189 protein-coding genes and 4 tRNA genes (2 of these 193 running past the window's edge) are annotated in these 230,686 nt (G+C 31.2%); 96 read left to right on the forward strand and 97 right to left on the reverse strand.

Annotated elements, in window-relative coordinates; genetic code table 11:
- The 3 genes in view from V9L04_RS05980 to V9L04_RS05990 are tightly spaced (at most 2 nt apart) and all read left to right on the forward strand, a layout consistent with a single transcriptional unit that may run on beyond the window.
- Positions 1–286, forward strand: the 3' end of a protein-coding gene (locus tag V9L04_RS05980; protein ID WP_338793174.1) for an MBOAT family O-acyltransferase. The gene continues 1,178 nt to the left of window position 1, outside the view; the window shows 286 of its 1,464 coding nt (coding positions 1,179–1,464); the start codon falls outside the window, past its left edge; it ends in the stop codon at positions 284–286.
- A 2-nt stretch (positions 287–288) separates the two neighbouring features.
- Positions 289–1,137 carry a hypothetical protein gene (locus V9L04_RS05985; RefSeq protein ID WP_338793175.1) on the forward strand — a complete coding sequence of 283 codons (849 nt, stop codon included), beginning with the start codon at positions 289–291 and terminating at the stop codon, positions 1,135–1,137.
- Positions 1,134–1,595 carry a glutaminase gene (locus tag V9L04_RS05990; RefSeq protein WP_338793176.1) on the forward strand — a complete coding sequence of 154 codons (462 nt, stop codon included), beginning with the start codon at positions 1,134–1,136 and terminating at the stop codon, positions 1,593–1,595. The genes V9L04_RS05985 and V9L04_RS05990 overlap by 4 nt, the downstream gene beginning before the upstream one ends.
- 229 nt (positions 1,596–1,824) lie before the next feature.
- Here the strand turns inward: V9L04_RS05990 and V9L04_RS05995 are convergent, their stop codons facing one another.
- Both V9L04_RS05995 and purL read right to left on the reverse strand, forming a co-directional pair.
- On the reverse strand, positions 1,825–5,223 hold the full coding sequence (locus V9L04_RS05995) for a GEVED domain-containing protein (RefSeq protein WP_338793177.1): 3,399 nt from the start codon (positions 5,221–5,223) through the stop codon (positions 1,825–1,827).
- A 787-nt stretch (positions 5,224–6,010) separates the two neighbouring features.
- Positions 6,011–8,239 carry a phosphoribosylformylglycinamidine synthase subunit PurL gene (gene purL, locus V9L04_RS06000; RefSeq protein WP_338793178.1) on the reverse strand — a complete coding sequence of 743 codons (2,229 nt, stop codon included), beginning with the start codon at positions 8,237–8,239 and terminating at the stop codon, positions 6,011–6,013.
- Between the two features lie 374 nt (positions 8,240–8,613).
- Here purL and V9L04_RS06005 point away from each other — a divergent pair, with 374 nt between their 5' ends.
- The 3 genes from V9L04_RS06005 (at position 8,614) to V9L04_RS06015 (ending at position 11,997) form a co-directional block, all read left to right on the forward strand.
- On the forward strand, positions 8,614–10,455 hold the full coding sequence (locus tag V9L04_RS06005) for an ATP-binding protein (RefSeq protein WP_338793179.1): 1,842 nt from the start codon (positions 8,614–8,616) through the stop codon (positions 10,453–10,455).
- A gap of 201 nt (positions 10,456–10,656) precedes the next feature.
- A complete protein-coding gene (locus V9L04_RS06010; protein ID WP_338793180.1) occupies positions 10,657–11,169 on the forward strand; it encodes an Lrp/AsnC family transcriptional regulator in 513 nt (170 codons plus the stop codon).
- A 273-nt stretch (positions 11,170–11,442) separates the two neighbouring features.
- Positions 11,443–11,997 (forward strand): hypothetical protein, encoded by a 555-nt coding sequence (locus V9L04_RS06015; RefSeq protein ID WP_338793181.1) that lies wholly within the window; start codon positions 11,443–11,445, stop codon positions 11,995–11,997.
- 32 nt (positions 11,998–12,029) lie between these two features.
- Here V9L04_RS06015 and V9L04_RS06020 read toward each other — a convergent pair whose 3' ends face one another.
- Positions 12,030–12,548: a GNAT family N-acetyltransferase gene (locus tag V9L04_RS06020; RefSeq protein ID WP_338793182.1), complete on the reverse strand. Its 519-nt coding sequence runs from the start codon at positions 12,546–12,548 to the stop codon at positions 12,030–12,032.
- A 156-nt stretch (positions 12,549–12,704) separates the two neighbouring features.
- Between V9L04_RS06020 and V9L04_RS06025 the strand changes: the two genes are divergently transcribed.
- Positions 12,705–13,673 (forward strand): glycosyltransferase family 2 protein, encoded by a 969-nt coding sequence (locus V9L04_RS06025; RefSeq protein ID WP_338793183.1) that lies wholly within the window; start codon positions 12,705–12,707, stop codon positions 13,671–13,673.
- Positions 13,674–13,704: 31 nt separating this feature from the next.
- On the opposite strand, the gene V9L04_RS06030 is transcribed toward V9L04_RS06025, so the two are convergent.
- A complete protein-coding gene (locus V9L04_RS06030; RefSeq protein WP_338793184.1) occupies positions 13,705–14,142 on the reverse strand; it encodes a hypothetical protein in 438 nt (145 codons plus the stop codon).
- 88 nt (positions 14,143–14,230) lie between these two features.
- A complete protein-coding gene (locus V9L04_RS06035) occupies positions 14,231–14,812 on the reverse strand; it encodes a phage holin family protein (protein ID WP_338793185.1) in 582 nt (193 codons plus the stop codon).
- 260 nt (positions 14,813–15,072) lie between these two features.
- Here V9L04_RS06035 and V9L04_RS06040 point away from each other — a divergent pair, with 260 nt between their 5' ends.
- The 7 genes from V9L04_RS06040 (at position 15,073) to V9L04_RS06070 (ending at position 19,778) form a co-directional block, all read left to right on the forward strand.
- Positions 15,073–16,365, forward strand: coding sequence for a DUF1343 domain-containing protein (locus V9L04_RS06040; RefSeq protein WP_338793186.1), 1,293 nt, complete (start codon positions 15,073–15,075; stop codon positions 16,363–16,365).
- 181 nt (positions 16,366–16,546) lie between these two features.
- Positions 16,547–16,915: a preprotein translocase subunit SecG gene (gene secG / locus V9L04_RS06045; RefSeq protein WP_338793187.1), complete on the forward strand. Its 369-nt coding sequence runs from the start codon at positions 16,547–16,549 to the stop codon at positions 16,913–16,915.
- A gap of 360 nt (positions 16,916–17,275) precedes the next feature.
- Positions 17,276–17,358, forward strand: a tRNA-Tyr gene (locus V9L04_RS06050).
- Positions 17,359–17,472: 114 nt separating this feature from the next.
- Positions 17,473–17,545, forward strand: a tRNA-Gly gene (locus V9L04_RS06055).
- Positions 17,546–17,707: 162 nt separating this feature from the next.
- Positions 17,708–17,779 (forward strand) — tRNA-Thr (locus V9L04_RS06060).
- A 94-nt stretch (positions 17,780–17,873) separates the two neighbouring features.
- A complete protein-coding gene (gene tuf, locus V9L04_RS06065) occupies positions 17,874–19,058 on the forward strand; it encodes an elongation factor Tu (RefSeq protein ID WP_338793188.1) in 1,185 nt (394 codons plus the stop codon).
- A gap of 159 nt (positions 19,059–19,217) precedes the next feature.
- The gene (locus V9L04_RS06070) at positions 19,218–19,778 is read left to right on the forward strand and encodes a hypothetical protein (protein WP_338793189.1); all 561 of its coding nucleotides are present in this window, start codon (positions 19,218–19,220) and stop codon (positions 19,776–19,778) included.
- Between the two features lie 158 nt (positions 19,779–19,936).
- Here V9L04_RS06070 and V9L04_RS06075 read toward each other — a convergent pair whose 3' ends face one another.
- Complete coding sequence (locus V9L04_RS06075; RefSeq protein ID WP_338793190.1) at positions 19,937–22,393, reverse strand: polysaccharide biosynthesis tyrosine autokinase; 2,457 nt, start codon at positions 22,391–22,393, stop codon at positions 19,937–19,939.
- 464 nt (positions 22,394–22,857) lie between these two features.
- Here V9L04_RS06075 and V9L04_RS06080 point away from each other — a divergent pair, with 464 nt between their 5' ends.
- Together V9L04_RS06080 and V9L04_RS06085 are read left to right on the forward strand one after the other, a co-directional pair.
- Positions 22,858–23,385, forward strand: a complete 528-nt coding sequence (locus V9L04_RS06080; protein ID WP_338793191.1) for a DUF6452 family protein — start codon at positions 22,858–22,860, stop codon at positions 23,383–23,385.
- An 84-nt stretch (positions 23,386–23,469) separates the two neighbouring features.
- Entirely contained in the window at positions 23,470–24,243 is a 774-nt protein-coding gene (locus V9L04_RS06085) for a DUF6048 family protein (protein WP_338793192.1), read from the forward strand.
- 5 nt (positions 24,244–24,248) lie between these two features.
- Here the strand turns inward: V9L04_RS06085 and V9L04_RS06090 are convergent, their stop codons facing one another.
- From V9L04_RS06090 to V9L04_RS06135, 10 genes are all read right to left on the reverse strand, one after another.
- Positions 24,249–25,088 carry a glycosyltransferase family 2 protein gene (locus tag V9L04_RS06090; protein ID WP_338793194.1) on the reverse strand — a complete coding sequence of 280 codons (840 nt, stop codon included), beginning with the start codon at positions 25,086–25,088 and terminating at the stop codon, positions 24,249–24,251.
- 51 nt (positions 25,089–25,139) lie between these two features.
- Positions 25,140–26,432: a glycosyltransferase gene (locus V9L04_RS06095; RefSeq protein ID WP_338793196.1), complete on the reverse strand. Its 1,293-nt coding sequence runs from the start codon at positions 26,430–26,432 to the stop codon at positions 25,140–25,142.
- Between the two features lie 15 nt (positions 26,433–26,447).
- A complete protein-coding gene (locus tag V9L04_RS06100) occupies positions 26,448–27,260 on the reverse strand; it encodes an FkbM family methyltransferase (protein WP_338793197.1) in 813 nt (270 codons plus the stop codon).
- Positions 27,260–28,192, reverse strand: coding sequence for a glycosyltransferase family A protein (locus tag V9L04_RS06105; protein ID WP_338793198.1), 933 nt, complete (start codon positions 28,190–28,192; stop codon positions 27,260–27,262). The genes V9L04_RS06100 and V9L04_RS06105 overlap by 1 nt, the downstream gene beginning before the upstream one ends.
- Before the next feature lie 114 nt (positions 28,193–28,306).
- Positions 28,307–29,113, reverse strand: coding sequence for an FkbM family methyltransferase (locus V9L04_RS06110; RefSeq protein WP_338793199.1), 807 nt, complete (start codon positions 29,111–29,113; stop codon positions 28,307–28,309).
- A gap of 4 nt (positions 29,114–29,117) precedes the next feature.
- Positions 29,118–30,500 (reverse strand): flippase, encoded by a 1,383-nt coding sequence (locus tag V9L04_RS06115; RefSeq protein WP_338793200.1) that lies wholly within the window; start codon positions 30,498–30,500, stop codon positions 29,118–29,120.
- Positions 30,501–30,518: 18 nt separating this feature from the next.
- Positions 30,519–31,526 carry a hypothetical protein gene (locus tag V9L04_RS06120; protein WP_338793201.1) on the reverse strand — a complete coding sequence of 336 codons (1,008 nt, stop codon included), beginning with the start codon at positions 31,524–31,526 and terminating at the stop codon, positions 30,519–30,521.
- Positions 31,527–31,631: 105 nt separating this feature from the next.
- Positions 31,632–32,108 carry a DUF4174 domain-containing protein gene (locus V9L04_RS06125; RefSeq protein ID WP_338793202.1) on the reverse strand — a complete coding sequence of 159 codons (477 nt, stop codon included), beginning with the start codon at positions 32,106–32,108 and terminating at the stop codon, positions 31,632–31,634.
- 207 nt (positions 32,109–32,315) lie between these two features.
- Positions 32,316–32,389 (reverse strand) — tRNA-Asn (locus tag V9L04_RS06130).
- A gap of 361 nt (positions 32,390–32,750) precedes the next feature.
- Positions 32,751–33,098: a HepT-like ribonuclease domain-containing protein gene (locus V9L04_RS06135; RefSeq protein ID WP_338793203.1), complete on the reverse strand. Its 348-nt coding sequence runs from the start codon at positions 33,096–33,098 to the stop codon at positions 32,751–32,753.
- A 312-nt stretch (positions 33,099–33,410) separates the two neighbouring features.
- On the opposite strand from V9L04_RS06135, the gene menC reads away from it, so the two are divergent.
- From menC to V9L04_RS06175, 8 genes are all read left to right on the forward strand, one after another.
- A complete protein-coding gene (gene menC, locus V9L04_RS06140; protein ID WP_338793204.1) occupies positions 33,411–34,460 on the forward strand; it encodes an o-succinylbenzoate synthase in 1,050 nt (349 codons plus the stop codon).
- 23 nt (positions 34,461–34,483) lie between these two features.
- Positions 34,484–35,110, forward strand: coding sequence for a hypothetical protein (locus tag V9L04_RS06145; RefSeq protein ID WP_338793205.1), 627 nt, complete (start codon positions 34,484–34,486; stop codon positions 35,108–35,110).
- 329 nt (positions 35,111–35,439) lie between these two features.
- On the forward strand, positions 35,440–36,804 hold the full coding sequence (locus V9L04_RS06150) for a Na(+)-translocating NADH-quinone reductase subunit A (protein ID WP_338793206.1): 1,365 nt from the start codon (positions 35,440–35,442) through the stop codon (positions 36,802–36,804).
- Positions 36,805–36,909: 105 nt separating this feature from the next.
- The gene (locus tag V9L04_RS06155; RefSeq protein WP_338793207.1) at positions 36,910–38,124 is read left to right on the forward strand and encodes an NADH:ubiquinone reductase (Na(+)-transporting) subunit B; all 1,215 of its coding nucleotides are present in this window, start codon (positions 36,910–36,912) and stop codon (positions 38,122–38,124) included.
- Positions 38,117–38,908, forward strand: a complete 792-nt coding sequence (gene nqrC, locus V9L04_RS06160; protein ID WP_338793208.1) for an NADH:ubiquinone reductase (Na(+)-transporting) subunit C — start codon at positions 38,117–38,119, stop codon at positions 38,906–38,908. The genes V9L04_RS06155 and nqrC overlap by 8 nt, the downstream gene beginning before the upstream one ends.
- Positions 38,909–38,990: 82 nt before the next feature.
- Positions 38,991–39,680, forward strand: a complete 690-nt coding sequence (locus V9L04_RS06165) for an NADH:ubiquinone reductase (Na(+)-transporting) subunit D (RefSeq protein ID WP_338793209.1) — start codon at positions 38,991–38,993, stop codon at positions 39,678–39,680.
- A 78-nt stretch (positions 39,681–39,758) separates the two neighbouring features.
- Positions 39,759–40,373, forward strand: a complete 615-nt coding sequence (gene nqrE, locus V9L04_RS06170; protein WP_338793210.1) for an NADH:ubiquinone reductase (Na(+)-transporting) subunit E — start codon at positions 39,759–39,761, stop codon at positions 40,371–40,373.
- A 172-nt stretch (positions 40,374–40,545) separates the two neighbouring features.
- Entirely contained in the window at positions 40,546–43,488 is a 2,943-nt protein-coding gene (locus V9L04_RS06175; RefSeq protein WP_338793211.1) for a hypothetical protein, read from the forward strand.
- 213 nt (positions 43,489–43,701) lie between these two features.
- Here the strand turns inward: V9L04_RS06175 and V9L04_RS06180 are convergent, their stop codons facing one another.
- Entirely contained in the window at positions 43,702–44,040 is a 339-nt protein-coding gene (locus V9L04_RS06180) for a hypothetical protein (RefSeq protein ID WP_338793212.1), read from the reverse strand.
- Positions 44,041–44,325: 285 nt separating this feature from the next.
- Positions 44,326–45,330: a hypothetical protein gene (locus V9L04_RS06185; protein WP_338793213.1), complete on the reverse strand. Its 1,005-nt coding sequence runs from the start codon at positions 45,328–45,330 to the stop codon at positions 44,326–44,328.
- 243 nt (positions 45,331–45,573) lie between these two features.
- Here V9L04_RS06185 and V9L04_RS06190 point away from each other — a divergent pair, with 243 nt between their 5' ends.
- A complete protein-coding gene (locus V9L04_RS06190; RefSeq protein WP_338791795.1) occupies positions 45,574–46,608 on the forward strand; it encodes an ISAs1 family transposase in 1,035 nt (344 codons plus the stop codon).
- A gap of 296 nt (positions 46,609–46,904) precedes the next feature.
- Here V9L04_RS06190 and V9L04_RS06195 read toward each other — a convergent pair whose 3' ends face one another.
- Together V9L04_RS06195 and V9L04_RS06200 are read right to left on the reverse strand one after the other, a co-directional pair.
- Positions 46,905–48,023 carry an ATP-binding protein gene (locus tag V9L04_RS06195; protein WP_338793214.1) on the reverse strand — a complete coding sequence of 373 codons (1,119 nt, stop codon included), beginning with the start codon at positions 48,021–48,023 and terminating at the stop codon, positions 46,905–46,907.
- 115 nt (positions 48,024–48,138) lie between these two features.
- The gene (locus V9L04_RS06200) at positions 48,139–49,104 is read right to left on the reverse strand and encodes a VWA domain-containing protein (RefSeq protein WP_338793215.1); all 966 of its coding nucleotides are present in this window, start codon (positions 49,102–49,104) and stop codon (positions 48,139–48,141) included.
- A 350-nt stretch (positions 49,105–49,454) separates the two neighbouring features.
- Here V9L04_RS06200 and V9L04_RS06205 point away from each other — a divergent pair, with 350 nt between their 5' ends.
- Entirely contained in the window at positions 49,455–51,617 is a 2,163-nt protein-coding gene (locus V9L04_RS06205; protein ID WP_338793216.1) for a GAF domain-containing protein, read from the forward strand.
- 4 nt (positions 51,618–51,621) lie between these two features.
- Here V9L04_RS06205 and V9L04_RS06210 read toward each other — a convergent pair whose 3' ends face one another.
- From V9L04_RS06210 to V9L04_RS06220, 3 genes are all read right to left on the reverse strand, one after another.
- Entirely contained in the window at positions 51,622–53,691 is a 2,070-nt protein-coding gene (locus V9L04_RS06210) for an OmpA family protein (protein WP_338793217.1), read from the reverse strand.
- A gap of 219 nt (positions 53,692–53,910) precedes the next feature.
- Entirely contained in the window at positions 53,911–55,173 is a 1,263-nt protein-coding gene (locus V9L04_RS06215) for an S-adenosylmethionine:tRNA ribosyltransferase-isomerase (protein WP_338793218.1), read from the reverse strand.
- An 87-nt stretch (positions 55,174–55,260) separates the two neighbouring features.
- Positions 55,261–55,680 carry an ATP-binding protein gene (locus tag V9L04_RS06220; RefSeq protein ID WP_338793219.1) on the reverse strand — a complete coding sequence of 140 codons (420 nt, stop codon included), beginning with the start codon at positions 55,678–55,680 and terminating at the stop codon, positions 55,261–55,263.
- 344 nt (positions 55,681–56,024) lie between these two features.
- Between V9L04_RS06220 and yidD the strand changes: the two genes are divergently transcribed.
- From yidD to V9L04_RS06240, 4 genes are all read left to right on the forward strand, one after another.
- Entirely contained in the window at positions 56,025–56,258 is a 234-nt protein-coding gene (gene yidD, locus V9L04_RS06225) for a membrane protein insertion efficiency factor YidD (RefSeq protein WP_338794187.1), read from the forward strand.
- Between the two features lie 307 nt (positions 56,259–56,565).
- Positions 56,566–58,071 (forward strand): Do family serine endopeptidase, encoded by a 1,506-nt coding sequence (locus V9L04_RS06230; protein ID WP_338793220.1) that lies wholly within the window; start codon positions 56,566–56,568, stop codon positions 58,069–58,071.
- Between the two features lie 285 nt (positions 58,072–58,356).
- Positions 58,357–58,794, forward strand: a complete 438-nt coding sequence (locus tag V9L04_RS06235) for a hypothetical protein (RefSeq protein WP_338793221.1) — start codon at positions 58,357–58,359, stop codon at positions 58,792–58,794.
- Positions 58,795–58,861: 67 nt separating this feature from the next.
- Complete coding sequence (locus V9L04_RS06240) at positions 58,862–59,287, forward strand: hypothetical protein (RefSeq protein WP_338793222.1); 426 nt, start codon at positions 58,862–58,864, stop codon at positions 59,285–59,287.
- 10 nt (positions 59,288–59,297) lie between these two features.
- Here the strand turns inward: V9L04_RS06240 and priA are convergent, their stop codons facing one another.
- Entirely contained in the window at positions 59,298–61,844 is a 2,547-nt protein-coding gene (priA, locus tag V9L04_RS06245; RefSeq protein ID WP_338793223.1) for a primosomal protein N', read from the reverse strand.
- Between the two features lie 285 nt (positions 61,845–62,129).
- Between priA and V9L04_RS06250 the strand changes: the two genes are divergently transcribed.
- From V9L04_RS06250 to V9L04_RS06260, 3 genes are all read left to right on the forward strand, one after another.
- Positions 62,130–62,423, forward strand: a complete 294-nt coding sequence (locus V9L04_RS06250) for a hypothetical protein (RefSeq protein WP_338793224.1) — start codon at positions 62,130–62,132, stop codon at positions 62,421–62,423.
- A 554-nt stretch (positions 62,424–62,977) separates the two neighbouring features.
- On the forward strand, positions 62,978–63,490 hold the full coding sequence (locus V9L04_RS06255) for an RNA polymerase sigma factor (RefSeq protein WP_338793225.1): 513 nt from the start codon (positions 62,978–62,980) through the stop codon (positions 63,488–63,490).
- Between the two features lie 149 nt (positions 63,491–63,639).
- Positions 63,640–64,530, forward strand: coding sequence for a phytoene/squalene synthase family protein (locus V9L04_RS06260; protein ID WP_338793226.1), 891 nt, complete (start codon positions 63,640–63,642; stop codon positions 64,528–64,530).
- Positions 64,531–64,633: 103 nt separating this feature from the next.
- Here V9L04_RS06260 and V9L04_RS06265 read toward each other — a convergent pair whose 3' ends face one another.
- The 7 genes from V9L04_RS06265 to ileS all read right to left on the reverse strand — a co-directional run bounded on the left by V9L04_RS06265 (position 64,634) and on the right by ileS (position 73,955).
- Complete coding sequence (locus tag V9L04_RS06265; RefSeq protein ID WP_338793228.1) at positions 64,634–65,155, reverse strand: hypothetical protein; 522 nt, start codon at positions 65,153–65,155, stop codon at positions 64,634–64,636.
- Between the two features lie 135 nt (positions 65,156–65,290).
- Complete coding sequence (gene dcd, locus V9L04_RS06270; RefSeq protein ID WP_338793229.1) at positions 65,291–65,827, reverse strand: dCTP deaminase; 537 nt, start codon at positions 65,825–65,827, stop codon at positions 65,291–65,293.
- A gap of 58 nt (positions 65,828–65,885) precedes the next feature.
- Positions 65,886–66,992 carry a bifunctional diaminohydroxyphosphoribosylaminopyrimidine deaminase/5-amino-6-(5-phosphoribosylamino)uracil reductase RibD gene (gene ribD / locus V9L04_RS06275; RefSeq protein WP_338793230.1) on the reverse strand — a complete coding sequence of 369 codons (1,107 nt, stop codon included), beginning with the start codon at positions 66,990–66,992 and terminating at the stop codon, positions 65,886–65,888.
- A gap of 61 nt (positions 66,993–67,053) precedes the next feature.
- Positions 67,054–68,289 (reverse strand): hypothetical protein, encoded by a 1,236-nt coding sequence (locus V9L04_RS06280; RefSeq protein ID WP_338793231.1) that lies wholly within the window; start codon positions 68,287–68,289, stop codon positions 67,054–67,056.
- Positions 68,290–68,320: 31 nt separating this feature from the next.
- Positions 68,321–69,529: a BamA/TamA family outer membrane protein gene (locus V9L04_RS06285; protein WP_338793232.1), complete on the reverse strand. Its 1,209-nt coding sequence runs from the start codon at positions 69,527–69,529 to the stop codon at positions 68,321–68,323.
- A gap of 158 nt (positions 69,530–69,687) precedes the next feature.
- Positions 69,688–70,329: a hypothetical protein gene (locus tag V9L04_RS06290; RefSeq protein ID WP_338793233.1), complete on the reverse strand. Its 642-nt coding sequence runs from the start codon at positions 70,327–70,329 to the stop codon at positions 69,688–69,690.
- Positions 70,330–70,586: 257 nt separating this feature from the next.
- Positions 70,587–73,955 (reverse strand): isoleucine--tRNA ligase, encoded by a 3,369-nt coding sequence (ileS, locus tag V9L04_RS06295; protein ID WP_338793234.1) that lies wholly within the window; start codon positions 73,953–73,955, stop codon positions 70,587–70,589.
- Between the two features lie 716 nt (positions 73,956–74,671).
- On the opposite strand from ileS, the gene V9L04_RS06300 reads away from it, so the two are divergent.
- Positions 74,672–74,953: a DUF427 domain-containing protein gene (locus tag V9L04_RS06300; protein WP_338793235.1), complete on the forward strand. Its 282-nt coding sequence runs from the start codon at positions 74,672–74,674 to the stop codon at positions 74,951–74,953.
- A 51-nt stretch (positions 74,954–75,004) separates the two neighbouring features.
- Here the strand turns inward: V9L04_RS06300 and V9L04_RS06305 are convergent, their stop codons facing one another.
- The 4 genes from V9L04_RS06305 to ccsA all read right to left on the reverse strand — a co-directional run bounded on the left by V9L04_RS06305 (position 75,005) and on the right by ccsA (position 78,029).
- Entirely contained in the window at positions 75,005–76,270 is a 1,266-nt protein-coding gene (locus V9L04_RS06305) for a hypothetical protein (protein WP_338793236.1), read from the reverse strand.
- 161 nt (positions 76,271–76,431) lie between these two features.
- A complete protein-coding gene (locus V9L04_RS06310; RefSeq protein ID WP_338793237.1) occupies positions 76,432–76,863 on the reverse strand; it encodes a cytochrome c maturation protein CcmE in 432 nt (143 codons plus the stop codon).
- A 66-nt stretch (positions 76,864–76,929) separates the two neighbouring features.
- On the reverse strand, positions 76,930–77,250 hold the full coding sequence (locus tag V9L04_RS06315) for a CcmD family protein (RefSeq protein ID WP_338793238.1): 321 nt from the start codon (positions 77,248–77,250) through the stop codon (positions 76,930–76,932).
- 107 nt (positions 77,251–77,357) lie between these two features.
- Positions 77,358–78,029, reverse strand: coding sequence for a cytochrome c biogenesis protein CcsA (ccsA, locus tag V9L04_RS06320; RefSeq protein ID WP_338793239.1), 672 nt, complete (start codon positions 78,027–78,029; stop codon positions 77,358–77,360).
- Positions 78,030–78,969: 940 nt separating this feature from the next.
- On the opposite strand from ccsA, the gene V9L04_RS06325 reads away from it, so the two are divergent.
- From V9L04_RS06325 to V9L04_RS06340, 4 genes are all read left to right on the forward strand, one after another.
- Positions 78,970–79,191, forward strand: a complete 222-nt coding sequence (locus V9L04_RS06325) for a DUF2795 domain-containing protein (protein WP_014797151.1) — start codon at positions 78,970–78,972, stop codon at positions 79,189–79,191.
- 224 nt (positions 79,192–79,415) lie between these two features.
- Positions 79,416–80,447 carry a uroporphyrinogen decarboxylase gene (hemE, locus tag V9L04_RS06330; protein ID WP_338793240.1) on the forward strand — a complete coding sequence of 344 codons (1,032 nt, stop codon included), beginning with the start codon at positions 79,416–79,418 and terminating at the stop codon, positions 80,445–80,447.
- Between the two features lie 184 nt (positions 80,448–80,631).
- On the forward strand, positions 80,632–81,543 hold the full coding sequence (locus V9L04_RS06335) for a hypothetical protein (protein WP_338793241.1): 912 nt from the start codon (positions 80,632–80,634) through the stop codon (positions 81,541–81,543).
- 99 nt (positions 81,544–81,642) lie between these two features.
- Entirely contained in the window at positions 81,643–82,026 is a 384-nt protein-coding gene (locus V9L04_RS06340; RefSeq protein WP_338793242.1) for a hypothetical protein, read from the forward strand.
- 165 nt (positions 82,027–82,191) lie between these two features.
- Here V9L04_RS06340 and V9L04_RS06345 read toward each other — a convergent pair whose 3' ends face one another.
- From V9L04_RS06345 to V9L04_RS06355, 3 genes are all read right to left on the reverse strand, one after another.
- On the reverse strand, positions 82,192–82,620 hold the full coding sequence (locus tag V9L04_RS06345) for a hypothetical protein (protein WP_338793243.1): 429 nt from the start codon (positions 82,618–82,620) through the stop codon (positions 82,192–82,194).
- Between the two features lie 141 nt (positions 82,621–82,761).
- On the reverse strand, positions 82,762–83,430 hold the full coding sequence (locus V9L04_RS06350; RefSeq protein ID WP_338793244.1) for a sigma-70 family RNA polymerase sigma factor: 669 nt from the start codon (positions 83,428–83,430) through the stop codon (positions 82,762–82,764).
- A 206-nt stretch (positions 83,431–83,636) separates the two neighbouring features.
- Positions 83,637–84,710: a glycosyltransferase gene (locus tag V9L04_RS06355; protein WP_338793245.1), complete on the reverse strand. Its 1,074-nt coding sequence runs from the start codon at positions 84,708–84,710 to the stop codon at positions 83,637–83,639.
- Between the two features lie 155 nt (positions 84,711–84,865).
- Between V9L04_RS06355 and V9L04_RS06360 the strand changes: the two genes are divergently transcribed.
- Positions 84,866–85,552, forward strand: coding sequence for a hypothetical protein (locus V9L04_RS06360; protein WP_338793246.1), 687 nt, complete (start codon positions 84,866–84,868; stop codon positions 85,550–85,552).
- 113 nt (positions 85,553–85,665) lie between these two features.
- On the opposite strand, the gene V9L04_RS06365 is transcribed toward V9L04_RS06360, so the two are convergent.
- Positions 85,666–86,724: a DUF1838 domain-containing protein gene (locus V9L04_RS06365; RefSeq protein ID WP_338793247.1), complete on the reverse strand. Its 1,059-nt coding sequence runs from the start codon at positions 86,722–86,724 to the stop codon at positions 85,666–85,668.
- Between the two features lie 138 nt (positions 86,725–86,862).
- Here V9L04_RS06365 and V9L04_RS06370 point away from each other — a divergent pair, with 138 nt between their 5' ends.
- From V9L04_RS06370 to V9L04_RS06410, 9 genes are all read left to right on the forward strand, one after another.
- A complete protein-coding gene (locus tag V9L04_RS06370) occupies positions 86,863–87,297 on the forward strand; it encodes a RimK/LysX family protein (RefSeq protein ID WP_338793248.1) in 435 nt (144 codons plus the stop codon).
- Between the two features lie 565 nt (positions 87,298–87,862).
- Positions 87,863–88,876 carry an AraC family transcriptional regulator gene (locus tag V9L04_RS06375; RefSeq protein WP_338793249.1) on the forward strand — a complete coding sequence of 338 codons (1,014 nt, stop codon included), beginning with the start codon at positions 87,863–87,865 and terminating at the stop codon, positions 88,874–88,876.
- Positions 88,877–89,052: 176 nt separating this feature from the next.
- Positions 89,053–89,235 (forward strand): PspC domain-containing protein, encoded by a 183-nt coding sequence (locus tag V9L04_RS06380; RefSeq protein ID WP_338793250.1) that lies wholly within the window; start codon positions 89,053–89,055, stop codon positions 89,233–89,235.
- A 338-nt stretch (positions 89,236–89,573) separates the two neighbouring features.
- Positions 89,574–90,578, forward strand: coding sequence for a type IX secretion system membrane protein PorP/SprF (locus V9L04_RS06385; RefSeq protein WP_338793251.1), 1,005 nt, complete (start codon positions 89,574–89,576; stop codon positions 90,576–90,578).
- A gap of 582 nt (positions 90,579–91,160) precedes the next feature.
- Positions 91,161–92,222: an SUMF1/EgtB/PvdO family nonheme iron enzyme gene (locus V9L04_RS06390; protein WP_338793252.1), complete on the forward strand. Its 1,062-nt coding sequence runs from the start codon at positions 91,161–91,163 to the stop codon at positions 92,220–92,222.
- 949 nt (positions 92,223–93,171) lie between these two features.
- Positions 93,172–93,981 carry a gliding motility protein GldL gene (gldL, locus tag V9L04_RS06395; protein ID WP_338793253.1) on the forward strand — a complete coding sequence of 270 codons (810 nt, stop codon included), beginning with the start codon at positions 93,172–93,174 and terminating at the stop codon, positions 93,979–93,981.
- A gap of 89 nt (positions 93,982–94,070) precedes the next feature.
- On the forward strand, positions 94,071–95,675 hold the full coding sequence (gldM, locus tag V9L04_RS06400) for a gliding motility protein GldM (RefSeq protein ID WP_338793254.1): 1,605 nt from the start codon (positions 94,071–94,073) through the stop codon (positions 95,673–95,675).
- 165 nt (positions 95,676–95,840) lie between these two features.
- Positions 95,841–97,211, forward strand: coding sequence for an amidohydrolase (locus tag V9L04_RS06405; RefSeq protein ID WP_338793255.1), 1,371 nt, complete (start codon positions 95,841–95,843; stop codon positions 97,209–97,211).
- Positions 97,212–97,343: 132 nt separating this feature from the next.
- Positions 97,344–98,042, forward strand: coding sequence for a hypothetical protein (locus tag V9L04_RS06410; RefSeq protein ID WP_338793256.1), 699 nt, complete (start codon positions 97,344–97,346; stop codon positions 98,040–98,042).
- Between the two features lie 19 nt (positions 98,043–98,061).
- Here the strand turns inward: V9L04_RS06410 and V9L04_RS06415 are convergent, their stop codons facing one another.
- Together V9L04_RS06415 and V9L04_RS06420 are read right to left on the reverse strand one after the other, a co-directional pair.
- Positions 98,062–98,865 carry a class I SAM-dependent methyltransferase gene (locus tag V9L04_RS06415; protein ID WP_338793257.1) on the reverse strand — a complete coding sequence of 268 codons (804 nt, stop codon included), beginning with the start codon at positions 98,863–98,865 and terminating at the stop codon, positions 98,062–98,064.
- 219 nt (positions 98,866–99,084) lie between these two features.
- Positions 99,085–99,522: an organic hydroperoxide resistance protein gene (locus V9L04_RS06420; protein WP_338793258.1), complete on the reverse strand. Its 438-nt coding sequence runs from the start codon at positions 99,520–99,522 to the stop codon at positions 99,085–99,087.
- Positions 99,523–100,071: 549 nt separating this feature from the next.
- On the opposite strand from V9L04_RS06420, the gene V9L04_RS06425 reads away from it, so the two are divergent.
- Entirely contained in the window at positions 100,072–101,460 is a 1,389-nt protein-coding gene (locus V9L04_RS06425) for a tetratricopeptide repeat protein (RefSeq protein ID WP_338793259.1), read from the forward strand.
- 176 nt (positions 101,461–101,636) lie between these two features.
- Positions 101,637–101,942 carry a GNAT family N-acetyltransferase gene (locus tag V9L04_RS06430; protein ID WP_338793260.1) on the forward strand — a complete coding sequence of 102 codons (306 nt, stop codon included), beginning with the start codon at positions 101,637–101,639 and terminating at the stop codon, positions 101,940–101,942.
- Between the two features lie 124 nt (positions 101,943–102,066).
- Here V9L04_RS06430 and V9L04_RS06435 read toward each other — a convergent pair whose 3' ends face one another.
- Complete coding sequence (locus V9L04_RS06435; protein ID WP_338793261.1) at positions 102,067–103,116, reverse strand: hypothetical protein; 1,050 nt, start codon at positions 103,114–103,116, stop codon at positions 102,067–102,069.
- Between the two features lie 391 nt (positions 103,117–103,507).
- Here V9L04_RS06435 and V9L04_RS06440 point away from each other — a divergent pair, with 391 nt between their 5' ends.
- Positions 103,508–106,231: a 7TM diverse intracellular signaling domain-containing protein gene (locus V9L04_RS06440; protein ID WP_338793262.1), complete on the forward strand. Its 2,724-nt coding sequence runs from the start codon at positions 103,508–103,510 to the stop codon at positions 106,229–106,231.
- Between the two features lie 13 nt (positions 106,232–106,244).
- On the opposite strand, the gene V9L04_RS06445 is transcribed toward V9L04_RS06440, so the two are convergent.
- The gene (locus V9L04_RS06445) at positions 106,245–107,528 is read right to left on the reverse strand and encodes a metal ABC transporter permease (protein WP_338793263.1); all 1,284 of its coding nucleotides are present in this window, start codon (positions 107,526–107,528) and stop codon (positions 106,245–106,247) included.
- Between the two features lie 168 nt (positions 107,529–107,696).
- Here V9L04_RS06445 and V9L04_RS06450 point away from each other — a divergent pair, with 168 nt between their 5' ends.
- The 3 genes from V9L04_RS06450 (at position 107,697) to V9L04_RS06460 (ending at position 109,367) form a co-directional block, all read left to right on the forward strand.
- Positions 107,697–108,473, forward strand: coding sequence for a hypothetical protein (locus V9L04_RS06450; protein WP_338793264.1), 777 nt, complete (start codon positions 107,697–107,699; stop codon positions 108,471–108,473).
- A gap of 81 nt (positions 108,474–108,554) precedes the next feature.
- Positions 108,555–108,977: a hypothetical protein gene (locus V9L04_RS06455; RefSeq protein ID WP_338793265.1), complete on the forward strand. Its 423-nt coding sequence runs from the start codon at positions 108,555–108,557 to the stop codon at positions 108,975–108,977.
- Between the two features lie 105 nt (positions 108,978–109,082).
- Complete coding sequence (locus V9L04_RS06460) at positions 109,083–109,367, forward strand: TIGR03643 family protein (protein ID WP_338793266.1); 285 nt, start codon at positions 109,083–109,085, stop codon at positions 109,365–109,367.
- A 59-nt stretch (positions 109,368–109,426) separates the two neighbouring features.
- On the opposite strand, the gene V9L04_RS06465 is transcribed toward V9L04_RS06460, so the two are convergent.
- The 3 genes from V9L04_RS06465 to V9L04_RS06475 form a co-directional block, all read right to left on the reverse strand.
- A complete protein-coding gene (locus tag V9L04_RS06465) occupies positions 109,427–110,536 on the reverse strand; it encodes a cytochrome c peroxidase (protein ID WP_338793267.1) in 1,110 nt (369 codons plus the stop codon).
- Positions 110,537–110,618: 82 nt separating this feature from the next.
- Entirely contained in the window at positions 110,619–111,074 is a 456-nt protein-coding gene (locus tag V9L04_RS06470; protein ID WP_338793268.1) for a hypothetical protein, read from the reverse strand.
- Positions 111,075–111,178: 104 nt separating this feature from the next.
- Positions 111,179–112,210 (reverse strand): lysylphosphatidylglycerol synthase transmembrane domain-containing protein, encoded by a 1,032-nt coding sequence (locus tag V9L04_RS06475; protein ID WP_338793269.1) that lies wholly within the window; start codon positions 112,208–112,210, stop codon positions 111,179–111,181.
- 137 nt (positions 112,211–112,347) lie between these two features.
- Here V9L04_RS06475 and V9L04_RS06480 point away from each other — a divergent pair, with 137 nt between their 5' ends.
- Positions 112,348–113,748, forward strand: coding sequence for a hypothetical protein (locus V9L04_RS06480; RefSeq protein ID WP_338793270.1), 1,401 nt, complete (start codon positions 112,348–112,350; stop codon positions 113,746–113,748).
- Between the two features lie 14 nt (positions 113,749–113,762).
- Here V9L04_RS06480 and V9L04_RS06485 read toward each other — a convergent pair whose 3' ends face one another.
- A complete protein-coding gene (locus V9L04_RS06485; protein WP_338793271.1) occupies positions 113,763–115,082 on the reverse strand; it encodes an anthranilate synthase component I family protein in 1,320 nt (439 codons plus the stop codon).
- Between the two features lie 81 nt (positions 115,083–115,163).
- Positions 115,164–116,159 carry a type I glyceraldehyde-3-phosphate dehydrogenase gene (gap, locus tag V9L04_RS06490; protein ID WP_338793272.1) on the reverse strand — a complete coding sequence of 332 codons (996 nt, stop codon included), beginning with the start codon at positions 116,157–116,159 and terminating at the stop codon, positions 115,164–115,166.
- A 265-nt stretch (positions 116,160–116,424) separates the two neighbouring features.
- On the opposite strand from gap, the gene V9L04_RS06495 reads away from it, so the two are divergent.
- A complete protein-coding gene (locus V9L04_RS06495) occupies positions 116,425–117,336 on the forward strand; it encodes a GNAT family N-acetyltransferase (protein WP_338793273.1) in 912 nt (303 codons plus the stop codon).
- A gap of 25 nt (positions 117,337–117,361) precedes the next feature.
- On the opposite strand, the gene V9L04_RS06500 is transcribed toward V9L04_RS06495, so the two are convergent.
- The 8 genes from V9L04_RS06500 to mutY all read right to left on the reverse strand — a co-directional run bounded on the left by V9L04_RS06500 (position 117,362) and on the right by mutY (position 128,520).
- The gene (locus V9L04_RS06500; RefSeq protein WP_338793275.1) at positions 117,362–118,624 is read right to left on the reverse strand and encodes a glycosyltransferase family 9 protein; all 1,263 of its coding nucleotides are present in this window, start codon (positions 118,622–118,624) and stop codon (positions 117,362–117,364) included.
- A 119-nt stretch (positions 118,625–118,743) separates the two neighbouring features.
- Positions 118,744–122,079 (reverse strand): translation initiation factor IF-2, encoded by a 3,336-nt coding sequence (gene infB, locus V9L04_RS06505; RefSeq protein ID WP_338793276.1) that lies wholly within the window; start codon positions 122,077–122,079, stop codon positions 118,744–118,746.
- A 484-nt stretch (positions 122,080–122,563) separates the two neighbouring features.
- Positions 122,564–123,808: a transcription termination factor NusA gene (gene nusA / locus V9L04_RS06510; RefSeq protein WP_338794188.1), complete on the reverse strand. Its 1,245-nt coding sequence runs from the start codon at positions 123,806–123,808 to the stop codon at positions 122,564–122,566.
- A gap of 55 nt (positions 123,809–123,863) precedes the next feature.
- Positions 123,864–124,460 carry a hypothetical protein gene (locus V9L04_RS06515; protein WP_338793277.1) on the reverse strand — a complete coding sequence of 199 codons (597 nt, stop codon included), beginning with the start codon at positions 124,458–124,460 and terminating at the stop codon, positions 123,864–123,866.
- A gap of 190 nt (positions 124,461–124,650) precedes the next feature.
- Entirely contained in the window at positions 124,651–125,208 is a 558-nt protein-coding gene (locus tag V9L04_RS06520) for an RNA polymerase sigma-70 factor (RefSeq protein WP_338793278.1), read from the reverse strand.
- A 98-nt stretch (positions 125,209–125,306) separates the two neighbouring features.
- Entirely contained in the window at positions 125,307–126,704 is a 1,398-nt protein-coding gene (gene gldE / locus V9L04_RS06525; RefSeq protein WP_338793279.1) for a gliding motility-associated protein GldE, read from the reverse strand.
- 23 nt (positions 126,705–126,727) lie between these two features.
- On the reverse strand, positions 126,728–127,210 hold the full coding sequence (locus tag V9L04_RS06530; protein ID WP_338793280.1) for a single-stranded DNA-binding protein: 483 nt from the start codon (positions 127,208–127,210) through the stop codon (positions 126,728–126,730).
- A 149-nt stretch (positions 127,211–127,359) separates the two neighbouring features.
- A complete protein-coding gene (mutY, locus tag V9L04_RS06535; RefSeq protein ID WP_338793281.1) occupies positions 127,360–128,520 on the reverse strand; it encodes an A/G-specific adenine glycosylase in 1,161 nt (386 codons plus the stop codon).
- A 159-nt stretch (positions 128,521–128,679) separates the two neighbouring features.
- Here mutY and V9L04_RS06540 point away from each other — a divergent pair, with 159 nt between their 5' ends.
- Positions 128,680–129,693 carry a PorP/SprF family type IX secretion system membrane protein gene (locus V9L04_RS06540; protein WP_338793282.1) on the forward strand — a complete coding sequence of 338 codons (1,014 nt, stop codon included), beginning with the start codon at positions 128,680–128,682 and terminating at the stop codon, positions 129,691–129,693.
- A 48-nt stretch (positions 129,694–129,741) separates the two neighbouring features.
- Here the strand turns inward: V9L04_RS06540 and V9L04_RS06545 are convergent, their stop codons facing one another.
- Together V9L04_RS06545 and V9L04_RS06550 are read right to left on the reverse strand one after the other, a co-directional pair.
- On the reverse strand, positions 129,742–130,239 hold the full coding sequence (locus V9L04_RS06545) for a hypothetical protein (protein ID WP_338793283.1): 498 nt from the start codon (positions 130,237–130,239) through the stop codon (positions 129,742–129,744).
- A gap of 157 nt (positions 130,240–130,396) precedes the next feature.
- Entirely contained in the window at positions 130,397–131,608 is a 1,212-nt protein-coding gene (locus V9L04_RS06550; RefSeq protein ID WP_338793284.1) for a lycopene cyclase family protein, read from the reverse strand.
- A gap of 149 nt (positions 131,609–131,757) precedes the next feature.
- Between V9L04_RS06550 and V9L04_RS06555 the strand changes: the two genes are divergently transcribed.
- Together V9L04_RS06555 and V9L04_RS06560 are read left to right on the forward strand one after the other, a co-directional pair.
- Positions 131,758–132,354 carry a Crp/Fnr family transcriptional regulator gene (locus V9L04_RS06555; RefSeq protein WP_338793285.1) on the forward strand — a complete coding sequence of 199 codons (597 nt, stop codon included), beginning with the start codon at positions 131,758–131,760 and terminating at the stop codon, positions 132,352–132,354.
- A gap of 139 nt (positions 132,355–132,493) precedes the next feature.
- On the forward strand, positions 132,494–133,309 hold the full coding sequence (locus tag V9L04_RS06560) for a sterol desaturase family protein (RefSeq protein ID WP_338793286.1): 816 nt from the start codon (positions 132,494–132,496) through the stop codon (positions 133,307–133,309).
- Positions 133,310–133,420: 111 nt separating this feature from the next.
- Here the strand turns inward: V9L04_RS06560 and V9L04_RS06565 are convergent, their stop codons facing one another.
- The 3 genes from V9L04_RS06565 to V9L04_RS06575 all read right to left on the reverse strand — a co-directional run bounded on the left by V9L04_RS06565 (position 133,421) and on the right by V9L04_RS06575 (position 136,161).
- A complete protein-coding gene (locus V9L04_RS06565) occupies positions 133,421–134,338 on the reverse strand; it encodes a rhomboid family intramembrane serine protease (protein ID WP_338793287.1) in 918 nt (305 codons plus the stop codon).
- 244 nt (positions 134,339–134,582) lie between these two features.
- Positions 134,583–135,395, reverse strand: a complete 813-nt coding sequence (locus tag V9L04_RS06570; protein ID WP_338793288.1) for a rhomboid family intramembrane serine protease — start codon at positions 135,393–135,395, stop codon at positions 134,583–134,585.
- A gap of 106 nt (positions 135,396–135,501) precedes the next feature.
- On the reverse strand, positions 135,502–136,161 hold the full coding sequence (locus V9L04_RS06575) for a VTT domain-containing protein (protein ID WP_338793289.1): 660 nt from the start codon (positions 136,159–136,161) through the stop codon (positions 135,502–135,504).
- A gap of 210 nt (positions 136,162–136,371) precedes the next feature.
- Between V9L04_RS06575 and V9L04_RS06580 the strand changes: the two genes are divergently transcribed.
- Positions 136,372–139,788 (forward strand): two-component regulator propeller domain-containing protein, encoded by a 3,417-nt coding sequence (locus tag V9L04_RS06580; RefSeq protein WP_338793290.1) that lies wholly within the window; start codon positions 136,372–136,374, stop codon positions 139,786–139,788.
- A gap of 60 nt (positions 139,789–139,848) precedes the next feature.
- Here the strand turns inward: V9L04_RS06580 and V9L04_RS06585 are convergent, their stop codons facing one another.
- Positions 139,849–140,355, reverse strand: coding sequence for a pyridoxamine 5'-phosphate oxidase family protein (locus V9L04_RS06585; RefSeq protein WP_338793291.1), 507 nt, complete (start codon positions 140,353–140,355; stop codon positions 139,849–139,851).
- A gap of 760 nt (positions 140,356–141,115) precedes the next feature.
- Between V9L04_RS06585 and V9L04_RS06590 the strand changes: the two genes are divergently transcribed.
- The 4 genes from V9L04_RS06590 (at position 141,116) to V9L04_RS06605 (ending at position 146,120) form a co-directional block, all read left to right on the forward strand.
- Positions 141,116–141,766, forward strand: a complete 651-nt coding sequence (locus V9L04_RS06590; RefSeq protein ID WP_338793292.1) for a hypothetical protein — start codon at positions 141,116–141,118, stop codon at positions 141,764–141,766.
- 232 nt (positions 141,767–141,998) lie between these two features.
- The gene (locus V9L04_RS06595) at positions 141,999–142,598 is read left to right on the forward strand and encodes a hypothetical protein (protein WP_338793293.1); all 600 of its coding nucleotides are present in this window, start codon (positions 141,999–142,001) and stop codon (positions 142,596–142,598) included.
- Positions 142,599–142,774: 176 nt separating this feature from the next.
- Complete coding sequence (locus tag V9L04_RS06600) at positions 142,775–143,629, forward strand: hypothetical protein (protein ID WP_338793294.1); 855 nt, start codon at positions 142,775–142,777, stop codon at positions 143,627–143,629.
- The gene (locus V9L04_RS06605) at positions 143,619–146,120 is read left to right on the forward strand and encodes a leucine-rich repeat domain-containing protein (RefSeq protein WP_338793295.1); all 2,502 of its coding nucleotides are present in this window, start codon (positions 143,619–143,621) and stop codon (positions 146,118–146,120) included. Before V9L04_RS06600 ends, V9L04_RS06605 begins: the two co-directional genes overlap by 11 nt.
- Before the next feature lie 70 nt (positions 146,121–146,190).
- On the opposite strand, the gene V9L04_RS06610 is transcribed toward V9L04_RS06605, so the two are convergent.
- The 3 genes from V9L04_RS06610 to V9L04_RS06620 form a co-directional block, all read right to left on the reverse strand.
- Entirely contained in the window at positions 146,191–146,904 is a 714-nt protein-coding gene (locus V9L04_RS06610) for an endonuclease V (RefSeq protein WP_338793296.1), read from the reverse strand.
- A 107-nt stretch (positions 146,905–147,011) separates the two neighbouring features.
- Positions 147,012–148,079 carry a transposase gene (locus V9L04_RS06615; protein WP_338791501.1) on the reverse strand — a complete coding sequence of 356 codons (1,068 nt, stop codon included), beginning with the start codon at positions 148,077–148,079 and terminating at the stop codon, positions 147,012–147,014.
- A gap of 90 nt (positions 148,080–148,169) precedes the next feature.
- Complete coding sequence (locus tag V9L04_RS06620; RefSeq protein ID WP_338793297.1) at positions 148,170–153,212, reverse strand: T9SS type A sorting domain-containing protein; 5,043 nt, start codon at positions 153,210–153,212, stop codon at positions 148,170–148,172.
- 251 nt (positions 153,213–153,463) lie between these two features.
- Here V9L04_RS06620 and V9L04_RS06625 point away from each other — a divergent pair, with 251 nt between their 5' ends.
- The 4 genes from V9L04_RS06625 (at position 153,464) to V9L04_RS06640 (ending at position 156,471) form a co-directional block, all read left to right on the forward strand.
- Positions 153,464–153,877: a hypothetical protein gene (locus V9L04_RS06625; RefSeq protein ID WP_338793298.1), complete on the forward strand. Its 414-nt coding sequence runs from the start codon at positions 153,464–153,466 to the stop codon at positions 153,875–153,877.
- On the forward strand, positions 153,877–154,485 hold the full coding sequence (locus V9L04_RS06630; protein ID WP_338793299.1) for a 2OG-Fe(II) oxygenase: 609 nt from the start codon (positions 153,877–153,879) through the stop codon (positions 154,483–154,485). The genes V9L04_RS06625 and V9L04_RS06630 overlap by 1 nt, the downstream gene beginning before the upstream one ends.
- 168 nt (positions 154,486–154,653) lie before the next feature.
- Positions 154,654–155,097: an rRNA maturation RNase YbeY gene (gene ybeY / locus V9L04_RS06635; RefSeq protein WP_338793300.1), complete on the forward strand. Its 444-nt coding sequence runs from the start codon at positions 154,654–154,656 to the stop codon at positions 155,095–155,097.
- Between the two features lie 66 nt (positions 155,098–155,163).
- The gene (locus V9L04_RS06640; protein WP_338793301.1) at positions 155,164–156,471 is read left to right on the forward strand and encodes an MFS transporter; all 1,308 of its coding nucleotides are present in this window, start codon (positions 155,164–155,166) and stop codon (positions 156,469–156,471) included.
- Positions 156,472–156,634: 163 nt separating this feature from the next.
- Here the strand turns inward: V9L04_RS06640 and V9L04_RS06645 are convergent, their stop codons facing one another.
- The 5 genes from V9L04_RS06645 to V9L04_RS06665 form a co-directional block, all read right to left on the reverse strand.
- Complete coding sequence (locus V9L04_RS06645; RefSeq protein WP_338793302.1) at positions 156,635–157,021, reverse strand: hypothetical protein; 387 nt, start codon at positions 157,019–157,021, stop codon at positions 156,635–156,637.
- A 301-nt stretch (positions 157,022–157,322) separates the two neighbouring features.
- Positions 157,323–158,750 carry a M28 family metallopeptidase gene (locus V9L04_RS06650; protein WP_338793303.1) on the reverse strand — a complete coding sequence of 476 codons (1,428 nt, stop codon included), beginning with the start codon at positions 158,748–158,750 and terminating at the stop codon, positions 157,323–157,325.
- A gap of 66 nt (positions 158,751–158,816) precedes the next feature.
- Positions 158,817–159,380 (reverse strand): hypothetical protein, encoded by a 564-nt coding sequence (locus tag V9L04_RS06655; protein WP_338793304.1) that lies wholly within the window; start codon positions 159,378–159,380, stop codon positions 158,817–158,819.
- A gap of 28 nt (positions 159,381–159,408) precedes the next feature.
- Positions 159,409–160,212 carry a hypothetical protein gene (locus V9L04_RS06660; protein ID WP_338793305.1) on the reverse strand — a complete coding sequence of 268 codons (804 nt, stop codon included), beginning with the start codon at positions 160,210–160,212 and terminating at the stop codon, positions 159,409–159,411.
- Between the two features lie 28 nt (positions 160,213–160,240).
- Positions 160,241–161,014 carry a hypothetical protein gene (locus V9L04_RS06665; protein ID WP_338793306.1) on the reverse strand — a complete coding sequence of 258 codons (774 nt, stop codon included), beginning with the start codon at positions 161,012–161,014 and terminating at the stop codon, positions 160,241–160,243.
- 207 nt (positions 161,015–161,221) lie between these two features.
- Here V9L04_RS06665 and V9L04_RS06670 point away from each other — a divergent pair, with 207 nt between their 5' ends.
- Positions 161,222–162,061 carry an FkbM family methyltransferase gene (locus V9L04_RS06670; protein WP_338793307.1) on the forward strand — a complete coding sequence of 280 codons (840 nt, stop codon included), beginning with the start codon at positions 161,222–161,224 and terminating at the stop codon, positions 162,059–162,061.
- A 10-nt stretch (positions 162,062–162,071) separates the two neighbouring features.
- On the opposite strand, the gene V9L04_RS06675 is transcribed toward V9L04_RS06670, so the two are convergent.
- Positions 162,072–162,881, reverse strand: coding sequence for a helix-turn-helix transcriptional regulator (locus V9L04_RS06675; RefSeq protein ID WP_338793308.1), 810 nt, complete (start codon positions 162,879–162,881; stop codon positions 162,072–162,074).
- Between the two features lie 488 nt (positions 162,882–163,369).
- Between V9L04_RS06675 and V9L04_RS06680 the strand changes: the two genes are divergently transcribed.
- On the forward strand, positions 163,370–164,437 hold the full coding sequence (locus V9L04_RS06680; RefSeq protein ID WP_338793309.1) for a glucosaminidase domain-containing protein: 1,068 nt from the start codon (positions 163,370–163,372) through the stop codon (positions 164,435–164,437).
- 255 nt (positions 164,438–164,692) lie between these two features.
- On the opposite strand, the gene V9L04_RS06685 is transcribed toward V9L04_RS06680, so the two are convergent.
- The 4 genes from V9L04_RS06685 to V9L04_RS06700 all read right to left on the reverse strand — a co-directional run bounded on the left by V9L04_RS06685 (position 164,693) and on the right by V9L04_RS06700 (position 167,910).
- Entirely contained in the window at positions 164,693–165,154 is a 462-nt protein-coding gene (locus V9L04_RS06685; RefSeq protein ID WP_338793310.1) for a GyrI-like domain-containing protein, read from the reverse strand.
- 70 nt (positions 165,155–165,224) lie between these two features.
- A complete protein-coding gene (locus V9L04_RS06690) occupies positions 165,225–165,959 on the reverse strand; it encodes a YafY family protein (protein WP_338793311.1) in 735 nt (244 codons plus the stop codon).
- A 73-nt stretch (positions 165,960–166,032) separates the two neighbouring features.
- Entirely contained in the window at positions 166,033–166,800 is a 768-nt protein-coding gene (locus tag V9L04_RS06695; protein WP_338793312.1) for an EI24 domain-containing protein, read from the reverse strand.
- A gap of 81 nt (positions 166,801–166,881) precedes the next feature.
- Positions 166,882–167,910, reverse strand: coding sequence for a DivIVA domain-containing protein (locus V9L04_RS06700; protein ID WP_338793313.1), 1,029 nt, complete (start codon positions 167,908–167,910; stop codon positions 166,882–166,884).
- A 160-nt stretch (positions 167,911–168,070) separates the two neighbouring features.
- Between V9L04_RS06700 and V9L04_RS06705 the strand changes: the two genes are divergently transcribed.
- The 8 genes from V9L04_RS06705 (at position 168,071) to V9L04_RS06740 (ending at position 176,614) form a co-directional block, all read left to right on the forward strand.
- Positions 168,071–168,613 carry a 2OG-Fe(II) oxygenase gene (locus tag V9L04_RS06705; protein ID WP_338793314.1) on the forward strand — a complete coding sequence of 181 codons (543 nt, stop codon included), beginning with the start codon at positions 168,071–168,073 and terminating at the stop codon, positions 168,611–168,613.
- Positions 168,614–168,714: 101 nt separating this feature from the next.
- Complete coding sequence (locus V9L04_RS06710) at positions 168,715–170,199, forward strand: hypothetical protein (RefSeq protein WP_338793315.1); 1,485 nt, start codon at positions 168,715–168,717, stop codon at positions 170,197–170,199.
- A 186-nt stretch (positions 170,200–170,385) separates the two neighbouring features.
- A complete protein-coding gene (locus V9L04_RS06715) occupies positions 170,386–170,799 on the forward strand; it encodes a hypothetical protein (protein ID WP_338793316.1) in 414 nt (137 codons plus the stop codon).
- Between the two features lie 353 nt (positions 170,800–171,152).
- On the forward strand, positions 171,153–171,995 hold the full coding sequence (locus V9L04_RS06720) for an MbnP family protein (RefSeq protein WP_338793317.1): 843 nt from the start codon (positions 171,153–171,155) through the stop codon (positions 171,993–171,995).
- Between the two features lie 65 nt (positions 171,996–172,060).
- A complete protein-coding gene (locus V9L04_RS06725) occupies positions 172,061–173,128 on the forward strand; it encodes a cytochrome c peroxidase (RefSeq protein WP_338793318.1) in 1,068 nt (355 codons plus the stop codon).
- Between the two features lie 60 nt (positions 173,129–173,188).
- Complete coding sequence (locus V9L04_RS06730; RefSeq protein WP_338793319.1) at positions 173,189–174,118, forward strand: hypothetical protein; 930 nt, start codon at positions 173,189–173,191, stop codon at positions 174,116–174,118.
- 72 nt (positions 174,119–174,190) lie between these two features.
- Positions 174,191–176,341, forward strand: a complete 2,151-nt coding sequence (locus tag V9L04_RS06735; RefSeq protein ID WP_338793320.1) for a cytochrome c — start codon at positions 174,191–174,193, stop codon at positions 176,339–176,341.
- A 117-nt stretch (positions 176,342–176,458) separates the two neighbouring features.
- Entirely contained in the window at positions 176,459–176,614 is a 156-nt protein-coding gene (locus tag V9L04_RS06740) for a hypothetical protein (protein ID WP_338793321.1), read from the forward strand.
- Between the two features lie 28 nt (positions 176,615–176,642).
- Here V9L04_RS06740 and V9L04_RS06745 read toward each other — a convergent pair whose 3' ends face one another.
- Positions 176,643–177,215, reverse strand: coding sequence for an HAD-IIIA family hydrolase (locus V9L04_RS06745; RefSeq protein WP_338793322.1), 573 nt, complete (start codon positions 177,213–177,215; stop codon positions 176,643–176,645).
- A 258-nt stretch (positions 177,216–177,473) separates the two neighbouring features.
- Positions 177,474–178,499 (reverse strand): pyridoxal-phosphate dependent enzyme, encoded by a 1,026-nt coding sequence (locus tag V9L04_RS06750; RefSeq protein WP_338793323.1) that lies wholly within the window; start codon positions 178,497–178,499, stop codon positions 177,474–177,476.
- 139 nt (positions 178,500–178,638) lie between these two features.
- On the opposite strand from V9L04_RS06750, the gene V9L04_RS06755 reads away from it, so the two are divergent.
- On the forward strand, positions 178,639–179,055 hold the full coding sequence (locus tag V9L04_RS06755; protein ID WP_338793324.1) for an OsmC family protein: 417 nt from the start codon (positions 178,639–178,641) through the stop codon (positions 179,053–179,055).
- 7 nt (positions 179,056–179,062) lie between these two features.
- A complete protein-coding gene (locus V9L04_RS06760; protein WP_338793325.1) occupies positions 179,063–181,804 on the forward strand; it encodes a tetratricopeptide repeat protein in 2,742 nt (913 codons plus the stop codon).
- A 58-nt stretch (positions 181,805–181,862) separates the two neighbouring features.
- Here V9L04_RS06760 and V9L04_RS06765 read toward each other — a convergent pair whose 3' ends face one another.
- The 5 genes from V9L04_RS06765 to V9L04_RS06785 form a co-directional block, all read right to left on the reverse strand.
- Positions 181,863–183,236: a hypothetical protein gene (locus tag V9L04_RS06765; protein WP_338790948.1), complete on the reverse strand. Its 1,374-nt coding sequence runs from the start codon at positions 183,234–183,236 to the stop codon at positions 181,863–181,865.
- Positions 183,237–183,323: 87 nt separating this feature from the next.
- Complete coding sequence (locus tag V9L04_RS06770) at positions 183,324–183,935, reverse strand: hypothetical protein (RefSeq protein WP_338793326.1); 612 nt, start codon at positions 183,933–183,935, stop codon at positions 183,324–183,326.
- Positions 183,936–183,962: 27 nt separating this feature from the next.
- A complete protein-coding gene (lpxA, locus tag V9L04_RS06775) occupies positions 183,963–184,760 on the reverse strand; it encodes an acyl-ACP--UDP-N-acetylglucosamine O-acyltransferase (RefSeq protein WP_338793327.1) in 798 nt (265 codons plus the stop codon).
- A 326-nt stretch (positions 184,761–185,086) separates the two neighbouring features.
- Positions 185,087–185,893 carry a sulfite exporter TauE/SafE family protein gene (locus V9L04_RS06780; protein ID WP_338793329.1) on the reverse strand — a complete coding sequence of 269 codons (807 nt, stop codon included), beginning with the start codon at positions 185,891–185,893 and terminating at the stop codon, positions 185,087–185,089.
- Between the two features lie 108 nt (positions 185,894–186,001).
- On the reverse strand, positions 186,002–186,811 hold the full coding sequence (locus V9L04_RS06785; RefSeq protein ID WP_338793330.1) for an exonuclease domain-containing protein: 810 nt from the start codon (positions 186,809–186,811) through the stop codon (positions 186,002–186,004).
- Positions 186,812–187,212: 401 nt separating this feature from the next.
- On the opposite strand from V9L04_RS06785, the gene V9L04_RS06790 reads away from it, so the two are divergent.
- The 3 genes from V9L04_RS06790 (at position 187,213) to V9L04_RS06800 (ending at position 191,349) form a co-directional block, all read left to right on the forward strand.
- Entirely contained in the window at positions 187,213–189,633 is a 2,421-nt protein-coding gene (locus V9L04_RS06790) for a BamA/TamA family outer membrane protein (RefSeq protein ID WP_338793331.1), read from the forward strand.
- 35 nt (positions 189,634–189,668) lie between these two features.
- Positions 189,669–189,983, forward strand: a complete 315-nt coding sequence (locus tag V9L04_RS06795) for a hypothetical protein (RefSeq protein WP_338793332.1) — start codon at positions 189,669–189,671, stop codon at positions 189,981–189,983.
- A gap of 112 nt (positions 189,984–190,095) precedes the next feature.
- Positions 190,096–191,349, forward strand: coding sequence for an ABC transporter permease (locus V9L04_RS06800; protein ID WP_338793333.1), 1,254 nt, complete (start codon positions 190,096–190,098; stop codon positions 191,347–191,349).
- A 35-nt stretch (positions 191,350–191,384) separates the two neighbouring features.
- Here V9L04_RS06800 and V9L04_RS06805 read toward each other — a convergent pair whose 3' ends face one another.
- Both V9L04_RS06805 and V9L04_RS06810 read right to left on the reverse strand, forming a co-directional pair.
- A complete protein-coding gene (locus V9L04_RS06805) occupies positions 191,385–192,086 on the reverse strand; it encodes an SMI1/KNR4 family protein (RefSeq protein WP_338793334.1) in 702 nt (233 codons plus the stop codon).
- A gap of 179 nt (positions 192,087–192,265) precedes the next feature.
- Complete coding sequence (locus V9L04_RS06810) at positions 192,266–194,971, reverse strand: 7TM diverse intracellular signaling domain-containing protein (RefSeq protein ID WP_338793335.1); 2,706 nt, start codon at positions 194,969–194,971, stop codon at positions 192,266–192,268.
- Positions 194,972–195,519: 548 nt separating this feature from the next.
- Here V9L04_RS06810 and V9L04_RS06815 point away from each other — a divergent pair.
- The 4 genes from V9L04_RS06815 to V9L04_RS06830 all read left to right on the forward strand — a co-directional run bounded on the left by V9L04_RS06815 (position 195,520) and on the right by V9L04_RS06830 (position 201,915).
- Complete coding sequence (locus V9L04_RS06815) at positions 195,520–195,975, forward strand: DUF1569 domain-containing protein (protein ID WP_338793336.1); 456 nt, start codon at positions 195,520–195,522, stop codon at positions 195,973–195,975.
- A 37-nt stretch (positions 195,976–196,012) separates the two neighbouring features.
- Entirely contained in the window at positions 196,013–196,561 is a 549-nt protein-coding gene (locus V9L04_RS06820; RefSeq protein WP_338793337.1) for an HD domain-containing protein, read from the forward strand.
- Between the two features lie 78 nt (positions 196,562–196,639).
- Positions 196,640–197,611, forward strand: a complete 972-nt coding sequence (locus V9L04_RS06825) for a hypothetical protein (protein WP_338793338.1) — start codon at positions 196,640–196,642, stop codon at positions 197,609–197,611.
- A 596-nt stretch (positions 197,612–198,207) separates the two neighbouring features.
- A complete protein-coding gene (locus tag V9L04_RS06830; protein ID WP_338793339.1) occupies positions 198,208–201,915 on the forward strand; it encodes a DEAD/DEAH box helicase in 3,708 nt (1,235 codons plus the stop codon).
- 116 nt (positions 201,916–202,031) lie between these two features.
- Here the strand turns inward: V9L04_RS06830 and V9L04_RS06835 are convergent, their stop codons facing one another.
- The 5 genes from V9L04_RS06835 to V9L04_RS06855 form a co-directional block, all read right to left on the reverse strand.
- On the reverse strand, positions 202,032–204,299 hold the full coding sequence (locus V9L04_RS06835) for a T9SS type A sorting domain-containing protein (RefSeq protein WP_338793340.1): 2,268 nt from the start codon (positions 204,297–204,299) through the stop codon (positions 202,032–202,034).
- 96 nt (positions 204,300–204,395) lie between these two features.
- Positions 204,396–208,502, reverse strand: coding sequence for a T9SS type A sorting domain-containing protein (locus tag V9L04_RS06840; RefSeq protein WP_338793341.1), 4,107 nt, complete (start codon positions 208,500–208,502; stop codon positions 204,396–204,398).
- Positions 208,503–208,583: 81 nt separating this feature from the next.
- Positions 208,584–209,297, reverse strand: a complete 714-nt coding sequence (locus tag V9L04_RS06845) for a hypothetical protein (RefSeq protein WP_338793342.1) — start codon at positions 209,295–209,297, stop codon at positions 208,584–208,586.
- 128 nt (positions 209,298–209,425) lie between these two features.
- Positions 209,426–210,166 (reverse strand): hypothetical protein, encoded by a 741-nt coding sequence (locus V9L04_RS06850; RefSeq protein WP_338793343.1) that lies wholly within the window; start codon positions 210,164–210,166, stop codon positions 209,426–209,428.
- 128 nt (positions 210,167–210,294) lie between these two features.
- Positions 210,295–213,426 (reverse strand): two-component regulator propeller domain-containing protein, encoded by a 3,132-nt coding sequence (locus V9L04_RS06855; protein WP_338793344.1) that lies wholly within the window; start codon positions 213,424–213,426, stop codon positions 210,295–210,297.
- Positions 213,427–213,646: 220 nt separating this feature from the next.
- Between V9L04_RS06855 and V9L04_RS06860 the strand changes: the two genes are divergently transcribed.
- Together V9L04_RS06860 and V9L04_RS06865 are read left to right on the forward strand one after the other, a co-directional pair.
- Positions 213,647–214,873: a hypothetical protein gene (locus V9L04_RS06860; protein ID WP_338793345.1), complete on the forward strand. Its 1,227-nt coding sequence runs from the start codon at positions 213,647–213,649 to the stop codon at positions 214,871–214,873.
- 92 nt (positions 214,874–214,965) lie between these two features.
- Positions 214,966–215,136, forward strand: coding sequence for a DUF5522 domain-containing protein (locus V9L04_RS06865; protein ID WP_338793346.1), 171 nt, complete (start codon positions 214,966–214,968; stop codon positions 215,134–215,136).
- Position 215,137: 1 nt separating this feature from the next.
- Here V9L04_RS06865 and V9L04_RS06870 read toward each other — a convergent pair whose 3' ends face one another.
- A complete protein-coding gene (locus tag V9L04_RS06870) occupies positions 215,138–216,094 on the reverse strand; it encodes a hypothetical protein (RefSeq protein ID WP_338793347.1) in 957 nt (318 codons plus the stop codon).
- 222 nt (positions 216,095–216,316) lie between these two features.
- On the opposite strand from V9L04_RS06870, the gene egtD reads away from it, so the two are divergent.
- Complete coding sequence (egtD, locus tag V9L04_RS06875) at positions 216,317–217,318, forward strand: L-histidine N(alpha)-methyltransferase (RefSeq protein WP_338793348.1); 1,002 nt, start codon at positions 216,317–216,319, stop codon at positions 217,316–217,318.
- A gap of 108 nt (positions 217,319–217,426) precedes the next feature.
- Here the strand turns inward: egtD and V9L04_RS06880 are convergent, their stop codons facing one another.
- The gene (locus tag V9L04_RS06880) at positions 217,427–218,098 is read right to left on the reverse strand and encodes a hypothetical protein (protein WP_338793349.1); all 672 of its coding nucleotides are present in this window, start codon (positions 218,096–218,098) and stop codon (positions 217,427–217,429) included.
- A gap of 457 nt (positions 218,099–218,555) precedes the next feature.
- Between V9L04_RS06880 and rfaD the strand changes: the two genes are divergently transcribed.
- On the forward strand, positions 218,556–219,521 hold the full coding sequence (gene rfaD, locus V9L04_RS06885; RefSeq protein ID WP_338793350.1) for an ADP-glyceromanno-heptose 6-epimerase: 966 nt from the start codon (positions 218,556–218,558) through the stop codon (positions 219,519–219,521).
- 192 nt (positions 219,522–219,713) lie between these two features.
- On the opposite strand, the gene V9L04_RS06890 is transcribed toward rfaD, so the two are convergent.
- From V9L04_RS06890 to V9L04_RS06905, 4 genes are all read right to left on the reverse strand, one after another.
- Positions 219,714–220,223 (reverse strand): Rod shape-determining protein MreD, encoded by a 510-nt coding sequence (locus V9L04_RS06890; protein ID WP_338793351.1) that lies wholly within the window; start codon positions 220,221–220,223, stop codon positions 219,714–219,716.
- Between the two features lie 15 nt (positions 220,224–220,238).
- Positions 220,239–221,042 (reverse strand): rod shape-determining protein MreC, encoded by an 804-nt coding sequence (gene mreC, locus V9L04_RS06895; RefSeq protein WP_338793352.1) that lies wholly within the window; start codon positions 221,040–221,042, stop codon positions 220,239–220,241.
- Positions 221,043–221,269: 227 nt separating this feature from the next.
- Positions 221,270–222,289: a rod shape-determining protein gene (locus tag V9L04_RS06900; RefSeq protein ID WP_338793353.1), complete on the reverse strand. Its 1,020-nt coding sequence runs from the start codon at positions 222,287–222,289 to the stop codon at positions 221,270–221,272.
- 777 nt (positions 222,290–223,066) lie between these two features.
- Complete coding sequence (locus tag V9L04_RS06905; RefSeq protein WP_338793354.1) at positions 223,067–223,624, reverse strand: hypothetical protein; 558 nt, start codon at positions 223,622–223,624, stop codon at positions 223,067–223,069.
- Positions 223,625–224,027: 403 nt separating this feature from the next.
- On the opposite strand from V9L04_RS06905, the gene V9L04_RS06910 reads away from it, so the two are divergent.
- The 4 genes from V9L04_RS06910 to V9L04_RS06925 all read left to right on the forward strand — a co-directional run bounded on the left by V9L04_RS06910 (position 224,028) and on the right by V9L04_RS06925 (position 229,036).
- A complete protein-coding gene (locus tag V9L04_RS06910) occupies positions 224,028–224,660 on the forward strand; it encodes a TetR/AcrR family transcriptional regulator (RefSeq protein WP_338793355.1) in 633 nt (210 codons plus the stop codon).
- Positions 224,661–224,871: 211 nt separating this feature from the next.
- A complete protein-coding gene (locus tag V9L04_RS06915; RefSeq protein WP_338793356.1) occupies positions 224,872–225,771 on the forward strand; it encodes an SDR family oxidoreductase in 900 nt (299 codons plus the stop codon).
- Between the two features lie 236 nt (positions 225,772–226,007).
- Positions 226,008–227,882: a SpoIIE family protein phosphatase gene (locus V9L04_RS06920; RefSeq protein WP_338793357.1), complete on the forward strand. Its 1,875-nt coding sequence runs from the start codon at positions 226,008–226,010 to the stop codon at positions 227,880–227,882.
- A gap of 32 nt (positions 227,883–227,914) precedes the next feature.
- A complete protein-coding gene (locus tag V9L04_RS06925) occupies positions 227,915–229,036 on the forward strand; it encodes an endonuclease/exonuclease/phosphatase family protein (protein WP_338793358.1) in 1,122 nt (373 codons plus the stop codon).
- 88 nt (positions 229,037–229,124) lie between these two features.
- Here V9L04_RS06925 and V9L04_RS06930 read toward each other — a convergent pair whose 3' ends face one another.
- On the reverse strand, positions 229,125–229,730 hold the full coding sequence (locus V9L04_RS06930; protein WP_338793359.1) for a hypothetical protein: 606 nt from the start codon (positions 229,728–229,730) through the stop codon (positions 229,125–229,127).
- A 231-nt stretch (positions 229,731–229,961) separates the two neighbouring features.
- On the opposite strand from V9L04_RS06930, the gene V9L04_RS06935 reads away from it, so the two are divergent.
- Entirely contained in the window at positions 229,962–230,174 is a 213-nt protein-coding gene (locus V9L04_RS06935; RefSeq protein WP_338793360.1) for a hypothetical protein, read from the forward strand.
- Positions 230,175–230,189: 15 nt separating this feature from the next.
- Here V9L04_RS06935 and V9L04_RS06940 read toward each other — a convergent pair whose 3' ends face one another.
- On the reverse strand, positions 230,190–230,686 hold the end of the coding sequence (locus tag V9L04_RS06940; protein WP_338793361.1) for a hypothetical protein. The gene runs 1,132 nt beyond the window's last position; 497 of the gene's 1,629 nt are visible here — the last part of the coding sequence; its start codon lies beyond the right edge, outside the window; the stop codon is at positions 230,190–230,192.

The following is a 230,686-nucleotide window of genomic DNA, read 5'->3' on the forward strand; positions in this document are numbered from 1 at the left end:
TGGACATGCCTTTTCATTTATTCAAGACATGCTAATTGGTCTTATGACAAAAAGTGGATATGTTCAAACAATAAACTTAGTTCATTGGCAAATTGGATATGAAGTTTTGTTTTTAGTGTTAATTTTTATTCTAATGGAGTGGGCAGGAAGAGAGGGGCAATACGCAATTTCAGATATAGGTATGAAGTGGAAGCGTCCATTCAGATATGCCCTATATTACTTAATTATAGCTGCAATTTATTGGTTTGGTGGCAATGAGCAACAATTTATTTATTTCCAATTTTAATTATGAAACAGTTTGTCAGAAGGTCTATTTTATTTTTTATTCCATTAATTTCCGTGTTATATATAAGATCAATCTACCTACTAATTAGTGATGAATATAAAAACATTGTTGCAGGTAATGAAATTTATATATCTATCAAAAAAAGTAAGCAGAAATCAAACAAAAAGATTGTACTTATTGGCGATAGCGTTGGGAATCAACTATTCAGTAACAAGAACGACCATGATTCAATAAATTCGTTAGCTTCTAATCAAGCGATTGGAGTGATTGGTCAATATCTTTTACTAAATAATTATCTCAAATCAGGTAACAAACCTGAGAGGGTTTATATGATATATAATCCATTTAGTTTTCAAAATAATCTAAATCAAATTTTTACTTTTCATTATTTCTTAAAGCCATTTTATAAAGATGAATATGTAGATGTGTTTTCTAATACTGTAATAAATCAAATAGATAAAATACCGTTTTCTAATTTTTGTCGTGAACCATACATATTAACGTCAAACTGGAGTCCTAATTTTAATTCCGATGATAGTATTGATTATACTTTTTTATCTCCTATTTCAAAAGAATACTTAATTAAAATAAATAAATTATGCACTACAAACAATATAAGTTTCTACATTATACCAGCACCAACTAAAGTGTCTAATAAAAGAGTAGTACAACGTTTTAATAAAAAGGAAGTTTTAGGATTATCTTTAGAAAATGAATTAACTTATTATTTAAGTAATATTGGTTACTTTCCTGATAGTTTATTCTTAGATTATGTGCATCTAAAAGAACCTGAAAACTTAAGAAGTTATATTTTGAATGAAATGAACCAAATAAAACAACATCAAAAGTGAATTTTAAAGAAATAATTGAAGAGATATACTACAAAATTAAAAATTTAGAAGATAAAGGAAATGTAGCTTCTTATATTCCTGAACTAGCAACTATTGATTCAGAAAACTTTGGAATATATATTTCTACGCTTGACCAAAACAACTTCGGTATTGGAAACTGGGAAGATAAGTTTTCTATTCAAAGTATTGCTAAAGTATTATCATTAGTTTTAGCGTATCGAATGGTAGGTGAAAAAATCTGGACTCGGCTTGGTGTTGAGCCTTCTGGAAATCCATTCAATTCTCTTACTCAACTAGAAGTAGATAATGGAATACCTAGAAACCCGTTTATAAATGCTGGTGCAATCGTAATTTATGATATTTTGATTAGCCATTTAGAAAACCCAAAAGAAGATTTTTTGGGTTTTGTAAGAAGTATTTCTAATAATACAGAATTAAACCCCTGCTGTCGCTCATAAAACCATAAATGCCGTCGCTTGGCTTTGCCGAGTGACTTATATGTATTCGGCATCCTGCCATGTATTTGTATTTTGCTATTTTACACTGACAATCACAAACCAAAAAACTAAGTAAAACAGACTACACAAAAAGCACACAAATCAAAAACTTTTAATTGTGTGATTCAAAAAAAAGACGATTCAAAATAGAATCGCCTTTTTTGTTAAGTTTTAATTGAGAGTTAAGATTTTACTCTTTTATAAATTTGATTGTTTCTACTTCACGTCCATTATTTACACTCAGAATATACATTCCTCTTGCAAGTTTAGAAATATCAAGAGTGGTATTTTGCTTACCAAGCGAAGTACGTATCATTTCTGAACCAGTTATGCTATATACTACCAATTCAGAATTAACTCCAAAGTAACCTAACTTAACATTTAATAAAGAACTTGCAGGATTTGGATAAGCAACAAAAGCAAAATCTGCACTTGTAGAAACTACATCAGTCTGAGTAGTTACCGAACTAGCTTGTGCTTTGTTAAAGGTTGCTTTATTAGCAGAGTTAATTACTACTGTATAATCTTCTACTTCACCATAAGAGAATGTTTCACAAGGAGTAGAATTTGCATTATATTTCATTGATACACGCATACGAGTTGCGCCACCTAATGCAGACGAAGGGACTGTAAACGAACCACTTACTTGTGTACTTGTTGTACGGCTAAGCGTATAAACAGCTTCTCCTGCATCGTCAAAATCTCCATCTTGGTTATAATCAACCCATACATCGTAGGCTTCACTATATGTTCTACTAGCCCAAGCAGGATTAATTGTAATTGTATAGCTACTTCCTTTTGCTAGTGTAGTAGAAAGGTTTGTAAAATCTGCATATCCACCGTTTGCACCAGAGTTGTTATCAATAGAACCTAAGCGTACACGCTGAATCCACTCATCAGAAACACTATTTCCTTTAGATACACAGTAATTTAATGCTGGAGGTGCAGAAGTTGTAACAAAAACACTTGAAGAGTATTCACTACTAACAGCTGAACAGTTTGCACGTACCTGAATTTCATAAGCTGTAGAAGCTGCTGCTCCTGTTACATTAAGAGAAGTAGAAGTACTATTAAAAGAAGACCAGCTTCCTCCACCAGTGCGTACACGTACATCATAAGAAGCTGCACCACTAACTGCTGACCAAGATGCTGTAAACGAGCTAGATGTAACTGCTGAAGTAGCTAAACCAGTAGGAAGACCACAAGAAGGTGTTGAGCCTTTAGGAATATTTACAGTATAATCTTCAACTTCGCCATACGTGAAAGTTTCACACGCAGTTTGTGCACCATTGTATTTCATAGATACTCTCATACGTGTTGTACCAGTAGCTGCATTTGAAGCAATATTCAATGTACCAGATACAGCAGAATTACTTAATGAACCTGCATCAAAAACTAGTTCGCCAGCATCGTCAAAATCCCCATCTTTATTGAAATCAACCCAAATTTTCCAGTATTCATTATAAGTGCTTCCAGAAAAACCAGGAGTAAGTGTTAAAGCATTTGCACTTCCTTGTTCTAAGGTTACAGTTGTAGAAGTTCTGTCTGCATAACCACCATCATTTCCACTCGTGTTGCTGAAAGAACCAATTTGTACTCCTGCAATCCATTCGTAAGAACTATTATTTCCTTTTGAAACACAGTATGTTGGAACTACTACACCACCAGTTGTAGTAAAGGTAGCACTTGAAGAATATGCACTTGAAGAAGCAGAACAATTTGTACGAACTTGGAATTCGTAGTTTGTATCTGCTGTAAGTCCTGTTAAATTTCTTGAAGTAGAAGTATTACCGTTTAAGTTTGTCCAAGTAGTTGTTCCTGCCTGACGAAAACGAACATCATAGTTTGCTGCTCCACTTACTGTATTCCAGCTAAGTGTAGCTGTTGTATTAGCAATATTTGATGAATTTAGTCCACTAGGAACGGCACAAGTTGTAGGGTTTGTTCCACCTAAATCAACTCCAGATACAATTAATGAATAAGCTTGTGCGCCTGATTGTAAAGAACCTTTATGCGAAACTGTAATTGTATAAGTTTGTCCAGCTACTGGATTAGCAATATATACTTTTTCTACATTATCTCTAAAGTTATCGCCTTTTGTAGCTGCACTATTTGGTGATGCTGGATTCAATACCCAAGGAAAACTTGTACTTCCCCCTCCTGTTACACGCACATCTAGGTCGTTTACAAGCATAACAGCTCCATTATCTACTTGATTACCCGAAACTGGTGTACCTTTAGGGTCTGTCCAACAAACAGTAACTTCTAAAGGAGCAGAACTTGTTGCAGTTACTTGTAATGTATATGTTCCGTTATTTGCTAATGTTTTTTCATCGATTACCGAACTTGTTCCTTTACTTGTAATAAGGTTTACAGCTTTTTCAGCATTTAATAATCCCCAACCAAAACGATAATCTGGTCCATCTGCACTACCTGCTTCGTCAGCTGTATGAATAGCCAAACCTCTCAAAGTAGCAGAACGCATAAAGTTGCCACTATTTAAGTTTTTGTAATGTTGTTGGATAAGCAATAGTGTTCCTGTTACATTAGGACTTGCCATTGATGTACCTGATTTTGTATTGTATGATGTATTTCCAGAACTTGACGTAGAATACACGCTTACACCACAACCTGAAATATCTGGTTTGATACGTCCATCATCTGTTGGCCCCCAAGAGCTAAAACTTGACATATTTACACTATTCGCTCCTGTATAATTAGTTACAGCAGAAACGGCTGCCACCACAAGTGCATTTTTTGAAGTAGCAAATCCAGTTACTAAATCATATCCACCTTTACTTGTATTATAACTTCCTCTATCATTACCTGCTGCTTTTACAGGGAGATAATAAGGTGCGTTGTAAGTAATTTCATCCCATGTAGCAGCTTGTTCATCATAATACCCAAATTGATAGGTAGAAAGAAATTGTGCTCCATATCCGTAAGAGTGATTTGAAAGAATTAATCCTTGTGCTGCTTGGCTTGTTGCTTCTGCCTCATCATTATTCCATTCGTTTGCCCAAAGGGTAGCCTGATGTCCCATACCTTTTGCATTTGTATTTACACCAGCTGCCATCATTGTACCTGCTACATGTGTAGCATGGTCATTGTTACCATTGGCAGAGGTAAAAGGTACACCATCTTTTTGAGTAACTCTTCCTCCAAATTCTTGGTGAGTAGCACGTATAGGACCACCATCCCATTCTCCCACAATCATTCCCTGTCCGTTCAAATTTAACCCTAAACTTCCTCCTGACCAAACTTTATCAGCACGAGTAGTTTTGGCAGCATTTAGATTGCTAGAGGTTACATAATATACTGGTTTTCCAAATCTATCTATAAATTGCAATTCGGCTACTCTTCCGTCTTTCAATGTTTGAAATACTTTTAATCCTTTCTTTTTAGCAAAAATAATTGCTTGCGCTTTACGCTGCTCATAAAGTTTAGTTTTGGTTGCAGCAATTTCTTTTAATTTGGTAACATTTGTTTCTGAAAGAATTTTGACTTTTTCCTGTTGATTTTGTCCGTAAGCTGTAAAGCTAAGCCCTACCAGCAAGGTTGCTAAACCTAATTTTTTTCTGAGTTGCATAATAATAATTTTGTAAAGGGGTAAAAATGCTTAATTAAAGTCTGTTTTAAATTTATGTTAAATGAAACAGTATTTCAATCCAGTCTAACTGGTGTATGAAATATTAACTTGCTGCAATTATATACATAAAAAACTTTAAATACAACATTTTTTAAAATTTAATTCTACAAAATCTATTTTTTACAGAATATTACACAAACCTCTTTACTTCTATTAAAATTAATATAATTATTTTTTGATTGATTTTTTAAGCATCTTTATAAATTATTGTTTTCTATTAATTGAATGATATTTTATTACCTATAAAGCTATTTTTTCAGCCTATTCTTATAATTTTCCGATTTATATCGAAATAAAAATTTGCATAATATTAATATCTCAGATTTAATGAACACGATAAAATTTATTATTTAATAAAATTGAATTCTTTAATAGAATACTTAATATTGCTGTAGTAATGCTAAATAAGATGGTAATAATAAAAAAACTACTTTAATGTGCTATTTATCAGAATTTATAACTAAATTATGAAAATGATAAATATTAGGATATGTTTAAGAAAATCAATACTTAACTATCTACGTGTCAAAACCTTTAACCTAAACAAAAAATTGATTTTCAGTAAGTGCCTTGTTTATATATAGCTATAAACTAAAAAAAACTTCTATTTTTTAGTTAGAAAGATAAAAATCCACAAAAAAAGGATACAGAATCATAAAAATTCTATATCCTTTTTTGTTTTACTTTGTAATTCAACAGACTGGGAAGTCTGTTATACAAAATAAAATTAATTCAAATACTTCGGCAAAGTAGCTTCAAATTCTTCTTTTGCATCATCTACTGAAAGCCAAATATTTCCATCTACTTGACATACTTTTTCAGCAACTACGCTTCCAAGATTTGAAAAGTCTACATTATTAGTTTTGAGTAGTGTTTCAAACTCTTCTTGTTTTTCTTTAGAAACCGAAACAACAACTCTACTCTGACTTTCTCCAAACCAAAAAGCATCTTTACGTACTTTATGAGAAGTAGTCTTGACAGAAAAACCTAAGTTTTTACTGGCTGCCATGGCTGATTCTGTAAGTGTTACGAAAAGTCCACCGTCCGAAACGTCATGAGCAGAAACAATAAGTTTGTTTTTGATAAGTTCTAAAATCGTTTTTTGTAATCTTGATTCTTCTTCCAAATCTAGGAAAGGCGCAGGAGAGGCTTTGTATTTATGGTACGAATACAAATATTCCGACGAAGAAATATCATTTCTTGATGTTCCTAATTGATAAATAATATCGCCTTCATTTTTGAAATCAAGTGTCATTTTGAGATTAATATCTTCCAAAAGCCCCAACATTCCGATTGTTGGAGTAGGAAAAACAGGACCTTCATCAGAAGATTGATTATAAAAACTCACATTTCCCCCTGTTACAGGTGTTTTGAAAACTTCACAGGCTGCTTTCATACCTTTTATCGCTCCCACAAAATGCCAATATACTTCTGGAATATATGGATTTCCAAAATTCAAACAGTTTGTAATCGCAACAGGTTCTCCACCACTACAAACAATATTTCTTGCAGCTTCCGAAACAGCTATCATTGTTCCTTTTTCTGGATCTGCATTGACATAACGAGAATTACAATCTACCGAAATAACGATATTTTTATTTGTTCCTTTTACATTTACAATGGCTGCATCAGAAGGTTGATTTGTAGATGTATTTGCCGTTCCAACCATAGAATCGTACTGTTCTGAAATCCAACGACGAGAAGCAATATTTGGATGACCAATTAAAAATTTAGCAATTTCAGGAAGTTTTTCGTCTTCAGGTTCTTCTATTTCATCAATTTGAAACTGTTGGAATTCACTAAAATAAGCAGGTTCTGTATATTCTCTGTGATAAACTGGTGCGCCACCTCCCAAAACCAAATCATCGGCAGGAACATCAGCCACTAATTCATCATTTACATAGAATTCTAGTCGTTTTGAATCTGTAACTACTCCAATTTGAGCGCAATTCAAATCCCATTTATCAAAAATAGCTTGCAATTCGGCTTCTTTTCCTTTTTTGATAACAATAAGCATACGTTCTTGTGATTCTGAAAGTAAAATCTCAAAAGGCTGCATATTTTTTTGTCTTGTCGGAACTTTATCTAAATAGATTTTCATTCCGTGTTCTCCTTTTGCGCTCATTTCGGAAGTCGAACAGGTAATTCCTGCTGCTCCCATATCCTGAATTCCTATCAAATGACCTGTTGCAATGGCTTCTAAAGTTGCTTCTAAAAGTAATTTTTCTTGGAAAGGGTCACCTACCTGTACGGCTGGAAGATCTTTTATAGAATCATCTGAAATATCTTTTGAGGCAAATGAAGCACCATGAATTCCATCTTTTCCTGTGGCAGAACCTACAATATAAACTGGATTTCCTACTCCATACGAAATAGCAGAAGCTATTTTATCTGTTTCTACAATTCCTGCCGAAAAGGCATTTACTAAAGGATTTACATTATAACACTCATCAAAATAAACTTCTCCTCCTACTGTCGGAATTCCAAAGGCGTTTCCATAATCTCCAATTCCTTTTACAACACCACGAACAAGCCATTGTGTTTTGGGAGAAGTAAGATTACCAAAACGAAGTGAATTGAGTTGAGCGATAGGTCTTGCTCCCATCGTAAAAATATCTCTATTTATTCCTCCTACTCCTGTTGCAGCACCTTGATACGGCTCTAAAGCAGAAGGGTGATTATGCGATTCAATTTTGAAACTACACGCCAAACCATCTCCAATATCTACCAAACCAGCATTTTCTTCTCCTGCTTCTACAAGCATTCTATCTGATTTTTTTGGAAGTGTTTTGAGCCAAACGATAGAGTTTTTGTAAGAACAATGCTCTGACCACATCACCGAAAAAATACTTAGTTCGGTAAAATTGGGAGTTCTACCTAAGATTTCTTCAATTTTGGTAAATTCTTCTGCTGTAAGTCCAAGTTTTTGTGCTGTTTCGGTTGTCGTGATTTCCATATTATTTTTGACAAGTTGTAAAAACGAATGAGTATCAAATTGGTTTATTTATCAATATGCAAAAGTAACAATTTTTAGAGAGTTTGAATAACCTAATTCTAATCAAATTTGGATTCTGAAGAAGTTATTATAAAAAACAGTATAATTTGAATTAGGTATTCTTTCAGTTATTTTGAATTTTTCAAAACAAGTTTGTAATACAATGCGTTTTTAAAAGAAGGACGCATAAATATTTTTTTTGTAAAACACTTTCTTTTTATTGTATATTTGATAGAATTACCTATAAATGTAATTGAATTTATAATTGACTTTGAAAAAATATTCTAATTAACTACTCAATTTTCAGATACATTTTTTCTTATCTGTTTTAATAAATGGCACTCAAATCATCTCTTCGTACACGTATAACAACTGGATTACTTTTTTTACTAGGAATTATTATTCTTATTAGTGGAGTGGCTGTCTTTTATTTGACCAAATTAGCAGGAGAATCTGATAAGTTACTTGAAGAAAATTATCGTTCTGTTCGTTATGTCCGTATGTTGACAGATAGTTATCAAGAACTACCAGCTATCCAATCTAAATATCTTTCAAATTTAGGTGTAGACAAAGACAAATATAGACAATCAAAAAAAGAAGTGCTTCAATATATAGACTCTTTACAACAAAAGTCTAATGATAAAACTGCAAGTGCTTATATAGATTCTTTAAATATAAATTTTATAAAGTATGTTTCTCGCTTTGATGAAATATTAGAAGATACGACCATTGAACTTCCTAACATGAATCTTTACTTTGACGATTTGAGAACTTATATGCTTCCTGTTAGAGAAAATATAAATGAAATAAGACGTATAAATCAAAATCAAATACTTCAAAGAAATGACTTTATACAAAGAAGTACAGAAGAAGCTCTTCTCTATATGGCTATCATTGGAGGATTTTGTGTTCTGATTACAGTAGGATTTATTTTTTACTTTCCTGTTTATTTAACAAAACCTTTGAATGAACTTTACTTAGCTTTAGAAGAGATGAGTAATAAAAATTATACAAAGCGTTTGCATGTGGGTTCTACAGATGAGTTTGCACGATTAGCTACCTCTTTCAATAAAATGTCTATTAAAATAGCTGAGTTTGAAAACTTAAATTTAGAAAAACTATTAATTGAGAAAAAACGAACAGAAACCATTATTGAACATCTTCAAGATGGAATTATTGGTGTAAGCGCACAAAACAAAATTATTTTTATTAATCAAGTCGCTGAAATTTTGCTTGATATGTCTTCTGAAGAGGCTGTAGATATTTATATTCCTGATTTACTTGTCAATAATGATGTTCTCTATCATGTAATGGTAGATTTAATGGATATAGAAAAAGGACAATTATTTGCCGAAAAAACAATTAAAGTGCCTTCAGCAGACCGAGATTTGTTTTTCTCAAGACAAGTTATGAGTCTTCCAGAAACAGACGAATTATCTGGTCTCATTATTCTTCTCAAAAACGTTACAAAGTTTACAGAAATGGATGCTGCAAAAACACACTTTATAGCTACCATTTCTCACGAACTCAAAACCCCTTTAGCTGCCACACGACTTAGCTTAGGATTATTGAGAGATAAAAGATTAGGAGAACTAAATGAAGACCAAGCCGATTTAATTGGTGATATAGAACAAGCTACTGAACGTTTGTTTGCACTTACTGGAGAAATTCTTCAATTATCTCAAATAGAATCTGGTAAAATAAAAGTAAATCTACAACCTATTGAAGTTAATAACTTAGTAAATTATGTATTACAGGCTATAAAAGTAGCTGCTGAACAAAAATTCTTAAATGTTGAAGCAGACATTGCTCCAAATCTACCTGTTTTTTTCGCAGATACTGATAAAATAAAATGGGTTGTTATCAACTTCTTAACTAATGCCATACAATATGCTCCTCAGAAATCTGAAGTAAAATTAAGCATCTATCCTGATAATAAAGGAGTTATATTTTCAGTAAATGATAAAGGAAAAGGAATTAGTGAGATGTATCATTTAAAAGTATTTGAAAAATATTTTCAAGTGCCTGACTCTGAAGGTCAAGTAGATAAAAAAGGTTCTGGTTTGGGACTTGCCATTTGTAGAGAATTTATAGAAGCTCACAAAGGTGAAATTTGGGTAGAAAGCCAAGTAGGTAAAGGAAGTACGTTTTTCTTTTGGCTGCCCTTAGATACATAAAATAACGTATTTGAAAGCCCTAAAAAACAGCTATTCCAAATAATATAATGTTATTTTGTTTCAAAACTTCTTTTATTTGGTTAGTATCTAATTAAAGTTTTATATAATTTTGCACTACAATAAAAACGTTTACCTCATTGTATACGTTATTACATTTTAATTTATATTGTATCATCAAATTTATAAACTGATATATTAGCTATGGCACTTCATTATAAAATAGATCTAATTGATAAACAGATTTTGGAAATTCTTCAAGAAAACGCCAAAATTACAAATGCTCAACTTTCTAAAGACATCAACCTTTCACCTGCGCCTACTTTGGAACGTGTCAAAAAATTAGAAAATGCTGGCTATATCCAAAGTTATCATGCTCGCCTTGATGCTCAGAAATTGGGTTTAGGAGTAGCTACATTTGTCAGTGTAAAATTAAACAAGCACAATAAATCAAGTAATGAAAGATTTGTAAAACAAGTAAGAGAAATTGACGAAATTGTGGAATGTCATTATGTTACAGGCTCTAGTGATTATGTTTTGAAGGTAGTTTCTAAAGACATTGATTCCTATCAAAGTTTGATAATGAACAAAATTAGTGAAATCCCAGAAGTGGATAATATGCAAACAATGGTTATTTTGAATACTATAAAAGATAGTGATTCGCTTCCTATACCAGAGGCAACTCCAGCATTAATAAAAAATATTGAGAATAGCTAAAAAATGTATTCGCATTTTAACTTCTTAATAAGTAAAAAATGACAGAATAGTAATAAAAACAACTATGTCATGATTAATAAGTATTGGTTTAATAGCTTATTAAATGCTGTATTAATAACTATTTACTAACACTTGCTACCTAATTTTGCTTTAAATTTTGTATTTTTGTTGCGCAACTAGTTGCCTTTGTTTAGTCTGAAAAGCAAAAAAGAATCAAAATTCTATTAAAGATTTGATATTCTGTTATTTTACTAAAAATATTTCTATTCTGTCATGCATATTGATCTTACCAACTCTGATAAAAAAGTAAAACTTTGTCGACAAGGTTTTTTATACTTACGTAAAAAAGGAATTCATGAAGGTTGGCGATTACACTCGGCTGGTTATGCTGTGCTTCAACAAATGAAGTTTGGCAAAATTCAGACTCTTTATATGCACAAAATTTTGGCAGATACATTCATCAAAAAGCAAGATACTGATAAAAGGCTTTTTGTACGTATGTTAGATTCAAATAAACTAAATTGTCAGATAGAGAATTTAGAATGGGCAACTATGTCAGAACTTCGTCGCCATCAAACGAATCATACTCCCAATAATTATAGAGGTGTTTCGAAAGATGGTAAAAAATATAGAGCCATTATCTATGATCAAGGCGAACGGATTTATTTAGGTGTTTTTGATACACCCGAACTTGCAGCCGTCGCCTATAATCAAGAATCTTTAAAACGATTTGGAGTTACTGAAAGTCTCAATGAACTTCCAAGTCCTTTGGACATGAGTCCTCCTCCTACGAGAAATGAAACTCCAAATGCTAGAGGAAGCAAATAAGATATTGACACTTAGTCTATTACTAACTGTTTTTAATCTAATAAGACCTTATTTTGATCTAATTTATTTAGAAACCTTACTTTGTAGTTATCTAAGTAGTCTTGATAAAATTTTCCATTTATCCATTCTCCATCAAGAGTAGCTTCCCACTGCTCATAAAATTTGATAGCTGGTGTATTCCAATCCAAAACCTGCCAAGTCATCATATTGGTATTTTGACGTTTGGCTTCCAAAATAGTTGCTTCAAAAAGAAGTTTGCCTATTCCTTCACCTCTATATTGTTCGTTTACTAAAAAATCTTCCAAATACAGACAACGACCTTTCCAAGTAGAATAACGAATATAAAACAGTGAAAAACCTACAATTGTAGTACCTTGCTCTGCCACAATTGCACCATAAGAAGGATTTTCTCCAAATCCATCAATAGCCATTTGCTCAGGTGTTGTAGTAACTTCGTGTTCTGCTCTTTCATAAATAGCTAGTTCGACAATCAAATCAAAAATTTGAGGAACATCTTTTTCAGTAGCCCTACGTATTGTTGTTTTTTTCATAATATAAAATAGGTCAAACTTTGAGTCTGAATAAAAATAATATAAAATTGACGGTTTATCTATTTTAGTATGTAAATTTGCCTAGACAAATATCGTCAAACAAAAATATAGGAATTATTTTACTTCTCTTAATCTATTTTCAATCTACCAAGAAATATGTCTGATTCTTCAATTTTTTTAAATAATCCTTTACAAATTTCAATTGTTATTCCTCTTTTTAATGAAGATGAATCACTTCCTCCTTTACATGATTGGATTGTCAAAGTAATGAAAGAAAATAACTTCTCTTATGAAATTATTTTTGTTAATGATGGAAGTACAGATAATTCGTGGAATGTAATCGAAGAATTAGGAAAGAGAAATGACAATGTAAAAGCAATTTGTTTTTCAAGAAATTATGGAAAATCGGCAGCCTTGGATGCAGGTTTCAAGATTGTAAAAGGAGAAGTTGTGATTACAATGGATGCAGACTTACAAGATAGTCCAGACGAAATTCCAGAATTATATGATTTAATCAAAAATCAAAACTATGATTTGATTTCAGGATGGAAGAAAAAACGCCATGACCCACTTTCAAAAACACTTCCTACAAAACTTTTCAATGCTGCTACTCGTGCATTTTCAGGAATAAAATTAAATGATTTTAACTGTGGATTGAAAGCCTACAAAGTTGAAGTAGTCAGAACGCTCAATGTCTATGGAGAAATGCACCGTTATCTGCCTGTTTTGGCAAAATGGAATGGATTTACAAAAATTGGAGAAAAAGTAGTCGAACACCGAGCAAGGCAATTTGGAAGTACAAAGTTTGGTTTAGAACGTTTTACCAATGGACTTCTAGACTTGCTTTCAGTTACTTTTATTACAAGATTCAAGAAAAAACCGATGCACTTTTTTGGCACATTCGGTTTGCTTTCTTTTTTTATGGGATTTGGAATTGCCTTTTGGTTGCTCCTAGAAAAATTACTTGGAATTCATGGTCGTGAACCAGTTGATGCTCCTCTTTTTTATATTTCCCTTCTTGCTATTGTCATCGGAACACAGCTTTTTTTAGCTGGTTTTATTGCAGAAATGATAGTCATTCATTCCAATGAAAGAAATGATTATATTATTTCCAAAGAAGTTTAAATATATTTTATCCACACCAATGATATAAAATCTATTTAAATAAATCTTTCAATTTATACTTATATTTCTCAAATAATCCTTCAGAATACGTTTCAACAGCTTTCATTCCTGCTTTTTTGGCAAAACTTGTCACAACAGGAAACAAAGCTGCTAATAAAGATGCTTGTACGCCTTTCATAAATGATTTAGGAGAAACATCTGTTTGAGCAGTGTTATTTTGAGGTGCTTGAACATACACAATTTGTGGTTCATTATTGCCTCTATTTTTCTTCTTTTTACCTGTCAATTTACCAAAAATAAAGCCTGTAAGTTTTATACCTACATAAGCTGAAGCTCCTCCAATAAGAGCTAGTTTGGCTACATTGCCTGTTATATTTTTGGTATCTTCAATTTGTTCTTTTAAAGCAATTTTTTGAGCAAATTGCATTTCTTCCAATTCTTTTTTATGTAAATCTAAAGGTTTGTTCATGAGATGAAAATAGTTTGAAAAATGAGTTTAAGTAAAAAAAGTTTAAAAAATGAAACTTTAAGGAATTAGTTTATAATTTATCATTCACTTACTCTCCTTTTATTTGATTTTTAATTTGCTCGTTACGCAGTTCGGTCTCTTCATTAACTTGTTCTATCAGTGCTTTTTTAGCTTCTTCTTCCGTAATTGCAGGTTTTACTTTTTCGTGGCGAACATCTTCTTTCATAATTCCTTTTTCAATATTCTTGCGAGTAGTAGAGTTTGGATACAAAATTTGAGGAATAGTTTTGAGTTCTAAAGGAGTTCCTTTTATTCCATCTGTTACACCATCTTCTACTTTTTTCTGAATCATAGATTGCATAAAAGTAAAAATAACGGCTAAAATGATATAAAAACCTGTAAGAATTGAAAAACCTGTCCAATAACGAGAGTTAAAAAACCATTCACTAATTCCAAAACCAAGCATCAAATTAAGAAACAGAAAAATACAAAGTCCCAAAAAAGCAAACCCTGCTCCTTTTATAGCTCCATGAATTGCTTTTGTTCCACTATCTACAACAGAAGTTTTGATACTTTCAGATTGTAGGGTAACATAAATTCGTATTTGTTCAGAAAGTGCATTTATTCCGAAATAATCCTTAATTTGTTCTATAATTTGTTGTTTGTTCACGAGGTAAAAAGTTTCAGTTGAAAAAATGGAATCTTTAAATTAAAAAAATCAAAAATACAGCAGAAAAAAATCTTTGTAATTGAATGCTAAAAATAACAATTTTTGAAGATTTAACAATAACTAGTTTTCAAACACGCATTTTTCAAAAAAGTTTGAGCAATTTTATATTTTATATTTGTTGAATAAATTACCCTCAAATAACAACTATTTCTAAAAAAATACTTAACAAAACAACCTATTTACTAAATCAAATTAAAAAAATGAATTCAATTATTTTTTATCTATTTTTATTCTCTTTCCTATTTTTCTCTTGCTCCAACAATAAAGTAGCCATATCAAAAGAAAATAATAACACAGAAACAACTTTTCAAGATTCTACTAAGTCAGAAAAAGATATAAATATCAGTCAAATCATTATAGGAGCTGCACAAACCGAAAAATATTTTGATTTAATTAAAAATAAACGTGTCGGAATGATTGTCAATCATACTTCTATCCTTTATTCAGAAAATGATTCTATTCATTTAGTAGATTTTTTATTAGAAAGTGACATAAACATACAAACTATCTTCGCACCCGAACATGGTTTTAGAGGAACAGCAAGCGCAGGAGAAACTATCAAAAATGGAAAAGACACCAAAACAGGAATTAATATTATTTCATTGTATGGGAAAAATAAAAAGCCTAGTAAACAACAATTAGAAAATATTGATGTTTTAATTTTTGATATTCAAGATGTAGGCGCACGTTTTTACACCTATATAAGTACAATGCACTATTGTATGGAAGCTGCTGCCGAATATAAAAAGCAAATTATAATATTAGACAGACCAAACCCAAATGGTTTTTATGTAGATGGCTGTATCAGAGAATCCAAGTATAAATCTTTTGTAGGAATGCACCCTATTCCGATTGTTCATGGACTTACAATAGGTGAACTTGCAAATATGATAGAAGGCGAAAAATGGCTAGAAAATGAAGCTAAAGCTAAAGTGCAATTAGATGAAAATCTAACAATCATCTCATGTCAAAACTATTCTCATAAAGACAAATATACTTTGCCCATTGCACCTTCTCCAAATCTTCCAACTCAAAACTCTATTCTACTTTACCCGTCTTTGTGCCTTTTTGAAGGAACTACAATGAGTGTAGGACGTGGAACAGACTTTCCTTTTGAAGCAGTTGGACATCCTAATTTTCCAAAACAAAACTCTACTATTTCTTTTACACCAAAACCAAACGAAGGTGCAAAATATCCTCCTTTGGAAAACAAACTTTGTTATGGAATTAAGTACCAAACTCAAAAATTAGAAAACAACTTTTCTTTAAAACCAATAATAGAATTCTATCAGACTATGAAAGACAAGGAATTAGCAAATAAAAAAGATATTTTTTTCAATTCATATTTTAATACACTAGCAGGAAATGATAAATTACAAACTCAAATGAAAGAAGGCTTAACAGAGAAAGAAATTAAAGCAACATGGCAAAAAGAGTTAGAAAATTATAAAATAATGAGAAAAAAATATTTATTGTATGAAGATTTTGAGTAGAGTTTTTAAATGAAATTTCAACTATTTTCATTATTTTTTTTGATAATCCCTAAAAAAGTAGTTTCTTTGCGCTCTCAAATATTTTCTTAAAACAGAAACATATAATTTGAGAGTCAGAGATAAAAACGAACTTTGACTAAACAAAATTTGAAACTCAAGAGACAAAATAAGAAACAAATATATGTTATACGTTTTAATTAGCATTGTACTATTTGTTGCCATTCTTTTAATGGTCGTAGTATTAGCACAAGAACCAAAAGGTAGTGGAATCTCTAAAGAATTTGGAGGCGCTGGCGCAAACCAAATCATGGGAGCAAAAAATACCACTAACATAATGGAAAAAATTACTTGGACACTTATAGCTATTGTTTTTGTTGGAAGTATTGGAGCAACTCTACTTACTGATGCAGAAGCACCAAATTATATTAGTCCAAATGTAGAAAAAGCAAAAGAACAAGTTGATCCTAGCCAGTTAGGGGGTTCACAACTTGAGCAAAACGATGTTACCAATCCTTCTGATCCAAGTAAGGACGAAAGTGAAGACAAATAATCATTGCTAACAAAAGGTTAGAACTGAAAAATATTAATGCTTAATTTGTTCCATTCTTAGATTAAATTTATTATCAAATAATTTATTTAAAAATGGAACAAAAAAAAGTAAATATGAATTACTATGTTTAGTTATCCAAATTAAACAGCAAATTAATTAAAACTGTAAAAGTCTAGTTTTAAAGCGATTAAAAAAGAATTTTAAAAATAATTCAAAAATTTGTTCAAAAAATTTGGATTGTAAAAATAAAGTCTGTACTTTTGCACTCGCTTTAACACACAAACTAAACACAAAAATTTAGTTTTAAATTAAAGAAAATTTTAGAAACTGTTTAGAGTTAGAATCTAAACAAATCTAGTTGGGGGGATACCAAAGCGGCCAACTGGGACGGACTGTAAATCCGTTGATTAATTTCTTCGCAGGTTCGAATCCTGCTCCCCCCACAATAATTTTTACATAAAAATTATTTTATATTTATTCATTAGGAATAGATGGTATTATTTCAAATAAAACCAAACTTTGATTTTTAAGATTCTATTTTGAAATTCAATTTATATGCGAGAGTAGCTCAGTTGGTAGAGCGACAGCCTTCCAAGCTGTAGGTCGCGGGTTCGAGCCTCGTCTCTCGCTCTAATATAATCTGATACATAACTATTGGTATTTTTTATAGCAACATTAGATAACACTAATTAGACACAAACTTTTCACTAATCTCTATTTTATATTTTTAGACTAATCCTTTAAAAAATAAATCAAGAGACTAGATTATGGAAAGTTTGTATCATGCTATAAGCCGATGTAGCTCAGGGGTAGAGCGCTTCCTTGGTAAGGAAGAGGTCGTGGGTTCAATTCCCATCGTTGGCTCTACGAAGGCTCTACCAATGTATTATATGGTTATGTTTTATTTAAGAATTACCTTTTCATACTATTCTCATACTATTTTAAATTCTTTGTTAAGATGGCTAAGGAAACCTTCAACCGAGCGAAACCTCACGTAAATATCGGAACTATTGGTCACGTTGACCACGGTAAAACTACTTTAACTGCAGCAATTACGAAAGTATTGGCAGACGCAGGTCACTCTGCTGCTCGTAGTTTTGACTCAATTGACAACGCTCCTGAAGAAAAAGAGCGTGGTATCACTATCAACACTTCTCACGTAGAGTACGAAACGGCTAACCGTCACTATGCTCACGTTGATTGTCCAGGTCACGCCGATTATGTTAAAAACATGGTTACTGGTGCTGCTCAAATGGACGGAGCTATTCTTGTAGTAGCTGCTACTGATGGCCCTATGCCTCAAACTCGTGAACACATCCTTTTGGCTCGCCAAGTAGGTGTTCCTTCTATCGTTGTATTCATGAATAAAGTGGATATGGTAGATGATGAAGAATTATTAGAACTTGTAGAAATGGAAATCCGTGATCTTTTAAGTTTCTATGATTTTGATGGCGATAATATCTCTGTTGTTCAAGGTTCTGCACTTGGTGCATTGAACGGAGAAGGCAAATGGGTAGATACAGTTATGGCTTTAATGAATGCAGTTGATGAAGGTATTCCATTGCCTCCTCGTATTACTGACAAACCATTCTTGATGCCTGTAGAAGACGTATTCTCTATCACTGGTCGTGGTACTGTTGCTACTGGTCGTGTAGAGCGTGGTGCTATCAAAGTAGGTGAGCCAGTTGAAATTTTAGGATTAGGTGAAGCTCCAATTAAATCTACTGTTACAGGTGTAGAGATGTTCCGTAAATTATTAGATGCTGCTGAAGCTGGTGATAATGCTGGTATTCTTTTGCGTGGTGTTGATAAAGAGCAAATCAAACGTGGTATGGTAATCGCTAAACCAGGTTCTGTAACTACTCACACTAAATTCAAAGCAGAAGTTTACGTATTGAAAAAAGAAGAAGGTGGACGTCATACTCCATTCTTTAAAGGATATAACCCACAGTTTTACTTCCGTACAACTGACGTAACTGGTGCTATTGAGCTTCCAGAAAACGTAGAAATGGTTATGCCTGGTGATAACATCACTATTACTGTTGAGCTTTTGAAACCAATTGCAATGGAAAAAGGTCTTCGCTTCGCTATCCGTGAAGGTGGACGTACAGTAGGTGCAGGTCAAGTAACTGAAATTCTTTAATCTAACTTTTTATTCTTCTGAATAAAAAACGATTAATAAATTATATATTTAAAAATGACATTATTTTCTTTTGAAAGTAATGTCATTTTTTTATGCCTAAATTTTAATTAAATCCCTCTTTTTAAAATGATTTTCCTGTTTTTTTGATAAATTGAAACTATGAAACGATTATTTTGCCTCTGTTTGGCTTTACTTCTTTGTTTTGGAATTATGTTTTACAAACAAACTCCTACTTACAATCCTTTTGATGGTGTTTTTGATATTGATACAAGTCAACTTTCAGAATGTGATACGATTGGTGGAATGTGTGGATTTCTTAATTTTCGCCCAAAAACTGATAAACGCCTAAAAATGTATTATCAAATTTATACAGAAGATATAAATGATGTAATTGGAAAAGGATTTTATTATACAGAAGATACTATTCTCATTCCAAAGAGTTATGACTATGATAGCTTTTTAGACTCTATAAAAAATCTACCTATTGGCATAAAAGAGTATAATGAAGCCTTAAATGAATTTGGTTATAGTTATTTAGATAAGAATGAATATAATATACGAATTATTCATAAAACTAATTTTGATATAGTTACAACTTTATTACGTTGGGACGGATTAGAAAATGATTCCACAAAAATTATTCGCACTATAGGAAACTTGATAATTAAACCTAGAATCACTCGTACCTCAGACAATGAATTTATCATTAATATAAATTAAATATTTGTGTAAAGACTGGAATAATTCAGTTAAATTTTTATACTAAGATATGATTCATTCAAAAATGAATTAACTGTTTTCTTAAAAAGGATACAAAGTTAATAAAGCTGAAATAGAAACCTCAGCTAACTCTTTTATAAGTTTATGTAATGGATTTTTTATTTTGTTACTTTATTTACTATTCTTTTCCACCAAGGCAAATCAGCATCATTTACTTCATAATATCCGTATCCACCATATCCATACCCACCATAAGAACCATACCCATACACTCCTACAGATTGAGCCTTAACATCATTGAAAATAATACCTACATTTTTCAACATTTTTTCGCTGTAAATACGTTGTAACCCTTTCAATTTTTCTATTGGAGTTCTATCTTGACGTACGATATATACTGTTGCATCTGCATATTTACCTAAAATAAGGGCATCACTTACTAATCCTAAGGGAGGTGTATCTATTATAATATAATCATATTGTTGTTTCAACTCTTTTATAAGCTCATCCATTGGTACTCCCATTAAAAGCTCTGCTGGATTAGGAGGAACAGCTCCTGAATGAATTATATCTAAATTTTCAATAGAAGTAGCTTGAACAACCTCGTCTAATTTCTTGCTTCCTATCAGATAAGTGCTCAGTCCATCTTTACTATACTCATTATTAGGCATAGGTACGTACATCTGAGGTTTTCTCATATCAGCAACAACTAAAACTGTGCGTTTTCCTGTTGAAGCTAGTGAAATAGAGATATTTGCAGAGCAAAAAGATTTTCCTTCTCCTGATATAGATGAGCTAATCATTAGAGTACTTGTTCTGTCTACACGACCAATCAAAAATAGTAGATTTGAGCGAATAGAACGAAAAGCCTCTGCAAGTGCTGACTTAGGCTGTTCATTTACAAGGGGTGTGTTATTTTCTTTTTTTCTCTTTTTAGAATGCATTACTACTCCTAAAATAGGAACACTAGAAATACCTTTTACATCATCTAAGGTTTCAATAGTGCTTCTAAAGTAATTACGGACATAAATAAAACCTATTGGAAAAAGCAATCCTAATAAAATAGCAATTGTATAGTTTTGTTTTGCATTAGGAGAAATTGCTCCATAATTAAATGGAGGTTCTAGAACTTGGCTATCTTCTCTAGCTGCAGCTTGAGCAATACTAGCTTCCATACGTTTGTTAAGTAGCAAAATATAAATTTCTTCATTTATTGAATAAAGACGATTTATATTTAGAAGTTTACGCTCTGCGCTAGGTAAAGCATTCATTTGATTATCTAATAGATTGAGTCTACTTTTTATATCTTCAAATGCAATCTTATCATTCAACTTTGTATTATTAAGATGTTCTAGTAGTGATTCCCTTATTTTATCTATTTCAATATTAATTTCTACTAAAAAAGGATTTTTAGAACTTCCTTTTTCTAAAAAAATTTCTCTTTGTATTTGTAAATCAACTAACCTTCCAATTAAGGATGATGCTATTCCATCCTCTACACCTACTGCAGCAGGTGTTGTGATACCTTTATAATTATCGTTTTCTTTTATATAAGTTATCAAGTAATCTAAATATTTTTCTTTTAGGATTAATTCTCTGTTTTTTTCTTCTAAAGAAGAATATTGCTCTAAATTTCTACCTATTGCATCTTCTCCTACTACAAATTTGTTATTAGATTTGAAGTTTTGTATTTTATTTTCTATCAAAAATAAGGAATCTCTAATTTGAGAAAGTTGTTCATCTATAAAATCAATCGTTCTAACAGCCTCTAAATTTTTATCTTCTAAACCATAAGCAATATACTCTTGCATTATAGTTGTGATAAAATCTTTAGCTCTTTCAGGTACAGAAGAAACTACATTGAGACGAATCAGCGAGGCATCTTCTTCTGTATAAGCAGATAAACGTCCTAGAAATTCTCTCGCTAAGGAAGACGGATTTGTAAAATGAAACCCATAAACAGTACCACTAGTTAAATTTTTATTTAATATTTTAAAAGTTGTACTACTTTCAGATATAGTTTCTCCAAATTTATACTGGCGTGCATTGTCCCATTCTTCATCTGCATTTATGAGTGAAAATGTCTGATCATCTTTAAATTTTATCTTGTAATTTGGAAGTTCTCTCAAGTTACTATCTGCCTCAATATTTATTATTACCTCAAATGGAGCGAACCTGACAGGATAAATTTCAGTAGTACGAATATTGCCTTCTTGATAGTAATAGACACGCATATCCATCTTTTCACAAACTCGTCTTATGAAAGGGTATGAGCGTATAAATTTAACTTCAGAGGATAAGCGTTTGCTACCTCCAAACATATCTTGTGAATATAGTAATGCTACTGGAGAAGATGACTTTCTATTATCTTTTACTTGAATAGATGCACCTATCGTATAAACAGGAGTAGCATAATAGGTCTTCCACCAAGCAATTGCACTTGCTAAACCAATACAAAACACAATAAAAAATTTATTTTTCCAAAGTGTATAAATAACTTTTTTGGGACTAAAAGCATCGACATCAGCTTTTGATAACATTGTCTGATTACCTTGTACTTGACTACTTTGGCTACCATTCATAGCGGTAGTGATTACATCTTGTTGAATATCCAATTTATAGAGAAATTTGCTTTAAATTCATTTGATTAATAACTCATACTTTTTTACAAAAGTAAGTATTTGCAAAAATACGCATTTTTGGCAGAAGCAGGAATATTATACTATTAAATTTTGCATAAAAAGATTTTATATATTCCGACAAAACAACATTTTTTATTGAAAGTCATTTTTTTTACAAAAAATAAGAAAAGTAATTATCTGCCTGCCGTTCTCAATTGCGAATAAAATTTTCATTAGTTAGAAATAAATAAAAATATATGAAATAATATTACAGTCTAAGATGAAATAACATAGTTTAATAGAAAACAAAAAGACTAAAAAAAATATCCTTCTTAAAAGCGATAAAACATATAGTTGCTTTATTTTCTATAAAAAATCAAAATTAGATAACTTCTTTAGAGTGAGTTAGCAAACTCTTTGTTACTTTTGTGGCTACAAATTATTTTAAACTTGATTTTATGCCAAATTTTTGTTCTACCTATTTCTCTAGATACGTGTTACGTTTTCTATATAGTGCCGTTATTTGTTTTCCTTTCCTGCTTTCTAGTTGTGAAAACTGTACTTTTATAAGTGATAATGTACAATTTGCTGCTGTTTCTTTTTATGATGCTAATAACAAAGCAACCGAGAAGACATTTAATAAAATTGTAGGGGTGTTTACTCGTTCTAACACAGAAATGCCTAATTCGTTAGAAGATACAACTGCAACTATTTTTGAGCTACCTATTTTTAGTCGTTCTGATACGACAATGTTTGTTTTTTATAAATATGTTACTCTAAATTCAGTTCGTGATACCATTAAGGATACATTAACAATGAGTTATAAAGTAAATGTAGAAGTTTTGCCTCCAGATTGTGGTTATGATGAAGCAATTAATGATTTAGAAATAATTTATCATACTTTTAGTAACGTAGAAGTGTTGAGAGCAGAATTAAAAGAGGTAAATAGTGATAACCCTTTGCCTCACATAAAAATTATTGAATAACTTTATTTAGACTTTAGTAAACTAAAACTCATACAAAATTTTAGTTTTAAAAAAATTGGGTAATTGAAAATCAATACAATTAAAATGAAAAAAAGACCTTTTAAAATCATACTACAGACTATTTTTACACTACTATTATTTATTTCTTTTTTTGGAATAAATACAGTCTTTGCACAATTAACTACTACTAACGATACTACACAAGTAATTGTAAAAAAGAAAAAAGAACCGAAGCCTCCAGTAGTTTATACACCTATTTCGGTTCGTGTAGGCGTTGATATGTGGTCTATGCTCAATAATGCTCGCAATCCAAATATTTTACGTTTTAATGGAAATGTAGAAGTTACATTAAATAATGTTTTGTTTGCAGTAGTGGAAGGTGGATATGGCGATGCACAGTCTTTTAAAGAAATTCCAAACTCTTTTGAGTATAAAAACACAGGTTATTTCGGAAGAATAGGAATAGAATATAATGTTTTACATCGTCTTTTGGATAGAGAAGCACTTGTTTTGGGTGCAAAGTATGGTTTTGCTAATTTTTCGCATCAACTAAATTACGATATTGATGACCGTTATTGGGATTTGGAAGTTGTTGATAATGACCGTATTCGTTATTCTAGACAAATAAAAGAAGACAATATGAGTTTTAGCTGGGCAGAAATAAATGCAGGTTTGAAAGTTAATTTAGCAAGAAAAGGATTCTTATCGCATATTTATATGAGCTATCTTTTCAGAATCAGAATGCGAATAGATCAACCAAGTGATGTCTTTGCCAAACCAACCACTATTGCAGGTTTTGGACAAAATGATAAACCTGTAAATCTTGGTTTTAGCTACTTTTTGAGTTATGAGTTTTAAAAGGTTTATTCTTCTGTTGTAATCTTTTTTCTTCCTCCCAAAATTTTAGTTTTTAGTTTCTCCAATTTCTCAAAAAAAGAAGTAGGTAAGGTATTTCGCAAAGTTTCTACAAAAAACGTCCAAACGATAAGTTTCCAAAATGAGAGAGCTGTTTTCAGCCTTTTGTCGTGCCTTTGTACGATTTCTTTAGATTCGAAACGAACTTTGATTTTATTTTTACTACTTAGTCCGTCTGTTTTAAAATTTGCTATTGGTTTTGGAAAATAATAAAATGAAATTCCTTTTTGATAAAGCTCATATACCTGCTCAAAATCAGAAGTGATATAATCCCCAGAAAAAACCTGTTTTTTGGCTAAATTTGTTTTTAAAAACATACTTTGATGACAAAACTTCATTCCTGTCCACGTTTTTTTTAATGGTTCTGCTTTTACGGTTTCTGAAAAGGTTTTATTAATAACGTTATAATCTCCATAAATTAAATCAGGAAAATTCGTTTTAGAATCAATTTTTTGATACAATTCTGTGAAAATTTCTTCAATAATTGTATTACTTACAAAGGTATCTCCAGCATTCATAAAGAGAATATAATCTCCTTTTGCCAAATTTATGGCTTTATTCATGGCATCATAAATTCCATTGTCTTTTTCGCTTATATATTTCGAAATATTATTTTCATAGTTGCCTATAATCTCTAACGTATTGTCTCTTGAGTTTCCATCAATGATTATATATTCAATATTTGGATAGGTTTGATTTGCTACATTTTGGATTGTTTTTTCTAGCTCTTCGGCTGCATTGTAACAAACTGTAGCTATGGTAAGGGTGGAGAAATTTATTTTTTTCATAAATGGATATTTCAACCGTCGTTGAAGATCAAATGAAGCCGTCAACAAGGTTTAGGAAAGTATTTTTTTATATAAATCTACATATTTTGCTCTCATTTTTTCTATACTCCAATTCTCTCTCACAAATAAAGATGCAGTTTTCCCTTTTTCTCTAATCTCTTCTAAAGACATATTCAAAACTACACTGATTTTTCCTAAAAGGTCTTTTGGGTTTCCATTTTCAAATAAAACTCCTCTATTATCTGCAAGTTGTTCTTTTATTCCTCCTGCCGTCGAACCGATGATAAAAATTCCTGTTGCCATTGCTTCCAAAACTAACAAAGAAAAATTTTCGGCTCGTGAAGGAAAAATTAAAATATCAACAGAGTTGTAAAGCTCATTCATTTTGTGCCTGTCGTAAATCGGTTTTAAATGAATCATTTTGATTTTAGAATCGATAGAAAAAGAATTTAAAACAGTTTTTGAAAGTTCTTTTCCTACTACAAATAACTCAAAGTTAGTTGTTTTGTCTTGATTTAATTGAGGAATGATATTTTCAAAAACTGCTGCTCCTTTATAAGGATTATCAGAATTAAAAAATAAAATCCGTTTTGTATTCCAATTTCTCTGATTTAGATTTTTAAAAATAGTCGTATCAATTCCATTTTGAATAGTTTGAATAGAAATATTATCTGATTTTTGAGGAAAAACGTAGGCATTTTCTAAGCACTCTTTGAGCCAATTCGAAACAGGAATAAGTACAAAATTATGTTTTTCTGCTCCTTCAAGTTCATTAATGATAGAATAGACCTGTTTTTTTTGTTCTAAATAGCTTTGTCTTCTATCGATAATTGGATTCAGAAGTGGGTGAAATGCTTTATAAGGCGTTTTTCCAATTCCTTTTTTAAAATTTTCATTATCAAAAGTATAGGCTTCTCCTCCAGTCATTGCCCACATATCGTGAAGTGTCCAAATAATTGGTTTCTGCTTAGCTATTTTGATTAAATCCTCTAAATCAAAAAAATCATAATGGATATTATGCAAATGAATAATATCAGCTTGTTTGTAAAACTCATTTTTTTGAAGATTTTCAAAAGTAGAATGAATATTTTTTAATACACTCAAATCTGAAAAAAAAGTATGCTTAATAATCTTATGAACTCCTTTATCAAATTTTTCTAAAGTATGAGAAAGCAGAGGACGAGGCAAAATTTCTACTTTATTTGAATCTGTTTTTTTTCGTTTGACAAGTAGTTTTGCTTCAATTTCTGTGTATAATCCCTCAAAATTATGATGCACAAAATCAAAAACAAATTGTTCTGCTCCTCCTCCTTTATCATACGTATTGATGTGTAAAATTTTCATTATTTCCTCAATTTATTATGCTCTGTATGCCCAGATTCCAAGTTGAATATCCATTCCCCCAGCCAAATCACGATGTATAAATGGTTTTTTACTCCAAACCCCTTCCGAACGAATATAATATCTAAAACCTGCATTTTCTAAAATAGAAAGTAATTGTCCCAATCTCTGAGCAGAGTTTTGGAAAGAATGAAACTCTACAAAAAGATTTCCTACCCAATGCAAAGAATCTACACAATCTTCCAAAACAGTAATTTCTGCTCCCTCAATATCAATTTTTAATAAATCGATACGCTGATTGAGGTATTTTTGAAGGCGAACAGCTTGTACTTCAATTAGATTTTTATTTGATGTTTTATTGTTTTCTAATTTATCATTTTTTTCTATTTTTTCCTTTTCTACTCTTCCACCATCTGCACCTTCACTTTCAAAATATAAAGTTGTTTCTTCGTTCCAAACAGCATACGGATAAAGTTTTAGGTTTTCTTCAAAATAAGCTGTATTCGTTTTACAAATTTCAAAAAGTTTTGGGTCAGGCTCAAAAGCTATAATTTTCGCATTTGGGTAAAGCTGATTAAAATAGACTAAACTAAGACCAATATTTGCCCCACAATCTATAATATAAGGCTCTACTTTTTGGGTTTCGAATTTATAACCTTGATGTCCAAAAATATCCAAATACATGGCTACAAAAGAAGCCGAATCTGTAATTTTAAATCTGCGACCATTTAAGAGTATAGTTTTGTCTTGAAAGCGTTTTGTCCAAACTAAACCTAGAAAAGAATAAGCTTTGAGTTTGAGAAGCTGAAAAAATTGTTTGAATTTGTACATTATTTTATTCCTCTAAAAAGTCTGAATCTATTAATAATTTTTTGCGAAAAAGAGAGTTTAAATTGCTTATAATAAACTTTCATTTGTTCTACTACTTTTTTGTTTTCAGTTATTGAAATAGGGTTTACCTCTATGTAATCGGCTAATTGATTGTGCCAAAAATAATTCGTTGTTGGACTTGTATTTCCTGTGCTATCTGTTCCTATATTTTGTACCAATGAGTATTTTGGATGCAAACAAAGACCATTTTGTAAAAAAACAGACGCATACCATTTTACAGCCCATGTTTTTATTTTTTTTGTAATATTGAATTCTAATTGTTTCGAAAATTGATAGGTATTATCCAAATCAAATTCTTTCAACAGATTTTTAGATTGTAATTCAGAAAGTAAAAATTCTGTATCTGTGTTTATTTTTGCCCAAGCTCTTTGCCATGTTGCCCAACCCCAACACGAAGTCGAACGATAGAAAAAAGTTTGTTCATCGTTTGGAATAGCATTTTCTAAGTTTGCAGGAAACATATAACCCGAAATGTGCATTACTTTTTCTTCGTACTGATAAACTTCCAAACCCTCATTCATAAACCTTAAAAATCCTTTTGAGGTTACAATATCATCTTCCAATACGATTACTTTACCATATTTTTCGATAACTTGACTTACTCCACTCAAAATAGAATCTGCCAAGCCTAAGTTTTGAGTTTGCTCTGTAATGATTACCTCTTTAAAATTTCTCTCTTCCTTTTGTTTTTTGACAACTTCTCTTGTTTCATTGATTTTTTCTAGTTGATTTTGAGAAGAATTTGATTTCGCTCCATCACAAAAAACATACAAAATAGAATCTTTAGCAAAATCATTCTTAGCTAAAGCATCAAGGGTTTTCTGAGTATGGTCAGGACGATTATAAACAAAGAGAATTATGGGAGAAAGCATTATATTTCAATTACGAATTATCAATTAAAAATTACGACTGAAAATTACAATCTGTCTGACACTTCAAAGGTTTTTGACAGTTTAATATTCTACCTTTTGAGTAGAACTAAATACTTATTTTTTAAATGCTACAATATTTTGAAAAGCAAAAATTTCGTCATAAATAGGGTCGTATTTTTCTATTTTATGAAGCGAATCGGGTAGCATTCTATAAAATTGATAATTAGGCAGTAAATCCATAAAATCTTTAAAGAAAGTACGACTGATAATATTCATTGAATTAAATTCAAAATGAATTGCTTTGATTATTCCTTTTTCAAGCGTAGATTTTGCACCTTTCAAAACAGCAAGTTCGTGTCCTTCAGTATCAATTTTTAATAAATCAATTTGAGAAATTTTGTTCTCTGTTATTAGGTTTTCAATGAAAGGGTCTAAGGGAATTATTTCTACTTCTGTTGCTACACTTTCTTTTTTATAAATATCTTCCATCACACCTTTGTAAAGCGAAGCGTGGGAAGAGCCATCATTTTGAGCATAATCATAAATAGTTAGCTTTCCTTTAGATTCTCCACAACCTACATTAAAAGCATTAAAATTATGTTGAGAAGCCGTTTTTTCTAATTTCTGAAAAGTAGTAGGATGTGGCTCAAAAGCATAAATATCTGTATTTGGATTTATTTTTTTGATATACAAACTATAATTTCCAACATTTGCACCTACATCAAAAACTACTAGATTTTTGTTAGCTGTTTTTTGAGTTAGAATTTCCCTTAAAAAACTTTCTTCTCCAGAACGCTTTCTTGTTTGTGAGTTATGGATTCCTAAACCACGTAAAGCACAATGAAACAACAATTTATTCCATTTATAAAATAATTTGTTTGCAAAGAAAGCAGCGTAAAAATTGGCAATTTTGTAAAGCATTTTTTTATTTAAAAAGAGTACGAATCAAAATAATCAGATATCGAAAAGGAGCAAGAATACCCAAGACATGCATTTTAAGTAATGGAAAAATTTGGGGTAAAAAAAAACTACACCCAAAAGAAGCTACTGCATACGAAATAACAGTCGCATAAGCAGCTCCCAAAAGACCATATTTTGGAATACAATACCAATTCAATACAAAATTAAGAATTGCACCCAAAGAAGTCTGTAAAAAATTAAAAACTTGTTTGTTTTCTGCCAATAGCCAACGACTTCCAGCCACTCCAGTTGCTACAAAGACACCTCCCCAAACGTGAACCGAAAGGACAGCAGCAGAAGGCAAAAATTCTTTTCCATAAGGTAAAACATCTACAATAATCCATTCGCTCAAAAACGTAATTGGAAGTGCAATAGCAATGGCAGACCATAAAAGAAAGTCAAAAAGCTGTTGCATTCTTTTTTTGTATTTCTCACTATTACCATTTTTTTGAAGCTCTACAATGGCAGGAAAAAGAGACCCAGCAAAGACAACAGGTACAAAATACCACATCTCACTAATCCGAACAGCAGCACCATAATACCCACTTGCTTCATCTCCCAAAAACTGTTTTATCATAATTTGGTCAATTCGCATATAAATAGAAACAGCAATTCCACTAAAAATCAATGGCATTGCATCTCTTAACATTACTTTTGCAATCGGCGAATTCCATTTCCATTTATTTACTTTTTCGCCTGTTTTGAAGTACATCAAAAATAGTCCAACGGCTGTTAAAATTGTTTCTATCAAAAGAACAACAGCAAAAAACAAAACGGAATATTCTTTCCAAATTCCAATTAGCTTTAGAGCTGCACTAACTAAAATAACAAAAATCTGAATTTTGACAATAAAATGAGAACGCACTTGTGCTTGAAAATGCGAAGTCACCAAATCACTAACATTAAAAAATAAATTGAGAGAAAGAATAAAAACAAGCCAACGTTCAGTAGAATCAGAAGGAAGTGCAATCGGCAATATTTCTTCAATAGAACTTGGAGTAATAATCCCAATACTGTTTAGAAATAAAATAATAAAAATTGCAGCGAAAAAACGCAGCCAAAAAGCAGAGCCGAAATAAAAAAGATTGTTTTCTTTATCAGCTACAAGCTGCCGAGTAAGAATCGAATTTAATCCCAAACTAGCAAAGGGAATCATCAGAAACACAAAACTAATTGTATATTCTAGTTTTCCATATTGTGCAGCACCCAAATATTTGACTGTTAGAAGTCCAACCCAAATACCTGTAATAAAACGAATTGCCTTTTCTACTAAAAGCCAAATTGTATTCGAACCGTATTTTTGAAGTCCTTTTTTATCAAAACCTAAAAACGTATTTTTATTAGACATTTTTAAATACTAACTTAATTATCCCTTCAAAAATTTCTTAACTGTATATTTGAAATGCTGAAAAGCTCCTTTTGAAGAAGCCAAAATATTTTCTAGTTCGTCGTAAGAATAATTTTGCAATACATCAAAGAAACTGTCATCTAATATTTCTTTCGATAATACTTCTTTTGCTTGACTTGCATAATTATACGCTAAATCGTGATGATTTTGAATGGTACTAAAAAGCCAAGCCAAAACAAAATCTCTTTTTGTAGGTAGTTTGTCTTTTTTCAAGTTATTCATGTAGGTCATTTCTGACCAAGCAGGAATTGTGCGAAGCGCATTGAGAGCAGCATCTTGTTTTATCTTAGTGGGGTACAATCGTTGAAACGTATATTGAGGAAGCTGAACTACTCGTTTTACATCAAATTCTGTCAAGAAAAACAAAGGGTTTTGTTTGAGTTCTTGTAAAACATCAATTATAGTGTCTTCTCCTTTATAAACGTCAATAAATCCTGGTTCGAATTCGGCTACAATTGTTTTGTCTTGTAATTCTTTTGAAAGAGAAGTAAAAAGACGTAAATCAATACCTTGAGAATCTGTCTTGAACCAATCTATTTGAGGAACTTTCACTTGTTTTAGTGCGTCATTGAGGGTGATTGCTTTTAGATTTATTTGTTTTTCTACCTCAAAATAATCAGCATAGTAATAGCTTTCCATCTTTTCTCCTTTGCTATCAAAAGGTTCTAAAAGACTAGAACAATATGGATTTTTGGTCAGATAAAAAGTCGCTTCATCTTGTCCTTTTTTCAGTTTATCAGTAACAATTCTATTAAAGATAAAGAGTTTTTTGAAGTCATTACTTTCTTTTTGTATAAACTCAAACTCCCTATCATCAGCATCAAAAGCAATACAAATAGAAAAATGAGCGATATTTTTCCATTGTGGAATAAGTGCGCCTGAAGCTCCCACATCTACCAAAATAGGTGGGTTAGTTTGAATTTCTTCTAATTGAGAAATTTTTGAGATTATAGTTTCTAATTTCATTTTTTGAAAGATTTTATAAAAAAATATTTCTTTTTTACTAAATAGTCTGTAAAGGTATTATAAAATCGCTCTAAATCCGAATTTCGTTTCTAGTATAATCAATTTTCAATTTTTACCTTTTTTCATTTCACTTTGTCGCATCGGCATGGCATCAATAGTTCCGAAGAGTTTTTCTAAAGTCAAGATTTCGTTTTCTGTTTTTAACTTTGTTTCTCCATCTTTTCCTACTAAGACAACTGTAAATTTATTTTTATCTTCTCCAAAAGAAAAATCAAATCGTTTTTTTAACTGTTCAATATCAAAGCTAGAAATGGATTTTTGATGAGGTGTAATTCCTTTTTCTGTATCTTCTTCTTTAAAAACTTGAAAAATAATCAAGTCTCGTTCTTTCAACTCTTCTTTATTGTCAGCAAAAAGCTGTAGTTGTTTTTGAAATAATGAATTGTCTTTAGAATCAGAGAAAATAACAAGAATACGATTTTTCCATTTATAATTAGCAAGCAAATCAGTTTTGTTATCCATAAATTTACAAGATAGAAGTAGAAAAAGTAAAGTAATAATAAAATAAATAGGTAGTTTCATAATTTTATCAACTCTATTTTTCTATTCTTGTTTCAAATGTAGAATGACTAACTTTATTTTACGTAATTTTACGCCAAAAAGGACATAAAAAAAGCCCTTACAAATCTGTAAAGGCTTTTTTCTATCTTTCAATTATGAAAATCTCAAAGTATCAGAACTACTAGAAAATAAAAAATAGTAATCTAATAATATCCTGTTAAGATTTTGCTCCTTCTCTTGGGCTCGAACCAAGGACCCTCTGATTAACAGTCAGATGCTCTAACCAGCTGAGCTAAGAAGGAATTTAAACTGGCTTCATTATGTTTAAATAATGTTTTGCAAAGGTATGAAAACTTTATTTAAATAACAAAACAAATTATGGTTATTTTTAAATGAGCTTTAAACTTTTTTGTTTTTAAAACTTGTCTTCTTTCTTTTTGATGACTTGTTTTTCTCATTTGCTGATGCAAAGGTAAAACGTTTTTTTAAATTACACAATAGTCAGACTAACTTTTTTTTATTTTTTTCTTGTTTTTTTCTCAGAGCTAATCTTCTTCAGAGTTATTTTATTGATAAACAATGACTTATTAAAAAAATATTTTTTTCTACCTTTTTCTAAAAACCTCTGTTTTATGTTGAAAGAGTATCTATTACTTAATTATTTCAACCTATTTGTGATAAAATAAGTTCGAATTGTTTTTTCAAAACAGGAATTTCTTTACGAGCCGTTACCCACACAAGTTCGAAGTTAATTCCTAAATATTCATGTACTAGCACTTTATGTAACTTTTCAATAGCTTCCCAATGTAACTGTGGATAATCATCTTTCAAGTCATCAGAAACTTTTTCTACAATCAATCCAATAATTTCCAGTTGCTTTACGGTCGCAATACGCATCATCGAATTGTTTAGAAAATCTTCATGAGAAGCTCCTTTTACATAACTTTCGATTTCATACATAGACTCCAAAACACTTTGTATACGTGCTAAGTCTGTTTTGCTTTGACTCATAAGGGTTTTGGGATTGGGTTTAAGTAGTTTTTTGAGAAATGAGTCGCTTTACTTTATATACTATAGAAAAGCTAATTCTATTCATTTTATTGTAAAACCTTCAGTATTGTAAAGGAATTTTTGACAAATTATTTAAACAAAGAGATTTGATTTACTTTCCAATATTACAAAACTTCTAAGAGAATTACATATTAAAAAATGTTTTTTTATACTCTTGACCTCAAAAATAGTAATTTCATCTAATAATCTAATCAAAAGTAATTTTAATTTTGTGTAAAGCTCTCACTACTTTCACTTCCAACCTCTTAATTTATGTATTCTGCATCTTATAAAAAACATCGTTTAAAATTTCGTTTTGTAGCTGGCACTTCTCGTGGCACAATGACTGAAAGAGATACCTATTTTATCTATTTATCAAAAAAGGATAATAATAAAATTATTGGAACAGGTGAAATATCGCCTCTTTCTGGATTAAGTATAGATTTTCTACCTAACCTTGAAAATATAATTATTGATGTCTGTAAACGAATAGAAAAGGCTTCTATAAAATCACTTTCAGATATTTTTGCTTTAATTCCTGATTCTCTTCCTGCTGTTCGTTTTGGTTTCGAAACTGCTTTTTTAGATTTAGAAAATAATGGAAAACGTATTATTTATAAAAATGATTTTTCACTCAATCAAAAACCTATTCCTATTAATGGATTGGTTTGGATGGGAGATTTTGAATTTATGCAAAGTCAATTAGAAGAAAAACTAGAACAAGGATTTTCTTGTATAAAATTAAAGATTGGTGCAATAAATTTTGAAAAAGAATGTAAATTATTAGAATCCATTAGAAAACGTTTTGATGAAAATCAAATTACAATTCGTGTAGATGCAAATGGGGCTTTTCCTGCTAATGAAGCTCTAAAAAAATTAGAAGTTCTATCAAATTATGCCATTCATTCTATCGAACAACCAATTATGGCAAATCAATGGTATGAAATGAGACGACTTTGTGCAGAAACTCCTTTACCCATTGCTCTTGATGAAGAACTCATTCCTTTGGTAAATTTGGAAGACAAAAAGCAAATGTTAGATTATATCAAACCTCAATTTCTAATTTTCAAACCTACCTTATTAGGAGGACTACAAAAAACGGCTGAATGGATAGAACTCTGTAAAGAAAGAAATATAGATTGGTGGATTACCTCAGCTTTAGAATCGAATATTGGATTGAATGCCATTTCACAATTTGTAGCCAATTATAATCCTACACTTCCACAAGGATTAGGAACAGGAAAATTATATCATAATAATATAGAGTCTTCTTTGGAAATTGAAAATGGAGAGATTTTTAGTAGAAGAGGCGATAAAATATAAAACACAAACAACACTTTTAGAAAATGAATACGCAAAATATTTCAGAAATTCAAACAAATACAATAATCAAAGAAGATCATGATGGATGGATCAATTTACCTGCGTGGAATGGATTTCAAGCTAGAAATAGAACTTATAGTTCAATAGATTCTGAAGAATCTTCTGATGGAATAATTAAAGCACATATAGTTGGTGTAATAACTAATCAAAAATATCTTTTATCTCAGGCACAGTTCAATGCAATTAAATATTTGAATGAAAATTCTGAATTAGTTAGAGATTCTTTGTTAAATAGTCTTTTAGATGATTATTCGAACACTAAAGATATCTATGAAGAATTAATGCCCGAAATTAATGTGATAGAAGATTATAAAAATTATGTTGGTGTTTCATTCTTGCATATAATGGATAGCGAAAAGAATGGCTTTGATTATTATGGGTTTGAGTTAGGGTGTAGCTGGGATGAAGAACATGGGGCAGGTGCAATGATGTATAAAGATAGAGTCATTAAAACTGGGCTTGCTGAAGAGTCATTTAATCACTGGAATTGCTATGAAGATAATGGGACTTTAGAATATCAACAAGAAAAATGGCTAAGAGACAATAAGATAAATACGTATCGAAAAAAATGGTGGGAATTTTGGAAATAAAACTATTTTCTATTGATACGAAATTCTTCATACAAAATGTAAAGCCATAGACTTTTCAAAATTTCTCAAAACAAATTTCCTTTACATTGATTTGTAAGTCGAAAATAGCTTTTTATCGAATTCTAATTTGATTTTTAGTGGTTTTTAGGAACTATTTCAGAAAAAACATGGCATTTCTTAAAATTATCTTTACTTTTATCGAATAAAATTAAATTTATACGTGTAAAGTCTTTAGATATTTTTTAATTTTGCCCTCAATTATTTTGCAAACTTATTTAGATTTGCATAAGATTAAAAATATATGAATCATTAGGTATCAGCCAAGCACAATGAACATAAAAACTCGTAAAGGATTCGACATAAACCTTGCAGGCAAAGCTGCCTTGCAATTAGGAGCTGCCGAGCAATCCGAAACATTTGCCATAAAACCTACCGATTTTGTAGGTATGCATCGCCCAAAAGTAGTAGTACGTGAAGGCGACGTAGTAAAAGCTGGAACACCTCTTTTCTTTGATAAACAATTAGAAAAGGCTCTTTATACCTCACCTGTAAGTGGTGAAGTGGTAGAAGTAAAGCGTGGAGACAAACGTAAACTCTTAGAAATCAAGATTTTGGCAGATAAGCAAATCGAATACGAAAACTTTACCAAGTATAGCGTATCTGATATGGCAAATCTGAAAGGAGAAGACGTAAAAGAATCACTTTTAAAAAGTGGTGCTTGGATAAACATTATTCAACGTCCTTATGGCATTGTTGCTAATCCTGATGAAACTCCTCGTGCTATTTTTATTTCTGCTTTTGACTCAAACCCTTTAGCTCCTGATTATGACTTCCTTTATAAAAATGAAGGACAATATTTTCAAGCAGGTATTGATGCACTAAAGAAAATGGTTGATGTACCTATTCACCTTACTACAAATGGAAATGCTGAAGTTTCAGCTATCTTCCAAAATGTACGTAATGTGGAACAACATACTATTTCAGGACCTCACCCAGCAGGAAATGTAGGAGTTCAGATTCATCATATTGACCCTATTAATAGAGGGGAGGTTGTTTGGACTATTGCGCCTTATGGAGTTATCCAAATGGGAAAATTATTTTTAGATGGGCGTTATGATGCTTCTAAAAAAATTGCTGTTGTAGGCTCAGAAGTAACAACTCCACAATATTATGAAACTTATATTGGTGCTAAGGTAGGTAAATTCTTAAAGAATAATCTCAAACAAGACCATGTAAGAGTTATTTCTGGAAATATTTTGACAGGAACAGCTATTGAAAAAGACAGTTATATTGGCTTTTATGATAATATAGTTACTGTTCTTCCAGAAGGTGACAGACCACGTTTCTTTTTAAGTGATGGTTGGCTTGCTCCTACTTCTCGTTTGAGTTTCCACCGTGCCTTAGGTCTTTTATCTTTCCTAAATCCTAAAAAAGAACGTGTTATTGATACAAGTTTGAATGGAGAAGAAAGAGCTTTTGTAGAGACAGGTGTAATGGAACAAGTAGTTCCGATGGATATTCTTCCTCTACAACTTGTAAAATCTATTATGGCAGAAGATTATGATGGAATGGAAAGTTTGGGTATTTATGAAGTGATTGAAGAGGATGTAGCTCTTTGCGAATTTGTAGATGTTTCTAAACACCGTATTCAAAACATTGTTCGTCAGGGAATTCAACTTTTACGTGAAGGCTAGAAAACTTAGCAATTTCGTAACTGATATATAAAGTTTGAATTAATTTTCAGACTAATTAAAATAAACAACTAATTTGGTTAATTTATACCTTATAAATTCGTAAGTATGAAGTTCTTACATGATATTTTAGAAAAACAAAAACCAATGTTTGAAAAAGGAGGAAAACTTGAAAAGTTTTACTACCTTTTTGAAGCTGGTGAGTCGTTTGCCTTTACTCCTCCTACCACAACTCCTGCGAAAGGCGCACATATTCGTGATGCCATCGACTTGAAACGTATGATGATGACAGTAGTTATCGCTATGGTTCCTGCTCTTTTATTTGGTATTTGGAATGTAGGCTATCAACATTTCTTAGCAACAGGAAATCCTGATGCTGCTCTTTTAGATATTATAATGGTAGGTACTATTCAAGTATTGCCTATTGTTATTGTAGCCTATACGGCTGGTGGTATTGTCGAAGTTATTTTTGGAATAATTCGAAAACACCCTATCAATGAAGGATTTTTAGTAACAGGACTACTTATTCCACTCGTTATGCCACCTGATATTCCTCTTTGGCAAGTTGCTTTAGCTACTGTTTTTGCAGTTGTGATTGCAAAAGAAGCCTTTGGAGGTACAGGAATGAACATTTTGAATGTAGCTCTTACAGCTCGTGCTTTTCTTTATTTTGCTTATCCTACTGATATTTCAGGTACGGTTTGGACATATTTGGGAGAAGGTGGAGCAAAAAATGCTGTTGATGGTTACACAGGTGCAACAGCATTATCTATTGCAGCAGAAGCTCCAGTTGGAACAAGTGTTGATACAGCTTTGCAGTCAGCTACAAGTGGCTGGGCAGGTGCAGAAAGTTTATTTAGTTTCAATAATATGCTTATCGGTGTAATTCCTGGGTCTATTGGAGAAACATCTGCTTTAATGGCTCTTTTGGGAGCAATTATTCTTATCGTTGCTGGTGTAGCAAGCTGGAAAATTATGGTAAGTGGTGTAGTTGGAGCTTTGGTTATGGGACTTATCTTTAACCTTGCTGGTTCTACTCCTTTTATGCAAATGATGCCTCATTATCACTTAATTATGGGTGGTTTTGCCTTCGGAATTGTCTTTATGGCAACTGACCCAGTATCAGCTGCACAAACAGAAACAGGAAAATGGGTCTATGGATTTTTTATAGGACTTCTTACTGTTCTTATCCGTGTATTTAACCCTGCTTATCCAGAAGGAATTATGCTTGCCATTCTTCTTATGAATGTCTTTGCTCCTCTGATAGATTTTTATGTAATTCAAGCTAATAAAAACCGTAGATTAAAAAGAATCCATGTCTAAAGAATCAAACGCATACATCATAACCTTTGCAGTAATAATGATCGTCGTTATTGCTGCAACACTCGGCTTCGCTAAAGAATTCTTAAAAGAATCACAGACACAAGCCGTAAACTTAGATACTCAGAAACAAATTTTGAGTGCTATCGTTCCACTTTCAGAGGTTGGCGAAACAGGCGAACAAGTAAATGCCTATTACGCAAAACACATCGAATCTATTGCAGTAGATGTAAATGGTGATGAGAAGAAAGTAAATGAGGATGGCGAACAAATTATTCCTGAAAAAGTAAGTATCCGTAAAGAATTTAAGAAGAAGGATAAAGCTGAAAAAATTCTTCCTGTCTTCAAATTTAAAGATAACGCAGGAAAAGTAACTGCTTATATTTTACCTGTTTATGGAAATGGTCTTTGGGATAATATTTGGGGCTATATTGCTCTTGAGCCAGATATGAAAACTGTAAAAGGTGCAGTATTTGACCATAAAGGAGAAACTCCAGGACTAGGCGCACGTATTGCTGATGATGATATTGAAAGTCGTTATGCAGGAAAAACTATTTATAATGACAAAGGTGAACTAGGCATCGAAATGATTAAAGGTGAAGGAAACGTAGAACCAGGTTCTTTAGAAGGCTACAAAGTAGATGGAATGTCAGGAGCAACTATCACAGGACGTGGTGTTAATGACATGTTGAAAAACTATTTCACTTTGTATGAAAATTATATGCAAAAAGTAAAAAAATCTGCTTATAATGCCTCTTCCTTAAAAGAAGTCGCTCTAGTAAAATAGATTAAAAAACAGAAAATTTAGATTTAATTAAAATACTATAAATTTATTGAATGTATTTCAATAAATGCAACTATAACATTCTATGGCAACAGAAACAGCTAAATCTATGGAGGCTACCGTAGTAAAGAAAAAATCGGAAGATTTATTCTCAAAACGCCGTCGTCGTTTGGTAGCAGATCCATTAGACGATTCGAATCCAATTACAGTACAAGTTTTGGGTATTTGTTCGGCTCTTGCCGTTACTGCCAAAATTGCTCCTACTCTTGTTATGGCAACAGCTGTAATGATTGTAGTAATTGGTTCAAACGTTATTGTATCGCTTTTACGCAATGTAATTCCAGGGCGTATCCGTATTATTGCACAGCTTGCTATTGTCGCAATGCTTGTAATTTTGGTAGACCAAGTTTTGAAAGCCTATTTTTATGACCTTGCCAAAATTGTTGGGGTTTATGTAGGTCTTATCATTACAAACTGTATTATTATGGGACGTTTGGAAGCCTTTGCAATGGGTAACAAACCATATGATTCAGCTCTTGATGGCTTAGGAAGTGGCTTAGGTTATGCTTGGGTTATTTTAGTAGTTGCCTTTTTTAGAGAGCTTTTTGGTTCTGGAACATTACTAGATATTCCAATTATAGCTCCTTTGAATGAAGCATTGGGAGTAAGTATTCCTAATAATGGACTTATGACTAATCCAGTTGGTGCATTTATCGTTATTGGTATTATCATTTGGGTACAACGTTATTTCAATGGTTATGTAGAAGACCATTAATTTATTGCTTTAAATTTTTTATAAAATAAAATCTTGTCGTTGTTGTGTTTTAAACCAACAATTCATCAATTACTAAAAATGGATTTAATCAATATATTTATTCGTTCGGTTTTTATCGAAAACATGGTCTTTGCTTACTTTTTGGGAATGTGTTCGTATCTAGCCGTTTCTAAGAAAGTATCAACAGCTATGGGACTTGGTCTTGCAGTAGTTTTTGTTTTGGGCGTAACGTGTCCTGCTAACTATTTGATTCAAGAATATTTACTTAAAGAAGGTGCTTTAGCTCCAGTTTTAGGTGAAGAATTTGCAAAAGTAGATTTGAGTTTCTTACAGTTCATTACCTTTATTGCTGTAATTGCTTCTATTGTACAGCTTGTAGAAATGGTTATTGAACGTTTTTCTCCTGCTTTATATGGTGCATTAGGTATTTTCTTGCCACTAATCGCTGTAAACTGTGCTATTTTGGGGGGGTCACTCTTTATGGTTCAGAAAGAATATGACCTTGCTCAATCTGTTGTGTATGGTATTGGTTCTGGTGTAGGTTGGTGGATTGCTATCATTGCACTTGCAGCTATTCGTGAGAAAATGAGATATTCAAATGTTCCTGCGCCTTTGCGTGGTCTTGGTATCACATTTATCATTACAGGACTTATGGGACTTGCTTTCATGTCTTTTATGGGAATTACGCTGTAAAGAATTTCAGAAAATAAAAAGAAATTAGATTGTGATAAACAATTTAATATGCTATTTTTATAAAATACTAAAAACTACTTTCTTTTATCAAAAGAAAGTAGTTTTTTTGTTTAAGAATTACTGTAGCTGACACTAAAGTGTCAGAGCATATCAGCTACTAAATGATAGTTTTATGACAAAATGGAAAATGCGTTTTTTGCGCTTTCGTGTGTGGTTAGAAAATCAATGGAAAATTCGTTCTCAAAAAGAAAAATATACTTTAGGGATTGCTGGGCTTTTAGGAGTTTTGCTTGTCCTTGCCATCTCTTTTGTCATTTGGGATAATAATAGAGAGGCTTCTGTATGGGAACTTGTGCCTAATGATGCCATTTTGGTTTTAGAAACAACTGAAGCACAACGTATGAGAGAAAAAATAGACTCTCTTCCTTTTTGGCAACCCTTTAGAAATTTGCCTTACTTGCAAGCCTATCATTCACGCAAAACCGTTTTAGATAGTATTGGTAGAGATTCTTTGGATATTATGAACTATCTAAAAGGACGAAAAATTTATGTTTCATTGCATCAAACTTCACGAACAAGTGCCGATGTTATGTTTTTTGTTCCCATGTCTTTACAGTCAAGAATTATAAATAGTCTGAGTAAAAAACTAAAAGAAAAAGTCCCTTTTACGCATTCAGAAAGATTGTATAATGATATTACTGTTCATGAGCTGAAATATGAATATGAAACAACAGATGAAAATGGAGAAATAAAAGCTAGAAAAAATTCAAACCGAAAAAATGAAACTCAAAGTGTTATTTTTACTTATGTCATTTATAAAAACTTTTTTATTGGAAGTTATACGCCTTTTTTGGTAGAAGATGCTGTCAGAAAAATAGCAAATAGTGAAGCAACGCCCTTTTTTAAGGAAAACAAAGACCTTTTAAAACTCACAAAAATTGAAGATGATGATGCAAATTTATATGTTTCAGCTTCACAAATCCCAAAACTTTTTTCTCTTTTCACAGAAGAAGAAAATACAGCTTTGCTTTCTAGTTTTGAGAACTGGGCAAAATCAGCAATGCTTGATGTCTCCTTGAAAGAACATCTGCTTTTACTCAATGGCTATATTTTGACACAGGAAGAAGGTTCAGAAAGAGATTATTTATCTATTTTAGAAAGTCAGAAATCGATTGATTTTATTGATTTACAGCAGTTCATTCCACAAGAAACGGCTCTTTTATATCGAATTGGTCTTTCTGATCCTCAAAGCTATTTTCATGACTTAGAAGATTATAGAAGGGAATATTTGCCAAAACAGATTGAAGCAAAAGAAACGCTTATAGATAATTATAGCTTTTCACCAACTCGCTTTTTGGATAATCTAGGAAATGAAATTGCTGTTGCAGTCTTGGAAATGCCTGAGAATAGAAAAAACCCAGAAAAATTAGCCTTCCTAAAAATAAAATCCGAAGATGGGCAAACTGAAAAATACAAACAAAAAGCAGTTGCATTATTGACTCAACTTGCTGAAAACTCTCGTATAGAAGTAAAAAGTGAAGACGGAACAGAATCAGAAACCAAACCTCTGACAGAGATTTATGAAGAATTGCCTATTACACGTATTGAAGTAGCTGATTTTCCTAAAAAAATGTTTGGAGAAGGATTTAGTGGATTTTCTCAGTCTTATTTTACAGTTTTGGAAAGCAAATATATTGTTGTTGGAAGCAGTTTTCAAGCAATTCAAAAACTTATCGATGACTACAAAAATGAACGAGTTTGGGGAAAATTGGTAAGACAAAGACAGTTTTTTGAACAAATAGGAACTCGTTCGACAGTTAGTGTAATTGTAGACTTACCTCGCTCTTGGAACTGGCTGATGACAAATGTTTCTCCTGAATGGCAAAAAACATTTGAAGCCTATAAATACGACCTTTTGAAAGTAGAGTTTTTGGCGTGGCAAGCAGAAGGAGAAGAAAAGCGTTTTGCAAGTTCAATTATTTTTCAACAACAAAAAACGGCTGAATTAGTCGCTCAAAGCAAGAAAGAAGAAGCCAAAACAGTCTTTAAAAGTCGATTGGAAAGTCCTCCTTATTTGGTCAGAAACCATTTGGATAGAAGTCAGGAAGTATTGGTTCAAGATGATAAAGATATGTTGTATTTGGTTTCGAAAGAGGGAAAAATACTTTGGAATTATTATCTCAATGGAACAATGCGCCCACAAGTCTATCAAATTGATGCCTATAAAAATGGAAAATTACAATATTTGATTGCCACTCCTACAAAGGTCTATTTGATTGACCGTTTGGGAAGAAGCGTTTCTGGATTTCCAATTTCTTTTCCAGAAAATACATTTATTACGCATCTTTCTGTAATTGATTATGACAACTCAAAAAACTATAGAATTGGAGTAGCTACAAGTCAGGGAAATGTTTATTTGTATGATAAAACAGGGAAAAGTCTCCCTGGTTGGCAGCCTCGTAAATTAGGGATGGCTCTTTCTGCTCCATTAGAACACGTAAGAGCAGGTAGTAGAGATGCCATGATTGCGATTGAACAAAATGGAATTGTCAATTTACTGAAACGAAATTCTCAGAGTTATTCTAATTTTCCACTCAATTTCAATTCTGATATTACCAATGACTTTCATGTTGATTATGGAAATACACTTGCCACCACTGAAATAAGTATGCTTACCGAAGCTGGCGAACTGATTCGTTTTAATTTGGAAGGAAAAATAATGGATAGAAAGTTTTTCGAAAGAGGAGAGCAAGGCGCAATTTTCACACTAGCAGCCGATAAACAGCGTGAACAAAACTTTGTAATTGCAAGACAGGATAGTAAAAAGCTAACTCTTTATTCGTCAGAAGAAGAGTTATTATTCAGCAAAACTTATGATAATGATGGTACAAAACTGATTCAATATTTCAATTTTGGAGCAAGTATAGAAGTCATTGCTGTTACGGATATGCACGCACAAAAAACCTATTTGTATTACACCAACGGAACAATGGTAGGAGGAAAAACAATACAAAGTAATACAACCATTGCACTTTTTTATTCAGAACAAACAAGCCTTTTTACGCTTTACAGAACATTGGATAAAGAATGTCAGAAGTTGGTTTTTGGGAGGTAGGTTTTAAGATAAATATTTACTCGTGTAAAACAAACCTCTTTTTTTTACACATTGGGAAGCAAATTTATGAAAAATCCTTATTCCGATTTTTAATTGGAGTGAGGATTTTTTGGTTTTTGGGAGATAAATTTTGGCTGGAAAATCTAAAATAGAAACTAAAAATACAGGCAATGCAGAACCAAAGCTTATTGAGCGAGGAACATCAGAAAGACTTTAATCATCTTGTTCATTTTGATGTTCACAAAAATTACAATAACCTCCATTATCTATAGCTGCAATTAATTCATTCCAAGGTATGTCATTTCCACACTTTTCACAGTCTTTCTGACCGTATTCCTTCATTACAATTTCTAATGACTGAGCTTGGTTATCAGTCAGAGATTCAGTCCCTTTGTCATTAACCTGTTTAATAATTCCTAATGCTGTAGGATGTTCAACATATTCATATTCTACTAGTTCTGATAAATAACTAAGAAATTCTGAAACATTAGAATCTCCATGTTTTGAGTTAGTAGCATTAATATCTGCTTTTGAAAAAATTGGATATGGCATGTTGTAGTTTTTTAGTATAAAAAAAGTTGCTTTTAAAACAGCATTATTTGAAAATATAATTTGTGTATTTAATTTAAATATCACTTTTTTCTATAAATAGCATTAGTCTAAAGAAAATAAATAGTGTAGTGTTTTCAAATATACAAAAAAGAAGTAATAAAAATTCAAATTACTACCTAAACCTTTTTCTATTTCTACTCTGTTTTTTACATTTCAAAATGCAACTCTAAGACTTGTAAAATGATAAATCATAGTTAAAACACTATGTTCAATATAACTAAAATTTCACAGATTCTTTAATTCATCTAGAATATTTTGCTCCTTCAAATGCTCTACAAACATAGAAGAATAGTTTGGTTCTATAAGTTTTGTAGTCAAAATCTTTAAATGGTTTTCTATGTAACCTTCTTCATTATCTATTTGAAACATACCATCACATTTTCTTGATTCATAACAGTATATTTCTGCCATATTATCCAACAAAATAAAGATTCTAATGCAATTTTCTCTTGTATCAAAGCCTTTCTCCCTCAACATATGAGAAGGAATATGACGAGAAAAATAGTCATAAGGAGTACCATCCCTAGTATTTTTATAGAAATGATTTATTAAAATTCTGCTACAAGTATTACAATAAATTTTATGAAATTGAATATTATAAGGAATAGGTTGTCTTCCATGCGAAGCTTGAAAAAACTTTTTGATTTTTTCAAATGGAGGTTTTTTACTAGAAAAATCGTAGTTCATCCAACGTAGAATAACACCTTCTATTATTGGAACTAAGGTGAGAAAGCAACTAGTATAATCTTTCCTATAATATGAAACAACTGCTGTATCTATCAAGTCTAAAAATACTTTAAAAGGTTCAAATTTTTCAAACCTCCCTCCCCTATATATAACTCTCACGTTAGGTCGTAAAATTATTTTTTCTATCTCATTCAGTATTACACTAATAATAGATTTAGAAATAGGTAACTCATCTGTAAGATTAGAAAAAAGTTTAACATCAGCTTCTGTTATGATGGAGGGAAGAGATAAAGCATATTCTGATAATGTCCAATTAATAGACATTATTTTTGATAGGGTGTCATTTGGAGAGACAGAAATATGCTTTAGTTTTTCCATATTATTTCTCTCCTCTATAGCTTTCCTAAGAGCGTTGTTATATACTGATGCACTACGGTTATTCCACATATCTGAACTTAAATTTAGTTCGCTCTTAATTTCTTCTACAGATATGTTTAAGATAATAAGTTCTGTTATTTTGGCTTCTATTTGTTCATTATTCATTCTCTTGAAATTAAGATAAGTACTCTGCCTAATCAGGGCATGTTCATAAAAAATAATGTCCAAAAAAAAGGGGTGTTTGCTAAATTTTCTATTTTTGTAATTCTAACCTACAAAATATAAAACTATGCATACTCCCCAAAAAACGAATTTACAAAGTATTATCAAGAAGTACAAACTTGTCTTTTAGACCACCGAGATAACCGTGGAAAACAGCATTCTTTAGCATTTGTCATTGTTCTGTTTATGCTTTGTATTTTACGCTCTGATAAAAAACTGACAGTCGCCTATATTCATCGTTCTATGTGCCGTTCTTATAAAGAAGTAGCTCAAGATTTAGATATAGAAGTTTCTTCGTGTATTTCTTATACTCAACTTCAACGTATTCTAAAAAAAGTTGATTATCAAGGTTTTAATGCAATTAATGAAACCTTCTTTCATCAATATATTTATAAAGATGCTTTAGAATGGTACGCCATAGATGGAAAAGAACTTCGTGGTAGTATTGATGATGTAGCAGGAGAAAAACGAGGTCAAAATGTAGTTTCTCGTACTTCTCATTCAACTAAACAAAGTAGTATTGTAGGGTGGTACAATGGAAGTAAAGACTCGGAAAAGACTGTTGTATCTCATTATTTTAACTCCTACGATTACTTATTAGGTAAATATACGTTAGATGCTCTTCATTTGAGTAGTGAATTACCTGCTTTAATAGCAAAAAAAGGAGGTATTTATTTGATGCAAGTAAAGGCAAATCAAAAACTTCTTTTAGAAGATTGTAAACATATTGACGATAATTTAACTACTTCTTATAAAAAAGAAGCCTACCAAAAAGCGCATGGAAGAGAAGAAATACGAATCGGTTTTGGATATGAAATGAATACAGAATCATTACCCAAACGTTGGAAAGAAACGAAAGTCAAAACCCTGATAGTAGTAGAAAGAGAAAGAAAAATTACAAAAACACAGAAAAAAAGTAAAGAAAAAAGTTACTGGGTAACCAATTTACCTCTCAACCAAATTAATTTCCTAGAATTATTTATGGCTATAAGAGAGCATTGGACAATAGAAGTACATCATAATACAAGAGATAAACAAATGGGAGAAGACAATTTGATAACTAGAAATGAAAACCAAAGTAGGTTTATAGCTGTTTGTATAACACTAGCTACAAACCTATTGGAAGTGCAAAAAGTAGAAAATCTCACAGTACTCAGAGAAGAATTAGCCTACAAAGAACGAAATGTATATCACCTCTTTGAACATAAAAGATTTTTATGAACATGCCCTGTCTGCCTAATTACTTATTGAAATTTATTTGTATTTTTGTGTCATACAGATTTAGTAAAGCCTCTTTCATTCGTTGAAACGTAACTAAATACAAGACCTGTAGAAGGGAGTTCATAAATTTGGACTTCCTTTTTTTTATTCGACTTATGTAAAAAAAACAATCAAACATAAAAAACACCACCAATTCAAAAAAGAACTAATAGTGTTTACAATATACAGAAAAATAAATATTTACACAGAATAAAATTTGGTTGTAATTTATCTTTTATAAAGTGTTACAATGTCAGTTAAATAATTACAAATTCTCTAAAATTATCTCTATTTATTAGTTTTTCTTCTGCGTTATATTTTTCAATGAATGTTTTGGGTAAGTTTACTTTCTTTTTTGGATTCCATTTAAACTCATAGCCATATAATTTTTGATTCATATTTTCTACATAATCAATTTCTTGTTGTTGAGTTGTTCGCCAAAAATAAGGTTGTGATAAAGTAAGTTTGTATTTGTTTTGTTTCATTCTTTCCGAAATTAGAAAATTTTCCCATAAAGCACCTATATCTGTACGCAAACTCAAATCTGTAAAATTTCCTATAATCATGTTTCTAATTCCATTATCATAAAAATAAATTTTCTTACTCTTTTTTAGTTCGTTTCGCACATTATTGCTATAACTTCCCAACCTAAATATAACATATCCCTTTTCCAAAATCTCAATATATCTCTGAATTGTATTTCTATCTACCCCAATAAGTTGGCTCAATTCATTATAATTCACTTCGCTGCCTATCTGTAAAGCTAAAGCCTGAACCAATTTTTCTAATACCTCTGGTTTTCTTATTTCTGCATAAGAAAGAACATCTCTATACAAATAACTATCGACTAGATTTTTCAAAATCTCTCTTTCTTCTCCCTCATTATTAATCACATCTGGATAAAACCCATAAATGAGCCTGTTTTCTAATTGTTGTTCTGCTTTCAAATAGCCTACATTATTTTGGTACTCTTCCCAACTAATCGGAAATAGTTCATATTCCCATTTTCTTCCTGTCAAAGGTTCACTTAGTTCATTGAAAAGAGTAAAAGACGACGAACCACTAATCCATAATTGGACATCTTTAAATTGATCTATAATAATCTTGAGGGTCAGACCTATTCCTTTGATGCGTTGAGCTTCATCTATAAAAACTATTTTTTTTCCTCCAATCAGATTCTTAATTTTTTCTGTATTAGGAGTATCAAGAATAGATCGAACAGTTGGGTCATCTCCATCAAAGAATTGATAATCCAAACCTTTTAGTTGTTCCAAAATAAAAGTTGTCTTTCCTACTTGACGGGGACCTACTATTATAATAGCCTTTCCCTTTCCTATTTTACTTATAACTTGTTTTTTTATCAGTCTTTCAATCATACTATAAATATAATAAAAAAAGAATGTATTCACAAATTACTATACTTTTATAGGAACGTATTCATATATTATTATGGTTTTATAGGAATATGTTCACAAATTATTTATTTTCTTATTAAATCTTAATCACTTTTATAGTAAATAAAACATCAATAATTGCCAAAAATAGAGCTGCATAGAGGAAATAATAATATTTATTTGTCTTTGTATCAATTTGTTTTACTCCTCTTACTTCGCCTTGAATAGATTGAATTGAATTTATTAGACGTTGCACATCGTTTTGAGTTTCTCCAATTTCAAAATATTTTCCTCCTGTTTGATTAGCTAAATCTTTCAAGTCTTCTGGATTTAGTTTTGTAATAATTGTTTCTCCATTGCGTTGGTCTTTTTTGAATCCACTTCCAGAAGGTATTTTTCCACCTTGTTCTGTTCCAATTCCTAAAGCAAAAAGTTTGATTCCCAAATCTTCAATTTCATCGATGGCATCGCCTGTTTCTTCTCCAAAATCTTCTCCATCGCTTATCATAATGATAATTTTTGAATTCGTTTTGGTTTCTTTATCGTTGGCAAACTTCTCTAAAGCCATTTTCAAAGGTGGTGCAAAGTCAGTTCCTCCACTTGGCACAAGTCCAGTATTTAGAGATTCCAAAATCAATCGCAATGCACTTTGGTCACTTGTAAGAGGACATTGAAGAAATGCTTCTGATGAAAAAATGATAATTCCTTGTCGGTCAGATGGAAAAGCTGCCGTAATTCCTTTAAGTTCGTGCTTGATACGCTCCATTCTTGAAGGCTGAATATCTATAGCATCCATTGAGCGAGATAAATCTACAAGATAAAAAATATCTTTTCCTACACTTTTCACATCCTGTTTGGTTTCTCCAAAAGAAGGTCCAAGTAGAGCTAAAATAAGCAAAATAAAATAGCTTCCTCGCAACACAAATTTCAACCAAACATATTTGGAAGAAGTACGGAGATACTTTGCTTTTTTGTGTGTTCTGAAAATATAAAGACCGTATAAAAGTAAAAAAACAAGAATAAATACGGTTTCAAGAATGCCTAAATCGTTGTTCCAAATCATAATACTATAAAAAATCTTTGTATTTGTTGGTGATTCTATCACTAAAATACCAACAAAAGCGTATGTAATTTTCTTTTTTTGAAAGTCTTTGATTAAAATAATTAAGTGAAAGTAAGCAAAAACTGTGATTTATAGGAATTTTTTAGTGTAATTTATCAAAAATGCTTTTTAAAGACTACTAAGACTACAACAAGAAATGATTTTTGATGTTTGATAGATTTTTTTTATGAAATTTATTTTCCGAAAATTGAAAACTACTAAATTCTTTTTGTATCTTTTAGTTTCGTTATAAGTTTTTTAGACCCTAAGGGTTTTAAAAACCCTTAGGGTCTTGGAATTTCTTTTAATTTATGAATATCAAACATCTAAAAATTAGTCAAAAATTAGCCATTCTGTTTTCAGGACTGTTTGTGATGCTTTTGCTTCACTACTTTTTAGTTTTTAAGTTAGATAATAATATTTTAGATGATGGAACAAAATTAGATATTGCACAGCGCAATGGAATGTCAATTCAGCAAGCTATTTTTTATCTAAGAAATGTTGTAGATGGTAATCAACAAACTGACCTAAACGACCTTAGCAACCGAGTAAGTTCTATTAATTCGAATTTAGACATTCTTCAAAATGGAGGAATATACAAAGCTCGCTTTGATGAAGAAATTGAAGTAAAACCTATTTCTGAAGAAATTAATAATCAATTAGTTTCCTTTCAACGTCTTTGGAAAGAATTTGACAAACGATTTACCAAAATAAGAACAACAAGTCAGTTACATCACGACAGCGTTCTTGTTTACTATATTCCAGAAAGTAAAAGTAGTTTAATTAATCAACTTCCAGCAGAAGAAAATTTATTTTCTTTGGGAGATTTAGGTGGCTTAGATGGAGGGTTAGATGACTTGGGAGATTTATCACTTTCCTTTGATGATAATACAGCAAATACAGCTCTTTCCATTAATTATAGAAAAATGGAATATCAGTTTGACAATGTTTTGAATGGAAATATTGCTCCAGATGTAAATTTCATTATCCGTAATGCTGAAAAACTTATTTTACTCAACAAAAATTTAGAAAACTCTCTCTCTACTCGTTTATATTACGATCAAATTCGTTTACGTTATTGGATGGTTGCTCTTTTTTTAATTAATGCTATCGGTATTGGTTTGGGTTATTGGTTTGTTGTCACGACTTCTTTACATCCACTTCTAAAAATTCGTCAGCTTATCAATCGTTTGGCAGCAGGGGATATTTCTCGTACCCTTTTGGCTCGTTCTCATGATGAAGTTGGTAATCTGATTCAAGATTTAAGTCGTTTTTCACAAGGACTAGAGCATATCACAGAATTTGCGACTCAAGTGGGAAAAGGAAATTTTGATGAAGATTTTGAGGTACGAAGCAAAAAAGATACTCTAGGATATGCACTTTTAGAGATGCGAGATGATCTAAAACAAAACGCAGAAGAAGACAAACGTAGAAACTGGGCAAATGAAGGAACAGCAAAATTTTCGGATATTTTGCGCCAACATGCACAAGATATGCAAGCTCTTTCTTATCAACTTATTTCTAATTTAGTTCATTATTTGGAAGCTAATCAAGGTGGAATTTATAGTTTAGAGAAAGAAGGAGATGAAAAGGAGGCAAAAGCACATCTAGTGTTGAAGGCTGCATACGCTTATAACAAACAAAAATTCATACAACAATCTATTCCTATCGAACAAGGACTTTTAGGACAGGCTGTAATGGAAAAAGGACATTTGTATTTTAATCAAATTTCTTCTGATTATATCCGTCTTACTTCTGGATTAGGAGAAGCTACACCAAGTTATTTATTGATTGTTCCTCTGATTTCGAATAATGAAGTACATGGAGTAATTGAAATTGCTTCTTTTCATCCAATTGAAGAATATCAACTTGCCTTTGTTATTAAATTATCTGAAAGCATTGCTGCTACACTTGCTAATGTACGAAGTAATGAACGTACAAAGTTACTCTTAGAAGAATCTCAAATGTATGCTGAACAGATGCGAGCGCAAGAAGAAGAAATGCGTCAGAGCATGGAAGAACTAACAACCACACAAGAAGAATTAGAACGTATTCAAAGAGATTTGAGAGAGCGTTTGGCTAATTATGAAGGGGTTGTCAATAGTACAAAGAGTATGATTTTGGCTCTTGATGAAGAGTATAACATTAAAGTTTTGAACCGTTCGTATGCTGCCATGTTACGAAGATTAAAAGGAACAGAAGTTCCAAATGGCTCAAATATTTTAGAAATACTGACTCAAGAACAGTTAGAATATTGGAAGCCGTATTATGAACGTGCTTTGGGTGGTGAATCATTTACTATGGTTTCGAATATCAAAAATTCTGAATTTGAAGATTTGTATTATGAATTAGAATTTTTCCCTCTCATTGCTACAAGTGGAAAAATTACAGGTTTTGCAATTGTAAATAGAGAAGTAACTTCACTTAATCCTGTTCGATTTACAGAATATGAAGATATTGTTCCAATTGAGTAAAACCCTAATCCCAAACTCGCACTTCAATTCTTCGATTTAGTTCTCGTCCTTCTTTTTCATCATCATTACTAGCTATTGGTCGCTCTTGTCCATAACCGTTTGCTTTTAATCTAGCTTTTTCCACTCCTTTTTCTACCAAAAAATCAATAACACTTTGCGCTCTTTCTTTTGATAAAATAAGATTTTGAGATGCACTTCCAACATTATCTGTATGTCCAATAATTTCTAAGTTCAGTGATGGGTTTTGAATAAGAAACTCAGCCACTTCTTCTATCATTGGATAAGATTCTTGTTTTAAAACAGCATTTCCATTTTCATAATAGATATTTTTCAGGATAATACTTTTACTTTTATCTATACTTGAAATATCAACTAATTTCTGTAATAATTTCTGATTTTCTGATTGATTATCATCCTTATACATATCTTCTTCTTCAACATATAAGTACGCATTGATTACATAGTTTTTAGAATTTCGCTTTGCAAGAAGATAAGGATTTAATGAAATTTGGTCTTGATAAGCTAATCTATTTTGATAGCGAATTTCTATATCAAATACAGTTTCATTATTTGATTTAGTTTGATAATTAGCAGTTATTTGCGCTTCCTCTTTTACTTTGTCTTTCAAATATATTGGAATATTTATTTTATAATTTCCTTCTTCATCCGTTTTAGTTTGAAAGGTTACACTATCTATTGCATAGTTTAGACTTTTAAAAATAATTTCTGCATCTTGAACTGGTTTTTTATCTACTGTTCGTTCTCTAAATTGACCTTTTACTTCTACTGAATCAAAAAAGAAAACTTCATAAATATCATCACCTCCTTGTCCTTTTATTCTGTTTGAAACAAAATAGCCTAACTGATTGCTTTGGTTATTTGAATTATCAATACTAAAATAAAGATCATCAGCAACACTATTTATTGGATAAGGAAGTAATAAAGGATTTATCCATTCATTTGAAACTGTATCAAAATCTGCTTTGAAAACATCAAAACCTCCTGCCGTATTTTCTCTATTCGAACTAAAATAAAGAGTATTGTTTTTATCTAAAAAAGGAGTTACTTCATTTGATTTAGAATTCAATTTTTCTAATAATTCAGGTTTTTCGAAGTCATCTTTTATGTCTTCTCTCCTTGATACAAAAAGTTCATAGTTTCCTTTTGATTTATAGTCTGAAGCAAAAACAAGTATTTTTTTATTTTCTGATAGACAAGCATATTCCTGAACTCCTTTTTCTTCACTCAATGTTTGCGAAAATAATTGAGGTGTCTGCCAAACTCCTTTTTCACGTTTAAGTATTTTTAAATCTCCATTTTGAGAAATAAGAAAAGTTTTGTCACTACTTGTAAGTTCGTATTTCAGAATTTGTAATACACTAAATTGAGAATCCAAAGACTCTGACCTATTCCACTGCTCAATTTCTTCTACTGTTCCATCTTTTTCTATTTTGGCGTTATAGAGTGTAAATATTTGGGTCTCATAACGATCAGTAATTTTTTCTTTAAAAGTAAGACGATTACTACTATAAATAAGATTATCAGAAAAAGGAATTTTACTCACTCCAAAATCATGAAAAGGCGAATTGACATGTTGTCCCATATTTCGGACAAGATAATTTTTTGGTCTTTGATATAGTTCTAATGCTGTTTTGAGGTGAGAAAGTAATCTATCATACGTTTCTATTCTACTTTTTGGATTTTGTTCAGCATAAAGTTTTAGCATTTCTAAAGCATCCCCAAACTTTTCATTAAGAAAATAAGCCTCTGCTAACCAATAAAAATAATGTGTATTTTCTTTGAGATGCATTACATTTACATTCTTTAATTCATTTAAAGACTGTTCTTGTAAGTGCAAATGTAATTTGCAGATAGCAGCATAATATTTTGCATCTTGATGTAAAGTATTATTTAATTTTATTTCTTCAAAATAATAGAGAGCACTTCTATATTTGTCATTTTTGAAATCTTCTTTTCCATTCAAAAAAAATTCTTTTTCATTGTAACCAATTTGTGGGAAACAAAACGGAATATGTATTACAAGCAATAAAACTACACCTATTATTTTTTTCATATTTTATCAAAATAATCTACTATTTTTATGGAACACAGATTTTACGAATTATACAGATTTTTTTAATATTATTTTAATAGAAAATAAATATTTTGTTTTTGCTCTGCAATTTTTTCAAAAAACACTAAGTCAATTTTAAATTATAGGTAGTTGTATTTTAATTCTCTGTGTCCTCTGTGAACTCTGTGTTTTAAAAAAAGTGGTTTACAGTAAAATAATCTACAAAAACAACAAAGAAGAATCTCCATAACTCAAAAAACGATAGTTATTATCAAGTGCAGTTTGATAAATTTTCTCCCAGTCTTTTCCTATAAAAGCAGCTACCAATAAAATAAGTGTCGTTTCGGGCATATGAAAATTAGTAACTAGCGCATCACAAACACGAAACGTATAAGAAGGAAGAATAAAAATTTCGGTTTCGCCTGTTAGTTTTTCTTGACTAGAATCATTCATATACTTTAAAATAGCTTCAAAACTTTCTTTTTTAGAAGGTAATTTTATTTCAGAATCATAGCTATAAGGTTCTAATTTTTCTATAAAAAAAGTGGTTTCATTTTTAAGTAAAATTTTTGTTCCATACCAGTACAAACTCTCCAAAGTTCGCATAGATGTAGTTCCAACAGAAGCCACCTTTTCCGAATCAATAATGCTTTTTATATTTTCTTTTGTAACAACAATCTGTTCACAGTGCATTGTATGTGTAGCTACATCGCCAGCATTTTCTTTTTTAACAGGTTGAAAAGTACCTGCTCCTACATGCAAAGTAAGTTCATTTGTTTTTATATTTTTCTTTGCAAGACTTTGAAGGACACTTTCAGTAAAATGCAGTCCTGCTGTTGGTGCTGCTACTGCTCCTGCTGCTTTGCTATAAATAGTTTGGTAAGTAGAAGAATCTTTCTGTTTTGCTTCTCTTTTTATATAAGGAGGCAAAGGCATGACACCTAATTTTTCTACAATATCTACAAAAGGAATTTGAATTTCTTCTGTTGAATTAGGATTATTATTTTTCCATTCTAACTCTATCAAAAGCTCATTTCTATCTGCTATTTTTGCCTGAATTAGAATAGTTTGATTATCAATTTCTAATTCTCTTTCCAAAACTAGTCCATCTTTCCACCTTTTAAGATTGCCTACAACACATTTCCAAGTACATTTTTCTGTACTTAGCATGGCTTCACTAACATCAGCAGTTGGCAAAACAGGATGTAACAAAAATATTTCTATTGTTGCTCCTTTTCCATTTTGTCCTTTTTGAGTAGCCTTTTTTTCAAATAAAAGACGTGCAGGAATCACCTTAGTATTATTAAAATATAAAGTATACTCTTCACTCAAAAAATCAGTAATTTCTGTGAAATGATGATGAGAAATAGTACCCTTTTTATATACTAAAAGTTTTGAACTATCTCGTCTTGCTAAAGGATTTTGGGCAATTCGCTCAGTTGGCAAATGATAGGTATAGTCTTCTAAATTTATCTTTTCCACAGGGCAGTTATCAGTTATCAGTAAAGAGTTATCAGTTAATTTCTACTAACTGCTTTTTTCTAATTTACCGTAATTTTTAATTTCTAATTAATTTAAAACGGAGTTGGTTACGTTAAAAGTCATCTTGACAGTTCTTCCTTCGTCTAAAAAATCAACTTTATCAGCTAGATTTTTTACTAAAAAGATTCCTCTTCCTCCTATGGTCAAAAGGTTTTCTGGTGCAGTTGGATCTGGAAGTGAATCTGGATCAAATCCTTTTCCTTGGTCTTTAATTGTAAAAAACAACTTTTCTTTTCCTACTTCCAAACTCAAATCTACTTCTTTATTTTTATCTTTTCCATTTCCATGAATGATAGCATTATTAACAGCTTCGGTAACAGCAACCATAATATTTCCGTATATATCATCATTTAGGTTAAATTTATCACGAGCATTATCTATAAAACTCTCTACAATACGGATATTTTCTAAAAGGGAAGGGATTTTGATGTGCAAAACTGATTTCATAGTATTTTTTGTGTTGCAATATAAAAGGTAAAAAAGGGAATTAATACTGAAAAAAAAGAGAATAAAATGATTATTTAATCTTGATTCACTCTCAAAAATGAGTCTATTTATAATTTAGTTATAATTATTGCTATTCAAGTAGCATAAAATTTTAGATACAAATCCCAAATATAAGGATTGCTGTAAAAACAAACTTACTTATTATCACTTATTTTTGTTTTTATTCGATATTTATTAAAAAATATAGAACAGACAGAGATATTATTCTAACCCATCTATAACGCAATTACTACTCATAACGTTCTAATTAAATTAATTATCCAAATAATACTATTTTCATTGTGATACAAAAAGCTATTTCCCGTTTCTTTTCTTATGTATTTTTAGCAATAGTTCGGTTCTATCAATATTTTATTTCTCCTATGCTTCCTCCTCGTTGTCGTTACACGCCTACGTGTTCGGTATATATGGTAGAATCTATCAAAAAACATGGAGCATTTAGAGGAGGCTGGAAGGGATTAAAACGGATTGGAAAGTGTCATCCTTGGGGTGGAAGTGGATACGACCCAGTAGATTAGAAATAATATCATTTGTTTTATTCAAACTGACAAAAAGGCATTCTAAATCTTAATTTTAACCTTTTGCCTTATAATCTGTCTTAATTTTATGCTATTTTTTCATTATTTTTATTAGCTTTTCTTAGAAATTGTTAATCAGATTGACAGTAATTAGAATTAGTACGACTTTCGCAATCAAAATAACAAGTTAGACAACTCACTAACTAAAAATCAGAACTAAATCTATACAAAGCAGTTTAGACACAAAATAATATACTGCATTTTAATATAATTAAATTATACAACCATCACTTAAATCAATCAATTTATGAAACGAATAGGATTATTTTTTATCGCCTTACTTTCTGCTATTGTAGGTGGAGGAGTTGCATTAGGCGTTTATTTGAACTTTTTTCTTCCACAAAACCAAGTTAATTTTACAAATACAAACCAACCATTTCTACAGACAGGTTATGGAAATCCAGACCCAGTAAATCCTACTTTTTCGCCTCAAAATATCAATTTTGTGGAAGCAGCCAAAAAAGCTACACCAGCAGTAGTTCACATTCAAACCTTTGGAAATCCTGCTTTGATGAGTAATCGTCAGCAAAACTCAATGGAAGACTTATTTAGAGATTTTTTTGGACAGCAATTGCCTGATAGAAATCAAAATCAAAATGAAGTTAGAATGGGTTCAGGTTCAGGAGTTATTATCGAAGAAGGTGGTTATATCGTAACTAATAATCATGTTGTAGAAAATGCTACACGTATTGATGTAATTATGAATAATCAGAAAAGTTATACGGCAGAACTTATTGGAACAGATCCAAGTACAGATTTGGCAGTTTTAAAAATTGATGCTGATGAAGATTTGAAACCAATGACTTTTGGTAATTCAGATGCCTTACAAGTCGGAGAGTGGGTACTTGCAGTTGGAAATCCATTTGACCTTACTTCTACTGTAACAGCAGGAATTGTGAGTGCAAAAGCTAGAAACATTAATATCTTGCGTCGTAAAGATGGTTTAGGTGTTGAGGCTTTTATACAAACTGATGCAGCCGTAAACCCAGGTAATAGTGGTGGTGCATTAGTAAACTCAAATGGAGAATTAGTAGGAATAAATACAGCTATTGCTTCTACCACAGGTTCTTTTGCAGGATATTCATTTGCTGTTCCTATCGGAATTGTTCAGAAAGTATACACAGATTTGAAAAAACACGGAATTGTTCAGCGTGGACTTCTAGGTGTTCAGATTAGAGATGTAACAGCAGACCTTTCTAAAGAATTAAATTTATCAGTTGTTCGTGGAATTTATGTTGCTGGCGTAACAGAAAAAAGTGGAGCAATAGAAGCAGGATTAGAAAGAGGTGATGTAATTATTGAAGTAGATGGCGTACAAGTAAACACTTCGGCACAGCTTCAAGAACGCATTGCACGTAAACGTCCAGGAGATAAAGTAAAAGTAGTTTATCTTAGAAATGGAAACGAGCGAAATACAAATGTAGAACTCAAAAATAGCTTGGGAACAACCGACCTTATAACTAATGAAGCTGGAAAGATGATGAAAATTGAATCTTTAGGAATAGAAATTCAAAATATCTCTCCAGAAATGGCTACAAAAATTGGTACAACAGGTGTAAAAATAGCTTCTATTAAAGCAGGAAAGTTTAAAGAAGCTCAAGTTCCTGAAGGTTTTGTTATTACGCACATTGATAAAGAAAAAGTAGAAACTTCAGCCGATGTAATCCGACTTTTAGAAGGAAAAAATGGAGGTGTATTAATTGAAGGCTTCCATCCGACAGGTAGAAGAGGATTTTTTGCTATTGCAATGTAAAATCTGAATTTTGTTAGACTTATCTTAAAAACTAAAAAGCCTTACTTCACAAAAAGTAAGGCTTTTTGCGTTTACATGTGTCCGAAATATAACATCAGAGCCTATCCATAAAAACCTGATAATATTTATTCCTCAACAGGTGTCAGCATTTGTGTATTAAAATGCACTGATAATTTAAAAGGCATGACAACTTCACTTTATTCTAACATCAAAATTGTTTGAGTATAACCAAAAATCATTGTATATTATCATCTAAAATATTTCTACTCTAAACTATTTAACTTCATGGAAAAAGAACTTCTCACAAAAATTCAAAATGAACTAGAAGATGACTATGCTCACTTTTACCGACTCACAGATTACCCTCATATTCTGCTTCAAGAATGGAAAGGATTCTGTATGCCACAAGAACTTAAGGAGGGACATCAAAAAGTAATTGATTTAGTAACTGAACATCATTTTACTCATCTGATTTCAGTAATCGTAGAGATAGAAGGTTCATTTGATGAAGTAAATGAATGGTTTTTAAAAGAATTCAATCCTAAAATGGTAGCACTAGGAATGAACTATGAAGCTATTATTCAAAGTAAAAATTTATTTTCTCAACTCTCTGCTGAAGACTTAGTAGAAAACAGCGAACTCAAAGAAATAGGCTATCACATGCGTTTGTTTGATTCTGTGGAAAAGGGTTTGGAGTGGTTTGAGGAAAGTAAAAATAATTAAACAACACATTCACTACACAACATTATAAATTTATTTTCACGAATAATCAACTAAAGCAATTATAAAAATGCCCATACAAAGACGTGATAACAATTTTGGAACCTTAGAAGAGTTCTATCAAAAAATAGAAAAAATACCTCACGAGCTTGATTTTGGTTCTAGAATGTTGTTATTGATTGATGAGATTAATAAGATGTTTGTTCATACTGATTTATGGGCTTACACATCTCATGGTACTTTGGTTATTCAAAATATTGATGATATAAAGCAAGAGGAACAATTAATAGAAATCTGTTATCATTATAATGGAACTTATAGAATTAATTATGAAATGCCAAAACATGCTCCTTGGAAAAATGCTAAAGTACACGTACACGGATTAGCTGATGGTATAGAAGAAATTAAAAAGTATCTTTTGATTGCTATGAGGGAAAGTGAAGGTTGGAAAGGTAACGAAGAGTTAATTCTTTTATTAAAAAAATACGAATTATAGTTATACAACCTTAAACAAAATCCACATCAACCACAACTTGTATTTTCTTAAACGATTTATCTTTATAAAGCTCATCAATTTGAAATTGAATAAACTCTTTTGTTTTTCTCAAATCAAACTGATTGCGTTCTAGTTTTATCAAAATAGCTTGTTGAAATTTATTTCTGATACGTTCGATAATTGGAGCTTCAGGTCCTAAAACACGTTGAAGACTAAGTTTTGATTGAAGTTTTTTTGATAAAATAAAAGCTGCTTTTTGTGCCATTTCTCGCTCTTCGTGTCTTACCATTAGCTTTATTAGTCTTGCAAAAGGAGGGTAATTATATTGTTCTCTTTCCATAATTTCTTGATTATAGAAAGTTTGATAATCGTGAAGACTAATAATAGCAAAAAGAGGATGCGATGGCGCATTGGTCTGAATGACTACTTTTCCTTTTCCACTCCTACGTCCTGCACGTCCACTCACTTGCATGATAAGCTGCATAAAACGCTCAGAAGAACGAAAATCAGGAAAAAACAAAATTCTGTCGGCATCAAAAACGCCTACTAGATTTACCTTCTCAAAATCTAATCCTTTTGTTATCATCTGCGTTCCTACCAAAATATCAACTTCATGCTTTTCAAAGGAATCAATAATTTTTTCGTACCCTGTTTTAGTTCGTGTTGTATCTCTGTCCATCCTTGCAATCCTACTTTCAGGTAACATAACCTGCAAATCTTCTTCTATTTTTTGCGTTCCAAAACCTATCGGATATATTTTTGTAGAGCCACAAGCCGAACAGTTTTGAGGAATTTTTGTAGAAAATCCACAATAATGACAACGCAATTCTTGTGCTTTTTGATGATAGGTAAGACTTACCGAACAGTTCTGACATTCTGGAATTGTTTCACAAACTTCACAACTCAAATAAGGTGCGTAACCACGACGATTTTGAAAAAGTAAAATCTGTTCATGATTTTGTAAAGCTGTTTTCATTTGCTCAAAAAGTTCTCTTGTAAATTGCTCTTTGAGTTCTTTTCTCTTTTTGGATTCTCGCAAATCTACCAACTGAATTTCAGGTAAAGTAGCCTCTCCAAAACGCTGCAAAACTTCTACTAAACCATACTGTTTTTGTTTAGCTAAAAAATAGCTTTCCACAGACGGAGTAGCCGAACCCAAAACAACCTTTGCTTGATGTTTGTGAGCCAAAACAAGCGCAGCATCACGAGCATGATAACGTGGCGCAGGGTCATACTGCTTATAAGAAGGGTCATGTTCTTCATCGACGATTATCAGCCCCAAATGCTCAAAAGGCAGAAAAACAGACGAACGCACACCAATAACAAAGTTAATATCGCCATTCAAAACACCTTTCCAAACCTCCACACGTTCGTTATCTGAAAAACGAGAGTGATAAACACCAACAGCATTTCCAAAAATTCGCTTCAAACGAACTACAATCTGACTGGTAAGTGCAATTTCAGGTAAAAGCATCAAAACTTGACTTCCACTTTGTAAAACTTGTTCTATCAAACTAACATACATTTCTGTTTTTCCACTTCCTGTTATGCCATGTAAAAGAACAGTAGATTTGTCTTGAAAATGCTCAAAAATTTGATGTACAGCTTTTTCTTGTGTAGAAGTTAGATTTATAGCTGAGGTAGTTTCTGTCCACTCTTCGAACTCAAAGCGAGAAAGTGTCTTTTCAAACTCTTCAAAAATTCCGTTTTTTATTAATGTTTTTAGAGAGCTAGGTGACAAATTTTCTCCTAATAATTCTTTCTTAGAAATACTTTTTGGATAATCTTTTATTGGATTTTTACTCAAATAAGTAAGTAAAAGCTCTTCTTGTTTTGCGCTTCTGGTTGTCTTTGTGAATGCTTCTGCTACTCCTTCTTGACTTGCATACTCCTTAGCAATCAGGATATGTTTTTCTCTTAATGGGCTATACTTTTCTTTTAATTCCTCAAAAATAATAATGATTCGTTTTTGAGTTAATTTTTTTATGACTTGATAAACATCTTGCAAATCTAACTTTTCGCCTGCTTGTTCATAAGTCAATGAGCTTTCTAATTCTAATAAATTAATCAAACGAATTTCATCATCTGACAAATCATACTCAATACGTTTCTGTTTTATTTCCTCTTCGTTTATTCCGTTTTTCCATTCAGGGTGTAATTGCAATCTACTTGTACTGCTTAATTTCAATCCAGAAGGCAAGGCTGCATTCATTACTTCGCCAACCGAACACATATAATAAGATGCAATCCAAGTCCAAAACCAAATTTGAGTTTGTGTAATAAGTGGTGTTTCATCTAAAAGCTCTAAAATATATTTTGCAGAATAGCCTTTTGGTGCTTCTTGAGTAATCGATTTTACAACGCCTGTCAAAACTCGTTTTCTTCCAAAAGGCACAACCACCCGAACTCCACTTTGAACAAATTCATTTAATTCAAAAGGAATACGATATGTAAAAGTAGTTTTTAGAGGTACAGGAATAATAACCTCTGCAAAAAGTGTTTTTCTTTCTGTAGAAATGGCATTTGTAGAATCAGAAAAGGATTGAAAAAGCGACAAATTAGATAAAATTGAAAGGTTATATAAAAGTTAAACAGAAGCAAAAATAAGCCTAAAAAATCATTGTTGATACAAGTATAATACTGTTTTTTGGAAGAACTATACTGCAAAGTTCGTTATTTTTCTTGAAAAAAAGGGTGTCTAAATTAACTCAAAATAAGGGTAGATTTCAGTTTTACTATATTTTTTACTAGAATTCCATAAATTTGTTTAACTTTTTTAAATAAATTTTTAGTATTTTTGAATTTTACTTTAAACAAACATCTCAATTCTTTCATTTCTTTTATGGAAATCGTTCTTTGTCCAATTTGTCAAGATTCCATGTTTGAGAACTCTCGCTATCCAAATGAAATTTGCAAAAAATGTGTGGGACGTGCAACAGATGGACATGGACGTTATGTAAGATTTTATAATCGTACTATTTCTGGTGGCTGTATAGCTTTTTATGTAGATCCAGATGGAAGAGAAGAATACCATAGCACTATCTGTTATGTTAGTAAACAAAAATGTCAGGCTAAAGAAGCTCGTTTTGGAGGAATAGTAATAGAATTAGTTAAATTAAAAGATAAAAATCAGTAAAATTAATTATTAAGTATAAAAAACCACTTACACATACTCTCTGATAGGTATTTAAATGGCTATTTTGAAAAAAATTCAGAAAAATCAAAACAATTTTAAAACTTTTCAATAAAAAGTGTAACCTTTAAAAAAAGTTTGCGTTAGTATAAGCAAGTGAAACAAAAAAGGTCATTTTTTATAGCTTTTTATTTCTTCACTTCATAAGTTCTGAGAAATTTATCTCAATTATTGAACTTAATTTTTTAATCTTAATTTTTGTTTTTACATAATCTTTCAATTTTCTTAACTCCACCTTTTTCAAATAACTTCTCCAATTTTAATGACTTTTTTATCAAAAAATTCATTACTTGGTAATCTAATAAAGTTTGCATTTGTTGCAAAAAACACTATATTAGATTAAAATAAGAAACTAATTAGTTAATACTTGTACAAACAATCATTTGTTTAACTTTTTTAACTAAATAATTACACAAAAATTTGGAAAGACATTTTAGAAATAGTAAATTTGTATTAAACAAAAACAAATACCTCCAAACTTCAAAATTTTTTTAACTATGACAGCCTTCGAATTTGGATTTGCACTACAAAAAATAGCTTACTCTTTGCGTCCTTTCGCATTAAAGCTAACTAAAGATTCTGATGAAGCAAATGATTTGCTTCAAGAAACAATATTAAAAGCCTTTTCTAACCGTGAAAAATTTACGGAAGGAACAAACTTAAAGGCATGGTTATATACCATCATGAAAAATACATTTATTACGAATTATCAGCGTTTGGTGCGTCGTAATACATTTATTGATACTACTGAAAATTTACATTTCCTTAATTCTTCTAATCATGTAGCTGCAAATGGTGCATATGGAGATTTTATGATGCAAGATGTAGTTCGTGCAATTGACAAATTAGATGATGCTTATAAAGTACCTTTTATGATGCACTTTAGAGGCTTCAAATATTATGAAATTGCAGAACGTTTAGAGATTCCTATCGGAACAGTAAAAAACAGAATTCATATTGCACGTAAAGAACTAAAAGGAAATTTGAAGGTTTACTCTTCTAAAAATTAATTTAGTTTACTAATCTGAACTTTATATAAAAATATTTAAAAAAAACGCACATTTTTTTCAAACAAAAGTGTGCGTTTTTCTATTTTGGAAAAAGAACATACTTATTACCTTTACTATTTCGTTCTACTAGAAAATCTTATAAAGTTCTTATGAATACTCTTACCCCTTCAATAACATCAACAAGAACTGATACTATTTCAGATTCTATGGCACTTTATAATACAACTGCTTTAAAGTGTAGCAAATTGATTACTCAACATTACAGCACTTCTTTTACGTTAGGTATACAGACATTACACAAAAAATTACATTTTCCTATTTATGCAATTTATGGATATGTTCGTTATGCTGATGAAATTGTAGATACTTTTCACGACAAAGATAGAGCAACTTTACTTGCTCGTTTTAGAGAAGATACTTTTCGTGCAATTGAGGAAAAAATTAGTACAAATCCTGTCATTCATTCTTTTCAACTTGCAGTTGAGCGTTATTCCATTGAAGATGAGCTTATAGAAGCCTTTTTGAATAGTATGAAAATGGATTTAGATAAAAAAGAATATAGTGATAATAAGTACAATGAATATATTTATGGCTCTGCTGAAGTAGTAGGTTTAATGTGTTTGCGTGTATTTTGTGAAAATGATAGCGAACTGTATGATAGCTTGAAAGCAGGAGCTAGAAGCCTTGGAGCAGCTTTTCAGAAAGTAAATTTTTTGAGAGACATGAAAAGTGATTTTGACGAACGTGGAAGAGTTTATTTTCCTGATGTTGATTATTCACAATTTGATTCTAGTGCTAAACTTGAGATAGAAAACGATATTCAAAAAGATTTTGATGCAGCATACGAAGCCATTTTACGATTGCCTAAGCCTTCACGTATGGGTGTTTATTTAGCTTATGTTTATTATTTAAAATTATTCAATAAAATAAAACAATCTTCTGCCCAAACGATACTTTCAGAAAGAATACGTGTTCCTGATAGTAGAAAAATGTTTTTATTGGTGGAGAGTTACGTAAAACACCGTCTGAATTATTTATAATATTCAATGAAAAATTAAGACAAAATAGTTTAATTATAAAAAAAACCTATCATTTTATAAAGAATGATAGGTTTTTACTTAATAAATAAAAAGGATTATTTGCTTATTCTCCAAACTCCTCCAATTTGAAAGTATAATCTTTCGGATCTAATTTAAAAGTTCCTTTATTGAAGCTAGAAATAAATTTAGAAACTGTTTCATCAGTTACTTCTTTTACTTTCAAACAAACATCTAAACCTACACCATATTCGACAGCTTCGTCAAAATCAATGTATTCGCTTACCTGTACTTCTTCATTTTCTTCAATTTCTGCTACTTTTTCGTCAAAGTATTCCATAGCTTCTGAATCTTCGTTTTCCATTTCCATTTCCAAATTAAAATCTGGAAAAGTATCCTCTACACGCTCTTCTGCTAAAGCAAAAACTGCCATTTCGTACTCTACACGTAAGGCAAACAAACATGCATCAAATACAACAGCATTTCCTTTGTATTCTCCTGTAAAATAAAAACAAACTGATTCGGAAGTACGCTCAATATCTTCGTTGATTACAAAATCACGTCCTTCTTTTAGAGCCTTTTCTCTAATAGTTTTAATAGCTTCTGCTGAATATCCTTCGTTTTGCATAAATAATAATGTCTATAGATTGATTTTAATATTAGGTTAAGATAAAAAAAGTTTAAAAAATGAGTAATTTTACAATAAATTACTGCTTAAAATTTTCCTACCAAACGGATTTTGTTTATAGTTTGTTGTGAAAATCTAAAATTTATTTTTCCACATCATAGATTCTACTGGCTTTGTACTTCTTTCGTTGTATTTAGCTGAGTTTTTCTCATTATAAGGTCTTTCAATTTGTCCATCTACCTTGAAGTAAATAAGCTGACCAATCGGCATTCCTGCATAAATCCGAACAGCTTGTGTCACCGAAATTTCTAATGTCCACGCATTACAAAAACCAACATCACCTTTTCCTGCCGTTGCATGAATATCAATTCCTAATCTACCTACACTAGATTTTCCTTCCAAAAAAGGAACATGAGCAAGTGTTTCGGTATATTCTTCTGTCATTCCCAAATAAAGCGTATTTGGTTGAAGCACAAAACCTTCATCTGGAATTTCAAAAGTTGTAATTTTATTGTGTGCCTTGGCATCCAAAACTTCATCTTGGTAGGTAGCCAAAAATTTACCTAAATGTACATCATAAGAGTTTGTACCCAAACATTCTCTATCAAAAGGCTCAACTAAAATAGTTCCCTTTTCAATCTCGGTTAGTATTTCTTTGTCTGATAAAATCATAATTTGAATTGTGAATTGTGAATGTTGAATTATGAATGAATAGTTCATCATTCACAATTCAACATTCATAATTCATTATTGTATCTAGTTTGTTTTCTTCTATAAATTCTGTTTTAATAGGCGAAATAGAAATTTTTGGAGCTTCAAAGCCTTCATTAAAAAAGACATCTGTAGCTGTAAAACGACGGATTTCATCATAAAATCCATTTTCTATCAAGGAATGTAAAATTTTACTTCCCCCTTCTATAAAAACAGAATGAATATTTTTACGATGCAAATCTTCAAAGAGTGTTTGCCAAAAATTAGCTTGATCTAGTTCTTGGTTGAGTTCTATGAGTTCAGTTTGTAAAAATTTATCTACAAAAGTAGTCTTTTTTAAGTTATCATTATCAGAATAAGAATAAAAAATTGTAGGTTGCGAATCATCAAAAACAGAAAAGCTAGAATTCAGCTCATCAAAACCATTTCCTGCTAATATAATTCGTGTCGGATTTTTACCTATCCATTCTCTTACATTTAGCTTTGGATTGTCTTGCAAAATGGTATTTTTTCCTACCAAAATTCCGTCTTCTTCACTTCTCCATTTATGCACCAATTTCCTAGAAACAGCATTGCTAATCCATTTGGAAGTACCATCTTTTCTTGCAATAAATCCGTCTGCTGTTTGCGCCCACTTCAAAATAATATATGGACGTTTTTTTATAAAAGCTGTCAGAAAACGTCTGTTTTGGTGTTTTGCTTCCTGCTCACACATTCCTATCACAACTTCAATTCCTGCATCTTTTAGTTTCTGAATTCCTCTTCCTGCATCGTTTTGAGCGACTAACGGGTTTGGGTCAAGTGTAGCAATGACTACTTTTTTGACATTTGCTTTAATGAGCGCATCAGCACAAGGAGGCGTTTTTCCAAAATGACTACAAGGTTCTAAGGTAACATAAATAGTCGCTTTGGAAAGCAAATTATTTTTTAAACCCTCATCGCTTTCTGAAATGCTATTGAGCGCATTTACTTCTGCGTGTGCTTCTCCGTATTTTTTGTGATAACCTTCTCCAATAATTCGGTTTTCGGCTACAATTACACAGCCTACTAAAGGATTTGGACTTACAGAACCTTTGCCTTTTTCGGCTAATTGTAAGGCACGTTGCATGTATAGTTGTTCGTTCATTTTTTCTTGATTTTGTTTTAACGAACGGTTCGCTTAGAGCGAACTGTTCGTTTATGTTTTCTTATTCTTCACAATATAATTTTAAAGGAATAGAAATAAATTGTTGTCCGTTCCATTTTAATGTCATTCTTGACATTATTTCGCCACTTCCCTCTTTATTTTTTCTCAACTCTCTCTGTTCGTTATAGTCTATCTTTTTTATATTTCCATAAAATCGTCTGTGATTAAATGTAATTTCATTTTTTGTAGAATCAAATGCAGGAACTACCCAAGCAAAATGAGGTGATTTTTGATAAATTCCAGTAGATTTTCCTTCAATACAATCTTTACAAAGTTGAATTTTATTATCTTCAATTTGATAGGCTTTTACTATAACATTTGTATCCTCCATTCCTCCTCCATCGTGGTCTGAAATTATAATATATAATGATTTTTTATTTTTTTCTACTTGAAAAAGAGCTAAAGGAGCAGCAGATTCGCCATAAGAATCCTCATCGTCAAAAGTAAAACCTGATATTTCTTCTATTATGGTTTTATCTTTCTGTTGATTTCTATAAGCAGCATAAGCAGTTGCACTTTTTGAATTAGAACCCCTTTGATAATAGATAGAATAGATGACAAATTTCTTATCAGCAGAAGCCAAATAATATAAGTCTTTTGCTACGTTAGGTAATCCATAATCAAAAAAAGTAGAATCTTTTATAGCTTTTTTTAATAGAACGTGTATTTTTCCTATGGAATCTGCTTGTTCTTGTGAACTATTAGAAGGCAAGACTTTCATATACTTTATCAATTCATTTTCTATCTCTACTAAGTTTTTAGACGGATTTTGAGGATTTGTAATAGAATCATTGTATGGAGAATAATAAGGAGGAAAATATCTTCCAAAATCAATCTTTGTAGTATCAATCATACTACTCAAAGCAGCTTTGTTTACTGATGAATCTTTTTGATATAAATTAGAAATGTATTTCATCACAGTATTTTCTCTACCACTCATTGATTCATTATTTGTGTAACTATGTAAATACCGAAAAATATAGACAAAATGCTCAACAGACTTTGGAGTTTGACAATTAGCAACCTGTACTTGAAAGCTTGACAAACTATCCTTTTCAGCCACCGAATAAACCGTAGAAACATATATTTTTTCAAGCACATCAGTAGTTCGTTTTTTGGCTTCTTCATTTTTGATTTGAGAAAGCCATTGTTCTGGATTTACTGGCAATTTTTCTTCTTTTTGCTTACAAGCCATAAAAAGATTTAAAAATAGAAATAATAAAGCTAGATTTTTCATTGAGCGTCTATGATTATTTTCCAAAATTAGCTCAAAATGCTTCTGCAATTCCGAAGTAAAAATTAATTTTTTCGCCCTTTGCGACATCGAAACGAAGGTTAAGATTTTCAGATTTTACAATTCTCAAACGCAACCCTGCACCATAGCCTACTTTTATATCACTAAAACGCAAATCAGAAATTTGATGATATACTTCGCCAGCTCCAGCAAAAACAACCATTCCGATAGGTGCAAAAACAGGAAAACGATATTCAGCTTGTGCAGCCAACATATTATTTTCTAAAAAACGTCCTTTATAGTATCCACGCATTAGTTCGCTTCCACCAAGCGCAGCGAGTTCTCCCAAAGGCGCACGACCATCACTAAAATAACCATACGCTTGCAAAGCCAAAACATCATCACGCTTAGATAATTTAAAATACTGACGCAAATCTACTTTAGTCAAATCAAAAGGAACTCCACCTACTTTTTTTCCATAAAAAGCATGTCTAAATTCATACAAAGAGCCACTAAAGGCATTCAAAACGTTATCTCTATCATCATACGTAGCTGCCAATTCTAGCCCTGCTGAAATAGCACCATCAAAACCTAGTGGTTTATCCCTTTCTAATAACCCATCTTTTTCATATTCCATATTCCAGATATTATTGTAGCGAATGCCTCCTCCTAGAAAAAATTTTCCTACAATTCGCCTTAAAAGTAAAGGTTCGAAAAGGATATTTTGATACTCAAAAAGTTCTTCATCTTTGCTAGAAGTGTTGTTTCCAATTCCATAATATTGTTGTGGAAATTTAGAATAACCAATATTTCCTTTGAGCATCCAGTTTTCGTGATTGAAAAAAATAGTGTAGCCAGAGGAGATAACTACTTGCTTTCGAAGTGTATAAAGTGCCGAAATAGGCATGTTTGAAGTACGAGTGTCTTGAGTAGCATGTTTGAATTTGAAAAGCCATTTTGCGCCTATTCCAAATCCCCAACTTGTTTCAGGCTTATAAGAAACCACTGGAGAAATAACAAATTTGCTACGAAAACGAGTAGAATCTTGCTGTCTATCAGCTTCATTTCTAAACTCTACATAATCAATTATTTTTTCAAAGAAAGTTTCTTGTTGGTCTTGATTTGAATCTAGTTTAGTAGAATCATTTTGATTTTCTGATTGATTTTGAGCGTGTAGTAAATTTTGAGTAAATAAAGTAGTCCAAAATAGAAATACAAAAACTATATAAGTAGTAGTATTCATTAATAAAAATAGAATAATTGAAAGTGAAGGAAATAGAAGATAAAAAAATAGACTTATTAATAACTCTTTTTTGGTTTATTAAGAAGTCTTTTTATAGAACTGTATTTATGAGGTTTTTGTTAAGTATTGAAAGATAAAAGAGATTTGAAAATCGTAATCTATCTACAATTTTTATGAAAATCTTCCATTTTCTGTTCTAAAATTTGATATAATTTTCTAAGATGCTTTACTTCTGAATCTTTCACATTATGGTTTTCTTTAAAAGATTGAATGTACTCTTCATTTTGAATATTATCATCATCTAACCTAAGATACATATCAGAAAAGAACAAACCAGTCGAAGTAATCAAGACTCCACAATCTCCTAAAGATGCTTGTACTATATCGTATTCTTGCAGAATTTGACACAATAACTCATAATCTCTTTTAGGTTTTTTATCAAATTTGGATGCTGATTTATGGTTTAATAAACTTCTATAAGCTGCAATTCTTATTACTGGACTAGGATAATTTAAAACTTTTTTTGCTTCTAATTGTGTCATGTTTTTTGAAAGCCAATCTATATTTTCATAAATAACTCCATACATATCGTAAGGATATTTTTCTCCATAAAAGAAAGAACGCTTGTCAGTATCTGTTATCTTTTTTTGCACTTCTTCACTAATTCCATCGAAACTAAAAAGCCAAGTTTGGCGAAAAGAAGACAAACAAAATATTGAAATTGCAAAAAATAGAATAATCAATCCCTGCACAAATAAAACAGGAAGATTTGGAAAAACATAGAATCTGTTGCGCTTCATTGTAATAGATTGAAATTAAAGTGTTTTCTATCTTTATCAACCTGTTTTTTAATGGAAAGTAACATTATTATTTTCTCTTAAAACTACAAAAGTTCCACCTCTTATAGAAATGGAACTTTTGTTTTTATTTGTAGCGTATGCTTTAGCGTGCGAAAATGTACCCTGACCTTTAGGTTAGGAAAAAATAAACAGATAGTTTTTTTGCCGAAAGCTAAAGCATTCGGTACAGGCATTCACACGCTAAAGCGTATGCTACATTAGTTTAATTGATGCACACGCATAGCCAATTTAACAGTCGTTTCTTCAGTTTCTAATTCTACTGAATTATCAACTGAATCTAAAACTTCCATTTCTAAAGCCTGCGTTTCATCACAAATATATTTTTTGAAGTTGGATAAAGCACCGTTCAATAGGTCGCTTCCTTTCTCAACTTGCAATAAAATTTTGTCTTGAACATCCAAACCTTCGTCTTTTCGTAGGTTTTGAATACGGTTTACTAAATCTCTAGCAACTCCTTCTTGACGCAATTCGTCAGTAAGGTTTACATCTAAAGCTACCGTAATTCCGTTTTCACTCATTACTACCCAACCTGCAATATCTTCTGTTCCGATTTCTACATCGTCTGGAGTAAGTGGAATTACTTCGCCATCAAGATTTAAAGTAAACACGCCTGTTTGTTCTAAAGTAGCAATGTCTGCTTGTGTCATCTTCTTGACTAAACCAGCAATTTTTGGCATTGCTTTTCCATATTGTCCACCTAATTTTTTGAAATTCGGCTTGATTGTTTTAGTAAGTTTATCAGAATCTGGAGCTAAAAATTCTAATTCTTTTACATTTACTTCTGACAAAATCAGTTCTTGTACAGCTTTAATATGTTTTTGTGTAATTTCATCTACAACAGCAACCATCACTTTTTGTAACGGCTGACGAACTCTCATTTGATTTTTCTTTCTCAAGGCATGAACCATTGAGGAAATTTGTTGAGCCAATTCCATTTGAGTTTCTAAATCTTTGTTGATTAATTTAGAATCAGAAATAGGAAATTCTGCCAAATGAACCGAAGTTATAGTATCTTTTTCGTCTGCTTTTTTCAAGTTACGATATACAAAATCAGAGTAAAAAGGTGCAATCGGAGAAGCAAGAAGTGCAATTGTTTCCAAACATGTATGAAGCGTTTGATAAGCTGCAATTTTATCTTCTACCAATTCAGCTTTCCAAAAACGTTTTCTATTCAGACGAACGTACCAGTTTGAAAGGTCGCTAGTAACAAATTTTGACATCGCACGAGCTGCTTTTGTTGGCTCATATTCTGCAAAAGCTGCATCTACTTCGGCTATCAAAGAATGAAGTTTTGAGATAACCCAACGGTCACTTTCTGGACGTTTTGAGATTGGAATAAGATTCTTTTCATCAAAATCAAAATCATCTAAATTAGCATACAACGAAAAGAACGAATAGGTATTTTGAAGTGTATTAAAGAATTTACGCTGAACCTCTGTAATTCCGTCTTTGCTAAACTTCAAACTATCCCAAGGATTCGAATTTTCAATCAAATACCAACGAGTTGGGTCTGCACCAAAATCAGCTAATGTTTCAAATGGATCAACTACATTTCCTTTAGATTTAGACATTTTATTGCCTTTTTCATCCAAAACAAGTCCATTTGAAATTACATTTTTATACGCTACCGAATCAAAAAGCATTGTCGAAATGGCATGTAAAGTAAAGAACCAACCACGAGTTTGATCAACACCTTCTGCAATAAAATCAGCAGGATATGATTTGTTAAATATCTCTTCTTGTTCAAATGGATAATGCCATTGTGCATAAGGCATAGCACCCGAATCAAACCAAACATCAATCAAATCAGCTTCTCTTACTAACTTTGTTTTGCCTTTTATAAGTGTAATATCATCTACATACGGACGGTGCAAATCAGCTTGATTTGCCATAAATTTCTCTAAGAAACCACGATTTTTCTTTACTTCTTCTATTGTAAGTACTTTCGAATTGTTTGCCTCTTGTATTTCTGCCATAAGATCTTTGATAGAACCAATACAAGTTTCTTCTGTTCCGTCTTCACTTCTCCAAATTGGAAGAGGTGTTCCCCAATAACGAGAGCGAGACAAGTTCCAATCGACTAAGTTTTCAAGCCAGTTTCCAAAACGCCCTTCGCCTGTACTTGCAGGTTTCCAGTTTATCGTTTTGTTTAGCTCTACCATTCTTTCTTTATAATCCGTCGTCTTGATAAACCAAGAATCTAATGGATAATATAAAATAGGTTTATCTGTACGCCAACAATGTGGATAATTATGTTCGTATTTTTCAGTTTTGAAAGCACGATTTGCATTTTTGAGCTTGACAGCGATACGCAAATCAACTGATTCATAGCCCTCGGCACTTGTTACCTCATCAGGTTCGTATTCTGCTTTTACAGCCTCTCCAGCAAAATCAGTAACTTCTTTTACAAAACGTCCTCTTTTGTCCACAAGTGGCATCGGATTTCCATTTTCATCAGCTACCAAAATAGCAGGAATATTAGCCAATTTGGCAACACGAGCATCATCAGCACCAAAAGTAGGTGAGATATGAACGATTCCTGTTCCGTCTTCTGTGCTTACAAAATCTCCTAAAATTACTCTAAAAGCAGTTCCGTTTGTTTCGTCTGGTTTTACATACGGCATAAGCTGTTCGTACTCCAAACCTTCCAAACGTTCACCTTTACATTGTTCGATGATGGTATAAGGATGTTTTCCTGCGTGCTTTTCTTCATCAAAAATGGCGTGATCGACGTATTTTTTATCATCAAAAACACTTTTCAATAATGCTTTTGCTACATAAACATTGATTGGCTGTTTTGTATACTGATTGTGCGTTTCAACTTTTACGTATTCTATATTTTTTCCAACTGCCAAAGCAGAGTTTGAAGGGAGCGTCCAAGGTGTTGTTGTCCAAGCCAAAAGAAAATCATTTGAAGTTCCTTTTACTTTAAATTGCGCTATCATAGACAAATCTTTCACTTCACGATAACAACCTGGTTGATTGATTTCGTGTGAAGAAAGTCCTGTGCCAGCAGCAGGAGAATAGGGCTGAATGCTATATCCTTTATATAAAAGTCCTTTTTCGTGGAATTGCTTCAATAAATACCAAAGCGTTTCCATATAATTTTTATCGAAAGTAATATACGGATTACCCAAATCTACCCAGTAACCCATTTTTGTCGTAATATCGTCCCAAAGTTCTTTGTAACGCATTACAGCTTCTCTACATTTTTGATTATAATCTTCAATTGAAATACTTTTACCTATATCTTCTTTTGTAATTCCTAATTCTTTTTCTACTTGTAATTCAATAGGCAAACCGTGCGTATCCCACCCTCCTTTACGCTTTACTTGAAAGCCTTTCAAAGTTTGGTAACGACAAAAAATATCCTTAATAGTACGAGCCATAACGTGATGAATCCCTGGTTTTCCGTTGGCAGAAGGAGGACCTTCATAGAACGTAAAAGTAGGTTTGCCCTCTCTATTTTGGACAGAAGCCTCAAAAATCTTGTTCTCTTTCCAAAAATGGAGAACATCTTTAGCTACGCCTGCGTAACTTATATTTTTTGGTTCGGTATATTTCATTTTATATATATTATTCTAAGACCTTTTCAAGTCTTTTGATGGCTATTCAATTTCAATCAATCCACAAAGGTAAGAAATTGTAAATTAAAAAGATAACGTGGTAGGAAGGGAATTTTATTATCTTGTAATTATAACTAAAATAACAAGTAATATGAAAAAGATTGCGATACTATATTTTATTGTATTTACACTGATTTGTTGTACCTCTAAAAGAAATAATGTAGAAGTTATAAAAGAAGTTCAAATTGATTCTTTGCTGTTGTTGGTATCCCCACCACTGACAATATTCCCCATATCCAATACTTTAATAATATCATTTCTTTACTCTTATAAAATGACTAAAATAAATAGAATTTTACTCTAAAATAGTTGGCAATCAATAAAAAAGGTGGCTCTTCCGACTTTTTAGTGAAACATTGTGTGTTCAGTTCCTCAGAAGCGTTTCGTTCGTTTTTGAGAACGGTGTAACCCTCAGCGAAGCTAAAACGAACGCACACCCTTTTAAACCTTACCACAACTTGTATTAAGATAGTTCAGACTTCTAGTCTGAACATCAAAAACAGTATTTTATCAAATTCAACAGTCTGGAAGACTGTTATACAAAAATAAACGTGATAATCTTTATTGTAATTCTATTTTATCAAACAATTTCTAGCTACATTACCTTTTTGATATGAAGTCAGTTCAAAAATTTCTCACTTATAAAAACAGAAACTATGAAAGCCATTTGGAACGGTCAAGTCATTGCAGAAAGCGATAATACAGTACAAATAGAAGGAAATCATTATTTTCCTGCTGATTCTGTAAAAAAAGAATTTTTAAAAGAAAGCGACCATAAAAGTATGTGTCCTTGGAAAGGCACAGCTTCTTATTATTCGTTAGATGTAAATGGAGAAGAAAACAAAAATGCCGTTTGGTATTATCCAACTCCAAAAGATGCAGCTAAAGAAATTGGTGGCAGAATGGCATTTTGGAAAGGTGTGGAAGTAGTGAAATAAATGCTAGTTCAATTATTAGAATAATAAAAAATGGCATTCAGTTGCCATTTTTTATTCGATTTCTATCATCAAAACTACAACAGGTTTCCAGTCATTCTTAGGTTTATTTTCTTTATCATAATTTCCCCATTGACTATTTGCAATGTAGTAAAACTTATTTCCTATCAAAAAACCATTAGTAGGTTCACCAAAATAGATATTTTGCTGTTCCAAAATCTTTCCTGTTTTTGCTTTCTGATTTTGCATATCTAACTCAAAACTTGAAACTCTCATAGGAGAAGTTCCATTTTGAACCGTAATGAGTGTATTTTGATAGAGATAAAGTCCGTCTGTTGTCTTGAATGAAAAACCTTTTGGAGCTTCTAGTGCATTTATTTTTCCAGTCTGAATATTAATCTGATAAATAGTGGAAGAATAATCAGCTACAAAAGCCCATTTTCCATCCTCTGAAAAAGCAATTCCTTGCAATGAACGCCATTTCGGATTTGTCCATTTTTCTTCTAGTTTTTGAGTTTGTTCATTCCAAACATAAATAATTGGATTTTGGCTATCAGTACAATATATTGTCCCATCTTTTGCTTGCTTAATTTCTCCCAAAACGTGGTCTAAAGAATCTGAAAGTTCATAGTCAACTATTTTTTTATTGGTCTTTGTATCAATGCAAAAAATGGCTGCTTTACCTTTATTTTCTTCTTTATAAAGTGATGAGTTTTCTAATTCGCTCATTACTCCCCAAAGTTTTTGAGTAGCTTCTTCATAAAAAAGATTCATAACAGGCATTTTCATTTCCATATACGAAGTATCTTTTCCATCCCAGAAACCAATAGCAGGTTTATTGATACAAGCAAAAGCAATTTTATTTTCTCCTAGAGATGTAAGTCCTTCAATATGTCTTGCAGGAAGTAAAAAGGCTTGTGTGCTAATTTGCACTTTCTCATTTTGAGTATTCCAAAGTTTTTGAAGTCTCTTGAGTTGTGATTTTTTGAGGGAACTGATTAGTTCTTCATTCTCTAAAACAGAAGGTTCTGCATAAATGAGAGCTAATTTTTGTAGTGTTTTTTCTGTTTGTTTTGAATCTTTATTTAATGAATAAGATAAAGACAAATAACGCAAAACAGTTGGATGATTGGGACGAATCGTATCCAAAATTTTGGCATAATAGAGCATCGAATCATATTTTTTTTGGTCATACGAAGATTGTAAACCTTCAAAATAATCATTCAATGTTTTTTGACTAAATGCAGAAGTTGATACAAACAGTAAAGAAAGAAAAAAGCTAAAGACAAAAAATTTCTTGGAAGTAAAGTTGAATTTCATAAAGAGAGATTTCAAAAATAGTATCGTAAATTAAAGAGTAGAAAAATAGAAAATTTAATCTATTTTTTTATAAAACAACTCTATTTTATACGATAACTTAACTTTTTAAAATTTACTTTCAATTCTATCTACATATTCTTTACTGTTTGTACAGAATACTATTATTTTACAGCGACAGTATTTTCTTCATATTTAGAAGGACATTTAAGCAAAATATCACTTACTACAAACTGTTCATTTTGCTCATGTATTTCATACTTTCCAATCACGACAACTTTTTCAGAGCGTTTGAAATCTGTCATGGAAGGAGGTGGCGTACTTGTAATGACACGTTGTTTGTTGCCTTTCTCATCGACGAGCTGAAAAGCCATAAAGTTAGCATCTGTCATAGGGTTATATTCAATCCCTATTACTTCGCCACTTGCATCTCTAGGAAGCTCACCTACAACATGAATTTTATTGTCATCCCCATCTTTAGCAATTGTAAGAGCTTTATCAAAATCTACATATTGACTAGCATTTTCGCTAGAACTGACAAAAATTCCGATGCCAACAGCTATAATAACGAGTACAATTATATGTGAAATTTTCATAGTTTTATGAATTTTGGTTGAGTTTGTTTACTTTATTTTAACGAAAAATAATCTTAAAGCGTTGTTTTATACCTTTTCTTTTGAAGCTCTTTCAGAATATACTAAATCCTCTAATTTTTTGAGTTTGGATTCTGTAACCACTAAAAAGACTACAATTCCTGCAAAAATAGTAGTTAAAACAACAACAACAACATAAATTTTGCCATCTGCTCTGAATGTATCAGCCATCGAAACTTCTGTGTTTTCGTAATCTCGCTGTGTCACAGGAATTTTTCCGTTTTTATTAACTTCAGTAGTTTGTTCTGTATTGGTATCCTCCTGAGCAATAGCCATCAAAGGCGAAAAAGCAAAAGAGAAAAGAAGCAAAAGTAGATATATATTTTTCATTGATTTTTTATTTATGTGGTAATTTTTTGTTGTTGGTGTCGCTGCGCTAAAACACCAACAACGGCTATGGTATTTTAAATTCACAGACTAGAAAGTCTATTATAAAGTTAATCAAAAAGTGTTTTGTATTCAATTCTTCTCATTCTGACACGAAGCTGTGCCACCCAAACTCCCAAAAGCGTCCAACCAATAATGGCAATATAAAAGACTTTTTTGAGGTCGTTATCATAATCATAAGCACTAAAAGCAGGGTTTCCTTCTGCCCCAGGGTGTAGAGAGTTTACCATTCTAGGCAAAATATAGATAAGAGGGATATAGGTAGCAAAAGCAAAAATATTGAAAACAGCACTTATTCTGCCTCGTTTTTCATCATCTGGCAATGCACTACGCAAAAGCAAGTAACCGAAATAAATCAAAAGAGCAATAGCAGAAGCATTTTGTTTTGGATCTCCACTCCAAAAATTTCCCCATGTAAATTTTGCCCACCACATTCCTGTCAGGATTCCCAAAATACCAAAAGCAATTCCAGAATTTGCGAGTTCTACTGCCCAGTCGTCGTGTCTTGGATTGGAAGTTTTGAGGTACATTATCGAATAAATAACGGAAGCAAGTAACATCAGAACCATTCCAAACCACATTGGAACATGGAAAAATAGATTTCTAATGGTTTCGTTAAGAATGTTTAGTCTAGGAACTTCAACTAAAAGTCCTCCAATAATTGTATAGAAAAGGATAATTACACAAGCAATTTTCCACCAGTGTTTTTTGAGTAAATTCATTTTATTCTTTAGCCTCCCTTTAGGGTGTGAAGTATTCTGTAACACACTCTTATTGAGAGTGCGAAAATAATATTCTGCAAAATTACAACTCAAAACACCAAAGAACAAAAATAGGATAGAAAAGAAAGGCTAAAAGTTTATAAAATTATGAATGCAGAACTTACCTTAAAAGATAAAATACATTTTCGAAAACTAAAGAGTACACTCTATTGCATAAAAAAGCCGTTGCAGATCATTCCGATACTGCAACGGTAGAATTTTAGTTTTGTCAGAAAGCCCCCTCCCTGAAAATAACTAAATGAAAATCTTTTCTTATAAAACTTGTTTAATAAAGTTCCATAAAACTCCTTAACTTGATATTCTAAAAATACTACTATTTTTCAACAAAAGCAACTCATTATTAAAAAAACTTGATTTTTTTGCAATAATTTTTTATATATTATCTATAAAGCTGACTATCAGCTATTTTACTAATAAGATAAATTTGTATAATAAACAGTTATTTGCACTATTTTGTCATAAAATTAAGGTATTTATAATAAAAAAGTTTTTTATGTTACCCTTTCATCAATTTTATATGAACATCAATTATTATTTTTGGATGCAAATTTGCAAAAGTTTTCTAAAAGTAATTATAGGAAGTAAAACAAAAAATAAAGCCTTGCGTTACACTTTAAAATCCCTTAAGTATGGTAAAATGGTTTTTAGTATTTGCTCTTTGAAAAATTGAAAATAACTATTTTATTTAGTAAAATAGAAAAACTGAAATTAGCTTGAAAAATTCCCTCAACTAACTTGTTTAGAGTGAATAACTTATTACCTTTGCAGCCTTATTGAAAAAAATCAGCCTCAGGAAAAATCTAATAATAATTAAGATTAAAAAAATTGTAAGCTGATTAAAAATTTTAAATTATTACAAAAAAAATACAAATATAAGCCTATGTATTGGACACTAGAACTTGCATCTTATTTAGAAGATGCTCCTTGGCCAGCCACTAAAGACGAATTAATCGATTATGGGACACGTACAGGTGCGCCTATGGAAGTAGTGGAAAATCTGCAAGACTTAGAAGATGATGGCGAGCCTTACGAGAATATCGAAGAAATTTGGCCTGATTATCCAACTAAAGATGACTTCTTTTTTAATGAAGACGAATATTAGTAAATAATTACGAATTAAAAATTACGAATTACGATTGTAACACTCTGACTATCAAGCAAATAAGAGTAACAATATATGTAATTTATGTTCTTACTCGTTAAATTGAACGAATAATCTAACTTTATAAACTCCATTTTGCTTACTTTTGTATCAAAATGGAGTTTTTTTATTTTTAATTAACCGTCAACGAGGTTAAAACCGTCGTTGAGGATTATGTTCCAATTATGACGACCCTACAAAACGATTTACTTTTAAGAACAGCAAGAGGAGAAAAAACAGAACGTGCCCCTGTCTGGACAATGCGCCAAGCTGGCAGAATCTTGCCTGAATATAGAGAGCTAAGAGCAAAATTAAGTGGTTTTATTGAACTTGTTACTACGCCACATTTAGCAGCCGAAGTAACCATTCAGCCTGTAGATAGATTGGGAGTAGATGCAGCCATTATTTTTTCGGATATTTTGGTTATTCCTGAAGCTATGGGTTTGCCTTACGAAATGGTAGAAAAAGTAGGTCCTCGCTTTCCTCAAACTATCAAGACAGAAAGTGATGTCAAAAAAATGACCACAGATGGCATTGAAGAAAAATTGAGTTATGTAACAGAAGCTATTTCTATTACAAAAAAAGAATTGAATGGACGTGTTCCTTTGATTGGTTTTGCTGGTGCACCGTTTACACTTTTTTGTTATATGATAGAAGGCAAAGGCTCAAAAACTTTTTCAAAACCTCGTGGATTACTTTATGAAAATCCAAAATTAGCACATCAATTACTACAAAAAATAACAGATTCTACAATCATTTATCTAAAAGCTCAAATAAGAGCAGGTGCAGATATTGTACAAGTTTTTGACTCTTGGGCTGGCGTTTTGGGATTGGAACAGTACAGAGAATTTAGTTTGAAATACATTGAGCAAATTGTAGAAGCGATTGATGAAGTGCCTACAATTGTTTTTGGTAAAGACCAACATGCAGCAAGAGCTGATTTTGGAAAACTTCCTTGTAATGTTGTAGGAATGGATTGGACAATGTCGATTGAAGAATCAAGAAAATTGATAGGAAATGACAAGGTTTTGCAAGGAAACCTTGACCCTTGTGTTTTGTACGGCTCGTATGAAACGATAGAAGCAGAAACAAAGAAAATGCTTACTTCTTTTGGAAAAGGAAAATACATTGCCAATCTAGGACACGGAGTTTATCCAGATTTAGATTTTAATAAAGTCAAGCATTTTATTGATACTGTTAAGGCTTGGAAATACTAGGAATTCGATAATGAGTAACTATAAGACTTATATCCATTCTCTTATGTAAATTAACTTAAAGGATTTGAAATTTTTATATTTCGAATCCTTTTTTTATACAAACTAAATCAAGTTTTATACCTTTGTACTTTTAGAAGATATTCAAATAAAATAATATTCTCAAATACCATAACTATTTATTGAAATGAAATCACTATTTTTATTTAAAATGCTAATTGCACTCTCCTTTTTATTTATAAGTTGTAATGATGAATTAAAAGATACTATTATAGAAAATCAACTTGACATAAATATAGATGGAACTGAATATCAATCAATAAATGAAGATATTGGAGGAAATGAAAACTGTGATAAGCTATATATTACGGCTTTTTATTCGGATAAAGATAAAATAGATTTCAGAATTAGATTTGAGATTTCTAAAGAAGGAAATCTACTGAATGTTTGGTATGCAGAACCTAAGAATAATCTATTTAAGACATTCATCACTCCAAACTTTAACCCATTATCGACATTTAGTATTTCAAATTTTTATTATGATTTTACTACTGGAGAAGTCAGATTTGATTTTGATGGAACTCTTTATCATGAATATGATAGTGATAATTCAATGGCTATTTTTGGTAAAATTAAAATTAAATCCCTAAAAAGTATTGAATGTTCAACTTATAAAAAGGGATTGTCTTATACTTCTAATCAACTCAATTTATTTAGCTTTTACACTTCTGCCACAAAGTATGAAGACAAAACTCAAATACATCGTTTTTTGTCTAATAATGGATTCAGAATTTATTTACATCTATCAAAGGATTTATGGCTTTATCCTTTAGGAGAAATTAATTTTGATGAAAATGCCCAAATAGATAAAGTAGAGTTTAAAGAAATAATTGGAATTGTGGTAACTGATCAAGTCGGACTGGTTAAGGAAACACAATGGAAAAACTTCGAAACAAGTGGTGCAATAATAATTGAAGCCAAATATACAGAGAAAGGCAAAAAAATGATACGTGGAAAAATTAATCTTTTAGTTAAAGATAATGGACAAGTAATTTATAATCTGAATGGAATTGATTTTAAAACAAACAGTTTTGAATAAGAAAAAAGGATTTAAAGTTTTGATGCTTTAAATCCTTTTTTAAGTCTCTTTTTTTGTAGGAAATAAACACTATATTATTTTGTGAAATTTGCGAATAAAATGAATGAAAAATTCAAATATCGTCATAATAACCTCTCCCTTATTAATGGGATTTTATTTTTCTTTACAGGTATTATTTATGCTTGGTCAAAAAGTTTGTATGATTGGCAACCCTATGTATGGTGGTTAGGAAGTATAGGTTGGTCATATAAATACTTTTCATATCATGAATACTTCTTATTAATTGATGATGAAAAAATAAGTATCAACCGTGGATTGTGGAAAGATAAAAAAATAGTAGTAAATGATATTGAAAGAGTTGAGATTCAAAAGAGATATTTTCTCCTTAAATTAAAAAATGGAAAAACTCAAAAATTGTACAAACTGTCTTTTGAGAAAGATGCTATTTCAAAACTTGAATCTATTTTAAACTCATTTAATTAAGATATAGCAACACTATTTTGATGCTGTTTTTCAATATCTTAATTTAGATTTTAATAAAGTCAAGCATTTTATTGATACTGTTAAGGCTTGGAAATATTAGGAAATACATGATTCAAAAAGCAAAAAGGCTTTCCATTTTATATAATGGGAAGTCTTTTTTGATTTTTATTCATACTCATACAACAAAAATTTACCTTGTTTACCCAAAGTTTGTCCTTTCTTAATTTTCACACTTGTTACAGAAATACATTTATAATATCTACCCATTAATTTCTCTGCTTTTAGTTTTATACATACTTCCTGCTTATTATCAATCAGTTCTTTGTATTTGAATTTTGTAAACTGTTGATATTGAGAGTTTTCCATGTAAATAGTTACTACTTCACCATCTTTTTTTCTAAGAAAAATATATGGACTATTCTTTAATTTTCTATTTATTATAACAGATAATAACGTGTCTTTTGCAATGGTTGAATCAGGTAAAGATGCATAATGCAGTTCAAATTTTTTAACTACACTATCTGGTAAATTATACAAACTTCTAAGCCCAAAAATTTGATAATGTAAATTACCAGTTAATTCTTCACTTTTCATATTTACTTTACAAGAAACTAAAGCAAGTACGGAGAAAATAATGAAAAGACATAATTTGTATTTAGTCATTTTGAAAGAGATAAAATAAAAATTAGCTCAAAAAAACCTACAAAAAATAAATTTCATAGGTTTAAAAAATTTTTAAATCACATCACGCTTATTTTTCACTAAGTCATACATCAATTCTCTTGCTCGGTGTAATTGTGCTTTTACAGTTCCTAGAGGCGCATCTAGTTCGGTTGCTATTTCATCATACGAAAGTTCGTCAAAGTAGCGTAGTTCTACCAATTTTTTATATTTTGGAGGAAGCTGATCGACAAAATTTCTAATAATTTCTATTTTTTGTGTTCGGATTGCTTCTTCTTGTGGTGTTAGATTTTGGTCTGGAACATCCATCTGAATCTGTTCACCTGAATCATTTTTATAAGGCGTATGTAAACTTAGGGTTTCTAATTTTTTCTTGCGAATAAAATCGATACAGTTATTGGTTGCAATACGGAAAAGCCACGTACTAAATGTATATTCTTTCTTAAATTTCTTTAGACTTTTAAATGCTTTTGTAAATGCTTCGACTGTCAAATCTTCAGCATCGTCAGTATTTTTTACCATTTTGAGAAGCATAAAATACACCGAATTTTTATAACGATTCATCAGTTCAGCGTATGCTTGTTGGTCGCCTTTTACTGCCAAATCAATTAAATCAAAATCTTTTAGAGCTTTGTCTGAAAATTCTTTATCATCAGCATTAGACAAAGGATTTTTATTTACTTTTTCTTCTGAATTTTCGGAGTTTTTTTTATTATCTTTCATCAATAGAGGTGTAATAAATACTTTTTTTGTAATAAGTTATTAATATTTTTCTTTATACTAAATAACTTCTGTGTTATTTGCTACGTTGTTGTTGGTGTTTTCACAAACGACATATAGCTATTTTTAATCCATAAATCAAAACTAGGTAAGAAATGGTCATTTTGACACATTTTTTCAGGATTTACTTTGTTAGAGTCGTTTCTGTACTATTTCCATCTTTTAGGAGGAAAAAAAACTGCCCCTATTCCCACCACGAAATAATAAAAAATAAATACGAATTCAAAACCCAAAAATGCAGTAAAAAAATCTTTAAATAAGTATTTGTAAAAATTTTTATACGTAAAACGGCTTGAAACGTAATTATTTTGTATTTGGTTATAGAATATACGCAAAATAGCAAAAAAAAGCAATTGACGAATCAATTCAAAACCTAAAACTTCATAAAAGCCATTTATAAAAAACCCTATAATAGCGATATACCAAAAAAAGATACTCAAAGGATAAATACTAGAAATAACTTTCTGACGAAAAGAATATTTTGTTCCAACAGACAAATGTCGCCGTTTTTGATGTAACCATTCTCTAAAACCTTGAGGTGCTTTACTCTCTGTTTGTCCATCCAAACAAATGCCTACATTTTTATAAAATCGTTTTTCTGAAAAAATTAAATCATCATCTCCTCCTAATTGAGAAGCTATTTTTTCAAAACCTATCGTGTTACTTGTCTTTGTTGGGGACACCCAAAACGGCTGGATATTTTCTTCTACTGACGACAAAAAAATACTTTTTTTATAAGCCAAATTTCTTCCCACTCCCATATAAGCCATCCCAAAATTAGCAAAAGATATATATTGAAGTGCTGTTAGTAAGGTCTCGTTTTGTATAAACCAATTTAAAAAATTACTCCTTTCTTTTTTATACAATGAAATTCCCACAACTGTATTTATTTCTTTATCAGAAAATGAATTTGCCATCTTTTCTATCCAAAACCTATCTTTTGGCAAGCAGTCTGCATCTGTCAGTAAAATAATTTCATTTTTAGCTGCTTGTATTCCTATATGTAAAGCATATTTTTTTCCATTCCAATTTTGAGGTTTTTCGTTGATAGAAATAAAATGAAAGTTTTTAGCAGGATTATTTTTTTTGAATTCTTCCAAAATCTCTAAAGAATTATCGTCTGAACGGTCATTTACTACAATAACTTCAAAATCTGAATAGCTTTGATTAAAAATAGAAATAAGTAGTTTTTCTAAATTATGTGCTTCATTTCTTGCTGCCATGACAACAGAAATAGTTTTTTTAGAAGATTTATTTTTGATTTTTCTAGTAAAGAGTAACTTAAAAATTACGACAAAAAAGCTACCTTGTAGGACAAGACTAATTACTAGAAAACCAAAAAAAATATAAATTTGATTCACGCTTTTTTATTCTCACAATGATTTTTTTTTTACTTCTGACTTTACTCTTATCTGCTTGTTCTCCTACACAAAAACCAGTTAAGCAAGACAAAACAGATTTAGATTCTATTCAAACTGAAATTATCAAAACAAAGATAGTAGAAACAGAGCCAAAAGAAGAACCTTTAAGGTATTGGTATATTTATTCAAATGGAAATCATAAACAACCTTCTGATTCTCTAGGTTGGTATAGGTCAGATTATGAAAAGTCATTAGCTCTCTACAATGATGTTGATAATCTTTCAAAAACTGTACACAACATAGGACTTCACGTTTCTATTTTTAAATTGGAAAATGAAAAGTTTGCTTTTGTAATTGATTCTACGACAAAAATATATAAATTTATTGAAGGAAATTATAAACAAATTATTTCTACTAATTCAGCTTTTGCTTTTGGAACAAATGTAAAAATTGAGCAAAAAAGATTGAATCTAGATAAGTTTAAAGATGTTTTAGTAGAAATTCCTAGTGGTGGAATGGGTGGTTCTGAGTTTTTATTTCTTTTCTATAACCCTACAACCAAATCGTTTGATTACGATTATGAAACAGAACTTAGAAACATAGAATTTGATATAAAAAAGCAAAAAGTCGTTAGCCATTATCAGTGGTCTAAAGCAACATTTGTTTTAGAGAATAATAAATCAAACCTATTATTTAAGATTTAGTAGTGCCAAAGAAGAGTTTATTGACAAAGAACAAGTTACCAAATACGACAAAGAAGGAAGAATAGTAAGTATTGATACAGTAAAAATCGAATAAAAGAATAGAATCGTAATTCCTAATTCGTAATTCGTAATTGATTTTTAACCTTCTTAAAATATGACCAACTTGTTTCATTCGGCTGCGAATATTCTGTGGGAGCATGCTCAAAAATAGGCTGCTTTGCTCTTACATAATCTTTTATATCTTGTGGCAATCCTTCAAAACCTTCCAAAATTTTATAACCTCTACATTGATACACTAAATATCCTTTTCTATCACCCATGTTCATAAAAGGAAGCCATTGTCCGATGCGTGTCCATGAAATAGTGGCAGGCATATCTGTTATCATTGGATTTTCTAAATCACTTTTTCGCACAAAAAACTGGAATAGTTCTGCACCTTGATACAAATCACTTTGTACATTTTGAGGAAATTCTTTTCTTGTAATAAGTGATGGATAAGTCAGAAAAATATCAGCATAAAAACAAACTATATCCTGTCCTAACTCACTATAAGGAATACCATAAACTGTACTTTCATCACGATTTTGCTCATAATTTTCTTTAATATCATACGGAAAACGTTGATTTACAGGATTGTTCCAAACGTGAATTACTTCTAAAGAATCTTTATTTACTTTTGAATTTTCATCTAAAAAAGGATTTTTCATTTTTTCTATTATCTCTCCTGTGCGCTTGTCTGTATATAAGGCTACTTCTCTAGTCAATAATTGTCTTGAAGAATCTGTTTTTAACCATCTTGACATACTAAAACCTTTCATTCCCATTATCTTTTTACTTCGTTCTCCATCAATGAAAGAATAAATATTACCTTCCCAATAATAAGTGCTTTCTTTTGCTGAATTTCCATTTTCTAAGCCTTCCACTGAACTTCTAATTTTCATAAAAGCATCAAAATTTTGTTTGTCATCTTCTAAATCAATTTCTTTATTTGGGTCAGAATCTAAAATTATTTCATTATCTAATTTATCTTTCAGACTATTTTTTATTCTATCAGATTCGCTATTCTGACTTATTTCGCTTTTCTTTGTTTGACAACCACACAAAATCAAACTCAGACTAAAAGTGATTATTCTTATCCACAACAAAAGGTTAGGGTATATTTGCTTAAACATATATTTAGTTTTCTTTATTTACAAAAAATGTAGTAGTAATTATAGATTCTATTCCCAATTGATTTTCTGTAAAGCTAAACAAATTAGTAAGTTTTAGATTATAATTTTAGAATTTTTTTTACAAAAAAATAGTACACTATGGAAATTATTGGAAGAGTAGAATCAGTAGGTTTGACAGACTTAGAAGTACCTTTGATAGATGCTAAAACTGATACTGGAGCTTATACTTCTTCGTTACATTGTCATAATATTAGAGTGATAGAGGAAGATGGAAAACAATTATTGTGTTTTTCTATTCTAGACCCAACTCATGAAGATTATCAAGAAAGAGAGTATCGTTTGGAGGAGTTTTCTCAAGCAAAAGTACGTAGCTCAAACGGAGTAGCTCAAACTCGTTATAAAATTAATACTCGTGTACGTATTGGACGAAGTGATTATAGAACCTATTTTACACTCACAAACAGAAAAAGTATGCGTTACCCCATCCTACTTGGTAGAAAACTGTTAAGTAAACGTTTTTTGGTAGATTGCTCACAAACCTACTTATTACCTATGCCTAAAAAAAAGAAGTAAAACAGAGTTGATAAAATATTATCGTAGTCTTTTTTGACTAAAACCACAAAAGGCTCATTCTACAAGTAGAATAAGCCTTTTGATTGGTGTGTGTGTTGTGTTATTTGTGTGTAAGGTCAAAAAGTGTTTCGATTCCAAACAAATGAAAACTAAAAACAGAGTCTCATTAAAACCTTTATGTTGTTTGAAAACAGTTTTCAGTAAATATATTTGTGTGTATTGATATATTTCTGGGTGTGTAAAACTATTCTCTGTGTTTTATTCCAATTTTGTGACAGAAAAATTGTATCTTGCTAAGTCTTTGTAAGTTATCTCATTTTATTATGAGTGACTAATTACTACTTTTGCTTTCTACAAGTGTGTTTTTCTTCTAGCACATAACAAATTTACGGCAAGTCTAGTAGTAAAAATTATACGAAACTCTCTATTTTTTGAATCAATCCTTCAAAGTGTTCAAAAAGCAATACTATTGTTTCGTTTTATTAAAAACATTTATTTTGTTTTGTGCATAGACATCCTTTTCAACTTTGGTTTTGGCTTACTTCATTGATTTATCTTTTATTTTATGTCTATTATTTCCTCTGAATCTACAACATATCAATCTAATAGAACTACTCTATCCGTATTTAATTATACTGATAAAATTAATTCTATTCATTCTGTAAAGCCCAAAACAATTCAAACTGGCAAAGTTACTTTGGTTATAATTTTAGATGGAAATCTCAATTTTGAGTACAAAGAATACAATCAAAGCTGTACGATAGGCGAATCATTAATTATTCCTCCTCATAAAGCAGTCCGTTTGGAAGTCTTAAATAGAGCTGAGGAAAAACAGAATAAAAAAACTGCTAAAACTAAAAAAAGTGGTCTTTCTTGGATTGAGGTGGAAGTTCCTATAGAAATGGTTAATCTAACTATTTCTCAATACAATAAAATAGGAATAGCAGAAGATGATTGTAAATTAAAGGTCGAAAATAATTCAGTTTGGCAGTTTGGAGAAAAACCTATCAATGTTACACATGACACGAGTATCAAGAAAGCTATTACAAGATTAATTGACTTGTTTACTGAAGAGCATTATAATAAAGATGTCTTTATAGATTTTGCTCTAAAAGAACTTATTTTACGATTTGTCCGAACTCCTGCACGAGATAAAATAGAAGTAGAAAAAAATGAAGATTTAGAAAATGAAACCAATCCAAGTATTGAAGCTGTTTTAGATTATATAAAAGAACATATTGACGAGCCTATTTCTATTGATACCTTAACCGATATTGCCAGTATGAGCAAAGCTGCATTTTTCAGGACTTTCAAAGAGACCTTAGATATTTCACCAATTGACTATATTAATAGAGAGCGTGTAGAAATTGCAAAAAATCGTTTGGTAGATATTTCGAAATCAGTTACTGATATTTGTTATGAATTAGGCTACAATCATATGACTTATTTTATTCGTGTTTTTAAGAAATATGAAGGAATAACACCCAAACAGTTTCAAATAAAACAGAATAAAGAGAATAAAGAAAACAGTAAAAACGAGGACAAACAGATAGAAAAAGAAAATAAATCAAAAGAATAATTTTAATTTTTCATTGTAATCAAATATTGATATTATGTGTAAATTTAAAGAAATTTAATTTTTTCGTAACCTTACAACATTTTGTTTCGTTGTTGTAGATATATAAGTCTGTTTAGTTTAAATACTTTATAGTCTTCCAAAATAAATTACTCACTATTAAAATAACTATCTTCTTTATGAAACTTACAAAATCTACTTACGATTCAGTTTTAGCAGGTGTTTGTGGAGGAATTGCAGAGGCTTTTGGCTGGGATAGCAATTTGATTCGTATGGCATTTGTTTTATTTACATTTTTTGGAGTAGGCTCACCTATTCTTATTTATATCATTTTAGCTTTAGTAATGCCTAAAGAGTTCTAAGTTATCTACTAGAAGAGTAATCAAAATAGTAATATATATATAAAGCAAAAGATTTTTACATCTCTTATTTTGCATCAAATTCCACCTTTTAAACAAGTTAATTGTTAAAGAGTGGAATTTTTTATGGATTTGCTTGTACTTTCAGTTTATTTTTTCAAAAGTTTACTAACTTAGCATATCCTTTTCCAAAACTATTCTGAAATAGAAAAAAACTAAAATCGGATAAAAATGTAGAAAAACAAAACAAATTTCTATAAAAAGACCTTCTGAATACTTGTACTATCATCAATATAAAGTTTATATACTGCCATTTATCCTAATAATAATGTAATTGAATCATGAAAAAATATTTTCTCTCTACTCGTTGTAGCTCATTTTTTAACCTTATTTTCTTCTGTACTATACTCTTTATTAGTAACAATCTTTTAGCTCAACAAGACGCTCAGTTTAGCCAATACATGTTTAATAGTCTTTATTTTAATCCAGCAGCAGCAGGAAGTGATGCAGATTATACAACAATGGGCGTTTTTCATAGAAGCCAGTGGATAAACTATTCTCCTACGTTTGATGATGGTGGTGCGCCTAGCTCACAGGTTGGTTTTGTGAGTATGCCTCTCAATCGTATCAATAGTGGTATAGGACTTCATTTTGCGAATGACAAGATTGGTCCTTTGAGCAGCACAGAAGTACAGATTTCGTATGCTTATCATTTTAATCTCAAAAATAAAGACCGTATTTCGTTTGGACTACGTGGAGGTATGTATAATCAAAGAATTGATTTTAGTCAGTACCGTCCAAATCAAGAAAATGACCCAAGAATTCCAAGTACAGGAGTAGAAAATCAATTTCAACCTGATTTAGCAGTCGGCTTATATTATCAATCTGTAAAAGGATACTATGTTGGAGTAAGTACAAATCACTTATTGAAATCTACTTTTGATTATAGTACAGGAATTGATATTACTTCTCTACAACCTCATGTTTATTTGATGGGTGGAAGTAGTTTTGATATTTCTCCTTCTCTTATGTTGCAACCTTCAGCTATTTTGAAATTTACTTCTGGAGCTTTATCCTATGAAGGAAGTATTCTATTGAATTATAACGAAACTTATTTTGGAGGTGTTTCAGCTAGAGCTTCTAATGCACTTGATGCAGGAATATTTATTTTGGGAGTAAACATGTTAGAGAATAAAGACCTTAGAATAACCTATTCATTAGATTTGGTAACAAGTGGAAGAGATGCAAAACAACCTACTTCACACGAAATTTCAATTGGTTATCGTCTTCCTTCTCCGAAGCCTAAAGTTTTGCCTACAATACGAACGCCTCGTTTTCGTTTCTAATACATAAGTGTAAAAGAAATTTTTAGTCTACTAGAAGTTTTATTTTAACTTTTCTATTGAAAATCTTAGAAAAAAATCTTTTTTCACCAAATAATCTATTGAATTAGTTTAATTTTGCGTTATATTTCACTTTTTTAGTAAAAGATTAAAAAAAAGTTACCTAGATTCGACGAATAGACAGAAAATTTCGATAAATTTGATAAATATTTCGGTAAAACTATACTAATCTCTAAAAAATGTAGTTATTAGTATAAGAATAACAAATAGAGTAATAGACCAATTACATCTATTTAATTGATAACTAATGATTTATATTAAACCATTAAAACAATAAATAGGCTATATTTGGCATTATTATTCTATGTTTACTCTGAAAAAAAACTAATCTGATTCGAAAATTTAATTTAAAAGTCTGATTTAAAGCTTTACTTTTAGTATTTAATTGACTATCTAATATTTAAGAAACTCATCACAAAACAAATCTATACTATACTTATTCACTCTAACAAGCAATAAGGATAAAATTTTAAAATAGATGCGTTCTTGACCTTTATAACAAGAAAACCGAACATGACTACGAACATGATACAAAAAATCCGTACAACTCGTACAATTTGGGCTGTCCTTTTAGGTATAACTGCTGCCCTTTTTCTTCAAAGCTGTGGTGGTGGTGGAAACCTAGCCAAATTACAAGAAAATGGAGAACTTACTGGTACTTTGGGGCGTGAAGGCTGGAGACAAGAAGTTCCTTATGGAATGATTGTAGTTCCTGCTGGTACATTTCATATGGGACAAGCAGACCAAGACATCTTATCTTCAAAAATAAACATGAACCGTCAGATTACAATTGGTGGTTTCTATATGGATCAAACAGAAATTACAAACAATGAATATCGTCAATTTATTGATGAGATGACTGAAAACCCAGATTCAGTTGATGGCGAAATTCTATCAGAAGAAGAAATTAAAGAACGCTTTTATCCTGATACTACAGTTTGGATGACAAACTTTACACATCACTATGGCGACCCAATGACAGAAAACTATTATGCTCACCCTGCTTATGATGATTATCCTGTAGTAGGTGTAAGTTGGTTTGCTTCCAAAGCATTTTGTGGTTGGAGAACTAAATTTATGAACGAAGCTAGAGAGTCTGCTGGTAAATTCCCAGTTCCTATGTTCCGTTTGCCTTCAGAGGCTGAATGGGAATACGCTTCTCGTGGTGGTCGTGATGTAGCAAAATATCCTTGGGGTGGTCCTTATACAAGAAATGCTAAAGGTTGTGCGCTTGCCAACTTCAAACCAGGTCGTGGTAACTATTACGATGATGGTTTCCAATATACAAACCCAGTAGGTGCATATTTTCCTAATGATTTTGGTCTTTATGATATGGCTGGAAATGTTGCTGAATGGTGTAACGATGCATATGCTCCTAATGCAATGCCTTTAATTTGGGATTTGAATCCTACTTTTATTGATGATAGTGAGCCTCGCAAATTGGTTCGTGGTGGTTCTTGGAAAGATATTGCTTTCTTTATCGAAACAGGTACTCGTAATTATCAATATCAAGATTCAGTAACTGCTTATACAGGCTTCCGTTGTGTAATGACTTACTTAGGTCGTTCTTCTGGAATGGAATTCTAATAAAAAAGTAAATAGAATTAATACTCTAAAACTCATCTTTTTAATAAATCACTTAATTTATTTGTGTTTATTCAGAAGGTGAGTTTTTTTATGAAAAATACTTTGGTAGCTTTATCGATAATAAATAAGTGTTAATTAGCTTAAACTATATATTTAACGAAAGGCTATTCTTTTCTACGATTGAGACTTAATTTAGCTATGATATTTGTGATAAGAGATATTACTTTTAATCAAATTTAAAGTTTGATAAAATCTAAATAAGTAATTTAAAAAAAGTAAGCCTAGTAGAAAAAAAACAAAAAATAATTCTGTATTTTGAAAAAAAACTTGCATAATTTATTTTTTTATTACAATTTTACAGACATTTTACAGTTTAAATATTGTTTGTATTTAGAAAGTAAATACAAGTATAATAATGACTAGTTTTTGACCTATTTGTTTATTACCTCTTAGCTAAAGCAAGGAGATAACAAAGTATAAGTTCTTCATTTATTCAAAGTATATTGGCTATTATTAGATTAGCTCTGATGGATACCATTAAAATATGGATAGTAAACGTTGAATATTTGTTGATAAAACATAATAATCGTTCTAAATTATTCAATTTAAGCCTATTTTTTTTATAAAATCTTTGGAACATTCCAAATAAATGACTTATTTAGGATATTCAAATTGAAAAATAATAGTTTTTTGATAACCTAATTTATTAGATATGTTATTAAACTCTTATCTATCAATAATTTGACTAACCAACAAACATACAAAGCTAGAATTATATGAAATCTATTGATTATTCAATAATTTTAAATTATTAGTAATTAAGATTATTTACTAGAAATTATAATTAAAGAAATCTTTTTTTATATAAATCTATTTCTGTATATTTAATCCATTGAAATTTTAACTTCTTTTTAATAAATCAACTCTCAACTCTAACAATCGTTTGACTATGGCTCATCAAGAAACAGGACTCCAACGTTTTTATCGTACAGTAATCCCTAAGGCAACCAGTGTAGGTGCTGCCGTTGTAGTATTAGGTGCTTTATTTAAAATTATGCACTGGCCAGGTGCAGGTCCTATGCTTATCGTAGGTCTATTAACAGAATCAGTTATCTTCTTATTTGGTCTTTTTGAGCCAGCAGCTCCTGCAGATCCTCACTATGAGTGGGAACGTGTTTATCCAGGTTTGGTAGATGCAAACGTAAAAGCTGTTGTAGCTAAGAAAGATGATGGAAAAGATGGTGCTGCTTTAGTAGGTCTTGACAAAATGTTAGGAGAAGCTAATCTTTCTGCTGATTCATTCAAGCGTTTCGGACAAGGCATTCAGTCTTTGAATGATACTGCTACTCGTATGAAAAGCATTACAGAAGCTGTAAACTCTACTAATGATTACTCTAACAACTTAAAGCAGGCTTCTAAGTCGCTTACAAGTCTTAATTCTGCATATTCTTCTACTGTATCTGCAATGGGCGAAATGTCTAATGCTGCTAAAGATGCTAAAGAATATCATATCCAAGTACAAGCAATCACTAAAAACCTTGCTGGTTTGAATGCTGTATATGAAATGGAATTGAAAGATGCTAACAGTCACTTGAAAGCAATGAACAAATTCTATAGCAACCTTACTCAAGCTATGGAAAGTATGGCAGATGCAAGCAAAGAATCTCAAGTATTCAAAGAGCAAATGTCTAAATTGACGACTAACATTACTACCCTTAACAAGGTATATGGCAATATGCTTACTGCAATGAAAGGTTAATTTTTAGTTTTGTATAACATTATACAACTGAAAATACATTCATTCATTAAAATTTTAAATATATTATTAACCAAAAACCATAAAAAACTATGGCAGGTGGCGGAAAAGAAACCCCAAGGCAACGGATGATTGGCATGATGTACCTCGTACTGACTGCACTTCTCGCCCTACAGGTTCAAAACGAAGTACTCGAAAAGTTCTATTTTATAGATGCGAGTCTTCAAGATGCAAAAGAAGTTGGGCTTAATACCAACAGTAAGATCATCACATCAATGAGCGAACAAATCAAAGAATCTGGAAGCAACCCAAGAGATTTGGCAGTTTTGAAAAAAGCTCAAGATATTAAAGATGAATCAGCTAAAATGATTGCTCGTATTCAAGAAATACGTAAAACTATCATTACTGAAATGGGTGATATTGACCCTGAAACAGGAGCATACCCACAAGGTGATAAGTATGATGATGTAAATCGTCTTATGCTTGGAACTGGTGAAAGTCAAGATGGTTTTGCATTTAAGTTACAAGATGAGCTAAATGCTTATGTAGCTAAAATTGCAGCAATTGATGATACTTTAGGTCCTCTTTTAAAAGGAAATAATCTAATGCCTTTGGCAAAAGAAAAATCTGAAGAGCCTCGTTATCAAGCAGCTAAGTATGATGGAATGGAATGGGAACATATCAATTTCCAAAATACTCCAATGGTTGCTGCTCTTGCTGTTCTTTCTCAATTAGAGAATGATGTAGTAAAAGTAGAAACTAAAGGTGTTGATGCTATGCGTGGTCGTATTGGAGAGTTCCAAATTAAGTTTGATAAAGTATCTGCTATGGCTTCTGCTGAATCAAATACAGTTGCAGCAGGTACAAAGTATAAAGCTAAGATGTTTATTAGTGCTACATCTACTACATTGTCTCCAAAAATGTCTGCTAGTGGTGCAGGTGCAGTGCGTGTAGATGGCGATGGTGTTGGTACAGTAGAATTTACAGCTTCAGGTGGTACAACAGAAGGTGCAAAGAAAACTTGGACAGGCTCTATTACTATCAGAAATGCTGCTGGCGAAGATACTACACTTGTAGTAAAACAAGACTATACAGTTGTTTCTCCAGTAATTGAAATTGAATCTGGTACTATCAATTCACTTTACTTGAAGTGTGGTAATGATTTGAAGGTAAAAGTTCCTGCTCTAGGAGTAGAATATAATCCTTCTTTCTCTGCCTCAGGTGGTAGTGTAATGAATGGCTCTGGTGGTAAAGGTAGTATTATTATTGTACCTACTTCTGCTAGTGTAAGTCTTAGTGTTTCTAGTGGAGGTAATCCTATTGGTACTAAGAAATTTAGTGTAAAACTTGTTCCTAAACCTGATATTAGAGCTAGAGGTTTAAATATCAAACAAGGAGGCGCATGTCCTCGTTCTGTTACTATAGATGCTATTCCAGACCAAAGTTTCAAAGACCAATTACCTAAAGATGCTCGTTATCGTGTTGCAGGATTTACAGTTACCCTTGCAAGAGGAAAACGTGTAATTGGTTCTGCAAACTCAAATGGACCTACAGCTAATATTTCTGATTTAGGTTCTAAAGCTAAAGAAGGTGACCGTTTGGTTATTGAAGTAAAATCTGTTCAACGTATGAACTTCCAAAATCAAGTAGAAAATGTAAGTATCGGAACAGAAATTATTACTTATCCTATCAACTAATCTAGTTGTAGATAATTATAAATTCGGTTTATATAAAGAAAAACAGAACATCAAAAGTGTTCTGTTTTTTTTATGCATATTGATTTCGACATTTATTATTCAAGATATTTTTGATTAAATTGTACATTATATTCCTTTTATTCAATTATCTCAAAATAACTTATAATGATTCGTTCTACTTTATTTATACCTATTTTACTGATTTACTTTTCTTGTAATTCATTTGCTCAAAAAAACACTCATGTTATGGAAACAGAAACACTCAAAGATATAAATACTCAAATAAATAATGAGTTAAAGAAAAATACCCCTTCGCTCATTGAACTTTATACTTATTTACATCAAAATCCAGAACTATCAGAACAAGAAGAAGAAACATCTAAAAAAATGGGTTCTGAACTCAGAAAATTAGGTTATGAAGTAACAGAAAAATTTGGAGATTATGGAGTAGTAGCTATTCTAAAAAATCCTCCTGCAAATGGAAAAGGAAAAACTATTCTTATTCGTGCCGATATGGATGCACTGCCTGTTGAAGAAAAAACAGGTTTGCCTTATGCAAGTACGATGAAACGAACTGATAAAGATGGAAATGAAGTTTCAGTTATGCATGCGTGTGGACATGATATGCACATGACGGTCTTAGTTGGTGTTGCACAAACAATGGCAAACTTAAAAGATACTTGGAAAGGAACTTTGATTTTGGTAGCACAACCAGCCGAAGAAGTGGGAAGTGGAGCAAAAGCAATGGTAGAGGCAGAACTTTATAAGAAATTTGGAACACCTGATTATGCCTTAGCACTTCATACAAATGCAAATTTGGCTCATGGAACTATAGGGTATTGCAAAAATGCAGCCCTAGCAAATGTAGATATGGTAAATATTACTGTTTTTGGAGAAGGAGGACATGGTGCATATCCACATACTACAAAAGATCCTATTGTTTTGGCTTCTCAAATGATTTTAGGTTTTCAGACGATTGTAAGTAGAGAGACTTCGCCAACTGATGCAGCCGTTGTTACAGTGGGTTCTTTTCATGCAGGTACAAAGCATAATATTATTTCAGACCGTGCAGAACTTCAACTTACTCTCCGTTCTTATACAGATGAAGTTAGAAATAATACATTAGAATCTATCAAAAGAATGGCAAAGGGATATGCTATGGCAGCAGGAGTAGAAAAAATGCCTATCATAGAAATTGATGGAAATCCAACACCTGCAACACTCAACAACCCTGAGCTTACAGAAAAAGTAGCTAACTCTGCTAAAAAAATTATAGGAGTTGAGAATGTAGTAGAAGTAGAGCCAGTTATGGGAGGAGAAGATTTTAGTCGTTTTGGTCGTACTGCTGAGAATGTTCCGATAAGTTTGTTTTGGTTGGGAGTAGTAGCGCCTGAAAAAATAGCAGAAAGCAAAAAAACAGGAAAACCTTTACCTTCTTTGCATTCTCCTTTTTATGCTCCTGTTCCTAAACCATCTATACAAACAGGTGTAAAAGTAATGGTACAATCAGCATTAGATTTATTTGGGGAAGAATAAAAATCTATCTCTATTAAAAATTTATTCATTTATACTACCTTTATTTAATTTTACGTTAAACACTATCTTTTAGATGGTGTTTATTTTTTTGTACTCTTTTCTAATTTTCAAACCTTTCCCTTTTTATTATTTATGCTCCTTCAAAATTTAGGTAGAATACCAGTTGGCGATTCAGGTCCTATTTATCAAGAAACTATTTTAGGTCGTTTACCCGTCGAACCCTTTAATACAGCTAGTAATCTTTTATTTCTTTTTATAATTGTCTATTGGACAATCAAGATTTATTCAGATCTTAGAAAATACCGTTTTCTTGTCTATGTTTTGATTACTTTATTTATTGGGTATGTAGGAGGAACTATTTATCATGCAACACGTAGTCATGAAATTTGGCTTATAATGGACTGGTTGCCTATTTTTATTTTGAGTGTAAGTGGAGTTGTTTATTTTTTTCGAAGGTTAGGAGTTCATTGGCTTATTATGGTGGTACTTGTACTTTTTCCTTTTCTACTCATGTTTACTTTAAAATCAATGGATTCTATTCCTCGTTCGCTACGTAATTTGATAGAATATACTTCTTTAGCTCTTGTAATTCTTATTCCTATTTTCTCTTACCTAAGAAAAACAAAATGGCTTTTTATGAATAGAATTTTGACAGGATTATTACTTTTCTGTATAGCTATTTTTTTTCGTACAATAGATGATACCCAGATTTCAAACGAATATTTTCCAATGGGAACACATTTTCTATGGCATACTTTCGGAGCTTTAGCTGTTCATGCCATAATTAGTTATTTATATTTAGTAAAAAAAATACATAACAATTTTAGTTAAAATAGTGATTCTTTTGTTCTCAAAATCTTAAATCAAAATGCTTCTTGGGTTGGTCTTTCATCAAAAAAACTAATCCTAATTGAAATAAATCTATCGAAATACTTACTTTTTTATTTTTTATAATTTCTTTCCATGCTTTTTCCATTCCTTCTGACCAATGAATATCATCTAAAATAATAATTGTATCGTTATGACACTTTTCTAAAATTTGATTAAAATAATCAAGAGTAGGCTCATAGCGATGATTTGCATCTAAAAACACAAAATCTAATGAAGGACAAGAAACAAGGTTTTTTGGAAGTGTCTTATCAATATTTCCTACTATAATTTCGATATTATCTTGTTCTAATTCTTCAAAATTCTCTTTTGCTTTTTCGGCTATTTGTGGACAACCTTCAAATGTAATAATTTGAGCTCCTGAAGGAGCAGCCAAAGCCATAAAAAGTGTAGAAATTCCTAAAGAAGTTCCTAGTTCTAAAATAGTTTTTGGCTTAAAATAATCGACTAATCTAAACAATAGTTGTCCTTTTTTAGAAGTAGTAGCAGAATAAAGAGCAATTTTTGAAATACTTTTTTTAGTGGAATTATTATTTATTTTTGGAGAAATGGTATGTTTTGAGCCAGCCCCAAAATCGGTAACTTCTAATTCTGTACGGTCAGAAATAAGTTCTTGACGTAGGTTTTCTAATTCTGAAAAAGCATAATACTCTTTTTTGGCTTGTATAGCTAAAGTATATAATTCATAAACAAAAGACGAATGAACAGCTTGCTGATTACCAGCCTTTAAATAGAAATAAACATAATTTAGGGCATAGAATAGCATAGTTTGTTGTTCAAAAGTGAAGAGAAAATATGGACAGCATAGAAAACAAGAAAAAACTCCAATAAAAAATTATATTGGAGTTTTATTAAATTTAGATATATAATTTGAAATAGCAATCTAAGAAAGGTTTATAAGAAATCTAAATTAAAATAAGCCAAAATTGATTTTTTAATTGTAATTACACAATAAATTAATTTGTAGAGCTTACCCTAATTCTGATTAATTTACATGAATATTAACAGGAATATTCCCTCTTGTAGCTTTTGAATATGGACAAATTTGATGTGCAGCTTCTGTCAGTGCTTGTACTTCTGATATTTCCATATCTGAAATATGTACAAAAATATCCACAGCAAGACTAAAAGCTTCGCCTTCTTTTCCGATAGTTGCATGTACAGTTACTTCTGGAGGAGAAGCCAATTTTATTTTTTTACTTGCTGCTACTGCGCCTAATGCACCACCAAAACAAGCTGCATAACCTGCTGCAAATAATTGTTCTGGATTGGTATGTTTGCCTGTTTCGTCACCACCCATTCCTTTTGGTAGGCGTACATCAAGGTCAATTGCTCCATCAGAAGATTTTACGTGTCCACTTCTACCACTTACTCCCATTACCTTTGCTGTATAAAGTGGTGTAAATTTTGTATTTTTTTCCATATATTTTAAATAGTAAGATAAGCTAATTCTAAAGTAATAGTTGACTAAGTGTATTTTGTGTATGCAAATTGCATAAAAAATTCAACAAAATCAAATTATTTTTACACCTTCATTTCATAAAATTAACATCTATTTGTTACTTTTGGCACTCATTTGGACTTATAGAAGTTAAAGACCAATAAGAACAAAATTTTGTAAATCTAAAAATTTCTATCTAGAAATAAGGCTTAACAAAAAATTAACCTCTAAAAAAGGATATTTATCTTGAAAAATCAAATTAAAATTATGTATAAATTGTTTACTAATCTAAAAACATAGATATTTGTGATTTGTAAATTTCAGGAATTTTAAAAAACTATTAAATAAAGCTAATCATTATCAACTTTATTAAGTTTTTGAAGTTTATTAAAAACAAACTAACGCCCCTTTAACATAACAAATAAAAAAGTATAGTTTTGTTTAAAGCTATATTGACTATTTCAAAACATATTAATTTAATTGGTTGATAAATTTTAACCAAATAAATCACTAATCCAAAACATAAAAATTATGAAGAAGATACAATTCAATTTAAAAACTATTTTGCTTTTACTGGCTCTTTTCGCCTTTTTAGCTCCTTCATCGTATGCACAAGATGATGATGACAAAGTAAGTCAGAACGAACCTAATTGGCCAAGTGGGAAAAATAAAGGCATTGCAAAAGAACAATATGCCTTGCTGATAGATGCTGTAAATAATGAGCAATTTGAAGAAGCTATTGAACCTCTCAATTGGATTTTGGAAAATGCTCCTAACTTGCACGCTGATGTATATGTAAAAGCCGTAAAACTCTATGCTGGTCTTGCAAAAAAAGCAGGAGAAGATGGACGTGATAGCGAAGTGAAAGTAAATCAGGACAAAATTGCTGAAATGTATCAAATGCGTATCAAAAATGGCTTGGCTGAAGATATGAACGATATTTATCGTCGTTTTGGACGTGATGCATATTTCTATTGGAAAGATGATGCTTCTAAAACAGATACACTTTATGCTCACTACAAAAAAACGTATGAGATGGATAAAGATAATTTTCCTCGTGCTCAAGTAATTTATTATGCAGATGCAGCAGGAAAAGTATACGAAAAAGAAGGAATGACTTTGGAAGAAATGACTACTATTTATGGAGACCTCAAAAAATATGTAACTGATCGTATTGCTAAAGAGCAAACTGCAGAAGAAAAAGACAAATGGAAAACATTTGTATTAGATAAAATTGATGAGTTAGAACTTATCTATTTTCCTAAAGATTGTAACCGTATTGCAGATTTGTTTGGAGAGAAATTAAAAGCAAGTCCAAATGATACACTTCTTATCAATAGAGTTGTAAAATTGATGGCTGATAATGGCTGTACAAAAGAACCTTTATTCTTAGAAGCGATGCAAGCATTCTACAAACTTACTCCTACAAATGCTATTGCAAATACTATCGGACAACTTCACATGCAAAACGGGGATACAGATAAAGCTCTTACTTGGATTGAAAAATCATTAGTAGGTGCAAGTGCAGAAGAAAAAGAAAAAGCTGCAAATACAGTTTTGACACTTTCTAAAGTAGCTTATAAAGATGGAAATTATACAAAAGCTCGTTCTTTATCGTATAAGGCTGCCGAAATGGGTAATGCAACTGTAGCTGCAAATGCTTATACTTTTATTGGCGATTTGTATATGAGTACTTACAAACAATGTATGCAAGGAGATGATATTGTACAAAAACGTGCTGTTTTCTTAGCTGCTTATGATATGTATGCAAGAGGTGGAGATGCTACTAAAATGGCTTCTGCAAAAGGACAATTTCCTACTAAAGAAGATGTATTTTCTAATGATAAATATAAAGTAGGTGATTCTATTTCAGTAGGTTGTTGGATAGGTGTAACTACTACAATACGTACTAGAGATTAAGATAATAAGTTTTTAAAACTAAGATTTCATCAAAACAAAAATTCCTTATTTCTATTTTTAGAGATAAGGAATTTTTTTGTAGCTTACGTTTTAGCGTGAGAAAAAATGTACTTTAATTTGTAAATCTAAACAAGCCGTTGTTTGTGTCCTCACAAACGACATTCATAATCCAAAAAATGAAACAAATACACAAAGAAGCTATTTATCAAAATGGAGACAAAAAACGTTTTGAATGGAATGTAGAAGGAAACACTGCATTCATTGAATATATTTTGAATAATCAAGGTGAAATTTTCTTGACACATACAGAAGTTCCTCAAGAATTAGAAGGAAAAGGAATTGGCTCAAAACTCGTTAAAGCAGTTTTAGATTATATAAAAGAAGAAAACTGGACAGTTTATCCAACTTGTCCATTTGTAGGTTCTTATATCAAAAAAAATGAAGAATATCAAAGTCTAGTAAAAAAAGGACTGAGATATTAACTTTTTGGAATAATTTTTCAAATTATAATATAATTCGACAAAAAGCCACCTCCATCAAAGAAATGATAAAGGTGGCTTACTTGTTTTTAAAGAATAAGTTGTTAATAATCAATCATTAAACGACTTATCTAATTCTAAATTTGTATTGATCCATTACTGATTCTTCTTTATAAGTAAGATCAAAATAATAGTCTCCGTCTTCAAGATTTTTATCTACAAAAATTTGTGCTTGCGTACGTCCATTTTCCAAGACTGGAATTGGTCTTTTTACTACTTTATATGGTTTTCCATTTCTGTAAAGTGTCAAATAAACAATACGCTCTTGTGCATTTCCTTCAAAAAGACCTTCTCCTACTTCAAATTCTAAATGCACTTCTTTTCCAATTTTGCCTTTGTGTTTTCCTGTTTCATCAAGAATAACACGTCTGTTTTGGAAATCATATTGAGCTGTAAAGTTATAGGCTTTACGAGTAAGTCCTTTTAAGCGTTCGATTTCTTCTTTTTGGCGTTGGATAAGTTCTTCACTTTGAGTGAGTAACTCTCTAAGTTTGGTACGGTCTTCTCCAATTTGCTCAAGTTGTGCAAGTGAAGTCTGTTGTTCATTCAATATTTTATCTAATTTTGCTTTCTCAGCTTTGTATTTTGCAACTTCGGAAGCAGAAAGTTTATATTTCTTAGTCATATTTGCCAACTGACCTTTATAAGACTGAATTTGCTTTAAGAGTGCTTCAATACGTTCACGATTTTTCTTTAATTCTTCTTTGAGTTGAGAAATTTCACCAATTGCATATTCATCTTTCCCAGAATAAACTTGTCCTAAACGTTCAGAATAGTCTAATTTTTTCTGTTGTAATTCACTCATTCTTTCTAATGCTTTATCAGCATCTTCGCTAATGACTGCTTTTTCGTTCTTGATATCATTTCTAGTACGTAACAATACTTGACGCAACGAATCTGCATTTTGATAAGGGATAAGCTCATTGTCAATGTTTCTAATTTCGTTTGAATAGGCTTGTTCTAGTCTATTAAAATCTTTGTATAAAGCTTCTAATGTCTCTCTACTAGAATTACGAAAGGCATTTGTTGCCCAAATTGCGCCCACCACTAAGACCAACGAAAGTATAATTACTACTGCAATAAAAGTTTTGCCTTCACGGGTGTTATATCTGCTCATAAATTTCGGATTTTGGATATGATAAAGTAGCTTTTCTTTTTTAGAGTAAAAAAAACTAAAAAATGGGTTAATTATAAAACTAGATAAAAATTGAAGTAAAATAGGTAAAATTCAAATAATATCAAATTTATTATTTTAATCTCTAATTTAGTAAGGCAATATACAACTATATCATCTGTATTGCCAAAAAATAGTTTTGAAAAGCGAAGAAGTTGAATAAATATAACTTCAAACAGACCTGATTTATTAAATCAAACAGTGAGTTTATCGAATAAATAACACCAGTAACAATTATTTTTAGTTATTTTAAACAGTTTTCGTTAAATTGCTTCGTTGTATAACTAACACAAAATAGCCTATAATACTCTTTTATCTGTAATTATTAACTAAGTTGCTTATTACTACGCAGAAAAAAAAAATAGCTTTACCTTTATTTTTCTTCATCAATCTAATTTCAATTAGCATTTTTGGAGGCTTTTCTGTTTATGCCCAACAAACTACCTCAAATTCAGATTTTAAAACAGCTATTATTCAACAAGGACAAAATGATTTGAGGTTAGAAGGAAATAGCATTGGCATTTTTGAAGACACAAACCATAGTAAAACATTTGCTCAAATTTCAGAAGAGCATTTTTTGTCTAATTTCAAACCTTCTCAGGGATATAATCCTAACTTTGGTTTTAGTGAGTCTGCTTTTTGGGTACGTGTAGAATTAGAAAATCAAAACGAGGAACAAAATGAATTTTTAGTAGAAATAGCTGCGCCTCTTTTAGATTCAATTACCTTTTTTTATAAAGAAGAAGGAACGTATGACAGTATAATTACAGGAGATGCTTTTGAGTTTTGGCAACGTCCTGTTGAAAATCGCTATTTTTTATTTCCTTTTCAACTCAAACCCACTGAAAAGCAAGTTTTTTATTTCAGAATTGCTTCTACGGCAAGTTTAATGCAATTTCCTATACGTGTTTGGAAACCATTGACTTTTGAACAATACAATCATCAATTTCAATTCATCTTTGGAATAATTTATGGAATAATTATTTTTATTCTTATTAATAATCTCTTTTTATATTTCAATTTAGGTAAAGGAAATAGCTATTTATATTATGTAATTGCCATGGCTTGTTCTCTCTTGGTTATCGCAAATCTAAATGGTCATGCCTATGAATATTTATGGGGAAATTTTCCCCTTTTGCAGCAAAAAGCCTTACCTATGTGTCTCACATTTTTAGATTTTTGGCTCGTTTTATTTTGTAGAAGATTTTTGAATACTCGTACTTTCTTAGAAAAATTTGATAAAGCACTTCGCATTTTTGGATTTGTACAACTTGCTTTTTTTATTCTGACGATTTTCTTACCTTATGAATATGCGATGTATCTATCCAATCTTTCGGCTGCTGCAACAGCCATGGTACTTCTGATAACAGGAACAAGTGCTATTTTGAGAGGAAATACTTCAGCTTGGTTTTTTATAAGTGGTTTTTCTGTTTATATTTTGGGTTATGTTATTTTTGCTTTAAAGACAAGCTCTTTGCTTCCTCTAAATTCTTTTACAGAATACAGTGTACAAGTAGGTGCAGCTCTTCAAGTAATTTTGCTTTCTTTTGCCATAGGAGTAAGAATAAGAGAAATTAGAAATGAGAAAAATGAGGCACAACGTTCCATGATGGAAACACAAATGCAAGCCAATGAACAATTAGAATCAAAAGTAGAAGAACGTACCTCTGAACTTAATGAAAAAGCCGAAGCATTAGAAAACTCGTATAGAACGGTTTCTATTCTATCTTCTATTGGACAAGAAATTACTGCTTCATTGGACTACGAAGCTATTTTTGCAGTTCTTTATCGCTATGTACATGAACTTATGGACTCTGCTTTCTTTGGAGTAGATTTGTATTATCCTGATAAAGAACAAATTGTTTATGTGTATAACATAGAAAATGAAGTTTTGCTTCCTGAAGAAAAAATTGATGCAAATAATCCGAATAATCTGTCAGCTTATGTTGTCAGAAAAAAGGAAAATTTATTTATCAATGATGCAGAAAATGAGATAAAAAAATATTTACCTAATGTAGAAATTGTAGTAGGAGAAGCTCCAAAATCTGTTATTGCCATTCCTTTATTGTTAGGAGAACGTGTTTTGGGGGTTGTTTCAGTACAGAGTTTTGAAAAAAATGCTTATACAAGTCAGCATCTTGAGATTATGAAAACGCTGGCTTCTTATACAGCTATTGCGTTAGATAATGCTTCTTCTTATTCTAAAATTAGGAATGCAAATACAAAGACGATGCAAAGTATTCGTTACGCACAACGCATACAGGAAGGACTTTTGCCAAGACCTAGAATTCTGACAGAAAATTTTGATCAGGCAAGTGTTTTTTATCGTCCTAGAGATATTGTAAGTGGAGATTTTTATTGGTTCGAAACTCTTTTAAAGAAAGATTTTGATGATGAATTACATCAAAATATGCCAAACAAACTCAAAATGATTGCCCTTGCAGATTGTACAGGACATGGAGTTCCAGGTGCATTAATGACCATTATGGGAGTAAATCTATTGAATCAAATTATTGCAGAAGGAGGAACATGGCAACCTGATGAGATTTTGACAAAACTAGATGAGCGTGTTCGTCATACATTCCATTTAGAAGAAATGCACACACCTAAAAGCCGTCGAAATGATGGAATGGATATCGGTATCTGTGCTATTGACGAAGAAGAACGAGTAATTTATTATGCAGGAGCAAAAATGCCTTTATACATTGTCAGAAATCAAAAAATTGAAACTATAAAAGGTAGTTCATTTGCTATTGGAGGCTCATTTGTGTCAAAGAAAAAAGAAAAAGAATACAAAATAAATATTTTCAGATACGAAAAAGGAGATAATTTATTTTTAGCTTCTGATGGATTTCAAGACCAATTTGGAGCAGATAGTAAAATGGATAGTAACACAATAGAAAGAAAGTACTACACTCGTTTTTTTAGACAATTTTTGGGAGAAATAAGCATTCTTTCTACTGCTGAACAGTATTCAGCCTTTAGTAAAGAACTTATCAGATGGAAAAAGACAAGAAAACAAACTGATGATATTTTGATAATGAGTGTAAAATTATAATCTATTTTCTTCATTAATACGGAATTTCTCTATCGTGTGGGTCTTTTTGTGGATATTTCAATCTAGCTTCTAATTGTGCTTCAATTTCTGGAGTCAGAATATGCTCTAATGCTTCGGCTGCCTCATGTACATGGTCAGGGGCAAGACGTACAAACTCAGTCAAATACAGTTCCCAAAGACGATGAAGTTTGACTAATCTTTTTGCTTTTATATTTCCTTTTTCGGTAAGTTGCCAACCATTTTGAGTTTTTTCAATAAATTGTTTTCGTGTTAGCTTTTGCAATGAATTTTTGAGAAGTACAGGTTTAAAATGACGTTGAAGTCCAATATCTTCTAAAGATGAAATTGATTTTGTAGTATCTTTTTCTGAAATATGATAAATAGCTTTCAGAATATTCTCTTCTAAAATCTGTTTTTTATATAAATATTGTCGTCGTCGTCGTGCCACAATTCCCTTATTTGGCGCAAAGAAAAAAGAAACCATGGCAATAGCAGAAGCTACCAAAACAATCCAAGGTCCTGTTGGCATTTGTGTTTGAATATAAGAAACAAAAGCTCCTCCAATAGCTGCCAAAGCTCCAAAACTAGCAGCAATAAAGAGCATATAATGAAGTTTGTCTGTCCAAAAACGAGCAGCAGCAGCAGGTGTAACAAGCATAGCAGCCATCAGAACCACTCCCACCGACTGAATACCCACCACAACAGCCAAAACGGTAAGAGTTGTAAGTAGAATCTCAATGGCGACAATAGGAAGCCCAATTGTTTGAGCAAAACTTTTATGAAAAATAACTATAATAAACTCCTTATAAAAAAGTGCTACCAAAAGCAGCATAAGTGCAGCCAACCCTCCAAAAATCCATACATCAGTTCCTACAAGTGCAGCAGCTTTACCAAACAAAAAACTTTCTAAACCAGACTGTGATGCATTTCCAGATTGTTGAATATAAGTAAGCAACATCACACCAAAACCAAAAAAGACAGATAAAATAAGTGCTACAGCTGTATCTTCTTTGAGTTTGCTATAACGTGTAATCAAATTCATACAAACAATAGAAAGCCAACCTGAAACAAATGCTCCCAAAATCAAAAAAAGTGGATTCTTTGTTCCTGCCATCAGAAAAGCACCACAAACTCCAGGTAAAACTGAATGTGCCACAGCATCTCCAACTAAAGCTCGTTTTTGTAGAAAAGTAAAACAACCCACAATGGCCGAACTTGCTCCCAAAAGAATCGAACCCAAGACAACATAACGAGTATTGGGTTCAGTCAATAACAAAAAATCAATTATTTTATCCATAGATACAAAGTTAGGAATATCTAACATTAATGTTAGATATTTGATTAGAGAAACAAACATTATTTTGAAAAAAACAACTTATCCCAAATTATAAGTATCATTTCTAGCTCAAATTTTGTACTTTAGTATATAAGATATTCATACCTGTTCAATTCCTACTTATTTTCTATGTTATTCAAAATAGTTGTTCTGTTTTTATTTCAATTTTTATTTTCTTGTTTACTTTCATTCTCTTTTGCCCAAATTTCTACTAAAACTTCTGCTTGTGATAAAAGTTTTATATTAGAAAACCCTCCTTATGGTGTTGATTCAGAAACCCATAATTCTACTTCACAAATTAATCTGCATTGCATTGATAATTTGCAGAAACCTAGAGTTATTGATAGTTTGGAGATATTATATGGAAAAAATAAAGAAATTCCAGAAAAATATAAACTTGCTATACTAATCGCTCTATCTTATTATCCTGAACTCATAGAAACACCTATTACTTTCAAAGAATGTGCTATCAAGACTACTCTTAATGCACGCCCTACCATCAGTTCTCTATGTTTGAAAAATAAATCTAAGAGAAGTTATGTAGTTCGAATAAATAACAGCCAAAAAGAAGGAATGATAACAATTGATGAAGTTCCTTTTAATGCCAGTATTGGTATTTTTGCACACGAATTTAGTCATTTTGTAGATTATCAAAATCGTACTTTTGGAGGTGTTTTGCAGCGTCTTTGGGCATATACAAGCAAAAAAAGAAAAGCTATTTATGAAAAAGAAATTGACAGCATGACTGTTGCAAGAGGTTTAAAATGGCAAATGTATGACTGGTCATATTATGCAATCTTTCAATCAAATGCCTCTGAATCGTATAAACTATTCAAAAAAAATACATATTTGAAGCCCACAGAAATACTAGAACAACTTGAAAAAGGCATACAGACTGAAAAATAAATGTGTACTTTTGATTTTGTATAATAACTTTTTCTGTTACATAAAGTTAGAATGTTTTTAACCTATACTTTTTAATCTATTATGGAACAAGACAAAAATCACGAAGAAACTATGGAAAGCATCTCAATCAAACCTCAAGAATTGGTTTTTATATACGATAAAGACCAAAAAAACTACGAAGAAAGGCGTACTGAAGCAATGGGAATTGCTGAGTTTGTACGTGAAATGGAACTCAAAAATATTACACCAACTATGTGGGAAACTCTTTTAGGTTGGCTAAACATAGAACCCAAAGCACTCTTTGATGAAAATCATGAAGACTATAATGATAAAATCAAAGATAAAGATTATGACCCAAATGATTGGCTGACTATTTTGGTTAATGATTATAAGATGATAAAATTTCCTATTGCTGCTATCAATAAAAAAGCTATTTTATGTCAGCAACGCAATGAAATTACAGCTCTTTATTCAAACCGACCTGCTAACGAGAAAATGAAGTAAATAAGTCTAAAAATTTAATTTTTTGAAAGTTTGTATACATTTTATGCAAACTTTTTTTGTATCAAAATATTTAATGCCTAAAGTATTTCAAACAAAAATTAAATTATGAAAAAGCTAAAACAACTTTCAGAAAGAGATACAAACCGAGTAATCGAAATGGCGTGGGAAGACAGAACTCCTTTTGATGCTATCCTTTCACAGTTCAATCTAACAGAAAAAGAAACAATTACGCTCATGCGTAGAGAAATGAAACCTTCATCTTTCAGAATGTGGAGAAAAAGAGTGCAAGGAAGAAGTACCAAACACAAAATGAAGGCAACCGATGATTTGAAGCGTTTCAAATGTAGCCTTCAAAAAACCATTTCACTCAATAAAATTAGCAAAAGATAAATTGCGAAAAACCTCGTTTGACAGCTGCATTTGAACCTCAACGACGGTTATCACTTGCTTTACTTAGGCTCACTAAATTTAGGATTTGTAATAAAATCTTCATCAGTCAGCATTTCCAAAAAAGCTATAATATCTTTCTTTTCTTGTTCTGTCAGAAATAAATTTACTTCTCCATTTGGGTCATTAATAAATTCATTACTCGCTGCTGTAATAAGAGAAGAAAGTGTTTGACTTTTTTTGATTCCATTGTCGTAATGTTCAATGACTTCTTCTAATGTTTGAAATCTACCATCGTGCATATAAGGAGCAGTAAGTGCAATATTTCGAAGAGATGGTGTTCTAAATTTTCCTTTATCAAAACTATTTTGTGTAACAGCAAATAAACCCTCTTTCAAATTTGCATCATCATCTAAGCCGTTGTTGTGCAAACCTTCAAAACCTAATGTACTTCCTGAAGTAAGTGAACCCAAATGACAATCGCCACAATTTCCACCCCGAATTCCTCGTTCTGCATCTGGATGTGTAAAAAATAACTCAATACCTCTAAGTTCGGATTCTGTTGGTTGATATTCTCCTCTCAGATATTTATCATAGTTTGAATTTTTACTAATTAATGTTCTTTCAAACTGTGCTAAGGCTTTTGTGATTTTCTGTGGTGTAATCTCGTTTGTACCAAAGGCTTTTTCAAAAAGAGCTGGATATTCATTTGTCTCTGATAGAATTTGAGCCGTAATTTCTGCATCCTGATTCATCTCTTTATGATTTTCCATGGGTAAAATAGCTTGTTCTTCTAAGGTTTTAGATTTTCCATCCCAAGTCAAACGGCTATTCCAAGTCAGATTTACTAATGACATGGCACTAACTGGCATTTCTTCATTATTTACACCAATGCTTTTTGCTTTTCCATCTGTAAAAGCTAATTCTTGTTTATGACAAGTTCCACAAGAAACTGTACCATCAGAAGACAAACGTTTATCATAGAATAGTTTTCTGCCTAATTCTACCCCTTCATACGTCGTTATATTGTCTGTTGGTAGATTTGTATCTCCAAAATAAAGAAGTTCAGAAGTTGGATAGTTTCCTGTTAACTTTTCTTCAGGTTTTGGATTTTCTTTTTCAGAACAAGAGAAAAAAGAGAAAATCAAGAGCAAATTAAATATTTTTTTCATTGTAATTGATAGCTAGTTTCTTACTGAAACGTTTCTTTATTCGCTCTTGTTTTTTAATATTCTGCTAAATTTATATAATATTTTACTCCAAATCTGAATCATTAATTTCAAATAAATAAACTCCTGCATCTTGATTTTTGTCGATAAAATAATCCCAAAAACTTCTATTTAGAAACTCTTTTTGTACAAATGAAGTATCAAAATATCTAGTTCTTGTTGAATCCTCATCTAAGTAAAAACTTCTTATTGTAGCTATTTTTAAATTATCAAAAACATCAATCTGACTTTGATAATTATCTGGTGCAGTAGCTGAGTTTTCTCCTGTTACCGTATAAATACTTCTTGGTAATTTGGTAGGAAGTAAACGAAAACGACGAAGTGTGTCAGGAAACTGGCTTTTGAATGTGCTATTTTTTTCTATATAGTTAATCCACAACGTATCACTACTATTATTTTGTAGTTTGAATTGATGTGTATAAAATTTATCACAAGAAGAGAAAGAAAATAACAGAAATAATAAAAGAGCTATTTTTTTCATAATTTAGAAGTTTGAAATAGAAATAGTGTAAATTGGTGGTGGTGGGGACACCAACAAGGGCAAGAACTATCTGACACTTTAAAGTGTACTAAGAGTTTATAAAATTAATTAGCAATTGATGATTGATCATTAGTAACTGGTTTGCGTCCCCACAAATATAATCCGATTGCAGCACTAATTCCACCCACCACAATAACCATTACAGTTTGTGCTGTGTGTCCTAGAAAAGCAAAATCTAAAGCTGTAGTTTCATTAATTCCATAAGCTACAAGTGTTTGTTGGACAAAAAAGTGAAAAGAGCCAATTCCCCCTGGTATAGGAATAACCATTCCCACACCAGCCATAACCATAGCTGTAAATCCAGCCATAACTGTTAGGTTTGATGTTTCTTCAATGGAAAAGAAAAGTACATAAATCATAAGATGATAACATACCCAAATTATGATTGTATGTAAAATATAGAAAACCTGTTGTTTTCTATTGAGCTTAGTTATAGAGGAGATTCCCTGCCAAAGTCCTCCTAAAAATCCTTGTATTTTAATTATAAAGGCATTTTTACGTATTTGTTCTCTATATAAATAAATAAATCCTAGTGCTACAATACCTGACAAAATAAAAACCCAAAGCAGCCAAATATTATCATAAAATTTTTGTTCGTATATACCAAAATCAGCATATTTATCTAAAAATCCTTTTATAATATCCCATTCTACGAAAAAAGTAAATGTTGTAATTGAAACCAAAATTACAAAGTCTAAAGCACGCTCTCCAATCACAGAGCCAAAAGAAGCTTCGACAGGAACATTATCTGTTCGTTTTAAGAATGCACACCGAGCTACTTCTCCCGCACGAGGAAATGCAATATTCATCACATAACCCACCATAACAGAAACAAATGCTTTTCTTTTTTGCACCTTGTAACCTAAAGGGCGTAATGCAATCGTCCAACGCACACCTCTACTCCAATGCGACAAACAACCAAGTGCCATCGATAAGAGTATAATTCTATAATCTGCTTTTGATAAATCTTCAAGCATTTTGCCTGTATCCACATTGCGATACAAAAAGTAAAAAAATACAATTCCGATAAGTAGTGAGATACTGAATTGTAGTGTTTTTTTTAAAGTAGGATTCATAAAAAATAAAATAATTGTGGTTTTTCTAAACAGAATCTGAATAGAAAGAAGTCTATTTTAGTGAGTTTTTATTTAAAACAGTTCGGAAATAAATTGTATTTTTGAACTGTTTCTATTTAGTGTATGATGAATATGTAATGAATATTTTTTTTAAGTTTTGGTTTTGCTGTTTTTTTCTATATCCCTATCTAGCATTAGCTTCTCTTTGGGATAATGAAACAAGTCAATTAAATGCAGTTCCTTACCAAACTGTTATGCAGGTTTTGGTGGGCAATCATTTAAAACATTCACAAAATTACCATTTTTGGCGAATATCTATGTATGAAGATGCTTGGAATAAAAATCCAGATTCTTTGATGCTCTATGATGCAATGGCTGTTTCGTATCACTTGACAGGCAGAACAAATGATGCCATTCGCTTAATGATTGCAAAGGAACGAAAAAAAGCAGGAGAATATAGCACATATTCAAATTTAGCCACTTTTTATATTGCTGATAGAGAACTTTATAAAGCTCGCTTTTATGCTCAAAAGTTACTCAATAAACATAGTCCTCTTGCCTTGAGAGATAAATATCAAGTTTATTGGATAGATTATCTAATTGAATGTGCAGCAAGAAAAGGAGCTACCAAAAAACTAAGGCGCAAAATTACTTTGCCCGTACAGGGCGACTTTACGGTTGATGATTTGGCAGACAGCCGACAAATGTATGAAATTCCTAACTTTTATTCTTTCTTAGCTCAAAAATTTAGGTCTAAAAAAGATAGAAATAAAAAAAGCATTCTACTTACAGAAAAACAAACTGATGAAGCTATTTTTGCGATGTTACAACTTCTTCGTTTTTCACATTCTGAGAATATAATTTTGATAGAAGCTATTGGAGATTTACTATTAGGAAAAACAGTCTTACCAACTTTAGAAGAAGGGCAAGTAACGTATAAAAAAGAGCAATTAGAAAATCAAAAAGCAGCAGCACAAGTGGCAGCCTTTGCTTATCTGAGAGCAGCTCAACTTATTTCTAAATACTCTCCTAAAGCTGAAAAATCGTATACTTTTTTGGCTAGTTCAGCTTTGTTACATCATCAAAACTATCTTAAAAAAGAAGAGCGATATAATACTGAAGATATTTTAGTTTTTTTAGCTCAGAAAATAAAAGAAAGAGACAGCTATTTAAATCCAATTTTCAAACAAGAAAAAAAATGGATAGAAGAAGGTTTGCAATTAGATGAACAATTTGAAATTAACTATTTACCTGAATTAGAAAATTATACTGATTCTACTTTCTTTATCCAAACAGATACAACAGCTTCACAACTTCTTTATATTCTCAATGATAAAATCCCTGACTATTTGGTTGTTGATTCATTACAAAAGGCTGCCTATTTAGCGACTTTCATAAAAGAAGAAGATATTCCTAAAGGGAAAAATAATCGAATTATTGTAAGTAAAATTGATTCTCAAACCTCTATTACAGTAGGACTAACAGCTCTTATTTCTCTTTTTTTAGCCATTATTTTGTTTGTGAGATTTAGGAAGTAATAAGCTAGTTCTGCTTATTCAAATAAAGATCGAATTGCCTTTGCTTTCAATAAACATTCTTCCCATTCACTTTTTGGGTCGGAATCAAATGTAATTGCACCTCCTACTTGAAAAGAAGCATATTTTGAAAGCACATCATAAAAAAGAGTTCGGATTACTACATTAAAATCAAAATTGCCATCGGGAGAAATATAACCTATTGAACCCGAATACAAACCACGTTTTGTTTTTTCGTATTTTTCTATCAACTCTGTTGCTTTTATCTTTGGCGCACCTGTCATACTTCCCATCGGAAAAGCATTTTTTATGGCTTCTGACCAGTTTTTGTCTTTATGTAAAGTAGCTTCTACTGTAGAAATCATTTGATGAACCTGCTGAAAAGTATAAATCCCAAACATTTCGCTTACGTGTGTAGAACCTATTTCTGAACTTCTTGCCAAATCATTTCTAACCAAATCTACAATCATCATATTTTCGGCTCTTTCTTTTTCACTTGTTCTTAGATAATTTTTATTTTCTTCATCTTCTGCTTCTGTCTTCCCTCTTCTTACTGTTCCTTTTATGGGTTGGGAAATAAGTTTAGTTCCTGTTTTCTTTAAAAATCGTTCTGGAGAAGCACAGAGTGCATATTTTTCATTTCCATTTACGGTAATTTTCAAAAAAGAAGAAAAAGGCATTTTTGAGATTTTACATAATTCTTGGTAGGCTTCTAAAGGATTTAATTCTAATTTTTTAATAAAAAATTCTATACATAAATTGAGTTCATATACATCACCTTCAATGATATGATTTTTGATTATTTCAACAGTTTGTAAATATTCTTCTTCTGTAAAACGACAGTTTATTTTAGGTTTTAACTTTGAATTATAAATTAATTTTGATTCTAATTTCATTTCTTCTATTTCTAGAATTAACTTTGATAGAATTTTATCATCAAAATTATTTTCTTGTTTTGTTTTATCAATTAGTAAATTTCCTTTTGTATCAAAAAATAAAAGATATTTAGGTTCGAAAAAATAAAATTCTGGAAAGCCTAAATTATCAAGATTATTACTTGAAAGATTTTCCAATTCATTTTTTAAATCATAATTAAAATAGCCAAAAATATACGGATTCTTTATTTGACTCTGACTATTCCAAAAATTATAGAGTTTATCAAAACTTGTTTTTCCTTCTGTTTTATTACTATTTTCACTAGAAATTTGTCTTTTTTCTCCTACTGCCAAAACATGCAAAAAAGGCTCATGAGGATAAGGTATCTCATTCGGATTGAGATAAATAAAGGTTTTGAAAGCCTGCGCCCATTGTAGGGATTTTTTTAGGAAAGTTGGCATTTTGTACAAACTATTATTTACATAAAAACCCTAAGGGTCTTGAAGACCCTTAGGGTTTAATTAGGGCATAAAAGTATTTTATTAACCTATTTTTTCGATCAAATCAGCCGAACGGTTTGAATAACCTGATTCGTTATCATACCAACCTACTACTTTTACCATTGTCCCACTTGCATAAGTAAGTGCAGAATCAAAAATACAAGAGTGAGGATTTCCTACAATATCAATAGAAACAATAGGCTCATCTGTATATTCCAAAATTCCTTTTAATTCATTTTCAGAAGCTGCTTTCAAAGCTTCATTAATTTCTTCTTTAGTAACTTCTTCTTTAAGAATTACTGTAAGGTCAGTCAAAGAACCATCTGGAATTGGAACACGCATCGCACAACCATCTAATTTTCCTGAAAGCTCAGGTAAAACCAAACCTACTGCTTTAGCTGCACCTGTCGTTGTAGGAACGATAGAATATGCTGCTGCTCTAGCTCTACGAAGGTCTTTATGTGGAGCATCGTGGATATTTTGGTCAGAAGTATAAGCGTGAACCGTTGTGATAAAGCCTTTTTCTACGCCAAATTTGTCGTTCAAGACTTTTACCATTGGCGCAAGACAGTTTGTAGTACAAGAAGCATTTGAAATAAGCGTATCGCTATCTTCCAAAATCTCATCATTTACGCCCAAAACTACTGTTTTGATGCCATCTGAAGCTGGTGCAGAAATAACTACTTTTCTAGCTCCTGCTTTGATATGGTCTTCTGCTTTTTTGTTAGTAAAAAATCCTGTTGATTCTAATACAACATCAATATTGTTTTCTTTCCAAGGAAGTTTTGCAGGCTCTCTTTCTGCTGTTACTTTGATTGTTTTTCCATTGATAGTCAATGAATCTGGAGTAGAAGAGATAGTTCCGTCAAATTTGCCGTGTACTGAGTCATATTTGAGAAGGTGGGCAAGTGTTTTTGTATCTGTAAGGTCGTTGATTGCTACTACTTCGATAGACGATTTTTTCATTAAGGCACGAAACGTAACACGTCCGATGCGTCCAAAACCGTTGATTGCTACACGAATTTTTTTATCTGCCATTCTGAGTTGAGTATTTATGAAGTGAGTAAAACGAAAAATTGCTTTCGTATTCTAAATAGAAAGCTACGTCTTTAAATTGGTGCAAAATTACGGAATTTTTATTAGAATTTATTTTGTAGAACTAAAAGCTAAGTTAATCCTATCAAAAAAACACAGGTTTTTATGTTAAAAAATGTTTTCCTATTTATAGAATTATATAGTAGAGCAGAAAAACAATTATTTTCACAAAAAAATAGTATTAAAAGTTCTCACAAATTAGTACTCAATGAAAATCAGACAGGGAAATATACATGATTTAAAGGCAATAAATAAACTTGCATTAGAGGAATGGACACAATTTAAAGAAGTTTTAACTCTAGAAAATTGGTCTAAGTTACTTGCCATATTGACAAATGAAAACACATTTTATGATCTTCTTTCAAACTCAGACTGTTTTATATGTGAAAATGAACAAAATGAAATTATAGGATTTGCTTTTCTAGTATCAAGTGGAAATCCTAATGAAATTTATAATGAATTTCAATGTTATATACGATTTGTAACTGTTTCAAGAAAATATAGTGGACAAAATATTGGACACAAACTAACTGAAAAATGTATAGAAAAAGCAAAACAAAATGGTGAAATAAGTATAGCTTTGCATACATCAGAATTTATGAACGCAGCAAAATATATTTACGAAAAAATAGGCTTCAAAATAACTAAAGAATTAGAACCAAGATTAGGAAAAAAATATTGGCTCTATGAATTAACACTTTTAAATAAAAATAGGATAGATTATCAAATTGAAAATAATTTAAGTTCTGAAGAGTTTATTCAAGTATTAATCAACTCTACTTTAGGAGAAAGAAGACCTGTTGGAGAGCTTGACAGAATTGAAAAAATGCTTGAACACGGAAATTTGATAGTTACAGCAAGACATAATGGAAAGTTAGTAGGAGTTGCAAGGTCTTTGACTGATTTTGTATATTGTACTTATCTTTCTGATTTAGCCATCGACGAAAAATACCAAAAACAAGGTATAGGAAAAGAATTAATTCGGCTGACCAAGCAAGAAACACCAAAAGCAAAATTGATATTACTTGCTGCTCCAAAAGCAGTAGATTATTATCCCAAAATTGGACTAACTAAATGGGAACAATGTTATTTTATTGATACCATTGATGACTTAAAATAGTTTTTTAATATAGCTGATAGTTGAACTACAAAATCTTTTTTTTTACTTCTTCCAAAACTCTCCCAACACCAATCTCATTAATATCCACTCCCATAGAATTACAATACTTTTCATACACTTTTTCTTTACTATTTTGCTGTAATTCTTCTTCAATTTTGGGAGGGAAAATATAAAAAATAGGTAAACTGTATTCTGTATTTTCTAAACTAGGATATGGACTAAAACGACCAATATGTCTTCCATTGGCAATACAAATAGTCTTTGTCTGAGTAGCTGCGCCAAGGTGAGAAGCAACTGTTTCATTAGTAATTAATAGATTACTTTCAGCTATTTTTTGAGTGAGTTCTATTAGGTTTGTTTTTCCTGTGAGATTAATTATATTCGTCGGTGGGGACACCGACAACAGCGAAGTTATATTTTGAGTTTCGCTTTGATTTTCAGAATTATTTTTATTTTTAATAAAATCAATGATGTTTTGAGCCAAGATTTGTTCGTTTTTTCCTCCAATCAAAATAAAATTTAATTCATTATTGATAGCATTTAATTCTAAAATAAGTTTTGCAAAGTTTTCGAAATGCCACGTTTTATACACTTCACTTGCACCAATAAAAAGAGCAATTTGATTTCTTTTCTTTTCTTTTGTATTTACTTTATTTAATAAAGAAGGATATTTCAAATCAATTTTTCTATTCAAAAACTGTTCAAAGAAAATTTTATTTCTATCAAATTCAAAAACTGGTTTGTTGGGAGTTTCTAATAATTCAGTATAAAAACTATCAGCCAATTTTTTCTCTTTTTCTATCAAATTATCTGTATTTCCTTCATTTCCAATTCGTTTTTCTGCTCCTGAAACGTGTTCAATGGCATCTCCAAAAAGCAATAACCTTGAATAAGTTGATTCGATAGCTATTTCGAAACCTTGTTTTCTAATTTCTTTTTGTTTTTGATAACGATACAAAGGATTTTGATAGAATTTTTTACGGTCAATCCAAATTACCTCATCGACAGTTTCTTTGTCCCATTCTTCAAAAAGAGATTTCCACATTATATTTCCACACAAAACACGCTTATAATTTTTATAGATTCTATCATTTGCTAGTTCCTCTAAAAAATTTCTGAATAGAATATAATCTCCAATTGCATCCAAACGAATGATGAGAAGTGTATTTTTTTCTACTTTATATTTTATAGAAATACAGACTAGTTTATCAATAAAATGGCACAGACGCACCTCAAAAGCAATTTTGATGCGTTCTTTTAGGTTTTGGAAGATTGTTTTTTCTTTCATAGATTTTTTTTATTTACTGCTTCAATCGTCGACACTCAACCAGTAGATAAGAATAAACAAAAAAGCACTCCTAAAAAATAGAAATGCTTTTTTGTTTTTATATAAATTGAGAAGTAGTCTTAGTTAGCTTGTTTCTCTTTATTTTCTTTAGCTTCTTTAGTTGCTTCTTCTTTCGAATTAGGAGTTGCATTTTTGAGTTCTTCAAAAGTACGTTTCACTTCTCTTTCTTCGTACGATTCTATCTCATCTCCAACTTGGATTTCATTGTAGTTCTTGATAGAAATACCACATTCAAATCCAGATTTGACTTCTTGTACATCATCTTTATAACGTTTCAATGCTTCAATTTCTCCTTCGTGGATAACAATACCATCACGAATAATTCGAATTTTGTTGTTACGTTTAATACGACCCGTTGTAACCATACAACCAGCAATAACACCCACTTTAGAAACTTTGAATGTTTCACGAATTTCAACTGTACCAACAATATCTTCTTCAATTTTCGGAGCAAGAAGACCAACAATAGCCGACTTAACTTCATCAATCGCTTTATAGATAACTGAATACAGACGTACTTCTACTTGTTCTCTGTCTGCCAATGCACGAGCATTTCTTGACGGACGAACTTGGAAACCGATAATAATTGCATCTGAAATAGTTGCAAGGTTGATGTCTGATTCTGAAATCTGACCTACACCTTTCATTACTACATTTACATTTACCTCATCAGTAGAAAGTTTTTGTAGTGAATCTGCCAATGCTTCCACTGAACCATCAACATCACCCTTGATAATAAGGTTGAGCTGTTGGAAGTTTCCGATAGCAAGTCTTCTATTAATATCACTAAGCGTAAGACGACGAGTAGCACGAATAGACTGTTCACGTAAAATTTGTTCTCTACGAGTAGCAATATCTTTCGCTTCACGTTCTGATTTCATTACATTAAATCTATCTCCAGCTTGTGGCGCACCGTCAAGACCTAAAATCTGAACTGGTGTTGATGGTGGAGCAGTTTCCAAACGATTTCCCAAGTGGTCAATCATGGCACGTACTTTACCAAAATGCGAACCTGCTAAAATTACATCTCCTATTTTTAAAGTACCGTTTTGTACGATTGTAGTAGCTACATATCCACGTCCTTTATCCAAAGAAGCATCTACAACAGTTCCTGCTGCATTTCTATTTGGATTTGCTTTAAGCTCTAATATTTCGGCTTCTAATAGAACGCCTTCTAATAATTCATCTATACCTTCACCTTTTTTAGCTGAGATATGATGTGATTGATATTTACCACCCCATTCTTCTACAAGAACATTCATATCTGCTAATTCTTGTTTTACTCGGTCTGGGTTAGCTCCTACTTTATCTATTTTATTAATAGCAATAATGATAGGTACTTCGGCAAGTTTAGCATGATTAATTGCTTCACGAGTTTGAGGCATAACTCCATCATCTGCTGCTACTACAATAATAACAACATCAGTAACTTTTGCACCCCTCGCACGCATTGCTGTAAAGGCTTCGTGACCTGGAGTATCTAGGAAAGTAAGTTCTTTACCTTCATCTAAAATTACTTTATAAGCTCCAATGTGCTGTGTAATACCACCAGCTTCACCGTCTGCTACTTTTGCTTTTCGGATATAATCAAGAAGGGTAGTTTTACCGTGATCTACGTGTCCCATAATGGTAACAATAGGTGCACGTTCTTCTAAATCTTCTGCTTTGTCTTCTGTTTCTAGTACTACTTCTGTTTCTTCTTCGGCAGATGTAAACTCTACATCATAGCCAAATTCGTCTGCAAGAAGTGTAATAATTTCAGCATCAAGACGTAAATTGATTGAAATCATTACGCCTAAGCCCATTCCTTTAGAGATAAGTTCATTGATAGAAACATCCAGTAAATTTGCAAAATCACTTGCAGGAATAAACTCAGTTACTTTCAATAACTTGTTTTCTACTTTTACTTCGTTTTGTTCGCTTTCACGAGCCTCACGTTTGTCTCTTCTATTTCCACCTCTACGACGTCCACCTTTACCAGCACCTGTGTTCATACGTGCAAGTGTAGCTTTGATTTGTTCTTGAACCTCTTTTGCAGTTGGTTCTTTACGTCTTTTCTTACGTTTTTTACTTGCTTCTGACTCTGTTTTTGGCTTCTCAGCAGTAGTTGCTGTACCTTTATCACTTGTGTTCAGTTTAGTCAAGTCTTGAGGTTTGCTATCTGAAGAACCTTCTCCTTCGCCTCTACGACGACGACGGCGACGACGACGACGACGAGTTCCATCATCTGACTTATCGTCTGATGAAGGTGCTTTTTTCTTTTTAGAGAAAGACGATAAATCAATTTTACCAACAACTTTAAGTCCTGGTAATTTATCTCCTTGTGAAGAAACAAAATCATCTTCTCCGTCAGTTTTAGCTTTAACAATTTCTTTTGTTGGAGTTGTTTTAGATGCTTTATTATCTTGACTTGATTTTTTTGAATCTTCTTTTGCTTTATTCAGAGCAGTTTCAGATTTATTTGTTTTATTATCTATTTTTTTGCTGTCTGAGTTTCTGTTATCTTTTTTAGTAGAAGAAGGTTGTAAAGTAGTTTTTTCACTACTATTTTTATCTTCTTTCTTACTATCTGGTTTTGTACTAATGTTCTTTGTTACTTCTGTTTTCTTATTATTATCATTCTTAGAAGCTGAATCATTAGATGGTGTTTTAGAATTTTGAGAAGGCTTGTTAGTTACCTTTTCATTTTTCTTATCATCTTGCTTAGTATCTCTATTAACTTCGTTTTTAGGATTTATTTTTTCTATTTGTTTCTTATTATCAGCATTTCCTTTTTCAGATGATGAAACTGCTTTATGAGTAGTCTTATTATCAATAGATTTTGTTTTTGGTTCTTGTTTTTCTTCTTTCGGAGTAACTTTATTTGTGTCCTGTTTTACAACTGTTTTGTTTGTGCTCGCAGATTTGTTTTGATTAGAACCTGTTTTCTTTTTATTAAACTTATCTAAATCTATTTTTCCTACCACTTTCATTTGATGTGAAGTAGTAGTAAATACTTCAGATTCTGCTTTCTTTTTCTCTTCTTTTTTCTGGTCTTGAGAATCAGCTTGAACAGTCGGCTTTACATTTCCTTTTATAAACAATTCTTTTTCTGGCTCTGTATTGTCATCATCTTGCTCTTTTTCTGTCTGAGCTTTGGCTTTTGTATCTTTATCGATAGTTTTGCCTGTTGCAGAAGTTGTTCCTATTTTGATATTCGACGCTTCTCTTCTGTTCTTGAGTGACCCCTCAAAATCTTTTTCCAAAATTGCATACATTTCCTGATTGATAGGCTCATTGGGATTGCCTTTCAAATCGTGTCCTTTTTTTCGTAGATGTTCGACTATGGTATTGCGTCCGATGTTTAGTTTTCGGGCGACCTGACTAAGTCTCATTTGTTTTTTATTTTCTGCCATAAATTTTTTTTGGGGCGACTTTTAGCCTATCTTCTAAAAATTATCTTTACTTATATACTCTAAAAATTTGTATAATAAAAGGTCAATAAAATTCTAAAAATGATGAGTTGCCTACTTTTGACTCCTAATAGATATGTATTTTAGTGATTTTAGGAGGGTCTGTTCTTAAACTAATTTAAGTTTTTATTGAAACGATATTGGGTTTTGATGAATAAACTGATTTGATACAGTTATATGAATTGTTGAATTTTGTTTATTTACATTAGATTCAAAAAATGCCTAGATTTAGATAACTAATTAGGGTATTTTGAACTAAGAAATACTTTATCTTACAAAAATACGATAATTTTTAGAAAAAATAATGTAAAATCGTAAAAAAAAGTAAATATTTATTTTTTGTGTTCGATTTTCACAAAAATATCTTTAAATAGTAAACCCTAAAAGCAATTTTCACTCTTAGGGTTTACTTATTTTTGTAACTAGATTATTCGAATTCTTTTTTAAGAACTTCTAAAACAAAATCGATTGTTTCTTCTTCTAAATCTACACGACGAATTAGGTCTTCTCTATTGTATTCCAATACACTTCTTGCTGTATCAAAACCTACTTTATGAAACTCATCGATAATCCAATCATCGATAGCATCTTTGAATTCTGTTAAATCTACATCATCTTCAAAATCATCTACAGCTTCTTCTCTAAAGACATCAATTTCGTAGTCTACTAACTTTCCAGCCAAACGAATATTTTGCCCTCCTTTTCCAATAGCTAGTGAAATTTGGTCACGCTTTAAAAAGACAGCAACACGAGAATTATCTTCGTCTATTTTCATAGAAGTTGTCTTTGCAGGACTCAAAGCACGAGAAATAAGTAATTCTAGGTTTTCGGTATAATTAATTACATCGATATTTTCATTACAAAGCTCTCTTACAATTGAATGAATACGTGAACCTTTCATTCCTACGCAAGCACCAACTGGGTCAATACGATCATCAAATGATTCTACAGCTACTTTTGCACGCTCACCCGCTTCTCTTACCACTTTTCTTACTGCGATTGTTCCCTCTTCAATCTCTGGGATTTCAGATTCGAATAATTTTTCTAAAAACAAAGGTGCAGTACGTGAAAGGATAATTTTGGGATTGCCATTTTGCATTTCTACACGATGAACAACAGCACGAACACTATCTCCTTTACGGAAACGGTCTTTTGGTATCTGCTCTCCTTTTGGCAAACTCAATTCTTTACCTTCACTATCTTGCAATACTACTTCACGTTTCAAAACTTGATAGACTTCACATGTAACAATCTCACCTACATATTCTTTGTATTTTTGATACAATAAATCTTTTTCCAAATCTCTTACCTTTTGGATAAGCGTTTGACGAGCTGTTTGAACAAGTCTTCGTCCAAAATCATCAATTTTGATTTCTTGTGCTACATCTTCACCAACTTCAAAGTCAGGTTCGATTACTTTAGCATCTGTAAGACGAATTTCTGTTTGTTCATCATATTCTGGTTCATCATCAGCAATAATATTTCTATATTGCCAAATTTCCAAATCACCTTTTTCAATATTAACAATAACGTCAAAATTTTCATCAGAACGATATTTTCTACGAATAAGGGTACGAAAAACATCTTCCAAAATACGAATCATCGTAGGACGGTCAATGCGTTTTAACCTTGCAAAATCAGCAAAGGATTCTATTAATGTTGAAGTTTCTATACTCATTGTTTTTATATTTTTGTACACCCTAAAAGGATATAGTACATGAATTTCACTATTTTTTCTTGAATGATATTTGAACATGTGCCACTTTCACTTCTTCAAAGTTTAGAGTAGCAGGTTTGTATTTTGTCTTGATTTTTCCTTTTTTTCCTTCAGCCACTTCATATTCTTCAGTAATTTGAAAGATGGGTTTGCCTTCTTCGTTTTGTTCTATTGATTGTAGCTTACCTACTTTTTTTGTTCCATCTTTTAATTCGAATTCTAAAGTACGTCCTACATGTTGAGGATACTGTCTGAAAGTATGTAATCCATAATCTACTCCTGGTGAAGTAACTTCTAAATTATAAGGATTGTCTTCTCCTTTTTCATCTTTTCCAAACAAATCATCTTCTTCAAAATAAGCTCCTACCTTTCGGCTTACGTTTGCACAATCAGCAATTCCGACACCATCATCTCCATCAATAATAATTATTACTTTGGGAGTTCTAGTTTTTGAAATTTGAATTTCTAATAAAAAAATATGTGTTGAAAGTGCATAATCAAAAAACTCATTTCCTTCTTCACTTGCTTGTGGAGAAGTTGCTTTTTGAATAAAATCACTAATTTTTTCTTTAATAGAATTAATTTGTGCTGTTTTTGAATCGGACATATAATAAAATTAGATTTCAGAATTCAGAAGTAAAAAATACTATACAAAATATAATAAAACGAAAATGGAAGGCTTTTCTGCCTTCCATTCGTGATTGTTTCCTAATTAGTTACAAAATTACAAAAAAGGGTTTTGTTTTGCAAATTTTCGATTTTACTAAATTGAGTCTTTTTGATTAAATTTCTAAAAGTTAGTACAATAACCACACAGTCAATAAAGGCAAATAATCTTTCAATGCTACTCGCATTATTTTGAGAGCTTTGCCAATTTGATTTTCTACTGTTTTGATAGAAATTCCTAATATATCAGCTACTTCTTGATAAGACATTTCTTCAAAACGATTAAGTATAAAGACTTCTTTGCAGCGTGGAGGAAGTAATTCTAAGGCAGCTTCAATATGGTTAGATAGCTCTTCTGTTCTGATAGTTGAATCGCTTTGATTAGAATCTACTACCAAATGTTGATACATTGGCTCATCAATATCAAGTGCATTATCAGAGGTAGGGCGTTTTTTGCGAAGATAATCTATGCCTGCGTTAGTGGCTGAGCGTTTGAGATAAGCAGCTAAAGAAGTAGTAATGGTTAGCTGTTCTCTTTTTTTCCAAAAATTAAAAAACACCTCTTGGACTATATCTTCTGCAATAGCTTCATCTTTTACCATTCTATAAACTATCCTACACATAGTTGTATAGTGCAACTTAAAAAGTTGTTCTATATCATCTATTAAAATGTTTTTAGTCTCAGACATTTAATAAAGTTAGGAGTAAAGGTTGATAGACTTTTGTAATTTTAAATGATTGGCAAAAATAATATATTCTATATCATTTATTAATAACTAATAATTAGTTAGTCTTCTTCTTTTTGGTCTTCTCGCTGTAAAACTCTTACTTTCACTTTCTTTACTCGCTTTCTATCAGCCGATTCGATAACAAACTCAAAGGGAGGAAATTCTTTTGTTTCTCCTCGCATAGGCATTTTTGAAAAAAGCTCTAACATCAATCCTCCAATAGACTCACTTTCTCCTTTTACAGTATCAAAATGACTTCCATGTAATTCAAATTCTTTTGCAAAATCACTCAAAAGTGTTTTACCTTCAAAAATATATTCGTCTTCTGCTGTTCTGATGAACAAACGCTCTTCTTCATCATCAAACTCGTCGTTTATTTCACCTACAATTTCTTCGATTACATCTTCTAAAGTTACCAAACCAGAAGTACCTCCATATTCATCCACTACAATTGCCATGTGAATGTGTTTGGTCTGAAAATCTTGAAAAAGATCATCTATTTTCTTTGTTTCTGGAACATAAAAAACATTTTCTCTGATAATTTTTTGCCACTCAAAATCACTTCCTTTTCTCAAATGAGCTAATAAATCTTTTGCATAAATTAGTCCTATAATATCATCCATTTTCTCCTTATAAATCGGAATTCTAGAATATCCACTTTCTTTGATTGTTTCTAACAGATTGTCATAAGATGTTGAATATTCTACAGCAGTGATGGCTGTGCGAGAAGTCATAATTTGCTTGGCATTGATTTGACCAAAATTAATTACTCCTCTCAAAATCTGCCTTGCTTCTTTGGCTGCTTCGTTATTAGTGGTAAGTTCTAATGCTTTATTGAGTTGTTCTACAGAAACAGGTGTTTGATTTTGCCCTTTTTTAACACTTTTTTCTAGTCTTTCTCCCATAAAAGCAAGTATCCAAGCAGCAGGTTGAAATATTGTAATGGCAAATGCCATCGGACGAGCAACACTCCTTGAAAATAAAAGTGAACGCTGACGAGCAATAACTTTAGGAACAACTTCTCCAAAAAACACAATAGCTGCTGTCACTATTGCTGTTAAGATAACAACAATAATCCCTTCTTCCTCTCGCCCAAAAATCTGCCACATCATATAGGTCGAAGAAATTACGATAGCAATATTTACTAGATTATTTAATAATAAAATAGTAGCTAAGAGTAATTTTTGTTTGCTAAGAAGTTCTAAAAGTTTTTTATCTACTAGTTTTTTACTGTCTTTACATTCTTCTATTTGCTGAGTAGTAAGAGAAAAAAAGGCTACTTCCGAACCTGAAATCAGCCCCGAAAGTAGCAATAAAATGAGTATCACAAATAATTCTACAGCATACATTGCTAAATTAGAAGCCTGTATGCTATTTATTTGTAAAAGAATATCTAAACTAGAAAAGTTGTCTAAAATGCTTGTGATATTCCAACTAAAACTATCGCTGTCGTTCAATGTCGTAAAAATTAAGTTTTAGATTAGAAAGGAAGATCGTCTTCAGGGTTACTAGAACCACTCAACTCACTTGCCACTTCTGTATTCTGAGTAGAAGAATTTGAAGAGGAAGAATTCGTAGAACTTCCACCATAAGGATTTTCTGTTGGCATCGGAACGCCTCCATTATAATTTCCGTCTCCCATTTTAGCAGTAAATTGAAGGTCATTAGCTACAATTTCTGTTACATATTTTTTTACTCCATCTTGTTCCCAAGAGCGAGTTGAAAGTTTACCTTCTACATAAACTTTGTCTCCTTTTTTAAGTTTTTCTGCTTTTTCTGCATTCCAACGCCACAAAACGACACGATGCCATTCTGTACGTTCTTGCCATTCACCTGATTGATCTTTAAAATTCTCGCTGGTTGCAATAGATATAGTGGATACTTTTGTTCCATTTTCTAAGGTACGAATTTCAGGGTCTTGCCCTAGATTTCCTAATAAGATTACTTTATTTACTCCTGCCATACTTTAAAATTGATTTTAATACAAATTGATTGTAAAATAAACTAATAAAATTGATTTGATTTACTTCGTACTTAGAAACGGTTGTTTGACTAGCTTAAGTATAAATACTTTACTGAATTATAACGTAAAAATACAAAAAAATAATAGATTTAGAAAAGATGTGAGACTAAATAGTCAAGATATTTACTAATAAGCACAGGTTTTGGAATTTTATCTAAGTTTTGCCAATTTATTTCTTCTAAATTATATTTTTTCTTCAATTTATTCCAAAATTCTATTTGCTCTTTTGTATCCTTTATTTCTAAAGTATAAAATTTTGCATATAAGGTTCTATGAGAAAGTTGGTGTTTGAAAATGATAGATTCGTGAGTAGATTTCAGCTTGGATTCTAGATTCTGAATGCTCTCAAATTCTATGTCCAGTTTATCTTCCTTCAATTTATTTTGTAATTCCTTTACTGGCTCAAAATTCTTTTTGTCTTTGTTTAAAAATTCTATTACAAAAAAATCATTTAGTCCTTGCCAAATATCGCCTTCTTGTCGTTGTCGTATTAAAACTTTCTTTTCTGAATCAATTTCATTTTGCTTTACAAAAACAAAATAGTGCATAAAACGGTCTTTTACAACTGTTTTCTTTCCTTTTATGGGAAGTCTTTCTATCGAATTTTTCTCAAAGGCTCTACATTTTTCTTGCAATGGGCAGATTTTGCAATTCGGATTTTTGGGGACACATTGTAGCGCACCAAACTCCATAATTGATTGATTGTAAATAGCAGGTTCTTTTTTATCGATTAATTTTTGAGCTACTTCTCTAAATTCTTTTTTGCCTTCAGTCGAAGTAATATCTTTTTCTATTCCAAAAAAACGAGCCAAAACACGATAAACATTTCCATCTACAACAGCTTGTACTTCATCAAAAGCAAAAGAAGAAATAGCTGCTGCTGTATAATCTCCTACACCTTTTAGTTTTTTTATTTCTGTATAATTATTTGGAAAAACACCATTTAGTTCTTCTGAAATATATTTGGCTGCTGCATGTAAGTTTCTAGCTCTTGAATAATATCCTAAGCCTTGCCAAAGTCTCAAAACGGTTTGTTCATCTGCTGCTGCAAGCTGTTGAACAGTTGGAAAATGCTCAATAAACTTTTCATAATAAGGCATTCCTTGTACTACACGAGTTTGTTGAAGAATAATTTCAGAAAGCCATATTTTATATGGATTTTGAGTATCACGCCAAGGTAAATCTCGTTTGTTCTGCTGATACCAAGATATGATTGATTGAGAAAAAAATGTGTTCTTATCTTTTGACATTTATTTTTTAAGTTAAAGTAAGAGTAAGTAAACACAGAATTACAGATACAGTTTTGATAAAAAGTAATTTAAAATCAATAAATTTGTGAATAAAATAAGAATCTCAACGTTCTTTTTATAATTTTCCTAGGCTAAAACAAAAAGTAACATTCAACTACTATGAAATTAAGTTTTAAAATAAATAAAGTAAAATCTATAAATTGTATTTTATCTCTTTTTTTAATCTCGCTTTTCTATACTATTTCTAATTCTGTTTTAGCACAAGATAGTCGTTTTACACAGTTTTGGAGCGCACCCATGACTGTAAATCCTGCTTGGGCAGGTACAATTCCACATTGGAGAGCATCTGTTTTGTATCGCCAACAGTGGTATGGCGTAAATGGTGGAATTCAGTCTTTCTTTGGTGGATTTGATTATAACTTAGGAACAGGCAGAGGAGCTTTAGCAGGTTGGGTAAAACAAGACAGAGTGGGTTCTTTGAATGCAAATAATTTGGAGGTAGCTGCAATTTATTCGTATAAAGTTCAGTTTCAGAATGACTGGCAACTTTCAATGGCAGGACAATTTAGTTACGGACAAAGAAGTCAGGGAATGGATGGTTTGCGTTTTGAAGATGCCATGCTTAGTGGAAATCTAACACAAGAAGAATTTTCAAACTTCACACTTCGTTATCCTGATTTTGGGACTGGTTTTGTAGCTTATAATTCTAAAATGTGGATTGGTGCAGCAGCTTATCATCTTTTACAACCTGATATTTCAGTTTCAAATATAAGAGATCAGATTCCTATTCGCATTACAGCACAGGCAGGTTATAGAATTGCTTTAAATGATGAACATACACTTGTTCCTTCTGCCATTTTTCAATATCAAAGTCCATTTTTACAAGTTGATACAGGCATTAATTGGGAGTGGGACTTCTTATATGTGGGAGCTTGGTATCGTGGTTTGCCTACTCGCAGTGGTACACAGCTTTTGCCTTCCTCAGCACTTGCTTTAGTTAGTGGAGTAAAAGTAGAAAATTGGCAATTTGGCGCAAGTTATGATTTTGCTTTGGCTTCGCTTGTTAATGTAGGTGGAAGCTATGAAATTAGTCTTACCTATATGCCAAAATATGATTTGAGACGTTCGGCACGAGGAAGAGAAGAGGTAAAATGTCCGATTAACTTCAAATAAAATTGATAAGCTAGGAAAAGTATGAATCTTATCCTAGCTTATAAGAAACTACATTCCTAGATTAGAACAATCTTGTAATTTGATATTCTCAAATGTTTTGACTTGATTATTAAACTTAATTGTTACTAAATCAAAAGTTCCATATATACAATCAGCTTCTTTTTCTTCATAATTGCATTTACTTGTAGTTATTTCTAAGCCTTCTCCTTTGAAAGTATAAATTCCTTCATTGATATTTATTTCTGTGATAGAATAAGGATCATTTCCGATAGCTATTTCTCCTGTCTTATTTTTTTCATTGATATAACAAAGAATTCCTTCTTCATTTTCTAGGGCAACTCCTCCATACATATCAACATTATCACGACTAAAAACTGAAACATCAAAATCATTATTAGTTTGCTCTGAAGAAGAAGTGCTAGTTTCATTACTTATTTCAGATGTTTGTGTTTCTTCTAAATTTTGGTTCTCTTCTGTTTTAGTTTCCCTATTTTGACAAGAAGCTAAAAGACCAACTATAAAAAGCAAGACAATTATATTTTTCATTTTTTGAGATTAGAAGGTGGCTAAAAAATTTTCCAAAGCTAGATAGAAAGCAAATTTAAACAAAACAAATACATCAAAAAAGAAAGTATTTTTTTCTAAAAAGTAAAGTTTATCATTTAGTATTTCTCACTCTGAAAAATTATGTCTACTGGCGAAGTTATGAGGCTATTTTGATAGAACTTTGATGTAGTCTTTGCCCTTTTTTTCCTGTTATTAAGTTTTTGATAGAAGTCAGAAAAGGAAAAGATGGAACAGAAGCCATAATTTTTAAATCAGTAAGAAAATCAGTTTGTTCGTCTAGGAAAAGTAAAACTCTTTCGATAGAATTATTCTGAAACATATCCGTAAAAATACGTTGAATGTCTTTTGGATTACGTTCCATGATATTCAAAATCATTTTGTCGTAAGTTTCAAATTGCTTATTGAATTTTTCTTCATAATTAGGACTTCCAGTTTTTTTCCACGCCTCAACTCTACATTCTGCATCTCTATACATTCTCAAAAATGCATAACCCGTACTTGGTTTGGCTCTTCCTGCTTTTGTGCCTAAATAAATTATATTTTTTGTCTTTGGTTGCTCAAATTTAAAATCAGTCATCGGAATAACTCCATATTCTTCTTCTAAAACTCTAAAACCTTCTACTTTGAGTTTCGTAGCCATATAAGTTTCCAAGCGAACTTTATAAAGCTCTTTATTTTCTAAAAGTTCTCCAGAAAAAAGGGTATATTCAACTAAGGCTTTATTAGGAGAAAATGGCAAAACATATACAAACTCTACGGCATTTCGTTGTGGCAAACGCATATCAAAAAGTTGCGCAACTTCGGTATCAAAAACAACTTCATCCGTTTCAACAACATAACCAAAAAAGTGCTGTAATAAAGAATGATAATCATTGCTTTTTGGTGGAATATCTTCTTGTAGAAAACGAGAATCAAAAACATATTCAGAGTGAAAAGTCTTGTTTTCAAATTCTTCTGTTAATTTTACTTCTGCTTCTGTATCAGAAATTGATTTTACATCACTTACTTCTGCTTGCAAAAATTCTATATTTTCGAATTCAGACAACTTAGCATTGACAAAATTATAAAAATCAATCCCACGAATCATTTTATATTTGAGAGACTTTAGCGTGTCTATTTTATCTATTTTTGGAGCAATAAAGCGCACTTTTTGCCATTCTTTATAAACTAAAATATCAAAGTCTGTCTTTTTATTTGTCCAAAAAGACCATGAACGATTATTTTTGTCTTTTTTTTCTTTGTCAATAACTAGAATCTTTTTTTGAGATAAGGTTTCGTCTTTTGTCATTTTGTAGAGTAACATCAATGCTGCTGCGCCTCCTCCTGTAAAAATTATATCGTAATTCATTATGTATTTTAGATGAAAAAAAGTATTTATAAATATGGCTTCAAAACTGCTTTTCTTTTTATTATGTTTGGCTATATTCAAGCTAAAAATTTACTTTTAGATTACTTTTCGATGAACCTGTTCTTTTTATTGGTAAATAATTTAATTCTATGATAGACTTAGAAAAACTAAACCATTATTTTGGTATGTTTAAGGGCTTGGGAATGCAAGATTTGAAAGATTTATTTGCAAATACAAGCCTCAAAACACTTGAAATTTCTGATTTTTTTATAAAAGAAGGAGAACAAAAAAAACAAATTGCCTATATCAAAAAAGGGTTGATGCGTGTTTTTTCGGTTGATGAAAAAGGTGATGAAATAACAACTGCCATTCGGTGGGAAGATCAATTTATTACTTCGTATGATGTTATTCTGTATGCGCGTCCTTCTCGTTTTTATTATCAAGCCTTAGAAAAAACAGAGATTTTAATAATAGATTATGATTTGGTTCAAGGAATTATAGCCAAAAATCCAAAATTAGAACAAGGTAGATTATTTTTTTTGCACAATGTCCTCAAAGACTCTTTTGCAAGAATAGAATCATTTACACTCTATTCTCCTGAAGAACGTTATATAGAATTTGTCAAGTCAAAGCCCAACATTGTAAACCGAGTTCCTGATAAATATATTGCTACTATTTTGGGAATGACACCTGTTTCACTTTCCAGAATTCGAAAACGAATTGCTACGAAGGCTCAAAAAAAATAATTCTTTTTTTTCATTACTTATCTTTTGTTAATCTCCAAAGGCTCTCTTGTATAGTATATTTGTATAAATCAAATCAATCATAAGTCATTCATTATAAACTGATTGATAAGTTTATATACTCTAAAACAAACATACTATTATGGAAACTCAAGCCTTTTATTTTTCGCCTTATGTACCTCTTATTAGCAATCTAGTTCGCTACTTAATTTTTGCAGGGTTAGCTTTTTTGATTGTCTATAAATTATTTTCTAATGAATTTTACAAGAATAAAATTCAAAGTCGTTTTGCCCAAAAGAAAGATTTTTTGAGAGAAATAAAACACTCTATTTTATCCACACTTGTTTTTGGAATTATTGGTTTTGGCTTTATTTATTCTTCCCTTGGAGAGTATTCACAGATTTATGCAACTATGTCTGATTTTCCGTTGTGGTGGTTGCCTGTGAGTGGTTTTTTGGTACTTGTGATTCAAGATACTTACTTTTATTGGATGCACAAAACGATTCATTCTCCCAAATTATTCAAGCGCATTCATCGCATTCATCATCAATCTATCAATCCTTCACCTTGGGCTGCTTATTCTTTTCACTTTGTAGAAGCTATTCTTGAAGCTGTGATTATTCCGATTACACTTTTTATTATTCCTGTTCATCCTTTTGTTATTCTTGCAGTTACTTTTATTTCTTTTTGGTTTAGTGTTTACGGACATTTAGGATTCGAAATTACTCCAAAATGGTTTAGAAGCTCATTTCTTTTTGAAATCATGAATACTTCGGTTTATCACAATCTTCATCATGCCAAATTCAAAGGAAATTATGGACTTTATTTTAGATTTTGGGATAGAATAATGAACACAGAAAATCCTGATTATGTAAAAGAATTTGATAGAATTCAAGAAAATCGTTTTGAAAAAAATGTATCCTATATTTTGAACTTGGATAGCATACATCAAAAGTAGAATTTTCAGAAATATTCTTTTTAGTTTTTTGTTATAAGACAGCCGTACCAAAATAAAGATAGAAGATTTGGTACGGTTAAACTCATAGATACCAGACTCTAAAACTATTTCTTACTTTTTGCTTGCTTGAAATAATATTTGCTTTTCTTTTTGTGTAAGCGACTCATAACCAGAAGCCGAAATTTTATCTAAAATTTCATCAATTGTATTTTGTTCTTCAGTAGATTTTTTTGCTCGTGCTTGTTTTTGTTGATTATATGCTTCATCACTAGCAGCACTTCCACCTCTATAAGCCTTCATTTTAGGTTTTCTTTTAAAAATATTCTGAAAGAAAGTAACAAAACTCACAACAGGCTTGCTCCAATCATTTCCTTTTCTATATTGCACCACAAATAAATAACCCATCAAAGCACCTCCTAAGTGTGCCATATTGCCTCCTGCATTTCCACCAGCTAATGATACAAAAGACATAAGAACAACAGCCAAAGCAATCCATTTTAAACTCACTTCTCCAAAAAAGAGTAATCTCATTTTTGTATTAGGAAGTAAAGTAGCTGCTGCTACCACTACAGCATCAACTGCTGCTGATGCACCAATTGCTCCTGCCATGTGAGGCTTGAAAGCAATAAAATAAGGTACTAAATTGTATAACATCAAAAATGCAGTTGCTCCTGCAAATATTCCCCATACATAAACACCTAGAAGTCGATTAGAACCTGCTTCTGAAACAACAATATTTCCAAACCAATAGAATATCAACATATTAAAAATAATATGTAGTGTATCTCCTAAAGAATGGGTAAATGCGTGAGTAATTAATGTCCAAGGACGATATAATACGTCCATAAAATCTGCTGGTAGATATAATGCTTTTATAGCAAAATCTTGTAAAGCAGGAAAACCACCAAATTTAGAAATAATTACTATAGTTGCAAATAATAGATAAACAGCTACATTTATCATAATGATTCGCATTACTACATTATTTGATTTACTCCATTCATATTGTAATCTATCTCGTAATTCCATTTTATTTTTATTTTTATTTTTATTTTTTAATACAAAATTTTATGAGTATTAATTGCTTTACTATTGTTGAGAGTGCATAACAAATTGTCGCACCAGTAATTTGTATTTGTAGGGAAAAGGCATGTGTTTTCCCAAAATAGTCATTTATAATTTATTTAGAGCTACCAAATTTCCTACTGAGTAGGGAAAGGCGTGCCTTTTCCCTACATAAAAATGTTGATATGCCAACCAACGACATAAAATATTAATTCCACCTCATCGGTTTATCGCTTTTCCCCCACAATTTAACCAAAATAATTCCAAATATAAAGCCTCCAATGTGTGCAAAGTGGGCTACATTATCCGTTGGATTGGCTTGATAAATAGCATAAATTTCATACAAAGCATATCCAAAAACTAAATATTTGGCTTTTATCGGAATAGGTGGAAAAAGTAAAACTAATTTTATATTGGCAAAGACAACCCCAAAGGCTGCCAAAATACCGAATACTGCACCTGATGCACCAACAGTTTGAATATTTCGTTTTGCATAAGCAATATTATCAACCAAACTTGTTGCGTTACTAACATAAGATTGATTAGTCGGATTTTCTTCAAAGTCATTTATAAAACTTCGTATTTCAGCAGAACGGTCATAGACATAAAAACCTTCTCCCTTCATAAATGATGTGAATTCAGCAGGAGTTGGATGTGCTTTAAACTCTTCTACTTGTATTTGCATATTCTGAACTTCCCAAGCACTTACACCCACATGCAAAACAGCAGCTCCCAAACCTGCAATCATGTATAAAGCAAGAAAGCGTTTAGAGTCAAAATATTCTTCCAAAGGAGGTCCAAAAATATAAAGAGCATACATATTTCCCAAAATATGCCACAAACCAGCGTGTAAAAACATATGTGTAACAAGCTGATAAGGTGCAAATGTTTCTGCTCCAAAATAACGTAAAGCAAACATTTCAGATAAATCTATTCCATAATTCTGTAAAATATATTGCAGAGCAAAAATAGCAATATTAAGAATCAATAATACTTTTACAACAGGTGTTAGTTTAGACATATTTCTTTATTTTATGTAGATTCTAAGTGTTTTGAAAAACCTTAGGGTCTGTATATTTTGTTTTAGATTATTACTATTTTTTATCAAAAAAGGTTTTCATTATTGCTCAACCATTTGATAACTTATCATTATTTAGCTCTTTCATTGAATTTCTTACCATTCTACCAATTCCAAAAATAGTAATTACAGTTAGCAATACAATTATTATTTCTGAATACGGAAAGTCACTTGTTGTTTCATTTTCTATCAAACTCTTTAGGTTTTGTGCTCTTGTGCCTACATAGATTGCAAAAAGAGTTCTGGGCATCATTCCTATAAAAGAACCTATCAAAAACATCTTCATTGGAAAACGAATGGCAGAAAGCACCAAATTCATGACTGAAAAAGGCAAGACAGGCGAAAGTCTTACTAAAATAATCAATTTCCAGCTTTTTTCTTTCAAAGAAGTCAAAAAATGGCTTACTTTTGGCTTTTCTAATAGATTTTTATGAATTTTTTCACCTTCCAAAAATAATCCCAACTGATAACCTGTATAAGAAGCAATCAAATAAGAACCAATCATCAAAGGTGTTCCTTCAAAGCCTAAAAAATAACCTGTCAAGAAAGCCATCAATGTAGTAGGCATAAGCGCAAAACCCATCAAAATACTAACTCCCAAATATAGAAAAAGCCATTGCCAAAAATTCCATAGTAGAAGTTCACTTTCAAAATACAAAAGCAATACCGTAATGCCTGTACTTGCCAAAATGGGTAATAAGGCTGACAAAATTACCATGCTGATGCTACGAATATGTTTTTGTAATGTGTTTATTGTTTTTTTCAGGAATTGCATCAAAGAAAGGCAAATAAAATAAAGTGTTAAAATTTTATTTCTTTCTAACTAACTAATCAAACCTATGTTTGTGCATTTTATAATTTTCAAAACTCAAAAATTTTGTCGTACTTCAATTTTGGAAAAAAATATAAAAAAAACAGAGTGAAATCTCCTATAAAAGCATCTTTATTTATTTTTTCAATCATAAGAATTACTCATTTAGTAATTTTTTTGAGTGGTCTTTTTTTTGTGTTATTTCCTGTTTTTTCATTTGCTCAACAAACTATAAATCTTGATTCTAAAAAAACACTTTCTCAATATATTTTTAGAAAATGGACAACTGAAGAAGGATTACCTTCAAATGCTATTATAGATATTATTCAAGACCAAAAAGGATATATTTGGATAGCTACTCATGATGGGTTAGCTCGTTTTGATGGCGCAAAGTTTACCCCCTATACAGTCAAAAATACACCTATTATTCGCTCTCATGCTATTCGCTCACTTTTATCTGACTCAAAAGGAAATGTTTGGGTAGGAACACAGCGAGGGATTTTGAAATTTGAAAATAATGAATTTAGTGTTCCTATAGAGTTTAATATTTTAAATGAATACAATATTGAAGCAATTTATGAAGATAAAAATGGAATTGTTTGGGTAGGAACAAGTACAAACGGTATTTTTTATTATCAAGACGAACAGTTTAGACCTCTAAAAGAACTTCGCCTATATTTACAAGGAGCTGTGGCTTCTATTTTTGAAAAAGATGATGCACTTTACTTTACATCTCTTCGGGGTGATATAGTACGCTATAAAAACCAACAAATAAGCCGAATAATAGATTTTGAACAGACAAGAGGAATTTCATTTGCCAAAACAATCAATACAACTACATGGGTAGGAACAGAAAACGGGTTAAAACTATTACAAGGAGATTCTTTAGCTGATTCTCCTTACAAAAAAATAACGGCTATAAAAGATGCATCTGATATTTTGGAAGACCAAAATGGTTTTTATTGGATTACTTCTGAAAATGGATTATATCGTTTTAATAAAAAAACAAAATTACTAGAGCATTACAACGAAGATCAAGGTCTGTCTAGTAATATTCTACAAAAATTATTAGTGGATAGAGATGGTAATATTTGGATTGCTATGTTTAGAGGTGGACTTGCCCAGATTTTAGATGGAAAATTTGTTAATATTAGTCCTAGTGAAGGGCTTTGCTCTAATGTAATTTACTCTATTGTACAATTTACACCTGATAAATATCTTATTGCTGGAGAAAGTGATTCTATTTCTATTTTATATGGAAATACTGTCAGAAATGCAAAATTACCTTTACAGCTTCCAAGCCAGCGTATTCGTCACTTACTTTTTGATAGAGATTCTAGTCTTTGGATAAGCACCTATAATGGTCTTGTCAAAATTACACGAGAAAATAAACATAAAATTTACGGATTAAACGACGGACTTTTAGATGACCAAGTTCGTATGACTTTTGAAACAAAAGACTCTACTTTGTGGATAGGAACACGAAGAGCAGGGCTTTTTTATCTTACAAACCAAGACTCCTTCAAAACAGTAAGTAAAAACTTAGCTTCGGAAACCATTATGAGTATGGCAGAAGATAAAACAGGAAATTTTATTGTTGGAACTAAAAGAGGGATTTCTTTTATAGAAAACAAACAAATTGTTAAACAGCTTTGGACACAAAACGGACTCGCAAGTAACATTGTTTTTTCAATTTTTGTAGACGATAATAATATAATTTGGTTAGGAACAGATTCAGGACTTACACGCATAAAAGGAGAGCAAATTACAAATTATGATGCCAGTTCTGGATTGTGTGAAGGAACTGTTTTTGATATTTTAGAAGATAGAGAGGGTTATTTTTGGTTACCTTGTAATAATGGTTTAATGCGAATACAGACCAAACAACTCAATGATTTTGCAGAGAAAAAAATTGATTTGGTAGATTGTCGTTTTTTCAATCGAACAGATGGAATGAAAAGTGACCAAATGGTCGGCACAGGAAGAGGATTAGTAGATTTGAAAGGGAATGTTTGGTTTCCAACTTATAGTGGAGTTGTTCATATAAATCCATCTTCTATTACAAAAAGAAAAAATGAATCTCAACCTATTTTTGAAAAACTAGAAACTGATGAAAAAACTATTTATGATTTTAATAAAGATATTTCTTTAGAAGCAGGAACACAGTATTTGACTATTTTCTTTACAGCCTTTGATTATACAAACTCCCTTTCACTAGACTTTAAATATCGTCTTGATCCTTTTGATAAAGACTGGATAAATTCTCAAAATCAGCGTAGTGCATCTTATACCAACCTTCCTCCTAACGAATATCGTTTTGAAGTAATCACTAAAAAAGGAGATGGAACTTGGAATGATGAAAATCCTGCCATTCTAAATTTTGTAGTAAAACCTCATTGGTATCAACGATTAGGCTTTCAAGTAGGTGGTGTTTTGGGTGTGATTCTTCTTTTCTTACTTATTTATTATCTTAGAAATTTACAGTACAAACGAAATCAAATTTATTTAGAAAAAGAAGTTTCCAACCGAACAGAAGAAATTGTAAAACAAAAATCACAGCTTCAAATACAAAAAGAAGAGTTACAAGATACTGTTCAACGACTCAATCAAACCCAAATTCATTTGGTTCAATCTGAAAAAATGGCAAGTTTGGGACAGCTTACAGCAGGAATTGCCCATGAAATAAATAATCCCATAAATTTTGTTTATGCAGGAGTAGATGCTCTTCAAACTACCTTAGATGAACTTATGGAACTTATGTTTTTATATGAAGAATATGAAGTATTAGAAAAATCAGAGAATAATACAGAACAAGCTCAAAAAGAAAATCAACAAAAGAAAAAAGAAAAATTTAATCAAATATTAGAATTAAAAACTCAAATTGAATTTGAGGAATTAAAAGAAGATTTGAATCAACTTGTAAAAGATATTCGATATGGAGCACACCGAACTAGCGAAATTGTAAAAGGTCTGCGTACTTTTTCTAGGTTAGATGAAGTAGAACTTCGTTGGGCAGACTTACATGAAAATATTGTGGCTACACTTGTTATTTTGCGTCCTCAATACAAAGATCATATAGAAGTAGTCAGAAATTTTGATAGTGGTATTTCTCAAATAGAATGCTTCCCAGGTAAACTCAATCAAGTTTTTACAAATATTATTGCAAATGCTATTCAGGCAATAGATGAAAAAAGAGAAAAAGAAGATATTAAATTACCTCAAAAAGATAAAATCATTATTTCTACTCAAAAACTCTCCCAAGAAGAATCTCCTTTAAATATCAAAACAGCTAAAGTTTCTATTCAAGATTCTGGAAAAGGAATGAGTGAAGAAACACGTCAAAAGATTTTCGAACCTTTCTTTACTACAAAAGGAGTCGGAAAAGGAACAGGTTTAGGACTTTCTATTAGTTTTGGATTAATAGAAAAACATCAAGGAAAGATGGAGGTAGAAAGCAAAATGGGAGAAGGAACTACATTTTTGATTTATTTACCTATTGATAGAAGTGAAATTTTGAGTGAATAAAAAAACCTCTATCTACTTTTTCAAATAAATAAAGGTCTAAATTTTTCTTTGCTATTTTTTTTATACTGTCAAGTGTCCTTCTACGCCACCATCCATTTGCTCTCCTGTCATTGCAGAAGCTACAATTTTTAACATAGAAACAATTTTTCCATCTTTTGTATCCCAATAATAGGCATCTTCTGGAAATACTTCAATGATTGTCAAATTTGGATCATCTTTTCCTTTTGGAAACCATGCTTTTGCTAACGGATCCCAAATTTCATCAATTTTTTCTCTGTTTTTTGAAATGGTTGCTTTTCCATAAACGCTCATAAATTCGCTGTCTGAAACTTTTGAAAACATAAGTTGAACTCTTGGGTCTAATAATATTTTTTGATTGTGGTCGCTATCTGCTGCACTCAAAAATAAAATATGCCCATCTTCTGATACTTCTTGTGCTGTCATTGGACAAACTGAAAATGGTGCTTCTGTTAGATTGGTAGCAAACATGCAAATTCGTTGGTCTTTCACAATTTCTTGCATTTTGCTGATAGCTTTCTTGTCGATAAGATTTTTTACTTCTCCCATAATAGGTGTTTTGTATTTAGATTAAAAAAAATAGTTTAAAAAATATTCTTACATATTAAACAAAATATATTTAACATTTCAGATAAATAATGAATGTGTGTCTTTTTGCTATTATAAACAGACCAATACAATAATAGTTTTGATTTTCTATAATTTAAGACGTTAATAAAAATCCTCCCAACATTATGTTATTGCCTTTTGGATATTTTTCAATTCTTATTTTTATTGATGGTTTTGTAAGTCATTTTTTATCTCATTGCCAAAGCACTTTTTAAATTTTTGGGAAATACGATAAATAATTCTCCTAGATTTATTTTTCTATTTTATTCATTCTAACTACTCTAAATGCAGATTTAAACTTAAAATTTGTGAAAGAAATATTTTTTTTTTGAACACTTTTTAAGAGTTGGTGTTTCATAAAGAGAACCAGTTAAAACTTCTGATATTTATTTTTTTAAACTCTTATTTTTTTATCAAATCTGTCACTAAATTTGCTAGATGCTTAGCCGTAAAAATACCGTTTTTTACTACCCAATTTTATTGATATAATTACACAAAAACGTCATTTTTAGCTAAAAATTATCAATTAAATAAACTCTCTTAAAATGTACTTTCAAGAATTATTAAAATATACTTCTCTCAGAATTTAGTATATTTAACTTTTTGAAAGGAATTTTTCATTTCAGACAACTTTTTAATCAATCAACTTTTATTTAACCGAAGTTTTATACTTCATTTAATCCAAACCCTATTTTTTGTTATGCAAAAGAACAAGTCAATTCGCAAATGGTATTTCCGTTTAAATTTTTATTTAATTATTCTTTTAGGAATGGGAACTACTCTAACTACTACAAGTTGTAAAAACAAACAGAAAATTGCAGCAGAACAAGCTGCAGCTGAGAAAAAAGCAAAAATTGAAAAAGCAACAAAAGACTTACAGGCACTTTTAAACGATACTTCTATGTCTGCTGAAGAGCGTCAGAAAAGAATTGATGCTATCAAGAAAATGAATATTGATGATGCAACTGTAAAAGACCTTATCGCTCAAGCAGAGCAAAGTGTAAGAGAGCAGCGCATTAGAGAAGAAGAAGAGAAGCGTCAGAAAGAAGCTGAAGCTGAAGCAAACAAGAAAAGTAAAACTATCAAAGACTTCTTCTCAGAAATTGCTAATGCAAGTGATGCAAATGCAGCAAACTCTTCTATCCAAAATGCACTTAAATTATTTGCTTCTCCACAAGCTCCTGTTTTGATTATCATTGCAGAAGAAGGAGGAGAAAAAGATTATGACGAGCCAACAACTGCTGAAAAATACCTTAACTTCATCAAAGACCAAAAGAAAATGAATCACAAAGTAGTGAGCATTGGCACAGATGAAAACGGCAAAATCAAACTTTTAGAACTTAGTAATTAATACTTGTTGATTAGCTAAAAAGCTAACAACAACTATTGAATAAATTGTGGTTGATATAATTATCAGCCACAACTGAGTTTTGATTTTTGGCACAGTTTTTTGATTTCTAAGTTATTATTAGACTTCATTATCTAGTTATTATCATTCAATGAGTAACTGCATTTTCAGTTACAATGTCATTTTTTAAACTTTTAAATCCATTATTTGAATTTCACTCATTATTTTTAATACAATGAAAAATATTAATAAACTTCTCTTCTCATTTTTATTTGTTTTTGCTTTCATGGCAGTAGATTCTTCTGCTTCTGCTCAAACAAATGCAGACCTTAGTCCTACTCGTAAACGTGCGATTGACTCTCTTGCTTTAGAAAAAGTAAAAGATTTAAGTCGTTATATTTCTCTTATCGGAAACAAATCTACTCAGTATTCGGAAGCTATGCGTGTCATTGACCGTGCAATGGAATTATTTTCTGATGGCGCAGAAATGGGAGTTTCTTCTGTAAACTCTAAAGCAATTCGTTATTATGGTGTTCGTAAATATTTTGACCGTTTGATGGCTCTTAATTACGATCAAGTAGAAATCGATTGGTTTAATATTCAGTATATTTCTGACTTAGAAAAACAACCAGACGGACGTTATGTAGGTGTAATTACTATCTTCCAACGTTTTACAGGTAAATCTGCCGATGGTTTGGTTCAATATTCTGATGTAACTAAGAAAGATATTACAGTTTATGTAGAACGTAAAAAAACTATTATTGCAGGTCGTGAAATCGGCTTTTGGGATGTTCTTTTAGGTGATGTTCGTGTAAGCGAAACAAAGAGAAACTAGACAAATTCAATTACGAATTACGAATTATTAATTACGGAAGTCCTGTAATTTTTGATTTGTAATTCGTAATTTATTTTTTACACAAGCTATTTTTTATTTCAATTTGTAATTGAATTACTGAAATTCTTGATTAGCTATGCTAATGTATTTAATTGGTAATTCGTAATTCGTAATTTATGATTGTATTAAAACGTATTTTTTCAACTTTTCTTTTGGCATTGGTTTTCCTTTTGCCTTTTTCTGTTTCTGCACAAATAGGTAATTATTTGGGTGATGAATCTGATCTGTATGCTGCCACCAAGCAAATGAATCAGTTTTTTAGACGTTTTAATCATGAGGAAGATAAATTAGGAAATAAGTTTGATCCTAGTAGTAAAGAATTTAGAAATAACTCAGATAGAAAAGACTATATAAATATACTTTTTGATGGACAAAATAAAGCTGTTCCTCAATCTGTAAAAGATGATTTTGTCAATCAGGTTACTAACTCAAGCAATCCAACATTTTTAGAGTTTCATGGTGGAAACTGGTTTGCAGAAGTAACTACTCGTTTTGTTTATGAAGGTAGAGAACAAGACTTGACTCTTTTTATGAAACTCCAAGAAGAAAGAGTTGGCTCAAAATGGGTAATCAGTAATGTTTACTTTTCGCCTTTTGCTAAAATAATGGGAAAAGATATTCAAGACCCAAATAAGTTTTTGCACCCACTTAGTCATGAACTAGAATTTATGAATCTAAGAAAGATATTTGATGAACCTCAAGAACTCAAAGAAGTCAAAAATTATGTTGAGGTAAATCATAAAACAGATTATGTAACACTATTTTTATATGAAGTGGCTCGTAATGCACTACAATTCAAAACGGTTACAAATGTAAAATTTCACTTTTTTCAAATAGATAATTGGTATCTTGAAGTTTCTCGTTTCAATCGTGGAGGATACAACAATGGTTGGCTAATTTCAAATTTAGCTCGCTTAACTCCTGATAATAAAGATGTTTTGTTAAATTATATTTATTCTAATGGTAATTAATTTCCGTTCTTATCTCTTATGCCTTTTATTGGCATTTACTACTACTACTCTTTTTGCTCAAACAACTAAAAACACAGGCAAAAATGACAAAGACAAAAAAACTCAAGGCGAACAAATTGAGCCTGAAAAGTTAAAAGAATATGAAGACCGTGTACGTTCTTTGGTTTCTTTTATGCAGTTCATGTATAATACATTAGGCGAAGAAGAGTCTTCTGTTCGTGATAAAGAAACAATTGTCAATCAAAGTTTTCAGAAAATTTTTAAGGATAAAAATGTTCAGGTTGAAGATGATTTGATAGATAAACGTGATTTATGGATGAACAAAAATGTACAATCTTATTTGAAAGATATTGACTTTTTTTATAAAAATGCAACTTTTAAATATACTGTAAATAGCATTGCTCATAGAGTTGCTCCTGATGGAACAATCTTTTTTACTGCCACTACAAACCGTGCTTTAGAAGGAACAAATTTTAAAAATGAAAAGGTAAAAAATAACCTTCCTCGTTATATAGATATGAGTTATGATGTTGAAAGTCAAGATTTAAAAATCATTAGTATCTATACAAGTCAAGCTAATGAGACAGAAGTTTTGCGTAGCTGGTGGAACGATTTGCCTGCTGAATGGTTAGCTGTTTTTAGTGAATACGTAACTATTCCTGTTGGTGATTCAATTTCTAATAGTCAGCTTCATTCTATTGTAGGAATGGAAGTTTTGGATATTAGTAATAATCCAACTGTAAAAGATATTCAGCCTATTAGCCGTCTTATGAAACTCAAAACGTTTAAATGTGCAAATACACAGGTTTCAAATCTTTTTCCACTTCGTAGCATTACAAATTTGGAAGTCTTAGATGCTTCTAATACACCAATACAAGACCTTTTAGCTCTTACTTATGCAACCAATTTGAGAGAATTGAATGTATCAAATACAAAGGTAAACGAAATAAAAACACTTGAATATCTAACTAATTTGGAGCGTTTGGATCTTTCTATTACTGGTGTAAATTCTTTAGAAGCTCTTGGAATGGTAGATGGAAGTTCTTTGAAAGAACTTAGAATTTCAAAAACAAAAGTAGCCAATCTTGATCCAGTCAAAAATGTTTCTACTTTACAATTCTTGGAAGCCTCTTTTACTCCTCTTACTTCAATTGCAGCACTTTCTGAAACAAAAGAACTAGAACGTTTAGATATTTCTAATACAAACATAAGCAGTTTAGAACCACTTTCTAAATTAGAAAAATTACGTTTGTTGTATGCAAATAATACTAAAATTACAAGTTTGAAACCTCTCATTTCTATTGCAGCATTGGAACGTGTCTATTGTGATAATACAGGCGTAAAATTAGGACAAGCACAAGAATTGACTCAAACTAAATCAAATGTTTTGGTAGTCTATGAATCGGAAGCTCTGCAAAATTGGTGGAAAAATTTATCTTTCGATTGGAAAGAAGTTTTCAAAACAGCAAGTAAACTAACACCCTCAAATCCAACAAAAGAAGAATTAGCAACACTTTCAAGAATCACAAAAATTGATGCAAGAGGACAATCTGTCAAAACAGTTGAGCCACTTCGTATTTTTGAGAGTTTGAAAGAAATTAATATCAGTAGAACAGGAGTAAGCGATATCACAGCACTTCGTGACTTGATTGCTTTGGAAGTTTTGGAAGCAAATAATACCAAAATTTCAGATGTTTCGCCACTTCAAAGTTTGGCAAGATTAAAAAAATTAGATATTGAAAATACTGCTGTAAGTGATATTTCTACGCTTCAAAATCTAACTAACTTAGAATTTATTTATGCTGATGGAGCTGCTTTGAAAGATGAATTAGTAGCTGCTTTTCTGAGTAAAAATCCTTCTACTGTCGTGATATATAAGACAGTTACATTGAATAATTGGTGGACAGGACTTTCAGAAAGTTGGAAAACAGCTCTTAAAAAACACGTAAAAATAGAGACACAACCCAACAAAGAACAATTACACGCCATGATTTATTTAGAATCAATTAATCTTGATGGAATAAGTGATATTCGTGATTTGCAACCTTTACAAATGTGTGTTCGTTTGCGTGAACTTAGCTTTGTTCGTACTAGTGTGAGTAATCTATCTCCTATTAAGGATGTCAAAACGCTTCGTATTTTGCGTTTTTCTGAAACACCCGTTTCGAATCTTGAGCCAATTACAACACTTAAAGATTTGGAGCAATTAGTTTTTGAAAACACTCCAGTAGAAAGTCTTGAGCCAATGGGAGCATTCAAAAAACTCAAACGCCTAAACTGTGCAGGAACGCAAATCAGAACTGTAAAATGTTTAGAACCTTTAAAAGAACTTACTGAACTATCTTGTAATACGACAAAATTGCGTAACCTTAAAGGTTTGGAAAATATGAGAAAATTAGAAATTTTGCGTTGTTATAATACCAAAATTTCTAAAGGAAAAGTAGATGATTTTAAAGAGGATCACCCACGTTGTGAAGTGATTTATTATTAGAAATTATATTTTCTCTTTAAAATCAAAAATCCTTATTCACTATAAAAGTTGGATAAGGATTTTTTGTGTTTTATAATTTACTTTCTTTCAATTCTTCATCTTGCTTAGCTGCTTCTCTAGCCAAACGGTCAGCTTCTCTCAAAACATCTAATTGCCTATATTCTCCTGTTAGCTCTTTAGTAATCTGTAATGCCTGAACGCTAGATAATTTGTGTCCTGCACTTACAAAAATTGGTTTTACATTTTCTCGGCTTCGATACGCATAGCCAACAATTTCATTTTGATTAATTATGTCTTCTTCTAAATAAATAGGCAAACTACTTCCTTTTTCTTTAGACAAAGTTCCATCATATTGTACTAAAGTATCTTTAGCTACTCCAACAGACATTTTTTCCAGAACCAAACCAACATAAGAAGCCAAGCCAAATTTTCTTGGGTGTGCAATTCCGTGTCCATCTATAAGCAAAATATCAATATTTATATCAAGTTCCTTTTCAGCCTCATTGACTAATTTGATAATAATATCTCCTTCTCTAAATGCAAAAAAACTAGGAATATAAGGAATAGTTGCTTCATATTTCTTTGCAAATGTGTGAAGTATTTTTCCCTTTCTATCAAAAATCACAATGGCAGCAAAGCCATTTTCGCCTTCATATTGTACATCTATTGCTCCCAAAATTGCATCTTTATAAATAGGCTCAGCATCCATAGGAATCCAAACACTAGGCGCAAGTTGATTCTGAAAGTTAGTCAGTTTTTTTATTAATTCCTCGTTATTTTCCAAAGTAAAAAGTTTTTTGTGAGTTTAAATTATAGCTTTTCAAGTTATTAAAAAAGATTGAAAAAGCCTTACATCTAAATTATAGACATAAGGCTTTTTAATAACTGTAGTTACGCAGGAATATATTTTTGTTTGAGTTTTTGCACATTGTCAAAAGCTACTTTTATAGCCTTGATATAAATTTTTTGTTTTAGAGCTGTTTGATTTGTTTTGATGGTTTTAGCAATACATTCCCATTCATAAAACGCAAATAAGCACATAATACAATGATTTTGTTGTGTGTTAGCTTTATGAGCAGGAGATTTTGCATAATTCAAATTAGATTTTATAGAACGATGATGCTCCTCTACTTTCCACCTTCTTTTGTAGATTGTAGTGATTTGAGAAAAATCAAGCCCTTCTTTACTACATACTAGATATAAACAACCTTCACTTTCATCTTTGTTTTTAAAGACTTGTTTCACTAAAGAGAGTGGAAAATCTACTCCTTTTAGATACACCGTTTGGGTAGTCTTATCTTCTATAATGAGTTCAGATAAGGCTTGATAATGACCTTTTTGCTTCTCTGCTAGGCTTAAAGCTACTTTTCTATTTTTTTTGATAGCAAATATGAAATTCTTTTTGTGGGTCTGTTTTACCCACTTCATATTTTCAGCAGAACAAAACCAAGAATCGGCTAATACAAACTCAAAGTTGATTTGATTATACATCGCTTGACTTACCAACTTACGAAACTTAGAATTTTTATTCTCTGGACTTCTTCTTTTTACTACGCCTTTATTTTCATAATATTCTGTTTTGTGAACAAAATCAAATCCTACTGGAATAGAAAAACCACCACATTCAAATAAGACACTTAGCTGATTAATCCCTTTTACACTACGTTTTAAACTATGATCATAATGCCAGCTAATCAAAGCGTTTTCTTGCATATACTGTTTTTCTTCAATGTGGTCATCTAAAATCAGAACACCGTCTGAATGACAAGTGGACAAAGAACGAACAGTAGGTTTTACCTTTAACCAAAGCTCATGAGAGCCGATAGAATCATTTAAAAAACGAGTAAACTCGTCATGACTAATTTCATTATCTAAAATAGACGATAAACCTGTACAAGTAATCTGACCACTACTAGCTAATAAATAGCTACTATACAAATTGCCTAAATAGTTGTTCATAACGTTTTTTTTGCTAATTTAAACCTAATTAGACAAAACAAAAAATAGCTGCGTAACTCCAGTTAATAAATTAGCTTTTTTTAATTCGCTTTATCTAGCCAATACAATTTTAATATTTTCTCTTCTATCAGAAGAAATATATTCTACATAGTATAATCCAGAAGAGTAACCAAGCATATTTATTTCTACTTTGTTATTTCCTTTTTTAGTAACTCCTTCTATACGTTTAATCTCTTGTCCTAAAGAATTGCGAACTACCATTGTGTAGTTTTCTGCAACCTCAGAACTGAAATGTATAGTAGTAGAAGTAGTAAATGGATTTGGAGAAGCCTTAAATGTAGTTTCATTCACTTCTTCTTTTATTTGTACTTTTTGCAAAGGATCTACATCACCTGTTATATCTCCTGTCTTGACTCCTACAAAATCTTGATTGATGTAACTTGCAGTTATTGAATTATATACTCTAGTATTTTCAAAACAAGGAAGATTGTTACTATAATTAGTATATATCAAACTCAGATCATAATCTGAAGAAACAAATTTCCACGAAGGAGCTGTTATACTACTTATGTTTCCTAGAACAAAATTTCTCAACATCATTCTATCTCCAAGATTAACTCTACAATCTCCATTTACATCTGCTGCTAGGAATAAATAAGGAGTATTGTTGAATGTTGGTGTACCTCCTGCTGATGCACCTCCACCTCCAATTGCTTGCAAATCAGCATTATCAACTCCATTGTGTGGATTAATATCTTTACTCGGACGTACTTTATAAATAGTGTTTGGCAGTACATTAAAACTGTAAACTCCATCTGATATAGTAGTTATCTGACTAATTACAGTATTATTTGCATCTAATAATTCTACTACTACTTCTCCAACTGGAGCATTATCAACATGATTTCTGATAGTTCCACTAATCTGAATATCTGATGATATATGTGTTGTAGCTTCTGCATATATATAATCTGAAACTAAACCTGTAGAAGACATAGCTTTCAAACGATATTGATAAGTAGTGTAAGAATCTAATCCTTCATCTGTATAGGTAATTTCGTTTTCATTGATGTTAGCTACTATTTCATAAGTCGAACTTCCCAATATACGACGCTCCAAAACAAATACTTGTTCATTATCAGAATTATCTAACCAAGTAAGTTCGATTTTACTAGAAGATATTGCTTGAGCTTGCAAGTTGCTAGGAACAACTGGTGCTACATCAACAAAATCTATCATTAAGTTATAACTTACTCCTCCTGTTGGTACTCCTTCATTATGTTGTGATACATGGAAAACATAAACAGGGTCTTGCAAACTAAGATTATTTGAAGGTGGAATACCAAAAGATAGACCTAACGTATAGCTTTCTCCTGCATCTAACCAAAACTCCATCCAACCATTACGTTGTTCAGTAAGTCTGACAAGAGAGCTGCTTCCATTTATGAAATCAACATTATTGCTCAAATAATTATTTGCACTCCATCTAGATAACAAACCTGGAGGTAGTGAGATTTGCAAACTATTATATTCTAAATAATGGGCTTTGCCAGGAGTATGAGGATCAAAGTCATATTTTACTCGTACCATCTTGCCCACCAAATCATCATTTTTGATAGTAACTGTACCATCTCCTTGTATAGCAGAAATAAAATTCAAATTTCTCCATGTCTTATTATTAGAACCAGAAATGTTAGCAAGAGGAAGATGTCCAAATCCTGATGTTTCTTGACAGGATAAGTCACTTGGATTTATACAATCAAAAAGTTGAGCATAACTACACGTGTGTCCACCCCCACCTATTCCTATAATACCTGCATCTACTGGAATAGCAATAATCAATTCTCCTCCACTAGGTAAGTCTCTTGGAATACTAGCTATTAAACCAGTAGGTAGATATGAAGTCCAACCACCAGGGTTAAGAGCAGTAACAGATTGTGAGAATGAAACATCAAATTGAAGTCCTTCTCCAAAAGCTCCACATTTATTATATACTCTTAAATATATATAATTTAGCACTCCACCTACTAAAGTACCTGGATGTGCATCTACTACTGCTTCAACTGTAGCAAAATTAGAAGCATTACCATCACTATAATAAAATTTAATAAACTTTTGAGGTTGAGTATTTATATCGAACCCTAAACTAGGATACAAAGGAGCAACCAAATCATAACCAACAGGTGGAGCAGTACGAGTTACACTGATAGAAGGACTATTCCATCCACCACCACTAGGCTGCTGACCAAAATCGAAAGGATGATCTTTATAATATAAGTCTTTAGCTGGAGCTTCTACAACTGTAACTGTTACAGTATTTAGACTATTATTAATATAAGTTCCTCCACAAGTAGTGGCAGTAGTATTATTTGTAATAGTTGCTGTAACACTTGTACCTATACTTGACGAGATGTTCCAGTAACCACCAGAAGTGTAAGTCTGTCCTAATAATTCTAATTCATCTCCATTAGACAAACTTGGAGTAAGGAAAACCTCAGCTTGGTTAGAACCAGCACAAGCCATTATTTGTAGATTATAATCTTTACGTCCACTTTTTACTTCTATGATGTCAGTAGCACTACCACAATCATTTGTGTAAGTAATTTCATAATCGCCAGATTGTAAACCACTCGGATCAAATATATAGTTTGTTCCATCAAAATAAACTCCTTGTCCACCACTATACACACCTCCCAAAGGTAAACCTCCTGATAAGATAAGAGGAGTAGCTGCATTTACACAAATACTTTCTTCTGGAATATCTAAAGCTACGCTTGAGCCTTTCGTTATAGATACAGTTCCTGTGTTGGTACAGCCATTTGCCATAGTAGCTGTAACAGTATAAGTGGTTGTTCCGTTTGGTAGTTGGTTTAGAATAACTCCTGTACCACTTATAGTAGGACTAACAAGACCAATTGTAGGACTCCAGCTATAACCAGAAAGGTCGTATCCAAAAGTACGAGCTGATATCGAAACAGAAGTTTGATTATCTCCTTCACAAATGGCAACATCAGGAGACATATTTAGAGGAGGAGCAGGGTCAAAAACTTCTACTTCTAAGCTCTTAGTGAAAATACATTCACCATTTGTAGTGGCTGTAATGCTAATCGTACGAATACCTGCGTCAGTAGCTGTCCAAGTTTTAGAAAATGGAGCAGAACCTGTCTGAACAACTACTCCATCTAGCTTCCATTCGTAAGTAACATCATTTTGTATATTGCTGATAGAATACTGGTAAGTATTCAAACAAACTCTAGTTTCTCCTTCAATCTTAAAGTCTGCATATTCTGGTGTCATATTGACCCATACTGCATTAGAACTCTGTTCTTGAGGAATTCCATTTATTGTTACAGTTACAGTAGCATGATAATTTCCTTCTTGATTAGCAGTATAAGACGAAAGATTAGCTCCTGCTATTGGAGTAGCGCAGTCGTCTTTGTACCATTGCCAGTTGGTAGGGTTCAAACTGCTATCTACATCTCCAACAAGCTCTAAACCTACACATGATGTTTCTGGGGTGTTTTTTAGGCGAAGAACCTTGTCATGTAAATTATTACTGTGCCCAATGAAAGGAACAATACCAGAAACATATATTCTATTATTATCATAATATTCTATATTACAGTTCATTTGCATCGTTGGAGCTCCTGTAAATCCATCATCATTAACAGTCTTCGTCCAAAATGGTAATCCACACTTATTGACTTTACAAACTACATTTCCATAATTACCTAAAACATTCGTAGCAAACGGTGTACTGTTTATTTTACCTTCAGATTCATATGTTATTGTAGCGTATACATTATTTTTATCATCAGCTACGATATCATTTATTACCTCGTTTTCTCCTTCTATATTGAGTCCCCAAAGCAAATCTCCATTCATTTTATAGCTTAATATTCCAGCATTATTATCTGAGTTGCTAATCGTTTCCAAGGTATAGGAACTACCTAAAACTCCTAATGAATTTATACCAAAGTTTATTTCACAAGGGAAGTCATTCTTGTACTTCTTATAATCTAAAGACATATATATTCGTTCGCTACTAACATCAAGATTGTTAGTAGTCCTGTCAGTATTAAGCCATATGCCACCATACATGCTTCTTAGCCACTCTAAATTACCATCAAAAATATTAAACTTAAGCAATACTAAGCCCTGTTTGTCTATGCTCAAGTTTGAATTAGATACATTTAATGATAAGAGGTTATTGTTACCCAAAGAGATTGTTAAACTATTTTCATTGTCCAATAAATTATATCCAATTGTCGAATATATATACTCTCCTCTTTGGGCTAGCCCTAAAGATAAAGAGTTTCCCCTTGAGGTATTAATCACTCTGCTCCAGTCGTACCCTCTATTGGGATTAATTTTAACAACAAACCCTTCTGGACTTCCATCCTGATTAATTGGGTAATGGATTGTATTTCCAAATGTAACTGAATTAACAGCACTCCAATGAATTAGCCCACTTACATATAAGTTACCTTTTTTATCAGTAACTATTTGTCTAGCTTCAACCCCCATTGGTAGTGCCTTAAACCAACTCACTCTAGTACCTATTACGCTTGGACTATTGTTGTAAGCTACTATTGCATTAGCTTCGTATAGATTTGTGCCTAAACGGTTAAAACCTTCTGCTGTGTAACTTCTAGAGGGTTGATCTAAACTAAAAGTGATATTTTGAGTAGATGAGTACCAAGCCTGTAAAATAGCTACTGTCAAATTATTTTCTGTATTTACGACTCCCCAAGCTTGTACGTGTGCATTAGGACACCCTACTCTAGATATCCAAGTAGGATTTTCATTTTCATCATAACCTGCTACAAAAAACTCTGACATAGCAAAAGGAATTTGAGTTGATGAATATGAACCAAGAGATATTTGCCTACCATTTATTCCTGTAAGTCCACCTGTTCTAACAAATCCAGCTTTATTAGGATATTTTTTTATTAGATGACCTTCTTGAGCACTACGGAAAACAGCAGAGCCAGTAATCCCATTTCTCAGTTCATCTACCCAAACCTCATCAGCTATATTCTCAGGAGAAATAGTAAGGTCTTGCCCAAAAGCATTTACAGACAAGAAGAGGGATAGCAAAAAGAGTTTTGCTATAAAAATTGTTTTTTTCATGGCACAAATATAAACTTGCAGTTAATAAATTATGAATATAAATTGCAATTTACTTACACATAAATTACACATTACAAATGTAAGACTTATTTTTTTATAAAAAAATTATCCTACTATCATTTATATACTTTCTGATAAAAAATCACTTCATATAGATTTAATCTTTTTTTTCAGAAAATATAATTTTTCGTTTTTATATCTTATTTTTGAGATATATTTTAGGTCTTATTTTATTCTCAATCTCTACTTATATGTCTTTACTTACTGTCAAAGTTTTTTCAACACCTACCGAAGCACATTTATTCAAATCAAGATTAGAAAATGAAGGCATTGATTGTTATTTATTTGATGAAAACATTGGAGGAATGAATATTACCTATGATGTTGCCCTTGGAGGAATAAAAGCAAAAGTAAATTCGGCTGATACTGAGCAAGTAAAAAAAGTTTTGCAAAAACTAGAAGAAGAACAAAAGGCAAAAGATATGTTTATCAAATGTCCTGTTTGTGAATCTACTGAACACTATGAAAATTTCACTTCCATAAAAGGATGGTGGGCTATTATTTGGGCTTTTTTAGGAATTGGTCGTCAAACACAAAATTATAAATGTAAAGAATGTGGAAACGAATTTGAAAAAGGAGAAATCAAACAAATAGAAAAATTATAATGAAAAAAATACAACATAGCCCCCAAATTTGGACAATAGAAAATTTCTTATCTGAAGAAGAATGCCAAAATCTCATTATTTTTAGTGAGAATAAATCCTACGATGAAGCAACTGTAAGCCTGAAAAGTGGTGCAAAAATGATGAAGAACATCAGAAATAATGAGCGTTTAATTTATGAAGACGAAAAACTAGCTAAAAACTATTGGCAAAAATTGAAAGAGTTTTGTCCTAATTTTATCAATGAAATAGTAAAAGAAGAATCCAAAAAAAGTGAAGTTATTGGACTAAATTCTAGATTTCGTTTCTATAAATATGAATCTAATCAGCGTTTCAAAAAGCATATTGATGGAAGAGTAAAGTTAGAGAAAGATAGAAAAGAACTAGAAAGCAGAATTACATTTATGATTTATTTGAGTGATGATTTTGAGGGAGGACAAACTGTTTTTGATTATAAAAATGAAGAAAATCATACAATTCAAAAAATAGAAATTCAGCCAAAAGCAGGAACAGCACTTTGTTTTGTTCACGAAATAAAACACGAGGGAACACCAGTTCCACAAGGAACAAAGTATGTTTTGCGTTCGGATGTTATGTACCAAGTTGTATAACTAAAACTTTGTGGCTACATTTACTAACTACTTCTAAATTAGCTATTAACTTTACCGTTGCTTGTGTCCCCACGAGCGACAATAATTTGCCGTTGTTGGTGTCCTCACCAACTCATAATTATCAATTGAACAGGGTTTTAACCCTGTCTTCATAAGCAACACAGGATTATGGAAGAAAAAGAATTACCTATCAATTTTTTTAGTGAAGAAATTGATTTTGAATTAGAAAATGAAGAAAAAACAAGTGATTGGATTCAAAAAATTGCCCATAAAGAAGGTTTTGTAGTCTCTTCAATCAATTATATTTTTTGTGATGATGAATATTTACATAAAATTAATATGGAATATTTGAATCATGACACTTATACTGATATTATTACATTTGATAATTCAGAGCAAGAACAAGTTTTGGAAGCCGATATTTTTATTAGTGTAGAGCGAGTAAAAGAAAATTCAGCAGAACTCAAAACTACTTTTCAGCAAGAGATTCATCGGGTTATGGTTCATGGGCTTTTACACTTGACAGGAAATGACGACCATTCAACAGAAGATAAAAAATTGATGAGGGAAAAAGAAGATGAAGCTCTTCAATTATTAGTGATTAATTATTAGTGATTAATTATGAAAATACCTCAACGACGGCTTTATGTTTCGTTGACGGTTAAAACAAATACAACTATGAGAAAAAATCCTCCAATGCCTAAAAATAATCCTCGTATAATCAATGCGTGGGCTACTTACGACTGGGCAAACTCTGTTTATAACTTAGTTATCACAACTACAATTTTCCCTATTTTCTTCAATCAAGCCACAAGAGCTGCTTTTGGAAGTGAAAAAGTGGATTTTTTCGGAATGACTATCGAAAATACAGTTTTGTATTCGTATGCTATTGCGCTTTCATATCTCATAATTGCAGCTATTTCGCCTCCTCTTTCTGCGATGGCAGATTATGGAGGAACGAAAAAACGCTTTATGCAATTTTTTACGTATTTGGGCGCAGGAGCATGTTTGTGTTTGTTCTTTTTTGATGGAACAAATGTAGAACTGGGAATTATCTGTGCAAGTGTCGCCAGTATTGGTTATGCAGGAGGGATGATTTTTTATAATGCTTTTTTGCCTGAAATAGCTACAGAAAACAAGTATGACTCTGTAAGTGCTAAGGGTTTTGCTATGGGTTATATTGGAAGTGTTTTACTACAAATTATTAATATTGGAATGACTCTAAAACCTGAGTTTTTTGGTTTTGCTGATGCTGCTGAAGGTTCTCGTTGGTCTTTCCTTTCGGTGGGTATTTGGTGGATTGTGTTTGCTCAAATTCCGTTTTATTTCTTAAAAGATAATCCTCCTTCAAATCCTGTAAAAGTAAATTGGTTTAAGAAAGGATTTGAAGAATTGAATATGGTTTGGAAAGAAGCTCAAAAACTACCTTCACTTTTGAAATTCTTGATTTCGTTTTTCTTCTTTAACATGGGAGTCCAGACAGTTATGTTTATGGCATCACTTTTTGGAGAAAAAGAATTACATCTTGAAACGGCAAACCTAATCGCTATCATCTTGATTATTCAAGTAGTAGCAATTTTAGGGGCATATCTTTTTGCTAAAGTATCCGACAAAAAAGGAAATATTTTTTCGCTTACAGTATTGATTGTTCTTTGGATTCTGATTTGTATTTTGGCTTATTTTGTCCAAACAGCAGAACATTTTTATGCTTTGGCTATTTTGGTAGGCTTGGTAATGGGAGGAATTCAGTCGCTTTCTCGTTCTACGTATTCCAAACTTTTACCAAAAGATACGCCTGATACAGCTTCGTATTTTAGCTTTTTCAATGTTGCTGACCGTCTTTCTACTTCTATCGGAATGGGGGTTTTTGCGCTCATTGAAGATTATTCAGAATCTATGCGAAATGGTATTTTTGCACTTACCATTTTCTTTGTTATTGGTCTGATAGTTCTTTTACAGATTAATAGAAAGGCAATTAAAATATAAAAATTCACGTTTTTATAAACAGGGTCAAAACCCTGTTCAAGTGACAAAAAAAAACTTTTATTCTTTATAGCTTTACTTCCCTAAAATTCTTAAAAGAAAAAAACGTCATTCTATTTTTCAATAAAATGACGTTTTGTATTTTTCTGATTTATTTTATTCCTCTTTATTCCTCCTCTGGATAAGGAACAAATACAAATCTTGTAAAACCTTCATCAATCACAAAAAGGCAGCAAAACTCATCAGGATTTTTGTAAGCAGCCTTAAAACGGTCGCTTCCCTCTTTGTCTAAAACATTTCTTTGTTCAAACTCTTCTAAAAAAGAAGCGTAATAGTCCCATTCTAATTCAGGCATTTCATTTTTTGAAAACAAAACTTGTCCGATAGGTTGCTTTGCTTTACAAATTGGAAAAACAGGATAGTTTGAAAAACCTCTTTTTTTGATTTGATAGGCTGCTTCTTTCAAATTATCTGCAATTTTGATAAAGTTTGTTGTTAGTTTGCCTAAATATTTAGTGTCTAATTCTGCGTCGTTGTAGTCTTCTATATCCATTTTTTTAATTTTATGTCGTTGGTGAGGACACCAACAACGGCATAGTAATCAGTAACCAGTTTGTTCAGTTACTAGTAAATAGTTACCAGTAGCCAGTTAAATTTGAATTAAATATTTTTTGATTATTATCTGTATTTCGTAGCCTTACTGTACCCTACTTTTTTTAAAAGTGCTTTTTAGTTGCAGAGCAACGTTATATAATTTGTAATATTCAAACAAAAAAATATCAATATTGTGTTGCAACTTGAATTTCAAATAAAAAAAAGTAAAGTACAGTTTCGTAACCTTTAATCCGTAATTTTTATCGAATTACTTCTCTTGGAAAACTTACGATACTTTCGTGTCCGTTTTCATCAACAGTAGCTACTCCAAAAAGATAATTGTCTATAACAATATTTTCAAGCACAAAGGTAATTTGTTCTTCTGTATTTTCTATATCATTTTGGTAAAATTCTTTTGGTACAAAACGAGCATATTGCCATTGAGGAGCTGTTGTTTCTCTCCAATAAATTTTATAGCCAATAATAGTTGATTTTTCTTGTTTTGGTTTTTCCCAAGAAAGTTTAGTAGAAGGCTGAACTGCACCACCAATTTTCACATTTTGGGGTGCTAATGGTGACCAACCTAAGTTTGCAAGTACAATTGTATTGACAGAAGTTAGCTTTGCCAAATAATCAAAATTTACTCCTTCCACAACATCGCCATATTTTATTCCATCTTCTTCTCTAATATCTTGATGCTGACGATTGTAATTTTCGTGACTTTCCATTATGCGAACACCTGCAAAACCTTCATCATTAAAAGGTCTGTGATGTCCTCCTCTTCCAAATCTATCCAAACGATAAATCATTGTCGGATTCATTTCAGGCATATATTTTTGTGTTGTTGAATGAATATAACGAGCAAGCTGACGGGAAATACCATCTATTTCTCCTCCATAATAACGTCTTCGGTTTCTTTCCTGTTCAGTTTCTGTGGTAGGAGTTGGTTCTGAAAAAATACGAAAACTACGGTTATCTATTACTCCATCAACACCTTCAATATTTCCAATCATATCATTGTTTATTACTCCAATAATATCCCAACCGTCTTTTTTGGCTTGTTTTGCCATAAATTGTCCTCCAAAAAGTCCTTGTTCTTCACCTGAAAGAGCAGCAAAAGCAATACTATTTTTGAATTTAGATTTTCCTTCTACATGGTACTTTGATAAAACTCTAGCAGCTTCCAAAATACCTGCAATTCCTGTGGCATTATCATTTGCCCCTGGTGCATCAATCGTATAATTAGTTACATCAGAAGCACGAGAATCAATATCGCCAGACATAATTGCATAACTATTCGGGTTTTCTGTTCCTCTCAAAACAGCCACTACATTTACAATCCAAACATCATTTACAATACGTTCGTTTGCTCCTTTTTTAAGTAAATTTCTTTGATATGAAACTTCTAAACAGCCATTGCACTCTGCCGAAATTTTATCAAATTCTGCTTTTATCCACCTTCTAGCTGCGCCAATTCCACGAGTTTCTGAAACGGTATCTGAAAGTGTATGACGAGTGCCAAATTCAGCTAATTTTTTAACATCTTTTTCTACATTTTGAGTAGAAATATTTTTTATAATTTCATAAATTTTCGGGTCGTATTCTGAGTAAGAATCAGTTTTTTGAGCAAAAGATAAGGTAGAAAATAGTAGAAGAAGAAAAAGTAAAGGGATATGAAGTAATTTCATTTTGAGCAAAATTAATTTTAAGTTTAAATAATTGCTAACTAGAATCATAGAATTAAGTTTTTTGTTTTAATCTATGAAACCTCCATTAGCATTACGAATAATTCTTGGTTTACTTTTAAAATATCTAATTGTACGAACAAGTTTTGTAGAATCATTTTCTAATTCGTGCCAACCTAATGACATTGTAACTGTGTCAAGATTTGTCTTATGAATAATAGTAATTTCATCATTATATTCTTCTCTATTTCTATTCAAAAAGCAATAATCAAATTCATTTAGGGCTTTATTAAATTCGTTTATATCAATAGGTAGATTTTTTATAGAATCTGGGATGTTATAATAATTATATTTTTGTGTAATAAGAATAGTATCTTCTGCATAAACAAAACCCTTTGCAACTACATTATTCATGTCTTCCCAAGATAGTGTATAGTAAAATTTTAGACGTTTGTTATTTTTTATCTTAAAATAAATATCTCCACAACTTCCAATCATCGTATCACATTCTGAAAGTTGATTTGTATCAATATCAAATACATCATCAAAGGGATTGTAAGTAGGAGTTTGTTTATAAAACACAATTCCAAGACAGAAAAGTAGAGCTGATATGAGATAAAATAATCGTTTCATAAGTTGAGTTTATCAGAAATTTAAAAGGCTACTTAATATTCAATACTTTCAAACTATAGGGTAATTGTTCTAAAAACTCACTCCAATAGGGTATTTCATTTACATCTAAAAGTGTATAGTAGGTAGTTGTCTTAGTTCTATTTTTTGTTTTGTTTTTGAATGAAACAAATTGCAGAGACAAAGCACACATATTATAATCGCCTCTTCCTGTATGAGCAACATATTCTATGAAGTAATTAATCTCTTTTATATCATCAAAATTAAAAGTTCTTTTATCTGTTTTTTTCTTTATAGTTATTCCTTGTTTTTTCATGTCAAGAGCAATATGAGTAGCTCTATTTGGATTAATTTTTCTATTCAAAAATGTTGTAGATTTTTTTTTATTAAGATAATAAGCTGTTGCTCCTATTAGCCCAATAACAAACATAAGAGCTACTAAAGGACTTGTTAGGCTACCAACAAGAATTGCAAGAAAAGTTAATAGAGTCATAAAAATTAATACTAGTATTCCTGTAATGGCATTTTCTGAAAGAGAATGAATAGTATTATCGACATCTTGGTTTCCTTTCTTAAATAAAAAAGGCAAATACTCCAATGGTTTGGCTTCTAAAAATAACTTTTTAGGTTTGGGAATATCAGTAAGTGTTTCGGCTTGATTACAATGTATTTCTCCCAAATATTCCCAACTTTCTATAAAAAAAGCTGATTTACAAGCTGCACAAATAACAATTGTATGTCCTTCTTCTATTAGCTCTCCTGTGATTGGGTCTATTCTTCCTTGTTTTAAAAACTCTGAATGCAATTCTTTTTCTAAACGATGTGGGTAGTTCATTTTTTTGATTTAGTGGTTAAATTATTCTTTAGTTTGTAATCTGTAATACTTTCAAATTGTAAGGTAGTTCTTCTAAGAATTCACTCCATTTTATTATCTCATCATTATTGATACTGGTATGATATTTTATTTTTTTTTCTCTCATAGAAATAGGAGTAATTTCTAGAGTAAGAATATAATTAGGTTGCATATAAACCAAAGAATATTCTATTTGCCTAGTTTTTTTAAAAGGTAAAGATTGTCGTTTTTTGTTTTGCTTTATTTGTAAAGATTGATTCCTTGAATCTATTGCTATATAAATATCTTTTTTAGGATTAGAGGAGATTCCATACTTTGCTTCTTCTTGTTTGTCATTCATTTTAGTTGCAATCAAAATTACTAATCCGAAACAAACGAGCCCAGCTAATATTACAGAGATAAAATATCCAATCAACACCGTAAAAATTCCTAATCCTAATAATGAGGAGGAAGTATATATCATTAGTTTCAACATTTCTAAAGTTCCATCTGAACCAGTTTTTGCAAAATAAACTCCTTTTCTAAACAAAAAAGGTAAATATTCTAATGGTTTGGCTTCTAAAAATAGCTTTTTAGGTTTGGGAATATCAGTAAGTGTTTCGGCTTGATTACAATGTATTTCTCCCAAATATTCCCAACTTTCTATAAAAAAAGCTGACTTACAAGCAGCACAAATAACAATTGTATGTCCTTCTTCAATTTGTTCGCCTGTAATGGGGTCTATTCTTCCTTGCTTTAAAAACTCTGAATGCAATTCTTTTTCTAAACGATGTGTATTTGTCATATAAAGGTTATATACGACAAAATTAAAATTGAAGTTTAGATTTTTTATGAGATTCTTGCCTATTATTGAATCTTCGTTATCTGTAAAATGAAATCAACTTCATTTTTTTGCAGCTATTAATTTCAATAATTATGTATTACTTTTGATAAAATATAGAAATACTTGTTTTTTAGCTCTACTCTTCAAACATTCATAAAGCATTACAAAATGACACGTTGGGAAAAAATACGAATTATCATTTCAAGAGGTTGGTCTTTATCTGGCAAATACCGTTTGGCTCGTTATATGTCCAGACAAAATAAAAAAAATGCCCTCTCTTTTGAAGGAATTTCGTGGATGCAAAATGAAAATATCCTACTTCATATTGATACAAAAAGTTATGTAGAATGGTCTGTTTTTTCGATGGCAGAATATGAAACGGAATTAGCTCGTCTTATCCAAAGTCAGGTAAAAGAAGAAAATATATGTTTGGATATTGGTGCAAATATTGGCATTCAGAGTTTGAGAATGGCGCAAAAAACGACACATAGAGGAAAAGTAATTGCCTTCGAACCTGTCAATCACCTAAGAGAACGTTTAGAAAAAAATGTAGCTTTGAATAGAGCAACTCAAATAGAAGTTTTACCTTATGCACTTTCTGATTTTTCAGGAAGTTCTACTATGAATATTAACCCAGAAGATGAAAACCAAGGTACAGCATCGCTTTCTGAAAATGGAAATACAGAAATACAAGTTAGAAGAGGAGATGATTTATTGAAGGAAATGAAGATTGAAAGACTTGATTTTATAAAAATAGATGTAGAAGGATTCGAATATCAAGTTTTGGTAGGTTTAAAAGAAAGTATTAATCGTTTTCGTCCTTCTATTGTATTCGAATATGATAATCATTACGCTAAAGAAAGGGGAGGGAAAAGTTATGCTGATTTTTATCAATTTTTTGAGGAGTTAAATTATACTCTCTTTGGAGTAAATGAAATTGGAGGCGAACTCCTTTATAAAGATAGCAAGCAAATAGAGGCAAACATATTAGCCATTCCAAATAGTTAAGAAACATAAATTAATTAGTTGAGCTTTCTTTTTTGTTACTTTCCAAAATTTCTAAAGCACTTTGTAGTGTTTGTAGCGTTTGTCGTAATTGATTTACTTGTGTCGGAACTTCTGGAAAATCTAGACTTATAAACGCAGCAAAACGCCAAATTTCTTCAATATCTTCTACCAAAACAGAATAAGAGGAAAACTGTCCATTTGTATCTTCTAAAAGAAGTGTATCGTTTTGAGTAATCTGATTTTTGATTTTTCGAAAAATAATTCCTGTATTTTCAGAAACAATAATACACGGTTCATTATCTTTTAATTCATTCCAATCAGCCACAAAAGCACCTACTACAATGCTATTTGTTGGCGCAGCTAAAAGTGAATCCGAAATTTCAAAGGCTCTATAGGTATGATTGAGAGGTAAAGCTGGCAATTGGCACTTTGGCAAACCTGCTACAAAATCAATATCTGAATATCCTTTTATATAATCTTCTTCCGAATCCGAACGAACAAGTTCAATATATTCATTTTCGTTTCGGTCTTGTGTAATACTCAAAACACGCAATCTTTCAGCAGCTGCATATTTTTTCAATTCTGGTAATTCAGGGGCATTTTTACTTTCAGGTTCTATCGATAAATCTTGATTAATAAACTGCTCCAATGTAACACTAAAAAAATTAGCAATTTCTAATAAAGGCTCTAATTTTGGAGTTGCTCTTTCCTCTTCGTATGAGCCAATCTTCTTTAAAGACACTCCTAAGTGGTTTGCTAAGGCTTCTTGAGTTAAATTATGTACACGACGAAGATGTCGTAAGTTAGAAGAGAAGAACATAAACTATGTGAGGTGTAAAAAAATAAAAAATATTTTGATAAAATTTTTAGCAAAAAGTTTGGTGTTTATCGAATCAACTTGTATATTTGCTTATAATATTAGCAATTCAAGCAAAAAACGTTTGATTTATTAGAGAGAAAAATAAAAAAGTTATATTTTTCTTCTTCTTTTACTAAACATTTGGCAAGTTAGAAATTATTATTGTCAATCTGTTATCTTTTTGGGAATTATTTGTCAAAAAGAAGAGTTTTATTTCAAAATTGCTAATATTATTAGTTTTTTATACTTTATTTTATAGAAACTTAAAAACTTTGAAGAGTCTTTGTGAAAATCCTTTTCAAAATTGTCTTCCTTTTGTTAGCAGTTGAGCATAATTACACTAACAAAAATTACTATTCTATCAAACAAATAATTCTGTTTTTATTGACCTATTTCTACTTATTACCTCGGATAAATTTAAAAACTTTATCCAATAAATAAATACCATGATGAAGCAACTAATAATACTCGACGACGCATTCCAAACTCTAAACGAAGGAAAGAAACTTCTTTCACAGCCTGTCTTTTTTGAAATTCCATACTGGAAAAAAACAGTTGATTTCAAAATAGAAATTACAGACCGTTGGCTGATGGTAATCATTGCAATTTTAGTAATGATTATCGGACTTCAATGGTGGATTCCACAGAACAGCAACACGACACAAATTGATAATATGCTTGTACAGATGCCAAATAAAAGTAGTGTAATTCCTACTTCTATGCCAGCATCACAGCCAATCAATGATGTTCTTTCATATATCATGACACATTTAGAAGAATCACAAAACGAAACACCACAAACACATCAAGAACAAAGAGATAATTTTTTGGTGCAAAAGCAGCTTTTAATTACTAAATACTTGATAGAAAATAAAGCCTCTCGTTTGGATAAATTGCCTGATGATGAATTATTGAATTTGAATAAAGAAATTACGCAGCTTTTTATTGATTTGGTTTTAAATAATGTAAATGCTCAGAAACATGTCTATAATTATTTTACAGATAATACAGATTTGAATAAAATTGAAACATCGCTCATGGAACAAGCAAAATTTCATGTTCCTGCATCGATAAAATTGGCTCAATCTGCATTAGAAACAGCTTATGGGCAGCGAATTGTAGATAATAATTATTTTGGCATAAAAGACAAAGCTCAAAAGAGTAGTCTGACCACAACAACAGAATATTATACAGCTTTAGAAATGCAAGCTAATAAAAGTATAATTGTGAGTTCTAAACGAGTAGTAAAAAATGGAAAAACGCTTTATAAGTGTATTGTGAAAGACCATTTTGCAGAATACAATTCGCCTTGGCATTCGTTTCGTTCACACTCTGTTTTTCTTAGTACCAACAAACGTTATTCTCCTTTATTTACGAAAGGAAAAAATTATGAAGATTGGGCAGACAAAATTGGTTCTACAAAATATGGAGGCGTAGGCTATGCAACTTCTCCAATTTATGGCGAAATTTTGAAGAAAATTATCAAACGTTATCACTTAGATTTATTAGATTTTTAATTAAAAATAAATAAACTGGTTCAAGCGTCGACGCTTGAACCAGTTATGCTTATGCTTTACTTTCTTCCTTCATTTTTCCTGACGGTAGGAAAATAGCCTGAAACAGCTTTAAAGGCACTTTTCATTTGTATAACAGACTTCCTAGTCTGTTTGAAATACGCAGACTGGGAAATTTGTTGTACTTATAATATTCATTTTTCCTAATGCTAAGAAAATAGCCTGAAACAGCTTTAAAAATACATTTTTGTGTAAAAATCAATTTTCAACAGCAATAAAAATATCTACTTCTGCATCTTTAGGATTCATTGCTTTTTCTCCATAGATTTCAAAGTCACTTGTAAATTTTCTGTTTAAGTTCTTATTCCAAATCTCTAACCATTTGTTATAAACAATGTCTTGTTGAAGGTTTCCTTTAGTCGTAAATTTTTCATATTCTGTTTCTTCAATTGTTTTTCCAATCATTCCAGTAGGTACTTCTTCTAAACTTTTGACTTTACAGCCCAAAATGGTTGTATATGGTTTTGTATGGTCAGATTCATATTCAGTATAAATACAATAAACTTCATTTGAAATTTTATTAGGAATTTTTTCTGTAATAGATTCTGACATAAATTTTTCCCAAAGTGCAGGAATATCTTTTGCTGCTTGCTCATTTTCATTGGTTGTACGGACAGAAATGCCAATGATATTTAATTCTTCGATTTTTTGTGTATTCATTTTACTTAAATTAAAAGGTAAATAATTTTGATTTGATTGAATACAAATTTAGTAGGAGCAAGTGACAGCCTTATGTCAAGGGCTTATCAGGGCTTAGCAAAGATTCTAAATATTTTCTTTTACATTCTTCAAAATACTCTTGAAGTGTCATGTCATGAGAGTCAAAGCTTTGATTCAGAACTTCTAATTTTTGAATTTTATCTAGTCTGAAAGCTCTAAATTCATTTCTCAATCTACAAAAGGCAATCAATAACCAGTTTTCTTGTGTGCTGTATAATGCAAAAGGTTCTATTTTTCGCTGTGTTATCGTATGTGTTTCTAAAGTGGAATATTCAATTTTACAAAGGAAATTATTTGTTATGGCAAGTTGTAGAGTAGATAAATAATTGCTTGTTTTGTCATTTTCAAGGTTATAACGAAACTGAATTCTATCAGAAAGTAAATTAGCTTTGTCTTTTGTATGATTTTTCAAGACTGATTTTACCTTATTTATAGCTTCTGTATATTCTTTGATGAAAGAAGAGTCTTTATTTTGCAAAATTAATCGTTGTGCTGTAATAAGGGCATTTGCTTCACTTTCTGTAAACATAACAGGAGGAATTGTATAACCTTCTACTAACGAATAACCTTTTCCTTCTTCTGTGCAAATAGGAACACCAGCTTGTTCTAAGGCTTTTATATCTCTATAAATGGTTCTTTTACTGACTGAAAATTTTTCTGCTAATTCTGAGGCATTCGAAACTCGTTTGGTTTGTAATTGAAGTAAAATTGCTGTCAGCCTAGAAAGTCGTTTTGTATCTTGCATTTTTCATTTTGTCATTTTTCCTAACATTAGGAAAATAGCCTAAAATAGCTTTAAAGGAGCTTTTTTTTAAAAACTATATTTGTTCTTCTTCTAATTCATAAATTCCCAAACCTGCCGAAACACAAGCCCAAATAGGAGCAAACAAAATTCCTAACAAAGGAATCAAAATCATAAAATACATAGTTATACCTACTCCAACAGCAAAAGGACGATGTTTTTTGACAGTTGCTCTACTTTCTTGAACACCCAATTTCATAAACTCATTTCTCAAATCTATCATTCCAAAACCTACAAAATAAGATTCTACCAAAATAATCAGAACGGTAGTAAATGGAGAAGCAGGAGAGAAAAAAAGTCCTATCAAAATAAGAGGAATCGTAATAGCTAACTCAATGGCTAGATTGGTAAGATTGATTATAAGACCACGTTTAAGGTCGTGTAGAAATTGAGGGAAATGAAAGTCTTCGTTTGGTCGCTCTGGATGTAAAATTTCTTGAACCTTTGCAGCCACAATCGAAAGAGCTGGCGAAAGTAAAATCAACATCAAGTATTTGTATGATTTGAAATAAATCAGAAATACTATTATATAAACAAGAAATGCAACAATATAAGAAAGCGTTGTTTGCCACCAAGTTACAGGATTATCTAATCTAAAAAGTCCTTCTAACCATTCTACTGTACTGCCTGCAAAAAAATATCCTACAATTCCAACCGAAACAAAAACAATCACATTCAAAAGTGCAGGTAAAAAATAATATTTCCATAAGTTATGCTTACGAGTAAAAGCCAATGCCTTACCATACAAACGAACACCTAACCAAAATTTTGCAAATGGATTCATAGACTATTAAAGTATCACAGACTTCCTAGTCTGTGTGAAAAATAATTTCATTTCGACAGACTAGGAAGTCTGTCATACATTTTATAAATCACTCAAATCAAAAATAACTCCTCTAGAACTAGGGCTAGTAGAAGATTGAGATGTTGATTCTGTTTTTTCTTGTTGTTTTTGCTGCTCTACTTTTTGTTTTTCTTCTTGCTCTTGTTGTCTTATTCTTTGAACAAATTCTTGTCTTTCTTGCTGGTCTTGTTGTTCTATTTCTCTTCTAATTTTTTCTTGTTGTAATTGAGCTTGTTTTAAATCTTGCTTTATTTTTTCTTGTTCTTCTCTTGTTTTTTGCTCTGCTTCATATTTTACTTCTTGGCGAATTTCTGGGACAACCTTGCGAGGAGTTTCTTTGTCATAACTTGTAGACGAAGAATAATCTGAATAAGCAGAATCACTTTGACTATATAATTCTTGATAATTTCCTCCTTCAAGTTGCTTTAACTGTTCTCTAATAATCTGACTGTGATGTTGGTGCATTCTTTCAGCACGTTCTAAAGCCTGTTCAGAAGTATGCTCAACATCTAGTTTAGACAAACGTTCAATTTTTGAAAGAGCTGTTTCCATAAAACTTTGTAACTCTTGCATCATCTGTGCCTTTTGCTGTGCGCTATATTCATACGCATAATTCAAGAGCTTTATCTCTCGTTTCATTTCTGTAAGCGTTTGGTCGGCAAGTTGTTGCGTACTTAAAAGAATACTTTTTGCATTTGATTTGGCATTTTGTAGAAGTGCGTCGGCTTGCATTTTCCCTTCTAAAATCAATAAATCAGCTCTTTTTTGAGCTTGTTCCCAGTTCAAACGGCTTGCTTCCTGAGCTTGTGAGAGCGATTCTAAAAGTGTGCGCTCAATTTCTTTAAGTTTGGCAAGTTCAGTATGCAAATAACCTACTTGTCTTTCCAGTTCTTCGTTGCGATGAGAAACTGAACTCATATTTTCAGCAACATCAGAAAGATACTCACTTACATCTTCTTTGCGATAACCTCCAAAAGTAACTTGTTTGAAAGATTGTTTGCGAATTTGTATAGGTGCGATAGGAGATTTATTGTTATTTGTGTCTGCCATAACTCGTTTTGCACAATTATTTTTTGAGAAACTGTTTTTAGTAATAGGAAAGTTCTGCTAAAATAACATTTTTTTTATTCTTTTATTGGAATAATTTGAAAGTATTGATTTATCTTGTTTACTTTCTACTAAATTATGTAAAATTTGAACAGCCAAGTTTATGAAAGCAATTCACTTACTAAGCAATAGAATCATAACTATAAAGAATTTCTTTACGTCTCAAGAATGTAAAAAGTATATTGATTTGAGTGAAAGTTTAGGCTATGAAGCTGCAAAATTAGATACAGGAAAAGTAGTTTCAGAAATTAGAAATAATGCAAGGGCATTTTATAATAATCAAGAATTAGCTGATTTAATTTTTGAAAGAGGAAAGGATTTTTTTGTTCCCAAAATTGGAAATAGTGAAGTAGTTGGAGTAAATGAACTTTTTAGATTTTACAAATACGAAAAAGGACACAAATTTAAAGGACACCAAGACGGAAATTTTATCAGAAATGAATCTGAAGCGAGTTATTTTACCTTTATGATTTACCTAAATGATGGCTACCAAGGAGGAGAAACTACATTTTTGAAACACAGAATTATTCCTCAAGAAGGAATGGCACTTATTTTCTTACACAAACTCTACCACGAAGGAAGCGAAGTTTTGGAAGGCAAAAAATATGTTTTGAGAAGTGATATTATGTATAAATTGAATCAATAATGTTTTGTGCTAGGAAGTTAAAAGGTATCAGACAGATTTATCAAATATTTAATTATTTTTCAAATACAAAATTTATTTCCAAATTTATCTATCTAACACTTATGAAAATCTACTCACAAACTCATTTCAAAATACTTTTAGTTCTATTTTTGGCTTTTAGTTTTAGCCTTTTTTCATGTAATAATGAAAAGAAAGACAGTACAGAATCTACTGGAAATATTGAACTAGTAGAAACTAAAGTTACTGACGATAACTCAATGCGAGATACTACAGTAATTATAAACAGTTTTTATGCGACTTCTACAAAAATTACACAGCAGAAGTATAATGTATATAATATTTTTGATAACGACCCTTCTACAAGTTGGCAAACGATGTTAGGAGCAGCACCTGATGAAGGAATTATGTTTAATGTCTATAACCTTTATATTCAAACCTTAAAAATAGAACAACCAGAGGGAGAAAACTTAGCACAAATAGAAACTGTAACTATTTATATAAACGGAAAAAAGAAAGGCGAATTTGATGCTACAAAACCAATGCTAATTAAAGAATATGCAGATGCTGTCTATATAAGAATTACCAAAACATCTGATATGACAATCAAAAAACTAGAAAATCAAGTGGCACAAACTACTACTTTTGATAAAAACAAAAGTGTCGGAATTAAAGACATAAAGATTATAGGTTATCAATTTCCTACTAAGAAAACATTAAATATCCTTTTTTACCCTAATATTCTTGTAAATGGAAAAATAACAGCTTCTTCTACCTTAGAGCCTACTTTTGCCTATAACACTACACATTTGTTTGATGCAAGAACAGATATTGCATGGGCAGAAGGAGATGTAAATTCTAGGGTAGGGTCAACACTTAATTTTAATTTTGATACGCCTCAAAAAATATCTTCTATCAGAATTTGGAATGGTTATCAGCGTTCGGAAGAACATTATAAAGCCAATGCAAGAATCAAAAAATTTAGTTTTGGTACAGAAAATAATATGAAAGAATTTGAATTAGAAGACAAAATGGAAGATAAATATATTGATTTAGGAGAATCTATAGAAAGTAGTAATTTCGTTTTGGAAGTAAAAGAAGTCTATGAAGGAACAAAATATAAAGACCTAGTTGTAAGTGAGATACTTTTCAAAAATAATATGCGTTCAGTTATAATTCAAACCAAAGAAACCGAAAATCAAATCACAGAATTAAAAAATAAAGCTAAAAATACGCCTTTAGAAAATGTATTAGATAGAAGACTGAATTACCAAGAACATGATTATTATCAAATTGATAAATCTTTTATTTTGCGTTCGGATGGAACTTTTGTGATGTATAAAACAGAAAATTCAGAAGAAGAAAATTCAAAGAGCGAAATTTTGGCTGATGGAAATTGGGAAATAAAAGAAATGAATGGGGATAAAGTCAAAATTCGTGTTTTCGGGAAATTTATAGATTTTTCTCAATATCAAGATTTTTATAAAGGAAAAGTAACCAAAGATTTCTTACAAATTTTTCAAGATTTTGTAACCATTGATAACCAAAAACTGAAAGGCGAGAAATTTATAGGCGAATTTGTGTATTAAATTCTAAACCCTAAGAAACTTTGAAATCCCTTAGAATTTTTTGAAAAATTTCCTTTTGTTTTTATATTCTTTTTGTATTACCTTTGTAAAAAATAAAAAGAGTCTATCTTTTGCTCCTTGCTCAAATTTTACTCACAAAGTCAATCTATTTTCTTGACAAAAATTCTTTCCATATTCTCCACTCTCATGATAGTCATTATCTTGATACAACCTTTCCAAAAACTTTGGATTGTTTTGTCTTTCGAAATGAACAGAGAGTATATTGCTCAAAATCTGTGTGAGAATAAAGAACAAGAAGATAAAAAGTTAGAAAAATTAGCAGAGCTCAAACGAGCAAACAAATTTGCAGAACAGTTTGGTCTTCGCTGTGCAGGTTCATGTCAGCTCAAAAAACAACTTGCAGAAGCCGAAAATCAACAAGATAATGCTCCTGTTTCGTCTATAAAATACACATTAGACCTTCTTTTTATAGAAAAACTAAGTTCATTTATTCTTGATAATCAACTAATTGTATTTGAAAATCCTATCCCAAATGGATTTTATCAGGGTTTTGATTCTTCTTCAAATGTATACGGAATTTTCCGTCCTCCAGTCGTTTAATAATTTCACTTATTGTTATTTTATGAATTTTGTAGGTTAAAGGTTTGCCTTTAACTGTATTGTGATTTTATGTAAAACAAAATACATAACCTCACATATCAAAGACGAGCCTTTGACCTACAAATTTCGATATTTTGTTTGTCAAAATTTAATTCTAATTAAAATTATTAATCAGAATTAAACTATATGGCAATCTAATTTCCATTATTTCTCAATTCTATTTCTTTAATGACACTTGCTGTTGTCTTTATCAATAGCAAATTATTTTATCGATTTTGACAAAATTTTTGTTCCAAAATCGCCCTCTAATCTATTCTCTTTTATTTATTATTTTATATATAAAAACAACAAAAATGAATACTAATTTTAATTTCTCAAAAATTGCCTTTTTAGCTTTTTTTATAGCCTTTTCTACTGCTTTATCTTCTTGTAAAAAAGACTCTGACACAGATCCAGAGATTGATCCAAACAAAAAAGGAATGGTCGAAATCAAATTTGATAATGTTGCTGGTCAAGATGATTTTACTTTAGGAGAAAACTACACCAATGCAGCAGGCGAAACTTTTAAAGTAGATATGTTACAGTATTATATCAGTAATATTGTTTTGAAGTCTGAAAGTGGAAGTGAATATGTAGTTCCACAAGAAGAATCATACTTTTTGATAAAAGAACATGATGTAGCTACACAAAAAATACAACTTTCTAATATTCCAGAAGGAAACTATAATGAAGTTACTTTTACAGTTGGTGTAGATAGTCTTCGTAATACCAAAGACCCTTCAGAGCGCACAGGAGTTTTGGACATAGGCGTAGAAGGTGCAGGAAAAGAAATGTATTGGTCTTGGAACTCAGGTTATATCTTCTTCAAAATGGAAGGAACATCAACAGCTATTGAACCAACTGAAAACAATCCTAATGGAAAGTTCTATTACCACATTGGGGGTTTTGGACATAATTCAACTCTTAGTAATATTAGAACAGTTACACTTTCTTTAGGAACTGATGTAGCACAAGCAAGAGAAGAAACTATGCCTTCAATTCATCTTGTAGTAGATATTTTGAAAACTCTTGAAGGAACTACACAAGTTAGTTTAAAAGAATATCCTGTAGTAATGGTAAATCCTTTTTCATTGAAAGTTTCTGAAAACTATATGAAAGCATTTGAATATCATCATGTTCATAATGACGGACACTAGTAAATTTTAACTTCAAACCTATAAGGTTTTCAAAATCTTATAGGTTTAAATACACTCAACCAATTATGAAAAAGTATTTTTTATATAAAACTCTTCTTGTTTTCACTATTTCAATTCTATTTTTCTCTTGTCAAAAGGAGGATGCAAATCCCAAAGAAAAAATTGAATTTAAAACTCCTTCTAATTTTCCAACACCTGTTTATGATTTAAAAGAAAATCCTGTAACTGTTGAAGGTTTCGAACTCGGTAGAAAATTATTTTATACAGGAATGTTGTCAAGAGATGGAAATATAAGTTGTGGTTCGTGCCATGCTCAAACATCAGGATTTACACAACATGGACACGACCTAAGTCATGGAATTGATGATCAACTGACTCTTAGAAATTCATTGCCTATTCAAAATCTAGCTTGGTCTAAAAATTTCTTTTGGGATGGAGGAGTTTTTCATTTAGACTTGTTTGCTATTGCTCCCATAGAAGCCGACAACGAAATGGGCGAAACGCTGCCCAATGTCTTACAAAAACTAAGAGATACAGAAGGTTTACAATCTCCAAAAACAGATTATCCATTGCTCTTTGAAAAGGCTTTCGGTACAAAAGAAATTACAACTGACCGTTTTTTGAAGGCTTTATCACAGTTTCAACTCATGTGTATTTCAGCTAATTCTCGTTACGATAAACATGTCAGAAATGAAAGTACAAAAGAAAATAAATTAACAACACAAGAATTAGAAGGATTAGAATTATTCGAACAAAATTGTTCAAACTGCCATTCTAAGACACTTTTCACAGACCAAAGTTATAGAAATAATGGTTTGAAAGTCGGAAATCCAAATGATACTGGAAGACACCGAATTACACAAAATGAGGAAGACAAATTCAAGTTTAAAGTTCCTAGTTTGAGAAATGTAGAAGTTACTCGTCCGTATATGCACGACGGAAGATTTAGAAATTTGGAAGCCGTTTTAGACCATTATACAGATGGCATACAAGATTCTGAAACTTTAGATGAAAGTCTGAAAGCAAAACTCAAAATTGAACTTAATCAAGAAGAAAAAGAAGCCATTATTGCCTTCTTAAAAACACTTACTGATGAAGATTTTTTGAATAACCCTATTTTATCTGAATTTTAATTTTTACCAACCGTCAACGAGGTCAAGACCGTCGTTGAGGATTTTTACTAAGCTATAACTATGAAAAATTTAATCGCTTTTTTACTTTTTACAACTTCATTTTTATTCCTTTCTATTCCTTCAAAAGCCTGTGATTTATGTGGTTGTGGAGCTGGAAGCTATTATTTGGGAGTGATGCCACAATTTCAAAAAAACTTTGTCGGTTTGCGTTATCGTAGTACTTCTTTTGACTCTCATCTAGGAGGAAATAGCAATTACTCTTCACTCTTCGAAACACAAGAGCGTTTTTATACTGCCGAAATTTGGGCTAGATTTTATCCCCATCCAAAATTACAAATTTTAGCTTTTTTGCCTTATCAATGGAATTTTCAAGACGAGAATAAAATAACAAAATCGATTAGTGGAATGGCTGATGCTTCTGTACTTGCTCAATATGAAATTTGGAATACGACAAATGACACAATTTCACAAAAATTTGAACATAGTTTTTTTGTAGGAGGTGGAGTAAAACTACCAACTGGAAAATCAGATTATAGCGAAGAAGATGTTTTACAGGTTGCTAATGCAAATTTTCAGCTTGGAACAGGAAGTACCGATTTTCTTTTGACTTCTCAATATACAATTCGCTACAAAAAAGCTGGTCTGACGGCTGATATTTCTTATAAAATCAATACAGAAAACAGCGAAGATTATCGTTTTGGAAATCGTGTAAGTAGCAATGCAACTCTTTTTTATGTCAAACAAATAGGAAAATTTGGTTTTATGCCAACTTTAGGAACATATTATGAACATAGCCAACAAGATATAAGAGAAAATAAGACTGTTTTTGATACAGGTGGAAATTTATTTAATGCTGTTGTAGGAACACAAATTTATACAGGACGTTTTATGTTGGGTATAAATTATCATACACCTTTGAAGCAAAATTTAGCTAATAATCAAATAAAATCAAATGATAGATTTATGATTCAGACGGCATTTTTGTTTTAGAGAAATAAGTTACTTTTCAAGAAAAAATGTATTTTGAAGGTAGATTTTATATTATCAACTTACTTTCAAGCCATGAAAAAATTACTTTTTATTTTTATTGTTGTCTTTGCATTTTGCTTTACTTCATGTTCAGATTCTGAAAATACTCAAAATGATAGAATTGCAAATATGTCAGCCGAAGAACTGGCTTATAATTTTCCACATCTTTTTGATTCGCCTCCTCCACAAGAGTTTGTCATTGATACAGAAAAAGATACCGTCATTTTTGGAAAGTCTGGAACTTTACTTGCCATTGAAGCAGGGACTTTTACAGATGAAAGTGGAAATCCATTAAAAGGAAAACTTACGCTCAATCTCAAAGAAGCTTTATCACTTTCTGAAATGCTGGAAAACAAACTCACTACACAAACACAAGATGGACAAATTTTGCAAAGTGGTGGAATGTTTGAGTTTACAGCCAAATCGAATAAAAATGGAAAGATAAATATTTCAAAACCGATTCATGCAGAAGTTCCGACAAAGCAAAAGATAGGCGATATGTCGGTTTATGAAGGAATACAAGTAAGCGAAGATGCGCCTGTTCAATGGAAAAAAGAAAAGGAGTTGGAAAACTGGCTTACAGAAATTCCATTAGAAAGACTTGATTTTTTTCCTAAGAATGAAGGTAGCTTTGAGAAAAATGGAAAGCGAACTATTATTATTCCTGCTGATGAAATCAGAACATTAGAAACTTATTATTTAGGCGATAGTATTCGTGTTATTTATGATGATTTAAATGAAGAAAATTCTAGTAGTTTTTTAGAGCAGAATAAAAAGAATCCTAATCAAAAAAATCAATCACAAAGTATATTTCGTTTTGTACAAGATGATGTGAACTATGATTCAATAGCAAGAGAGAAAGAGAAAATTTGTGGAATTTCAAAATACATTTTAGAAGGACTTTCAGACAAGAAATTTCAAGGAACTTTTATTTCTACTTACGAATTTGAAAAACGTTTGAAAGTGATGAATGAATGTTGTGGAAATGATTTGATAGCAATTTATCTCAAAAACTTAGATAAAAATTTATGGGAATCAGATAAATTAGCAGCCGAATATCTTATCAAAAATAAAAAATGTAGAGCATATATTTTTGAAGAGTTTGCAGCCGAAAAAGCAACCAAAGTAAAACCAAAAGACAAAGTAAACCGAGCTTTAAGAAAATATATTGACAAACTTTTTAAGAATAAAGAAAAGGCTTGGTCAAAATTTGAAAAAGACTTTGACAAGTGGGATAAAAAAAGAGAAGAATTACAAACTGAAGTAGTCGACAAACTAGAAAATGAAAAACGTTTTTCAGAGCGTTTGAATTATTCTTTTGATTTGAATAGACTGGGTTGGACAAATATTGATATGTTGATGAAACTTGAAAATCAAATTCCAGTAGCTTTTGAGGTAAAAGTGAAAGGTTTAGAACTCAAAGAAGCAGGAAGAGTATTTTTAATTTTTCCAAATGAAAAAACCATTATTGATTTAAGCCGAAACGAAAAAGGTCATTTTTATGGAAAACAAGGCAATGAAAATGTCATTTATCTACCAAAAGGAGTAGATATAATTTTGAAAGCAGTTACAGAAAAAAACAAACAGCTTTACACAGGAGAAATTGATTTAGCTATCAAAAGTAAAATCAGAGAAACCATAAAAGTAGTAGAAACAACAGATAAAAAAGTAGCTGACAGAATGAAAGAATTTGAACAAGAAATAAGAACTGTACAAACAATTTCTAATCCTATACTTACAGCTATTCCTTTCAATAGGAATCCAATTATTACACGCAAAGATTTTTCAGCCAAAAAATTTGAACAAGCCTTAGAAAATCATTACAAAAGCAAACCTGTTTTAGATGATTACAAAGAATGTTGTCAAGCAATGGATTTAGTAAGAGGAAAACAGATTTTTGAAAATGATTGTAAGCAATGCCACGCTATTCATAAAAAAGTAGTAGGACCTGCTTTGAAAGGTTCAGAATCTCGTTGGGGAAGTCGTGCTGCTACTATCAATTTTATTAAATATCCTGAAAAAACTATTACAGGAGACAATGAATATGCAGCTCGCCTTTATAATGAGTATGGACAAATGATGCCAAATTATAATCACTTGAGCGATGAAGAGATTAGTTGGGTTTTGGATTATATTGAAAAAGAATCAAGAAAGTATTCGTATTCAGATTTTAAAGAAAAATAAAACTAAATCTATTCACAACACTTTTAAAATGTAGCATATTTGTAGCTTACTCTTTAGAGTGAGTCAAATGTACCAAATACTTTAGTGTTTGAATTAAACCAACTAAAAAATGCTATCATGAATAATTTGGATATGAATGATGAGGAATTCGAAAAAGAATTAATCAGAAGAGATGAGCGAAATAGTTTTTATATTAAGTTCATTCTTTTTGGAGTGAGTGGAGGGTTTTTGTTAGGAATTATCCTCTTTATTTTGGTTATGATTACCTCTTGAAATAGAAGTTTTTCAAAAAAAACGTGTTTTATTTTGTAAGATGAATCAAATAGGGAACAGCTTCAATGAGTGAAGTAGTTTCAAAATCAATCAAAGCTTTGTTTTTTACACGCTCAAAGCTATTTTTTTCATTGATAAAACACGTTTTCATTCCTGCATTTCTACCAAACTGCATATCAGAAATGCTATCTCCAACAATAACAGAACGCTTAAAACTTATCTTACAAAAATCTTCTTTTGCATCAATAGCCATTCCGATAGCTGGTTTTCGGCGTGGAGAATTGGTCTTGGAAAGGTCTGGACAAAAATAAACTTTATCAATCTGTGGTAATTTTTCTAGCAAATAACTATGAATAAGTTCCAAATCTTTTTCACTCATTAGTTGCTTTCCAATTCCTTGTTGATTGGTTACAACTACAATAGTTTCGAAATGTTGAGTCAGAATTTCTAAGGCTTCTTTTGCATGTTTGAGAATATCAAATTCTTCTAAATTTTTTACATAATCATCTTCTAATTTACGATTTAGAACACCATCTCTATCCAAAAACAGTGTCCAATTATTTGCCTTATTTTTTTTGTTCTTTTGTTCTTTGGTATTCATCTGATTAGGATTGTTTTTAGTGGAAGGTTAAAAAATTCAGACTACTAAAATTGCTAAAAAATCTCTAAAAAAGCTAATTTCGAATGTAAAATCTAAAATAATTTTTGGGTAGATTTGAAAAATAAATAGAAATTGTAAAATAAACACGAACCTTTGTGTGTTTTTTACGTTATCATTATTATAATTACCAAATTTACTTAAAAACGTTATGAAAACTAAAAGTTTTATAGCGTTTTTTTTATGCTTATTGATTTTTTACTAAAAAACTCCTCCTGTATGAATCAAAACGATTGTACTGCCTTCCTCAAAAAAATTAGTTGCAGCTAAATTATAGATTGCAAAAAAGGCTTTCCCTGTATAAATAGGCTCAATCTGAAAATCATTTTTCTGATTAAAATCTGTAATAAAATTCATCAATTGCTCTGATTTTTTTGCATATCCACCTTCATGAAAATTAGTTTCCAAAATGAGGTTTTCTAGTGTATTTTTTGTTTTAGTAGTGTCATCATTATAAAAATCATTTAATAGTTTTTCTATATCATCTTTTAAAAAATCACCTCCTTTTAGTGCAGAAACAGCTAAAACTTTAGTTTTTGTCTTATTTTCAATTTCTTGTATGCCATTCAAAACTCCTGCTGCTGTTCCTCCTGTTCCGATAGCTAAAGCAAAATAATCTATCTTGTTATTTAATAAACCTTTCTTCTGCCATTGTTGGTGTTTTAGCGAAGCGACACCAACAATATTATTTTTCAACAAATCAAAAGCAATTTTGGGAATATGACTTGTACCTTTTATAGCAAGAGCATTTGAACCTCCTTCTGGAACTAAAAAAAAATCTCCAAACTGTTCTTGTAATTTTTCTATAAAAATACTATTATTTTTTTCTCTATATTCACTTCTTGAAATATAATGAAGTTGCATATTTTGCTCTTTACAAAAAGTAAGAACAGGATTTAAGTTCTGATGCTCTTCTCCTCTAATTATTGCAATGCTTTCTAAACCTAATTTTTTAGCAGCAAAAGCAGTAGCTCGCAAATGATTTGAATAAGCTCCCCCAAAAGTGAGTAATTTGTTTTTGTTTTGTTTTTGGACTTCTGCTAAGTTATAATATAGTTTATATAACTTATTTCCTCCAATATGTTTGTGTTCTGCATCTAATCGTAGTACTTTTACATTTATATTTTTCTGCTCAAACAATTCATTTTTCCAATCTGAAATAAAAACTGGAGAAAGAAAATCAGCAAATAACGAAGGAAATGAATTAGAAGAGAAATTAGTATTCAAAATAAAATGCAATTAGAGATGGGTTAAAAAATAAGGCTAAAATTCGGCTAAAGTCATCTTTTTTGTCTATTTTTAATTATAAAAATACATCATTCATCTTGCTTAAAAAAACACAAGGTATCAAAATCAATTTAATTTTATGATAAAAATAATTTATCAAGGCAATTTACGCACTCAAGCTACTCATATCAACTCTCAAAATCAGATTATTACCGATGCTCCAAAGGATAATCATGGAAAAGGAGAGGCTTTTTCTCCCACTGATTTGGTGTGTAGTTCGTTGGCTTCCTGTCAGATGACAATGATGGGCATTTTGGCACAACGAGAAGGAATAAATTTGGAAGGATTAGAAGCCTATATAGAAAAGATAATGGTAGATAATCCTCGTAGAATTGGACGTATCAAGATTACTTATACCTGTCCAGAAACACTTTTGCTGACTGTTACAGAACATGAAAAATTACATCGTGCAGCCATGACTTGTCCTGTTGGACTTAGTTTGCATAGTGATATTATACAAGAAGTAGAATGGGAAACACTACACTTGAAAGCATAAATTATAGATGAATAAACTAATTCATTTTTTTACTTTATTGGTTTTCAATATTACCTTTATTTCATTCGAAATGATGGCTCAATCTGATGTGCCTAATAACAAACAAAATAAAAAAGAATTAGATAGTCTTTGGTTAGTTTATAATTCTGCTGAAAAATTAGAACTAGAAGATACTACTAAAATAAATACACTTTTAACAATTTCAGAGGTATATATAAAAAATAAAAATGACTCTAGTAAAAATTTGGCAGAATTAGCTATTCAGAAATCAAAAGAAAATCTGTATTTCAAAGGAAGAGCAAAAGCTCTACGCTTGGTTGGTTTTTATCATCAATATAAAAACAATTATGATTCTGCGATTCATTTTTTTAAAATTTCTGCTGATGTTTATCAAGAGATAGGAGATTCTGTAGAATATTCTTTTGTACTTAATAATTTAGCAGGTATATATTACGTACAAGGAAATTATCAACGTGCTTTAGAAAATTTATTGACTGTAATAGGTATTCAGCAGCGTTATGATAAGAAACTTCAAGTAGCTCGTGCGCTAAATAATATGGCTTTGATTTATAAGAAAAATAATAAATACGAAAAAGCAATTCAGATGCACAAACAGGCTATCACAATGAAGCAAAAATTAAATGATAGTACAGGAATAGCAACAGGTTATTTGAATATTGGAAGTGTGTATTTAGAATTAAAAGATTATAACGAAGCGAGTGTTTATTTTAAAAAAGGACTTCCTATAGCTATTCAACTAAAGGATAATATGCTTCTCTGTCAGTATTATATAAATTTAGGAATGAGTTTGGTAAAAACCGATTCTATAAAGACAAATCAAACTAAAGAGAAAATTTTATTTTATTTTGATAAAGCAGAACAGATAGCTCACAAACTACAAGATAGACACCTTTGGTTTTACATTAATTTTGGAAAAGCAGAGTATTATTATGATAATAAAAATTATAAAAGAAGTGAGTTTTTTGCAAAAAATGCTTTAGATTTAGCTCGTCAAATAGGTTTGAGGCATAACCTAGGCAATGTATATCGACTTTTAGCAAATATCTATCAACAAAAATCTGAATTTGAATTAGCTGCAAGTTATTTTGAAAAGTATGTCATATTAGATGACTCTTTAAAAAATGACCAAAATGTAAATGAAACCAAACGACTACAAGCTATCTTTGAGAGTGAAAGACAAGAACAGATTATTTCAGTTTTGAGAGAACAAAAAAAATTACATGAGTCTGAAATCGAACGGAAAGAAAATTGGAATTACTCCCTAGCTACTGTTGTAATTCTTTTACTTGTCATTGCTATTTTAGTTTTTATTCAAAAAAGAGATAGAGATAATCAAAATAAAGAAATATTAGAAAAAAGCACAGAGATAAGTCAGCAAAAAGAAGAAATTACTCAACAAAACACTCAACTCAAAGAAACATTTTCACGCCTTTCTATTTTGTCTGAAATTGGACGAAAAATAACGGCAACTATGGATGAAAATGCCCTTATTTCCATTATAAAAGAAAGTATAGAACACATTATGCCTGTCGATGGTTTCGGAATTGGTATTTATAATCCTCGTTCGCAAGCCATCGAATACAATAATTTTATAGAAAAAAATGAGATTTTGCCATTTCATATAGAGTCTGCCACAGAAGATACAAAAAGCATTTCGGTACAGTCTTTTTTAGAAGACAAAGAATATTTTATCATTGATGTAAAGAAAGAATATTTCCAAAAAAACAAAAAATATATTAGTCCACTTATTGGAGAAATACCTCAAACGGCATTTTTTATTCCTCTTCGTATTCGTGAACGTCCGATTGGTGTCATGACCATTCAGAGCTTTGATAAAAATCCTTATACAGAAGATAATTTAGCTCTTTTGCGTAATCTTGCTACTTATGTATCAATTGCTGTTGCCAATGCAAATGCGTATAAACTTATCAGAGATAAAAATCAAAATATTTTAGATAGTATGCGTTATGCCAAAACCATACAAGGCGTTCTTACTCCAACTGAAAAAGCTATTTTGAATCAATTCTCAGATTATTGTTTGATTTATAGTCCAAAAGATATTGTTAGTGGTGATTTTTATTGGCTTACAAAAGTAAATGGTTATACATTTATTGCTGTTGTAGACTGTACTGGACACGGAATACCTGGGGCATTTATGTCTATGATTGGCAATATGCTTTTAGACGAGCTTATCAATCAAGAAAAACACATGCAGCCTTCCAAAATTTTGAAATTGATGCATGAGAGAATACGAAAACTATTAAAACAAGATGCAAAATCAAAGAACAGCTCAAAAATAAATAAGGATGGCATGGATATGATTTTGTGTAGAATAGAAAGGCGTACTTCGGCTCTTTACGAAGTAGCTTATGCTGGAGCAAAACGTCCTCTTTGGTATTCAGAACCTTCACATACAAAAATTCAAGAAATAGGAGCAACACGAAGTTCGATAGGAGGAAAACAACGAGAAGAAAAACGACTTTTTGAAGAAAATATTATTCAACTTCCTATAGGCTCTTCCTTATACCTTACTACTGATGGATTTGCAGACCAAAATTCGCCACAAGCTGAACGTATTGGAAGTTATAATTTAAAATTATTTCTAAATACTATTTTAGATAAAAATATGGCAACACAACAAGATTTATTAATTGATTTTCTAGAAGCACATAAGAAAGATGCTGACCAGCGTGATGATATTACGTTTTGGGGAGTTAAATTAGACTAGTGTTTGAATTAGGCTGTTCAATCAAGGTCAAAAAGTTCCCTAATTTTTTGACCTTGATTTAAGCAACATTTTTCATTATTTTTTTCAACTTTAACTCTTTGCATTTTATGTTTTCTAACGCATTTTGAGTTTCTTCTATTGAAAAAGCTCTTCCAAAAGTAGCTATTGTAAAAATAAATTCAGTTAAACCACTTCTGCTGTTGGGATTTATTTTAGTTTTAAATTTTCCAAAATAACTCTCAATAATATCAGAACTACAAAGAATAAATTCCTCCTTCAAACTCTTACTTTTGTTTTCTAAATTATTCAAATATAATTTAGCGTTCTCCATAAAAACTTTTGCTTTTGGGTTTAATTTGTCTCCTGCTTGAGACTCAATAAGTAGCAATTTATTAAGAATATTTTTCTTTTGTAAAACTCCAAATCCTGTAGTTTTAAGCTCTTGACAAACCATTTTAAATACTTTTTCTACCTGTATTAGTCCTTTTATAAACTCCTCTTTTTCTTTCAAAAAAAGAACTTGTTCTTGAACACATGAGGGTAAATTGTCCCAATTTTGTACTATTTTTTTTGCCCAATTAACACAAGGAAAGATATTTGCAAAACGCATTTTTACCCTCATAGAAGGAGGCATATACTGACTATTATCTTTACTTAAATTCCATTTTTGTCGTAATTGACCGACAAGGTTACTAAATAATTTGAAATCAGCATCTTGATGATAAAGTCGCTTTAAATGATTAGCTAAAATATGAGTACAATCCTCTATATGGGTATAATTCAATGATTTATAAGCCTTTTTTAAGTTAGTACCTTCATCACTAACAATATATTTTATTTTTGTTTCAGAGGCTATTTTACTTAATTCTTTCGCTATTTGTTCGCCTCTCCATTCGTTACCAATTTCTACTGCCAAAACTTCCATATCACTATGAGATAAACTTCGGTTTTTAGGAATAGCATCTACTGAAACACCTAGTAGCAAAAGTATTTTTTCACTACCAAAACTAATACTTTCATCCACATAGACCACATACTCGCTACTTTGGTTTTCTGTGTGTTCAAGACGATAAGCTCCACATTTGCATAACCAATTACGGATACTGCTATGACTTGGTAATTTGCCTTGTAAACCAAAACAAAGATGTAAGCAAACTAACGTATGACGACAACTGCGTAAACTCATACCACCATATTTATATAGTTCTAGTACAAAATTGACTACCTGTAAGCTATACTGGTGTCTTTTTGCTTTTTTAGTAGACAAGTTTAATTTGCCTTGTAATTTTTCTGCTTGATATTTTTTTTTCCAAGAATCTCGGCTATCTAAGAGTTCTTTAATACGACTTTTTAAATAGTCGTTTTCTTTTCTGCGTGCCATAGCTTTGGATTTCCAGTTTTTTATCCTATATTCATACTGTCGTTTAGACATATTCCTCGGTATTTTTTGTTGTGTAGTAACTCAAAAATACGAGGAATTTTTTTTATAGTTTGTACAGCCTATGTTTGAATATTAATGTTATATCTCCATTGTAAGAAGAAAGCCTACAAACAAAAACAGCATAATAGCCGTAATTAGCCAATAATACCTTCTGCTTTTGATAACAATTCCTCCGAAAGCAAGCAGGGCAGCACCTCCTTTAATATAGTTTTTGAGATGAAAAAATTCATATTCTTGAAAAATTACAGAATTAATAATCATTGCTGTAAATAGTAACCCATATAAAAAACAGATAATAGGAGCTTGTTTTTGAAAATAACGTTCTAAGTCAAATATATCTTTTTCATATCTGGTTTCATTGATTTTTGGAAATAAAAACACACAAACCAAATATAGAATCAGAGGCAAAACAAGAGAATAATAATAATAGAAAATATTAATGCCAATAAATTCATTGTTTGTCCAAGTTCCCCACCAAATCAAGATAGAAACCAAGAAAGTAAGAAAAGACCAAATGACAGGAATAAAATCAAAACGAATTTGGGAGCGATAACGCATAAAATTTCCCCAACCCATAAAAAATTCGGCTACAATAAAACCAAAAATAATAGCATTAAAGACAGCCAAATATTCAATTCTAGAAAAGCCATTTATTTCAGAAGAAAGCGTATTTTGTAGAAAAAAAAACATTAAATTAGAAATTTGAGTGGTAACTAATTATATTCCGATACTATCATCTTCATTTCCACTTCTAATAATTCCTTTTTTTGCATTTCGTATAAATTCTACAATTTGATTTTTCTCTGTTGTTTGTGGTTCTATTTCTCCTATTTGTTTGAGAGCTTCTTGTGTATTTAATCCTGCTGAATAAATAAGACGGTATATTTCTCTAAGTTCGGCAGTTTTTCCAGCATTAAAACCACGTCGTCGTAAGCCTACAATATTGATTCCTGCATAAGAAAGAGGTTCACGCCCTGCACGAATATAAGGAGGAACATCTTTTCTGACCAACGAACCACCTGCAATCATGGCATGTGCGCCAATTTTGACAAACTGTAAAACAGCACTTGTACCTCCAATAATTGCATATTCTTCTACTTCTACATGTCCTGCCAGTTGCACTCCATTTACCAAAACACAATAATCTCCAACAATACAATCGTGAGCAATATGTACATAAGCCATTACCAATACATTATTACCAACTGTTGTTTGCATCTTATCATCTGTTCCTTTATTGATAGTTGCAAACTCTCTAATTGTAGTATTATCTCCAATTATAGTTAATGTTTTTTCACCTTTATATTTTAGGTCTTGTGGATCTCCTGAAATAACAGCCCCTGGATAAATTTTACAGTTTTTACCTATCCTTGCACCATCCATTATTACTACATTTGCAGCTATCCATGTCCCTTCTCCTATTTCTACATCGCCATAAATAGTTGCAAAAGGTTCAATAATTACATTTTCTGCAATTTTAGCATCTGGGTGTATATTGGTGTTTGGATATTTCATGTGTTAGGCTGTTGTTGAGTGAGTGCAGTAAGTAATTGAGATGTAGTGTAGCTTTTATTTTAGAGTTTAGGTTTTTTTTCTAAAAACTGCTCAAATTTTATTGCAGAATTAGAGCAAAGTTAAGTCATTATAAACAATTTAACTAAAAAAATAAAAGGCAGACAAAACAATAAACACAAATTTACAAATTTGTTTAGTTACTTAGAACAATTACGAATTAAAAAATAAAAATTATAGATGTGTTATATTCCTAACAAGTTATTGGCACTTTGTTTTTTATCGCTTTTTCTTGAAATTTTAAAAAAATTGGATGCAAAAAAAACGAATCAGAGCAGAAGCAATAATTTTTCACTCAAAAAATCATAGATTCCCAAGAAGCGCACAATAGCAATGAGGATAATTCCTATCAAAATTGCTCGTATCCAATAATTAGCCTTTGGATGTCCGATTGCAAACTTAGCTGCCCACATAGCACCAATCATTTGAGCAACGGAAAGGGTAATACCAGCAATCCATTCTATTTGACCACTCCAAATAAAGATAGCAAAAGCAGGAATATTGAGAAGAAGAGTAAGCAAAAGTTTAATAGCATTTGCATTAGTAAGCTCATAACTTGTTGCTGACATCAAAACGACGAGCATAATCACACCTACGCCAGCTTGAATAAAACCTCCATAGAAACCAACAGCTAAAAAAATGAGTATTAGCCAAGGTAAAGCTAATTCTTTACGATTTTTGTCTTCTTCTATCCATTTTTTTGGATTGTTTAAAACTAAGAAAAGCATAAAAACCATTACACCACCAATCACACGGCTCAACCAAATTTCATTTGACTTTCCTACTTCAACGGCTGCATAAGCTCCCAAAACAGAACCTAAAATAGTAGGAATTGCAATTTTCCAAACGCCTTTAAAATTTGTCTTTCCACTTTTTAGAAAAGTACGAAGACCTACCAAAACTTGGAAAGTTACACCTACTCGGTTTGTTCCATTTGCCATTCCGACAGGTAAGCCAGCAGCCACAGAAAGTGCTGTAATTGTCAGAATTGAGCCATTTCCTGCCAAAGTATTAATTATTCCTGCTAAAAACCCAGCAGCTAATAATACCAAATAAACATCAATTGTATATTCCATGTTCTTCGAAAATTACGAACTGCAAATCAAAGACAAAGCAGTTTTTGAATATAGAATTTAGCTGTGTGAGCTATCAACAAAATATCTTCTTGTACTAATAGTTAATCACTACTTATTCAACATACTCATTTTTAGTTTTATTCTTGTAAGTTCTTGTTTGGTGTTTAGGGGGAAATCATTTTTCATAATCCAATCATAATAGGAAGATTCTTTTGTCAGAACATCTTCAATTTTTTTGTCTTTATGTTTTCCAAAAGCAAAAACAGCTTCATTTTTATCATTATAAACCATTCTTCCAGCCAAATCAATACGATTTGAGAAACTTAATTGATGTAAAGTTTCCATATCATTTTTGACAGGAATAGTAACATTACCAAAAGTATCTTTGTGTTCCATGTTTTCATACCTTTTTACTTGTTCTTCCAAAATTCCAACACAAGCCAAAGTATCAACTTCTGCGCTATGCGCTCCTTCTAATTCTAGGTTACAGTAAAACTTATAGGCAGCCGAAAGTGTACGAGGTTCCATCAGGTGATAGATTCTTTGCAAATCAACAAGTTTACGATTCGAAATATCAAAATCTACTCCTGCTCTCAAAAATTCTTCTACAAGCATAGGGACATCAAAACGCATAATATTAAAACCTGCCAAATCACAACCTTTCAAAATACCTGCAAATGTTTTTGCCATTTGTTTGAAAGTAGGAGCATCTTTTATATCTTCATCACTAATTCCATGTATTTTGGTAGTAATATCTGGAATTGGAATAGTTGGGTTTATTTTATGTGTATGAACTTGTTTTTCGCCATTAGGCATTAGTTTTACAATAGAAATTTCTACAATACGGTCTTTTATAGTGTCTATGCCTGTTGCTTCTAAGTCAAAGAAAGCTAAAGGGTTTTTGAGATTAAGATTCATAATTAGTTATACTACTAGTGTTTTGAAATAATTTAGACAACACACAAACTATTTGTTGATATAGCTTTATCAGTATTTGGGAATGCTACAATGAAATACTACAAGTAATTATTATAATAGTTTAGATGTCATCCTTTTGCGAAAAAGTCCTTTTGGACAAAAGTAACAAATTATTATCAAGTCTTTTTATAATAGAATAATATTTATATTATAAGTGTACCAAAACAAAGATTGATAATATACTTTTCTAGGCTAATTTAGGAAATAGCTTTGTGCTGAATTCAATTTACTCATTTTTACTTTTTCATCTAAAAAACAAAATCTATAAATTTAAGTTGAAGTATAAACAAATCTTATTTTGTTATTCCTTCATTTTTATAGTTTAATATTTATTTTACAAAATGCGAAACATTTTTTCCCTTTTCGTACCTCATTTTTCTTTACAATTTTTCGTTATTTCTTTTTTTCTACTTGTCCCTTTCATAATGAGTGGTTGTACAGGTATGAGCAGAATCACAAAAGAAAACCCTTTATATACAGGAAGTGAAATAAAATGGGAGAAGAAGGAAGGTAAAATTCCTGAACAAGACCGTGTAGAAGCTGAAGTAGAAGAAGTTTTAGCACCAGAGCCAAATACAAAATTTTTGTGGATGCGTCCTCAATTGGCTTTTTATAATACTTTTTATACTGAAAAAGAAAAAGGTTTTAATCATTGGGTAATGACCAAAATTGGCAAACCTCCAGTTTTAGTAAAAGATGTAAATGAAGAGCGTGTACGTCAGCTTGTTTTGAATAGGCTTCTAGCAAATGGACATTTTCAAGCAGAAACAGAAGCTAAAATCGAACAGAAGGGAAAAAAAGCAGAAATAATTTATACAGCAACTGTTTATCAACCTTATAGATTGGATTCTATAAATTTTCCTGAAGAGCCTGAACCACTTGGGAATGTCTTGAATAATGCTACTAAAGAAACACTCCTAAAAAAAGGAGATCCTTACAATTTTGCTCTTTTAGAACAAGAAAGAAGTAGGTTAAATGACTATGCAAAAGAAAAAGGATATTTTTACTTTAGTGATAAATTTATAATTTATAAAGTAGATTCAACAGTCGGAGATCGTCAGATGAATATCTACATGCAAGTCAAAAAGCAAATGCCTGATATTGCTAGAAAACCTTACCGAATCCGTAATGTTTTTTTATTTCCTAATTATAAAATGGGAATGGATAGCATTAAGAATGCTGCAAAGCTACAAAGAATGGGACGTTTGGAAGGAGATTCTACTTTTTATTGTATGATGGATGGTTGCACTTTCCGTCCTGAAATATTAGCTCGTTCGATTTATTTAGACCCAGATACACTTTATTCTGCTCAAAGACATGAACAAACTTTAAAACGTTTGATGGGTTTGGGAGCTTTGAAGTTTGCAGACATTCGATACAAACCTGTTGATTCTTTGGGAAATGAAGGGTATTTAGATGCTTATATTCAAATGGTTCCTTCAAAAAGAAAATCATTGAGAGCAGAATTGAATTTAGTTTCGAAATCCAATAATTTTGCAGGACCTGGTCTAAACATTAGTTATCGCAATAAAAATGCTTTTCGTGGAGCAGAGCTTTTAGTAGTTCGTTTAGATGGACGTTTCGAAACACAAATAAGTGGACGTAATTCAAATCAAAATGTAGAGCAGCCTAATCAACAAAACGGACTTTATTCCTATGAAATTGGTGCAGGTGTAGAAATTTATATTCCTCGCTTCGTTAGTCCTATCAAATTACCTCGTTTGGCTCAAAAGTTTGTTCCAAGAACAGTCTATCAAGGAGATGTTAGGCTACTAAGTAGAGTAAATTACTTTAAACTTCTTTCTGGAACAGCTCAATTTGGTTATGATTGGCAAGAAACAGCTACTAAAAGACACCGTTTTAATCCTATTTCTATAAACTATGTTCGTTTAATGGACACAACAAGCCTCTTTAATGAAGCCATTGGAGATAATCCACTTTTACAACGAAGTTTTCAAAATCAATTTATTTTTGGTGGAAATTATTCATTTACTTATCAAAGTGCTTCCAAAGTAGATGAAAATGCTAGAAAAAATAAAAATCATATCTTCTTTAATGGAAATATTGATGTAGGAGGTAATTTAATACACAGCATTCAAAGTATTTTTGAATCTAAAAAAGCTACAGGAGCAGAGCCTTATACTATTTTGAGTGAGCCTTATGCACAATATGCTCGTGCAGATATAGATTTTAGATATTACTTAAATTTTAATGAAGAAACGCATCATAAAATAGCAACTCGTTTTATTGCAGGTGTAGGAATTCCTTATGGAAATGCTGATGTATTGCCTTACACCAAACAGTTTTTTGCAGGAGGAGCAAATAGTATTCGTGCTTTTCAGGCTCGTTCTATTGGACCAGGTTCATATATTTCAAAAGATAGTACGAGTGGACTTTTTTATGACCAAACAGGTGATATGCGTTTAGAAGCAAATATTGAATATCGTTTTCCAATTTATAGTGTTTTCAAAGGTGCTATTTTTGCAGATGCTGGAAATGTTTGGTTAGTCAAAGAAGACCCCAATCGTGAAGGAGGATTATTTAAGAAAAAAAATATTATCAATGATATTGCTGTGGGAGTAGGTGCAGGACTTCGCATTGATGTTACTTTTTTTGTTCTTCGTTTTGATGTTGCTTTTCCTCTTAGCAAACCTTGGCTTCCTGAAAATGAACGTTGGGTCAGACGACAAGTACAAGTTAGAGATAAAGAATGGCGAAGAGATAATTTAGTCTTGAATATTGCTATTGGTTATCCTTTTTAGGTATTTAAACTATTCTTACAGAAAAATATTAGTATATGAACCTTTCAAACTCTTCTTCAACTCAAAAATTTAATGATTATCTGTCAGATTCACTCTCAGAAAAAGAAAAAATTGCTTTTGAAGAAAAACTAGAAAAAGACAAAGAATTAGCTGATTCTTTCGAAAAACACAAACAGATTTTGGAAGGAATGACAAGTGCTAGGCGTGCTTATTTTCAGCTTTACAGAGATATTGAAGGAGAACAACCTTACTCAAAACCTAATCAAAGAATTGCCCCTTGGTATGTTTGGGTTCTTATTGTTTTAGTTTTGGGAATGGCAGCTTGGGCAGTTTTTGAATTATTTTTATAAAGCTATACAAATAAGTAAAACTAAAATCCGTTAAAAAGATTGTAGTATTTTAATTTCAAATAAGACTTTTTTATATTGTGAGTGAATAAAAATTATAGCATATAAAAATACCATGAGATTAATAGATACTGACAAATGGAGCGAAATAATTGATACTCTTTTTAGACATAAACTCCGAACTTCTCTAACTGCTTTGGGAGTAGGCTGGGGTATTTTTATGCTTGTTTTGCTTTTAGGAGCAGGCAAAGGACTTCAAAATGGAGTAGAGTACAACTTTAGAGATGATGCTGTAAATAGTTTGTGGCTCTACGACGGACAAACTTCAATAGCCTATAAAGGAATGCCTGTAGGTCGTCAGATTCAATTCGAAAATCAAGACTATGATGCTTTAGAGAATATAGATGGAATAGAATATAAAACAGGAAGATTTTATTTGAGAGGAGATTTTATTACACAATATAAAGATAAGAGTTCATCCTACAATACTCGTTGTGTCCATCCAGACCATAAATATCTTGAAAATACATTGATGGATAACGGTCGTTTTATTAATCAAACAGATTTGGATAAGAAACGAAAAGTTGTGGTTATTGGAAAGTTAGTAGCAGAGGAACTTTTTGAAACATTTAAAGAAAATCCACAAATTCCTATTGGCAAATGGATTATTATTGGAGATATACCTTTTCAAGTAGTAGGTGTTTTTTCTGATAATGGCAATGAACGAGAAATGCAATATATGTATTTGCCTATCACAACGGCACAATTGGCTTTTAATGGAAAAAATCGTATTAATCAACTTATGATGACAGTGGGTGATGCTTCTGTTGAGGAAGCAAATATCATTGCAAAGAATATTCAGAAAGACTTTGCTGCACGCCATAAATTCTCTCCTGATGATGATAGAGCTGTAAGAGTACGCAATACTGTTGAAGAATTTGAGAAGTTTCAAATGCTTTTTCTTTTTATTCGTGGTTTCGTTTGGACAGTTAGTTTAATGACTATTTTGGCTGGAATAATTGGAGTCAGTAATATTATGCTAATCATTGTAAAAGAACGTACAAAAGAAATTGGTGTTCGCAAAGCTCTTGGGGCAACACCTTATTCTATTGTTAGTCTGATTGTAAGTGAAGCTATTGTGATTACGTCTGTAGCTGGTTTTGTTGGTCTTACTTTAGGAGTAGGTGCAATTATGGGAATGAAAATTCTTATAGGAGCTGGTGGAGATTTTTTTAGAAATCCTGAAGTAGATTTATATGTTGTCTTGGTTGCTATCGGATTACTTGTATTTTCAGGAGCTTTAGCTGGTTTTTTTCCTGCTTACAAGGCTGCCAAAATTGCACCTATTGTAGCGTTAAGAGCTGATTAAGTTACTAGTTGTAATTAAAATACAGAAAAATAGATTCAAATTTCTCTTTCTACTTCTATAATCTTACAGTTTTCTAAAAATTCTGAAAAATTATTTCCTACCTTGACAAAGTAAGCTCTCTTTATTTGGTCTATAATTATCTGACCTTCTATGGTTTCTTCGTCTATTTCTTCATAACTAGTGATATTGTACTGTTTAAAAATTGTCTCAATTCTGTCATTGTAAAAATCTCCATGAAAATTTGCAGGATGGTCACACAGTCCGTAATTATAATAAACTGACCCATATTCTTTTTTATCTAATGATATACATAGCATATCAGCACAATCTGGATGACTACATTTTGCAATAGACATCATATTATTTGGTAGAATATCAAAGTCAAGTTTTGAATGTTCATTAGAAGCTACTAATTCAGCCATTTCCCAATCCTCAACTTCATTCTCATCCATATCATCTTCTAACCAAACTACAAAAAAGGCAACTAAACAAGGTCTCACAGGCTTATTATTATCTTTTGCCCACCTTAAAGGAGTTTCAAAAACCACCTCTTTTTGATGTTGAGTAATTTCTGTATCCTCTATATAACCTGGCAAAACATAGCCTCCATTATTTTTTAATAAGAATGATTTGTAATCATCAGGAATGGAATTATAACCAAACTCCTGACTTAGTATAGTATTTAATTTAGAGATTAAATTTTCTGTCAAAGATGGAAAAGAATGTACTAACTTCATGAAGTAAAAGTAATTAAATAGGATTTATTCTTTTTGATTATAGACATATACAATAGAAAAATAAGTTATTTGGTTGTTGGTGTCGCTTCACTAAAACACCAACAACAGCATTACTTTATGTAACACACCCAATTATTTTTCCATGAAGATTTCAGATTTCAAAGTTAAAATCCATATTTCTACAAACGTATTCCTAAAAGGGTAATATCATCTCTTTGTTCAACATACTGTTGATGTCTTGATAATTCTTCTGTCAAAAACTCGCCTTGTTTTTCCATTGGTTGAGCACTTATTTGTTCTAACCAAGTGAGTAATTGCATAGTACCTATTTTCTTTTGACGTGGCGAAGATTGGTCAACATACCCATCAGTTGTAAGGTAAAGAGTATCTCCTTCGTTGAGCCAAATTTCTTCTTGTTCGAAGGGTTTATCATTTCTTCCTCTTCCACCAATAGTCTTTCGTGTACCTTTGAGTTGATGTAAAGCACCTTCACTAACATAATAAAGAGGACGTTTTGCACCTGCAAAAACTACTTTATATCTGTTTATTTCTTCCAAATGCTCAATAGAACACAGACAGACATCCATTCCATCATCATTATGATAAATATCTTGCTTTAATGCTTTTTTGATACCAATATGAAGATTATCCAAAATTTCTGATGGCTCTTGTGTTTTAGAAAGAATTTGATTGAGTTGCATAGTTCCAATCAGTGACATAAATGCCCCAGGAACACCATGTCCTGTACAATCAATAACAGCAATAAACTTTTTGTTTTCGTATTCTTCTATCCAAAAGAAATCTCCTGAAACAAAATCTTTAGGTTTATAAAGTAAAAAATGCTCTTTAAAAACACGCTTGAAACGACGTTCTCCAGGCAAAATTACACTTTGAATATCTCTTGCGTAGCGTAACGAATCTGTAATTTGTAGGTTCTTTCTATCAATTTCATCTTTAGCTAATTGAATAGTTTGATAGGCATCATAATTTGAAAGGGCAATCGTAATATAAGCAGCCAAACTTTCCAAAATACGATAATGATTACGAGAATAGGCATTTTTGAGTGGACTTTGTACTGTAATTACACCCAAGAGTTTTTCTTCTTGAATCAAAGGATAATAAATGATAGAATTTCGTTCTTCTACCAAAACACCACGAGCTTTTTCTTGTAAATACTGTGAGTATTCCTCATCAAAATCAGTAATAAAGACAGGTTTTTTATTTCTAGCACACCATGTAGAAAGTCTATCATCATTAATAGGTGCTTCTCTATAAGGAACCATAACTCCATCTTTGTAGAAATGACTAAAGCCTATCATTTCTCGTTCGGCATCATAAGTTCCAATACCAAAAACGGTAGCATCCATCATTTCATCAACGTGTTTATAAACTGTATTTATAATCACTCCAATATCTAATGAAGCTGTAATATCTCTTCCAATATCACTCAAAAGATTAATATCCTGATAGGCTTTTCTAAGTTCGCCTTGTTGTCCTTTTAGGTTTTCGTTTGCTTTTTCAATTTGTTCTTTTTGTCTTGTAACCTCTTCTTGTTGTGTAACGAGTTCCATATTTATCTTGGTAATTTCTCGTGTACGCTCTGCTACTTCTTTTTCTAATTTTGTTTTTTGTTCTTCTATAAGAACTCTATTTTCATCGTTTCGACGCTCTATTTCTGTACGTAGATAATTTACTCGGTCAGCTAGTCCTAAAGAAACAAACAAACCTAAAAGAATATCAGCTACCTGTGAAGCATGCATAGAAAAATAACTTCTAGGAATCAACTCCAATTGTGCTAAAGCAAATATCAAAATCCCTCCAAAATATACAATATTAGCAGCTAATAAGAATGAAGCAGGACGGTGTTTGAACTTGATAACAATACCAATATTAACAACTAAAGCAATACTTATAGTAAACACAAGCAAGAATACCATCCACTGCATTTTGTATAAATCTATAAAAGTAAGTGCAAATATGACTAAACAGAGACCTGCTATACCAATAAAAAATTTATCCCAAAAAGGAGCTACTTTTTTTAGATTTAGAAAACTTCTGAAAAATAATGTGTAGAAAAACCAAAGCAGAGCTGTAACAGGAACTGTCAATAACCAGTTGAGAGTAGGGTCATTAGGGATAAAAAATTCTATCAAATACTCTTCAAAAATCATGTTAAGCGTGGCTGCCATAAACAACAGCCCCACATAATATAAATAACGTTTGTCATTGAATAGAAAAGAAACAAACAAACTATTAAGAGCCAAAAGAACCATTGCTCCCAAATAAAATCCTTGGTAATAACGACGTTCTTTAGATAATTCGATAGAACGAGCCAAATCCTCTATGGTGAGATGTTCTAATGTATTGAGAAGTCCTTTATTTTGCTTAGCAAATGCCGTACGGTGTTCTACACGAATGAAAAATGTTTTAGATTCAAATCTATCTAAAGTAATCACAAAACAAGCTGAACGGTCAATTTTGATATTTCTACTGGTGTGAGGGAAAATAATTCCGTCTTCACTTCTTATATAGCTAATTCCGTTTGTAGTGGGTGTATAAAGATAAGCTACTTCTGCATCTTTTGCTTTTAGGAGGTACAATTTACGAGAAGAAAATGTGTTTTTTAGGGTAAAACGAACCCAATAAATATCTGTTTCATCATCATAAATAGGTTTTACATCTTTATAAAGCCTAAAGTCTTTTACTTTATCAGTTCTGCTTACATCGTCTATTGTATATGTTCCTTCTGTATCTGGCAAAACAAATACGTTTTCTCCTAAAGAATAAACTTTAGTAGAATCATTCAAATCAAAAGTTTGTGCTTGAAGAGAAAAATGGAATGAAAAACTTCCTAAGAAAAATAATACCAAGCAAAAAACCTTCAAAATCGAATTGTTTTTGAAGTTAAAATTGAATGAAGAATGATTTTTTATAAAAAAACGAATTGGCAAAATGAATGTATTTAGCCTTAAAAATAATATTTTTAACAAAATAAAAAACACAATTTGTTTTATAAATAATTATCAATGATAAATTATTATATTACAATTTGATGAAGTGTTTAATGCTTTTTTTAGTTTTCTTTTACTGTAAATCTAGCCAAAAGATACTAACTTTTTTGATTTATTGCCAAACTTATTTTCAAGTTTAGTTCTCTTATCAAATTGCAGAAAACTCTTTTTCTGATTGAATAATTTAAATTTAAGGAAAAATTAGACCATTTGCTACTATCTTTCTTTGTTTAATTCTCTATTTCTACCAATCATTAATTTATTTCTATGAATAAAATTTTGAATTATTTTGATAGGATGATATTATGCTCTCAATATTAGCATACCAAGCATTTTGGAAGAGTTTTAAAAAAAATAATAAGTATATTGTCTTTATTTTTAGCAAAAACATAAGTATAACCTAGCTATAAAAAATAGAAACAATGAAGAATATTTTTGAAAAAACTGTTGTTGAGCAGACTATCAAGCGTATAGAAAAACTATCTCCAGAGACTCAACCTCTTTGGGGAAAAATGAGTGTAGAAAAAATGCTTGCTCATTGTAACGTAACTTATGAAATGATTTATGAGCAGGAAAAACACCCAAAACCAAATGCTTTTATGAAATTTATTCTCAAAACTTTTGTTAAGAGCCAAGTAATAGGAGAAAAACCATACAGTAGAAATGGACAGACAGCACCTCAATTTATCATAAAAGATGAACGAGTTTTTGAAGCAGAGAAAAAACGCCTAATAGACTATATCACAAAAACACAAGAACTAGGTCAAGAGTATTTTAATAATAAAGAATCTCACTCTTTTGGAAAACTATCTAAAACAGAATGGAATAATATGTTTTACAAACACCTTGATCATCACTTATCACAATTTAATGTCTAATTTTCTTTAATAAAATACTATAAACCAATAATAATTTATGAATACGACTGATTTGTATAGAAATGCCTTATATTTTGCTTGTAAGGCACATAATGAACAAAAAATGCCTGCTTCCGAATTACCTTATTTTCTTCATATCACAGAAGTAATGACCGAAACATTGCTTGCTTTTCAAGAAAAAGAAACGAATGATAAAAATCTAAATCAACAATTAGGTGTTTTGGTTGCTATTCTCCACGATACTGTTGAAGATACTTTAGTTACATTAGAAGAAATAGAAAGTCAGTTTGGTGAAGAAGTAAAAAACGGAGTTTGGGCAATGACAAAAGATGAAAAATTACCAAAAGAAGAGCAAATGAATGATAGCTTAGAAAAACTTTTGAAACAGCCAATAGAAGTTCAGTTTGTAAAACTAGCTGACCGAATAGTAAATCTTAAAGAACCTCCTCATTATTGGAACATAGAAAAAAGAATAAAATATCAAGAAGAAGCTAAACTCATTTTAGAAAAACTAGGAGATGCAAGCCTTTATTTAGCCAAAAGATTGCAAGAAAAAATAGAAAATTATGAACAGTATTTTGTTTAATAAAAAAACATTTCTCTACTTTTGTCTCTATTACTTTTGTTTCTATCTTCAATTCTCTCAATTTTTTATTAAAAAACAATGAAACATATTCTATCATTCAATTCAAAATTTCTTTCAATCTGTCTTTTGTTTTTTTCTTTTACTCTGCAAGCTCAAGATTACACTTTCAAACCAGCGTGGAAAGTAGGAACAGAGAAGAAAATAATACGCACTACTATACAAAAGAAATATGAAGCTGATAGCCTAGTAGAAAGTTCTGAATTAGTAGAAACAGATTTTCTGAAAGTAATTGAGGAAACAAATGAAAATTATATGTTAGAAATCTTTAAGGAGAATTTAGCGATAATAGCAGCAAAAGAGTTTGATGAGAAAATAGAAGAGAAGTTACCAAACTATAAGCATACAAGGTTTCGTTACGAGCTAAATAAAAGCACAGGTGAATACAAGCTCTTGAACTGGCAAGAAGCTAAAAAATCGATAGATGAGAGTTTTGTAGAACTAGAAAAATTGTTTGAAGGAACAGATAATGAAGGAATGACTTCTCTTATTTCTCTTATCGTTACCCCTAATTTTATGAGTGAAGAAGTGGCTATTGAGTATATGAAAACTCAGATTGATTTTCTATTTATTCCATTTTCTGAAAAATCATTTAGCTTAAATGATACTATTTCTATAACTCAATCAGATACAAGCCCTTTCAATCCTATGCAAAAACTTTCTGTTAAAAATTTTCTAGCGTTAGAAAAAGTAGAGAACAACACAGCAATTTTCAAACAGAAAATGGAAATGGATATGTCAGAAATGATTGATATGGTAAAATCTATGATGCTATCTATGACAAAATCTATGGATATTAGTGAGGAAGCAAAAGCAGAAAAACTAAAAGAAATAGATGAAATAGAAATGACTATGAATCACGAACAGTTTATCATTTTTGATATAAAATCAAGCTGGGTAGAAAGCTCAGAAATGACAATGAAAGTTGGAGGTTTTGATCCTCAAAAAGGAAAAAGACTTGACATAACAAGTTATAAAATTACAGTAGAATAGTATTTACGTCTCCTAGATAAAATAAAAAAAGAAACCCTTTTTCTAAATTAAATAGAAAAAGGGTTTTTTTGACTACATAGAAACGCTAAAAATAGGAGTTTGAAAAAAATAGGCTTTCACCACAAACTTAACCTGCTGTTTCTATTCATTACTTGCTCACAATCAATAAAAAAAAATTCTAAAAAAATAAAGTTTCTGCTAAAAATAATTTGCTTTGAAGTCCTTCCTCAACAAAACAAATGACAGTTACTTTGAGAACTTTTCTTTAACTGTGATTCGGTTTACTTATTTCAATCGGTTTGCCAATTCGGTTTTTAGTCAAAAAAAAAATTCACTCTTTCTGTTAGAAAACCCCCAAACAGCATTTATATAGCTCAAAAACAAGGTTTTTAGTTTAGTTCTAAGAGTAAAAAATATTTTTATAGTTAACTCCCTTTCTTAATAAGTAGTAATACTATTTCATTTTGGTAGGATTACATTCCCATTCTGACAAAAAAAAGATTCCAAAATCCAATTATTATCATTTCCCTCAGAAATATTGTATTTTTGCAAATCAAAATAGCAAGTTATTAAACTTAAAAAAGGATAATATAAAAATGGCAAAAGGATTTGGAAAAACATGGTGGGGACAAAAATGGTTAGAAGCCTTCACAGATATAGATGATACAGGCAGACTTACACGAGGAAGAACCTACGCACGAAATGGCTCAATTTCAAAAAAAGTAATTAGAGGAACAGCAATAGAAGCAAAAGTGAAAGGCAGCCGTTCGACTCCTTATTCTACTTATGTAGAAATGAAAGCCTTTGATGAGATGGATAAAAGGATAATTTTAGAAACTCTTCAAAAAAAGCCTGAACTTTGGCAACAACTCACTCAAAGACAATTACCAAAAGAACTTTTTGATTTATTAGAACAAGAAGATATTAGTCTTTTTCCGAAGCGTTGGCGAGATTTTAGTGCAGGTTGCTCCTGTCCAGATTTTGCCATGCCTTGTAAACATATTGCAGCTTTGATTTATTCATTTTCAGAAGAAATTGATGCAAATCCATTTTTGATTTTCCTGTTGCATGATTTTGATTTGCTTTCTTATATCGAACAAAATGCCCAAAAACAAAAAATGGCTTCTATGCCAAAATGGGAAGAAAAATGGCTTTTATTAGAGGAAATAGAAGAACTTCCAGAACCAAAAGAAATAGAAAATTTAGATATTTCTTTTGCCCAAATTCCAGACCTTCAACAGACTTTACTACAACTTCTTTCGCCTAACCCTCCTTTTTTTGAGAAAGAAGATTTTAAAAGTATTCTTCAAACTACCTATCAAAAACTACCCAAAACGATTGAGGAATATTGGAAAGATTACGAAACAGAAGAGCAACGAGAAGAAGATAAAGAAGAATTTTATAATTACGAAAAAAATCAATCTAAAAAGGAAAAGCAAGATAAAAATTATTATGAAATAGAACGCTTCGAATTTACTTTTGATGCCTCTTATTCACTCCGAAATACATTTAAAGTAACCAAACAAAAGAGAAAATTAGTCAAAACCAAAATTGATAATGGCTTTGGTTTCTTATTGGATTTGTTCTATACACTTCCCACAACAGAAATAAAACGCCTTTCAGAACAGTTACAGGTTTTATTCAAAATTCATCAGTTTGCGCTTGCACTCTTGGAGCGTGGTGCGATTGTTCCAACTATTTTTAGCAATCAAAAAAATGAAGTTTTTATACGTTGGCAACCTGCTATATTAAATCCAAATATCAAAGAAATTCTGACGCAAATTTCTGAAACCATTGATATTAGAACAGTCAATATAGGCTTAAAATCAAGGGATAAAGAAAAGACAAAAGCAAAAGTAGAACCTCATTATACAGACCAAACAGAATCTACCCTTACTATTTTGGGAATGATTTTGCATTTTTATATAGAAGAATCTTGGATAAAAACTCGTTATAAAAAGCGTCTTTCATCTCTCAATATGAAGATTGAAAGTATCTTTTTTATGAACATGGCAATGAATTTTACAGGCTATCAAGAAAAAGATATGCCTCATCTTATTCGTGCTTGGCTGGGTAAATTCTTACTTTCTGAACGAAAATATGTTCCTATTTTGTCTATTCAAGAAAATTTTGAAGAAGGAGAAACTGACCACGAAAGTATAAACGATTATGAGGAAGCAGACGAAACTTTCAGTTTAGAAATTTTGATTGAAGACAAGGAACATAATCATAAACATCAAGAAAATGAAAGCCCACATATTCCACTAGCCATAATTTTTGAAGATGATTCTTTTGAAGATGTGCGTTTGCCTATTGTGCAAGATTTACAGATTTTGTCTGATTTTTTGGGAGAGATAAAAGAAATTATCGAAACGCAAGGACAGATACAAAAAGAAATAGAAGCAACACGATTAAGCAAAATTTTGATAGATATTTTTCCAGTTTTACAAATTTTGGGAATAAAAATATTATTACCAAAACGACTAGAAAAAATAGTCAGACCAAAATTAAAAGCAAGCCTAAATTCTAAAAACAAAAAAGAAGAATCATTCTTAAAGCTAGGAAGTGTTTGGGATTTTGATTGGGAAGTAGCTATGGGCGATGAGAAAATTTCGGCTGCTGATTTTGAAAGAATGATTGCTCAAAAAGCTGGCTTATGGCGATTCAGAGACCAATATGTTTTGTTGGATGAGAAAGAAATTGCTTTAATTGTAGAGCAATTAAAGAAAAAAAAGAAAAAATTATCCAATGCAGAGCTTTTACAAACAGCACTTACAGAAGAATACCAAGGCACAAAAGTCGAACTCAGTGATAAAGTAAGAACTCTATTGCAAGAACTCAAAGAAGCTCCAAAAATTGAAACACCTAAAGACTTGATAGCTACACTTCGTCCGTATCAACAAGTTGGTTATGAATGGTTGTATCAAAATGCAAAACTGGGTTTGGGTTCTATTTTGGCTGATGATATGGGACTTGGAAAGACCCTTCAAACCATTACTTTTTTATTAAAACTGAAAGAAGAAAATCAGTTGGGAGGAGAAAATCAACCTGCTTTGGCTGTTCTTCCAACAACACTTTTGAGCAACTGGCAACGAGAAATTGAAAAGTTTGCGCCTTCACTTTCTTTTTATATTTATCATGGAGCAAATAGAAAATGGCTAGATAATAAGGATTCTTTCAAACCTGATATTTGGCTTACAACCTATGGAACAGTCAGAAGCGAAGACAAACGTTTTGCCGAGCGAGAATGGTCGTGTGTGATTATTGATGAAGCTCAAGCCATAAAAAACCCTGCTGCTGGACAAACAGAAGCTATCAAGATGCTGCAAAGTCCTCGTAAAATAGCACTTTCGGGTACGCCTGTCGAAAATCGTTTGAGTGAATATTGGTCTATTTTTGATTTTGTAAATGAGAATTATTTGGATGTTTTATCGAAGTTTAGAACTAATTTTTCTATTCCCATAGAAAGAGATAGAGACGAACACAGAGCAGATATTTTCAAAAAAATGACTGCGCCTTTTATTATGCGAAGACTCAAAACAGACAAAAGTATCATTGATGATTTGCCAGAAAAAATAGAAAAAGACCAAATTTGTAAGCTCACTAAAGAACAAACTTTGCTTTATGAAACTACTTTGAGAGAAGGAATGAAAGTAGTAGAAGAATTTGAAGGAATAAAAAGGCGAGGAATTATCTTGAAACTCATGATGCAACTCAAACAAATCTGCAATCATCCTGCTCATTTTTTGAAGGAAAGCACCATGAAAATAAGTGATTCGGGAAAAACAGCATTACTTTTAGAGATTGTAAAACAGATTTATGAAGCCGATGAAAAAGCATTGATTTTTACTCAATATACCAAAATGGGAGAGCTTTTAAAAGACTTTTTACAATCTACTTTTCATACACAAGTTCCCTTTTTACATGGTGGACTGACACGAAAAGGAAGAGATGAAGCTGTTGAGGTTTTCCAAAATGAAGAACATTGTCCATTTATGATTTTGTCGTTGAAAGCTGGGGGAACTGGACTAAACTTGACTGCTGCAAGTCATGTCATTCATTTTGATTTGTGGTGGAATCCTGCCGTAGAAGCACAAGCGACAGATAGAGCCTACCGAATTGGACAAAAAAATAATGTTTTGGTGCATAGAATGATTACCAAAGGAACATTGGAAGAAAAAATAAATGAGCTTTTGCAGTCTAAGAAGGAAATTGCAGATATGGCAATCTCTACAAATAATGCGTGGATAACCGAAATGAATACAGGCGAATTACACGAGCTTTTTTCTTTGAAGAATTTGTAGAATGTTAAAAAGGGTGTCTAAAAAGTATTCATTTAATAAAAAAATACTTGAAATTTGCTCAAAAACATCTTTTTTTGAGCTTTTAGACTTTTCGGACACCCTCTTTTTATATGTAATTAAATTCTAATAATTTTTTTTGTAATACATTGATTATTACTTTTTAATTCTATGATATACATTCCCTTTGGAAACTTTGTCAAATCGATTTTTCCTTCCAACAGCCTTTCTTTTTTATCAAAAACTTCTTGATAGACGATAAAACCTAAAGTATTGTATAAAGAAATAACTTGCTTTCCTCCATTTTTATTTTGAATACTAAAAGATACAAATTCTTGTGAAGGATTTGGATAAATACTTAGTTTATCTATTTCATAAAAGTCAGAGTTTGAAGGTTTTTTGAAAAGAAGTGTAAATCGCTTTGCATTATTTGCTTTTTCGGTTACAAATTCATATTCTTTATTTTGCTTTAAGTCGTGAAGTGTTTGGGTAAGTGAATCATAAAGGTATAGCTCACTCAATGAGTGAAAGTATTTTATTTCCTCTACACTAATTGTATGCTCTCCAGCTTCAACAACATTAATAGCTAAAGGAATTGTTATGTTTTCATCAAAAAAGTCAAGTCCATTGATTGCAAAATCTTTGTCTTTATTGTCATAAGAATAAAGTGTAGAAAAATTACTATTTGCTTTATGAATTTTAATAGCATCATACTTTGAATCAAAGTTTTGAGTTGCACCTTTTATAAAATAAATAGCTGTTTCATCTGTTTTTCCACCTTTAGAAATAGATAATTTAATTAACCCTTCTTTCAAGTTTTTTTGCTGTGCAACTTTAAAAAAACGAGCATCTTGAAAAGTTGTTGGTCGGTCTTCATTTTTCAACTCTAATGTTCCTATTGGTGCAGTTGCTTGTACAAAAAAACCTTGTCCGATAGCAATATCTTTTGTTCCTCCATTAATACTAACTCCAGTTCCTGCTACATAATATGCAAAAGTTCCTTCGTATTGGCTTGTCGGAATATCATAATAAATTGTGTTCGAAATATTACTGTTTCCTGCATTACTAATTACCTTTTCCCAGTCTAAAGGAGATGGAAATGGATTTCCTACCAAGTTAAAACCATCTTTATTAAGGGCTATCATTTCTGTTCCTCCACTATTTGTAATTGTGAGCGTTTGAATTCCATTATTGAAACTTCCTTTAAATTTTAGTGTTTGAGAATTAGCAATATTTACTTGATATCCTTTTCCTACTTCTAGGGTAGTAGCTGAATTATTACTTGGAACTTTGTAATTAGAAATAAAATTACCATAAAACTGACTTGTTTTTTTTCCTGCATTTGTTTCATCATATTGAAAAAAAGTTGGGTACGGACGTACATAAGCAGGTTCAGTAGCTGTATTATAATTTGTATTCAAAACTAGATTCATAAAAGGTTCGAACTGAGCGATTGTAGCATCTGAAAATGGAGAAGAAATCAAACGATAGCTTGTTCCATCAAAACCAACATTATTTGAATTAGGAATAGTAGAAGGAGTAGGTAAATACCTTTCCATAACTATTTTGCCTTGAATTGTATTCGTTTCAGATTCATTAATGACCATAGCTGTTTTTTCTGAATTAGAACGTAAAGCAAACTCTGTATTTTCCTCTACGTCCATTTGTCCAGTTGCTTCTAAATGCACCAATTCTGAAACACTCATTTTTCCTATAATTGTGAGTTTGTTTCCATTATTTATTTTAATTTGATTGATTTCTATTTGATTATATGCATTTGCATCAGAAGTGAAAGTTAGATTTTTATCAATGACTATATTTTCGTCATAATTACGATAGGTTACTATTTTCAGAATATCACTTGGGTTTGCTTCGTCAATTGCTGTTTGTAGAGAGTTGTATAAAGATAAAGTAGTTTGATTTTGAATATCAGTAGGAGTAATAATTTCAATATAGGCTTCTGTTAGACTAGGAGTAACTCTAGAGTTGTCAGATTGAACCAAAGATGTAACAGGACTAACAGAGAAAGGCAAATCAATTCTATTTCCTGTACCTACAGAAGGTTTCACTTGAAAATCTATAGATATAACAGTTTCACTTTCAAAATCACTTGCAGTAGTGGTTATCCACAAGAGCGTAATTTTATTAGAAGCAATACGATACCTAAAACCGTCTAAGGTAGAAGTTACATTAAGGAAAGACAGCTTATTTTCATCAAAATCAATAGCCATTTGTCCACCTTTTACATCATCTGCTATTAAAGTATAATTTATTGTAGCAGTTTGATTTGGAACACTTTGCGTATTTGAGCCTATCAAGCTTTGTGCTTTTACTTGAAAAATAAATGAGCAGAAACAAATAAGAAAAAAGATAATTGAATATTTCATAGCTTTATAAATTTAGAGTTAAGATGTTTTTTATAAAAAGTAGGTAGCAAAAAAATGCTACCTACTTTGATTTTTATTGAATTGACTGACTAACTTTTATTCTATCACTATCTTTTTGACAGTAGAGAAAGAAGGAGAACTGATAATCAAGTTGTACATTCCTTTTGCTGCATTTGGAATAGTAATTTGATTCTTTCCTGCTTCAATTTCTGTTTCAAAAATAGTACGTCCTGTGGCATCTGTAATAGAGATAAAACCTACTTCTGGACTTTGGATAAAGAAATTCCCTTTATTTGGGTTGGGGAAAATAACAATTTCATCAATTCTTTCTTCTCCTTCTTCTGAATCTGTTTTTAATAAAATCGGATAAGGAATTTTATTTTCATTGACATATTCAAAAGAAGTAACATTAGCATCTGGATTCTTTGTGATAAAAGAAAGTAAGATTGTATTTTCATCTACAAATCTATCTTTGCCGTTACTATCCATACCAAGAACTACAAGTTTGTTTTCTCTACTTCTGTGTTTCAAATCAAATACTTGCGAAGTCAGTTCTTTTCCTTCTCCCTCAAAACGAGCAGAAAATATTTCTACATCAGCTGTATTGGTAGTAATGAAAGAAACTTTGTATTCTTCGTTTTGCAGTTTTTCCACTTTACGTTCTACATAAAGAGGCAATATTTCTATTCTATCTGTCGGACGAGCATACTCAAAATCTAAATCACCTAGTGCAATTGCAGTTACTTCAATTGTTGTATTTTCTGTAATTGTTCTTGCAGGAATTCCTTCTGCATAACGAGGCGAAAATGGATTTGTAGCTGCATCAATGGTAGTAAACACCCAATCTGGAGTATCATTCCAAGGAAACGTATCTCCAAAGAATGCATTGATAATCATATCTATGTCTTCCAAAAAATTCTCATTATCTTTATTTACATCCCCAGCAATTTTAATAAACGAAGAGAATTCTCCCTCATCAGCAATAACCAAGTCATTTGCAATGGCAATATCAAGGATTTCTACAAAGTCTGCATGAGGAGTAGTAAAATTGTCTTTTTCTACTAAAGCTGAAAATTCTGTATCAAGCAAGTGAGGAAGAACTACTTCTCCGTTTGCATTTGTCGTATAAGTCTGTCCTTCTACAATCACTCTTGTATTGTTTACAGGCTTTCCATCAGCTGTTTTTACCCTTACAGTTATGTCTGCTAAAGTAGGCTTACAAATTGTTCCATTTTCTGATTCTATATCTAATCTATTTCTGTCCTCGTCAATGGCAGCTACTCTAGTAATTTCTGCTGGAATACAATCTTCGGCTGTACTGCTTCGTGTTACTTTCACTTTTAGTAATTCATCTCCAGAAGTCAGACCAAAAGTAGAGCCACTGGTACTAGAAACAACAGCTCTAAGCTCAAGTACATTAGGAGCTATTTCAACGATTCTATGACTGACTGCAAACAAAGAGGGCAAAACCACTATTTCGGTAACTCCAGTATAAGTAACTCTAAATGTAAGATAAGAAGCAAGTGGCGTGTTATCTCCTTCTAGGGTGTAACTCTGTTCTACTTCGTTTTGATTAGAAGTTACATCGTTTGCTTTCAAAGCTAAATCGGCTGTTGGGGGTGGAGGAGATGTAGCTGTTACTTCTAGTTGAATTTCACAACTAATTGCACTTGCGTTACTTATAATAACTAATACTCCATTATGCAAACCTACGCTTGTTGGACGAGCTACAATACGAACACTCAAACTTTCTCCCACTTGTAGGGTAGTTTGACTTGGCACTCCTCCTACAAATTCAAACGTACTTGATATAGCTGATAGTCCTACAGCTTGAACTGTAACAGGTTGACCTCTAGCCGTCAAGACAAACTCTTGTTCGATTGTATTTCCAACTTCTATATTAGGAAAAGCAAATGTTTCAGTACAGTTTACTGGAGTAATATCCAAAGTTCCTCTGTCAGTACCTTCTCCTGTTAATGTAATAAAAAATGTTTGGTTTTCATACTCAATAGTCAATGTTTTGCTAAAACGTCCTGTGCTAGTTGGAGAAAACTGTGTGAGCAAACGATAGTTACCACCAATACCAATATTTGTAGCACTTGTGATAGGATTTGCTAAATAAAATGGATTTTCTAATGTAGTTGATGAAATACTTAACTGTGTGGAGTTGTTATTGATTAAATAAATAGGAACATCTTTTGTTCGTCCTACTTCGATAGAACCTACATCAACAGTACCTCCATTTTGAACTGGGTTAGTCAGTCCAACTGCAGACACCTCTAGTATATTGTTTTGTAGAGACCCTGCATAACCTGTTTCAATAATGTAGTCGTTAGAAGGTGTCATACAGTCATTGTAGGCTCTAGCTCTGTATGTATATTCTTCACCTACTACTACATTGTTATCATAATAAACTTGGTCATTGAAAAATATAGTGGTAGGGACAAGCAACTCTACAACCCCACTTGAATTAACACGAAATATTTCATACTGATAGTTTCGTTTCAAAGCTGGTAGTTGTACTTCAATTCGGTCGCTGAACGTACCGTCTGATGCTTCCATACTTCCACTTCGGATAGCTTGGTTTATATCAAATGGATTTGATAAATGTGCATAACCTTGTGTACTTACAGGAGAGGATAGATCATTTTGGCAATTACTGTTTTGTCCAAATACTTCGTAAGTATGAATATTTTCATCTAGCAAGTTAGTGTCTGTATATTCTAATTCATTACTAGGAATTACAGCAATTTGAGTTCCATCACGCATAATTACCCATCTATCAGGTACTTGTCTGAATACATCTTGAATAGTCAAAACTACTTCATTACAATTACCCTCCGTAGCTGATACACTATAAGCAGGTAGAGCTTCACAAGGAGGAGGCGTTGAGAAAATACGAGTAAAAGAATAACTACTCTCATTTGCTCCACAATCTGAACGAACTTGCCATTCATATGTAGTATTTGCAGCTAACCCTGTAAGAGAAAAATTACTACTAGTAGGAACATCAACTATCCAACTACTTGTTCCTTGTTCTCTATGACGTAGATTATAAAAATTTGCAGAAGAAATAGTATTCCAGTCTAAATCAGCACTAGAAGTAGTAATATTATTTTCTGTTGTTCCTGTTGGTATATCGCAAGATACTTCGGTTGTGAAAGTGCGAATAGGAGAATAATCGCTATTTTCAGAAGGACAGTGCGATCTTACTTGCCATTCGTAAGTAGTGTTTTGGTAAAGACCACTAAGAGGTAGATTACTACTAGTAGGAGCGTCAACTATCCAACTACTTGTTCCCTGTTCTCTGTGACGTACGTTATAAAAGTTTGAAGAAGAAACACTAGACCAATCTAAACTAACACTTGTTGCTGTAAGATTATCTTCGTATGTGTTTGTTGGAATATCACAGGCTGCATCAGTAGTGAAAGTTCTATTCGCAGTATATAAACTTGTGTTTCCTGTACAGTTTGTACGCACCCTCCATTGATAGGTTGTACTTGGTGTGAGGAGATTATCTAATCTATAAGAACTAGTAGAAGTTGTAACTATTTGCCAAGTCCCTCCCATTTCTCTCCACTGAACAGTATAATCATTACGATTTGCCATAGTATCCCAGTTCAAGATGGCAGAGGTAGTAGTAATATTTGCTTCTGTTGTTCCTGTTGGTGTGTTGCAAGGTTCTGGCGCAACATTAGTAACTGTAATTACAATATCAGGAGTTCGTGCATGAGTAAACGCATCACTTACATTAGATTCTAATACTCCTTTGAAAGTTTGTGAACCTGTGAAATTAGAAGGAAATGTATAACTAACTGTAAGTAGAATACTACCACTATTAAATGTAGTGCTTGCATAGTTATTTCCTACTCCTAACCAAGGAGCATCACAGATTGTAGAACGAATATTGAATTCACCACTTCCAATAAATGCAGTTGAATTACATTTTACTGCTTGAAAAGTAACTGTTCGAGTAGATTCATTGATATTAGAAACTCGCCAGCGAATTTCATCTCCCTTATATGTATTTATATTTTGAGAGCCACTCACTTGATTGCAATCTACATCTAATGCTCCACAGCCAGTAAATTGAGTAACAGGAATAGAGGAGGTAATAGTAACTTGAGCAAAAATATTCTGACTAACACCCAAAAAAAGGCAAGCCAAAACCAGTAGTTTAAAAGTCTGAAATATCTGTTTCATAATTACGAAAGTTTGAAAAGTTGACTAGATAAAAAGAAAATCTCAAGGATAAAAAATACTTATCCTTGAGATAAATGAGATTTAGTTACCAATAAAAAGCATATTATGTCCTCCAAAGCTAGAGCCAGAGCGCATATTAGCTAAGAAAGCAGCAAAATTAATTGGCTTAAATTGGTTGTTAATATTTGATTCTGTAGGATTCAGAGTGTCTGTATAATATACAGTAGAGTTATAAATACTGCCCTGCCAGTTAATAGACCATACAGTCCTGTAATGACTGATACCACTAACTTTACCAATAATTAAAAATGGAGATTGGTAAGTATCAAGATGATTAATCATGTTTTTTACTGCTTGAAATTGACTTGTTGGAGCTGTCAAGTAAGTAGAGCGATCATCATAATTTTCAGCAAACCACTTTATTTTAGTGATATAACTACTATTGTTGCAAGCATTACGAACACGAGTAACTTTGGGATAATTTACTTCATAAGACAACCCATTACCACGACGAATCGCTGCCACAGCACAAACATAAGATGTCCAACTACATTCACCTGGCTTCTGCTTGAGGTGCTGATATGCATACTTAAACTTTGATTGAGAACGATATATACCTACAGAAATGTCAGAGTACGAGTTTGCTGACAAAATTGAGGCTTGTGTACGTATTAATGATTTGCTTTGCGTTTGCTGTTCCATTTCTTGTATAATTTCCTTATCTGTACAAGAAGTTGAATAAACAGAAGTAGATAAGAGCAAGGCAGATAAAATACATTTTGAGATAATTTTCATAAAAAACTCTTTTAAAGATTCTAAAATAATTACTATTTCAAAGGTCTTTAAAAAGAGTTTTACTTAAAAATTAGTTTTTTTTTGAGGCGTAAAATCAAAGGTATTCGTCGTATTTCTTAAAAAAAACTTTAACTGTGCCTTCTAAAAAACTTAATTCCTTCCTTTTTAGCTGTTTCTCTATACATTATTTTTCCATTTTCTAATTCAAAGTAAAGAGTAGCATGATTATCTTTTCCTTTTTCTCTTTCTACTTTCATAATATAACTTTCATTTACAAGCAAACTTTTTCCATGTGCTTGCGTGAGCGTAGAAATGTAATCTTTTGTAGTTGGATCTGTTATGTCTTTGAGATTGGTCGCCATTTCTAGAATTGTTCCATTTTTTAAATAAACATCTAATACAGATTTTTCTAGCTTTTTTTCTATAAAAACAATGTCTTTTATATTTATTTTCTGTGCTGCAATACGTACAAAAAGAGCTTGTTCAGATCTAAACTTTGATAACAGTCTTTTTAAAAGTGTGTCCATTCCTTTAGAAATAAAATCTTTTTTATCCAAAAATTCAAATGGTCTGGGATAGCCTTTAGATTCGTGTGCTGTTTCATACAAATGTTCTTCTTTGGTAAGGTAAGCAAACTGAATAAACTTGTTATGTTCAATCAATCGTTTAGCAAATTCAAAACCTGCTAAAGGACGTTCTAATTCAATATCCAAAATAAATAAATCGGCATTAGAAGAAATAGCTTTCTGAAATGATTCGTCGCTTATATCACTTACTTCTCCTGCTATAAAACAACCTAATTTTTTGAATTCTGTGACTAATTCTTCTCTTACAGAGTAATTATCTTCTACTAAAAAAATTCTTATCATTTTTTTTTTTTTAATGTATGATAAATCAAAGTAGTAGTTTTACTTATCGTTTCATACATAAAAATAAATTATTTAAACAAACATCGCATTTTTGAGGATAAACATCGTATTTTGATGTTTTTATTTCCCTAAATACCCTTTTTATTTATATCTATTTTTAGTTTTAGCTGTACAAGTATTCCTCCTTCTTCTCTATTTTTCCATATAAAATCTTCTTCATAAGAAACATCTTTTAGTATTTTCAAACCTCTTCCGTTTCTTAATGCTGATTTATTAGAATATTTTGATAAATCTTCTGAAAAGCCTTTTCCATTATCTGTATAAACAATAAATACACTTCCTTCTTCTTTAAATAGCTTGATATTTATGGTAGGTTTTATTTGATTATTCTCTAAAAACTCTTTTGGAAAAGCATATTTTAATGTGTTTCGGATAAGCTCGGCTATACATACAACTACTTTTCTAATTGCTGAACGCTCTCCTTTTATTTTAGCATCCAAATTAGATTTTGTTTTGACATCAATTATACTTTCATAATTATATTTTTTGAGAATATTCATAGATATATCATCAAGCAATTCTTTTACTTCTATATTACTTTTACTTCTGCTCAATCTATTTATAAAGACATAATAATTAGCAATGGCTAACAAACTGCTTTGCAAGTTTTCAAAAAGATTTTGGTTTTCCTTCTTTAATAAATCTTTAATATGAAACTTTCCAGCTCTCTGAATAATTAATACATCATTATCTAAATCGTGTTCTAAACTATCTTGAAGAATTTCAATTTCTTTTTTTTGTTTATCTATTACTACATTTTTTTTACTTTTAATTAAAAAAGCAGTAAGAAGCGAGAAGAAACTTATTACCATAGAAGAAATAAGCAGGGCATAAAACCACCACGTTTGATAAAACTCTGCCTTTATAGTTACTGGTAGTGTAAGAGTTGCTTCTGCGCCACCTATATTATCTTTAGCTCTAATAATAAGCGTATAATGTCCTGGAGGAACATTAATGAATGAAATTCTTTTGTTATCTGGACTGATACCTAAAGTGTCATTGCTATATCCCTCAAGATAGTAGGAGAGCCTAACTTCTTCTTTTTCTTGATAGTGAATAGCTGTAAATTCAATAGTAAATGAGTTGATACCTTTTTCCAAAATCAGATGTTGGGGATTATAAAGCCCTCCCTTCAGTTCCATATTAGAGCTATCTCTACCTGCATTTACGTGAAGAAGTTTTAAATAAATATCTACATTTTTATCCATCATGAGACTATCTGGATGAAAAGTTACAAATTCTCCATGGTTTCCGAAAACTACTTCCCCATTTTCACGTAATGTTCCTGAAATAGCATTAGCTCCATTCGAAAGCATTTTTCGCCCATTAAAGCGAATAATTTCTTCTTTTTCAGGAATAAATAAAAAGGTTTCTTTATTAGCACTAATCCATACTCTTCCTTTTTTGTCTTTTACTGCCGTCATGCATTTTTTATCAGGTATATTTCCTAAAAATGGTTTCCATCGATTACTAGTTCTATCAAAATAGAATATTCCTTCTCCCATAGTAATGAGCCAAAGTTTTTTATTTTTATCTTCAAAAATAGAAATAGGTATTATCTTATTTATTTGTTTGCCCTTAGCATCTACAAACTTCATGTGTTCGAAGGTTTCTGTTTTTCTATCAAAACGATAAAGTCTATTTGGATACATTCCTATCCACATATCACTTTTTAGGTCTTCATAGATAAGCCATACTTTGTTTGCTAAACTATTAGCTGTAGAGTCTGGTCTGTAAATTTTAAATTCTCTCTTATCATAGTCAAATTGCTGGAGTCCGTCGTAGGAGGCAAACCAAAGTTTGTCATCTTTCGTTTGATAGATGTTCCAAATTATTAGAGCTGACGAACTCGGATTAGGTGGATAAAACTGACTAAATGTTTTGGTTTTTGGATGAAATAAATTAATTCCAAGCCCTGTACCAACCCATAATCTGTTTTGCCTATCTTCTAAAATAGCATAAATCTCCCTCCCACTAATGTTTTTAGAATTCTCTTCACTTGGACGATAATTTGCGACAAAATTCCAGTTACTATCATACTGGGTAAGTCCAGAAGTTTTGTAGTGTGCTGTTCCCACCCAGATATTTTTATTGCTATCTTCATGTATTTCCCAAATCTGTTCAGAAGAAAGAGTGGATAGAGTAAGGCTGTTATCTAGTTCTCGGTAGAATCTGCGTATAGTTATGTTATTTGCATCAATACGATACAAAGCAGAACTAGTAGCTATCCATGTATGACCTAATTTGTCTACTAGCATATCATTATAATTTCTCTGTTTTATATCTATATGAGAGCTAGTTGTAGGAGTATAATTAAAAAACTTATTTTCTTTTGGATAAAACAAGCTTATACCTTCATAATAGTTCGCCATCCATAGTCGCCCGTCTTGGTCTTGTTGTATAGTTGTTATATTGTCGATGTCTATCTTTTCATTCTGTTTTTTTTCTACTTGTTCATTAAAAGAATAAAGTTTCCATTGATTATTACTATTTTTCAGAAGCCCTTGGTTGGTAGCTAACCATATTTGGTTATTATCTTTTAAAATGTCTCTTACTTTTAAGTCCTCTTTTAGAAAATCTATTTTTACTTGAGAGAACACCTTCTTTTTTAAACTATATTCCCATAATCCACTATCTGTAGCCACCCATAGTATATCAGAAGTTAGGTAAGCTACATCATGAATCTTTTTATCTTGAATTGGAAAATTAGTAGAACTTAGATTTTTGTTTGAAATATCAATAGATAGAATGCCATTTTTTGCAGTTGTTACCCAAAGTGTATTTGGATTAATGAAAAATAGTTTAGTAATTAATAATTCATTCCCCTCTTCTAGGTCAATTTCTTCTAAAGAATATTGTTTTTTATTGTAAAAGTGTAATTTTGAGTTTCCATACCATATATTTCCATCTTTATCTTCTGTAATCGCACTTACATAAGACATTATAGCTTTTGGAAACAGTCTAGTAATAGGCTTTATTTCATAACCATCATAAAAGTACAACCCATAAAGAGTTCCCAGCCATAAAATACCTTCCTTGTCTTGATGCAAACAACGAATTTCTGTGATATCATTTAGTTCTCTTTCATACCCTCTGACATTGAACTGTCCTTTTTGAGCTATTAAGATAGGTTTAACAGTTTTTTGTCCCCATATATTTCCATAAGAAAAAACGAATAATAATAAGAGTAAGTATCTCATAAAAAGTAGTAGTTTAAAAGAAATAAAAAAACAAATTACAAAAAGGTGTTTTTTATTAAAAAAAGCAAATTTTAGATACTAAAACGAGGAAAATCCCTTATCTGGAAAATTAGATTATATAACAAATTTCTTTTTAGCTAAAAAAAATAACTCTATCCAAACCCTAAGTCACAAAATCTCGTTTATCTGCTAAACTTATTTACTTGAGTAGGAAATTTATATGAAAGACAATAAAAACAATAATAGGACAACTTTAGAAAACCAGCCTAAAGAATCAACTACTGATGATTTTGGTAGTTTAGACTTGAATAAGTATAAAAATAGCCATAAAAAAGAGACAGAAAATGTACTTATTCCACTTTCTAAGCAATCAAGAAATGGAAATAGTGATGATGATAAACAAAAACAAAGTACACATGCAGAACGTGTGTACAAGTTTCGTATGCAACGTTTGCAATACATCAAAAAAGATATTGGAACAACTAGAAATCAAATAGAAAAAGCTCGTCAGCATGTTCGTAAGGATTTAATGCCAATTATTGACAGAATTGCTACACAAAAATTTGAGTTTGTGCGTATTTTGGATGAAGCGTATGAAAAACAATTTTTTACGTTCAAACAAAAAGAACATATTCGCAAACTGATTGAGGATAGAAGTCATCAACTTTTACAGCAATATCGTTTCGAACCTGCTCGTAAAATGTATAAAAAATACGTCAAACACAATCGTAACTTAGATACAGATGTCTTTAATTCGGCTAGTGATGCAGCCAAAGAATTTGCAGAAGCTGTAAATGATTTACTTTTTGATTGGAGAAAAGACAGAGAAAAAAATAAAGACAAAAAGCGTTTTGATATAAATGAAGATTCTGAAAATATAAGCGAAGAAAGTGATGGATTCAGAATAGAAGATTTTGATAAAGGAAATAAAAAACGTGTTGTTTTTCATTCAGATAAAAAGAATAAACCTTTCGATACTGCACAGGCTTTACGTATTCTTTACACTCGTCTTGCTAAAGACTTACATCCTGATTTGGAACAAGATGAAAAACGAAAAGGAGAAAAAAATGATGTTATGCGTCGTCTGACAGAGGCTTATAAAAACGAGGATTTGTATGAACTCTTACAAATTCAGTTTGAGTATAATGCTGACAATTCAGAAAATTATACGGATGCACTTCCAGAAGAACAATTAAGAGTAATCAATGAAACTCTTCTTTCTCAAATCAAAAAATTACAGGAAGAATATAAAGAAATGACTGTCTTTGGTGAAGATGCTATTCTATACCGACAGTTTTGTGCTCCCAATGATCCGAAAGGTGAATTGACTAATATAAAGGTAAACCGTCACAAAGAAGAGTTGGTTTTTGAGCTTTTAGATTTAAAAGATGAAATGCAAATTATCTTGAATAAAGAGAAATTTGAGAAATATTTGAAGGATTTATAGACGTTCTAAACAATACAGACAAACAAATTATTTAGTTTTGACAATTATTTGATTATTTTTGTCCGTTTCAAAATTACTAAACTTCAAGAAAAGTGTTCGAAAAACCATTGTCTCAAATAGAAAAAGGAGATTTTTACTTTAATGAAGAAGGATTGATGGTTTTTACAGCTCAGTATCATTTAAAAAGAGGATATTGTTGTAAAAATATATGTTTGAACTGTCCTTGGGATTATAAAAGAGAAAAACATAAAACTAAAAAATAAACTAATAACTCTCTCTTATTAGCATATAATCATCTTCTACATTTAATGTTGTGTCACTAAATTGAAGGGCATTATCCAATAACATAAAATCTTTCATAATATAAATGTCACCTTCCCACGTTTTATGAAACTCTCCTGATTCGTCGTAGCTACTTGTCCAAGTAGTAAATAAAACACGTCCCTCTCCTTTATTATTTACCATGACTTTCTGAAAATCAGTTTTCATGGATAAATAACTGTACAACATAGGCACACTCATTCCATAAAATGCTTGTGCATTATATGTTTTGCCTTCCTCAACGACTCTAAATTCAGGCTTGACATATAATTGTCCGTTATCATAAGGAAAATTAGCTGTTTCTTTGTTTATATATTTTTTAGAATGGAAATCTATAACTCGGTGTTGTAACAACCATGTTTTAGCCTCTAAGCTAAGTAAAGCTGTATTCCAAACTAAAGGAAGTGTATTTTCTAATTTCCATAGTTCTAACTCAGTATCTGAATAAGCATCTGAGCCAAGTGCACAATCTTTACACTCTTCAGCAATAATATTATAATGATAGGCTTGAAGGCTATCTTTTAATAAATTCTGTGCATTTTGAGATAAAAAAAGTTGTTCGTTATTTTCTACTGAATTATAATTTGGTTCTATCATTTCTTGACGAAAAGCATCAATACGTTCTCTCAAAGATTGACTTTTTTCATAGGCATATTCCATACTTTGAAGATGCCTTAGCGAATCTCCTTTTGCTTGTTTCCAGTTAGTTTTGAAATAACCTATTTTATTTTTGTCTTGTTGATAAAGGTCAAAAAAGCCTCTCAAACGTTTATTTGATTGTTCTATCAAGACTTTCGTTTGCTCAGATGTTTGTTTACGTGAAAAAATATCATACACCAAACTTAGTGAAACAACAAGAACTAAAATCCATAATACCAAAGGTAGTGTAGTTTTTTTCATAAACTATAAAAAACAAAAATGAAAAGAGAGATTCAAAATTAGACGCTTTTTCAAAAATACGTATTCAAAGAGTGATAAACAACAGTCGCTAAATAATAAGGCAAATTTTATTCTGTATTTTATCCTGCATATTTTTCCATAAAAATAAAACCAAAAGTAGTTCCATAAGTTAGCAGAAGTATACAATTAATCTTATTATTTTCTGTTTAATCTCTATTACTCTTGATTTCTTCTACTCCAAACTCTGACACAATAGATACATTATCTACCTTCGAAAAAGATATTTTAGAAGGATTGGAAGCAACTCCCAAAAAATTATCTTCTAAATATTTTTATGATGATCAGGGGAGTAAACTATTTCAAACAATTATGAATTTGCCTGAGTATTATCTTACTCGTAGTGAATATGAAATTTTTGAATCCTACAAAGAACAACTGCATAGTCAGTTTTCAGAGAATATTAAAACTTTTAATTTAATAGAATTAGGAGCTGGAGACGGACTTAAAACACAAGTTTTATTATCTTATTTTGTAGAAAAGGCAACTCCTTTTAGCTATCTTCCTATTGATATTTCAGCAGAAGCTCTTTATCAACTCAAAAAAAGATTTACCAAAACAATTCCGTCTCTTAATTTTGAAGGTATAGAAGGAGAATATTTTGAGGCTTTGGCACAACTAAAAACTAAAAATAGTTTAGCTAGAGAAGATAGCACAAGAAATATTGTTCTATTTTTAGGTTCAAATATTGGAAATTTTGGAAATGAACAAAGTCTCAGTTTTCTGAAAAAATTAGCTCAAAATCTTAATCAAGATGATTATTTGCTTTTAGGATTTGATCTCAAAAAACATCCACACATTATCAAAATGGCGTATGATGATGCTAGTGGAGTAACAAAGGCATTCAACCTAAATCTTTTAAGGAGAATAAATAGAGAATTAAATGCAAATTTTAATATTGAAAAATTTGACTTCTATTCTACTTATGTTCCTGAGACAGGTGAAGTAAGAAGTTATATCATAAGTGGAGCAAAGCAAGAAGTAATCTTAAAAAAAATAAATAAAACTATTAAATTCGAATGGGGAGAAACTATCCATACCGAAATTTCTAGAAAATATAGTGCAAGTCAAATGAAGGAAATTGCAGCAGAAGCAGGTTTTGAGTTTGTAGAGTCTTATACAGATTGTAAAGGATATTTCACAGATATGCTTTTGCGAGTAAAATAAAGTCTCATTTGTTTTTAGATAAATTTTATATAAAAAAAGTCATTTACAATTTAAGTGTAAATGACTTTTGTATTTAATGTTGTTTTAGAAAAATTAGATTTATAACTTTTAAGAAGCATATCTAATAGTTGCTTTATAATTTCCTGTTAAATCACAGCCTTTCATATCAAGTTCTATCATTCCTGTTCCAAAAAACAAATAGGTTTTTTTTCTCCAAGAACCATCTTTTTTCTCCATAAACAGTGTAATTTCTACCTGTCCACCACTTGGAGAATAAACATATCCTTTTTCTGCTGTCGCACCTGTATCATTTCCTTCACAAGGCAATTTATCAACCTTAAAAACTTTAAATAAAGGAGTTTGATCTTTCTTTTTATGTATTTCTTCTATTTTATAGGTATCAGGAAAAGAACAAGTTCCATCATCTTGAAAACAAGCAAAAGCATAAAAATTTCCTGTGTAATTACAATCAGAAAGTTTTAATTCAATAAAACCAGCTCCTTGTCTTGTATATTCTTTTTTCTCCCAATATCCAGATTTTGTTTGTACAAAAATAGCTACAACTACCCAATCTGTAGAACGGGTGCTAACATAACCTCTATCAAAGCTACAACCTCCTTGTTTACAGCCATTTGGAGTGCTACGTTCAGTAAGTTTAAATTGAGGTTTTTCAGCTACTTCCACAATTCTATTTTCTGTATTTACAGATAAGTCTGAAGCAGAGAGCAGGAAAAAATTCCAATTAAAAATTAAAAATAATGAGTAAAAAAACAGTTGCATACGTAAGTAATATTTGTGATAAAGTCTTGGTTTTCAATTCAAAAATACATCAAAAATCAATACTTTACTAATAGCTCGTTAAAATTTTATAAAAGTATACTAAAATAATAGCTAGTTTAGAGTTTGTCTTATGAGTATTTTTGATTCAATGAAGTATCCTAGTATCAAAGTAGCAAACAGAGTACCTATTTTTTTTTCTAACATTGATTTTTATTTTCATTCGATGTATCTATGAAAATATTGGTTGTATGGCTTTCAAATTAGGTTTAATATTCTTATTTTTGGTATTTTTGACTTTCGTTTTTTCTTTTCCTTCAACTAATGCTAAAGATAATAAAAAACGAGTAATACATGAGTGATTATTTGTTGATTAACTCACTATAAATTGATAAAGATATTTTCAAATGGATACTCATTTTATTCTAATTATCCTACATACAAATAATATATAATACAAATGATTGTAGTAACAGGTGCAGCAGGTTTTATTGGTAGTGCATTAATTAGTCGTCTTTTAGAAGCTGGTCATAGTCGTATCATCGCTGTAGACGACTTTTCATTTATCGAAAAAAATAAAAATTTAGCAGAAAAGCAAATTACTGAGCGTGTAGAACGTGAAGAATTCTTTGATTGGCTCAAAAAAAATTACATCGACATAGAATTCATATTTCACATTGGTGCCCGTACAGATACTACCGAGTTTGATTATAGTATTTTTGAACATTTGAATGTAGATTATAGCAAAAAAATGTGGAATGCCTGTGTCGAATACTCAATTCCATTAGTATATGCTTCTTCGGCTGCAACATACGGTGCAGGAGAATATGGTTATGAAGATGATGAAAGCCGAATTCCACTGCTAAAACCTCTTAATCCGTATGGAAAGTCAAAACAAGAGTTTGATATTTGGGCATTAGAACAAGACAAAACTCCTCCTTTTTGGGCAGGATTAAAGTTTTTTAATGTCTATGGTCCTAATGAGTTTCATAAAGGACGTATGGCTTCAGTTATTTTTCATACCTATCATCAGATTTTGAAAACAGGTGAAATGAAACTTTTTCGTTCTCATAATCCTAATTTTAAAGATGGTGAGCAACTTCGTGATTTTGTTTATGTAAAAGACTTGATAGAAGTATGTTTGTTTTTGATGAATGAGCAACCCAAATCAAGCATTTATAATTTAGGAAGTGGCACTGCACGTACTTTTTTAGATTTGGTCAAAAACACATTTTATGCTCTTGATAAAACTCCTAAAATAGATTTTGTAGATACACCTGCTGATATTCGTGATAAATACCAATACTATACACAGGCTGATATGGAAAAATTAAAAAAAGCAGGCTATACTAAAGAATTTCATACCCTAGAAGAAGGTGTAGAGGATTATGTCAAGAATTATTTAATAGAAAATAAATATTATTAAGCATCTTTTTTAGAATGAAAGTTTGAGGGTATTTTCCACCTTTCTGCTCCTCTTTTCCCACGATTAAAATCGTGGATTTTGTTATAATATGTAATTCTGTCCAATTACTTAAGCCTTGTTAGTTTTTCAATAAACCAAAAAACACCTAAAATAATGATTTCAGGTGTTTTTTTTGGGTGTTTATCTGTAAATTTATTTACTTCTGTAAAATAAAAATTGCCCAATTATAAGTACAAACAAACTCAAAACTGTACTTGCTAAAATTACAAAAAAATTAGAAAGCCAAAGCGAAAAATTGCTTCCTTGTATTAAGAACAAGATAGAATGATGAAGAAATAAAATAATTCCTGAATAGGTTACAAACCAGTTGAAACCTAGTTTTGAAAGAGTTGGATTTTCTATACCATCATAACCTCCACTAGGACGTATAAATTGAATAATAGAAGGGCGAATAAATGCAATAATGACCATTGTAGCAGCATGTACACCAGCAGTATCATAAAAAACATCTACAGCTAACCCCATTCCAAACCCTAAAAGTAAGAGTGTTGTAAGACTTATTTCAAGAGGAAGTAAAATTAAAAAACCTACATAAACAAAACAAAAAGCAGTATCAAAAAGAGCTACATTTCTGAAAAGTAACACTTGAAGAAGCCAATAAATAAAAAAACTTATAAATTGAGTAATTGTACTTGGATTCATTTTTTTCTCGTTTTTCTATTTCTCTATCGTAACTTGTTCTAAAGAATCAATTTCTGATTTATACTGGTTTTCTATCACATAAACATAAGAGAGTTTTGTAAAATCAGTAGCCAAACGTATATTTACTTCATTAAAATTGCCTTTTGCAGAAGTAAAATTAACCTCTTCTATATAACCAATTAAGAATTCTTTTGGATAAAAATTATTTTCTACACTCGTAACTACTGTATCACCTACTTTTATATCTTTTGCAGAAGTATATAAAAGATTTGAACTGCGATAATCTTTACCATCCCATTGTGTAGTAGCATTTACTCCATTGCGTTTTATCTGTGAAGCTATCTGATAATCAATATGTAAAATACTTCTTACTGTTGCATAATTACTAGAAACAGCTTCTATTTTTCCTGCAATTCCAGAGTCTGTAATCACTCCCATTCCTTTTTTGATTCCTTGTTTGCTTCCTTTGTTTATTGTCAGGAAATTTCGTTCTAATAAATAAGAATGCTTGATAACCTTAGCAGGAATAAGTTGGTATTCAGAAACAGATAAAAGTTGAAGTGAATCCAGACCTACAAACTTTTCAGACAATGAAAAAAGCCTCAAACTATCCTTTTGTTTTTGGGAAAGATTAGGATATGCTTTATCGAAAGCAATTGTGTCATTAACTTGATTTTTACGTATTTGTGAAGCTAAAAGAGAATGAAGTTTTGTATTTTCCTCTAAAAGTCGTTCGTTTTCATCTTTTAAGTTCCAACGAGTAGCTATCCAATTTTGCATATCTAAACTTGTTCCAACGACAGAACTAGCTGATGTCAAGAAAACAATTCTTTGATAAGTATTGTGATTTATAATCAACCAAAAACAGATTGCTTCTAACAAAAGAAAAAGCAAAAAATTACGAAACCGATAAAGAAAATTAATTAATTCTTTCAATTTGTATAATTACATTTATTTGTTGGTGTAACTACGCTAAAACACCAACAAAGGCAGGATAAATTAAAATTTAATTCTAACTTCTAAAATCTGACTTCTAACTTTATATTTTAGTCTAATAAAACAGGTTTGAAACGAGTTACATCATTCAGAGCAATGCCAGTTCCACGTACTACTGCACGTAATGGGTCTTCTGCAATGTGAATAGGTAGTTTTGTTTTGAGAGAAAGTCGTTTGTCTAGTCCACGCAAAAGCGCACCACCACCTGTCAAATAAATTCCGTTTTCGTAAATATCGGCAGCTAATTCTGGAGGAGTAATCTCAAGAGCCTTCAAAACAGCTTCTTCAATTTTTGAAATAGATTTATCTAATGAAAAAGCAATTTCGCTATACGATACTTTTACTACTTTTGGAATACCTGTCATCAAATCTCTTCCACGCACTTCATAATCATCTGGTGCATTTTCAAGCTCAGACATGGCAGCTCCTACCTCAATTTTGATACGTTCAGCAGAGCGTTCTCCAATTAAAAGATTGTGCTGACGACGCATATAGTCTAAAATATCTTTATTAAATACATCTCCTGCTGTACGTATAGATTGGTCACAAACAATACCTGAAAGTGCAATAACAGCAATTTCGGTTGTTCCACCTCCTATATCTACAATCATTGAACCGACAGGCTGCTCAATATCGATACCGATACCAATAGCTGCTGCAATTGGTTCTTTTATCATATAGACTTGTTTTGCACCTGCTTGTTCAGCAGATTCTTTTACAGCACGTTTTTCTACTTCTGTAATGCCAGAAGGAATACAAATTACGATGCGATTGGAAAGATTAAAACGACTACGTTCTATCATCTTGATAAGCCCTTTTATCATTTGTTGAGCTGCATCAAAATCAGCAATTACACCATCACGAAGAGGACGAATAGTTCGAATATCTTCGTGTGTTTTTTCGTGCATTTGCATGGCTTTTCTTCCGATAGCCATTACTTTTCCTGTACGTTTGTCAAGTGCAATAATAGAAGGTTCGTCCACGACGATTTTCCCTCTATGAATAATTAGTGTGTTAGCTGTGCCTAAGTCAATGGCAATATCGCTAGTAAATACGTCAAAGAAACCCATAAGAAAGAGTGAGTAGCAGGATTGTTTCTTTATTTTATTCACCTAAAAGAATTAAGCTGATAAAATAAATGGAAATTTTTTTATATTAAACTTACTTCAAAATAAAGCAAGAGAGAAATTCTAATTTAAATAACTAATCTCAACTTATAACTTATATCCAAGAACTATAGTATTTTTTGTCCTTAAAGTTATAGTTTATGATTTATTTGTGTGTAGTTGATAGTTGTTGATTTTGAGAAATTTACCTTTAATATAATTTGAAATTAATAGCATTTCAGATTATTTACTAAACAATTCTTTATCTAAAAAAACGTTTTTCTACAAGGCAAAGGGAATATCTATAAAATCATGTGCAAAATTAGATAATTTAAACAGAAATCAAACCCATATTAAATTTATTTTGCATTTTTTTGAGTAAAACTAGTACACTACTTTACTAATTAAATCAAAATATGTACTAATTGGGAAAATTATTGTACTAGGAAAAGAAACTAGATTTTACTATTCCTATTCTTAGGAATATAAAATGAATAAATTTACACTTTGAAAAATTCACGCATTAATAAACAAGGTTTTAACCCTGTTCAATTAAAAAACTACCTTTTGTGATTTTTTACAAAAATATGTTTTCAAAAATACGCTATGAATTATAAATTGGACAGGGTTTTAACACTGTTTTTATAGATAGCTAAAAATGTAAATTTATTTTTGTAGTCTTCCTTAGATAGAACGCAAATTTTTCTCACTTTGGAATTTATGAAAAAATAAAACCTATATTTAGGCATTAGCTAAACGAGTGTAAAGAAAAAAAAGTAACGCAATTAATATAAAAACAAAAGGTGCAGCAGCCATTTGAATACCGTTTCTCAATAAATAATGGTAAAAATAATGTGGATTTCCTGTTAATTGATCAAATAAAGAAAGTTCAGAATAGGCAAAATAAGCCATTATTAGTGCTAACAAACATAATCCAAGACCTGTAGAAAGCAAAGCGATTACTCCTACTGCTCTGCTCATTGCAGCTACAACTGCTCCCACTATTAGTCCTAAGCCTACAAATGCAGAAATGAAAGTTAAGACTGCTAAGCGTTTTCCTCTATTTTTTTTAGATTTTTTTTGTTTTTTACTCGTCACTTGATTTTTTTCAGATATAAGCTCTTCTTTTTTGGTGGTATCACTTTCTACACGTACTTTTTCAAAATCAATATTTTGTATTCTATCAGCCACTAAAAAAATAGTGTCTTTAGTTAAAATGCTATCAGAAACACTCTGCTCACTAGCAAAGACAGTCAAACTCATGGACTGAAAGACAAGCATAAAAAAGAAAACTTTCATAAAAAAGAATTAAGAAAAGAAGTAGAGAACATAAATTAAAGTGAAAAGAAAATTATACATAAACGACGTGTTTTTTTGTTAAAATGTAACAATAACTAAAAAATAATTTTAAGTAGCCATGAAGGATAATGCTCGCTGACACTCGGTCATTTTTATAGAAACAATTTGAATACTGGAAAAGTATAAATAACTCTAATCAGAGTACAAAAACATTCATAACCAATTGATAAAAAGCAACTTATAAACGTTAAATTCTAAATTATTTCTACTTTTTTTATGAAAAAATTTGCAAATTCAAACCTTTGTGCTACCTTTATGTTCATATAATGACTGTCGGTCATTTATGGGTTGAATATTCAATCAAAAATAATAGACACACAACTTAGTCAGAATTTAATTTTCAATGGGAATAGCAGAGCGAAAGGCAAGGGAACGAGTGCATAGAAGAAATGCAATCGTTGATGCAGCCGAAGATGTAATTTTCAAGCACGGTTTTTCTGTTGCAACAATGGCACAAGTAGCCAAAGCTGCCGAACTTAGCAAAGGAACTTTATACCTTTATTTTAAAAGCAAAGAAGAATTATATAGAGCTATCATTTTGAGAGGTTTTATAATTCTAAAAAAAATGCTTCGTGAAGCAACCAAAGAAGGAAGTTCAGGTTATGAAAAAGTCATTATTGTAGGAAAGACTTATGTAGAGTTTTCAGAAAAATATCCAAATTATTTTACAACTATTTTGGATTATCAGAATGACACATTCAACCTTGCTTCTGCTGAAGCTGAATCATTACAAGCCTTAGAAGAAGGAAATGCAGTGATTACAATTTTGGTAAAAGCACTTAAAGAAGGAGCGAAAGATGGAAGTATTGCCGAACAAGGCAATCCATTCGAAACTGCTTTCGTTCTTTGGAGTCAGTTTACAGGTCTTTTGCAGGTCATAAAGCGAAAAATAAATATCATTGAACATTATTTTTCTCTTACAAAAGAAGATTTGCTTACTACACATTGGAAAATGATAGAAAGAATGCTAAAGTAAATTCAGAAATAACTAAGTCAATTTGTAAGAAGTAAGAAAGATAAAGTTTGAGAAGCTAAAATTATTTTTTGTTTTTTTACAACTTATTTCTAATAAACTCGTTTTATATAAATACTCTGCAAGCCGAGTAATTTTGAAACATAAAAAATATTCAACTAGTCAAAAAAGATTATAATAACAAAGAAATTCTAAACTAAACTTATCTACTATTATGTCAAGAATAACCAACAAAATCGTACTTATTACAGGAGGAGCAAGTGGAATCGGCAAAATTATGGGTCGTAAGTGTATGGAAGAAGGAGCTTCTGAGCTTGTAATTTGGGATATTAATCAAAAAGGGCTTGACGAAGTAGCTTTAGAATTTGGAAATAAAGGATATAAAGTTCATACTTATAAAGTTGATGTTTCTGATTTAGAAAGCATTCAAAATGCCGCTTCTAAAGTAGCAACTGAAGTAGGAACAATAGATATTTTATTCAATAATGCAGGAATTGTAGTAGGAAAGCATTTTGAAGACCATTCATATGAAGATATTGAAAAAACAGTTCGTATAAATGTTTTGGGCGTGATGCACATCGCTAGAGCATTTGTAGCTGGAATGATTAAAAAAGGAGCAGGACATATTATTAATATTTCTTCAGCTTCAGCTTTTACACCAAATCCTCGTATGTCTGTTTATGCAGGTAGTAAGTGGGCTGTTTTGGGTTGGTCTGAATCACTTCGTTTAGAGATGGAGCAAATCAATGAGAGTCAGAAAACAGATTTGCATGTCACAACGGTAATGCCTGGTTATATTGATACAGGAATGTTTAATGGAGCTTCTGCGCCTCTTCTTACACCACTTTTAATACCTGAAGAAATTGCATCAGATATTATTAAAGCTGTAAAAACAAATGAAATTTTGGTTCAAGAACCATTTATGGTAAAAGTAGTACCATTATTGCGTGGTGTATTACCAACACGAGTATACGATTTCCTTGCAGGAAATATTTTTAATGTATACAACTCAATGAGCAAATTTACTGGAAGAAATGAAGTTTCTTCTGGACAAAAACATTCAAAAGACTTGGGAAGCGCAACCCAAGAGCAGGAAATTCCTGCTATCAAATAGCGTAACACATAGAGTATTTTTCTTTTTTATTAAAGAATTTTCTCTATTGTTTGTGTTTGTGTGTTAGGTCGAAAACTCTTTCTCTCTGAGAAAGAGTTTTTTTTTAGTTTTTTAGATTCAATAAATTATGGTAAATTTCTGATTGATTATCATAATTAGAAAATATAATACAATACTTACTATTACTTTTAAGTAAAAAATAATTTTTGCTTTTTTCTTAAAGCTAATTTAGATAAATGGACTTTATCAAAAAAATTTGGCAAAAAGTTTCAGCTCTTGGCATAGATAATTCTATGGAGAGAACTGAACGAAAACGTGTGCGTATATTAAACCAAATAAATGTACTTCTTTTTTTAGAAGTGCCTCTATTTATGATAGTGCATCTTTTCACCAACAAATGGCTTTCACTTATCTTGCTTTTTATTGGAATTGGTTTCTTATCTAATTTACTCCTTAACAAGAACAAGAAATTTTCTATTGCTCGTACAGGTACTTTTTTTTGGTTTTGGATTACTGTTTCATTGTTCTGTGTATTTTTGGGTGAAAAGTCGGGTATTGTACACACTTTTTATCTATTAGCTTTACTTCCATTCGTTATTTATCCTATCACACAAAAAGCAAGAATAGCTATACTTGTTGTGATAGCACTTATTTCATTCTTTGGATTTTATGCTGTAAGGCTATTTTATGATTTAGAAAGGTTTGTAGTGTTGAGTGAAAACGAACAGAATTACTTATTTATTCCTGTTGTTTTTACAGTATTTACTGTACTTTGTGCATTGGTTGGAACATTTGCATTTCATAATCAAGAATCTGAAAAAGAATTATTACAAACTCTAAAAGAAACTGAGCAACTCAATACCATCACACAAGAACAAAATGAAGAACTTGCAACTACTGAAAAAGCACTTCAAGAAGCATTAAGACAAGTAGAAAAAGATAAAGAAGAAATAGTAGTAAAAAATAATGAGTTGCAGGCGCAAGAAGAAGAAATGAGGCAAACAGTCGAAGAACTGACAAGTGTAAATGAGCAAATGAAGCTACAAGAAGAAAAATTACGTGTACAAGTACAGGAAAATAAGTTGCAACTTTATCAAATTGAACAGCAAGAAGATTTAATGCGTAGCTCGTTCGAAGAATTACAAGAAAAAACAGAGCAAATGGAAGCACAGGAGGCAATTATGCAGCAAGCCATGATTGAAATGAATCGTATCAACGAAGAATTACAAGTCTCTGAACAACGTTTAGAAAAGGAAGTTGAGCGAAGAACAGCACAAATTGCATCACAAAATAAAGCCTTAGAACATTCTTATCTTGCTTTAGAGTCCAAAACACGTACATTACATCAAAGTATTAATTATGCAAAGCATATTCAAAATGCTATTTTGCCTCCCAAAATGGTAGTAAAAGCTCTTTTTTCTGAATCATTTGTTTTCTACAAGCCAAAAGATATAGTTTCAGGAGATTTTTATTGGGTAGATAGAAAGATAAATAGTGATGGTAATATGCGTATTGCCATTGCAGCCGTTGATTGTACAGGACACGGTGTACCAGGAGCAATTATGTCTATGATTGGATATAATCTGTTAAACCAATTTTCCAATCAAGCAACTTTAGAAGAACCTCACTTATTAGTGGAAAAACTACACAATGGAGTAATTCAGTCGCTTCAACAAGAACATACAGAAAATCGTGATGGAATGGATTTATCTATTTGTGTTTATGATTCTGAAAAACAAACAATTGATTTTGTAGGAGCTAAAAATCCTCTCATTTACATTCAAGATAATCAATTACAAGAAATAAAAGGAACAAATGCAAGTGTAGGAGGAGCTTTCTATAAACAGAAAAAAATACATTTTGAAAAACACACTATTGATGTAAGTAAACCCACAACCATTTATTTGTACTCTGATGGCTATCAAGATCAGTTTGGAGGAAAAAAGGGACGAAAATTTATGAAATCTAAATTCAAAAAATTACTTTTTGACAATCATCAAAAACCCATGGAAGAACAATCTAAACTATTTAGAACTACCTTTAACAAATGGAAAGAAGACGAAGACCAAGTAGATGATGTTTTGTTGATTGGTCTAAAAATTAACTCTTAAAAAATCAAATAATATCAAAACCATAAATTCCAATGCAAAAAACTTTCTTACTTTCTATAATCAGTTGTTTTATTTTGTTTTCTTGTTCGCCCTCTAAAAATGCAACAGAAAAAGAAAATACGGCTTTAGCAGATGAATTTAAGCCAAAAACAGAAGCTGATTCTGCCATTGAAGCTATCGAAAACATGCCTGCTTATAATCCAAATCCTTCTGTTCATACAGTTGCTTTTTACAATGTTGAAAATTTGTTTGATACAGAAGATGACCCAAATACTTTTGATGATGACTTCACTCCCAATGGAAAGCAGAAATGGACAACTGAACGCTATGAGCAAAAAATAAAAAAAATAGCTAAAGTAATCAGTATGATAGGCGATGAAGATGGAGCAGAAATCATTGGAGTTTGTGAAATAGAAAATGAAAAGGTTTTGAAAGATTTAATCAATGATCCACTTTTGAAAAAATATGGTTATAATTATGTTCATTATGATTCGCCTGATGAAAGAGGAATTGATGTAGCACTTCTTTATAAAGAACCTGTTTTTAAGGTTACCTCTTCAAAAAACTATGAAGCCAAACTTCCTGATAATGATAAGACAAGAGATGTTTTGTTGGTTTCTGGAAAGTTAGAAGGTGAAGAGATTCATATTGTAGTAAATCATTGGTCTTCAAGAGGTGGAGGAGAAGAAAAAAGTCGTCCTAAACGTATGGTTTCTGCGCTTGTTGCTCGTCAGATTGTAGATGATTTGGAAGCAAAAAATCCGAATGCAAAAATCCTTTTAATGGGTGATTTTAATGATGAACCTTTCAATGAAAGTATAACAAAAGGCTTGCAAGCTATTGAATCACCAGATATTAAAGGAAAGCAGCTTTTCAATGTATTTGCTTCATTAGAAAAAGAAGGAAAAGGAACATACAACTACAAAGGAGACTGGAATATGCTTGATCAAATTATTATCAATAAAGGATTTTTTGTAGCCAATAATAATGCAAAAGGCTGGCGTTATCTTGATGGAAATATTTATGACCAAGAATTTTTGAAAGAAACATCAGGAAAATATAAAGGAAATCCGTTCAGAATGTATGTAGGAACAAAGTTTTTGGGTGGTTATAGCGACCATTTTCCTATTTATGTGCATTTGGAAAGACAATAAAGATATAGGTTAAACGATTTTTTGAAAAAGTGTGATTAAAATTCTATTCTAATCACACTTTTTTATTAGTTTTATTTTCAAGTAAAGCTCATTTAGTATGAATTTCAAAAGTAGCTTGAATAGGACTGCCTTTTTTGGTTGTTCCTACAATACTTCCTCTTGTATACCCTTTTTCTTCATCAAAAATATCAATCGTTAGTGTACCTCTTTCTAAAGAACCTTCAATATTTGCTAATCCATTATTATAATAAAGAGTCACAGTTGCAGAACGTTCAGGACTTGACATAATTGGAAAACTCCCTTTATTATCTCCTATGGCAGTAATAACTAGATTTGTATTCGTATTTCGATAATTAGCAACCATAATATTGACTGTTTTCAAATTTTCATCATAATCCACTACGTTTTCGCTACGAAGGGTTTCAAAAATATAATCTTGTTCTGCAAAATCTTCATCATCAATTTTTACATTTACGATTCCTCCTTGTAGTTCTTCTTGCAAATCTTCATATTTCATTTTTTTGATTTCCTCATTAGTTATTTTACTAGGTTTACTAAGAAGTTCATTTGTAGTCGTTTGGTTGTCCTCTTTTACCACAAACGTATCTGTGTTTTCTTTTTCAACATTGGAAGAGGTACAAGCTGAAAATAAAGTAAAAGCAAAGAAAATAAAGACAAAAAAAATATTTTTCATTAGTGCTTAGGTTTTAGTAGAAAATTCTTAAATTGAAGTTGTTTAAGAATACTCATTTTTCCTTAGAACTGAGTTTGCAAACCTAGTTCTAAGGAAAAATAATAAAGCCTTTGTTGGTGTTTTAGCGTAGCGACACCAACAAATATATCCACAAATCCTATTCTTAAACAACTTCATTGTAAAAAAACAATAATTTTATATTCAAATCAAATTTACATAAAAATATCAATTATGAACAAAAAATGGGAATATGCTACTTTAGAATGGCTTTGGGACTCGCATAGTCTACGTTGTAATTTACCAAATGGAAGTGAAGAAAAAAGTACAGGTTCATATGCAGAAGTTGTTCAAACACTTTCTCAACTAGGAACACAAGGTTGGGAAGTGGCAAGCTGTGCAGCTCAAACAAACTGGCTTTTTTGGACACTAAAACGAGAAATTTGAATCTTTTTTATTCTTTTAAGGCAACATAGAAGTAATAAGACCACTTCGAATAGTTCGCCAAACATATCTTAATAAACTATCATTGTATTCTCTTTGATATTTTATTTCGCCTTCTTTTCCTTCGACATCTTTGTCTACAACTGTATTTAAAAGTCCACTTAAAAATTTACGTTTTTTATCCGAATTTTTCTTTAATAAAGTTACTTCTAAATCATTATAAGTAATGCGAAAAGTTCCTGTTGCATATCCATCTCTAATTTTGGCATCAAACTCTGCTCTTTTTATGACTCCTTTATTGGCTTCAAAACGAGTGATGGGAGAAAGCATTTTATTGAGTGATGGAATTTGAATTTCTGTACAAAATCCATTGATATTTCCTTCAAATGTCTCTGTATTAAGTGGCATTTCCATGGCAATCTCAATTCTGCTTTCTTTCATAAAATACATATCTGCTTTTATTTTGGCAGGTTTAGACTCTTCAAAGTTATGAAAGTTGAGAGCTGTCATATTCA

This window comes from Bernardetia sp. MNP-M8 (assembly GCF_037126285.1).
Taxonomy (GTDB): Bacteria; Bacteroidota; Bacteroidia; order Cytophagales; family Bernardetiaceae; genus Bernardetia.

What these genes read in the sequence shown, in the direction of transcription:
- V9L04_RS06820 (WP_338793337.1), top strand. Translation starts at nt 196,013, where the DNA reads ATGAATACGACTGATTTGTATAGAAATGCCTTATATTTTGCTTGTAAG.
- menC (WP_338793204.1), top strand. Translation starts at nt 33,411, where the DNA reads ATGTATTCTGCATCTTATAAAAAACATCGTTTAAAATTTCGTTTTGTA.
- V9L04_RS06110 (WP_338793199.1), bottom strand. Translation starts at nt 29,113, where the DNA reads ATGCTTTACAAAATTGCCAATTTTTACGCTGCTTTCTTTGCAAACAAA.
- V9L04_RS06235 (WP_338793221.1), top strand. Translation starts at nt 58,357, where the DNA reads ATGGAAAAAGAACTTCTCACAAAAATTCAAAATGAACTAGAAGATGAC.
- V9L04_RS06455 (WP_338793265.1), top strand. Translation starts at nt 108,555, where the DNA reads ATGGAACAAGACAAAAATCACGAAGAAACTATGGAAAGCATCTCAATC.
- V9L04_RS06615 (WP_338791501.1), bottom strand. Translation starts at nt 148,079, where the DNA reads ATGAACAACTATTTAGGCAATTTGTATAGTAGCTATTTATTAGCTAGT.
- V9L04_RS06190 (WP_338791795.1), top strand. Translation starts at nt 45,574, where the DNA reads ATGCTTTGTATTTTACGCTCTGATAAAAAACTGACAGTCGCCTATATT.
- V9L04_RS06020 (WP_338793182.1), bottom strand. Translation starts at nt 12,548, where the DNA reads ATGAAAAAAACAACAATACGTAGGGCTACTGAAAAAGATGTTCCTCAA.
- V9L04_RS06855 (WP_338793344.1), bottom strand. Translation starts at nt 213,426, where the DNA reads ATGAGATACTTACTCTTATTATTATTCGTTTTTTCTTATGGAAATATA.
- secG (WP_338793187.1), top strand. Translation starts at nt 16,547, where the DNA reads ATGTTATACGTTTTAATTAGCATTGTACTATTTGTTGCCATTCTTTTA.
- V9L04_RS06770 (WP_338793326.1), bottom strand. Translation starts at nt 183,935, where the DNA reads ATGTTTTTTTTTCTACAAAATACGCTTTCTTCTGAAATAAATGGCTTT.
- V9L04_RS06010 (WP_338793180.1), top strand. Translation starts at nt 10,657, where the DNA reads ATGGCACTTCATTATAAAATAGATCTAATTGATAAACAGATTTTGGAA.
- purL (WP_338793178.1), bottom strand. Translation starts at nt 8,239, where the DNA reads ATGGAAATCACGACAACCGAAACAGCACAAAAACTTGGACTTACAGCA.
- V9L04_RS06480 (WP_338793270.1), top strand. Translation starts at nt 112,348, where the DNA reads ATGAATATTTTTTTTAAGTTTTGGTTTTGCTGTTTTTTTCTATATCCC.
- V9L04_RS06835 (WP_338793340.1), bottom strand. Translation starts at nt 204,299, where the DNA reads ATGAAATATTCAATTATCTTTTTTCTTATTTGTTTCTGCTCATTTATT.
- V9L04_RS06465 (WP_338793267.1), bottom strand. Translation starts at nt 110,536, where the DNA reads ATGAAAAAAATATTTAATTTGCTCTTGATTTTCTCTTTTTTCTCTTGT.
- V9L04_RS06080 (WP_338793191.1), top strand. Translation starts at nt 22,858, where the DNA reads ATGCCAAATTTTTGTTCTACCTATTTCTCTAGATACGTGTTACGTTTT.
- V9L04_RS06240 (WP_338793222.1), top strand. Translation starts at nt 58,862, where the DNA reads ATGCCCATACAAAGACGTGATAACAATTTTGGAACCTTAGAAGAGTTC.
- V9L04_RS06740 (WP_338793321.1), top strand. Translation starts at nt 176,459, where the DNA reads ATGAATAATTTGGATATGAATGATGAGGAATTCGAAAAAGAATTAATC.
- V9L04_RS06165 (WP_338793209.1), top strand. Translation starts at nt 38,991, where the DNA reads ATGGCAACAGAAACAGCTAAATCTATGGAGGCTACCGTAGTAAAGAAA.
- V9L04_RS06265 (WP_338793228.1), bottom strand. Translation starts at nt 65,155, where the DNA reads ATGCAAAACGAAGGATATTCAGCAGAAGCTATTAAAACTATTAGAGAA.
- V9L04_RS06385 (WP_338793251.1), top strand. Translation starts at nt 89,574, where the DNA reads ATGAAAAAATATTTTCTCTCTACTCGTTGTAGCTCATTTTTTAACCTT.
- dcd (WP_338793229.1), bottom strand. Translation starts at nt 65,827, where the DNA reads ATGATTTTATCAGACAAAGAAATACTAACCGAGATTGAAAAGGGAACT.
- V9L04_RS06905 (WP_338793354.1), bottom strand. Translation starts at nt 223,624, where the DNA reads ATGAAAGTTTTCTTTTTTATGCTTGTCTTTCAGTCCATGAGTTTGACT.
- V9L04_RS06290 (WP_338793233.1), bottom strand. Translation starts at nt 70,329, where the DNA reads ATGAAGCGCAACAGATTCTATGTTTTTCCAAATCTTCCTGTTTTATTT.
- V9L04_RS05995 (WP_338793177.1), bottom strand. Translation starts at nt 5,223, where the DNA reads ATGCAACTCAGAAAAAAATTAGGTTTAGCAACCTTGCTGGTAGGGCTT.
- V9L04_RS06595 (WP_338793293.1), top strand. Translation starts at nt 141,999, where the DNA reads ATGAAAAATATTAATAAACTTCTCTTCTCATTTTTATTTGTTTTTGCT.
- V9L04_RS06600 (WP_338793294.1), top strand. Translation starts at nt 142,775, where the DNA reads ATGATTGTATTAAAACGTATTTTTTCAACTTTTCTTTTGGCATTGGTT.
- V9L04_RS06720 (WP_338793317.1), top strand. Translation starts at nt 171,153, where the DNA reads ATGAATACTAATTTTAATTTCTCAAAAATTGCCTTTTTAGCTTTTTTT.
- V9L04_RS06585 (WP_338793291.1), bottom strand. Translation starts at nt 140,355, where the DNA reads ATGGGAGAAGTAAAAAATCTTATCGACAAGAAAGCTATCAGCAAAATG.
- V9L04_RS06680 (WP_338793309.1), top strand. Translation starts at nt 163,370, where the DNA reads ATGAAGCAACTAATAATACTCGACGACGCATTCCAAACTCTAAACGAA.
- V9L04_RS06135 (WP_338793203.1), bottom strand. Translation starts at nt 33,098, where the DNA reads ATGAGTCAAAGCAAAACAGACTTAGCACGTATACAAAGTGTTTTGGAG.
- V9L04_RS06655 (WP_338793304.1), bottom strand. Translation starts at nt 159,380, where the DNA reads ATGAAACGATTATTTTATCTCATATCAGCTCTACTTTTCTGTCTTGGA.
- V9L04_RS06475 (WP_338793269.1), bottom strand. Translation starts at nt 112,210, where the DNA reads ATGAATCCTACTTTAAAAAAAACACTACAATTCAGTATCTCACTACTT.
- V9L04_RS06220 (WP_338793219.1), bottom strand. Translation starts at nt 55,680, where the DNA reads ATGAAATCAGTTTTGCACATCAAAATCCCTTCCCTTTTAGAAAATATC.
- V9L04_RS06705 (WP_338793314.1), top strand. Translation starts at nt 168,071, where the DNA reads ATGAAAGCAATTCACTTACTAAGCAATAGAATCATAACTATAAAGAAT.
- V9L04_RS06015 (WP_338793181.1), top strand. Translation starts at nt 11,443, where the DNA reads ATGCATATTGATCTTACCAACTCTGATAAAAAAGTAAAACTTTGTCGA.
- V9L04_RS06560 (WP_338793286.1), top strand. Translation starts at nt 132,494, where the DNA reads ATGGAAACTCAAGCCTTTTATTTTTCGCCTTATGTACCTCTTATTAGC.
- V9L04_RS06230 (WP_338793220.1), top strand. Translation starts at nt 56,566, where the DNA reads ATGAAACGAATAGGATTATTTTTTATCGCCTTACTTTCTGCTATTGTA.
- V9L04_RS06145 (WP_338793205.1), top strand. Translation starts at nt 34,484, where the DNA reads ATGAATACGCAAAATATTTCAGAAATTCAAACAAATACAATAATCAAA.
- V9L04_RS06005 (WP_338793179.1), top strand. Translation starts at nt 8,614, where the DNA reads ATGGCACTCAAATCATCTCTTCGTACACGTATAACAACTGGATTACTT.
- V9L04_RS06765 (WP_338790948.1), bottom strand. Translation starts at nt 183,236, where the DNA reads ATGTCTAAACGACAGTATGAATATAGGATAAAAAACTGGAAATCCAAA.
- V9L04_RS06315 (WP_338793238.1), bottom strand. Translation starts at nt 77,250, where the DNA reads ATGAAAAATATATATCTACTTTTGCTTCTTTTCTCTTTTGCTTTTTCG.
- V9L04_RS06675 (WP_338793308.1), bottom strand. Translation starts at nt 162,881, where the DNA reads ATGTTCTTCTCTTCTAACTTACGACATCTTCGTCGTGTACATAATTTA.
- V9L04_RS06695 (WP_338793312.1), bottom strand. Translation starts at nt 166,800, where the DNA reads ATGAATCCATTTGCAAAATTTTGGTTAGGTGTTCGTTTGTATGGTAAG.
- V9L04_RS06910 (WP_338793355.1), top strand. Translation starts at nt 224,028, where the DNA reads ATGGGAATAGCAGAGCGAAAGGCAAGGGAACGAGTGCATAGAAGAAAT.
- V9L04_RS06370 (WP_338793248.1), top strand. Translation starts at nt 86,863, where the DNA reads ATGGAAATTATTGGAAGAGTAGAATCAGTAGGTTTGACAGACTTAGAA.
- V9L04_RS06460 (WP_338793266.1), top strand. Translation starts at nt 109,083, where the DNA reads ATGAAAAAGCTAAAACAACTTTCAGAAAGAGATACAAACCGAGTAATC.
- V9L04_RS06640 (WP_338793301.1), top strand. Translation starts at nt 155,164, where the DNA reads ATGAGAAAAAATCCTCCAATGCCTAAAAATAATCCTCGTATAATCAAT.
- V9L04_RS06195 (WP_338793214.1), bottom strand. Translation starts at nt 48,023, where the DNA reads ATGATTGAAAGACTGATAAAAAAACAAGTTATAAGTAAAATAGGAAAG.
- V9L04_RS06085 (WP_338793192.1), top strand. Translation starts at nt 23,470, where the DNA reads ATGAAAAAAAGACCTTTTAAAATCATACTACAGACTATTTTTACACTA.
- V9L04_RS06250 (WP_338793224.1), top strand. Translation starts at nt 62,130, where the DNA reads ATGGAAATCGTTCTTTGTCCAATTTGTCAAGATTCCATGTTTGAGAAC.
- V9L04_RS06645 (WP_338793302.1), bottom strand. Translation starts at nt 157,021, where the DNA reads ATGGATATAGAAGACTACAACGACGCAGAATTAGACACTAAATATTTA.
- V9L04_RS06665 (WP_338793306.1), bottom strand. Translation starts at nt 161,014, where the DNA reads ATGACAAATACACATCGTTTAGAAAAAGAATTGCATTCAGAGTTTTTA.
- hemE (WP_338793240.1), top strand. Translation starts at nt 79,416, where the DNA reads ATGACGACCCTACAAAACGATTTACTTTTAAGAACAGCAAGAGGAGAA.
- V9L04_RS06630 (WP_338793299.1), top strand. Translation starts at nt 153,877, where the DNA reads ATGAAAAAAATACAACATAGCCCCCAAATTTGGACAATAGAAAATTTC.
- V9L04_RS06120 (WP_338793201.1), bottom strand. Translation starts at nt 31,526, where the DNA reads ATGAAATTAGAAACTATAATCTCAAAAATTTCTCAATTAGAAGAAATT.
- nqrC (WP_338793208.1), top strand. Translation starts at nt 38,117, where the DNA reads ATGTCTAAAGAATCAAACGCATACATCATAACCTTTGCAGTAATAATG.
- V9L04_RS06115 (WP_338793200.1), bottom strand. Translation starts at nt 30,500, where the DNA reads ATGTCTAATAAAAATACGTTTTTAGGTTTTGATAAAAAAGGACTTCAA.
- V9L04_RS06405 (WP_338793255.1), top strand. Translation starts at nt 95,841, where the DNA reads ATGATTCGTTCTACTTTATTTATACCTATTTTACTGATTTACTTTTCT.
- V9L04_RS06760 (WP_338793325.1), top strand. Translation starts at nt 179,063, where the DNA reads ATGAATAAACTAATTCATTTTTTTACTTTATTGGTTTTCAATATTACC.
- ribD (WP_338793230.1), bottom strand. Translation starts at nt 66,992, where the DNA reads ATGAACGAACAACTATACATGCAACGTGCCTTACAATTAGCCGAAAAA.
- mutY (WP_338793281.1), bottom strand. Translation starts at nt 128,520, where the DNA reads ATGTCAAAAGATAAGAACACATTTTTTTCTCAATCAATCATATCTTGG.
- V9L04_RS06280 (WP_338793231.1), bottom strand. Translation starts at nt 68,289, where the DNA reads ATGAAAAATCTAGCTTTATTATTTCTATTTTTAAATCTTTTTATGGCT.
- V9L04_RS06205 (WP_338793216.1), top strand. Translation starts at nt 49,455, where the DNA reads ATGAATATCAAACATCTAAAAATTAGTCAAAAATTAGCCATTCTGTTT.
- V9L04_RS06450 (WP_338793264.1), top strand. Translation starts at nt 107,697, where the DNA reads ATGTTATTCAAAATAGTTGTTCTGTTTTTATTTCAATTTTTATTTTCT.
- V9L04_RS06305 (WP_338793236.1), bottom strand. Translation starts at nt 76,270, where the DNA reads ATGAAATTCAACTTTACTTCCAAGAAATTTTTTGTCTTTAGCTTTTTT.
- V9L04_RS06785 (WP_338793330.1), bottom strand. Translation starts at nt 186,811, where the DNA reads ATGAATCTTAATCTCAAAAACCCTTTAGCTTTCTTTGACTTAGAAGCA.
- V9L04_RS06900 (WP_338793353.1), bottom strand. Translation starts at nt 222,289, where the DNA reads ATGGGTTTCTTTGACGTATTTACTAGCGATATTGCCATTGACTTAGGC.
- V9L04_RS06890 (WP_338793351.1), bottom strand. Translation starts at nt 220,223, where the DNA reads ATGAATCCAAGTACAATTACTCAATTTATAAGTTTTTTTATTTATTGG.
- gldM (WP_338793254.1), top strand. Translation starts at nt 94,071, where the DNA reads ATGGCAGGTGGCGGAAAAGAAACCCCAAGGCAACGGATGATTGGCATG.
- V9L04_RS06625 (WP_338793298.1), top strand. Translation starts at nt 153,464, where the DNA reads ATGTCTTTACTTACTGTCAAAGTTTTTTCAACACCTACCGAAGCACAT.
- lpxA (WP_338793327.1), bottom strand. Translation starts at nt 184,760, where the DNA reads ATGAAATATCCAAACACCAATATACACCCAGATGCTAAAATTGCAGAA.
- V9L04_RS06500 (WP_338793275.1), bottom strand. Translation starts at nt 118,624, where the DNA reads ATGAAAGAAAAAACAATCTTCCAAAACCTAAAAGAACGCATCAAAATT.
- V9L04_RS06795 (WP_338793332.1), top strand. Translation starts at nt 189,669, where the DNA reads ATGAACCTTTCAAACTCTTCTTCAACTCAAAAATTTAATGATTATCTG.
- V9L04_RS06070 (WP_338793189.1), top strand. Translation starts at nt 19,218, where the DNA reads ATGAAACGATTATTTTGCCTCTGTTTGGCTTTACTTCTTTGTTTTGGA.
- V9L04_RS06780 (WP_338793329.1), bottom strand. Translation starts at nt 185,893, where the DNA reads ATGGAATATACAATTGATGTTTATTTGGTATTATTAGCTGCTGGGTTT.
- V9L04_RS06710 (WP_338793315.1), top strand. Translation starts at nt 168,715, where the DNA reads ATGAAAATCTACTCACAAACTCATTTCAAAATACTTTTAGTTCTATTT.
- V9L04_RS06670 (WP_338793307.1), top strand. Translation starts at nt 161,222, where the DNA reads ATGACACGTTGGGAAAAAATACGAATTATCATTTCAAGAGGTTGGTCT.
- V9L04_RS06345 (WP_338793243.1), bottom strand. Translation starts at nt 82,620, where the DNA reads ATGAAAAGTGAAGAATTAACTGGTAATTTACATTATCAAATTTTTGGG.
- V9L04_RS06570 (WP_338793288.1), bottom strand. Translation starts at nt 135,395, where the DNA reads ATGTCTAAACTAACACCTGTTGTAAAAGTATTATTGATTCTTAATATT.
- ybeY (WP_338793300.1), top strand. Translation starts at nt 154,654, where the DNA reads ATGGAAGAAAAAGAATTACCTATCAATTTTTTTAGTGAAGAAATTGAT.
- V9L04_RS06690 (WP_338793311.1), bottom strand. Translation starts at nt 165,959, where the DNA reads ATGCAAGATACAAAACGACTTTCTAGGCTGACAGCAATTTTACTTCAA.
- V9L04_RS06040 (WP_338793186.1), top strand. Translation starts at nt 15,073, where the DNA reads ATGAATTCAATTATTTTTTATCTATTTTTATTCTCTTTCCTATTTTTC.
- V9L04_RS06030 (WP_338793184.1), bottom strand. Translation starts at nt 14,142, where the DNA reads ATGAACAAACCTTTAGATTTACATAAAAAAGAATTGGAAGAAATGCAA.
- V9L04_RS06840 (WP_338793341.1), bottom strand. Translation starts at nt 208,502, where the DNA reads ATGAAACAGATATTTCAGACTTTTAAACTACTGGTTTTGGCTTGCCTT.
- V9L04_RS06380 (WP_338793250.1), top strand. Translation starts at nt 89,053, where the DNA reads ATGAAACTTACAAAATCTACTTACGATTCAGTTTTAGCAGGTGTTTGT.
- V9L04_RS06540 (WP_338793282.1), top strand. Translation starts at nt 128,680, where the DNA reads ATGAAATTAAGTTTTAAAATAAATAAAGTAAAATCTATAAATTGTATT.
- V9L04_RS06745 (WP_338793322.1), bottom strand. Translation starts at nt 177,215, where the DNA reads ATGAATACCAAAGAACAAAAGAACAAAAAAAATAAGGCAAATAATTGG.
- ccsA (WP_338793239.1), bottom strand. Translation starts at nt 78,029, where the DNA reads ATGAATTTACTCAAAAAACACTGGTGGAAAATTGCTTGTGTAATTATC.
- V9L04_RS06800 (WP_338793333.1), top strand. Translation starts at nt 190,096, where the DNA reads ATGAGATTAATAGATACTGACAAATGGAGCGAAATAATTGATACTCTT.
- V9L04_RS06725 (WP_338793318.1), top strand. Translation starts at nt 172,061, where the DNA reads ATGAAAAAGTATTTTTTATATAAAACTCTTCTTGTTTTCACTATTTCA.
- rfaD (WP_338793350.1), top strand. Translation starts at nt 218,556, where the DNA reads ATGATTGTAGTAACAGGTGCAGCAGGTTTTATTGGTAGTGCATTAATT.
- V9L04_RS06335 (WP_338793241.1), top strand. Translation starts at nt 80,632, where the DNA reads ATGAAATCACTATTTTTATTTAAAATGCTAATTGCACTCTCCTTTTTA.
- V9L04_RS06310 (WP_338793237.1), bottom strand. Translation starts at nt 76,863, where the DNA reads ATGAAAATTTCACATATAATTGTACTCGTTATTATAGCTGTTGGCATC.
- V9L04_RS06925 (WP_338793358.1), top strand. Translation starts at nt 227,915, where the DNA reads ATGCAAAAAACTTTCTTACTTTCTATAATCAGTTGTTTTATTTTGTTT.
- V9L04_RS06285 (WP_338793232.1), bottom strand. Translation starts at nt 69,529, where the DNA reads ATGAATACTACTACTTATATAGTTTTTGTATTTCTATTTTGGACTACT.
- V9L04_RS06735 (WP_338793320.1), top strand. Translation starts at nt 174,191, where the DNA reads ATGAAAAAATTACTTTTTATTTTTATTGTTGTCTTTGCATTTTGCTTT.
- gap (WP_338793272.1), bottom strand. Translation starts at nt 116,159, where the DNA reads ATGGCAGATAAAAAAATTCGTGTAGCAATCAACGGTTTTGGACGCATC.
- gldL (WP_338793253.1), top strand. Translation starts at nt 93,172, where the DNA reads ATGGCTCATCAAGAAACAGGACTCCAACGTTTTTATCGTACAGTAATC.
- V9L04_RS06730 (WP_338793319.1), top strand. Translation starts at nt 173,189, where the DNA reads ATGAAAAATTTAATCGCTTTTTTACTTTTTACAACTTCATTTTTATTC.
- V9L04_RS06850 (WP_338793343.1), bottom strand. Translation starts at nt 210,166, where the DNA reads ATGATAAGAATTTTTTTAGTAGAAGATAATTACTCTGTAAGAGAAGAA.
- V9L04_RS06090 (WP_338793194.1), bottom strand. Translation starts at nt 25,088, where the DNA reads ATGAAAAAAATAAATTTCTCCACCCTTACCATAGCTACAGTTTGTTAC.
- V9L04_RS06175 (WP_338793211.1), top strand. Translation starts at nt 40,546, where the DNA reads ATGACAAAATGGAAAATGCGTTTTTTGCGCTTTCGTGTGTGGTTAGAA.
- V9L04_RS06715 (WP_338793316.1), top strand. Translation starts at nt 170,386, where the DNA reads ATGATAGTCATTATCTTGATACAACCTTTCCAAAAACTTTGGATTGTT.
- V9L04_RS06805 (WP_338793334.1), bottom strand. Translation starts at nt 192,086, where the DNA reads ATGAAGTTAGTACATTCTTTTCCATCTTTGACAGAAAATTTAATCTCT.
- V9L04_RS05985 (WP_338793175.1), top strand. Translation starts at nt 289, where the DNA reads ATGAAACAGTTTGTCAGAAGGTCTATTTTATTTTTTATTCCATTAATT.
- V9L04_RS06790 (WP_338793331.1), top strand. Translation starts at nt 187,213, where the DNA reads ATGCGAAACATTTTTTCCCTTTTCGTACCTCATTTTTCTTTACAATTT.
- V9L04_RS06565 (WP_338793287.1), bottom strand. Translation starts at nt 134,338, where the DNA reads ATGGAATTACGAGATAGATTACAATATGAATGGAGTAAATCAAATAAT.
- V9L04_RS06430 (WP_338793260.1), top strand. Translation starts at nt 101,637, where the DNA reads ATGAAACAAATACACAAAGAAGCTATTTATCAAAATGGAGACAAAAAA.
- V9L04_RS06470 (WP_338793268.1), bottom strand. Translation starts at nt 111,074, where the DNA reads ATGAAAAAAATAGCTCTTTTATTATTTCTGTTATTTTCTTTCTCTTCT.
- V9L04_RS06025 (WP_338793183.1), top strand. Translation starts at nt 12,705, where the DNA reads ATGTCTGATTCTTCAATTTTTTTAAATAATCCTTTACAAATTTCAATT.
- V9L04_RS06415 (WP_338793257.1), bottom strand. Translation starts at nt 98,865, where the DNA reads ATGCTATTCTATGCCCTAAATTATGTTTATTTCTATTTAAAGGCTGGT.
- V9L04_RS06530 (WP_338793280.1), bottom strand. Translation starts at nt 127,210, where the DNA reads ATGGCAGGAGTAAATAAAGTAATCTTATTAGGAAATCTAGGGCAAGAC.
- V9L04_RS06935 (WP_338793360.1), top strand. Translation starts at nt 229,962, where the DNA reads ATGAACAAAAAATGGGAATATGCTACTTTAGAATGGCTTTGGGACTCG.
- V9L04_RS06340 (WP_338793242.1), top strand. Translation starts at nt 81,643, where the DNA reads ATGAATGAAAAATTCAAATATCGTCATAATAACCTCTCCCTTATTAAT.
- ileS (WP_338793234.1), bottom strand. Translation starts at nt 73,955, where the DNA reads ATGAAATATACCGAACCAAAAAATATAAGTTACGCAGGCGTAGCTAAA.
- V9L04_RS06495 (WP_338793273.1), top strand. Translation starts at nt 116,425, where the DNA reads ATGAAAATCAGACAGGGAAATATACATGATTTAAAGGCAATAAATAAA.
- infB (WP_338793276.1), bottom strand. Translation starts at nt 122,079, where the DNA reads ATGGCAGAAAATAAAAAACAAATGAGACTTAGTCAGGTCGCCCGAAAA.
- V9L04_RS06390 (WP_338793252.1), top strand. Translation starts at nt 91,161, where the DNA reads ATGATACAAAAAATCCGTACAACTCGTACAATTTGGGCTGTCCTTTTA.
- V9L04_RS06210 (WP_338793217.1), bottom strand. Translation starts at nt 53,691, where the DNA reads ATGAAAAAAATAATAGGTGTAGTTTTATTGCTTGTAATACATATTCCG.
- V9L04_RS06545 (WP_338793283.1), bottom strand. Translation starts at nt 130,239, where the DNA reads ATGAAAAATATAATTGTCTTGCTTTTTATAGTTGGTCTTTTAGCTTCT.
- V9L04_RS06590 (WP_338793292.1), top strand. Translation starts at nt 141,116, where the DNA reads ATGCAAAAGAACAAGTCAATTCGCAAATGGTATTTCCGTTTAAATTTT.
- V9L04_RS06100 (WP_338793197.1), bottom strand. Translation starts at nt 27,260, where the DNA reads ATGTACAAATTCAAACAATTTTTTCAGCTTCTCAAACTCAAAGCTTAT.
- V9L04_RS06825 (WP_338793338.1), top strand. Translation starts at nt 196,640, where the DNA reads ATGAAACATATTCTATCATTCAATTCAAAATTTCTTTCAATCTGTCTT.
- V9L04_RS06445 (WP_338793263.1), bottom strand. Translation starts at nt 107,528, where the DNA reads ATGGATAAAATAATTGATTTTTTGTTATTGACTGAACCCAATACTCGT.
- V9L04_RS06105 (WP_338793198.1), bottom strand. Translation starts at nt 28,192, where the DNA reads ATGCTTTCTCCCATAATTCTCTTTGTTTATAATCGTCCTGACCATACT.
- V9L04_RS06915 (WP_338793356.1), top strand. Translation starts at nt 224,872, where the DNA reads ATGTCAAGAATAACCAACAAAATCGTACTTATTACAGGAGGAGCAAGT.
- V9L04_RS06360 (WP_338793246.1), top strand. Translation starts at nt 84,866, where the DNA reads ATGATTTTTTTTTTACTTCTGACTTTACTCTTATCTGCTTGTTCTCCT.
- V9L04_RS06200 (WP_338793215.1), bottom strand. Translation starts at nt 49,104, where the DNA reads ATGATTTGGAACAACGATTTAGGCATTCTTGAAACCGTATTTATTCTT.
- V9L04_RS06650 (WP_338793303.1), bottom strand. Translation starts at nt 158,750, where the DNA reads ATGAAATTACTTCATATCCCTTTACTTTTTCTTCTTCTACTATTTTCT.
- V9L04_RS06185 (WP_338793213.1), bottom strand. Translation starts at nt 45,330, where the DNA reads ATGAATAATGAACAAATAGAAGCCAAAATAACAGAACTTATTATCTTA.
- V9L04_RS06555 (WP_338793285.1), top strand. Translation starts at nt 131,758, where the DNA reads ATGATAGACTTAGAAAAACTAAACCATTATTTTGGTATGTTTAAGGGC.
- V9L04_RS06365 (WP_338793247.1), bottom strand. Translation starts at nt 86,724, where the DNA reads ATGTTTAAGCAAATATACCCTAACCTTTTGTTGTGGATAAGAATAATC.
- V9L04_RS06755 (WP_338793324.1), top strand. Translation starts at nt 178,639, where the DNA reads ATGATAAAAATAATTTATCAAGGCAATTTACGCACTCAAGCTACTCAT.
- V9L04_RS06155 (WP_338793207.1), top strand. Translation starts at nt 36,910, where the DNA reads ATGAAGTTCTTACATGATATTTTAGAAAAACAAAAACCAATGTTTGAA.
- tuf (WP_338793188.1), top strand. Translation starts at nt 17,874, where the DNA reads ATGGCTAAGGAAACCTTCAACCGAGCGAAACCTCACGTAAATATCGGA.
- V9L04_RS06920 (WP_338793357.1), top strand. Translation starts at nt 226,008, where the DNA reads ATGGACTTTATCAAAAAAATTTGGCAAAAAGTTTCAGCTCTTGGCATA.
- V9L04_RS06930 (WP_338793359.1), bottom strand. Translation starts at nt 229,730, where the DNA reads ATGAAAAATATTTTTTTTGTCTTTATTTTCTTTGCTTTTACTTTATTT.
- V9L04_RS06350 (WP_338793244.1), bottom strand. Translation starts at nt 83,430, where the DNA reads ATGAAAGATAATAAAAAAAACTCCGAAAATTCAGAAGAAAAAGTAAAT.
- V9L04_RS06845 (WP_338793342.1), bottom strand. Translation starts at nt 209,297, where the DNA reads ATGAAAATTATCTCAAAATGTATTTTATCTGCCTTGCTCTTATCTACT.
- V9L04_RS06880 (WP_338793349.1), bottom strand. Translation starts at nt 218,098, where the DNA reads ATGCAACTGTTTTTTTACTCATTATTTTTAATTTTTAATTGGAATTTT.
- V9L04_RS06255 (WP_338793225.1), top strand. Translation starts at nt 62,978, where the DNA reads ATGACAGCCTTCGAATTTGGATTTGCACTACAAAAAATAGCTTACTCT.
- V9L04_RS06420 (WP_338793258.1), bottom strand. Translation starts at nt 99,522, where the DNA reads ATGGAAAAAAATACAAAATTTACACCACTTTATACAGCAAAGGTAATG.
- V9L04_RS06605 (WP_338793295.1), top strand. Translation starts at nt 143,619, where the DNA reads ATGGTAATTAATTTCCGTTCTTATCTCTTATGCCTTTTATTGGCATTT.
- V9L04_RS06520 (WP_338793278.1), bottom strand. Translation starts at nt 125,208, where the DNA reads ATGTCTGAGACTAAAAACATTTTAATAGATGATATAGAACAACTTTTT.
- V9L04_RS06700 (WP_338793313.1), bottom strand. Translation starts at nt 167,910, where the DNA reads ATGGCAGACACAAATAACAATAAATCTCCTATCGCACCTATACAAATT.
- V9L04_RS06125 (WP_338793202.1), bottom strand. Translation starts at nt 32,108, where the DNA reads ATGAAACTACCTATTTATTTTATTATTACTTTACTTTTTCTACTTCTA.
- V9L04_RS06325 (WP_014797151.1), top strand. Translation starts at nt 78,970, where the DNA reads ATGTATTGGACACTAGAACTTGCATCTTATTTAGAAGATGCTCCTTGG.
- V9L04_RS06815 (WP_338793336.1), top strand. Translation starts at nt 195,520, where the DNA reads ATGAAGAATATTTTTGAAAAAACTGTTGTTGAGCAGACTATCAAGCGT.
- V9L04_RS06425 (WP_338793259.1), top strand. Translation starts at nt 100,072, where the DNA reads ATGAAGAAGATACAATTCAATTTAAAAACTATTTTGCTTTTACTGGCT.
- V9L04_RS06260 (WP_338793226.1), top strand. Translation starts at nt 63,640, where the DNA reads ATGAATACTCTTACCCCTTCAATAACATCAACAAGAACTGATACTATT.
- V9L04_RS06660 (WP_338793305.1), bottom strand. Translation starts at nt 160,212, where the DNA reads ATGAACTACCCACATCGTTTAGAAAAAGAATTGCATTCAGAGTTTTTA.
- V9L04_RS06300 (WP_338793235.1), top strand. Translation starts at nt 74,672, where the DNA reads ATGAAAGCCATTTGGAACGGTCAAGTCATTGCAGAAAGCGATAATACA.
- V9L04_RS06355 (WP_338793245.1), bottom strand. Translation starts at nt 84,710, where the DNA reads ATGGCAGCAAGAAATGAAGCACATAATTTAGAAAAACTACTTATTTCT.
- V9L04_RS06095 (WP_338793196.1), bottom strand. Translation starts at nt 26,432, where the DNA reads ATGAAAATTTTACACATCAATACGTATGATAAAGGAGGAGGAGCAGAA.
- V9L04_RS06180 (WP_338793212.1), bottom strand. Translation starts at nt 44,040, where the DNA reads ATGCCATATCCAATTTTTTCAAAAGCAGATATTAATGCTACTAACTCA.
- nqrE (WP_338793210.1), top strand. Translation starts at nt 39,759, where the DNA reads ATGGATTTAATCAATATATTTATTCGTTCGGTTTTTATCGAAAACATG.
- V9L04_RS06830 (WP_338793339.1), top strand. Translation starts at nt 198,208, where the DNA reads ATGGCAAAAGGATTTGGAAAAACATGGTGGGGACAAAAATGGTTAGAA.
- V9L04_RS06620 (WP_338793297.1), bottom strand. Translation starts at nt 153,212, where the DNA reads ATGAAAAAAACAATTTTTATAGCAAAACTCTTTTTGCTATCCCTCTTC.
- V9L04_RS06485 (WP_338793271.1), bottom strand. Translation starts at nt 115,082, where the DNA reads ATGCCAACTTTCCTAAAAAAATCCCTACAATGGGCGCAGGCTTTCAAA.
- V9L04_RS06870 (WP_338793347.1), bottom strand. Translation starts at nt 216,094, where the DNA reads ATGAAAAAAACTACACTACCTTTGGTATTATGGATTTTAGTTCTTGTT.
- V9L04_RS06375 (WP_338793249.1), top strand. Translation starts at nt 87,863, where the DNA reads ATGTCTATTATTTCCTCTGAATCTACAACATATCAATCTAATAGAACT.
- V9L04_RS06550 (WP_338793284.1), bottom strand. Translation starts at nt 131,608, where the DNA reads ATGAATTACGATATAATTTTTACAGGAGGAGGCGCAGCAGCATTGATG.
- V9L04_RS06435 (WP_338793261.1), bottom strand. Translation starts at nt 103,116, where the DNA reads ATGAGCAGATATAACACCCGTGAAGGCAAAACTTTTATTGCAGTAGTA.
- V9L04_RS06860 (WP_338793345.1), top strand. Translation starts at nt 213,647, where the DNA reads ATGAAAGACAATAAAAACAATAATAGGACAACTTTAGAAAACCAGCCT.
- V9L04_RS06150 (WP_338793206.1), top strand. Translation starts at nt 35,440, where the DNA reads ATGAACATAAAAACTCGTAAAGGATTCGACATAAACCTTGCAGGCAAA.
- V9L04_RS06515 (WP_338793277.1), bottom strand. Translation starts at nt 124,460, where the DNA reads ATGTCCGATTCAAAAACAGCACAAATTAATTCTATTAAAGAAAAAATT.
- V9L04_RS06410 (WP_338793256.1), top strand. Translation starts at nt 97,344, where the DNA reads ATGCTCCTTCAAAATTTAGGTAGAATACCAGTTGGCGATTCAGGTCCT.
- V9L04_RS06685 (WP_338793310.1), bottom strand. Translation starts at nt 165,154, where the DNA reads ATGAATACACAAAAAATCGAAGAATTAAATATCATTGGCATTTCTGTC.